At 45.4% G+C, this 230,686-nt stretch carries 203 protein-coding genes, 1 tRNA gene and 1 riboswitch (2 of these 205 cut by a window edge); of the genes, 107 read left to right on the top strand and 97 right to left on the bottom strand.

The window, feature by feature from the left end; translation table 11 throughout:
- A protein-coding gene (locus NFI80_RS02225) for a DUF808 domain-containing protein (RefSeq protein ID WP_233796444.1) crosses the window boundary here: on the top strand, positions 1-430 show its 3' portion. The gene continues 455 nt to the left of window position 1, outside the view; only the last 430 of its 885 coding nucleotides appear in the window; its start codon lies beyond the left edge, outside the window; its stop codon occupies positions 428-430.
- A gap of 22 nt (positions 431-452) precedes the next feature.
- On the opposite strand, the gene NFI80_RS02220 is transcribed toward NFI80_RS02225, so the two are convergent.
- Together NFI80_RS02220 and NFI80_RS02215 are read right to left on the bottom strand one after the other, a co-directional pair.
- On the bottom strand, positions 453-707 hold the full coding sequence (locus NFI80_RS02220) for a hypothetical protein (RefSeq protein WP_235165070.1): 255 nt from the start codon (positions 705-707) through the stop codon (positions 453-455).
- A gap of 88 nt (positions 708-795) precedes the next feature.
- Positions 796-1,248: a ferritin-like domain-containing protein gene (locus NFI80_RS02215; protein WP_235165071.1), complete on the bottom strand. Its 453-nt coding sequence runs from the start codon at positions 1,246-1,248 to the stop codon at positions 796-798.
- 136 nt (positions 1,249-1,384) lie between these two features.
- Between NFI80_RS02215 and NFI80_RS02210 the strand changes: the two genes are divergently transcribed.
- Entirely contained in the window at positions 1,385-2,299 is a 915-nt protein-coding gene (locus tag NFI80_RS02210; RefSeq protein ID WP_235165072.1) for a pirin family protein, read from the top strand.
- A gap of 38 nt (positions 2,300-2,337) precedes the next feature.
- Here the strand turns inward: NFI80_RS02210 and NFI80_RS02205 are convergent, their stop codons facing one another.
- The 7 genes from NFI80_RS02205 to NFI80_RS02175 all read right to left on the bottom strand — a co-directional run bounded on the left by NFI80_RS02205 (position 2,338) and on the right by NFI80_RS02175 (position 8,601).
- Complete coding sequence (locus NFI80_RS02205) at positions 2,338-2,892, bottom strand: DUF1572 family protein (RefSeq protein WP_235165073.1); 555 nt, start codon at positions 2,890-2,892, stop codon at positions 2,338-2,340.
- A 33-nt stretch (positions 2,893-2,925) separates the two neighbouring features.
- A complete protein-coding gene (locus NFI80_RS02200; RefSeq protein WP_235165074.1) occupies positions 2,926-5,289 on the bottom strand; it encodes an ABC transporter permease in 2,364 nt (787 codons plus the stop codon).
- A 265-nt stretch (positions 5,290-5,554) separates the two neighbouring features.
- A complete protein-coding gene (locus NFI80_RS02195) occupies positions 5,555-5,971 on the bottom strand; it encodes a hypothetical protein (RefSeq protein WP_252172093.1) in 417 nt (138 codons plus the stop codon).
- Positions 5,972-6,137: 166 nt separating this feature from the next.
- The gene (locus NFI80_RS02190) at positions 6,138-6,713 is read right to left on the bottom strand and encodes a porin family protein (protein ID WP_235159957.1); all 576 of its coding nucleotides are present in this window, start codon (positions 6,711-6,713) and stop codon (positions 6,138-6,140) included.
- A 204-nt stretch (positions 6,714-6,917) separates the two neighbouring features.
- Positions 6,918-7,694 carry an ATPase gene (locus NFI80_RS02185; protein WP_235165076.1) on the bottom strand — a complete coding sequence of 259 codons (777 nt, stop codon included), beginning with the start codon at positions 7,692-7,694 and terminating at the stop codon, positions 6,918-6,920.
- 28 nt (positions 7,695-7,722) lie between these two features.
- Positions 7,723-7,941 carry a hypothetical protein gene (locus NFI80_RS02180; RefSeq protein ID WP_233796451.1) on the bottom strand — a complete coding sequence of 73 codons (219 nt, stop codon included), beginning with the start codon at positions 7,939-7,941 and terminating at the stop codon, positions 7,723-7,725.
- A gap of 129 nt (positions 7,942-8,070) precedes the next feature.
- Positions 8,071-8,601: a DUF2911 domain-containing protein gene (locus NFI80_RS02175; RefSeq protein ID WP_235165077.1), complete on the bottom strand. Its 531-nt coding sequence runs from the start codon at positions 8,599-8,601 to the stop codon at positions 8,071-8,073.
- 183 nt (positions 8,602-8,784) lie between these two features.
- On the opposite strand from NFI80_RS02175, the gene NFI80_RS02170 reads away from it, so the two are divergent.
- The 3 genes from NFI80_RS02170 to NFI80_RS02160 are packed head-to-tail and all read left to right on the top strand — an operon-like array spanning position 8,785 to position 11,148.
- Complete coding sequence (locus NFI80_RS02170; protein ID WP_235165078.1) at positions 8,785-9,459, top strand: outer membrane beta-barrel protein; 675 nt, start codon at positions 8,785-8,787, stop codon at positions 9,457-9,459.
- Positions 9,460-9,511: 52 nt separating this feature from the next.
- Positions 9,512-10,390, top strand: coding sequence for an NmrA family NAD(P)-binding protein (locus NFI80_RS02165; protein ID WP_235165079.1), 879 nt, complete (start codon positions 9,512-9,514; stop codon positions 10,388-10,390).
- Entirely contained in the window at positions 10,387-11,148 is a 762-nt protein-coding gene (locus tag NFI80_RS02160; protein ID WP_235165080.1) for a DUF72 domain-containing protein, read from the top strand. Before NFI80_RS02165 ends, NFI80_RS02160 begins: the two co-directional genes overlap by 4 nt.
- A gap of 37 nt (positions 11,149-11,185) precedes the next feature.
- Here the strand turns inward: NFI80_RS02160 and NFI80_RS02155 are convergent, their stop codons facing one another.
- The 3 genes from NFI80_RS02155 to NFI80_RS02145 all read right to left on the bottom strand — a co-directional run bounded on the left by NFI80_RS02155 (position 11,186) and on the right by NFI80_RS02145 (position 13,002).
- Positions 11,186-11,944 (bottom strand): oxygenase MpaB family protein, encoded by a 759-nt coding sequence (locus tag NFI80_RS02155; protein WP_235165081.1) that lies wholly within the window; start codon positions 11,942-11,944, stop codon positions 11,186-11,188.
- A gap of 106 nt (positions 11,945-12,050) precedes the next feature.
- Positions 12,051-12,455, bottom strand: coding sequence for a response regulator (locus NFI80_RS02150; RefSeq protein ID WP_233796455.1), 405 nt, complete (start codon positions 12,453-12,455; stop codon positions 12,051-12,053).
- Between the two features lie 43 nt (positions 12,456-12,498).
- Positions 12,499-13,002 carry a PH domain-containing protein gene (locus NFI80_RS02145; RefSeq protein ID WP_233796456.1) on the bottom strand — a complete coding sequence of 168 codons (504 nt, stop codon included), beginning with the start codon at positions 13,000-13,002 and terminating at the stop codon, positions 12,499-12,501.
- Positions 13,003-13,156: 154 nt separating this feature from the next.
- Between NFI80_RS02145 and NFI80_RS02140 the strand changes: the two genes are divergently transcribed.
- Positions 13,157-13,585, top strand: a complete 429-nt coding sequence (locus tag NFI80_RS02140; protein ID WP_235165082.1) for a VOC family protein — start codon at positions 13,157-13,159, stop codon at positions 13,583-13,585.
- A 62-nt stretch (positions 13,586-13,647) separates the two neighbouring features.
- Here the strand turns inward: NFI80_RS02140 and NFI80_RS02135 are convergent, their stop codons facing one another.
- Both NFI80_RS02135 and NFI80_RS02130 read right to left on the bottom strand, forming a co-directional pair.
- A complete protein-coding gene (locus NFI80_RS02135; protein ID WP_235165083.1) occupies positions 13,648-15,066 on the bottom strand; it encodes a carboxylesterase family protein in 1,419 nt (472 codons plus the stop codon).
- A gap of 163 nt (positions 15,067-15,229) precedes the next feature.
- Positions 15,230-15,886, bottom strand: a complete 657-nt coding sequence (locus tag NFI80_RS02130) for an SDR family NAD(P)-dependent oxidoreductase (protein WP_235165084.1) — start codon at positions 15,884-15,886, stop codon at positions 15,230-15,232.
- Positions 15,887-15,990: 104 nt separating this feature from the next.
- Here NFI80_RS02130 and NFI80_RS02125 point away from each other — a divergent pair, with 104 nt between their 5' ends.
- Positions 15,991-16,227, top strand: coding sequence for a DUF3072 domain-containing protein (locus tag NFI80_RS02125; RefSeq protein WP_233796460.1), 237 nt, complete (start codon positions 15,991-15,993; stop codon positions 16,225-16,227).
- A gap of 64 nt (positions 16,228-16,291) precedes the next feature.
- Here NFI80_RS02125 and NFI80_RS02120 read toward each other — a convergent pair whose 3' ends face one another.
- The 4 genes from NFI80_RS02120 to NFI80_RS02105 form a co-directional block, all read right to left on the bottom strand.
- Positions 16,292-16,930, bottom strand: coding sequence for a bifunctional 4-hydroxy-2-oxoglutarate aldolase/2-dehydro-3-deoxy-phosphogluconate aldolase (locus tag NFI80_RS02120; RefSeq protein WP_235165085.1), 639 nt, complete (start codon positions 16,928-16,930; stop codon positions 16,292-16,294).
- Positions 16,931-16,948: 18 nt separating this feature from the next.
- On the bottom strand, positions 16,949-17,986 hold the full coding sequence (locus NFI80_RS02115; RefSeq protein WP_233796462.1) for a LacI family DNA-binding transcriptional regulator: 1,038 nt from the start codon (positions 17,984-17,986) through the stop codon (positions 16,949-16,951).
- A 137-nt stretch (positions 17,987-18,123) separates the two neighbouring features.
- Positions 18,124-20,448, bottom strand: a complete 2,325-nt coding sequence (locus NFI80_RS02110; RefSeq protein ID WP_235165086.1) for a mechanosensitive ion channel family protein — start codon at positions 20,446-20,448, stop codon at positions 18,124-18,126.
- A gap of 121 nt (positions 20,449-20,569) precedes the next feature.
- Positions 20,570-20,815: a hypothetical protein gene (locus NFI80_RS02105; protein WP_233796464.1), complete on the bottom strand. Its 246-nt coding sequence runs from the start codon at positions 20,813-20,815 to the stop codon at positions 20,570-20,572.
- Positions 20,816-20,946: 131 nt separating this feature from the next.
- Here NFI80_RS02105 and NFI80_RS02100 point away from each other — a divergent pair, with 131 nt between their 5' ends.
- Positions 20,947-21,687 (top strand): DNA-formamidopyrimidine glycosylase family protein, encoded by a 741-nt coding sequence (locus NFI80_RS02100; RefSeq protein WP_235165087.1) that lies wholly within the window; start codon positions 20,947-20,949, stop codon positions 21,685-21,687.
- A gap of 75 nt (positions 21,688-21,762) precedes the next feature.
- Positions 21,763-22,356, top strand: a complete 594-nt coding sequence (locus NFI80_RS02095) for a 2OG-Fe(II) oxygenase (RefSeq protein WP_235159944.1) — start codon at positions 21,763-21,765, stop codon at positions 22,354-22,356.
- A gap of 29 nt (positions 22,357-22,385) precedes the next feature.
- Here NFI80_RS02095 and NFI80_RS02090 read toward each other — a convergent pair whose 3' ends face one another.
- The 5 genes from NFI80_RS02090 to NFI80_RS02070 all read right to left on the bottom strand — a co-directional run bounded on the left by NFI80_RS02090 (position 22,386) and on the right by NFI80_RS02070 (position 26,021).
- Positions 22,386-23,720, bottom strand: a complete 1,335-nt coding sequence (locus NFI80_RS02090) for a WG repeat-containing protein (protein WP_235165088.1) — start codon at positions 23,718-23,720, stop codon at positions 22,386-22,388.
- Positions 23,721-23,808: 88 nt separating this feature from the next.
- On the bottom strand, positions 23,809-24,417 hold the full coding sequence (locus tag NFI80_RS02085; RefSeq protein ID WP_235165089.1) for a 2'-5' RNA ligase family protein: 609 nt from the start codon (positions 24,415-24,417) through the stop codon (positions 23,809-23,811).
- Positions 24,418-24,446: 29 nt separating this feature from the next.
- On the bottom strand, positions 24,447-25,064 hold the full coding sequence (locus NFI80_RS02080) for a 2'-5' RNA ligase family protein (protein ID WP_235165090.1): 618 nt from the start codon (positions 25,062-25,064) through the stop codon (positions 24,447-24,449).
- 127 nt (positions 25,065-25,191) lie between these two features.
- Positions 25,192-25,665 carry a DUF6644 family protein gene (locus NFI80_RS02075; RefSeq protein ID WP_235165091.1) on the bottom strand — a complete coding sequence of 158 codons (474 nt, stop codon included), beginning with the start codon at positions 25,663-25,665 and terminating at the stop codon, positions 25,192-25,194.
- A 2-nt stretch (positions 25,666-25,667) separates the two neighbouring features.
- Complete coding sequence (locus NFI80_RS02070; RefSeq protein ID WP_235165092.1) at positions 25,668-26,021, bottom strand: DUF6152 family protein; 354 nt, start codon at positions 26,019-26,021, stop codon at positions 25,668-25,670.
- An 85-nt stretch (positions 26,022-26,106) separates the two neighbouring features.
- Between NFI80_RS02070 and NFI80_RS02065 the strand changes: the two genes are divergently transcribed.
- Positions 26,107-26,562: a hypothetical protein gene (locus tag NFI80_RS02065; RefSeq protein ID WP_235165093.1), complete on the top strand. Its 456-nt coding sequence runs from the start codon at positions 26,107-26,109 to the stop codon at positions 26,560-26,562.
- A 28-nt stretch (positions 26,563-26,590) separates the two neighbouring features.
- Here the strand turns inward: NFI80_RS02065 and tnpA are convergent, their stop codons facing one another.
- Complete coding sequence (gene tnpA / locus NFI80_RS02060) at positions 26,591-27,052, bottom strand: IS200/IS605 family transposase (protein ID WP_235165094.1); 462 nt, start codon at positions 27,050-27,052, stop codon at positions 26,591-26,593.
- Between the two features lie 266 nt (positions 27,053-27,318).
- On the opposite strand from tnpA, the gene NFI80_RS02055 reads away from it, so the two are divergent.
- Positions 27,319-27,570 carry a hypothetical protein gene (locus tag NFI80_RS02055; protein WP_252172092.1) on the top strand — a complete coding sequence of 84 codons (252 nt, stop codon included), beginning with the start codon at positions 27,319-27,321 and terminating at the stop codon, positions 27,568-27,570.
- 624 nt (positions 27,571-28,194) lie between these two features.
- On the opposite strand, the gene purL is transcribed toward NFI80_RS02055, so the two are convergent.
- From purL to NFI80_RS02035, 4 genes are all read right to left on the bottom strand, one after another.
- Positions 28,195-31,863 (bottom strand): phosphoribosylformylglycinamidine synthase, encoded by a 3,669-nt coding sequence (purL, locus tag NFI80_RS02050; protein ID WP_235164553.1) that lies wholly within the window; start codon positions 31,861-31,863, stop codon positions 28,195-28,197.
- A gap of 128 nt (positions 31,864-31,991) precedes the next feature.
- On the bottom strand, positions 31,992-32,387 hold the full coding sequence (locus tag NFI80_RS02045; protein ID WP_235164552.1) for a type II toxin-antitoxin system VapC family toxin: 396 nt from the start codon (positions 32,385-32,387) through the stop codon (positions 31,992-31,994).
- Positions 32,388-32,603, bottom strand: a complete 216-nt coding sequence (locus tag NFI80_RS02040) for an antitoxin AF2212-like protein (protein WP_235164551.1) — start codon at positions 32,601-32,603, stop codon at positions 32,388-32,390. It abuts the gene before it with no gap.
- 61 nt (positions 32,604-32,664) lie between these two features.
- Complete coding sequence (locus tag NFI80_RS02035) at positions 32,665-33,492, bottom strand: SGNH/GDSL hydrolase family protein (protein WP_235164550.1); 828 nt, start codon at positions 33,490-33,492, stop codon at positions 32,665-32,667.
- Positions 33,493-33,606: 114 nt separating this feature from the next.
- On the opposite strand from NFI80_RS02035, the gene NFI80_RS02030 reads away from it, so the two are divergent.
- On the top strand, positions 33,607-34,161 hold the full coding sequence (locus NFI80_RS02030) for a DUF4468 domain-containing protein (protein WP_235164549.1): 555 nt from the start codon (positions 33,607-33,609) through the stop codon (positions 34,159-34,161).
- A 169-nt stretch (positions 34,162-34,330) separates the two neighbouring features.
- Complete coding sequence (locus tag NFI80_RS02025; protein ID WP_235164548.1) at positions 34,331-34,651, top strand: hypothetical protein; 321 nt, start codon at positions 34,331-34,333, stop codon at positions 34,649-34,651.
- 13 nt (positions 34,652-34,664) lie between these two features.
- Here NFI80_RS02025 and NFI80_RS25580 read toward each other — a convergent pair whose 3' ends face one another.
- Together NFI80_RS25580 and NFI80_RS02020 are read right to left on the bottom strand one after the other, a co-directional pair.
- Positions 34,665-34,799 (bottom strand): hypothetical protein, encoded by a 135-nt coding sequence (locus tag NFI80_RS25580; RefSeq protein ID WP_255703552.1) that lies wholly within the window; start codon positions 34,797-34,799, stop codon positions 34,665-34,667.
- A gap of 65 nt (positions 34,800-34,864) precedes the next feature.
- Positions 34,865-35,971, bottom strand: coding sequence for a Fic family protein (locus NFI80_RS02020; protein WP_235164547.1), 1,107 nt, complete (start codon positions 35,969-35,971; stop codon positions 34,865-34,867).
- Between the two features lie 257 nt (positions 35,972-36,228).
- Here NFI80_RS02020 and NFI80_RS02015 point away from each other — a divergent pair, with 257 nt between their 5' ends.
- The 6 genes from NFI80_RS02015 to NFI80_RS01990 all read left to right on the top strand — a co-directional run bounded on the left by NFI80_RS02015 (position 36,229) and on the right by NFI80_RS01990 (position 45,560).
- Entirely contained in the window at positions 36,229-37,749 is a 1,521-nt protein-coding gene (locus NFI80_RS02015; RefSeq protein WP_235164546.1) for an ArnT family glycosyltransferase, read from the top strand.
- A gap of 100 nt (positions 37,750-37,849) precedes the next feature.
- Positions 37,850-38,410, top strand: a complete 561-nt coding sequence (locus NFI80_RS02010; protein WP_233796483.1) for a TetR/AcrR family transcriptional regulator — start codon at positions 37,850-37,852, stop codon at positions 38,408-38,410.
- A gap of 93 nt (positions 38,411-38,503) precedes the next feature.
- Positions 38,504-39,682 carry an efflux RND transporter periplasmic adaptor subunit gene (locus NFI80_RS02005; protein ID WP_235164545.1) on the top strand — a complete coding sequence of 393 codons (1,179 nt, stop codon included), beginning with the start codon at positions 38,504-38,506 and terminating at the stop codon, positions 39,680-39,682.
- Between the two features lie 132 nt (positions 39,683-39,814).
- Complete coding sequence (locus tag NFI80_RS02000; protein ID WP_235164544.1) at positions 39,815-42,976, top strand: efflux RND transporter permease subunit; 3,162 nt, start codon at positions 39,815-39,817, stop codon at positions 42,974-42,976.
- 50 nt (positions 42,977-43,026) lie between these two features.
- Positions 43,027-44,448, top strand: coding sequence for an efflux transporter outer membrane subunit (locus tag NFI80_RS01995; protein WP_235164543.1), 1,422 nt, complete (start codon positions 43,027-43,029; stop codon positions 44,446-44,448).
- Positions 44,449-44,654: 206 nt separating this feature from the next.
- On the top strand, positions 44,655-45,560 hold the full coding sequence (locus tag NFI80_RS01990; protein WP_235164542.1) for an NAD(P)/FAD-dependent oxidoreductase: 906 nt from the start codon (positions 44,655-44,657) through the stop codon (positions 45,558-45,560).
- 210 nt (positions 45,561-45,770) lie between these two features.
- Here the strand turns inward: NFI80_RS01990 and NFI80_RS01985 are convergent, their stop codons facing one another.
- From NFI80_RS01985 to NFI80_RS01975, 3 genes are read right to left on the bottom strand one after another with little or no spacing between them, the layout of a single operon-like run.
- Positions 45,771-46,460 carry a DUF3823 domain-containing protein gene (locus NFI80_RS01985; RefSeq protein WP_235164541.1) on the bottom strand — a complete coding sequence of 230 codons (690 nt, stop codon included), beginning with the start codon at positions 46,458-46,460 and terminating at the stop codon, positions 45,771-45,773.
- 8 nt (positions 46,461-46,468) lie between these two features.
- On the bottom strand, positions 46,469-48,352 hold the full coding sequence (locus tag NFI80_RS01980) for a RagB/SusD family nutrient uptake outer membrane protein (protein WP_235164540.1): 1,884 nt from the start codon (positions 48,350-48,352) through the stop codon (positions 46,469-46,471).
- Between the two features lie 12 nt (positions 48,353-48,364).
- Entirely contained in the window at positions 48,365-51,568 is a 3,204-nt protein-coding gene (locus NFI80_RS01975) for a SusC/RagA family TonB-linked outer membrane protein (RefSeq protein ID WP_235164539.1), read from the bottom strand.
- A 437-nt stretch (positions 51,569-52,005) separates the two neighbouring features.
- Here NFI80_RS01975 and NFI80_RS01970 point away from each other — a divergent pair, with 437 nt between their 5' ends.
- From NFI80_RS01970 to NFI80_RS01945, 6 genes are all read left to right on the top strand, one after another.
- Positions 52,006-52,566 carry a helix-turn-helix domain-containing protein gene (locus tag NFI80_RS01970; RefSeq protein WP_233796491.1) on the top strand — a complete coding sequence of 187 codons (561 nt, stop codon included), beginning with the start codon at positions 52,006-52,008 and terminating at the stop codon, positions 52,564-52,566.
- Positions 52,567-52,663: 97 nt separating this feature from the next.
- Positions 52,664-53,902 (top strand): ice-binding family protein, encoded by a 1,239-nt coding sequence (locus NFI80_RS01965; protein ID WP_235164538.1) that lies wholly within the window; start codon positions 52,664-52,666, stop codon positions 53,900-53,902.
- A gap of 173 nt (positions 53,903-54,075) precedes the next feature.
- Positions 54,076-55,377, top strand: a complete 1,302-nt coding sequence (locus tag NFI80_RS01960) for a nucleoside hydrolase-like domain-containing protein (RefSeq protein WP_235164537.1) — start codon at positions 54,076-54,078, stop codon at positions 55,375-55,377.
- Between the two features lie 69 nt (positions 55,378-55,446).
- Positions 55,447-55,698, top strand: coding sequence for a type II toxin-antitoxin system Phd/YefM family antitoxin (locus tag NFI80_RS01955; protein WP_035360818.1), 252 nt, complete (start codon positions 55,447-55,449; stop codon positions 55,696-55,698).
- Entirely contained in the window at positions 55,695-55,973 is a 279-nt protein-coding gene (locus tag NFI80_RS01950) for a Txe/YoeB family addiction module toxin (RefSeq protein WP_235164536.1), read from the top strand. The genes NFI80_RS01955 and NFI80_RS01950 overlap by 4 nt, the downstream gene beginning before the upstream one ends.
- A gap of 114 nt (positions 55,974-56,087) precedes the next feature.
- On the top strand, positions 56,088-57,659 hold the full coding sequence (locus NFI80_RS01945) for a MutS-related protein (protein WP_235164535.1): 1,572 nt from the start codon (positions 56,088-56,090) through the stop codon (positions 57,657-57,659).
- Here NFI80_RS01945 and NFI80_RS01940 read toward each other — a convergent pair.
- From NFI80_RS01940 to NFI80_RS01925, 4 genes are all read right to left on the bottom strand, one after another.
- The gene (locus tag NFI80_RS01940; RefSeq protein WP_235164534.1) at positions 57,639-58,772 is read right to left on the bottom strand and encodes a PepSY-associated TM helix domain-containing protein; all 1,134 of its coding nucleotides are present in this window, start codon (positions 58,770-58,772) and stop codon (positions 57,639-57,641) included. The two genes, NFI80_RS01945 and NFI80_RS01940, sit on opposite strands and share 21 nt — an antisense overlap.
- A 12-nt stretch (positions 58,773-58,784) precedes the next feature.
- Positions 58,785-61,154: a TonB-dependent receptor gene (locus tag NFI80_RS01935; RefSeq protein WP_235164533.1), complete on the bottom strand. Its 2,370-nt coding sequence runs from the start codon at positions 61,152-61,154 to the stop codon at positions 58,785-58,787.
- Positions 61,155-61,314: 160 nt separating this feature from the next.
- Positions 61,315-61,794: a hypothetical protein gene (locus NFI80_RS01930; protein ID WP_310587962.1), complete on the bottom strand. Its 480-nt coding sequence runs from the start codon at positions 61,792-61,794 to the stop codon at positions 61,315-61,317.
- On the bottom strand, positions 61,772-63,262 hold the full coding sequence (locus tag NFI80_RS01925) for an MFS transporter (RefSeq protein WP_235164532.1): 1,491 nt from the start codon (positions 63,260-63,262) through the stop codon (positions 61,772-61,774). Before NFI80_RS01925 ends, NFI80_RS01930 begins: the two co-directional genes overlap by 23 nt.
- Before the next feature lie 173 nt (positions 63,263-63,435).
- Between NFI80_RS01925 and NFI80_RS01920 the strand changes: the two genes are divergently transcribed.
- Positions 63,436-64,533 carry a glycosyltransferase family 4 protein gene (locus NFI80_RS01920; protein ID WP_233796498.1) on the top strand — a complete coding sequence of 366 codons (1,098 nt, stop codon included), beginning with the start codon at positions 63,436-63,438 and terminating at the stop codon, positions 64,531-64,533.
- Positions 64,523-65,596 carry a glycosyltransferase gene (locus tag NFI80_RS01915; protein WP_235164531.1) on the top strand — a complete coding sequence of 358 codons (1,074 nt, stop codon included), beginning with the start codon at positions 64,523-64,525 and terminating at the stop codon, positions 65,594-65,596. Before NFI80_RS01920 ends, NFI80_RS01915 begins: the two co-directional genes overlap by 11 nt.
- A 12-nt stretch (positions 65,597-65,608) precedes the next feature.
- Here the strand turns inward: NFI80_RS01915 and NFI80_RS01910 are convergent, their stop codons facing one another.
- Positions 65,609-66,439 (bottom strand): glycosyltransferase family 2 protein, encoded by an 831-nt coding sequence (locus tag NFI80_RS01910; RefSeq protein ID WP_235164530.1) that lies wholly within the window; start codon positions 66,437-66,439, stop codon positions 65,609-65,611.
- A 3-nt stretch (positions 66,440-66,442) separates the two neighbouring features.
- Positions 66,443-66,976 (bottom strand): glycosyl-4,4'-diaponeurosporenoate acyltransferase CrtO family protein, encoded by a 534-nt coding sequence (locus NFI80_RS01905; RefSeq protein ID WP_235164529.1) that lies wholly within the window; start codon positions 66,974-66,976, stop codon positions 66,443-66,445.
- An 81-nt stretch (positions 66,977-67,057) separates the two neighbouring features.
- Between NFI80_RS01905 and NFI80_RS01900 the strand changes: the two genes are divergently transcribed.
- A complete protein-coding gene (locus NFI80_RS01900; RefSeq protein WP_235164528.1) occupies positions 67,058-67,480 on the top strand; it encodes a secondary thiamine-phosphate synthase enzyme YjbQ in 423 nt (140 codons plus the stop codon).
- 49 nt (positions 67,481-67,529) lie between these two features.
- Here the strand turns inward: NFI80_RS01900 and NFI80_RS01895 are convergent, their stop codons facing one another.
- The 6 genes from NFI80_RS01895 to NFI80_RS01870 form a co-directional block, all read right to left on the bottom strand.
- Positions 67,530-69,878 carry a glycoside hydrolase family 95 protein gene (locus tag NFI80_RS01895; protein WP_235164527.1) on the bottom strand — a complete coding sequence of 783 codons (2,349 nt, stop codon included), beginning with the start codon at positions 69,876-69,878 and terminating at the stop codon, positions 67,530-67,532.
- A 191-nt stretch (positions 69,879-70,069) separates the two neighbouring features.
- A complete protein-coding gene (locus tag NFI80_RS01890) occupies positions 70,070-71,587 on the bottom strand; it encodes a RagB/SusD family nutrient uptake outer membrane protein (protein WP_235164526.1) in 1,518 nt (505 codons plus the stop codon).
- Positions 71,587-74,667 (bottom strand): SusC/RagA family TonB-linked outer membrane protein, encoded by a 3,081-nt coding sequence (locus NFI80_RS01885; protein ID WP_235164525.1) that lies wholly within the window; start codon positions 74,665-74,667, stop codon positions 71,587-71,589. The genes NFI80_RS01890 and NFI80_RS01885 overlap by 1 nt, the downstream gene beginning before the upstream one ends.
- Before the next feature lie 211 nt (positions 74,668-74,878).
- The gene (locus NFI80_RS01880; protein ID WP_235164524.1) at positions 74,879-76,531 is read right to left on the bottom strand and encodes a sodium:solute symporter; all 1,653 of its coding nucleotides are present in this window, start codon (positions 76,529-76,531) and stop codon (positions 74,879-74,881) included.
- Between the two features lie 14 nt (positions 76,532-76,545).
- Entirely contained in the window at positions 76,546-77,778 is a 1,233-nt protein-coding gene (locus NFI80_RS01875; RefSeq protein WP_235164523.1) for an enolase C-terminal domain-like protein, read from the bottom strand.
- The gene (locus tag NFI80_RS01870; protein WP_235164522.1) at positions 77,768-78,568 is read right to left on the bottom strand and encodes an SDR family NAD(P)-dependent oxidoreductase; all 801 of its coding nucleotides are present in this window, start codon (positions 78,566-78,568) and stop codon (positions 77,768-77,770) included. Before NFI80_RS01870 ends, NFI80_RS01875 begins: the two co-directional genes overlap by 11 nt.
- 265 nt (positions 78,569-78,833) lie before the next feature.
- Here NFI80_RS01870 and NFI80_RS01865 point away from each other — a divergent pair, with 265 nt between their 5' ends.
- Positions 78,834-79,736: an AraC family transcriptional regulator gene (locus NFI80_RS01865; protein WP_235164521.1), complete on the top strand. Its 903-nt coding sequence runs from the start codon at positions 78,834-78,836 to the stop codon at positions 79,734-79,736.
- Between the two features lie 56 nt (positions 79,737-79,792).
- Here NFI80_RS01865 and NFI80_RS01860 read toward each other — a convergent pair whose 3' ends face one another.
- The 4 genes from NFI80_RS01860 to NFI80_RS01845 form a co-directional block, all read right to left on the bottom strand.
- Positions 79,793-81,109: an OmpA family protein gene (locus NFI80_RS01860; RefSeq protein WP_235164520.1), complete on the bottom strand. Its 1,317-nt coding sequence runs from the start codon at positions 81,107-81,109 to the stop codon at positions 79,793-79,795.
- A 135-nt stretch (positions 81,110-81,244) separates the two neighbouring features.
- A complete protein-coding gene (locus NFI80_RS01855) occupies positions 81,245-82,414 on the bottom strand; it encodes a PepSY-associated TM helix domain-containing protein (RefSeq protein ID WP_235164519.1) in 1,170 nt (389 codons plus the stop codon).
- Between the two features lie 5 nt (positions 82,415-82,419).
- On the bottom strand, positions 82,420-84,768 hold the full coding sequence (locus tag NFI80_RS01850; RefSeq protein ID WP_235164518.1) for a TonB-dependent receptor: 2,349 nt from the start codon (positions 84,766-84,768) through the stop codon (positions 82,420-82,422).
- Positions 84,769-84,928: 160 nt separating this feature from the next.
- On the bottom strand, positions 84,929-85,672 hold the full coding sequence (locus NFI80_RS01845; RefSeq protein ID WP_235164517.1) for an SDR family oxidoreductase: 744 nt from the start codon (positions 85,670-85,672) through the stop codon (positions 84,929-84,931).
- 92 nt (positions 85,673-85,764) lie between these two features.
- Between NFI80_RS01845 and NFI80_RS01840 the strand changes: the two genes are divergently transcribed.
- Positions 85,765-86,193 carry a winged helix-turn-helix transcriptional regulator gene (locus tag NFI80_RS01840; RefSeq protein ID WP_233796515.1) on the top strand — a complete coding sequence of 143 codons (429 nt, stop codon included), beginning with the start codon at positions 85,765-85,767 and terminating at the stop codon, positions 86,191-86,193.
- Positions 86,194-86,213: 20 nt separating this feature from the next.
- Here NFI80_RS01840 and NFI80_RS01835 read toward each other — a convergent pair whose 3' ends face one another.
- From NFI80_RS01835 to NFI80_RS01815, 5 genes are all read right to left on the bottom strand, one after another.
- Positions 86,214-86,702: a hypothetical protein gene (locus tag NFI80_RS01835; RefSeq protein ID WP_235164516.1), complete on the bottom strand. Its 489-nt coding sequence runs from the start codon at positions 86,700-86,702 to the stop codon at positions 86,214-86,216.
- Between the two features lie 463 nt (positions 86,703-87,165).
- Positions 87,166-87,804, bottom strand: a complete 639-nt coding sequence (locus NFI80_RS01830; RefSeq protein WP_235164515.1) for a pyridoxamine 5'-phosphate oxidase family protein — start codon at positions 87,802-87,804, stop codon at positions 87,166-87,168.
- Between the two features lie 39 nt (positions 87,805-87,843).
- Positions 87,844-88,026, bottom strand: coding sequence for a hypothetical protein (locus NFI80_RS01825; RefSeq protein ID WP_235164514.1), 183 nt, complete (start codon positions 88,024-88,026; stop codon positions 87,844-87,846).
- A 96-nt stretch (positions 88,027-88,122) separates the two neighbouring features.
- Positions 88,123-88,680 (bottom strand): TetR/AcrR family transcriptional regulator, encoded by a 558-nt coding sequence (locus NFI80_RS01820; RefSeq protein WP_235164513.1) that lies wholly within the window; start codon positions 88,678-88,680, stop codon positions 88,123-88,125.
- Positions 88,681-88,797: 117 nt separating this feature from the next.
- The gene (locus NFI80_RS01815) at positions 88,798-89,172 is read right to left on the bottom strand and encodes a DMT family protein (RefSeq protein ID WP_235159898.1); all 375 of its coding nucleotides are present in this window, start codon (positions 89,170-89,172) and stop codon (positions 88,798-88,800) included.
- A 186-nt stretch (positions 89,173-89,358) separates the two neighbouring features.
- Here NFI80_RS01815 and NFI80_RS01810 point away from each other — a divergent pair, with 186 nt between their 5' ends.
- Positions 89,359-89,745, top strand: coding sequence for a barstar family protein (locus NFI80_RS01810; RefSeq protein WP_235164512.1), 387 nt, complete (start codon positions 89,359-89,361; stop codon positions 89,743-89,745).
- A gap of 24 nt (positions 89,746-89,769) precedes the next feature.
- Here the strand turns inward: NFI80_RS01810 and NFI80_RS01805 are convergent, their stop codons facing one another.
- The 3 genes from NFI80_RS01805 to mnmE are packed head-to-tail and all read right to left on the bottom strand — an operon-like array spanning position 89,770 to position 91,920.
- Positions 89,770-90,087, bottom strand: a complete 318-nt coding sequence (locus NFI80_RS01805) for a nucleotidyltransferase domain-containing protein (RefSeq protein WP_235164511.1) — start codon at positions 90,085-90,087, stop codon at positions 89,770-89,772.
- Positions 90,087-90,509 carry a nucleotidyltransferase substrate binding protein gene (locus tag NFI80_RS01800; protein WP_235164510.1) on the bottom strand — a complete coding sequence of 141 codons (423 nt, stop codon included), beginning with the start codon at positions 90,507-90,509 and terminating at the stop codon, positions 90,087-90,089. Before NFI80_RS01800 ends, NFI80_RS01805 begins: the two co-directional genes overlap by 1 nt.
- Before the next feature lie 43 nt (positions 90,510-90,552).
- Entirely contained in the window at positions 90,553-91,920 is a 1,368-nt protein-coding gene (mnmE, locus tag NFI80_RS01795; RefSeq protein ID WP_235164509.1) for a tRNA uridine-5-carboxymethylaminomethyl(34) synthesis GTPase MnmE, read from the bottom strand.
- Between the two features lie 169 nt (positions 91,921-92,089).
- On the opposite strand from mnmE, the gene NFI80_RS01790 reads away from it, so the two are divergent.
- From NFI80_RS01790 to NFI80_RS01745, 10 genes are all read left to right on the top strand, one after another.
- Positions 92,090-92,671 carry a 7-carboxy-7-deazaguanine synthase QueE gene (locus tag NFI80_RS01790; RefSeq protein ID WP_235164558.1) on the top strand — a complete coding sequence of 194 codons (582 nt, stop codon included), beginning with the start codon at positions 92,090-92,092 and terminating at the stop codon, positions 92,669-92,671.
- Entirely contained in the window at positions 92,626-94,569 is a 1,944-nt protein-coding gene (locus tag NFI80_RS01785; RefSeq protein WP_235164508.1) for an OmpA family protein, read from the top strand. The genes NFI80_RS01790 and NFI80_RS01785 overlap by 46 nt, the downstream gene beginning before the upstream one ends.
- 115 nt (positions 94,570-94,684) lie before the next feature.
- A complete protein-coding gene (gene trxB, locus NFI80_RS01780; protein ID WP_233796528.1) occupies positions 94,685-95,644 on the top strand; it encodes a thioredoxin-disulfide reductase in 960 nt (319 codons plus the stop codon).
- 85 nt (positions 95,645-95,729) lie between these two features.
- The gene (locus NFI80_RS01775; RefSeq protein ID WP_235159893.1) at positions 95,730-96,803 is read left to right on the top strand and encodes a M23 family metallopeptidase; all 1,074 of its coding nucleotides are present in this window, start codon (positions 95,730-95,732) and stop codon (positions 96,801-96,803) included.
- Between the two features lie 10 nt (positions 96,804-96,813).
- Positions 96,814-97,539 (top strand): bacillithiol biosynthesis deacetylase BshB1, encoded by a 726-nt coding sequence (gene bshB1 / locus NFI80_RS01770; protein ID WP_233796530.1) that lies wholly within the window; start codon positions 96,814-96,816, stop codon positions 97,537-97,539.
- A gap of 98 nt (positions 97,540-97,637) precedes the next feature.
- Positions 97,638-98,204 carry a peptide-methionine (R)-S-oxide reductase MsrB gene (gene msrB, locus NFI80_RS01765; protein WP_233796531.1) on the top strand — a complete coding sequence of 189 codons (567 nt, stop codon included), beginning with the start codon at positions 97,638-97,640 and terminating at the stop codon, positions 98,202-98,204.
- A gap of 239 nt (positions 98,205-98,443) precedes the next feature.
- Positions 98,444-99,640, top strand: coding sequence for a DUF4856 domain-containing protein (locus NFI80_RS01760; protein ID WP_235164507.1), 1,197 nt, complete (start codon positions 98,444-98,446; stop codon positions 99,638-99,640).
- A gap of 82 nt (positions 99,641-99,722) precedes the next feature.
- Entirely contained in the window at positions 99,723-100,853 is a 1,131-nt protein-coding gene (locus tag NFI80_RS01755; protein WP_235164506.1) for an imelysin family protein, read from the top strand.
- Between the two features lie 11 nt (positions 100,854-100,864).
- Positions 100,865-102,214 carry an HTTM domain-containing protein gene (locus tag NFI80_RS01750; protein WP_235164505.1) on the top strand — a complete coding sequence of 450 codons (1,350 nt, stop codon included), beginning with the start codon at positions 100,865-100,867 and terminating at the stop codon, positions 102,212-102,214.
- Entirely contained in the window at positions 102,192-104,444 is a 2,253-nt protein-coding gene (locus NFI80_RS01745) for a TonB-dependent receptor family protein (RefSeq protein ID WP_235164504.1), read from the top strand. The genes NFI80_RS01750 and NFI80_RS01745 overlap by 23 nt, the downstream gene beginning before the upstream one ends.
- On the opposite strand, the gene NFI80_RS01740 is transcribed toward NFI80_RS01745, so the two are convergent.
- The 3 genes from NFI80_RS01740 to NFI80_RS01730 are packed head-to-tail and all read right to left on the bottom strand — an operon-like array spanning position 104,441 to position 106,492.
- On the bottom strand, positions 104,441-105,136 hold the full coding sequence (locus NFI80_RS01740) for a hypothetical protein (protein ID WP_235164503.1): 696 nt from the start codon (positions 105,134-105,136) through the stop codon (positions 104,441-104,443). The genes NFI80_RS01745 and NFI80_RS01740 overlap by 4 nt on opposite strands.
- On the bottom strand, positions 105,133-105,900 hold the full coding sequence (locus tag NFI80_RS01735) for an LVIVD repeat-containing protein (RefSeq protein WP_235164502.1): 768 nt from the start codon (positions 105,898-105,900) through the stop codon (positions 105,133-105,135). Before NFI80_RS01735 ends, NFI80_RS01740 begins: the two co-directional genes overlap by 4 nt.
- Before the next feature lie 55 nt (positions 105,901-105,955).
- The gene (locus tag NFI80_RS01730) at positions 105,956-106,492 is read right to left on the bottom strand and encodes an LVIVD repeat-containing protein (RefSeq protein ID WP_235164501.1); all 537 of its coding nucleotides are present in this window, start codon (positions 106,490-106,492) and stop codon (positions 105,956-105,958) included.
- A 94-nt stretch (positions 106,493-106,586) separates the two neighbouring features.
- Here NFI80_RS01730 and NFI80_RS01725 point away from each other — a divergent pair, with 94 nt between their 5' ends.
- The 5 genes from NFI80_RS01725 (at position 106,587) to NFI80_RS01705 (ending at position 116,305) form a co-directional block, all read left to right on the top strand.
- Entirely contained in the window at positions 106,587-107,969 is a 1,383-nt protein-coding gene (locus NFI80_RS01725; RefSeq protein ID WP_235164500.1) for an AraC family transcriptional regulator, read from the top strand.
- 209 nt (positions 107,970-108,178) lie between these two features.
- Positions 108,179-109,153, top strand: coding sequence for a c-type cytochrome (locus NFI80_RS01720; protein WP_235164499.1), 975 nt, complete (start codon positions 108,179-108,181; stop codon positions 109,151-109,153).
- 433 nt (positions 109,154-109,586) lie between these two features.
- Complete coding sequence (locus NFI80_RS01715; protein WP_235164498.1) at positions 109,587-112,346, top strand: DUF1553 domain-containing protein; 2,760 nt, start codon at positions 109,587-109,589, stop codon at positions 112,344-112,346.
- Between the two features lie 973 nt (positions 112,347-113,319).
- Complete coding sequence (locus NFI80_RS01710; RefSeq protein WP_235164497.1) at positions 113,320-114,795, top strand: DUF1501 domain-containing protein; 1,476 nt, start codon at positions 113,320-113,322, stop codon at positions 114,793-114,795.
- Positions 114,796-114,811: 16 nt separating this feature from the next.
- Positions 114,812-116,305, top strand: coding sequence for a c-type cytochrome domain-containing protein (locus NFI80_RS01705; RefSeq protein WP_235164496.1), 1,494 nt, complete (start codon positions 114,812-114,814; stop codon positions 116,303-116,305).
- A gap of 65 nt (positions 116,306-116,370) precedes the next feature.
- On the opposite strand, the gene NFI80_RS01700 is transcribed toward NFI80_RS01705, so the two are convergent.
- Positions 116,371-116,922 (bottom strand): hypothetical protein, encoded by a 552-nt coding sequence (locus tag NFI80_RS01700; RefSeq protein ID WP_233796548.1) that lies wholly within the window; start codon positions 116,920-116,922, stop codon positions 116,371-116,373.
- 186 nt (positions 116,923-117,108) lie between these two features.
- Between NFI80_RS01700 and NFI80_RS01695 the strand changes: the two genes are divergently transcribed.
- The 10 genes from NFI80_RS01695 to NFI80_RS01650 all read left to right on the top strand — a co-directional run bounded on the left by NFI80_RS01695 (position 117,109) and on the right by NFI80_RS01650 (position 129,551).
- Positions 117,109-119,562 carry a heavy metal translocating P-type ATPase gene (locus NFI80_RS01695; RefSeq protein WP_235164495.1) on the top strand — a complete coding sequence of 818 codons (2,454 nt, stop codon included), beginning with the start codon at positions 117,109-117,111 and terminating at the stop codon, positions 119,560-119,562.
- Positions 119,563-119,655: 93 nt separating this feature from the next.
- Complete coding sequence (gene ccoS / locus NFI80_RS01690; RefSeq protein WP_026629706.1) at positions 119,656-119,835, top strand: cbb3-type cytochrome oxidase assembly protein CcoS; 180 nt, start codon at positions 119,656-119,658, stop codon at positions 119,833-119,835.
- A gap of 14 nt (positions 119,836-119,849) precedes the next feature.
- On the top strand, positions 119,850-121,994 hold the full coding sequence (ccoN, locus tag NFI80_RS01685) for a cytochrome-c oxidase, cbb3-type subunit I (protein ID WP_235164494.1): 2,145 nt from the start codon (positions 119,850-119,852) through the stop codon (positions 121,992-121,994).
- 7 nt (positions 121,995-122,001) lie between these two features.
- A complete protein-coding gene (locus NFI80_RS01680; RefSeq protein WP_235164493.1) occupies positions 122,002-123,024 on the top strand; it encodes a c-type cytochrome in 1,023 nt (340 codons plus the stop codon).
- A gap of 26 nt (positions 123,025-123,050) precedes the next feature.
- Positions 123,051-124,493 carry a cytochrome c oxidase accessory protein CcoG gene (ccoG, locus tag NFI80_RS01675; RefSeq protein WP_235164492.1) on the top strand — a complete coding sequence of 481 codons (1,443 nt, stop codon included), beginning with the start codon at positions 123,051-123,053 and terminating at the stop codon, positions 124,491-124,493.
- A gap of 15 nt (positions 124,494-124,508) precedes the next feature.
- Positions 124,509-124,955, top strand: coding sequence for a FixH family protein (locus NFI80_RS01670; protein ID WP_235164491.1), 447 nt, complete (start codon positions 124,509-124,511; stop codon positions 124,953-124,955).
- Positions 124,956-124,962: 7 nt separating this feature from the next.
- Positions 124,963-125,670 carry a sulfite exporter TauE/SafE family protein gene (locus NFI80_RS01665; RefSeq protein WP_235164490.1) on the top strand — a complete coding sequence of 236 codons (708 nt, stop codon included), beginning with the start codon at positions 124,963-124,965 and terminating at the stop codon, positions 125,668-125,670.
- Between the two features lie 115 nt (positions 125,671-125,785).
- Positions 125,786-127,150 (top strand): oxygen-independent coproporphyrinogen III oxidase, encoded by a 1,365-nt coding sequence (hemN, locus tag NFI80_RS01660; RefSeq protein WP_235164489.1) that lies wholly within the window; start codon positions 125,786-125,788, stop codon positions 127,148-127,150.
- An 82-nt stretch (positions 127,151-127,232) separates the two neighbouring features.
- Positions 127,233-128,465: a sensor histidine kinase gene (locus NFI80_RS01655; protein ID WP_235164488.1), complete on the top strand. Its 1,233-nt coding sequence runs from the start codon at positions 127,233-127,235 to the stop codon at positions 128,463-128,465.
- A gap of 21 nt (positions 128,466-128,486) precedes the next feature.
- The gene (locus NFI80_RS01650) at positions 128,487-129,551 is read left to right on the top strand and encodes a response regulator (protein ID WP_256565287.1); all 1,065 of its coding nucleotides are present in this window, start codon (positions 128,487-128,489) and stop codon (positions 129,549-129,551) included.
- A gap of 1,004 nt (positions 129,552-130,555) precedes the next feature.
- Here NFI80_RS01650 and NFI80_RS01645 read toward each other — a convergent pair.
- Positions 130,556-132,352: a hypothetical protein gene (locus tag NFI80_RS01645; protein WP_235164487.1), complete on the bottom strand. Its 1,797-nt coding sequence runs from the start codon at positions 132,350-132,352 to the stop codon at positions 130,556-130,558.
- Positions 132,353-132,505: 153 nt separating this feature from the next.
- On the opposite strand from NFI80_RS01645, the gene NFI80_RS01640 reads away from it, so the two are divergent.
- The 5 genes from NFI80_RS01640 (at position 132,506) to NFI80_RS01620 (ending at position 138,070) form a co-directional block, all read left to right on the top strand.
- The gene (locus NFI80_RS01640) at positions 132,506-133,504 is read left to right on the top strand and encodes a 2-hydroxyacid dehydrogenase (RefSeq protein WP_235164486.1); all 999 of its coding nucleotides are present in this window, start codon (positions 132,506-132,508) and stop codon (positions 133,502-133,504) included.
- Positions 133,505-133,564: 60 nt separating this feature from the next.
- Positions 133,565-134,119, top strand: a complete 555-nt coding sequence (locus NFI80_RS01635) for a hypothetical protein (protein ID WP_235164485.1) — start codon at positions 133,565-133,567, stop codon at positions 134,117-134,119.
- Between the two features lie 16 nt (positions 134,120-134,135).
- Complete coding sequence (locus tag NFI80_RS01630; RefSeq protein ID WP_235164484.1) at positions 134,136-136,301, top strand: cation:proton antiporter; 2,166 nt, start codon at positions 134,136-134,138, stop codon at positions 136,299-136,301.
- A gap of 79 nt (positions 136,302-136,380) precedes the next feature.
- Entirely contained in the window at positions 136,381-137,640 is a 1,260-nt protein-coding gene (locus tag NFI80_RS01625) for an Hsp70 family protein (protein WP_235164556.1), read from the top strand.
- Positions 137,641-137,671: 31 nt separating this feature from the next.
- A complete protein-coding gene (locus NFI80_RS01620; protein WP_235159866.1) occupies positions 137,672-138,070 on the top strand; it encodes a hypothetical protein in 399 nt (132 codons plus the stop codon).
- Here NFI80_RS01620 and NFI80_RS01615 read toward each other — a convergent pair.
- From NFI80_RS01615 to NFI80_RS01605, 3 genes are read right to left on the bottom strand one after another with little or no spacing between them, the layout of a single operon-like run.
- Positions 138,067-138,648 (bottom strand): sugar O-acetyltransferase, encoded by a 582-nt coding sequence (locus tag NFI80_RS01615; RefSeq protein ID WP_235164483.1) that lies wholly within the window; start codon positions 138,646-138,648, stop codon positions 138,067-138,069. The two genes, NFI80_RS01620 and NFI80_RS01615, sit on opposite strands and share 4 nt — an antisense overlap.
- A gap of 22 nt (positions 138,649-138,670) precedes the next feature.
- A complete protein-coding gene (locus NFI80_RS01610) occupies positions 138,671-140,260 on the bottom strand; it encodes a carbon-nitrogen hydrolase family protein (RefSeq protein WP_235164482.1) in 1,590 nt (529 codons plus the stop codon).
- 45 nt (positions 140,261-140,305) lie between these two features.
- Entirely contained in the window at positions 140,306-141,205 is a 900-nt protein-coding gene (locus tag NFI80_RS01605; protein ID WP_235164481.1) for an SDR family oxidoreductase, read from the bottom strand.
- A gap of 202 nt (positions 141,206-141,407) precedes the next feature.
- Here NFI80_RS01605 and NFI80_RS01600 point away from each other — a divergent pair, with 202 nt between their 5' ends.
- Positions 141,408-142,346 (top strand): glycerophosphodiester phosphodiesterase family protein, encoded by a 939-nt coding sequence (locus NFI80_RS01600; RefSeq protein ID WP_235164480.1) that lies wholly within the window; start codon positions 141,408-141,410, stop codon positions 142,344-142,346.
- A 220-nt stretch (positions 142,347-142,566) separates the two neighbouring features.
- The gene (locus NFI80_RS01595; RefSeq protein ID WP_254414165.1) at positions 142,567-143,442 is read left to right on the top strand and encodes a response regulator; all 876 of its coding nucleotides are present in this window, start codon (positions 142,567-142,569) and stop codon (positions 143,440-143,442) included.
- Between the two features lie 35 nt (positions 143,443-143,477).
- Here NFI80_RS01595 and NFI80_RS01590 read toward each other — a convergent pair whose 3' ends face one another.
- Together NFI80_RS01590 and metE are read right to left on the bottom strand one after the other, a co-directional pair.
- On the bottom strand, positions 143,478-144,410 hold the full coding sequence (locus NFI80_RS01590) for a methylenetetrahydrofolate reductase (protein WP_235164478.1): 933 nt from the start codon (positions 144,408-144,410) through the stop codon (positions 143,478-143,480).
- A gap of 101 nt (positions 144,411-144,511) precedes the next feature.
- Entirely contained in the window at positions 144,512-146,812 is a 2,301-nt protein-coding gene (gene metE, locus NFI80_RS01585; protein WP_235164477.1) for a 5-methyltetrahydropteroyltriglutamate--homocysteine S-methyltransferase, read from the bottom strand.
- Positions 146,813-146,851: 39 nt separating this feature from the next.
- A riboswitch (cobalamin riboswitch) is annotated at positions 146,852-146,993 on the bottom strand.
- A gap of 411 nt (positions 146,994-147,404) precedes the next feature.
- On the opposite strand from metE, the gene NFI80_RS01580 reads away from it, so the two are divergent.
- Both NFI80_RS01580 and NFI80_RS01575 read left to right on the top strand, forming a co-directional pair.
- Positions 147,405-149,876 carry a TonB-dependent receptor gene (locus tag NFI80_RS01580; RefSeq protein ID WP_235159858.1) on the top strand — a complete coding sequence of 824 codons (2,472 nt, stop codon included), beginning with the start codon at positions 147,405-147,407 and terminating at the stop codon, positions 149,874-149,876.
- 13 nt (positions 149,877-149,889) lie between these two features.
- Positions 149,890-151,230 (top strand): DUF4374 domain-containing protein, encoded by a 1,341-nt coding sequence (locus NFI80_RS01575; RefSeq protein ID WP_235164476.1) that lies wholly within the window; start codon positions 149,890-149,892, stop codon positions 151,228-151,230.
- Between the two features lie 175 nt (positions 151,231-151,405).
- On the opposite strand, the gene NFI80_RS25575 is transcribed toward NFI80_RS01575, so the two are convergent.
- Positions 151,406-151,537, bottom strand: a complete 132-nt coding sequence (locus tag NFI80_RS25575) for a hypothetical protein (protein WP_255703551.1) — start codon at positions 151,535-151,537, stop codon at positions 151,406-151,408.
- A gap of 1,008 nt (positions 151,538-152,545) precedes the next feature.
- Complete coding sequence (locus NFI80_RS01570; RefSeq protein ID WP_235164475.1) at positions 152,546-153,193, bottom strand: response regulator transcription factor; 648 nt, start codon at positions 153,191-153,193, stop codon at positions 152,546-152,548.
- 169 nt (positions 153,194-153,362) lie between these two features.
- On the opposite strand from NFI80_RS01570, the gene NFI80_RS01565 reads away from it, so the two are divergent.
- Entirely contained in the window at positions 153,363-153,617 is a 255-nt protein-coding gene (locus NFI80_RS01565; protein WP_235164474.1) for a hypothetical protein, read from the top strand.
- A 47-nt stretch (positions 153,618-153,664) separates the two neighbouring features.
- On the opposite strand, the gene NFI80_RS01560 is transcribed toward NFI80_RS01565, so the two are convergent.
- From NFI80_RS01560 to NFI80_RS01540, 5 genes are all read right to left on the bottom strand, one after another.
- Complete coding sequence (locus NFI80_RS01560) at positions 153,665-154,477, bottom strand: sensor histidine kinase (protein ID WP_235164473.1); 813 nt, start codon at positions 154,475-154,477, stop codon at positions 153,665-153,667.
- 682 nt (positions 154,478-155,159) lie between these two features.
- Positions 155,160-155,642, bottom strand: coding sequence for a hypothetical protein (locus tag NFI80_RS01555; RefSeq protein WP_235164472.1), 483 nt, complete (start codon positions 155,640-155,642; stop codon positions 155,160-155,162).
- A 76-nt stretch (positions 155,643-155,718) separates the two neighbouring features.
- Positions 155,719-157,284 (bottom strand): DUF6734 family protein, encoded by a 1,566-nt coding sequence (locus NFI80_RS01550; protein WP_235164471.1) that lies wholly within the window; start codon positions 157,282-157,284, stop codon positions 155,719-155,721.
- A gap of 1 nt (position 157,285) precedes the next feature.
- On the bottom strand, positions 157,286-158,092 hold the full coding sequence (locus NFI80_RS01545; protein WP_235164470.1) for a hypothetical protein: 807 nt from the start codon (positions 158,090-158,092) through the stop codon (positions 157,286-157,288).
- 4 nt (positions 158,093-158,096) lie between these two features.
- On the bottom strand, positions 158,097-159,347 hold the full coding sequence (locus NFI80_RS01540) for a ferritin-like domain-containing protein (RefSeq protein WP_235164469.1): 1,251 nt from the start codon (positions 159,345-159,347) through the stop codon (positions 158,097-158,099).
- 311 nt (positions 159,348-159,658) lie between these two features.
- Here NFI80_RS01540 and NFI80_RS01535 point away from each other — a divergent pair, with 311 nt between their 5' ends.
- The 8 genes from NFI80_RS01535 (at position 159,659) to NFI80_RS01500 (ending at position 165,010) form a co-directional block, all read left to right on the top strand.
- The gene (locus tag NFI80_RS01535; protein WP_235164468.1) at positions 159,659-159,985 is read left to right on the top strand and encodes a hypothetical protein; all 327 of its coding nucleotides are present in this window, start codon (positions 159,659-159,661) and stop codon (positions 159,983-159,985) included.
- Between the two features lie 29 nt (positions 159,986-160,014).
- Positions 160,015-160,239, top strand: a complete 225-nt coding sequence (locus NFI80_RS01530; RefSeq protein ID WP_235164467.1) for a hypothetical protein — start codon at positions 160,015-160,017, stop codon at positions 160,237-160,239.
- A gap of 269 nt (positions 160,240-160,508) precedes the next feature.
- Positions 160,509-161,345 carry a caspase family protein gene (locus tag NFI80_RS01525; protein ID WP_235164466.1) on the top strand — a complete coding sequence of 279 codons (837 nt, stop codon included), beginning with the start codon at positions 160,509-160,511 and terminating at the stop codon, positions 161,343-161,345.
- A gap of 30 nt (positions 161,346-161,375) precedes the next feature.
- Positions 161,376-161,579 (top strand): hypothetical protein, encoded by a 204-nt coding sequence (locus NFI80_RS01520; protein WP_235164465.1) that lies wholly within the window; start codon positions 161,376-161,378, stop codon positions 161,577-161,579.
- A gap of 9 nt (positions 161,580-161,588) precedes the next feature.
- Entirely contained in the window at positions 161,589-162,014 is a 426-nt protein-coding gene (locus tag NFI80_RS01515) for a hypothetical protein (RefSeq protein ID WP_235164464.1), read from the top strand.
- Positions 162,015-162,464: 450 nt separating this feature from the next.
- Positions 162,465-164,042 (top strand): hypothetical protein, encoded by a 1,578-nt coding sequence (locus tag NFI80_RS01510; protein WP_252172091.1) that lies wholly within the window; start codon positions 162,465-162,467, stop codon positions 164,040-164,042.
- Positions 164,043-164,046: 4 nt separating this feature from the next.
- Positions 164,047-164,790, top strand: coding sequence for a hypothetical protein (locus tag NFI80_RS01505; RefSeq protein ID WP_235164462.1), 744 nt, complete (start codon positions 164,047-164,049; stop codon positions 164,788-164,790).
- Complete coding sequence (locus NFI80_RS01500; protein ID WP_235164461.1) at positions 164,783-165,010, top strand: hypothetical protein; 228 nt, start codon at positions 164,783-164,785, stop codon at positions 165,008-165,010. The genes NFI80_RS01505 and NFI80_RS01500 overlap by 8 nt, the downstream gene beginning before the upstream one ends.
- 478 nt (positions 165,011-165,488) lie before the next feature.
- Here NFI80_RS01500 and NFI80_RS01495 read toward each other — a convergent pair whose 3' ends face one another.
- From NFI80_RS01495 to NFI80_RS01440, 14 genes are all read right to left on the bottom strand, one after another.
- Complete coding sequence (locus NFI80_RS01495) at positions 165,489-166,046, bottom strand: antirestriction protein ArdA (RefSeq protein WP_235164460.1); 558 nt, start codon at positions 166,044-166,046, stop codon at positions 165,489-165,491.
- 274 nt (positions 166,047-166,320) lie between these two features.
- Complete coding sequence (locus tag NFI80_RS01490) at positions 166,321-167,166, bottom strand: relaxase/mobilization nuclease domain-containing protein (RefSeq protein WP_235164459.1); 846 nt, start codon at positions 167,164-167,166, stop codon at positions 166,321-166,323.
- Positions 167,163-167,825, bottom strand: a complete 663-nt coding sequence (locus NFI80_RS01485; protein WP_235164458.1) for a plasmid mobilization protein — start codon at positions 167,823-167,825, stop codon at positions 167,163-167,165. The genes NFI80_RS01490 and NFI80_RS01485 overlap by 4 nt, the downstream gene beginning before the upstream one ends.
- 203 nt (positions 167,826-168,028) lie before the next feature.
- Positions 168,029-168,547 carry a hypothetical protein gene (locus NFI80_RS01480; protein WP_235164457.1) on the bottom strand — a complete coding sequence of 173 codons (519 nt, stop codon included), beginning with the start codon at positions 168,545-168,547 and terminating at the stop codon, positions 168,029-168,031.
- Positions 168,540-169,238, bottom strand: coding sequence for a P-loop NTPase family protein (locus NFI80_RS01475; RefSeq protein WP_235164456.1), 699 nt, complete (start codon positions 169,236-169,238; stop codon positions 168,540-168,542). The genes NFI80_RS01480 and NFI80_RS01475 overlap by 8 nt, the downstream gene beginning before the upstream one ends.
- Entirely contained in the window at positions 169,228-169,629 is a 402-nt protein-coding gene (locus tag NFI80_RS01470) for a hypothetical protein (RefSeq protein ID WP_235164455.1), read from the bottom strand. Before NFI80_RS01470 ends, NFI80_RS01475 begins: the two co-directional genes overlap by 11 nt.
- A gap of 1,386 nt (positions 169,630-171,015) precedes the next feature.
- Positions 171,016-171,576: a hypothetical protein gene (locus tag NFI80_RS01465; protein WP_235164454.1), complete on the bottom strand. Its 561-nt coding sequence runs from the start codon at positions 171,574-171,576 to the stop codon at positions 171,016-171,018.
- Positions 171,577-171,635: 59 nt separating this feature from the next.
- Positions 171,636-173,345, bottom strand: a complete 1,710-nt coding sequence (locus NFI80_RS01460; protein WP_235164453.1) for an 8-oxoguanine DNA glycosylase OGG fold protein — start codon at positions 173,343-173,345, stop codon at positions 171,636-171,638.
- Between the two features lie 6 nt (positions 173,346-173,351).
- Positions 173,352-173,705 (bottom strand): DUF8426 domain-containing protein, encoded by a 354-nt coding sequence (locus tag NFI80_RS25735; RefSeq protein WP_235164452.1) that lies wholly within the window; start codon positions 173,703-173,705, stop codon positions 173,352-173,354.
- A 378-nt stretch (positions 173,706-174,083) separates the two neighbouring features.
- Entirely contained in the window at positions 174,084-174,911 is an 828-nt protein-coding gene (locus tag NFI80_RS01455) for an HNH endonuclease (RefSeq protein ID WP_235164451.1), read from the bottom strand.
- A gap of 1,390 nt (positions 174,912-176,301) precedes the next feature.
- Positions 176,302-176,589 (bottom strand): hypothetical protein, encoded by a 288-nt coding sequence (locus tag NFI80_RS01450; protein WP_235164450.1) that lies wholly within the window; start codon positions 176,587-176,589, stop codon positions 176,302-176,304.
- 162 nt (positions 176,590-176,751) lie between these two features.
- Entirely contained in the window at positions 176,752-177,270 is a 519-nt protein-coding gene (locus NFI80_RS01445) for an integrase core domain-containing protein (protein ID WP_235164449.1), read from the bottom strand.
- Between the two features lie 407 nt (positions 177,271-177,677).
- Positions 177,678-177,890, bottom strand: coding sequence for a transposase (locus NFI80_RS25650; protein ID WP_374759660.1), 213 nt, complete (start codon positions 177,888-177,890; stop codon positions 177,678-177,680).
- Between the two features lie 364 nt (positions 177,891-178,254).
- Positions 178,255-180,687, bottom strand: a complete 2,433-nt coding sequence (locus tag NFI80_RS01440; protein ID WP_235164448.1) for a nuclease-related domain-containing DEAD/DEAH box helicase — start codon at positions 180,685-180,687, stop codon at positions 178,255-178,257.
- Between the two features lie 309 nt (positions 180,688-180,996).
- On the opposite strand from NFI80_RS01440, the gene NFI80_RS01435 reads away from it, so the two are divergent.
- The 20 genes from NFI80_RS01435 (at position 180,997) to NFI80_RS25640 (ending at position 210,738) form a co-directional block, all read left to right on the top strand.
- Positions 180,997-181,755, top strand: a complete 759-nt coding sequence (locus tag NFI80_RS01435; RefSeq protein ID WP_235164447.1) for a DUF6577 family protein — start codon at positions 180,997-180,999, stop codon at positions 181,753-181,755.
- A 93-nt stretch (positions 181,756-181,848) separates the two neighbouring features.
- The gene (locus NFI80_RS01430) at positions 181,849-182,325 is read left to right on the top strand and encodes a BrxE family protein (protein WP_235164446.1); all 477 of its coding nucleotides are present in this window, start codon (positions 181,849-181,851) and stop codon (positions 182,323-182,325) included.
- Positions 182,322-183,095, top strand: a complete 774-nt coding sequence (locus NFI80_RS01425) for a BrxA family protein (RefSeq protein ID WP_235164445.1) — start codon at positions 182,322-182,324, stop codon at positions 183,093-183,095. The genes NFI80_RS01430 and NFI80_RS01425 overlap by 4 nt, the downstream gene beginning before the upstream one ends.
- Positions 183,076-183,645, top strand: a complete 570-nt coding sequence (locus NFI80_RS01420; protein WP_235164444.1) for a BREX protein BrxB domain-containing protein — start codon at positions 183,076-183,078, stop codon at positions 183,643-183,645. The genes NFI80_RS01425 and NFI80_RS01420 overlap by 20 nt, the downstream gene beginning before the upstream one ends.
- Positions 183,646-183,657: 12 nt before the next feature.
- Positions 183,658-187,308, top strand: coding sequence for a BREX system P-loop protein BrxC (brxC, locus tag NFI80_RS01415; RefSeq protein ID WP_235164443.1), 3,651 nt, complete (start codon positions 183,658-183,660; stop codon positions 187,306-187,308).
- 48 nt (positions 187,309-187,356) lie between these two features.
- Positions 187,357-191,301, top strand: a complete 3,945-nt coding sequence (gene pglX, locus NFI80_RS01410) for a BREX-1 system adenine-specific DNA-methyltransferase PglX (RefSeq protein ID WP_235164442.1) — start codon at positions 187,357-187,359, stop codon at positions 191,299-191,301.
- Entirely contained in the window at positions 191,298-193,799 is a 2,502-nt protein-coding gene (locus NFI80_RS01405) for a PglZ domain-containing protein (RefSeq protein WP_235164441.1), read from the top strand. The genes pglX and NFI80_RS01405 overlap by 4 nt, the downstream gene beginning before the upstream one ends.
- A 3-nt stretch (positions 193,800-193,802) precedes the next feature.
- Positions 193,803-195,935: a BREX system Lon protease-like protein BrxL gene (gene brxL / locus NFI80_RS01400; protein WP_235164440.1), complete on the top strand. Its 2,133-nt coding sequence runs from the start codon at positions 193,803-193,805 to the stop codon at positions 195,933-195,935.
- Between the two features lie 51 nt (positions 195,936-195,986).
- Positions 195,987-197,642 carry an McrB family protein gene (locus NFI80_RS01395; protein ID WP_235164439.1) on the top strand — a complete coding sequence of 552 codons (1,656 nt, stop codon included), beginning with the start codon at positions 195,987-195,989 and terminating at the stop codon, positions 197,640-197,642.
- Positions 197,643-197,647: 5 nt separating this feature from the next.
- The gene (locus NFI80_RS01390) at positions 197,648-198,916 is read left to right on the top strand and encodes an McrC family protein (protein ID WP_235164438.1); all 1,269 of its coding nucleotides are present in this window, start codon (positions 197,648-197,650) and stop codon (positions 198,914-198,916) included.
- A gap of 568 nt (positions 198,917-199,484) precedes the next feature.
- Positions 199,485-201,089, top strand: coding sequence for a Kelch repeat-containing protein (locus NFI80_RS01385; protein WP_235164437.1), 1,605 nt, complete (start codon positions 199,485-199,487; stop codon positions 201,087-201,089).
- A gap of 26 nt (positions 201,090-201,115) precedes the next feature.
- The gene (locus NFI80_RS01380) at positions 201,116-201,973 is read left to right on the top strand and encodes a vWA domain-containing protein (protein WP_235164436.1); all 858 of its coding nucleotides are present in this window, start codon (positions 201,116-201,118) and stop codon (positions 201,971-201,973) included.
- Positions 201,974-202,021: 48 nt separating this feature from the next.
- The gene (locus NFI80_RS01375; RefSeq protein WP_235164435.1) at positions 202,022-203,176 is read left to right on the top strand and encodes a hypothetical protein; all 1,155 of its coding nucleotides are present in this window, start codon (positions 202,022-202,024) and stop codon (positions 203,174-203,176) included.
- Positions 203,177-203,179: 3 nt separating this feature from the next.
- Positions 203,180-204,193: a protein kinase domain-containing protein gene (locus NFI80_RS01370; RefSeq protein WP_235164434.1), complete on the top strand. Its 1,014-nt coding sequence runs from the start codon at positions 203,180-203,182 to the stop codon at positions 204,191-204,193.
- Between the two features lies 1 nt (position 204,194).
- Complete coding sequence (locus NFI80_RS01365) at positions 204,195-204,767, top strand: phospholipase D-like domain-containing protein (RefSeq protein ID WP_235164433.1); 573 nt, start codon at positions 204,195-204,197, stop codon at positions 204,765-204,767.
- Position 204,768: 1 nt separating this feature from the next.
- Positions 204,769-206,754 (top strand): protein kinase family protein, encoded by a 1,986-nt coding sequence (locus NFI80_RS01360; RefSeq protein WP_235164432.1) that lies wholly within the window; start codon positions 204,769-204,771, stop codon positions 206,752-206,754.
- Positions 206,751-208,826, top strand: a complete 2,076-nt coding sequence (locus tag NFI80_RS01355; protein WP_235164431.1) for a PorT family protein — start codon at positions 206,751-206,753, stop codon at positions 208,824-208,826. Before NFI80_RS01360 ends, NFI80_RS01355 begins: the two co-directional genes overlap by 4 nt.
- Before the next feature lie 777 nt (positions 208,827-209,603).
- Entirely contained in the window at positions 209,604-209,924 is a 321-nt protein-coding gene (locus NFI80_RS01350) for a transposase (protein WP_235164430.1), read from the top strand.
- Between the two features lie 297 nt (positions 209,925-210,221).
- Positions 210,222-210,464 (top strand): DDE-type integrase/transposase/recombinase, encoded by a 243-nt coding sequence (locus NFI80_RS25645; RefSeq protein WP_374759658.1) that lies wholly within the window; start codon positions 210,222-210,224, stop codon positions 210,462-210,464.
- The gene (locus NFI80_RS25640) at positions 210,442-210,738 is read left to right on the top strand and encodes an integrase core domain-containing protein (RefSeq protein ID WP_374759657.1); all 297 of its coding nucleotides are present in this window, start codon (positions 210,442-210,444) and stop codon (positions 210,736-210,738) included. Before NFI80_RS25645 ends, NFI80_RS25640 begins: the two co-directional genes overlap by 23 nt.
- Positions 210,739-210,959: 221 nt before the next feature.
- Here the strand turns inward: NFI80_RS25640 and NFI80_RS01345 are convergent, their stop codons facing one another.
- The 5 genes from NFI80_RS01345 to tilS all read right to left on the bottom strand — a co-directional run bounded on the left by NFI80_RS01345 (position 210,960) and on the right by tilS (position 214,994).
- Positions 210,960-212,180: a site-specific integrase gene (locus NFI80_RS01345; protein WP_235164429.1), complete on the bottom strand. Its 1,221-nt coding sequence runs from the start codon at positions 212,178-212,180 to the stop codon at positions 210,960-210,962.
- 249 nt (positions 212,181-212,429) lie between these two features.
- A tRNA-Ser gene (locus tag NFI80_RS01340) sits at positions 212,430-212,514 on the bottom strand.
- Positions 212,515-212,598: 84 nt separating this feature from the next.
- On the bottom strand, positions 212,599-213,228 hold the full coding sequence (locus tag NFI80_RS01335; RefSeq protein WP_374759659.1) for a hypothetical protein: 630 nt from the start codon (positions 213,226-213,228) through the stop codon (positions 212,599-212,601).
- Positions 213,204-213,599 (bottom strand): hypothetical protein, encoded by a 396-nt coding sequence (locus NFI80_RS01330; RefSeq protein ID WP_252172090.1) that lies wholly within the window; start codon positions 213,597-213,599, stop codon positions 213,204-213,206. Before NFI80_RS01330 ends, NFI80_RS01335 begins: the two co-directional genes overlap by 25 nt.
- A 60-nt stretch (positions 213,600-213,659) precedes the next feature.
- The gene (gene tilS, locus NFI80_RS01325; RefSeq protein ID WP_255703550.1) at positions 213,660-214,994 is read right to left on the bottom strand and encodes a tRNA lysidine(34) synthetase TilS; all 1,335 of its coding nucleotides are present in this window, start codon (positions 214,992-214,994) and stop codon (positions 213,660-213,662) included.
- A 230-nt stretch (positions 214,995-215,224) separates the two neighbouring features.
- Here tilS and NFI80_RS01320 point away from each other — a divergent pair, with 230 nt between their 5' ends.
- The 11 genes from NFI80_RS01320 to NFI80_RS01270 all read left to right on the top strand — a co-directional run bounded on the left by NFI80_RS01320 (position 215,225) and on the right by NFI80_RS01270 (position 224,704).
- A complete protein-coding gene (locus NFI80_RS01320) occupies positions 215,225-216,715 on the top strand; it encodes an OstA-like protein (RefSeq protein ID WP_235164425.1) in 1,491 nt (496 codons plus the stop codon).
- Between the two features lie 272 nt (positions 216,716-216,987).
- Positions 216,988-217,509: a T9SS type A sorting domain-containing protein gene (locus NFI80_RS01315; protein ID WP_235164424.1), complete on the top strand. Its 522-nt coding sequence runs from the start codon at positions 216,988-216,990 to the stop codon at positions 217,507-217,509.
- Positions 217,510-217,584: 75 nt separating this feature from the next.
- A complete protein-coding gene (locus NFI80_RS01310; RefSeq protein WP_233796744.1) occupies positions 217,585-218,508 on the top strand; it encodes an outer membrane protein assembly factor BamD in 924 nt (307 codons plus the stop codon).
- 43 nt (positions 218,509-218,551) lie between these two features.
- Positions 218,552-218,863, top strand: a complete 312-nt coding sequence (locus tag NFI80_RS01305; protein ID WP_026632203.1) for a DNA-directed RNA polymerase subunit omega — start codon at positions 218,552-218,554, stop codon at positions 218,861-218,863.
- 95 nt (positions 218,864-218,958) lie between these two features.
- Complete coding sequence (gene coaBC, locus NFI80_RS01300) at positions 218,959-220,215, top strand: bifunctional phosphopantothenoylcysteine decarboxylase/phosphopantothenate--cysteine ligase CoaBC (RefSeq protein ID WP_374759656.1); 1,257 nt, start codon at positions 218,959-218,961, stop codon at positions 220,213-220,215.
- Positions 220,212-221,129, top strand: coding sequence for a type IX secretion system protein PorD (porD, locus tag NFI80_RS01295; protein ID WP_233796746.1), 918 nt, complete (start codon positions 220,212-220,214; stop codon positions 221,127-221,129). Before coaBC ends, porD begins: the two co-directional genes overlap by 4 nt.
- A gap of 40 nt (positions 221,130-221,169) precedes the next feature.
- Positions 221,170-221,394: a hypothetical protein gene (locus NFI80_RS01290; RefSeq protein ID WP_026632206.1), complete on the top strand. Its 225-nt coding sequence runs from the start codon at positions 221,170-221,172 to the stop codon at positions 221,392-221,394.
- A 69-nt stretch (positions 221,395-221,463) separates the two neighbouring features.
- Positions 221,464-223,125, top strand: a complete 1,662-nt coding sequence (gene recN, locus NFI80_RS01285; protein ID WP_235164423.1) for a DNA repair protein RecN — start codon at positions 221,464-221,466, stop codon at positions 223,123-223,125.
- Between the two features lie 45 nt (positions 223,126-223,170).
- The gene (locus tag NFI80_RS01280; RefSeq protein ID WP_233796749.1) at positions 223,171-223,608 is read left to right on the top strand and encodes a viral A-type inclusion protein; all 438 of its coding nucleotides are present in this window, start codon (positions 223,171-223,173) and stop codon (positions 223,606-223,608) included.
- Positions 223,609-223,668: 60 nt separating this feature from the next.
- Positions 223,669-224,271 (top strand): SCO family protein, encoded by a 603-nt coding sequence (locus tag NFI80_RS01275; protein ID WP_233796769.1) that lies wholly within the window; start codon positions 223,669-223,671, stop codon positions 224,269-224,271.
- Positions 224,272-224,290: 19 nt separating this feature from the next.
- Complete coding sequence (locus tag NFI80_RS01270; RefSeq protein ID WP_235164422.1) at positions 224,291-224,704, top strand: c-type cytochrome; 414 nt, start codon at positions 224,291-224,293, stop codon at positions 224,702-224,704.
- Here the strand turns inward: NFI80_RS01270 and lptC are convergent.
- The 3 genes from lptC to NFI80_RS01255 are packed head-to-tail and all read right to left on the bottom strand — an operon-like array spanning position 224,701 to position 227,316.
- A complete protein-coding gene (lptC, locus tag NFI80_RS01265; protein WP_233796751.1) occupies positions 224,701-225,282 on the bottom strand; it encodes an LPS export ABC transporter periplasmic protein LptC in 582 nt (193 codons plus the stop codon). The two genes, NFI80_RS01270 and lptC, sit on opposite strands and share 4 nt — an antisense overlap.
- Positions 225,283-225,290: 8 nt before the next feature.
- Positions 225,291-226,610 carry a BamG family beta-barrel-assembly machinery protein gene (bamG, locus tag NFI80_RS01260; protein WP_510185812.1) on the bottom strand — a complete coding sequence of 440 codons (1,320 nt, stop codon included), beginning with the start codon at positions 226,608-226,610 and terminating at the stop codon, positions 225,291-225,293.
- Positions 226,594-227,316 (bottom strand): type III pantothenate kinase, encoded by a 723-nt coding sequence (locus NFI80_RS01255; protein WP_235164420.1) that lies wholly within the window; start codon positions 227,314-227,316, stop codon positions 226,594-226,596. The genes bamG and NFI80_RS01255 overlap by 17 nt, the downstream gene beginning before the upstream one ends.
- A 487-nt stretch (positions 227,317-227,803) precedes the next feature.
- Between NFI80_RS01255 and rho the strand changes: the two genes are divergently transcribed.
- The gene (gene rho / locus NFI80_RS01250) at positions 227,804-229,639 is read left to right on the top strand and encodes a transcription termination factor Rho (RefSeq protein WP_235164419.1); all 1,836 of its coding nucleotides are present in this window, start codon (positions 227,804-227,806) and stop codon (positions 229,637-229,639) included.
- A gap of 12 nt (positions 229,640-229,651) precedes the next feature.
- Positions 229,652-229,906, top strand: a complete 255-nt coding sequence (locus tag NFI80_RS01245; RefSeq protein ID WP_233796755.1) for a helix-hairpin-helix domain-containing protein — start codon at positions 229,652-229,654, stop codon at positions 229,904-229,906.
- Between the two features lie 99 nt (positions 229,907-230,005).
- Here NFI80_RS01245 and htpG read toward each other — a convergent pair whose 3' ends face one another.
- Positions 230,006-230,686, bottom strand: partial view of a molecular chaperone HtpG gene (htpG, locus tag NFI80_RS01240; RefSeq protein ID WP_235164418.1) — the end only. 1,158 nt of this gene lie beyond the right edge of the window; the window shows 681 of its 1,839 coding nt (coding positions 1,159-1,839); the start codon falls outside the window, past its right edge — the gene reads right to left on this strand; it ends in the stop codon at positions 230,006-230,008.

Raw genomic sequence — 230,686 nt, 5'->3', positions numbered from 1 at the left:
GATCGTCATCATTGCCCTTGGCAGTGTGTTGGACCAAAACCTGACGATCCAGATCCTGACTGTTGCCACGGTTGCACTCGTAGCAACAGTTGGCGTTTACGGAATTGTAGCGCTGATTGTCCGCATGGACGACGCCGGTCATAAGCTCATTAAAAAATCAGGAGGTAAGGGCTTCTTTAATGCACTGGGCAATTTGCTGGTGCGGGCACTTCCGGTGATTATCAAAATCCTGGGTGCCGTTGGAACGGTTGCATTGCTTCTGGTTTCAGGAGGAATTTTCGCGCACAACATTGAATTTTTCCATCACCTTTTCCCAGGAATTCCGGCTACGGTGAAAGAACTTGGAATTGGCCTGGTGATGGGGCTCGCTGCTTTCCTGATCTTTACAGGATTTAAGAAAGTTGTTTCCCTGGTGAAATCGAAATCCTGATGAGCAGCAAATGCCCGGTTTCTCAGGGAAGTTGGGCAATAAGCGCCTTATATTTATCGACCTGGCTTTCAAATTTTCGGATGCCGGTTTCGTAAATAAATTTCAGTGACTCCAAATCGTCGATGTCCTTTTCATAAGTCTCGTCAGCTTCTGACTCACGGTCCAGTTCGGAAAGCAAACGAAGAAGTTTTTTAAGTGACCCTGAATTTTCTTCTGCCCGATACTGGTTCCATTCGAGCATTTTCTGGTAACTGGCTTTTAAGTTTTTCTTTGCCATATCAGTGATAAAGGTTTGAGATTTACGGACCTGTCATTACACAAAAAAAGCTGCTTCTTTCGAAGCAGCTTTTCTAATAATCAGCTAATTAAGCTTTTGCAACATCGCGCAAAGCTTTAATTTTATCGTGGGCAGCATTAATGCCCTGAGCCTGGCTCCTGATAATTTCAGCAGATTGCAATGGAACGCTGCCGTTCAATGCGTCCTGATATGCTTTTTTGATTGCATCCTCGCCACGTTCTGCTTCGGATAGAATGCTTGCGCGGTCGCTTCCGCCGAACAATGCTTTCACATCGATCCATGCGCGGTGCAATGTTCCGCTTACGCTCATATCATCTTCCAGGTGTGGAGCTGAACCAGCAATAGCAGACAATTCCTGAACATTTTTGCGGCTCTGCTGTGCATACTCTTCAAAAAGGTGTTTCAGGTCGATATTTTCATCATTAATATCTGCGATTGCTTTTTCAAAACCAGCAACGCGGTCATTGTTAATTTCAATCAGATCACTAATTACGCCAGATGCATTTTCTGTAAGTGCCATATTTTTGTTTAGTTTGTTTGAGTAGTTCCCTACGAATACCGTGCCATATGTAGCCTGTGAAGTGAAATTTTCATCGGAATCCACAACTTTGCATGTCCGGAAACCCTCGCTTTGACATTATTTTATAATTTCGTTTATGCTAGATATCGTCATTGACTCACGAAGAGCTGAAATTGTCCCGGGTTTTGAAGTAAAGCGCATCCTACCCTATCAGCTGCGGCGAATGGTAGGGCCATTCATCTTTATGGATCACGGCGGGCCGGTTAACCTGCCCACACCCACTGCAACAAACCTGGATGTCCTGCCACATCCACACATTGGCCTTTCCACGGTAAGCTATCTGTTCAGTGGCAATGTTACGCACAGGGATAGCCTGGGTGTAGAGCAGGTTATCAAACCTGGTGAAGTCAACTGGATGACTGCGGGCAAAGGCATTGCGCATAGTGAGCGCTTTGAGGATCCGGCTATGCTGGCAGGAGGCGAACTTGAAATGATCCAGACGTGGGTGGCGCTTCCCGAAAAAGACGAAGAGTCGGAACCTGCATTTAAAAATTACACGGCCGATCAGCTGCCGGTATTTACGGAAAAAGGGATCTGGATGCGCTTGATAGCAGGCGATGCCTATGGTTTAAAAAGCAATGTCAGTGCGAGTTCTCCATTGTTTTATCTCCATGTGGTTTTAGACCAGGGCGCAAGGTTTGGCTTGCCGGTTGGCCATAGCGAGCGGGGCGTATACATTGTAAGGGGCAGTGTGGAAGTGAATGGTGTTGCTTACGCTGCCGGTAAAATGATTGTGTTTACAAAAGGCGTGGATCCGTTGATCATTGCTAAGGAAAGCACCACACTAATGATGCTGGGCGGCGAACATTTGGGTGACCGCTACATCTGGTGGAACTTCGTTTCCAGCCGGAAAGAACGAATTGAACAGGCAAAAGAGGATTGGAAACAGGGCCGGATTATTTTACCCCCGGCCGACAATCACGAATTCGTGCCACTTCCCAAAGACAATTCCCGGCCCGCCGGAGGCCCGCCCCCAGGCGCTCTATCCTGAACTGGTAAGCGATCGGAGCGGTGTTAAAGGCATTTTACTCAAAGATCATCTGTAAAATGGCGGACGGACTTTTCATTAGTAAACTTGCGTGCATTGTAATCATTGGATTTATTCCGTGGAATTGAAAGGGCTTCCCACTTTTCACCGGCAGCCATTTTGGCAATAAATACAATTTGCCCGATATGATAGGGATAATGTGCGAGCTGGCGGTTGATGGCTTCCACAACGCTATGCCCGTCATTGCGGATATACACAATTTTTTCGAGGTCTGCTTCCGTGAGTTCGCCTAAGGCATTCAACAAGCAAACCCACCCTTTGTTCCAGTAAGTCAATAGCTCTTCGCGGTTGGCAAACATATCCTCAAATTCCGCGTCCCGGTTGCGCCAGGGTTTTTCGCCATCAGTTGTCAGGAAATCAGTGAAGCGCGACAGCATATTTCCAACAATGTGATTGACGATCAATGCAATACTATTACTTTCCGCATTGTATCGCCAGAAAATCGCTTCGTCGGGCAGCTGCATCATCGCCTTCTCACCCAGCATTTTGTAGTATTCAAATTGCTTTACTACACTCGATAAGTATGTCGATTCCATAGTCTGTTTTTTAAAACAATATTTTAAAAAGTCCTATTCGCTGCGCAGGCTTTTTACGGGATCCATTAGTGCGGCTTTAATGCTTTGGAAAGAGATTGTAAGCAAGGCAATAACCAATGCGAGCAGACCAGCGAAACCAAAGACCCACCAGGGCATTTCCATCCGGTAAGCAAAATCCTTTAACCATTTATCCATAGCATACCAGGCAATAGGCGTGGCAATAATGATCCCTATGAAGACCAGCTTGACAAAATCCTTTGCCAAAAGCTGAACAATCCCGGCCAGACTTGATCCTAAGACTTTGCGTACGCCGATCTCCTTCCTGCGGACTTGTGCCGTGTAAGTAGCCAGCCCAAACAATCCCAGGCAGGAAATAAGAATCGCGATGGAAGCAAAAATGTTGAATAAAAGGCCTGTCTGCTCTTCGGATTTGTAGAGACTGTTGAATGCTTCGTCCAGAAAGGCGTACTGAAACGGGGAATCTGCATTGAATTTTTCCCAAACCTTCTCTGCGGCTGCAATCGCCTCCTGGGCATCATTACCAGTTGTTTTTATATAAATACGATTCATATTACCCGGATCATAGAGAAAAACGGCGGGCTCAATTTTTTGCTTCATCGAAGCAAAGTGAAAGTCTTTTACCACACCGATAATCGTCCCTTCGTTGTCCCAGAGCTTGAAACGTTTCCCGATGGGGTCCTTGATCCGTGCTGTTTTTACGGCCGTTTCGTTCAGGATATAATGTTTGGTGTCGGATGGCTTGTCTGTAAAATTAGCGCCTTCTTTCAGCTGCATTTTAAAGAATGGAATGAACGATTTATCCGCGCTCATAAACCGGATCATCATGGTTTCTCCCGGCTCTTTTCCATCCCAGTTGCTGCTTCCCGTTTGCCCGCCGATCTGGACCACATTGAAATTAGACCTGCTGACGTCCGTTATGCCCGGCTGGCTGAGTAATTCATTTTTGACCACGTCATAATGCCTGGGCAGGTCCCGCATGTAGAACGAGAGCACGTGTGTTTTGTCGTAACCCAAGCTCTTGGAACGGATATATTTAAGCTGCTTGCTGATGATCAATGTGCCTGCAATGAGCACAACGGAAACGGTAAACTGTATCACCACCAGCGTTTTGCGGAACATTGATTCGCTAAGCCCGGCAGAGACATTGCCTTTCAGTGATTTAAGCGGCTCGAAAGAAGATAATAGCAATGCTGGATAAATGCTGGAAGCGATCAGCGTGCCTGTGATGGTTACGCCTAAAACCTGCCAGATATGCGGTCTGGCGAAATCGAGCACCAGTTTTTTGCCGGAGATCTGGTTGAAAAACGGCATCAGGACATACATTAACATAATGGCCACCAATGTCGATAGCGAAAACAGCAGAATTGTTTCTATCAGGAACTGCACAAAAAGCTGCGTACGCGCCGCGCCGATAATCTTTCGCATGCTCACCTCGCGGGAACGCAGCAGGGAGCGGGCCGTGGAAAGATTGACGTAATTGATGCAGGCAATGATCAGAATAAGTGATGCCACGATCAGGAACATCCTTACCGTTTCAATGCCCTGCTCGCTGCCGTCGGACTTATATAAATGAACATTGGGCAATGCCTGTAAAAGATAGGTAAGGTCTGTATCGTCGGGTTTGTTGCGCAAGTGAATGTTGCGGAGCGTGTTCGCTATATTTTTGACATCTTTTCCCGGCTGAATCAAAAAGTATGTGGTGTAATCAAATTCATGAAAATCGTTGTCCTGCGTTTTGCCATCTGTGACCGCCGAATAACGGTCTTTGAACCTGAGCGAAATGGGAAAGATCATGTCCCCCTTTATACTTGAATTTTCGGGAAAATCCGCCACCACGCCCGTTACTGTAAATTGGGTCGTGTCGGAAGCTATTGATTTGCCTACAACATTTGTATTCCCAAAATAGCGTCTGGCAGTGGTTTCAGTCAGGATTACTGAATGGTTATCAAGAAAAGGCTTGCGTTGGTTTCCCTGAATGAGGCGGAAATCGAATATGGTGAATAAGGTCGGGTCAGCGAAGAAGGTGTTTTCTTCATTGAAAACTTTATCCTGGTATCTGAACAATGTATACGCGCCATTATAAGTCATCCTTACGGCATCCCTGATCCCGGGAACTTCTCTTTTGGCAAATTCAGAGATAGGTGCAACCGTCCCGGTCCAAATTTGCTGGCTGGCGCCGGTGCCCACGCGGTTTTCAAGCTTATAAATGCTTTCCGACTGTGTATTAAAACTGTCATAAGTAAGCTCATCCTGCACCCAAAGCAAAATCAAAATCCCGACTGCAAGCCCTACCGACAAACCAATGCAGTTGATAAGCGAATAAAAGCTGTTCTTCAACAGGTTCCGCCAGGCGATTTTTACGTAGGTTACAATCATGGTTTTTTGCTTTAAGGTTCTGATACCGGGCGGAGAAAAACAGGGGAATTAGTCTTTCTAGGACCAATTTTACCGGTAAAAAACACTGCCAGCTAGCGCCACTCGCAATAAGCAACTGTAAGTTAAATAGTTATACATAAAACTTTTGCAACCGATGTCCGATAGTGAACAGCATTTGTACGGTTATGCCAACCTAAGATCACTATTCAGCGAAGCTTTGGTGGTATACAGGAAGGTTTAAATTCGGAAGCGTTGAAAGGAGATATCAGTTGGTGGCGGCCAGCTTCAAGGTAACTTTCTGGAAGTAGGAAGCGGCCTGAGCACCGCTTTTCTTTTGGGATTTAAGCGTTGATTCGTTGATAAAAAGCTGTGTTTGTTTAAAAATACTATCATCATCTCGCCAGTCTGCAACATTAATTAGCAACGGTTTTAATGGCCGGAAGAAGTATTCAAACAGCACCCAATTCACATAAAAATCGTGGTTGTAGCGCATGTAATACATGGGTTCGAACTTCTCTAATTTTTCCAAAACGATCTGCATCGGCGTTTTTCCGGACTTCGGGCTCTTTCGGAGCTGCGGCATGGCCGGGTGCAATACTTTCGCTTCCAGAAGAAGGTTGATGTAATCATTCAGATTGTACAGAACTGTTTCATTGTGAACAGTGTAACGGATCATTTGCATAGTGAGCGCAAGGGTGTTTTTGAATCGTTCAAAAATCAAAAATATCAGAACCAATTCACTTCAACCAGCGCTGATGCTAATTTAGAGCGGTTAAAAACACGGCGTAAAAAAAGGGAATGAGTCAAAACCCATTCCCTGTCAAATTCTTTTCAGAAGGTAAGATGCCTTATTTCACCAACGGAATAGCCCAGAAGATGCTGGCCTGGATTACGCTGTTCTTAAAGTCAGGATCAATGTTCTGGCCGGAGAAATTACCAACCTTGGAAAGTCCTGCAATATAACGAACGCCTACACCAAGTCCGATCGGTGAATGATACCCAATGCCACCCGCTGCTGCCAAATCAAGGTTTTTAGCGAAGTTATTGATCGTCTGATCCGGAATGTCGGTAGATGTCCTGAAACCCGCTTGTGGGCCAAATTCCACATAAAACCCGCCGTTTGTCTTAAATTTAAACATTACAGGCACGGTAACATAGCTAATTTTAAAGTCAGATTTATTTCCCGCGTTGTCAACTTTTGCTCCTTGTGTAGAGAATAAAACCTCTGGCTGCAATGAAAATACTTTGCCGAAACCATAGTTAATAATCCCACCGAGGTGATATCCTACCAATGCATCCGATTCAATGTCACCGCCAGTATAGTTGCTGATGTTCAGACCGGCTTTTGGTCCAATGCTAAATTTTTGGGCAAATGCTGACTGTACTGAGATAAGCAGTGCGGCAGCCAATAATAATTTTTTCATAATTTAAAAATGTTTAATGATTTACAAATCCGTTGACGATTTGTCTTTGCAGTCCCGGCACCAACCGGGCCTCATTAAACATCAGTCCAAATCTCATGCCATCCGAATCAACCCACCACAAGCATCTATCTGCCCCCCATTTTCCCCACTTCCCTCAGGGATAGCACTATCTGATCCACGCGCATTTACGCTCGTACGATTAGGTTAAATGCAATATTTCCGGAACCAGTTGGATGTATCATTTATATTGGTGGAATACCAAATTTTTTCTGCGCCGACGCGCTTGAAATGTCCCACGAGCTTGTAGGGTTCATTATCAATGGAATTGTCGAAGAAAAACGCCTGATAGGCTAGTTCGGAGGCTTGTTTCACCAATTGAAGGGATCTGTAATATCGGCTCTCGATCCGGTCAGAAGGGACATTGTGGCCGTTCTTTCTCACCCGCAGGGCCACCCGGTATTTGTTGATTTCCGGATCTTCAGTTGAAACGAAATATAAGTAGACCTTATAGCCTTGTTCGGCTGCCGCCCGCATTATATCCAAGTTGGATTCGTGCGAAAAGACTGTTTCGAACGAAAACCGTTTTCTTGCCCATAATAGTTTTTCCCTTAACAATCTGGCTATAATCTGCGCCAGACGCTCTGCATACTGAGCCGCGAGCAAGTACAGTCTGTTAGTTTCTATATGAAATGACTTTGCAATCTGGTCTTCGTTGAAGCTGGCTGTCAGCAAACCGGATGTAGCGGCGAAAAGAAGAATCTCTTCCTTTGAACATTCAATTTCGTAAGTGGAAAAATCGAATTGACCGTTTTTTATCGCAACCGCGATATCGTCTGCATTAACATTAATGCCTAAATAGAGCGGTTTGCCGTTGATCAAGGTTGTTCCGATCGACTTAATTACAGTGCTCTTTCCTGAACCGTTAGGACCTGCAAAAACGCGAAGCCTTAGCTGCGATTGATTAGATATAGTGTGTTCCAAGTGTGTATGATATTATTCCGTGTTAAAGCTAGCCGTCCAGTTGCTTCATTTTTTGAAAGGAACCATCCGGATATAGTTTCCCGACCCAGCCATCTTTGACGGTCACAACATAACCCATCAGCTCCATCGCTTCCTTTGCCGCCGCCCTGCCCGCACTTTGTGCTCTACTGACCAACAACCGCTTTGTAAGATATGGATCACCAACGCTTATAGCTTGTGCCGCCGAATCTTTTGACTTTGTTTTCATAGCTCTAAAATACACAAAGTTTTGCAACCCAGCATTGTCGTGATCGCGTTTGTACCCTGTGAAATAATGCTTTTAAACCAAAAATCCCCGCAAACTTGCGGTTTGCGGGGATTTCATTATTCAGTAGGATTACTTGATCGTTACTGGTACTTCGGTGTTTTCCCAGCGGAGGAGGAAGCCGGTTGGGGTTACTTCGTAGGCTAATGTTTCAGCCATGGAAGCGCTTTTGGCCGGCTTGGCCTTTACGGTCAGGACGTCTTTGGAAGCGTCTTTGGATGTTTCGCCGCCGCGTTTGATGCCCCATTGGCCGGTTTGTGAGTTGAAAATAAAGGACCATTCACTGTCTCCCGGAAGCGCGTAAAGGCTGTATTTACCGGCCGGGAGTTTCTGGCCTTCAATCATAATGTCTTTGTCGGTCTCAAATATCGTGGCCTCATTTGCACCGGCACGCCATACTTTGTCGAACGGAACGAGTTCTCCAAACACTTTCCGGCCTTTCGCCGAAGGCGCAGAATAGCTGATGGCAATGTTGGCGCCGCCCGCTTTTCCGGTGGCCGTTTTGGCCGGACTTGCTTTCGGTTTGTCCTGCGCATGGCCTGCAAAGGCAATCAGCATGCAGGTAAACATTACAAAACCCTTTAAGATGAATTTGTTTTTCATGTCAATTTTGTTTTTTAAATTTCAGATCAATCAATTTTTATTAAATATCGACATTTTGTCCTATAAATTGATATCGATCTTCTAGGTCCCGGCATTCCTATGTGAAAGGGAATAGCGCACTAACTTTTCCAACTTTCTTGGCACCTTTACTGTCATGGTAAAACCCAAACAATTCCTGACATTATGAAAAAGATCTCGTCAATCGTTTTTTCAATTATCCTTTTAAGCTTTTCTGCCAAGGCACAGCAATTCAAGCGGGTTGGTGTGGGAATTTACGGCGGGCCGCAGCTTTTTGGAAAAATATACACCAGCAGTAACCTGGATAAAATAACCGGATTTACGGCAGGGATTGATCTTCGTTACGCATTATCCAAGGAACCGGAAGGGTTTGCAATTCATTTCCAACCGGGATTCAACACATTCAGGCACTTTAAGGAGGAAGGGAAGCATACCCAGCTTTATACTGAAACCACGTGGCAATGGAGCGCCGTGCATCTGCCGCTGTTACTCAGGTACACCTTTTCATCCGGCAAGGTCCGGCCATTTGCGGAGATCGGCCCTACCCTTCGACTGCGTCAATCCCTTACCCTGAAAACTAATGGCTATGGCTGCGGCATTGCAGGATGCTCCGGTCGGGAAACCGATCAGGATATGCAGTCAATAACCAGCAAAGACGCCATTGCCCTCACAGCAGGTGCGGGGTTGGAAGTGGACCTTTGGAAAGTGACTATTCCCATTTCGGTGCGGATCCAGGAGGGCTTCGGCACGTATGCAACCAAAGTCGTTTTTTATGAATCTCCCGGTTTTGATAACTTGAAGACGAGAACAATACAGCTTAATGCGGGAATGAATTTCTAGACGTTTGGTATAAAATTGGTAGCAGGTTTTGCTTCAACAAACCAATTTAGCCATGTACATCATATTAGGAGCGACCGGACATGTAGGTTCGGCGGTTGCAGAAACTTTGTTAGGCCGCGGAGAGGCAGTCACGGTGGTCACGCGCGATGCTGAGAAAGCAGAAAAATTCAGACAGAAAGGGGCAGTTGTTGCCGTTGCGGATGTGCATGATGTAGAATCGCTACGGCGGGTTTTCCGCACCGGAACCCGACTTTTCTTACTTAATCCACCTGCCCTACCCGATACAGACACCATTGAAGAGGAAAGGAGAAGCCTGGCGAGCATTATAGCTGCCCTGGAAGGCTCCGGGCTGCAAAAAATTGTCGGCCTATCGACATACGGAGCGCATGATGGCGAAGGCGTCGGGGATTTGGGTGTGCTTTATGAAATGGAACAAAAGCTATCTGGAACGCACATTCCATTTAGCATTGTCCGGGCGGCTTACTATATGAGCAACTGGGACGGATTCTTGCAAACAGCCGAATCGGAAGGCAAAATATACTCCCTATATCCGGCGGATTTTGCCTTGCCAATGGTTGCACCGGAAGAGATTGGCAAATTCGCTGCCGAGCTGCTCACAGAGCCGGTTGAACGCACTGGATTATATTACATCGAGGGACCGGATGAATATACGCCGGCAGACGTCGCCGACGCATTTGCGCATGCATTGGCTAAACCAGTCGAAGTAGAGGTTATCCCCCGCACCGAATGGATCCCATTCCTTAAAAATTCAGGTTTTTCTCAGAAGGCAGCAGAGTCGATGGCCGCCATGACGGACGTTACGCTGGAAGAAAAATATGAGGTAAGCGACTCGCCGATGCGTGGGGAGATCAGCATTCATCATTATGTTAAACAAATGCTAAAAGCGGCGGTTTCAAATCCGGCTTTATGACAGATATGCCCAATTTCCCATTTTACGCAGGCACCAGCGGCTTAATGCTGCCGGTGCCTAACAAGCAGTTTTATCCGGAAGAATTCAAAGATAAGAGCCGCCTTACTTACTATGCCTCCATGTTTAACAGCATTGAAATCAATAGTTCATTCTATAAGGTTCCGCTGGCTTCAACAGTCAGGAATTGGGCGTTGCAGGTGCCGGATGACTTCAAATTTACCTTCAAACTATGGCGTGAGATTTCGCACAACAAGGGGCTTGTTTTTGACCCGGATGATGTAAGAAGATTTGTTGAGGTGATCGATAACATTGGTGACAAAAAAGGTGCGCTGCTGGTGCAGTTCCCTCCCAGCCTGAAGGCGATCATGCTGCCGCAATTAGAAAGTCTGCTGATTGCGATTGCTGCTGCCGATCCTGACAAACATTGGAATCTTGCCTTGGAGTTTCGGCATGAGTCATGGTATGACGATGCGCTTTTTGAGCTGATAGAACAATTTGGTTGTGAAATCGTCATGCATGACAAACCCGGCTCAGCACCAGGCATTCCAGAATCGGACTCGACTTTTAAGTATCTGCGCTTTCACGGCCCGCAGGGCAACTACCGGGGCACTTATGAAGATGATTTTTTATACGAATCGGGCGAGCAGGTTCAGGATTGGATAGCGGAAGGGAAGACGGTTTATGCCTATTTCAACAACACCATGGGAGAAGCGATCAAGAACTTGAACTTGCTTAATGCTGCGGCTAACCCTGTGTAATGTTGCGGCTAACGATTTATTATAAGTGATTTCTATCTCAGCGGGCGTCCAGTCCTGCTATTTCCATTTTATACTTTGCGGGCAGGATCAAATCTTTGACAAACTGGTGCAGGCGAAAACTGCGGGCAATTTTGTAGGCCGGAAGGACCATTTTCAGGATTGACCAGCTTCCCAGGGAAAGCAGTTGATTTATGTGCTGCGGTACAAGCCGGACCTGCACTTCTTTGAGCATGACATAACGCGGCAGACCAAGATGTTTTTTGTATTGTTTATATAAATCAATGGAAAATGCGCTTTTGACAAAGTTTTCATCCAGCTGCTGATTTCTCATGATGAGCCATGCTTCATAATCGGTCGGCAAGCCGCCGATACCCATTCTCGAACCGACCTGGTAAAAGACTTCAAAAACCTCAGCCTTTTCAACCTGTGTCAGCTTTCTTTCTAAAAGTTCGAATGAGCGTATTGAATAGTCGATGAGCATGAAGAGCACATCGCGGTAGGCCCAATCCGGGATCTGTGCGCCCCGCTCCTTTTCAACTTTTTGGTGAATGGCCGTGATTTGGTCAATCGCTTGCAATGCTGCGTGATATTCGGAAAACACAATCCGGCGGGAGTAAGTAACCGTCGAAAACAGCCGCGCCAGCGGATCGGCCGGAAGTTTTCCTGTGAAATAAAGCCAGTCCACGGATTTGTTAACTGCGAACTCAGCCGAAGCCCCGGCGAAAATAAATAGGATCGTATCTGCATTTCCCCAAATCTCACGTACAACAGAATCTTCTTTCACAAACCATTTCATGCCGCTAGTCATTTGGATTAAAAATAAAAAGTACTTTGCATAACAAAGTTAAATAGAAGAGTGAAGAGTTCCAAGGTGAATTCGAATAAGTTGCGCTAAGTATAAGTTATTTTTTCCCCAGAAATCGGGACAGGATGCTTTTTGCCACATCCAGTAATGCTTTGAATGTGTTGGGCTTTACGATAAAATCATTTGCTCCTGCGGCGAGCGCTTTCTTTTTGAGCTCGGGATTGCTGGAAGTGGACATCATTACGGCGGGCAGCTCGCTCAGTCCCGGCTCTGCCCTTATTTCCTGAATTGCCTCAATACCATTCATTTTGGGCATATTCATATCCAGGAGCACAACGGTTTCAGAGAGGTCGCCGGACTCCTTAACATTCTCAATTAATTCCTTGCCGTTTTCCGCTTCGATCACCGTCAGATTGGGATTGGCTTCCTGTAAAGCGTCCTTAATCAGCATTCTATCATCCTCGTCATCATCGGCGAGGTGAACTGTCTGTCCTTCTCCCATATTCTTTCAATACTTGAAGAACAAATATATTAATCATTACCGTCTAAGACAATACGTTACCTGCTATCTGGAATTCGTCCACAAAAGCATCGACCTGGTCTGGGGTAATAATGATATTTTTTCCTTTCACTGTCTTGATCAGAACAGCATTGTTTCTTCTGGTTGCATACCAGGTCATATTTCCGATTTTATGATGATAATATTTGCCGAAATAGCCAAAAAGCCCGCCCACGCCGAACGTACGAAGGCTCCATCGCAACCTGTCGCTATCCAGCGCTTCCACTTTCGCAATGTTGCTGCGCTCTATCACCACTTTATCGAATGATCTCCGGATGATTAGCTCGTTGGGTGTGACCCTGTAATCCACCGGCCGGAATGCAAAAGCCAGGCCGTAACTAAGTATAAGTATGACGCCGATCACGTAGGTCGAGCCTTGCGAAATCTCGCCATCGCCCAGGAAGACCTGCAAGAAAATTCCAATATACAAAGCAGTCACAGCGGCGGTAACGATTTTGGCGAGCGTATCCCAGGAGGTTTTATAAGTCATAGCTAAAAGGCTTGGTTACTCTAATATAAGCTTTCTTCCACAATTGTCCCAACCTCCCCCTGCGATTGTCCTTATTACGGACGATGCAGTTTCTGGCAACGCACTAATTTTGTTTTGTTAATACGAATTTCTATCAACCTTCAATTTTTTCGTCATGCCAAAACTAAACACCTATCTTAACTTCGACGGCAAAGCCGAGGAGGCATTCAACTTTTACAAATCGGTTTTCGGAGGTGAATTTCTGATGATTCAACGCATGTCGGACATGCCCGGAGCCGAGCAGCTTCCTGAAAATGAAAGAGGCCATATCATGCACATTTCGCTTCCTATTGGCAAAGACGATGTGCTAATGGCCTCCGACATAGTTCCTTCAATGGGACATAAATTAGAGTTAGGTAACTATGCCTATATCTCCGTTTTTACCGATGGCCGTGAGGAAGCAGACCGTCTTTTTGCGGGACTTTCTGAGGGCGGTGAAATTGAAATGGCTCTGGAAGATACTTTCTGGGGCGATTACTTCGGTAGTTTCCGGGACAAATTCGGGATCAACTGGATGATCAATTACCCGCAACAGGGTCATTGACATAAATGCAGCATATACGAAGGTCGCTGATTTTCTCAGCGACCTTGCCGCCATTAGTAAGCCTATTGTTTTTGTGCGAACAGCCAGGTCATCAACCCTGGTTCGGCCTGTACGTAACGCCAGATATCATGCCCTGAATTTGCGAATTCCGTGTATTTGGGTTTGCCCCCTGCTTTTTCAATCGCATGGATCATATCCCGTGTGGCATCAACCGAAACAAGGGGGTCTTTGGCGCCATGAAACGCCCAGATCGGCTTTTTCGTCAGGCGGTTTGCTAATTCCGGGTTACCGGCCCCGCAAATTGGAATGGCCGCTGCAAACATGTCGGGACGCGTGCTGATGAAATGCCACGAGCCATAACCGCCTCCCGAAATACCCATTACATAGCGCCGGGTTGTATCAATGGAGTATTCTTTTTCTAATGTTGTGATGGTCTCAAAAACAAGTGTATCAATGTCAGGAAATTCTGAAATGCCGCCAAAACCTGCGCCTTCGGGACAATGTGGTATGAGAATAAAAGCCGGGTATTTCCATCTGATCGAGTCGCTTAGCAGAAATGGTGCGGGATCAGCGGAGAGCTGGCGTACATTGTCTTTGCCATGCGCTCCTCCGTGGTGCAGACACACAACAAGTGGATATTTTTTTGTTGAGTCATAGGCAACCGGCGGGACCAGTCGATAGCGCAATGTATCACCCTTATGGTCAACATAATGTCTCGGCCCGAATTCTGCCGTTTGTTTCAACACTTGCATTGACGGGACATAAGCCCGGCCCGTCCCGGAACGATAACTTTCACCGACGAAACTCATTCCAAAGAACAAAATGCTAATGATCGCCGCTACTTTCAGAGCTTCCCTTAAAATCACCGGCTTTCTTTCGCGCTCGTTGTTCAAGCTTTTGCTCTCCATTAATAAATCCAGCAAAAATGTAACCGGAACCAAGATGCCGAAAAAAGCGATAACCCTGTAAGTCTTGTCCAGCAACAATCGGAATTCAATGTCCTGGGATTTTATGGACCACAAAGCAATCACACACAAAGGGATCCCCGTCAGAATAGCCAGCCAGCCGCCCCGTTTTAACCATGGTCGTTGCCCTGCATTGGAAAATACCAAACTTGTTCCGTAAAGCACGTTCAAAACCAGTCCTGCAACGGTCAAATTCATGTAAAACGATTTCAGATCGCGGTGCATGAGCAAAAAATAAATCATGGTCATCTGCGCGAATAAGACCAAAGTGCTTACCAACGCTGTGGCAAACACAACTTTGTAACCCTTAGACCAGTAATATTTAAGCAGCGCAAAAGATGAGATAGCAAAAACAGACTGCAATACGGCAAGCCACGAATGAAACGATTGAAAAGTTATAAACCTGCTGCCGAGTAATAAGCTTATAACGGCCTGGATCAGGCTGGCAACAAGGTAACTTGTTACGAAAAAGATAGCGAAGGAATAGAAATCCCGGGATAGAGGGCGGTTTTGCATAGTCTGGAAAGTGTTTTAGCTGGTGCTGTTTCTTTTGTTTCTGCATCTATAAAACAAAACAAACAACCCCTCAAACTACTTTCCCAGCTAACTCACTTTACATAAGCGGTTTACAATCAGCACCAACGGTTCAGCATTGCGAGCCGGATACTGATCCCTAAAATCAGAATTGTATCTCTGCATTTGACTCTTTTCCTGATAGAATGTTCTGGATAGTGAGAGCAATAGCGGCCGGATCTGTCCATTGGGAAAAATCCGCGTTGGGCATGGCTTCGCGGTTTGTTACTGTGTCAATGGTTACAGGGAGAAGTATGTGCGAAGCGATCCCGGCATTTGCTTCACTTTGATTGATGAGATCCGAGAAGTTGTAGAGCAGCTGTTTGGATAATGAGTAGGCGAAATTGCTGCCTGCGTTTTTGAAATCCATGGCCGCTTTCGACCCGACAAAAATAAGCTTGCCGCCACCGACTGTTTTGAAATGGGCGATGAGCTGATGGGCAACATTAAATGCAGTCGCGAAATTGAGGTTCACCATCTTCGTAATGTCTTCCATGGAAGTTTCAGCAAGATTGCCGGGCTGGAAACCGCCAGCAAGGAAAACCCCTGCTTTTATCTTTGCATTTGTATCTAAAATGTTGTGCACAAATGCATCAGCCTGCTTACTATCAGCTAAATCTGTTGGATAAAACGACACATTTTCAGCGCTATCCCCGACATCTTTTCTGACTGCGAGATGCAAGTGATAGCCACTTTCTGCTAATGTTTCTACAACTGTTTTACCAAGATTTCCTGTGCCGCCTGTAATCAGAATGTTTTCCATACCCCAAATCTACAATTCGAATCTCCATCATCAAAAGCTATTCTGCGCTTAACTTAAATGCCTGGCTCAGTTTTTTTATATCAGCTTAAAAAACCGATATAATCATGGCTGATATAAATAAAAACGGGTCTGACGAAAATGACCAGATAAAAGGATCCAATACTGTAAAAGATCCTAACGAGTGGACAACCGGCGACGAACCGATGACGGGTGCGCAACAATCCTATCTCAAAACGCTTTCCGATGAAGCTGGTGAAGAATTTGATGAAACATTAAGCAAAGCAGAAGCGTCCAAAAGAATCGATGAGTTGCAGCACAAAACGGGCCGTGGCCTGAAATAATTGACATGCAATGCATGAATGTAAAAGGCCGCTTGCAAATTTGCAAGCGGCCTTTTACATTGAATTACAAAGCGAGTTTGCTGTGGAATTGACGGAAATGTGCTTTCAGGCCTTCCCAGTCTTGTTCCTGAATCAGTTTTTTATCAAACAACTGCCCTCCTACCCCCAGACCATTGGCACCGGCTTTCAGGAAAGCGCTCATATTTTCGAGACTTACGCCACCGGTCGGCAGCAGTTTCAGCTGGTTCATCGGCGCTTTGAGATCCTTGATATATTCAGGGCCAAGTGAAGTTGCAGGATAGATTTTCACCATCGTCGCGCCTAATGTCCAGGCGTTGTAAATCTCTGTCGGCGTGAATGCACCTGGGAAAACAGGCACCTTCTTTTTTACGCACGATTTGATTACTTTTTTATTGATGATCGGCGTTACAATAAACTGCGCGCCAGCTTCCAACGCCATTTCCAGATCATCTTTTGTACACACGGTCCCTGCACCAATATTCAGCCCTTCACCTTCCGTTTCCAGAGCCAACCTGATCATATCGGCGGCACCGGGTGTGTTCATGGTAATTTCAATGGTCGTCAGTCCGGCCTCCTTATAAATAGGAAGGATCTTCTGGACATCATCGGGTGAAATATTGCGGATAATGCCCACCAAAGGCGCTTTGTTAAACAATTCCCAGGAAAATATACGATCATTCATAACTTGCGTTTTTTTTAACTATTCAGCCATCCATGTGGATTTGGCCATGGAGGAATCTCTTGCAATCAGCTTGGCTTCCATCAAAGTTTGCTTCATTCCTTCTTCGGGATTCTTCATTTTTTTCAAGAGATATTCTACGGATGTTTTGCCCAATAATTCCAATGGCTGACGCAGGTAAGTAATTGGGCAATAATAAAGATCAAAAACCTCTGCCTGGCCAAAACTAACGATTGCCAGATCCGATGGCACTTTCAGGCGCAGCTCATTGATATACTTTAATCCGTTGATCGCCAGGCCATAAGTTGCAAAAATCAGTGCTTCTATTTTATAATCCGCCGCCAGATACGCGTCAATAGCAGTTTTAACTTCCTGCTCCATGTTTTCGAATGTAACCTCCTTTAACCAGTTAGCATCGAAAGCAATATTATTATCATTCAGCGCATGTTTGTATCCCCTGATCCTTTCGACCATATGATACATCTCTGATTGATAAGCAATTAAGCCAATGCGTTCGTAACCCGACTCTATCAAATGGATTCCCGCATCATAGGAAGCTTTGTAATTGTTGGTCGCGACAAAATCTGTCTCAATGTCAGGAAAGTGCCTGTCCAGCAGCACAAACGGAAGGTTGCGTTCTTTAAGATACCGGATCTGGTTTTCCGAACCTTCGCAGGAAACGATGATAAAACCGTCGACCTGCCTGTTAATGAGGACATTGAGCAAGTCCCAGGACTTCTCTGCATTTTCATCACAGCTGCCAATGATCACGGTATAACCATTCCGCTTGGCTTCGTCTTCGACGACCCTGGCAATGTTGGCAAAAAATGGATTGGAAATATCGGCGATAATTAGCCCTATGGTGTGGGTTTTGCCACTTCTGAGGCTTTTGGCGAGATGATTAGGCTGGTAATTGAGCTCTTTAGCAATCTCTCTCACTTTTTTAGCAATCGCTTCACCTACTCTGGTTTCCTTCTCTTTGCCGTTAAGGACATAGGAAACCAGGGCAGTAGATACGCCCGCTTTTTGAGCTATGTCTTTAAGGGATATTTTCTTCATTTGTGGCAGGTTAATGCCGTCAAATGTATGTTTAAACGATTAAACAGCAAAATGTTGTCCCGTAATTTTTATATAAAATAATAAAAAAGGCACATCAACCTGAAAATGCGGATTAATGTGCCTTTTGAAATACGTTATTACATCACCTTGATGTCATTCGCCTTAAAGCGGATTAAGATCTGCTCTAAAACATAGCTTTTGTAAGTGGTTTCTGAGTAAACGCTATTCAGCCAAACCAGGATTTTCAGCTCAATGCTGTCACCTGTAATGGCATTGAACAACACTTGCCGGGGCGCTTTTTTAACGACGCCCTCGGCCTTGTCGACAATGTCGTTGATTATTTTTTTTACTTGTTCCAGATCTGCATCCGTGCTGATTTTAAAAGTAATTTCCGCTTTCAAACGCGCGTTGCTGGTTGTATAATTGACCAGCCTGCCTGAAAGCAGATCGCCATTTGGAATAATCACTTTTGAACCCTGAGGCGTAAGCATCCGGCTCGACCGGATCCCGATATCAAGCACTTTCCCTTTTTTGTCGGCCAGTTCAATGTAGTCGCCGATCGTAAAGGGTTTTTCAAAAATCAGGATAATCCCGGACACGAAGTTGTTGACAATGTTCTGCATACCCAGCCCAATACCCACACCCAATGCTCCTAACAACACGGTAATTTTGCTGAGCGGAACCCCGGAAACGGTAATGGCAACCAGGAAACCAACCACAATGATAACCAGCCGGACGAGCGCCAGTTTGGAGCCCTTATGGACAGAATCTGCCGTAAAATTAACATCCGGCCCCGAAAACAGCAGATCGATGTGTTTTTGCAACTTATTAGCCAGCCAGATGATTACCGAAAAGAACACCACATTTTCCAGGGTAAATGTCACCGAACCAAACGTGCGCTCTTTTTCAAGGATATCCAGCAGAAAACCAAATATGGGTTCAATGATACTGAGGTTGATGCAGAAAACCAGGATCCATAGAAGAACGGAAACGAACGACATCAGCTTAGTGAAAGTAACGCGGCTCTTCTCAATATTAACACGCGAAAAAAGCCTCTTTGAAGCTACGCTCACCTTCATATGCAAGTCCAGGGCTTCCAAAACAATGTGTACAAAAATGCCGAGGCTTAACACCTGAATAAGCCCGCTGATGGCTGTAATGTTGAACGTTTTCGCGAGTGATATGCGTCCCAGCGCATTGAGGATTACTGCCAGAATGTTTAAAACAATGTAGATGATCAAGACCGGCTTGATGAATTTTTCCTCCATTTTCACCTCCCGCAACTTTCTGAAAAACCAGACTCCGAAGGCAATAGAGCCAACATTCAGTAACATTAGTGCCAGGCGTGATAAGAGGGATTCGCCTACAATAATGTTGCTGATGATGGTTAGCACATAAATAATAAGCACCGAAAACCACCATACCAACTGTTTGCCGGAAAGCCTCTTCATAAAGAAAATGCTCATCGTTATCAGCAGCAAAAACTGGTTCAGCTCAATATAAATCGATGGCGACCGCGGCTCAAACAGGGGCGTAATATTGAAAAGGATGATAAACGTGGCAAGAACTGGCTTCGGATTGATGTATTTAAAATCGAGCTGCCCGATTTCCCTGCTGATCGCAGCAGAGGCAGCCAGCCGGAAATTGACGAAAATCCAGACAAAAAATCCTATACAAAACAAAAATAGAAGCACGCGATTATCCCAGGTCGACTGCAAAAAATAGCGCAGGATCTTATTTTGGCCTGTATATGAAACCTTAATGATGTCATTCGCGCTCCGGTTCATATTTCCCGGCGGCGCTTTCCAAATGTAACTCGACTCCTTCCCAAGCAGGTTTCGTCCGGACTCTTTAATATAATCATTAATAGTAGTTTCCAGATCGTTTGCACGAAAGAAAACCTCAGAGACCTCGGCCAGAAGGCTGCTCACTGTGTCCAGATTTGCAGTCGTAGTTTTGCCTGCATCCTGCAATTTCAGTTTCAAATCGGCGATTTGCCCGGAGTAAAGCTTCTTTTGGGTGCTGTCACCAGCTTTGATGTCCAGCAGTGAATCGCGGCTAAATTCAATAACTTGTTCGGAGAGCAGTTGTAAGTCATTATTATGCTTGCTCAGCGTCTTGCGCCACTGACCTGTGCGCTGCTGCACATCGGTGAGCATCAGTTTGTAATTCTGCAAATCTTTACTGCTTGGAATGGCATTTTCGGCGCTTACTGCTGCCTGGATCTGGTCGACATTACGCTTAACGCCTACCAGTTCTTCTTTGATTAAACCGCTGTCGTAACCTTTTTTATTAGCGCCATTAATTTGGGTAATGACCGCCTGTGCTTTTTCAATTCTAAATAAAAGCGTATCGGGAATAGCAACTGTGCGTGTAGTCTTTTTTGTGGTGTCTTGCGCTGCAATCCGGAGTGAAAGCAGCAATATTATAACGAGTGTTGAAAAGAATTTACTTTTGGTCATATGAATTCTAGCTGTGCAGGAACATTAAAACCCTTTTTTCAAACTAAAAATCATACCAGCGGCCCGCTTTAATAGCAACCGTGCCAAGTTATACGCAGCGCAAGGACCTAACCCAATTGGCTCAGTCCTTGTCAACCAGCACAATGCAGTCGGGACAATCGTCTTTTCCCGCCGGAACTGCGGAGGCTTGCAATTGTAATTTTTTGCCAGTTGCATCGGCTTCTTCCAGGAGTTCGAAAACGCGACGCTCTCCTACCATCAGAAGCGCCTGGAACAACACGCCTGCATAAGTGCTCTCCTCGCTTTGCGGACCTTTCGTCTTGGCCAAATCGTTATAATATCCAAAAAGATCTTTGCCTTTTCCCATTGCTATTTGTTGGTTTTGGTTAAAAGTAAAGGTGCATGTCGACTTACTCAATAAGTGTGCCTGCAAACAGCATTACTACTGGCATTAATTTTTGAGAAGGCCAAGCCAGTTATTCATCAACCAACCATACCATGCCCGAGGGACCGTCCATTGTTATTTTACGGGAAGCAATCGATGCGCTGCATCTGGAAAGTAAGGTTATCAGACTTGCAGAAGGCAATTCCAAAATTGACAAGGACCGGCTAACCGACCAGAAAGTGCTCGCTTTCCGATCGTGGGGCAAGCATTTCCTGGTGTGCTTCGAGGACTTTACCTTACGAATCCATTTCATGCTGTTTGGTTCCTATCTCATCAACGAGCGCAAGAAAACACCACCACGTCTCACGCTTGTTTTCGACGACGCCGAACTGAATTTCTACGCCTGCTCCGTGGCAATCCTGGAACAGCCCGCCGATTCGATCTATGATTGGAGCAGCGATATTATGTCGGATCAATGGAGTCCCGAGAAAGCAATCAAAAAATTGCAAGACAAGCCGAAAATGCTGGCTTGCGACGCACTTTTAGACCAGAACATTTTCTCAGGAAGCGGCAACATTATCAAAAACGAGGTGCTGTTCCGCATTCAAGTGCACCCGCTCAGCACCATTGGCCCGCTGCCAAAAGCAAAACTCGAAGAATTGGTCAGGGAAACCAGCCATTACAGTTTCGATTTTCTGCATTGGAAAAAAGAATTTACCTTAAAAAAACACTGGCTTGCACACACCAGGAAAACATGTCCCCGCTGTCTCATTCCATTTCACAAAGAATATCTTGGCAAAACGAAACGACGAAGCTACTTCTGCGAAAATTGTCAGGTGTTTTATGGGAACTGACCTTAGGCGATAATGTAAGCGAAAAATGCTATCTTCACCAGACCCGGAAATCACCGGATCGGTTATCAACATCGTTTGCAAACCATCTTTAATGAACTGATCGACAGCTACATCGACAATAAAGTAGGCATAGCCACGGACTTTCTGAGCACTTCACTCGCGTCCAATCTCAAATCCAATCTCACGTCGCTGCTGGAAACCAACCAGCTTCTCTCCGCCGGAACCGGTAACGACACCGAAGTCGTTCACAACACATTATACCGCAGCGATAGCATTTACTGGCTGGACCGCAAACATAATGATCCGTATGAAAACGATTTTTTTGATTTGATAGACCGCTTTGTGGAACATTTGAACCGCACATGCTACACAGGCATCACTGGATACGAATTTCATTATGCGTTTTATCCGTCGGGAAGTTTTTATAAAAAGCATCTTGACCAGTTCCGGAATAACCCCAGCCGCCAGTATTCAATGATCATGTATCTGAACACCAACTGGACTTCGGCCGACGGCGGCCAGCTCCGCATTCACAACACCGATCATAAACAAGATATTATCCCAACAAACGGCAAAAGTGTCTTCTTCAAAAGCAGCGAACTGGAACACGAAGTACTCTTAACAAACAGGCCCAGGATGAGCATTACAGGCTGGTTGAAAGTGGGTTAACAAAACATTTTAATCTTACGGTATGGTTATTATTTCTTTTTCCTTAGCCTTGCTTGCTGCACGCGTTTGAAAATGAAGCTGTTAATGTAAACAAACAGCACCAGGCCGATGAGGATGAAGATGGCATTGAGCTTGTAGGAGAAGCCTATGAATTTTTCTTCGCCTTTCATGGAGAGTTCGAAGCGCAGCCAAAGGCGTTCCACTACGGTTGTTTCTTTATCAAATGGAAGTGCTTCGTCGTAAATAGGCTCGATAATGTAGCGATCATTGATATCGATATAACCGTATTTATCATTGATGCGGACCATGGAAATGCCGCGGTTAAAGTAGGATGCGAAATCGTATTTGAGCGGCGTCCGGATTTTTCCCTTCTTGTCAATATGACCAAATTTTCCGTTGATCGCTACGGCCGAGCGGTCTTCGCTGGTAAAGCCTGTGGCCTCCTCGTATAGGAATGGAATGCGCGTTTTGCCCGTTTTGTCGATACAACCCCATTTGTTATTTTTCTTAACCCAAAATAGCCCGGAAGTCGGCTTGCGTGTGTCCGTGTATAAAAAATCGGTGATAAGTTCACCGGTGAAGACATTGATATAACCAAACTTATCCCCATACTTTACCCGCTCCATCCCCTGTCCCGAAAACTTATATTCCGGATCAATGTCGTCCAGCGAAACGGGCACACGCAAGATCATTTTGTTATCAATAATCCCGTATTTCCCTTCATATAGAAAATGATAGATGTACTTCGAGCTCTTCACCTCCTTCTCAATGAATGGACTGAAATTCCAGTTCAGGATGAAATAGTTGCGGCCTTTCCACCAGAGAATGTCCTCCCGCGTGTCCTGGTTGCAAATCATATCCACCTTAGCGGTGGAGATTAAAAAGTCTTTTCTGAAATACTGGATGGGGACTTTGTAAATTTCCTTTCCCGTCGAATCGATATAGGAAAGACCGTATTGCTTTCCGGCGCGATAAATTACCCAGGTTTTTCCTTCGTAAAATTTATCTGTTGAAACATAAACAGGCTGGATCACCACCTCGCCTCTCCTATTGATAAAACCGTGACGGCCAAGCTTTTCCTCATCCAGTTCCATTGGCACAAACTCCGCCAGATCGCCCGAAAACTCACCGATATCCCTGTAAGCGGGCGTCAGCCTTTTGCCATTGTTGTCAACCAGAAATGTCTCATAAGCCCGGCAGGGAATGGTTATCTTCTTGACAACATATACACCTTTGTACTCCTTATATACATTGTATTCTGAAAGCCACGGCTTCCCGGGAACCGGAACGGACTGGCCAAATGCACCCTGAAAAAATGCGGCAAAACATATAATAAGTAGCCAGCTCACAGCCTTCTGAAACATCCCAGCAAAAGAATTTATTCAACATCCATTATGTCAACAGCGACTAATATACCCATTATGCACATTGATTGGATAATTAGCGGCATTTTTATGTTGTAAATCGAGGTTGAAAAAGATCCAGCTGCGCAAGTGGTTCAGGAGATCCCATTAAAGGAAGCACATCCACCACATCATACTGGCGACGTTTTTCATTAAATTTCCGAATAACAAACGAGTCGCACCAGAAACTTGCTTCATACGTCGGCAACGTGGCATATGCCAGCTCAATCCACTCCCTCGTAAGCCTGCGACCAACCGACATATGCGGATTTTTCGACTCATCGGCCCATTTCAGGGTGTATCGCTTTTTAAGCTTTTTATCAAATGCTTTCATCACAGCCTCGCTACGCTGCCTGATCGCATTGGAAGAATCAATTGTTGGCTTGATGTAAAACGCAGAATAATTAGCCTTATCAAAATCATCGAATCCTGAAAAGTGGATTTCGAAAGGGTCCAACTCAGCAACGATACGGCGATATTCGGCCAGGATATACGGATAATCGTTTTCCTCGGCCTCAAATCCATCCAAAGAAATATGCGCCTCCGCATTGACACTGCCATAACTTTTACCAAAAGCACTTTTCAACTGCTGCTTCATCTCAGCAACATCAAACGAAATCGCCGCGCTTGGCATGATGGCTAGGGAGTATTGCTCCATGTAGTCTGTATTAATTATAAATTTTTATGTCAAAACAACCGCATCTGCTGCCCCACCATATATTCGTGGCCGAGCAGGGGGATGGTGTCAACAATTTCGTATTGCCGTTTTTCTTCGTTGTATTTGCGCATTACGAACGAGTTACATGTAAACTGCTCGGTAAATGTCCCGGAGAAGAATTCGTAAGAGGCTTTTATTTCTCCGAGGGTGAGTTCACGTGCAATGGTCATATGCGGCTTTTTCCGGCCTATCGTATCCCAACGATCTGTACATCTTTGCCTCAAAAGCTTGTTAAAGTTCGCTCCCATGCTTTTACAGTACCGGGCGATTTGCTGTACGGATTCATCGCCTGGCTTTATGTAGAAGGTGCATTCAGGTCGGTCAGAAAAATCACCAAACCCGGAGAGTTCGATTTCCAATGGCGCCAGTCCGGCCAGCACTCTTTTGAATTCAGCAAGAATCATTTGATAATCATCTTCACTGGCCACAAACACTATCAATGTGATATGCGCCAGGGAATTTACGCTCCCGTAACTACGGCCTAAGTGCGTTTTCAGGCGCGTTTTGAGCGTCTTAACCAGCCGGATGATACGTTCATCGGAATTTATAGCGAGGGTGTAAACAGAGAATGTCTTTTGTTTCATCATTGGTAGGCCACATCGTAAATATCGGCAGGAATACATTCTAATCAATGTTGATAAGATGCAAATTCCGTTTTATATCACCGAGACGAAAAGGCTGCGATGCTGAATTAGTTCTGGTCAAAGAGACTATTTAATAAGCTAGCAACCGGCCGCAGGCAATGGTGGCAATCCACACTGCGATAGAAACACAGGCAGTAATTTTGGTTTGAAATGAAAAGTAGGTGTCGGGATTTGTTGATCCGGATCTGAAAACAAAACGGTGAAAAACGAACACATTAATCGCCCCGATGACAATAAAGCTCATTTTCGTCCAAAAAGTAGGATCAACACCCAGCGCATTGGCGTTCGTGATGAACAGCAATGCGCCGGATGGGATTATCAACAGCAGCGACCTGCGCGACCACGGCAGTAAATGTTCAGCCAAACTGACCAGGGGAATGTTTTTTGAAAAGCCTAACAGCCTCAGATCAAACATAAAGGCGGGCCCTACCAACATCACTATGCCCAATATATGAACGATTTCCAATATCGGATACAGCCACAATGATTGACGGATGCCTACTGCCCACGAAGTTTTTTCCAGCCAGTCGAGAAAATCCAGCACTATCAGCGAAGTTCGAATTTCTTACCATCCACGAAGATCCTCTCAGCGCGCATTTCACCTTTTTCTGTTTTATGCGGATAAGCGACAAGCCTCACAGATGTGCCTTTTTTGATCATATCGCCCGTAAGTCCCCGATCCGTCATGCGGCTTGTGGGCGCCAGAAATACGGTATACATTTCCTTCTTGTACTTGACCTTCGCGAGCACATGCGGGTTTTCGTAAATCGATTCTTCAATTTTTGTTTCAAAATCCTGTGGCTTGGTTTGGTCGTAATCTGCCCAGCCGTGATGCAACATGGTGAAGGAGCCGCAAAGCAAGATCGCCAGCACCATTGTGTAGTTTTTTAAGCCTTTCATAAAATGTTGAGTTTAGTGTATTTAAAGTTAAAGAAATAATCCATTAACTTGAAAGCCAAATCCAACTCTAATTTCTGTAACCTTAATGAAATCAAAATTTTACACCCTTGCTTTACTGACAATTTGCGCTGCCTGCGGCGAAAAAAAGAACGATCCTGACATAACTTCTCCCTCCATTGTTGGCACATGGGCACTTTCTTCCAGCAAAGTGATCACCAAGAACGACACGCTTGTCACATTTCCGGTCAAGAACCAGGAAATGATTAAAATGTTTACCGCATCGCATTTCACTTTCATGAAACACGATATCAATCAGGGCAAGGGCGATACGGCCGTTTTCGACGCCGGCGGTGGCACCTACACATTAAAAGGTGAAGAATACTCAGAACATCTTCAATACTGCAACTACCGCGACTGGGAAAACCGCGATTTCCACTTCAAACTTCGTTTGAAAGGCGATACGCTCATCCAAACTGGCATCGAGAAGATTGACAGCTTGGGCATTGATCAGGAGATATTGGAGGTTTATGTGAGGAAGTGATGGAGGCTGAACCCGAAAATTAGTAAGATTAGATCAATCCTTTAAAGACATATTGCTCATCGTAGTCAATTCCGTATCTCGTTAGCATTTCAATATACTCGTTTCGGAAAGTCGCCTTGCTATGGTGTTGTTCTTGATTTTGAATGTATTTGGTAACACTGTCGATATGTGACTGACTGTATGAGAACGTCCCGAAACCTCTCTGCCACTCGAATCTTCCAGCGAGCAATCGATTATCATTAATCCATTTTGAGGATTTTGCCTTGACATTCTTCATCACTTCTGAAACAGAAATGGAAGGCTTCAAGGCAAAGAAACAATGTACATGATCTTCAACGCCGTTAACTATTATTGTCTTGCAACCAGTTTCATTGATCAAATTGCCAATGACGGCCATTAACTCCGCCCTCCATTCCTTATCAAGAACTGCCCGGCGGTATTTGACCGCAAATACAGCTTGAATGTACATCTGAGAGTAGGTGTTTGCCATGTGTGTCAAATTAGATATCTGGCAGGCAAACTAAGCATCAAATTCCACAGAGAACATTATCACTTTTCCTAAGGAGGCTTTGGTATATCGAAAGGTTTAGGCAAGGCCTCGAAATTGCGCAAAGGCCAGGATAAATCCTGGACCCATGTTTATGAACCGTACCTGATGGCACTAACTTCCGACAAGAAAAGTGCCACCAAAGGCAAGGATAAATCCTGACCCGAGATATGAAATGTGCCTGACGGCACTTACATCCAACAAGAAAAGTGCTACCAAAGGCCAGGATAAATCCTGACCCGAAATATGAAATGTGCCTGACGGCACTTACATCCGACAAGAAAGTGCTACCAAAGGCCAGGATAAATCCTGACCCGAAATATGAAATGTGCCTGACGGCACTTACATCCGACAAGAAAGTGCTACCAAAGGCCAGGATAAATCCTGACCCGAAATATGAAATGTGCCTGACGGCACTTACATCCAACAGGAAAAGTGCCGTCAGGCACTACAATCCATAACCCGGGATTTCAATCCCGGAGAAAAACAAAGGCCAGGATAAATCCTGACCCATAATATGAACCGTGCCTGACGGCACTAACATGAACCAAGAAAAAGTGCCGTCAGGCACAACAAATACATAACCCGGGATTTCAATCCCGGAGATAAAACAAAGGCCAGGATAAATCCTGACCCGAAATATGATCCGTGCCTGACAGCACTAACATCAACCAAGAAAAAGTGCCGTCAGGCACAACAAATACATAACCCGGATTTCAATCCCGGAGAAAAAACAAAGGCCAGGATAAATCCTGACCCGAAATATGATCCGTGCCTGACAGCACTAACATCAACCAAGAAAAAGTGCCGTCAGGCACAACAATCCATAACCCGGGATTTCAATCCCGGAGAAAAAACAAAGGCCAGGATAAATCCTGACCCGAAATATGAACCGTGCCTGACAGCACTGACATCAACCAAGAAAAGTGCCGTCAGGCACAACAAATCCATAACCCGGGATTTCAATCCCGGAGAAAAAACAAAGGCCAGGATAAATCCTGACCCGAAATATGAACCGTGCCTGACAGCACTGACATCAACCAAGAAAAGTGCCGTCAGGCACAACAAATCCATAACCCGGGATTTCAATCCCGGAGAACGCCCTCAACCCACTTCCGGGCGTTCACAAATGCCTCCAACCAAGGACTCACCTCATCTTTCCTTCCTTCCGGATAGTTGGCCCAGTGCCATTGGAAAAGTGATCTTTCGATGTGCGGCATCATTACCAAGTGGCGGCCTGTTTCGTCGCATAGCATCGCAGTGTTGAAACCCGAGCCGTTAGGATTGGCTGGATAAGTTTCATAGGCATATTTGGCAACAATCTTGTATTGATCTTCCAAATACGGGAAGTCAAACCGGCCTTCACCGTGGGATACCCAAACGCCTAATGTGCTGCCTGCCAGTGTGGAAAGCATGACGGATTTGTTAGGCTGAATCGTCAGCGAGGTAAAAATACTTTCGTGCTTACCGCTCGCGTTGTGCAGCATTTTGGGTTTTTTCTCGTGGCTTTCATTGATCAGCCCAAGCTCAACAAAAAGCTGGCAGCCGTTGCAAACCCCGACCGACAATGTATCCTCACGTGCAAAGAATTTTTCAAGCGCGACTTTGGCTTTCTCATTATAAAGAAATGCCCCGGCCCAACCTTTCGCAGAACCCAGAACATCGGAATTGGAAAACCCTCCTACTGCACCTATGAACTGTATGTCTTCCAAAGTTTCCCGACCCGAGATAAGATCCGTCATATGCACATCTTTCACATCAAAGCCAGCCAGATACATGGCATTCGCCAATTCTCTTTCCGAATTACTTCCTTTTTCACGAAGCACCGCTGCCTTCGGTCTCGGCTTGGACTCATCGATAACAGGCTTTTTACCATCAAAATGAGCAGGGAATTTGTAGCGCAGCAAATGATTTTTATAATGATCAAAACGCTCCTTAGCAAGCTCCGGTTTGGTTTGTTTCCTGTCTAATAAATAGGAAGTTTTAAACCAAAGATCACGCAAAATCTCAATATCAAAATCCCACTTGCCAGCAGCATCTTTCACCGTCAGTGTGGAAGCCATATTAACGGCCCCGATCTTATGGAAATCAACGCCCTGCGCTTCCAGTAACGATTCGGCAGACTCGTCGGCCTGGAAAACGATGCCAATATTTTCAGCAAACAGCTTTTCGATAATATCCTGATCACCAAGTGCTGAAAGATCAATGGAAGCGCCCAGATCACGGTCTGCAAAGCACATTTCAAGCAATGTTGTAATCAAGCCGCCGCTGCCGATGTCATGACCAGCCTGGATTTTACCTTCTTTGATCAATTGCTGGATCGCATTAAATGCAGTTTTGAATTTGTCTGCGTCCTGAATATCAGGCGTTTGATCACCAATTTTATTCAATATCTGAGCAAATGACGACCCGCCTAGCTTGTATGTATCTCCCGAAAGGTTGATATAATAAATTGATCCGCCTGTCTTTTTCAAAACCGGCTCAACCACAGCAGTAATGTCATCACAATGTCCGGCCGCTGAGATAATGACCGTTCCCGGCGCAATCACTTCGTCATTTTTGTATTTCTGCTTCATCGAAAGCGAATCCTTGCCCGTTGGAATGTTGATTCCCAGACTGATCGCAAATTCCGAGCAAGCTTTCACAGCCTTATACAAACGCGCATCCTCGCCTTCGTTTTTGCAAGCCCACATCCAGTTTGCAGACAGCGAAACGCTCGTCAGATTATCTTTCAATGGTGCCCAAACAATGTTGGAGAGCGCTTCCGCAATGGCATTACGACTTCCCGCAGCAGGATCAATCAGTGCCGAAAGCGGTGCATGACCGATTGATGTTGCGATTCCATCTTTTCCCTGAAAATCAAGCGCCATAACGCCGACATTGTTCAACGGCAACTGCAAAGGTCCCGCGCACTGCTGCTTGGCCACATGCCCGCCCACGCAACGGTCCACCTTGTTCGTCAGCCAGTCTTTGCTTGCTACTGCTTCCAGTTGCAGCATTTGTTCCAAATATTCATGCAGCTTGCCAATTTCGTAAGTGACAGGCCCGTAATTTCTTTCAATGGTTTTGTCAGCCATCACCGTTTTAGGCGAACTGCCAAACATATCATCCATTTCCAGGTCCATCGGCTTCGCACCGGTTTTCTCAGACTCGAAGGTAAAACGATGCGTACCGGTCACTTCACCCACCTGATAAAGTGGTGCGCGTTCACGGTCGGCAATGCGTTTCAATGTTTCAAGATTTTCCTTACTGATTACCAGCCCCATACGCTCCTGAGACTCATTACCAATGATCTCTTTGGCAGAAAGCGTCGGATCGCCCACAGGCAATTTATCCAGGTTAATGTGCCCGCCTGTTTCTTCAACAAGCTCGGAAAGGCAGTTCAAATGTCCGCCGGCACCGTGATCGTGGATAGAAACAATTGAATTGTTACCGCTTTCCACCATCCCACGAACAGCATTGGCAACGCGCTTCTGCATTTCAGGATTGGAACGCTGGATCGCATTAAGCTCGATGCCGGAACCAAACGCGCCCGTGTCGGCAGAAGAAACCGCCGCACCGCCCATGCCGATCCGGTAATTCTCACCACCCATCACCACGATCTGATCGCCGGTTTCAGGTTTGGATTTTTTGGCCTGATCCGCAATGCCATAACCAACGCCACCTGCCTGCATGATCACTTTATCATAACCTAACTTCCGGCCTAGCTCCTCATGCTCAAATGTTAGCACGGATCCTACGATCAGCGGCTGTCCGAATTTATTTCCAAAATCAGTTGCCCCATTAGAAGCCTTGATCAGGATATCCATAGGCGTCTGGTAAAGCCATTCGCGTTCTCCAACGCCTTTTTCCCAAGGCCGGTTTTCCTCTAATCGAGACAAAGCCGTCATATAAACCGCCGTGCCTGCCAGAGGCAAAGAACCTTGTCCGCCTGCAAGTCGATCACGGATTTCTCCACCAGAACCCGTTGCGGCACCGTTGAATGGCTCAACGGTTGTAGGGAAATTATGCGTTTCCGCTTTCAATGAAAGAACGGATTCAAAATCTTTAATCTCGTAATATTCAGGAACATCCGGTCTTTTTGGCGCAAATTGCTGCACAACCGGCCCCTTCACAAACGCAACATTATCCTTATATGCAGAAACGATCGAATTCGGATTTTCTTCCGAAGTTTTACGGATCAGCTTGAACAAGGAAACCGGCTGCTCCTCACCGTCAATCACAAACGTTCCGTTAAATATCTTGTGACGGCAATGCTCCGAGTTGACCTGAGAAAAACCAAAAACTTCTGAATCTGTTAATTTGCGGTTCAGTTTTTCAGCTAATTTATTTAAATAATCAACCTCCTCATCACTCAGCGAAAGGCCTTCCTGCTTGTTATAAGCAGCAATATCAGCCACTTCCAGGATAGATTCCGGTTGGATGCTGATTGTATAGATGTCCTGGCTCAGCTCGCTGTATTTCTGCGAAAGCATCGGATCGAAATCCGTAAAATCGGCTGACACTTTTTTAAATTCCTCAATGCGTATGATGCCCTGGATGTCCATATTCTGGGTAATCTCAACGGCATTGGTGCTCCACGGCGTAATCATCGCCGCACGGGGACCAACAAAAAACTCCGTGATGACGGTTTCATCCCGGAGTTCCGCGCCGCCAAAAAGCCAGCTTAATTTGGAAGTATCTGATTTTGTTAGCGTTCGCTCTATCTGGACCGCAAAAACAGTGTTCTGTTCGTCTGCAAAAAAGTAGATCATGGTATCGAATTATGGCGCAAAGGTAACTGATTTTTTTCCCAATGCCCATTTGAAGTGGAAAAATTGCGCTCTTGTAAGGTAACAGTCAAAATCAGTACAGTTGTTCCGTTTCCTCCGATTTTTCAACCCTACCAAAGAATTTCCACCAGATTCTGATAATAAGCAAAATGCTGATCGATACTCACAATCGCGGCTTTTTCCGAGATTGCAGTTGCAATGATCAGACGATCAAAGGGATCACGGTGTTCTGGATTAAGTTCGAGGCTATGATACTCCAGAAGATGCCTATTTTCAATTGAGATAGTTACAATTCCGGCATTTTTAATGTCTTGAAATATATCCGTCAGCGATTTACCCAGGGTTAGTTTGCTTAATTTGAGCTTAATCGAAATCTCGAAAAGACTTATCGCACTTATCAGAACCTCATTATTCGTATCTTCTATAATTTGTCTGGCTTTGTGTGAGATTTGGCGATCACCTTCGATAAACCATAACATAGCATGTGTATCCAGCAAAACTTTCATTTACATATAATCTTTTAAGTCGTCCAGAGGATCATTAAAGTCCGGACTTAGTGTGATGTTCCCGTTTGAAATACCAAAAGGGCGTCTTATTAAAGTTTCAGCAGGCATTTCAGTTTCCTCGAATATGACTACGACTTTGGTTTTATTCTCAATTTTTGGCTTATGATCAAGGATAACCTGTCCATTTTCATAGGTGCCTTCTATAACAGTAAGCATAATCCTGAGTGTTTTCTTAACTCAAATATACCCAATTGTCGGCAATTTGCCTTCTCATTATTCACCGCAAACCCTTCCACTTCTTTTCAACCATCTCCGCAATGATCTTGTAGCCCTTGTCGGATGGGTGCAAGCCATCATAGGTCATGTTGATAGATTCCGGAGGATAGGGATATTCGTCTTTTTCTGGGTCAAACGGGACAGTGGTGTAGTCTGGGTAGGTGAAGTTCGTGTAGTTGCCGGTGGCTGGGTCTTTGAGTTTTTTAAAATTAACCATATTTTCAACCGTCATACCGCTATCATGATAAAGATCCACAACAGGGATTTTTTCGAGTTTGCCAATGGCCAAAATGGCGTCGGCAAATTCTTCCAGGTTCTGCCCGTTTTTAGACTTATAGGAGCCGAATGCATTGTTTTTCTGGTTGTTAATATAGACAAAATCACCTCTTTGCATGGGCGTTATCAGAATGATCTTCGCCTTTTTGTTCAACTGCTTTAATTTATCGGTAATCACGCGAAATGCGCCATATACGGTTTTAGTCCCCGTTTTTTGTTCATAATCAGAAATAGTGCCAAGATCCTTGCCCTGCCACCAATCATTTGTCCCTAAAAAAACACTGTAAACTTCCGCCTCAGGCAATTCCAGCGTTTCAATTTTATCCGCAATGTTGATCGACGTCCAGCCGTTGTAACCCTTATTAATGTAGCTGACACGCGGAAATTTTTCGCTAATTAACGTCATATATCCTTTGGTAATCCGGTTGCCGGTTTCGTCCTGATGATCATTCAGATAAGTGATCGAATCGCCGATAGCGACCCAGGAAATCCGGCGGGGAGCCGAGGCAAGGCATGTCAAAAATATAACCAGGAACAATAAATACTTTCTCATATGGGTTCAGGATAAGTGGCAGCCCGAATATATTAATTCCCGGGGAACCGGCCGCCGATCACGCTGCCAAAACTTTTGTTATTACCTTTATCACCCAAAACATCCGCAATCATTTTGAAAAAATTACTTCTGATCCTGCTTCTTTTTATTGGCCAAAAAGGCTTTTCCCAATCTGGCTTACTCCCGCTCGACGCGCAGAAAAACGTGTTCTATTCCGATTCCGGACAGCCCAAGAAATCGAAATCAGAAATATTCAAAGAAGCCCAAAACTGGATCAGCAAGACCTTCGGCAACTATGAAAACGCAGTCACATTTGAAGACCCGCAGCTGGGTAAGCTCATTCTAACCAGCTACGCGCCAGTGTCCAGCATTACTTATGAATATGTCCGTTTTGACCTCACCATTGAATGCAAAGACCAGCAGTACAATGTCCGGATTGACAAGCTGGACGGTATTTCTACCACGCACAGCCCCGTCAGGCTGGGGGTAAAGGACAATGATGCCGTGATGGAAAAGGAAGTGGCCGTCAAAACCGAGCAAAGCAAGAAAAAACGCACGGAAGCGGAAAATAACCTGAAAAATGCAAAAGCTGACCTTGACGGGATCAATAATGCCATGTTCAAACTCATGTCAGATCTCAAATTGTCGCTGACAGCGTCGGCAGAATAGTTGACTGATAAAATAAGGATTTTTTGCAAAAGCAACATGGCTATCTGTTCCAGCCAGTTAGCTGCCTGTATGCCTTATCCTGAGAATAAAAATGCTTTTGTGTGCAACGTTTGATACGCTTCCTTACTCCTTGTGTCAGACTATCGCCCTTAAAAAGCATCACTACTCAATGGACTTCGAACGTGAAATTACCTTGAAAACCGGGAGGTGTGTAAAGGTTTTTGCCAATGCTGTACAAAATCATTCACGGGTGGCTTTCGAGCTCATCGTACTTGTGAAGGATCCTGATGAAAACACATTTTACCCTCCTATCGGGCCCAATCATTCCAAATACTGGCAATTAAAAAGGCTTAATGCACAGCTGGCTGGCATCTTACAGCTTCGTCATAGCGGCGTTTCGGATCGGGAGATGAAACAAATCCTTGACGAACTAAACGAAATGGTTGCCGACAACGAGGCCAGTCATGCTGCCGACCTAAAATACAGCTGATATAATGATCCTTTTAAACCGTAATCTCACTTCCTCCGTTTTCAAACAAAATCCGCGCATAGTCCTCGATATTCAGAACAGGTGAAAGTCGTTGAAACCCGGCCAGCTCATCTTTAAATTTATTATAAGTCTCCGGATTCCATGCCATTGTGTTATTTGTTTGTTGTGATTATCGCTCAGGTTGCTGATGCTGGCAGTTCTTTATATAATCTTTTAGCCAATCGTGAGGTTGTGACGGACGCTCCTACCGCCGCCCTCGGCTTGTAACACGTTCATTTCTAGCAATGTTTGCAAATCGCGGGTGGCTGTGGCTTTTGAGGTTTTGGCAATGCTCATGTATTTTTTTGCTGACATTCCTCCATCAAAACCGGCTGGACCCGCTTCGAGCATGCGTTGAACCACTTTCAGCTGGCGTTCATTGAGACGCTCTTTATGCTGGTTAAAAAACTGTGTTTTCTTTAATGTAAAATCAATCAGTTCACGGCTTTCGCGCTGCGCTTGCAATGTAATGTTTACAAAATAGTTGATCCATTCTGTAATGTGATTGCTCCGTTGCGCCTTTTTCAGAGCGGCGTAATAACCCTTTCTGTCGGCTTCTATGGTCCGCGACAAGCTCATCATAATGGGGCGCCCTAATGTTTGGGATAATGTTTTTTCGGCAATTGCACGGCCGATCCGACCATTCCCATCTTCAAAAGGGTGAATGGTTTCAAAATACAAATGCGCAATGGCAGCCCGAACCGGTGCGCTGCTAATGACACGGTTTCCGCCCGGCGCTGTTTCGTTAAACCAAACAAGAAAACGCTCCATTTCTGCCGGAACAATAGCTGATGGCGGCGCTTCAAAATGCACTTCTTCTTTCCCTATGCTCCCAGAAATCACTTGCATAGGCTCAGCGCCCGTTCGCCAACGCCCCACCTGAATGCGGGTTTCTGATGTAAAGAGGAGCTTATGCCAGTGGAATAATGCTTTATCAGTAAGCGGCTCAGAGAATGTTTTACGCACATCCACCATGAGTGCGCCTATGCCACGTGCCTTTGGATCGCGGACTTGCTCATGCGTTTCGTTAAGGCCAAGATTATTCCTTATCGACGACATTACGTCGAGCCTACTCAAAAACTCTCCTTCGATCTCCGATGTTTTGATAGCCTCGGAAAGCATGACTTCTAAGAGCGATTCCTGCTGAATATCCGGTGGCAGAGATCTGAGAATACCAGTGATTTCACCAGTTTCCATAGCAAAATCATAGAGTATTGCCTCTACATCGTTGCTTGAAAACACAAACTCGGGCCAGTCCGAAAGTTCCCAATTATATGCCATGAGCCGATTAAATTTCCTATTCGGCTCAAATATATGCAAATTTTGAGCCGAATAAGTGTTTTATTCGGCTCAAAGCTGTAACTCAAATAACTAATAACTACCCGTTAAGCAGAACCATTACGCAGGCCTTGCAACTTATTTCCATTTTTCAGCTAGTTATAATAAAAAAAATTGGATTGCTCATTGAAAGTGCAAGCGAATTGCCAACTTAGTTACTTCAAAACGAAAATAAGAAAATCTGCCTTCAACCTCTTGAAATGAATAAGAAAACGCTGTTTCTCTGCCTTTTTATTCTTGTAAAGTTTATCCTGCACTACGTGATCATTGCGCCGGAATATGATCTGCACCGGGATGAATATTTGCATCTCGATCAGGGTAAACATTTGGCCTGGGGATATTTATCGGTACCACCGTTCACTTCCTGGATCTCTTATATCATCCTGCTGCTCGGAAATGGTGAATTCTGGGTGAGATTTTTCCCGGCGCTTTTTGGTGTGTTAACATTGGTTACGGTTTGGAAGGCCATCGAGGCGCTGGGCGGTGGTTTGTATGCATTGCTGTTGGGTACAACAGCCATCACTTTTTCGGTGCTATTGCGCATGAATATGCTTTATCAGCCCAATTCCGCCGACATTCTGGGCTGGACAATGCTCTATTTTTGCATTCTTCATTATCTCAAAACAGAAAGAAATAGATGGCTTTACATAGCCGGCATTGTGCTTGGTTTTAGTTTTCTGAATAAATATAACATTGTGTTCCTGGTGGCTGGCCTGGTTCCCGCGCTGTTGCTTACAGGAAACTTTAAAATACTCAGAAACAAGTCATTATACATTGCAGCACTCATTACGCTGATTATCATCTTGCCGAATTTGCTTTGGCAGTATCAAAACAATTTTCCGGTTATTCATCACATGAAACTGCTCGCCAAATCGCAGCTGGTGAATGTGAACAGAATTGATTTTCTCAAAGAGCAACTTCTTTATTTTATAGGCTCGATCTTCGTTATCCTGGCTGCATTTGCTTCTTTTTTTACCTATCCTGCATTCCGAAAATACCAGGCATTTTTCTGGTCGCTTGTGTTTACGCTCGCTTTGTTTACCTATCTGAGGGCCAAGGGATATTATGCCATCGGGCTCTATCCGATCTTCATCGCGTTCGGAGCGGTTTATCTTGAATATTTATTTCAAAATCGCCTGATATGGCTCCGGCCCGTGTCCATTTTGATCAGCTTAGCATTGTTCATTCCGATTTTTCAGGTGGCATTTCCGACTAAAAGTCCGTCTGAAATTGCGAAAAACTCGAAGCCGTATCAAAAACTCGGCTTGCTTCGCTGGGAAGATGGAAAAGACCATGAACTGCCCCAGGACTTTGCGGATATGATTGGCTGGAAGGAACTTGCACAAAAAGTGGATGCGGAATACGCGAAAATCATTGACAAAAAACACACGGTTGTGCTTTGCGATAATTACGGACAGGCAGGTGCGATTAACTATTATTCCAAATTCAAAAATATCCAGGCAGTGACCATGAATGCGGATTACATCAACTGGGTGCCTCTGGATGAAGAAATTAAACATTTGATCCTGGTTCAGAATGCAGATGATGACGATCCGGAACGAAACAAGGAAAAACCGCTTTTCCGGACAATCCGCCGCATTGGAAAAGTAGAAAACCCCTACGCACGCGAGCACGGAACGAGCATTTATGTGCTGCTGGACGCAAAAGTTTCCATCAATGATATTCTGAAAAGCGACATTGAGGAAAACAAATGGGATTAATGCTTGACAAACTCAAACAACACCCCTACCTTTGCTAACACCGTTAGGTATATTTTGAAGAATGGGAATAGTTGAACGAAGGATAAGGCAGAAAGAAAACATGCGGACCAATATCTTGTCCGTTGCCTTGCAGCTGGTAAAGGATGAAGGTTGGCAGTCCCTGTCGATCCGGAAAATCGCCGATGCCATCGAGTACAGCGTTCCTGTCATTTACGATCACTTCGAAAATAAAGAAGCCATCCTTTTTGAACTTTCTATGGATGGTTTTCGGTTGCTGGAAAGAACGCTCGAAAAGAACAAGAAAAAATACCAGGACCCAAAGCAACTACTCAAAGCACACGCCGAGGCCTATTGGAGCTTCGCATTCAAGAATCCTGAATATTACCAACTGATGTACGGACTGGGTATGCCCTGCTCCGGGATCGGAAAAGTGAAACCTCAGTTAAACTGTTTCCGCGATTATATCGGGCAGGCCATTGAGGGAATTGTAAAGGAAAAAAAATCGAGCGATGATGAAACCTGCTTTAAAATTTATGCGTTCTGGTCGGTACTTCATGGTTTGATTTCAATCGTAATGATGCGCTGCTCCGATATCGACGATTCTACAATGAACAAAAAAGTAATGGATGACACGGTGGAAGCATTCATAAAAAATTTATAATTTTTTTGAAAATAAGCTAACACCGTTAGTTATAATAACCACACTATCTCTGAAAAAAGTCTATTTCCACCACAAAAAACAACCTTCATAGCCGTGAAAAAGGACCAACTAACCAAAACAAGAAAGCTTGCCTCAATTCTATTCTTAACTTCAATGGCCGGCGCATTTTACAGCTGCGGCTCTTCCACAGCCAACGCACCGGCCGAAATGCCAGCCCAGTCGCTGCCCGTACTCACCGTAAGTGACCAGCAGGTTACAGCTTACAGGGAATTCACCGCATCCATAGAAGGAAGCCGCGATATCGAGATCCGCCCGCAAGTAGACGGTTACCTTGATAAAATCTCGGTCGACGAAGGTGCGTATGTACGAAAGGGTCAGACGCTCTTCCACATTGATGCACGCCCGTATACCGAGCAGCTGAACACCGCCAACGCAAGCCTGCAGTCTGCAAAAGCTGCTTTGGAAAGTGCGGCCATTAACGTGGATAAACTTACGCCGCTCGTGGCCAACAATGTGATTTCTGATGTGCAGTTAAAATCCGCAAAAGCAGCTTATGAAGCTGCCAGGGGCAATGTTGCCCAGGCGCAAGCCGCCGTGGATGCTGCCAAAATCAACATTGGGTACACGTCTATCAAAGCACCTGCCGATGGTTATATCGGCACGATTCCTTTTAAGACCGGAAGTCTGGTGGGCAAAGGGACCATGGAAGCGCTTACGGTGCTGTCCGAAACGAAGGACATTCACGTTTACTTCTCGATGAGCGAGCTGGATTTCCTTGAATTCAAAAACCAGTTTCCAGGCAACACCGTGGAGCAGAAAATCAAGCAAATCCCTGCTGTTGAGCTGCTTCTGGCCGATAACAGCGTGTATCCGCAGAAAGGAAAAGTTGAAGTTGTAGAGGGCCAGTTTGACAAAACCATGGGCGCTATCAATTTCAGGGCAACATTCCCGAACGTTAACGGACTCTTGCGCTCAGGTAACACCGGACGTGTGCGGATTCCCAGAGAGCTTACCAGATCTGTCCTGATTCCGCAGGAAGCCACATTTGAACTGCAAGACAAGGTGTTTGTTTACACACTTCTGGACAGCAATAAAGTGGAAGGCCGACCAGTAACAGTTTCTGACAGAAGCGGCCGTTACTATCTGATTTCCAAAGGCTTGAAACCCGGCGAAAAGATCGTGTACAACGGTTTGGACAGACTCAGGGACGGAATGGCCATTGCGCCTCAGAATATGTCAATGGACAGCCTGCTGCTAGCCAATCCTATATAAGCTGATTTAACAAAAAAGTGGTCCCACCCCACGAATAGCGCCATAGCGACCTTATGCTATGGACCGCTATCCGTGTGCAAAACAAAATTCACTCAACCATGCTCTGACACTCCGGAGCACAACAGCATACTTATGTTTCAGAAATTTATAGAAAGGCCTGTTCTTTCGACGGTTATCTCCATCCTTATATTACTATTAGGAGGTATCGCGCTGACGACATTGCCTATTACCAAATTCCCCGACATTGCCCCGCCGACTGTACAAGTCACAGCGGTTTACCCCGGCGCCAACGCCGAAGTGGTTGCCCGTGCGGTGGCCACGCCGATTGAAGAAGCCGTAAACGGTGTTGAAAACATGACCTATATGACGTCGTCGTCCAATAATGATGGCACGATGGCGCTGAATGTGTATTTCAAACAAGGCACAGATCCTGATATTGCGGCAGTTAACGTGCAGAACCGCGTATCCAAAGCAGTAAGCCAGATTCCTCAGGAAGTAGTCCAGGCCGGGATTTCGACGCAGAAGCAGCAGAACAGCATCATTATGTTTGTGGCTTTGTCCAGTGAAGACAGCACTTATGACGAGACGTTCTTATTAAATTATATCAAGATAAATCTGGTGCCTCAGCTGCAACGTATACCCGGTGTCGGACAGGCCCAGCCATTCGGAACCAGGGATTATTCCATGCGGATTTGGCTGAAACCCGACCGCCTTGCGGCCTACAAATTATCGCCGCAGGAAGTTACGAATGCCATTCGTGAGCAAAGCCTTGAAGCGGCACCGGGCCGTTTGGGTGAGAGTAGCAAGGAGGTTTTCGAATATGTATTGAAATACAAAGGAAAGCTAACGCAGAACACTGAATACGAGAACATTATCATCAAAGCCAATAGTGATGGTTCGGTAATCCGGTTGAAGGATCTGGCCCGGGTTGAGTTTGGTTCTTACACCTATTCATCCAATGGCAAGTTAAATGGCGATCCTTCATCCGGCGTAGCCGTTTTCCAGACTGCGGGAACAAACGCAAACGAGATCCTGATCCAGGCCGAAGCATTGCTGGCTGATTTCGAAAAAACGCTTCCTAAGGGTATGAAGACGACCATTATGTACAACTCCAAAGACTTTTTGGATGAGTCCATCGGTCAGGTGCGGACGACATTGATCGAGGCATTTATCCTGGTTTTCATCGTCGTGTATATATTCCTGCAAGATTTCCGTTCGACATTGATCCCGGCCATTGCGGTGCCTGTGGCCATTGTAGGGACGTTTTTCTTCATGCAGATTTTTGGTTTTACCATTAACTTCCTGACGCTGTTTGCATTGGTTCTTGCCATCGGGATTGTAGTCGATGATGCCATTGTCGTCGTCGAGGCCGTCCATTCCAAGATGGAGCTCACGCATATGGATGCCCGCCCTGCCACAAAAGAATCGATGAACGAGATCTCTGGCGCTATCATTTCCATCACACTGGTTATGGCCGCGGTTTTTGTTCCGGTTGGTTTTATGCAAGGTCCGGCCGGGGTCTTTTACCGGCAGTTTGCCTTCACGCTGGCCATAGCAATCTTAATATCAGCACTTAACGCCTTGACATTAAGCCCTGCATTATGTGCATTGTTCTTGAAAAACCCGCATGCGAATCAGTCACAAAATGGACATTTAGTCCAAAAAGGCTTTTCTGCCAGGTTTTTCTCTGCTTTCAATACAGGTTTCCAGACGATGACGGACAAATATATCCGCAGCCTGCAATTCCTGGTAAAACGTAAATGGATCACCATCGTTGGCTTGCTGGTTATCACAGGATCAACACTTTGGTTAACACAAACAACCCCGACGGGTTTTATTCCGACAGAGGACCAGGGCTTTCTCCTATATGCGCTTAACACGCCTCCGGGAAGCTCGCTGGACCGTACGCAACGCGCTATGGCACAGGTTGATAGCATTGTAAAAGGCTCGCCGATTGCCGAGAACCGTTACATTGTGGAAGGGATGAACATTATCTCCAATTCCAATGCATCGCCATATGGTGTTGGTTTTATCAAGATGAAGCCTCAGGCGGAACGCGGTGACGTGAAGAATTTTGATCAGATCGTAGCTATGATGTCGCAGAAAGTAAGGGCTGTGAATGATGCCAACGCGTTTTTCTTTACATTCCCGACCGTGGATGGTTTCGGTAATGTGAGTGGTTTTGAATTTATGCTGCAAGACCGCGGCAATGGTTCGCTGGAAAAGCTAAGTGCTACAACCAATAAGTTTCTGGCGGCTTTGATGCAGAAAAAAGAGATTGCTTATGCGTTTACCACATTTGCGACTGCAAATCCCCAGTATATGCTGGACGTCGACAATGCCAAAGCGAAGCAACTGAATGTGCCCGTGAATGAGCTTTTGCAAACACTGCAAATCTATTATGGCAGCAGCTTTGTCTCGGATTTCAACCGTTTCGGTAAATATTACCGGGTAATGGCGCAGGCAGATGCCTCCTATCGGGCCAATCCTGCCTCTTTGAACAATATTCATGTTAAGAATACGGAGGGTGAAATGGTGCCTGCCAACCAGCTTGTGACATTAAAACGCGTTTTCGGACCTGAAACAGTTACGCGCAACAACCTGTACAATGCCGTTGCGATCAACGGAACACCGAAACCCGGGTATAGCACCGGGGATGCCATACGCGCCGTGCAGGAAACTGCAGCAGAGGTTTTACCAAACAATTACCGCACGGAATGGACGGGTATGACAAGAGAAGAAATCAATGCAGGTTCGCAGATCCTTTTGATCTTTGTTTTGAGCCTCGTGTTCGTTTATTTCTTGCTAGCGGCTCAGTATGAGAGCTATATCCTGCCTTTTGCGGTGATTTTCACGATCCCTCTGGGTGTTTTCGGAGTAATGCTTTTCATTAATTTATCGGGCATTGAAAACAACATTTATGTGCAGGTCGGCTTGATCATGCTCATCGGTTTGCTCGCCAAAAATGCCATCCTGATCATTGAATATGCGGTGCAGCGCCGTAAAGCGGGCATGACGATCGTTGAGTCGGCGATGGAAGCTTCGCGGTTGCGGTTAAGGCCCATTTTGATGACATCATTTGCCTTTATCGTGGGATTGATCCCCTTGATGAGAGCAACCGGCGGTTCAGCTTTGGGTAACCGTTCTATCGGAACAGGCGCGGTTGGCGGGATGTTGACGGGCGTGATATTCGGGATTTTTGTGATCCCGGTTCTGTATGTCATTTTTCAATATTTACAGGAGAAATTTGTCGGTAAGCCCAAAGAACTGGGCAGTGAAAGTGCAGCACATTGATCTGCCTTTTTGAAATACAAAACCGACTACCACAACAAAGAACCACAATGATGAAACCGAAATTTAGACAATTATATATCCCGCTTTCCCTGCTGGCAACGGTGCTGATCGCCTCCTGCAAAGTGAGCAAGGACTATCAGCGGCCGGAAGTCGCCCTGCCTACCCAGTATCGCAATGTCACTTTTGCCGACACGGCTACCATTGCGGACATGGAATGGAGAAAATTCTTCCCTGACACTACATTGCAAGGGCTTATCCAGCGCGGATTGTCCTATAATTATGACTTGCAACTGGCTTTGAAACGTATTGACGTGGCCGAGCAGCAAGTTAAACAGGCGAAATTTTTACAGATCCCGACACTGGATTTACAGATTACAGGCACCTACAACCGTCCTTCCAGCAACAGTTTGAACGGACTTAGTGCAAGTAATTTTCTAAAATCGAAGCACATTGAAAACTATCTCGGCGCAGTGAACCTGAGCTGGGAAGCAGACATCTGGGGCAAGATCCGCAGGCAGCAGCAGGCTACATTAGGCCAGTATCTGCAAACCTATGAAGCAACAAAAGCGGTTCAAACCAAGCTTGTTGCGGACATTGCCAAGGGTTTCTTCAATCTTTTAATGCTGGACAAACAACTGGCAATTGCCAAAAGCAACCTGGAATTGAGCGATAATACTTTGCGCCTGACCCGTCTTTTGAAAGATGCAGGAGAGGTTACCTCGCTTTCTATCCAACAATCCGAAGCCCAGCGCGAGTCCATCGCCTTGCTTCTTCCGCAGCTGGAACAGGACATTGCGATTCAGGAAAATGCCTTGCAAATACTGACCGGACAAATGCCTGACAGCATTGCGCGCAACGTGCAGCTCTCCGATTTCAATGCAACCGACAGCCTGGCAACCGGTGTGCCGGCAGGTGTTTTGAGCCGCCGTCCTGATGTCAGAGCTGCTGAAATGTCCGTTTTGGTGGCCAATGCGCAATTGGGTGTTGCACAGGCAAGTATGTATCCTTCACTGATTATTACTGCAGCCGGCGGGATCGAATCGTTCAAATCCAGCAACTGGTTCAACATTCCGGGATCATTGTTTGGCTTGGCGGCAGGGACCATTGCGCGTCCTATTCTGGCAAGACGAGAGTTGAAAACCAATCTGGAAGTTGCCAAAATACAGCGCGAACAGTCGGTGATCCAGTTCCGTCAGTCGGTGCTGAATGCGGTGGGCGAGGTTTCTAATTCTTTGGTTCAAACCCAAAAATTGAAAGAGCAGGAAGCGATCGCCAATAATCAGGTAACTATTTTACAGGCAGCCATTACCAATGCACAATTACTTTACAAAAGTGATATGGCCAATTATCTGGAGGTGATCACTGCACAGGGCAATGCTTTACAAGCTGAACTGAACCTCGCATTCATCCGCAGCCAGTCTCTCATTGCCCGGGTAGATCTTTACCGGAGCCTAGGCGGCGGTTGGAAATGAGTTTTTTATGATACTTTATTAGCCATGATTTAGTTGAATGCAGAAGCAAAAAGCCGGAGATCTTGATTGGTCTCCGGTTTTTTGCTTTATAAGAGAATTTAAACTTGCAACAACGTTGCATATAAGACAGCATTTCCTATCTTTACGTTATCATCGTACGGTCGATAAAAGCGGCTGAGCATTAAATCTTTACAGCATTTAGCATCATGGAAAATACTGATTTTGAAGTAATTATCATTGGCGGAAGCTACGCCGGACTGTCGGCGGCAATGAGCCTGGGCAGGTCATTAAGAAAGACATTGGTTATCGACAGCGGCAAACCCTGCAATGCCCAAACGCCACATTCACACAACTTCCTCACACAAGACGGGCGGACGCCAAAAGACATCGCGCTATTAGGCAAAGAACAAGTTGCAAATTACCCGACCGTGCAATTTCACGATGGGCTGGCCGAAACCGGCCGCAAAACAGAAAATGGATTTGAGATAGCAACTGCAACCGGCGACACATTCACTGCCAAAAAACTGATTTTCGCCACAGGATTAAAAGATCAGATGCCAGACATTGCAGGTTATGCCGAATGCTGGGGAATATCGGTCATACATTGCCCCTACTGCCATGGTTATGAGGTAAAAAACGAAAAAACCGGCATTTTAGCGAACGGGGACACTGGTTTTGAGTATGCAAAGTTAATTTCAAACTGGACCAAAGATCTGACCATTTTCACAAATGGCCCTTCCGAACTTACGCCTGAGCAAACTGAAAAAATTTCCACCCGCAACATCCGCATTGTCGACAAACCCATTGCGTCGCTTATCCATAAAAATGGGCTCCTCGAAAAGATCGTTTTCAAAGACCAATCCGAGGAGCCCATCACAGCAATTTATTCCCGTCCCGCATTCAAACAACATTCAGCCATTCCCGAACAACTGGGCTGCGCACTTACAGAAACCGGGCTTATAAAGCTGGAAACGTTCCAGCAAACCACCGTCCCAGGCATTTACGCAGCAGGAGACAACTCCCACATGGCCCGATCCGTAGCCCTGGCAGTATCCTCCGGCAGCATGGCCGGCGCACTGATCAATCGGGAGCTGATCGAAGAGGCGTTTTGATAACACTATGGCCCTGTCATGCTGAGCTACTAACCCTGTCATGCTGAGCGGAGCCGAAGCACGTTACCAAGGAGCAGCGTGCTTCGACTCCGCTCAGCATGACAGGGGGTGGTAGCTCAGCATAACAGGGGTAGTACGCTCAGCATGACAGGGGTGGTACGCTCGGCATGACAGGGGTGGTACGCTCGGCATGACAGGGGTGGTAGCGCGTTACTTCAGCATCACCTTCTGCGGCATGCCGAACAGCATCTCTCCTACTCCGGACGTCTTCACGCCTACTCTTGCGTACACATAGTCCCTTCCGGCTAGCGCGGGGGAAAGCGTTGCGGTTAGTGTTATGGGCTTGGAGATATCTTTGATGTTGGCGGCGACTTCCTGGGCGTTTCCGGCGTTGTTGTTTGGATCTACGATGCTGGTGGTGCCGATATACAAATTCACCCTTTCCAATGTCCGGGAGGTGTTGATTTGTTTCAGATTGAATGTTACCGAAACCTTTCCCTCGCCTTTTGCATAATTTTCATTTTGAAAAACAAAGTAAGGCTGCACCGGAACATCCAGCTCTGCACTGCCGTTCAGGGCAACATCAATGGTATCCGTGTTGTCCACCCACGGGCCATTGCCGCGCAGCCGGACGAGTTTGTAATTACCATCAAACAATGAGGCAGAGAACGTACCGTCCTGCCTTACATGCACAGGGATTTTGGTAAATAATTGATATCCCCGTTGCCAGAGTTCCAGCTGCACACCATTGGAGCGCAGCCCTATCGGCTGACCTTCGTATACAACCCGGCCCGTAAGCACGGATTTTGGCTCCACGCGGTTGTCTTTTTCGCAGGCACTAAGCAGCGCCGAGAGCGCCAGCACGGCCAGGAATTTAAAATGAATGTGATTCGCTTTCATATAATGGATCAATGAAATGGGTTCCTGACAATTTTGGGGTTATTATCGATCACGATCTGTTCAATGGACGAATAGTAATTGCCCATCTGGAAGAAGCGTGGCGCGCGGAAACGGGGCGCAACAAGTTTGTCAAACACGTATTTTCCGTGCGTTGCATGCCCTGGGCGCACAATGCGGTAGGGATATAAGGCATACATCACAGCATCGGGATTGGAAGCGTTCCCGTTCCAAAGCTCATGCGCAATGCGCCATCTTTTCAAGTCCCATACGCGATGGTCTTCGAAAGCCAGCTCGACGCGCCTTTCATTTTGCAAACGGGCTATGGTAAGTGCTTTCAGGCTATTTGCCCCAAAGCCCGCACGTTCGCGAACAAGGTTTACATATTTCAATGCATTGGCTGTTTTGCCTGTTTCCAGAGCCGCCTCTGCTGCGTTCAGGTAAATTTCACCCAGGCGATAACGTACCCACCACATGTCGCTGCGGATGCCGCGTGTGCTGGACATGGCGGTTTGATCCACATATTTTCTCAGATAAAAACCAGAGTTGGTAACCTCGGTCTGAGAGCGTTGCGGGCCCGATGAACCGGTTAGCAAGCCACCATCTTCATAATTCGATCCCAATGTGTTCGATTCTACATTTTGAAAGCTGTTCGTCGTAGCGCTCCAAACTTTTACCCCAGCCTGGATCTGCACAGGCGTGCCGCGGAAAGATGTTCCGGGATAAACCACCGTCCCGTACAAGCGGGCATCTTTGTTGGCAAACACATCTGCCACATTATTGTAATAAATGTAATCTGTATTCCCTGCGTTACGTGTTTTCAGCTCGCCGGACGTGCCGTCCAGATATTCAAAGTCTTCAACCAGGTTCAGCGAAGGCGTTATCGACGAAGAGGACAGGTTGTCTTCGCGCACATTGCGGGCAATGTTGTCATATGTGAAACCATGTCGCTTGTCTTTGCTTACCAAAAAATCCTGTGCAAGAATGATCTCGGGATTGGCGGATTTCTTGGTTACCGCATCGTAAAAGTTCTCCCCCAGGTTTGGGTTTGTTTTGTAAAGCGAATACACGCCGCTGTTGATGATCTCCTCCGAAGCAGCCAGTGATTTAGCATAATAATCGGCCGCACGTGACGCCGGGATCCCTACTTCCCCGCCCGGCGTGGAAATGGGTGAAGCCATCAGGTTATTGTATTTTGCAATCGAACCGGCGTAGAGCATGGCGCGGCTTTTCAATGCCATAGCCGTGTATTTATTGGCACGCGTGTTGCTGCCGCCATTGCCCAGCTGGTCCTTGATCGCATCGAGTTCGGAAGCAATGAAGTCGTAAACTTCCTCTTCTTTGGCGCGCGGCTGTTGCAGATATGAAGGATCACCATTGTAGTCGTATATCAACTGCTTGGTAACCAGCGGCACACCGCCCATTCTTTTCACCAGGTCAAAATAAACCTGTGCTCTCAGGAAACGAAGTTCGGCTGAAAACTGGATTTTCTGCTCATCCGTGAGCGAAGTGCCAAATTTTTCAATGTTTTCAAGCGCAAGATTAATGTCCCTTACCAACACATAATCCCAAAGCCTCCATCGCTCGAATGCGTAAGTGACAATGTTGTTCCGTGCGTCATCATTGTTGGACCACATGGCCTCATCATATGCTGCAAAATCCTGCCAGCCTTCCTTATTGGGAATAGTAGCATCCGTTGTGGAACTGTGGTTAAGATCCGTGTGGTAAGGCAAACGGTCGTAATAGTTGGCCAGAAGGCCGGTTATCAGCTTGGGATCGTTCCATATCTGGTCTTCCAGGATAATGTTTTGCGGCTTTCTGTCCAGCCATTCCTCTGCACATCCCGACATGATCAGGACGAAGAAAGCGAGGATATATTTCGAAAATCGTTGCATAACGGATTTGAATTAAAAATTGATACTAAAACCGGCATTAAACAATCGCTGCTGCGGATACACGAGCGCATTACCGGACGAAATCTCAGGATCGATCTCGTATTTCTTGACATTGTCGATCGAGAACAGATTGCTGGCATTCACATAAATGCGAAGGCCGCTGCTTCCCAGTTTTTTGAAAACTTTTTGATCAAAACTATAACCCAACTCAATGTTTCTGAGGCGTATATAGCGCACATTGGTGATCCAGAAATCACTTTTACGGAAATTCACATGGCTGGAATTGTCCTTTCTGATCGCAGGGTACGTTCCGGGGATCCATTTGCTGTTGGGATCGAAAGGATCTTCGCGGTGCCAGCGGTCTTCGAGCATAAAATGCGGCGATGTCCCGTTGTTTTGGTAAGGGATTTTTAATTCAAAAGCTCGCTGAAAACTTTGTAACGAGGCTCCGGCAAAATCGGCAAACAATGAAAAACCCTTGTAGGAAACGCTGCCATTAAGCGCAAAGCTCAGGTAAGGATTGGCGCCTTCTGCATAACCGATCGGGCGCTCGTCCAGCGTGTTAATGATCCCGTCCCCATTGACGTCTTTGTAAATAAAATCCCCTGGAAGATGTGTGCGGTTGCCTTGTCCGTCATTGTCAATCAGGTGACTCTCAATTTGTTCCTGCGACTGAAACTGCCCTTCAACCTGGTAACCCCAGTTAATGTTGCCCCAGCGGTCTACGTACGAGTCGCGGTATTCATTGTAGGAGTTCCCGAAACGCGGTTTATAGAAATCCAGGTCACGGCGGCGGGATAATGTTGCGTTGGCACTAACTGTGTAATCAATTTGACCTACTGCGCTTTTGTAGGTAAGCACCCCTTCAATTCCCCGGTGCGTATCGCTGTTCAGGTTTTCGTTGGGCAATGTATAGCCTACTTCTGATGGCAGCAGCACGTCATAACGGGCAGCAGGAAGTCCGTCTCTTTTTCTCTGGAAAATATCAACCTGACCATTCAATTTCCCGCCCAGCAGACCGAAGTCAATTCCGAGGTTGGTAGAAATGTTGGTGATCCAGGAAAGCGTCGTAATGGGCAACCCGCGCGGCCTTACGCCAATGTTGTATTGTCCATTGAAAATGGCGCTTCCCTGCAGGAAGTTATAGCCGGGCAAATAACTGAATGGCGATACGATGAATGGTTCATTCACAACAGTGGCGTTCCTGTCACTCCCCGTGCGACCATAAGAAGCGCGGATTTTCAGGCTGCTGAACACGTTTTCAAGCTTTCCCTTGAAGAAATTCTCCTCTGAGATCCGCCACCCCGCGGAAACGCCGGGAAAGAAACCGAACCTTTTTCCGGGTGCATATAGGAAAGAGCCATCGTAACGGCCCACCGCTTCAAGCAAATATTTTTGTTTGAAATTATAATTCACACGGCCAATGTATCCTGCGCGCGCTTCCGTACTCCACTCATCGATCAGCAAATCCTGATTCGCAAACGACATCAACGGAATGTAATTGTTTGGCGGAACAGTGTGCACAACCAGGTAAGTGTTCACATTGTCCGACTGCTCGTAGGCTGCAACAGCGGAAAGCTCGTGATCGCCGAAGGTTTTGCTATAATTCAGCTGCAACTGTGCGAAGCGGTCCACAATGTTGCGTTTGCGACGCTCACGCCATGGATTCTGGTTTCCCCCACCTGCTACGACATTGTATTTGTCGGTGGCCTCATCATATTTATAAGCATCGTAAGTGTATTCAAAACCATCAAAATCGAAATTGTGGTATTGATATGAATACGTTCCCTTCACTTTCAGGCCGAATGCAAAATCGTATTCCGCATAAAAGTTACCCTTCACCACGCGTGTGATCTCGTCAATATAACCCGTAATATCCCGCTTATAGGTAGCAGGGTTCACATTTACATTGTGAGTCTGGTTGATGTACTTCGGATTATCATTGGCATAAGGGCGTTCGGTTGGCCACATGGTAAATATGCTCAGGAAAGGGTTGAAATAATCATCCAGTCCCGGCACACCCACCTGAAAACGGTCTTCAATACGGGCACTAATCTGCGCGCCGACTTTCAGCCTCTTGGTAATGCTCGACTCCACATTCGCCTGCACGTTGGTACGCTTAAAACTGTAATCTTTGATAAGGGCATCCTGGCTCAGATGACCCACAGAAAGGAAGTAGCTGATCTTTTCCGTGCCGCCGGATACATTGGCATTCAATGAATATTGCGGCACATTGGGACGCATCACCATTTTGTAATAATCAAAACTCTGATAACCCTTTTCAGTCCCCGCTTTCCATTTGGCAAGTTCCTCGGGCGTAATAGAAGGCGTACGACCCTGGTTCACGTCCGATTCCACAAGCCCTCGCATGTGCTGGTAAGCGCTCGCCGGCTTGGGGTAACGCGTAAAATTCTGCAAACCATAGTAACCCGAAATGTTGATCCGGGCGGGACCATCCCCTGCTTTTCCTCTTTTTGTCGTGACCAAAACAACCCCGTTCGCTGCACGGAGTCCATATACTGCGGCAGAAGCATCTTTAAGGATCGAAACACTTTCAATATCGTTCTGACCCAGGTTATTGAAGTTGGTCGCATCGGAGGGAATTCCGTCGATGACAAAAAGCGGGGTTCCCAGGTTCCGGATCTGGATAGTGGTCGCAGCACCCGGACGGGCATCTGCTTTTCGGGCAGTAATCCCCTGAACGCGGCCCACCAGCGCATCAGAAGTACCAACCGATGGCGTGCGGATGAGGTCTTTGGCCTGAATGTTGCTTACCGCGCCCGTTACCGCCGCAGAAGATTGCGTGCCATATCCTACCACCACAACTTCCGTAAGCTCCTCGCTGCTAGGTAGTAATGTAATGTTAAATGCAGACTGATTGCCAATGGCTACATCTTGCGATGTGTATCCTATGAAAGAAAAAGTCAGCGTCTGAGCCGCATCTTCAACCACCAGTGTAAAGCTTCCGTCGGTGCCAGTGGTCGTTCCCCGGCTGGTGCCTTTGATAATGACGCTTACGCCAGGCAATGGCGTATTTTTTTCATCGATAACCTTCCCGGTCAGGGTTTTATCAATGCGCCTGTGCGGACTGTTTGCTGCCGCTACGGGTGCGGGTGCAGCTTGTAAAATGCCCGGAGAATGCATTATCCCTGCTACCGTGACGGCACAAAGAAGCCTGCAAAGTCCCGGGAGGGGATTTTGTCTAAATGGGTTCATAAAATTGAGTTTAGCTTAAAGGTGAGTAATGAAAACCAGGATTAATGTTTCATAGAGGACTATTAGTTCGTGATGATACTACAAGTTTCAATCGGTTTCTACAATACAATTTTAACACAATATAATACCAAATACATTTCAGGATTTGATTAGTATTGACTGTATTTTGATGTGTTTTATAAATAAACCGGCATTTTATTGAAAAATAATGCCATATGTACATGATGTTGATTGGGTCCGGCAGACCAGGGTATTCCTTCGTGCACGGTCGCAACATCACACAACCGACTCCTTTATGATATGGCCATCAGTCTATACGTAGAATTCATTGTATAAATTAAATTTCATTTCGTCGGATGTTGATTTATTATGGTTACTTTTCTTGCCTGGTCGTGAGAATGCTGACGACCATCAACAAAACATAGATCGCAATTTGAATGAAACTCTACATTAAGTATATGGTCAGCTTGCGGTGCAAAATGATGGTTGAGGAGGAACTGCGCAAGTTGGAGATAGCCTACTCGCTCATTGACTTGGGCATGGTGGAAATTGCAGGTGAAATATATCCGCAGCAGCGTGAAATGCTAAAAAACAACCTGCTCAAATCCGGGCTGGAATTGATGGATGATAAAAAAAGTATTCTGATTGAGAAAATTAAAAATCTCATTATTCAGATGATCCACCATTCTGATGAATTTCCCAAAATCAATCATTCAGACTACATCAGCCAGCAATTGGGTTATGATTACACCTATCTGGCCAATGTATTTTCCGAGGTAAAGGGCATTACGATCCAGCAATTTATCATCATTCACAAAATTGAAAGGGTAAAAGAACTGATCCTATACGACGAGCTTAACCTGACGCAGATATCCTACAAAATGAATTACAGCAGCGTAGCCTATTTGTCCAATCAGTTCAAGCAGATCACGGGTCTTACGCCGTCTTTTTATAAACAATTAAAAGGTAAAAGAAGCGGGAATTTGGAAAACGTGTGAATGTTATAACTAATACTACACATGCTATAACATTACTTGAAGGGGTTAAGGTCATATTTGTGCGGTGAAAATACTTTCACAATTTATTCAAGCATATATGAAAACATCTTTCTTCTTCAACATTCTTACCGTTTCGCTTTCTGCACTTTGCCATTTAAGCATGGCTCAAACCGTGCCTACTTTCGGCGGGGCTGAGACATTTGCACTTTATACATCCGCTGGGGAGTTTGCTAATACAGGAACAACATTGGTTACCGGCGACATCGGAAACGGGACAGGCGCTGTGACCGGCAATGCAGTTACGCTGGTCGGGCAGAGCCACTTTGGCGATACACAGGGTGTTGCGGCTGCCGCAGATGTTGCTACGGCTTATAGCGTACTGACCAGTGGAACACTTAATCCATGCGGATTTCCGCTAGCCGCCACACTGGACGGCGTGACGGTGCTTGCCCCAGGCGTGCATTGCAGCACAGAGGCCACTTCTTTTTCAGGCAGCCTTATTTTAAACGGAAACAATGATCCCGATGCTGTTTTTATCATCAAGATAGGAGGAGCACTTTCGGTGGACGCACCTGCAAATATCGTTTTAACAGGCGGAACATTGCCTAAGAACGTATACTGGGTAGTCAACGGTGCTTTCAACCTGGCAGCCGACATTGATTTTATCGGCACCGTTGTTAATGAAGGCGCCATCTCACTGGGAGCGGGTGCAACTCTTTCGGGAAGAGCGCTTTCGACCGCTGGAAAAATATCGCTGAACGGTAATGTTGTCTCGAATGTAGAAGTTTCCCTTCCCGTGACGCTTTTGAGCTTCGATATAAAAAAAGGCGAGCAGTCCTCGGTTACATTAAACTGGGCAACAACAGCGGAGACAAACAGTGATCGTTTTGAAATACAACGCAGCCAAAACGGCAAACAGTGGATTGGCGTAGGAAGTGTAATTTCCAATGGTGAAAGCACCAAGCTACTCTCCTACTCTTTCTCGGATATTGCGCCAAAAACCGGCAACAACTTGTACAGACTTAAAATGATCGATAAGGACGGGACCTTTGCATTCAGCCGGATCAGGAGTATTAATTTCCAGTCTGCCAACAGAACAGCCCTTTATCCAAACCCAACCATTGACCGCCTTTCCGTTCTTTCGAAAGATCTGGATAAGATCGCACGCGTGCAATTCATGGATGTTTCCGGAAAATTGATAATGGACCAGAAAAACAATGATTCGTCGAATGCGGTATCAGAATATAATATCAACCATTTCCCGGCCGGGCTGTACATAGTTAAAGTAATTTTCGCCGACGGATCCGTTGATCGCGCGAAAGTTTTGAAGAAATAATCACAGGCATTTTTAGATAGATGTAAGCAGCTATATGCACACTACTTTTACTATTAAACTCCATCCGCGATAACTATCATTTAATTTCTATTTTTTTCGATTACTTTCTTTTTACCTTTGTAATAGTAAAATGAAGTGTGCCGGATATTCGGTGCTGACTGATCGGAATAACGATGAAATTACTGTTTATAAGAAGGGAAAAGATCCGTATTTATATCCCATTGCTCATGACCAGCTGTCTGGTTATGAGCTTTTTTTCGGCCCATGCGCAGCAAAAACCCCGCATTTTCATCAGCACCGATATCGGCGGGACCGATCCGGATGATTTCCAATCGATGATCCATCTGCTGATGTATGCAGACCGTTTTCAAATTGAAGGATTGGTTTCCACTTCGTTCCAGACCGGTCGCAAAAAGGACATCCTGGATATGATTGATTTGTATGAAAAGGATCTTCCCAAACTAAAAAAGCATCAAAAGGCCTTTCCCGAGCCGGCTACATTGCGCAATGTGTGCAAACAGGGAGCAACAGCGTGGGCGCCTTATAAGGGTTTCGCCGAAAAAACGGAGGGTTCTGAATGGCTCATTTCTTGTGCTAAAAAGTCTTCCGACCAGCCGCTTTGGGTGCTGGTATGGGGTGGTATCGAAGATGTTGCACAGGCATTGCATGATGCGCCGGAGATCACGAAAAACATACGGGTGTACTGGATCGGCGGCCCGAATAAAAAATGGGGCGTGAATGCCTATGACTACATCGCCGCCAACCACCCCGACGTTTGGATGATCGAATGCAACGCCACTTACCGCGGCTGGTTTATGGATGCCGGATCGCCCGCAGATATGACGGCAGAAGCCTATTATCCGAATTACATCAAAGGCCGCGGAGCAATGGGAAAGGATTTTATTAAGTATTACAAAGGCAACATTAAAATGGGCGACACACCTTCGCTGGCCTATGTCATGCATGGTAATCCGGATCAGCCGACAGGCGAAAGCTGGGGCGGCTCTTTCACGCCGATCACAAGGAGTTCGAGAACCATTTTTGAGCGCAACACCACCACTGCCGACACCGTAGCCACTTACGGCGTCATTGAGTGGCGGTTTCAAGGACCAAACATTAATGTTCCTGCCGACTCGGCTGTGTTCACGCTCAGCATCAGCGGTCAGCAATGGCCTGGTTATTACATTGGCGACGGTAAATACGCCGTTCGCTACTCTCCCAAGCAAGTCGAGTTGGGTGAATACACCACCATCAGCAGCATTGCAGAGCTTAATGGTCATGCCGGGAAATATGTCAGCACCGCACCCTGGCCAGGAAAACCCGAACCGCACGACTATAAGCTCGGCAAAAACTGGTACGGCGATCTCCCCGATCCCAATCTTTTCATAGACCAGCAGCAAGGTGCAAAAACCATCTCAAAACACCGGAAAGCATTCCTGACAGACTGGGCAAAAAGATGGGCCTGGCTGGAATGATACCGCATGAGCGTTTCTGATTTATATTGTATATTTGTGTACCAATTCCGTACATTCATCTACTCAATCATGCTGGTAATTAGTTCAAGAGAATTCAGGGACAATCAAAAAAAATACATGGATCTTGCTGATAAAAACGAACAGATCATTATTCAGCGTGGTAAGGAGAAGGCTTATGCACTGACCCCGGTTGGCGAGAAGGACAAATATTTCATGGATCCGCAAACAATGGCTGATATTCAGGAAGGAATCGATCAGTACAGGAAAGGCAACACTACGAAAGTGGATAAAGCCGATTTTGACAAGTTGCTTGGTTTATGAGTTATTCCATCGAATTCACCCCAAAAGCGCTTGAAGGAATCGAAAAACTCAGGAAGTCTGGCAATAAGCCGCTGCTCAGAAAAGTCAGGAAACTTCTCGACGAACTGATTGAGCATCCATACATTGGAACAGGCCAGCCAGAACAATTAAAGCACAACCTGGCTGGATTTTGGTCGAGAAGAATAAATCAGGAGCACAGGATCATTTATGCTGTTGACGAGTCGAGGGTTACGGTTACAGTCGTTTCGGCCAAAGGACATTATACTGCTTCCTGATTCAACCGCTCATAACACTTTCAAAATACTTCTTTTCTAAAATGATAAATTGATCCTGGGTTCGGTTGGCTTTGGGGCTGGCTGCTTTTTGCCCTTATAATTTATCTTATAGAAATGTCTTCGAAAACCTCATCGGATAAGGACCATATTGCCCAAATAAAAAAGGGATTTTTCAATTTTGGTCAGATCGAAAAGTATTTTGTTAATGACAAGCGGGATGGGGTTTTCCAGGTAATTTCCGACAGAACATTTCAGGATCTGGACCTGGAAGATGTTTTTAAGTTTATCGACAGGACTGTTTCCTGCGTCGGTCAGCAGTATTTGTATTACTTCATGCGGGTAATTCCCCTGGGTGACGCCCGTAAGGAGCGCTTGGAAAACGTTATCTCTATTTTTCAAGCCGATCCTGCATTAAGGGCCGCAACCACCACAGAGATTTCAAAACTTAATAAAACAGATGCTTACTATATCACGTCGCTTTTCCACGGCAAGTACACACCCAGGCCAGGCTGGTACTGGCTTATACAACTACTTTCTGCGGTCAGCGTGCTTGCTGTTATAATGGCTTTCTTCTTACCGCAGATCCTGATTTTCCTGATCGTTCTGCTGCCCGTGAATCTGGGTATCCACTATTGGAACAAGAACAATCTATACCAATACGGAAGCTCCATTCCACAGCTTTTGATATTGACTCAAACAGCCCGCAGCATCTTGAAAAACCCGGAATTCGCAGCGCAAAACAATGCCTTGCAAGCGCAGGTCAGTATGCTGGATCAATTGGGGTTGCCCATGTCCATTTTCAAGATCGAGGCCAAACTGCAAGGTGAGATCGGCATGTTTGTTGATTATGTTTTTGAATTATTTAAAGCACTGTTTCTGGTTGAGCCTGTGCTGCTCTTTACAATCTTGAAGATTCTGGATTCCAAAAGGCAGCACATCGAGGATGTTTTCCGGTTCGTTGCAGAAACTGACATTGCCCTGTCAACACTCGCACTCAGAGAAAGTGTCCCCTACGCTTGTCAGCCCGACTTTCATTTGGAGTTAAAGCACCTGCAAATCAGGGATGTATATCACCCGCTGATATTTGACGGCGTGGCCAATGACTTAACATTACAAACTAAATCTGCATTGCTGACAGGTTCCAATATGTCGGGAAAGACCACTTTCATCCGGACCGTGGGCATTAATGCGCTGCTTGGACAAACCATTAATACATGCTTTGCCCATGCATTTGCTATGACTGCCATGAAAATACATTCGTCTATCCGCATCTCGGATGATTTGCTGGGGGACAAAAGTTATTATTTTGAAGAGGTGCTTACCATTAAAAATCTGTTGGAAGAAAGCAGGTCGGGCTATTCCAACCTGTTTCTGCTGGACGAACTTTTTAAGGGCACCAATTCGGTTGAGCGTATTGCTATCGGCAAATCGGTGCTCAGTTACCTCACACAAGGCAGCAATCTGGCGCTCGCCTCAACGCACGACCGGGAGCTTTCCAACTTTCTGGCGGACACTTTTGACCTTTATCACTTTACGGAAGTCATTCACCAGGATGCCGTCATCTTCGACTACAAGCTGAAACCTGGCAAACTGGTGACAACCAATGCCATCCGGATTCTGGAACTGAACGATTATCCCAGCACAGTTGTGCAAGAGGCGCTCACCTTAGCGGCCGGAAATCGCTGAACGGTCCGCCTCAGACTTCCCTGCCCGCCGCCACCAAAGCAGGAAACCCGTCACGGCCAGCAACCCGGGCGTCAGCCCGATGATCACATAAAATATCCTGACGGGCAGCCCGCCAAAGTTGCCAACATGCAAAGGATGAAACGTTGCTTCAATGCGTTCGCCGACAGATTTATCTGCTAATGTATTGATCTTAAAAACCTTACCTGTGTATTGATCAATCCTCACCGAATTCAAAGCACCCCAGAGTTTCCATTGTCCCTGCTCATAGCCTCTGACTTCAAATTTACGTTCGGGTTGCGTAGGCAGATATACATAGGTTGGGTCCAGATCCGGCAGCGCCTTCCTGGCAGCACCAAGCATTTCATCGGCGGAAACCGTCATTGCATTGTTCCGTTTGCCTGGCAGGAGTTCTTTCTCCCAGGTTTTGGGTTCAAAAGCGAAGAGGTTCATCCAAAAGCCGGTGAAGAAAATAATAGCATTGAACAACATTGACCATACCCCCACAATCCGGTGCAAATCGGAGCTGATCGTGCGCCAGTTTTTTCGGTTGATCGAAATTCGAAAAGACAGGACGCGCCAGATATTTTTCCTATAAACAATAGCGCCGGTCAGCACGGACAACAACATTGTGATACCAAAAATAGCCGTAAGCGCCGCGCCTGGGATGCCCAGCTGGAAGCTGAAATGGAATTGGAACAACCATTCAATAAAACTCGGCACAAACTGGCTAGCAGGCTCTTCCCTGAGAATAGCGCCAGTGTAAGGATTGAACGAGATCAATGCCAGGTCATAAGTTAGCAAGCGCGCATCATTGAAATAAATCCTGAAATCATAAGCATCACCCGGCCCGGCGTCGGGATTAAGCCAGGCAATGCCGTCCAGGTTTGGATAACGGGCGGTAATCGTTTTATAGCATTGCATTAGCGCGTCTTCCGGCACGTGGGTCGCCGCCGGAGATACGCGAAGCAGGTTACGGTTGGCCAGATGGTCGAGCTCAGTTTTGAAAACAAGAACGGAACCACTTAACCCCAACAAAACCAGGAATATGCCGGTTACCAGCCCAAGCCAGCTATGTAGCTTGAACAGGCCCCGTGTGAATTTTGTCTTTTTCATAAACCCCTCGACTTACCAGAGCTGATAACTAATGCCGACCCGTACATTAAACGGATCGCCCAGGCCTGCCAATGTTACGCCCGACCTGCTTCCTGTGAAGTAATGCTTGTTAGTCAGATTATAAGCATTAACCTGAACCTGATATCGGTTGCGTGAATACGAAATGGCGGCATCCAGCACCGTGTAGGACGGAAAAACGAAGTTCTGATTGCTTAGCAAGCCCACCTGATCACTCACATAACGCACGCCCGCAGCAATTCCAAGCCCTTTGAGCGCCTGGGATGGAAGCACATATTTGCCCCAGAAGTTGATCTGATGCTTAGGCGCATTGGCAAAACGGTCCCCTTTTTTACCATAGCTCGTCGTGCTTACCAGCTCGTGCTCATTGAAAGCATATCCGGCGATCAGGCTCAACCGGTTCAGGTTTCCGACAACTGAAAATTCTCCGCCTCTGCTGCGCGTGCCGTCAATGGCAGCTTGTCGGTGCGAGTTTTCTTCCGTGGGCGCCGCCGTCAGGATATTGGCATAATTGATCTGGTAAAGGGATAATGTAGCCGACAACCGGTTGCCTATCAGGTCCGCTTTGGAACCTACTTCATATTGCGTCGCCTGCCGGGTCGGGAATGGCCCGCCTGAGAGCACATTGTTGGAGGTTTGCGGATTGAACGATTTGAGATAGGTTCCGTAAATAGATACGTTCTTTACCGGCAGATATACCAGGGCCACCCGCGGGATCCAGCCTGAGGTTTTCAGCTCGTCGCCCTGCTTGTTGTCACGATCCGACAATGGCGTTTCCTTACCATTGTAGTTGTCGTAACGAAGCGAGAGCAACACTTTCAATTTGTCGCCCACACTGATCTGATCCTGAATGTAAGCTCCTATCAGGTTGGTAATGCGCTTGTTATCATCCGATTCGTCGGCCGGAACGGAGGCATCGGGAATACTGCCCGCATAATCCGGGTGCAGGATAGAAATGCGGGTCGAAGGCTTGTACTGATAGTCGTTTTGCGTCCAGCCGTAGCGATTGTAATCCGAGCCTGCGATAATCTGGTGCCCCAGCGGTCCTGTGTTGGTGGTATAGGTTGCAAAAGCAGTGGTTTGCAGGCTGAACCTGTCCGTTTCCCAATCCTGAAATCCCCGGCTGATGGAATCATTACGGATCCTTCCTACCGGAATATGGTCTGTATAATCCAGTACATTCCGTACTGCGCGTTCCACAACGGTGAGTTTCAGATTCTGGCTGATCTGATGGTTAAAACTCAGCGTAGCCGATGCATTGTGTGTCTTTCCATAATCGGTCGGGCTCTGGATTGTCAGGTTGTTGGGATAATGGTTGAAATCAAATGTTCCATCCGGGCGGGAGTAAACATAACTTCCATTGTCATACTGCTGAACGGCTTTGGAGTAAGTATAATTGAGTTCAAGATTAAGCGAGGTCCGCTCACTGGCAAGGTAGGTCAGCGAAGGGGCAATGAGCAGGTTTTGTTTCTTTTGATAATCCCTGAAACTTTCGGAGCGATCATAACCGATTATGGCGCGGTACAGCAGCTTTTTGTTACTTGAAACCGGCCCCGCAAAGTCAGCAGAAGCTCTTCCAAATCCCCAGCTGCCCAGCGAAAGATCCACACTTGCCCGCTTTTCCGACAATGGTTTTTTTGTAATAAAATTAACAACACCACCCGGAGAACCCTCACTGAACAAAGCTCCCGAAGGCCCGCGCAGCAACTCTACGGATTCAATGTTGTAAAGCAGCGGCTGCTGGCTCCACAAATACAGGTTGCCCCGGATGCCGTTAAAAAGCAAAAAACTGGCATCATTCGGAGAGTAAGCTGTGAAGCCGCGTATTTGAAATGAACCATTGCCATTATTGGCTTTCATGCCCGTGAATGTACCCGCGATCTCGTTGAGGGTAAATGCCTGCCGGTCGCGCAGAACGGCGGAAGAAACGACCTGCACCGATTGAGGCGTTTCCAGCAAAGGCACGTCCAGGCGTGTCGAACTATTGGACGATGAAACCTGGTAACTGTTTTTGGCGGCACTAACAATGACCTCTTTTAGCTCCTGGTTGCTTTCGGACAGTTGAAGATTAAGAAACGCGTTTCTCCCTTTCGAAATGCGCATACTTTGGGTGTATGCAATATAACCAACATTGGAAACAGTCAGAATGTAAGAGCCTGGTGTAATGCCGGTGAGGCTGAATTGGCCTTTTTCATCTGTAATCGTGCCTAATGTTGTGTTTTGAAATGCGATGGACGCGCCTGAGACAGGCTTGTCTTCGGCGTTGACGATACGCCCGTGAAGTGTTCCTTGCTCGCTTTGAGCGTAGGAACAGGTAACATTGCTGAACATGGCCAGCAATAGAAACAGATATTGAAATTTCATTCGGATATACAAGGATAAACTCATCCACTTTTAAAAAGCAGAATGGATGCTGTTAGGTTAGCTGTTGAATTTGAATAAAGGAGCAGGGCAACGCAGTCGCGCGCCGCGGATAAACAATGTTACCCTTTCATTTTAGCCCAAAAATTGACAAATACGACAACTAAGCGCAGGGGGGTGGCGAAACCACTGCAAGCGGAGCCAGATAAGCTGCCAGCTGATACTGGAAAGCGGCTTGGGAATGAATCAGAAATGGAGATGCCAGAAATTCGAACGCGACCAGCGGAGATGAAAATAGATGCAGCGTAGGCAAATTACGCACCTGCTCACTGGTTTGCTGGTCTTTTTTCTCCTCCTGGGCTTTTAGCTTTTTGGCCAGATAGCATTGCCCGTTGCAATGCAGCTGTGGCCTATCGCGGTTTTCGCAAAGGACGCGCGCTATGTAATCCTTGTTGATATGGTAATAAGCGATCGTTCCCCACTGACTGAAAGTCGGTAGGATCGTTACAAAGAGCCATATGTAAAGCAGCGCAACTCGCATCGTATGATGGGGCAAATATAACCACGGAGTTACTTTTCCAAAGACATTACCATGAAATTTGATTACAACCGGCTTCGCTTTATTCGTCTCTTCGTGCGTCATCGGAGCCTACACGATTGATTTTAAGCATATTATTCAAGGAAGAATGCCAGTTGATCAGCACATCAATCACAAAATAATCCCGCAGGTTACTTTTCAGGCTCGTACGCATGATCCTTTTCACCACGCTCTTATGCACCTCCCCTGCCTCACGCACACGCGGCAGGAATTGCAATGCCACCACGGTCAGCGCGGCGCCTATCAGGAAAAGGAAATTCCATTCATGCAGCAACAGCAACCGAAACGATTTTTGCAACGTTGGCCCGCTCCACTCGGCAATGACGCGCAGTTGTCTCAATGTATAATAATCAGCCAGATAACCGCCTATCAACGGCGCCAGGGATGAGAAAACGGACGTTACGATATTTTTGACGGATAAATAAACAATCGCTTCACGGGACGGAGCAAGCTTTAAGCCAATGTTCGTCAACGCAAGGTTGGTGCCGGCATTGCTCGATCCGCTGACGATATGGATCACGGCCAGCAGGGCAAGGTTGGATATCAAATTGGTATAAATCCCTACAAAACACCACGCAATCACGCATGCCACATAGAGCGGCGCGCATATGGAGATGATCGTTTTGTTGCTGTACCGGTCTGCGAATTTGCCCCAGTATCCAATCGTCAAAATACTCGATAACTGGCTTAAAATGGTGAGTGGAATAATGTACGCCAGGGTAAGCCCGAGCGTTTTCAGCATATAAACTGTAAAAAAGGGTGTGGCAATGTTAACGGCAAAAAGCCAGAGGGAATTGAAGACAAGTAATCGCTGAAAGTTATTGTCCCGCAGCGGCTTAATGAACATTTTCAGGATATTCTCGTTGGGTAAATACGACCTTGGCTCGGGCACCCTGGCCAGCAATGCCACTGCCGCCAGACCGGCCACCCCCGCCATCATAAACATGGTTGCATACACATACAGCTCGTACTGCGGCGCATGCCGGCGCAGGTAATCGATTGAGATAGCCAGAATGATGCTGAGTACAACATTGAGCGTCTGCGCATAGCGGCTTCGCTTCGAGAAAAAAGTGCCCAGCATATCACCCGGCACCAGGTCTTTCATCCATGCATTCCAGCTTGGACCGGCAATGGAGCCAAACAGATAATAGAAGAACAAGAAAAAGAGCAACAGGCTGACCGGTGCATCTGCTCCCAGAAAAAATGGCATCGCACCCAATAAAACCATCGGGATACGGGCCAGAATGCAGCAAATCACCGAAACGGCCCTCCGGTTGTTATATCTGCGGATCAGAAACACGGACACCAGCTGGAAAATATTGGTGAATGTAGGCAAGGACGCAAGTAACCCGATCTGAAAATTGCTGGCGCCAAGCAAAATGGCGAAGGCTACCATAAATGTCCCCCCGGCAAGGGTTACCATGGCTTCGGTGGTCATCCCTTCTTTGAGAACGGTGTTCAATCCGTTCTTCACTTCTTCCTCGGTCAGTGTTTCTTTTGGTGTAAAGATCACAATGCTTCAAGTTTGATAACGCTGGTGCAGTCCTTAAATCCATACCAGCCGCAAAAGCAATGTCTCCTGCACCGGCACGGTTTTCTATGACGGTACAACGCAGCCTCCGCTGTACTAGTATCAAAAATGCACTTTATCAAAAATCTTCATCAACAAACTTTACCATAACAGACATGAAAATAGGGATCATTGCACACCTCAAATATCCGATCACTAAACCCTTCATGGGAGGGCTGGAAGCGTTTACCTATGATATTTGCCAGAGATTGCTCGCGCGCGGTCACGACGTATTATTGTACGCATGCGCCGGCTCGGATCCTATTCTGAATGTCAGGCCGATCCTTTGCGAAGAGGATTACCGTCCCATTACATCCTCGCAGTTTACCTCCCGCCAGCTCAGCACTGAATATATTTCTACACATCACGCCTATGTTGAAATGATGCAGGAGATAGACAAAGATGAGCTGGACGTAATTTTTAATAACAGCTTGAACTATGTTCCCATTATGATGTCGGTGCTGGTTAAAGCGCCGATGGTAACTGTGCTGCATACGCCTCCGATCTTTGAGCTGAAAAACGCGATCCGCCGCGAACAGAATTACGGCCGGGTCAAATATGTGTCTGTCTCTGAGACCAATGCTGAGAATTGGAAAGCGTACGCACCTGAATGTGACATCATTCACAATGGCATAGATTTGACAACCTGGGCATTTTATCCTGAAAATGATCGCGGGTATATCATGTGGTTTGGGCGGATACATCCGGATAAGGGCTTGCACCTGGCCATAGATGCGGCCAAGCTTGCCGGCAGGAAAATGAAAGTTGCCGGGGCCATCAGCGATCAGCATTATTACGAAACTGAGATCATGCCGCGTCTGGACGATTCGATAGAATTACTCGGGTCTTGCAATCATCAACAGCTCAATGAGCTGATCGGAAACGCAACCGTATCACTGATCACGCCGTGCTGGGATGAACCGTTCGGACTGGTGGTTGCTGAGTCGCTTGCTTGCGGAACACCGGTTGCAGGCATTGCAAAAGGGGCCTTACCAAAATTACTTGACGAGCAAACGGGCAGATTATGCAGCGGGGATAATGTTCAGGAACTGGCGGATTGCATCCTGGCAGCAGAGCAGCTGGACCGCCCGGCTTGCAGGCAGCGCGCCGAAGATCTGTTTGATGTGGAAAGAATGGTGGATGCCTACGAAACATTGTTCGAATCGATAGCGCTTGAAACTGCAGTCACGAAGATGAAGACCAATGTCCGCTAATTTCGCCTTCTATATTCACCACCACGGCTCGGGACATTTGATGCGCGCGTTGTCGATTGCATCACAGCTTAAAGATGCACGGGTGACATTTCTGGGAAGTGATCTCACGCGTTTTGCAGCCATTATTCCGGCTACAATTCAATGTATACACCTGCCGCATGATGTTCCAGGTACGGAAGACCCTTTTGCTTCGCGCATGCATTTGGGTTTTCTGCATTATGCACCTGTTAATGTTGAAAAAGTTGCCAAACGCGCCGCCGTAATCTCGGCGGCGCTGCATGCATTATTTCCGGTGATACTGATTGTCGATGTGTCTGTGGAGGTTACCTTACTGGCCACTTTATGCGGGACACCAACCGTAGTGATCCGTCAAAACGGGGACCGAGATGATCTGGCGCATTTACATGCATATGAAAGTGCCCAGCTGCTGATCGCACCATCGCCGGAAGAGTTGATGAACCCTTCACCGCAGGATTGGGTAAATCAAAAAACCTTCTTTTCGGGGGGATTTTCAAAATATTCAGGGAAAGAAAAATATGCAGAGAAAACTGAAAATCCTGCAATTGGCATCCTTGTAGGCTCCGGAGGGACCTCTATTAATGGAAAGGTGATCAATGCTTTGGCGGCGCAATGTTCGGAAAGATCTATCCTGGTGATTGGTAATGTTGCTGATCATAATCACATGGCTGCACACAATGTAATTTTTCACGGGCAAATTAATGATCCCGCATCTGTACTGGCCCAATGCCGTGTTGTAATAGGCAATGCCGGGCATAACACGGTGATGGAAATGGCCGATCTGGGGAAAAAGTTCGTCTGCATACCTGAGGACCGTCCATTTCAGGAACAATTGCGCAAAGCCGAACTACTGGACCAAAATGGAACGGCTGTGCTTGTCCAGCCAGAAGAGCTGGATCAAACCAACTGGAAGACAGTCATTCAGAAGGCGGAGAACCTGCCTGATGACTGCTGGAAAGGCGTGATCGAGGACTCAGCGCTGGCTGATGTTGCGCTGCGGCTGCATGAACTTTGGGACACTAATTTTCCTGAAAGATTGGCTTGATTCAACGCCGGATTATCCTGACTTCAACGCTTGATTAACCTCGGTTTCTGTCGGTCTGCGCAAAATCGTGATCTCATCATTTTCCCATTTGATCAACCCTGCATTTTCAAATTTTCGCAGCCAGCCTTCCATAGGCCAGATCTGCCATTTGTTAAAAAAGGTTCTGGCATTGATAAGAATGTCTTCAAAATGATTGAGCGGCGGGTTGTAGCTGGGATGATATTGATGAAATGCCACGGCATCCGCAACACTCAGCTCCACGCCCTGCTTACGGGCTGCAAAACCGAAATCGGTATCTTCTGCACCATAACCGGTAAATCGGGTATCAAAACCACCAATACGCTCATACGTTTCCTGGCTGCAAGCAAAGTTAAGCGACCAGAAAAGCGCATGATTCACCTCCCGCAAATCAGCCCTAACGGGATCCGGCGTGCTTAATTCCCACATTTTTGAAAGAAAACCATTTTCCGCTGTGGCTTCCTGACGAAGATACCGGACCGGCCCTATCCACAAATGTGCACCGGCTTGGCACGCGTTAAAATATTTTTCTACCAAATCCGGCGAAGGAATGCAGTCCACATCCAGAAAAATCATGAAAGGATGCGCTGCTTGTTTCGCCGCAAAGTTCCGCGCCGCAGCAAGAGGCAGCCTTTCGGCATCATCAAACCGAACGGAGCGGATCGGGAAATTTTCAGAAACCAGCTCACTTGCCGGCTCATTCATATTGACTATGATCAGCTCGGCCGGATAAGATTCAGCATTGTCAAGGCCCAGAACGAGGTTGCGAAGCGCCTCCTGCCTGGATTTCACTATGGTAAGGACGGAAATGGGTATAATGTTCATTGACTAAAATTTGCTTAAACTTATGGCTCGTGCTATTCGCGGCCGGTTGTATCGTTGAAGTAACACAGGATATAGATTCAGCAGGATATTGAGAATAAATAACCACAACGATTTGACAATGCCATACTGAAATGCCACAAAAATATTGAAACTAAAAACGACGAATAAAATAATTATATGACCCAGTTCAGACTGTTTTGTCTTATAGTATAAATGCGTTAAAGCGCTGATATTCTTGGCTATTGGATTGGCTTTCTTATTCAATTTCTCCCAGCCCGTCAATACGAGTACTTTTCTATAAATGTTGATCCCGAAAGACTCGTAGATTTCCCCTTTCCGTTCCCAGGGTTTTGTATCAAAATAGGGAGAAGTCAAAGGGCTTTTAAGCGTTTCCGTAAATGTTAGCACACTCGCCATCAGTAAGAAATTAAGGATCCACGCAAATGAAAAACTTTGCATTCCAATATAATGGATCAGTGCGTAAATGGAACCGATGGTCATTCCCGTAGTAAGGATCAGGATCAGCGCTTTTTTCATCAATTGTTTTGATTAACTCATCATTCGCTTGAAGATGCAAAAGTATCATCAAATTTGAACGCAGAGTAATACATTTACCGGATGAAAATATTTCAGCAAAGTCTAACATTCCGTGAAAAGCGCCGGGGCTTTCACCTCATCACCGGCGACATTATCAATGCGATGCCGCAAATTTCGCAGCTCACCACAGGCATGTGCCAGGTTTTCATCCAGCACACCTCCGCCTCGCTCACGATCAACGAAAACGCCGACCCCACCGTGCGAAAGGATTTCGAAATGTATTTTAATAAAACCGTCAAAGAAAACGACCCCGATTACGAGCACGACTACGAAGGTTCCGACGACATGCCAGCCCACCTGAAAGCCTCCATACTAGGCAGCTCCGTCATGATCCCCATCAAAAACGGTCGCCTAGCCCTCGGGACCTGGCAAGGCATCTATCTCTGCGAACACAGAGACCACGGCGGCCCACGCGGGGTTGTTGTGACGGCTTGGGGGGAGTAGAGGCGAGCTAATCCTTCACAAACCGCATCCGCTGCTTATTTCCATTAAGTCAGCGCGTTGATGTTATTTCTTTTTTCTCTCCGTTGACCTTCACCATCACCTTCTGGGGCGATTGGGAAACGATCCGGTAATCTGTCACTTTACCATCCTTCCATTTAAAATCGACTGTAAAATTGCCTCTCGCTTTCAAACCCTTCACTTCACCCGAAGCTTTCCAGGCGTCGGGAATGGCGGGCAAAATGTCGATATAACCGTCGTGGCTCTGAATCAGCATTTCAGCGATCCCGGCCGTGCCTCCGAAGTTGCCATCAATCTGGAACGGCGGCCCTGCAACAAGCAAATTAGGGTAGACGCCTCCGCCAGCACCGTAGTTCATATTGGTGTCCAATGTGGGCACGAGCAGTTCTTGTAATAATTTATTAGCCCGGTTACCATCGTGCAATCTGGCCCAGAAAAGCAGTTTATATGCTTTCGACCAGCCCGGACTATCGTCTCCGCGGGCTTCCAGCGTTTTGGCAGCCGCAGCGGCAAGGTCAGGCGTTTTGGATGGCGTGATGAGCGGAGCCGGAAAGAGTCCGTACAAATGCGCAATGTGCCGGTGCTTGGGCTCCACTTCTTTGTATTCTTCCAGCCATTCCATCAGCCTGCCATCGCTTCCTACCACGCCGGGAGGAGGCAGGTTTTTCAGTTTATTTCCCAAAGACGTTTTTAATGCTGCATCCACGCCCAGTTCCTCGCAGGCTGTAATTACATTGGTGAAAAGCTCGCGAGTCATTTGGTTATCAATGGTCGGGCCCATGCAAATGGCAGCCGTTTTACCGTTGGGCAGATAAAATGAGTTTTCCGGGGAGATGGACGGCGCAGTCACCAGCCACCCCGTTTTCGGATCTTTTACCAATGCGCTGTTGTAAAACTCCGCGGCGCCTTTCAATATCGGATAGATTTCTTTGAGGTAATTTTTGTCTTTGGTAAAAGCATAATGTTCCCAGAGATTGTTGCAGATCCAACCCGAACCCGCATTGCTCGCGCCCCACGAAGCCTCCTCACCCGGCTCTGTAAAACCCCAGACATTGGTAATCACGTGCGCTACCCAGCCGTCTGCATTGTAGTAAGCTTTCGCGGTTTTTTCACCCGGCTTCACCATCCCTTTCACCAGATCGGCCAGCGGCAGGTTCAGCTCCGAAAGATTCACAACCTCCACGGGCCACTGGTTCATCTGAATGTTCACATCCAGGTGATAGTCCCCATTCCAGGGTGTCTGGATCTGATTGGCCCAAAGTCCCTGCAAATTTGGCGGCAATAGTCCTACCCGTGTGCTGCTGATACTCAGGTAACGTCCATATTGAAAAAACAGAACGGGTAGTTCATTGTCCAAAGCAGGATTTTTCTGGAAGGCAGAAAGCCGCTGATCTGTTGGCAAATCATCGCCCTTTGATCCGCCCAGATGTAAAGTCGCTCTGTTATAAAGTTTCTGATAATTTGCAATGTGAGCCTGCTTCTGAACAGTGTAAGATTTTTTCACTGCGACATAAATAAGCCTCTGCGTCTCAGATTCGAAGTTTTTGGTTTTAAAATCGGTCATGGCAGAGAAGTAGAGAATGATCTCATCGGCATCCGTAATAACGATTTCATTACCCGAAACGGTCAGTTTTCCACCCTTTATCTGCGGCTTGATCTTAGTCAGGTATTTCATCCCATTCCCGTCCGTTCCATTGTTCAACTGCCCGGACATTTCCAGCACATTGTTTTTAACCACAGTCTGAAACCGCTCGGGACGATCCAGGCCCAGGCGCAAATTCAGCTGGCCCGGTTTGTCGGCAGAAATCCTGATAAGGCCCACATCGTCACCAAAACTTGTAAAGTATTCCCGGCGGTAAGTCACACCCTTCACCTGGTAAACCACGTGCGCAACCGCATCATTCAGCGCTAATTCCCTTTTGTAATTCTGATACTGCATATTCGAAGAGTCGGCGCCCTTGTAGGCAAACTGCATCCGCAGGTTACCCAAGACCTGGTAGCAGCCAAATGGCACATTGGCCCCATCGCCATGCCCGGAACCCGCACCTTTCGCTACAAAATTCCGGTTTACCAATTGCTGCGCCTCATCATTTTTTCCTTCTAAAAGCAGCTTGCGGATCTCTGGAAGACTTTTGTGCGCCTCGTAATTATTGGCATCCTGCGGCCCTCCCGACCAGAGCGTAATGTCATTCAGCACAACATTCTCCCGCAACACTCCCCCATCACTCATCATCCCCAACCGCCCGTTCCCCACAGGAATAGTCTCCTCCCACTGAGCCGCCGGCTTATTAAACCAAAGGCGAAGCGGTTTAACCTGAGCGATGTAAGATGTTGTTATTGAGATGGTTAACAGGGAAGTAAGTATGAGCTTAAAAGTCATGTCAATGTTGTTAATGTTTAATTATAATATTAATCCCCCCTGTCACCCTGAGCGGAGCCGAAGGGGCGTCCACCTGGGAGAGTAACGCCCCCTTCGGCTCCGCTCAGGGTGACAGGGCAGGCTACGCCCAGAGTGACAGGGCAGGCTACGCTCAGGGTGACAAGCGACCGGGCTGCCCTGTCAATAACCTCCTACAAGTAATCCCCATTCTGCACCAGCACCCCGCTGCTCTTATCAATCTCCGGCTGTGGGATTGGCCATTTGTAAAATTTCTTTTCAAACTTGTAAGGCACGAAGCTGTCTTTTACATTGTTCAAAACCTGCTCTGCGATGTGCCACCGCTTTAAATCGTAATAGCGGAGACCTTCGAAACCAAGCTCGATGCGGCGTTCGTGACGGATTCTTTCGCGCATCTGGGCTTTGGTCAAACCGGCTGGTAAGGCTGGCATTTGGGAACGCAGGCGAATGTCGTTGATGGCTTTGTAAACGGTTGCATCCGGGCCTGCTATTTCATTTTGTGCTTCGGCATACATCAGTAAAACCTCCGCCAGGCGCAGCACTACTGCATTTTGCTGGCTTAATGTCGAAAATCCGAACGGAATGTTCTCAGGCGCCAGGAATTTCATTACGCCATAACCCGACGGCCGGCTGTTGGACGGGATATGAACCCGGCCACCGCCAAAATCGGGATGGTCAACGAAGACGGTCTTAGCCAGGCGTGAGTCCCGGTTTTTGAACGGCTCCTTTTTATCTGTCAGCGGCGACACGCCGTAGGGCAGCCCATCGGTGCATTCAAATGCATCCACGAAGTTCTGTAACGGGCTCGCTACCAACCAGTCACCATAATACATATCCCAGGGCCGGGTGTTGTTAGGGGCCAGAAAATTAGTCGAATAAATGATTTCCGGGTTGTTTTTCTGACCGGCGTCACGGAATATATCTTCGAACTTTGGGCTCAGGCTGTATTTCGGCATCACTGCGCTGGTCAGCGTTTTCACCTGTGCCAACAAGGCCGGATCAGGCGTTCCGTTGTCTCCATATGCAGCAAAAATGAGCACACGCGCTTTGAATGCCTGCGCGGAAGTTACAGCAGCATGGCCACCGTTTTGCGGATAAGCATTTGCATTGAGGTTTGCGATGGCAAAGTCCAGGTCAGCGAGGATCTGCGCCAGGATTTGCGCAGCCGGCACTTTGGGCTGGTTCTGCGTTTCCAATGTAAGCGGTTCCAGAACCAGCGGCACATCGCCATACAAATGATAAAGCTGGAAATAATAAAATGCTCGCAAAAACCGGGATTCGGCCTCGTAGAGCTTCCGGTTGGTGTCGGTTATGTCGGCATTGGTGTACGCTTTCAATTGAGCCAGGAAAATATTTACGCGGGCAATGGCCTTGTAACTTTCGCCATAAACTCCTGAAACATAACCACCTGTGGAAGGACTGATGCTGCCGGACGTGATTTCTTTTGCACTTCCTGAATTATGCTGCGCAAAGCCATCGTCCGTCAGGCAGTTCCAGACGGGCAGCTCGACCGCCCAGGGATCGGCCTGCATGGAAGCGTAATTGGCCGTTAATGCCTTGTCAAAATCACCCTTTGTTTTCCAGAATGTGGATGCTGAAATCTGGTCGAGGGGATTGAGGTCCAGTGAATCATTGCACGCACTAAACGCCAGAGTCAGCAGTACGAACAGTTTTAGTTTCTGACTTTTCATTATAATCTGATATTTAATCCGAATGATAAAATCTTGTTTTGAGGATATTGCACAAAGCTTCCGCTGCCGCCGCGCTCAGGGTCAAGGCCCGGATATTTGGTAGCCGTCAGCAGGTTATCACCCGAGAAAAACACCCGCAGGTTGTCAATGCCTATCTTTTTCACCAATGTTTGTGGCAGTGTATAACCGAATGTGAGGTTTTTCAAACGCAGGTAGGAAGCATCCTGAAGGAAGTAGGAAGACGATCTGCGGATTCGGTCGGGTGCACCCCAGCCCCAGTAAATGCGTGGCATTGTGGTAGAAGGATTTTCAGGCGTCCAGCGATTACGCCAGTCCGTTGTAGGCGGTGACCCTTGTACAAAAGGAACCGTTCCCCAATTGTCCACAAAAAATTTAACATTGTTAACCCCCTGAAACAGAACGGACAAATCAAAGCCCTTAAAGTTGACTGATCCATTGAATGAATAATTTAACCCCGGATAATTACCCGTCATGACCACGCGGTCGTCGTCGTTGATCTTGCCATCACCATTTGCATCGCGGAAGCGGATATCTCCCGGCACAGTTGCATCATTGTATTGTTTGGGCGCGGCAGCAATTTCATCGGCCGACTGGAAAATGCCATCCATCTGAAGCATGTAATAAGTGTTGTATTCCTTTCCTTCTTCACGGATCCGATAGCCGTCAATTTCACGCTGTCCAAACTTCACAAGCTTGTTTTTGTAATGTTCCAGATTCACACCCAAATTGTAATTCAATCCAGAAAACACGCCGCTGTTAACCTGGTGATTGTATGAAATCCCAAGTTCAACACCCGTGTTCTCCATAGTCCCGTTGTTTATCGTAGGAGCGCCAAGACCCACTACGCCAGTTACTTGAGAACTTCTCAAAATGTCCGTTGTGGTTTTGCGATACCAGTCTGCACTCAGGTTCAGGCCGCGGAAGACTGTCATGTCAAGGCCGAAGTCGGCGATGGTTGTGGTTTCCCATTTGATGGCCGCATTGGAAAGGTTGGTCTGCGCCACACCCGAAGACAGATTGGAATCATCAAAGGAATAATTTCCGGTAAAGCTCAGGATCGCCTGGTAAGGATAATTTCCAATGTTCTGGTTGCCAAGCTGGCCCCACGATCCGCGAAACTTCATGCTGTTAAGCCAGTTGAGGTTCAGATTTTTGATAAAATCCTCTTCCGTCACCCGCCAGCCCGCAGAGAACGAAGGGAACACACCCCAGCGCGAATCGGCCGCAAGCCGCGAGGTTCCGTCATAGCGCATGTTGGCTTCCAGCAGGTAACGCTCCTTGAAATTGTAATTAAGTCTTCCGAAAAACGACCGGATCGCCCATTGATTTTGCGAACCATTGGCATACTGGATAGACGGACTACCCGCATTTATTTCGCGCAAAACATCCGTCGGGAAGTTTCTTCTGATCCCTTCAAGATCCTGGAAAGAATTCTTCTCAGTACTGTAACCTACCTGCGCTTTGAATGCATGATTTTGTCCGAAGATGTGCTCGTAATCGAGGTAGGAGAACAAATTGGTATAAACATTCTGCTCATCCTTCACTTCCAGTCCGCCGCCGAGATCCAATGTGGCCATGAATTCGTTTGTACGGAAATTATAGAGCTGCAAGGGCGGTTTGAAAGATTTCGTTTTATAAAAATCCGCATTGACTGCGCCCTTCGCGTACCACGTAAGCCCTTTTAACAAATTCACCTCAAACCAGCCCTGCGTATTGGCCGAGTAATCCAGTTTGTCCCGGTTAATGTGCCCGTCGAGGAGCGCAATCGGGTTTTTGTTGTTGTATTCCAAATCATAAGCCTTGTAAGTAAAGCGCCCGCTGCCGTCCGCCAGTTTCGGTCCGTAAGTAGGAGCCTGTGACATGGCCGACAAAAACATATCTTCCGAGCCGAAAACAGGCGATTGCGTGTTGCCGGATTTCAGGGCAATGTTCGCACCGAATTTGATCTTCTTGTTGATCTGCGAGGCAATGTTCAGCCGCGCATTGTATTTTTCAAAATCAAATCCTTTCATCACGCCTTTTTGGTTTACATAACCGATAGAAGCATTGAAATGTGTTCCGCCGCGCCCGCCATCGAAGGTCAGGTTGTGCATGTGTGTGGGGGCGGTTTGGAAAATGAGGCCCAGCCAGTCTGTGTTAGGATACAGGTTGCGGTCCGTTGCATTGCGGTAATCGTCGATCTGCTGCTGAGAGTACAATCCCGAGGTTAGCCCGGAATTTACGCGTGCTTCATTGTACAACTCCATATATTCCGCTGAGTTTGTGATCAGGTCAAACAGCTTGGTGGGCTTGTTAATGCTGTAATTTCCGCTGTACTGCACGCTCAGCTTGCCTTCACTTCCTTTTTTGGTTGTGACCAGGATCACCCCGTTTGCGGCGCGCGCACCGTAAATGGACGCCGATGCAGCATCTTTCAGAACCGACACACTTTCAATGTTATTGGGATTGAGGTCGGACATATTGCCTTGTACACCGTCGATAAGCACGAGCGGTTCCGAACCGGCGGCGCTGAAAGTTCCCGAGCCCCGGATACGCACCGAAACGCCTTCATTACCAGGTTCTCCCCTGCCCTGCGTCACCTGCACCCCGGGCATTGTGCCTTGCAGCATGGCCGTTGGATTGGTCACGGGCCGTTTGATCATTTCATCGCCGCTCACTGTTGCCACTGCGCCCGTGAGGTTGACTTTTTTCTGTGTTCCATAGCCGACCACAACCACTTCACTAAGCTGTTTCAGATCTTCTTTCATCACCACATCGATGACATTGCGGCTTCCAACCGGCTGCTCCACAGCTTCATAACCTATAAAGGAAAACACAAGCACGGCATTTTGATCCGCAACATTTATCGCATACTTGCCATTCAGATCGGTTACCGTTCCCGAGGTTGTCCCTTTTACGGTAATGGATACGCCGGGCAAGCCTGTGTTATCGCCTGCGGAAGTGACTGTTCCGGTAATGTCGACGGTCTGGGCCGATGCTGAAAAAACACTGACGGCACACAGCAAAAACGCCAGAAGCAGCCCAGGAAGCTGCCATCGGCTTGAAGTAGATTTTTCCATATTCTTTCATTAATTTATACTATTTGATGGGGTAAAATTAGACAGGCAAAAATCACTTTGAAATGGATTAACCTGATAAAAACATGGATAATACGATTATTAGAATACGCTGGTAATGCTTGAATTTTGTGTATAAAATGGCCTAAAACACATTCGACTAAAATGTGAACAACAACAATTATTAAAATCCAATTATTTTAAATGCAGCCGCTTACCTGAAAAACCAGAAGAGAAAGCACATGATCCCGGCAAGCAGGACGGATAGCACTTTGTAATTGCCCAGGCCTGGCCAGCCGGGTGTCTGGAGCGATTCGAGGGGCGATTTCCAGAAAAGTTGCAGGCTTGCAGACGTGTGGCGGACCGGGAAGAAAACAGAGAAGACAACTTGGACTAAAACGCAAAAACAAAACAGGTAAAACGCCATCATCATAAACGGCACTTGTCCGACCAGCGTTTCGGGATATAATTTATTGACAGTAAAAACAATGACACCAACCGCAGATCCGATCCACAAGGTAAATTTCGCAGATTCCGCAGAAGCCTTTTTCCAGAAGATCCCTAATAAAAACACGCAAGTGATCGGCGGTGCAATGTGTGCGATGATGTCGTTGAGGCCATTGAATATACTTTCATAACTGTTCAGCAGCGGCAATGTGGCCAGCGAGACGACCAGTGCAATGCCCGCAGCGATTTTGCCAACGCGGATCAGTTGCTGGTCCGATGCTCCCGGTTTGCGCCGTTGGTATAAATCATAGCTTACCAATGTAGATACGGAATTAAGCGCACCGGAAATCTGGCTCATCAGCCCCGAAAGTAATGCAGCGACCAATATTCCAACCAGTCCTTTGGGCAAAAGCTGGGTGATCATTAATGTGTAAATTCCTTTGCTATTAACTACCGTTTTGCCATCTGAAACAGTTTGCAAAGCTGAAATATCCAGCCCGCCCGACTGCGATAATGTATAGGCGAAAAGTCCGGGGAGCACGAAAATGAAAACGGGCAGGATTTTGATAAAACCACAAAACAGCGGCCCTATGCGCGCATGGTTCTCATCTTTTGCACCCAATACCCGCTGGACAATTGTCTGGTCGGCACACCAATACCAGATCCCGAGCACGGGATAACCAAAGAACACGGCATACCACGGCATTCCGCTGCTATCGCCGTGGGGACGCATCATGGAGAGCTTTTCAAGCTGGCCGGTCGTTTGGAGAACGTCCATCATCGGCTCCCAACCGCCCATTTTGTTATATGAGGCAATGCTGATGATCACCGCGCCGAAAAGCAGCACAATCGTCTGGATCGACTCGGTGATGACAACGGCGGTTAACCCACCAACAATGGTGTAAATGGCCGTAATGATGGAAATGACGATGATGCTCGCGTACATATCCACGCCAAACAATGTCTGCAAAACAATGCCGCCGGCCAGTAAGGAAAAGGAAATGTGCACTATTACTGCCGACACCACCGAGATCACAGCCAGCCAGTCGCGGCTTGCGCGGTCGTAGCGTTTTTCCAAAAAATCGGGCAAGGTGGAAACGCCGGACCGGATGTAGAACGGAGCGAAAAAGAGTGCGAGCAGGATCAGGATGAAAGCGGCCATCCACTCGAAATTCCCGTTGAGAAGCCCGGTGTCGAAACCGCTTTGCGCGAGGCTTACCAGGTGAACGCAGGAAATGTTGGTAGCAAACAATGCAAGGCCGATCGTGGGCCAGCGCAATGTTTTGCCTGCCAGGAAATACGCCCCGGCTTCACCAGAGCCGTTTTTCGATTTGTTATGTTTTAATCCAGCCCACAGACCCATGACAAATATCGCCGTAATGTACAGCGCGCTGATTGTGATATCGAGGGAGTGGATCATCGGAAATAAATGGACTAGTTACGCAAAGCGATCAGGTCGCAGCTGCTGCCAGGTTCCTGCGGTGTTTCATAAACGCCGTTTTGAATGCGGGCGGGATGCACAAAGTGTTTTTGCAAATGCGGAATATGCTCCAAAAATAATGCTTCATGTCCCATCGCAATGTGATTATACAACACCAAATGCTGGTGCAGCTGCCCCATATCACCCACATGCGGCACGACAGGAATGCCAAATTTTTTACACAACAAACTGATCGTCAGGAACTCGCTGACACCGCCGACGCGCACGGCATCCACCTGGACAAATGCGGCTGCTTGCGCTTGCAGATAGTTTTTAAAAATCACCTTATTAGGAACGTGCTCGCCCAGGGCAAGCTTCACAGGCGCAATTTCCTTCGCCAGTGTCCGGTGCGCCAGAATGTCGTCGGGGTGCGTGGGTTCCTCGATCCAGTAAGGGTTCATTGTTGCCAGGTCCTTGCAAATCGGGATCGCGTCCGGCAGGTTCCATTGCTGGTTGGCGTCGAGCATTACTTTCACATGATCTCCGGCAACTTCACGTACAATGTGGGCGCGCCGGATGTCGCGCGCGGGATCGGCGGATCCTACTTTCAGCTTCATGGCTGTAAAACCATCGGCTAAGGCCTTTTTGCAGTTTTCACGCACCTTTTCATCGGAATAGTTGAACCAGCCAATCGAAGTGTCGTAACCGGGATATCCTGTTTTCAGAATGCTTTCCCGGTCTGCTTTGCTTGCCTGCTCCATTGTTAAAAGACTGATTGCCTGCTCCCTGGTGAGCTCGTCTTCCAGATACGAAAAGTCCAGCGTGTTTACGATGGCTTCGGGCGAAAGACTGGTGAGCAGTTTCCATAGCGGCACACCGCGTCTTTTTGCCCAAAGATCGTAACAAGCATTGGTAACAGAAGCCAGCGCCAGGTGCACGACGCCTTTATGCGGCCCAAGCCATCGAAACTGCTGATCATCAGACAATTGCCTGAATAAAACGCCAAAGTCGGCCATTATTTCTTCAATGCCCTTCCCAACCAGCTTCTGGGCATAATACTGCGCGGCCTGGCAAACAAGCTGATTTCCTTCGCCTAATGTGAATGCAAAGCCAGTCCCTGTAACGCCGCTGTCGTCGACAAGCTCGGTAACGGCATAGGAATAAATAGGATCGCGGTGAATGGCGTCGCTTCCTGCGCTGCCGTCGAGCGGGTAACGGGCGTCTTTTACTGCTATTTTATAGATCATGAAAATGGTTCTGTTTGCTGGAAAGCTTCTTATAACCCAGTTCGGCACCGCCGCTTACGGGCAGAATGCAACCTGTGATAAACCTGGCCATATCTGAGATCAGGAACAGGCAGGCGTCTGCAATCACGTCGCCCTCAGGACAATAGCCCAGCGCGTGAATGTTGTTGAGATACTCCTCTGCCAAATCAGGATCGGGCTGCTGCTGGCTCCAACTCCGCAAAAGTGGCGTGATGACACCCGCAGGCGCAACAGCATTAACGCGGATACCGAAAGGTGCATAGTCCAGCGCCATGGACTTTGTAAGCGCATTTACCGCACCCTTTGTAGCCGTGTATGCCGCATGGATTTCCTGCCCTATCTCTCCCACGAGACTCCCCGTATTCAGGATGCTCCCACCGGATTTTTTAAGGGCTTCGATGCCATGTAATGTCGTATGATGAATGCCGCCTACATTTACTTCAAACAGTTTTTTCCACTCCTGCTCAGTAGTCTCATGCAACGCTTTGGAAGGACTCGAAATGCCTGCATTATTGTGAATAACATCTATTTTACCAAACACTGCAAGGCAATGCGCGATGGCTTTCTGCACCTGTGCAGCATTGGCAACATCGGCAAGGAAAAACACGGTTGCATTGCTTTCCAACTGCGTTTTTGCACGGTGAATGCTTTCTGAATCGTTGCTGATGATGCATAAGCGGGCGCCTGCCTGCTGGTATGCTTTGGCACATTCAAACCCTATCCCTTCGGTCCCTCCCGTTAAAAAAACGACTTTATCGGCTAATAGCAACATAATTTATAGAATGTAAATGCATAGGATCAAAAATTTGCAGCGCAAGTCGGTCGCTGTTTGATGTGCCAAAAGTAGTTGAGCATTCAGGTGTTACATATAGAGCATCCGTTTATTTTCATGGACGATGCTATGATCAAGCAGTTTTGTTATCCATCGTTAATTACAATCCAATCCCGATTTATTTTTAATAATGATATAAAATTGCCTATTATCGCACTTTGTCTTCATGTATAATGGAAAATACGATTACAAATCAACAGAAGTTATGAGCAGCAGTTTCAGAAGGCGGGATGGATTTGACGGGGAAAAGCTGATCAGCCTGCCACCGGGAATTCTGCGCGATGTGGTCCACAAGAACCCTGCCCTTTTCCACCTGTACATTACGCATATCGGCTATTTTCCCAAAGCCCTTTTTCATTACCGCGAGCGGCGCAAAGGCTGCGAGGATAATATCCTGATCTACTGCGTTCAGGGAAAGGGACATTATGTGATCGCCGATAAGAAATTTGAGGTCACGGCCAATCAATACATTATGCTGCCGGCGACTGATCAATATATACGTTACTGGGCCGACCACGAGGACCCGTGGACGATTTACTGGATACATTTTACCGGCAGCGCCATTGATCATTTTAACGAAACCTTACAGATCCTGCCTCAAAAAGGACCTGCTAACCTGATCTTCAATGAAAAAGTGCCCGACACCTGGCACCGGATCTATCAGAGTCTGGAAATGGGTTACAGCCTGGAAAACCTGGCCAATGCCACCATGTGCCTGCAATATTTTATGGCCATGTTCCTCTTTCCCGAAAAACACCTCGCTGCCGAGCATACCGAAAAGGCGGACATGATCACGGACACGATCACCCATATGCGCCTGCATCTGGATAAGAAATTGTCGGTAGAAGATATGGCAAACAAGCACCAGCTCTCCTGCTCGCATTTTTCAATGCTCTTTCGCAAGGGCACAGGCATAGCGCCGGTGGATTATTTTATTCATTTGAAAATGCAGAAAGCTTGTCAGCTGATCTATGCCAATGAAGCAAAGATCAAAGAAATTGCTTTGCACCTGGGCTACGACGACCCCTTCTATTTTTCAAGGGTATTCAAAAAAAACATGGGCCAAAGCCCCGAGCAATACAGGCTGACCGCCCGGAAAGTAGGCTGATGCGCAACTGCGCCAGCAACCCGGACCCACCCAGTTTGCGAGTTGCCAAACAAGATTTACAGCATTATAAACTCAACCCGGCGATTGTTGGCCTTTCCGACAGCTGTGTCGTTGGAGTCGACAGGCTGGGCTTTTCCTTTTCCGTCGGTCTCCAGTCTTGAAACATCGATACCGAAATTTTTGGCGAGCGCCTCTTTAACAGCATCTGCTCGTTTTTTGGAAAGGCTCTCATTGGTGTTTTCATCGCCATCCGAATCCGTGTGGCCTATAATGCGGACGCGGAGCGAGGCGTTTTCCTGTAAAACCTGCGCGATTTCTTTCAGACTGCCGTAAGATTGCGGAAGAACTTGGTCGCTATTCACAGCAAAGCGGATGCCGCGGGTGACGAATTTACCTTCACTCAGCAATTTGTTACGCGTATCAGCAGCACCGACAGCCAACTGAATATTTCCCAGGAAAAATGCGCCGCCTTTTTGGTTAAAATCAGGATTATCTGCGGCAAAAACCAATGAATTCAATGGCTCAGCAGCGTTGAGAGCTCGCGGCAGGTCCAACACCTTTGTACTGTCCAGGTAAACGCGGATGCGCTGCTTTTGCCGCCAAATAGAAACCTTTGTCGCATTTTTCACCGTATTGAATTCGGGCACACCATACTTATGCTGATTGCCGATCAGATTCGTTGAATAGTCCAGGCTGCCTTTTTCAGAGGAATTGGGTTGAAAAATAATCTTAAAACTGGGCGCCGAGACTTGATTTGACTCGCCCCATGCAAATTTTTGATCCGTGTCGCTGGTCTGCATCAGGCTGATCATGAACTCACCGATATTGGCTACGTCCTTGTTTGCGATCAGGTCCAATTGCAGCGTGAAGTTATCGGGCAAATTGCTGGTGAGGTTTTCCGGATAAAAAACCCCGTCCTGGTTCAGTCGAAGCCATTTGCCCTCACGGCCAGCAATGTTCACCAGGTCCGCGCCCGACCGCGTATTCCAGTTTGCAGGAAAGTCCCCTACTGCATCCTGGGTAAAATCTTCATACATAATGATCTTATCGCCGGGCACAAAATCAAAGCGGGAATAGGCTGTGATATCCTGACTTGTTTGTACGGCAGCGGCAGCAGGCCGGGACGCATCTGCTTTCACAGCCTGTGATGCCGCGTCCGTTGGCTGGCTGGCAGGCACTGAGGCAGGTGAAGCTGCAGTGTCCTGAGCAGTGGTATTATCCTTATTTTTCTTTTTTTGCAAAGCCTTATCAATCGACTGGTCAATCTGGTCGACAGCCTTTTGCTCCACTCTGTTTTTGATACGGTCTAAAAGTTGAGCAGGGCAAGTCAGGCAAGAAAAGCAAAGCAGAACGATGATAAGAATTTGTTTCATTTGATAATCAAAAAGGGATAAGCATTACAGAGTAGCATCAAAGTTACATCATGCACTCGAAAGGACACATGATGGAGTGAGGCATTTTAAGCTTAGGGAGAGAAAAAGCGGATGGACTTTCCGGTGTTTGCTCCGCTACGACCGATCCGCCAATTGTACTTGCAGTGGTGACTTCTTCTTTTTCTTTTTGTTCCACCAGATGTAAAAGCCGGTGACGGGTAATATGGAGCAGGCCAGGGCGGCGAGGAATGATAGGATTTTACCAAATAAACCCATGTATGCGCCGGTGTGCAAGTCGAAATTTAACTGATAGGCCTTGTCGCCGTTATTCAGATCCTGAAAGGAGGTGTTGGAAAGCATTCTGCCAGAATAACGGTCATATACGATCAGCAGGCGGTCGAAGCGGTTCCAGTCTTTTTTATAGACCAGTGTATTAATCGTAGACGTGGCTTTGGCAGGTAATAATACCAGATAAGCATATGCATCCGGGTAGCCAGCGGCGGTCACTGTGAATGCCTTATCCAACCCGGAAACAGCTTGCGGCTGCAATGTATCTGAAACCAGAAGGGCGGGCTTTTCTATATTTTTCCCGCCATTCGCTACAAAACGCACAGAATCCTGCATCCAGTCAAATGCCCAGACGAGGCCTGTCAGGGACGTTAGTAACAGAATAATGAATGCATAAAGTCCAAGGATCTGGTGCAGGTCGTAATTTAGTCTTTTCCATTTTGCGCTCCATTTAACAGTGAAATGGTTCTTGATGCTTTTGACTGTCCATTTCTTGGGAAACCAGAGAATAAAGCCGGAAATCAATATAATTACAAAGCTCAACACCGAATATCCGACCACGTAATGCCCTACTTTTTCACCAAATAACATTCGCATGTGCAATGCCAGTACGAGCTGAAAAAATTCGTTTTTTGAGTCTTCCACATAAATAACTTTCCCTGAATAAGGGTTGATATATACCCGGTAATAATATTCGAAATAGTCCCAGTGCGTCAATCCTTCGGGATTATTCTTTTGTGACCGGAATGTTACCGATCGGTCGGGCGCGTTGGCCATTTCGATCCGCGTGATGATTTTGTCCTTCCCGAGCGTATTTTGGGCAATGCTCAGCAGTTGGGTCAAAGGGAGCTTTTCTTTATTTTCCGGGGTAACAAAAAGACGCTCCCGGTAAACGATGGGTTTGAGCTCGTCGGCAAAAACATAGAGGCAGCCGCTGACAGCAATCAAAAACACAAAAAGCCCGGACACAAGTCCGAGCCAAAGGTGTAAAAAGCTGACCACTTTTTTAAATTTCATATTCGCTAAAACCGGTATCCTACTGTAAGGTTAAATCTGCGCCCGTTTCCTCTCCGGTAATCAATGGCTGTGCCGTAAAACTGGGCGATAGCCGGGTAATAAACGGTATTAAGCAAGTTTTCAATACCCAAATCAGCTTTCAGGCTTTCCGTAATTTTGTATCCCAAAGACAAATTAAATGTATTATAAGATTCGATGGGCCCCTCGCCGATTGGATAAACGCCTTTTTCGTTGGGAGCAAAGCGGTCCCGCTTACCTACATATAACCAGTTCAGATCTGCATTGAAACGGGCTTTGTTGTACCTGGCGTAAGTCGCAATTTTCACGGGTGTAATGCGGTTCGAGTTCAGATATTTATCGGTTGTGCCGTTGAAATTGCCGTCGCCGTCCTTATCCCCTTTACCCTCCACGAAAGCATAGTTTCCTCCCAGAACGAAGTTGTTGGTCACCTGATAATCCACCTGGAATTCGTAACCCCAAACGCGCTCGGGCAATCGCTCTGCTACGTATTTACCATCTACCAGCAGTAAATTGGAACCCAGTTTCGATGTGCTGTAATAATAGGCAGCCGACACATTCAATGGCCCCAATGCACTGCTGAAACCGACTTCATAATTGTTCACAATGATCGGCTCGGTTTGCAGACCGGCCACCGTATTTTCGTTCGCAGCCCTTAATATTCTGCCCAGATCAAAAATCGAGAACGATTGTGAATAGCTGACGAATGGGTTGAAGCGCTTATGCTTTGAATACCGAAGCCCTGCATTGAATACAAACGCATTGTAATCCAGCTTTCCACCTGTTACATTAATACTTCCGGCACCATTGGGACCTGTGGCCAGCGTGGCGTAATCGGCAATGTCCATTTTGATGTTTTCAGCACGCAAGCCTGTTTTCAAGTTCAGGTAATCAAACCATTGCGTCGTGAGCTGGGCATAGGGCGCCAGGTTGTTCATATTAATGCGCGGCACCCAGGAGCGGCCGTCAACCAGATTTTGCTCAGTTTTATCATTCAATATATCCACACCATAAGTGACGTCTCCCGACAGTTTGGACGAAACGGTGAAAGGCGTGTTCAGGTTAAGCCTGAAACCTTTTTTCGTGGAAATGATGGCAGATTGTCCGCTGCCAAAAAATGATTCTGAATTGGAATAAACCGTCCAAAAATCCTTCAAATACACATTGGCAGTCAGAGAAGTCCGGCCAATAACATTTTTGTTGGTATACTGAATATTGGCATTGTGGTTGTAGCGGGTTCCCTCGTCAATTCCTTTTCGCGTTCCCCATACGCCGATCGCGGGAGACTCTCTGTAAACGCCGGCTTTGGCAACATAAGCCGAATGCTGATTGGAGCTGTAATAATTATACATTGCCTCAATGCGCTGGGAAGCATTAAAATTGTAACCAACCTTCGCAAATGCATTGTATATTTTGGTTTCGCCCAGTCCATAATCAGGAGATATCACTAACCCTTTCGGATCCCGGTAAACGCCGGTTTTTTCGTACATTCCGCTTACGACGTAATCGAACTTGGCCACCCGCCCGTACAATTGCTGTGAAGCCCGGAATCCCAGCGTGCTGTCTCCGCGGGTGTTTCCGGTAAGGCTCAACTGGCTGTATCCGCCAATTTTTCGGTCTGTTTTTGGGGTTTTCGTAATGTAGTTCATCAACCCACCATCAGCACCGTTTCCATAAATTGCCGTGGCACCTTTAATCACCTCTACCCGCTCAATCACCGAAGGGTCAATGGAACGGATATCCCTTCCTCCGGCCCTGAGAGGAGTTGATTGCGGTATGCCATCGATAAGCACCAGCAGGTTACGACCGCGCAATGTTTGCCCCGAGTTACCAGTCTGATTGGTAGAAGCTCCTAAACCCGGAACCGAAAATGCCAGAATGTTGGCAATGTTGGGGCTTATGGTAGAAAGTGCTCCGATCTCCTTTGCGTTCACAACCGTTACAGATGACGGCGTTTCTGCCAGCGACTCCACCCTGCGTCCTGCGGATACAATGACTTCATCAAGCAGGGAAGAACTTTCTTTTAGCTCAAAATCGAGGCTTTGGTCCGAGCCCGGATCAAGTGTAATATCTTTATCCTGAATCGTATATCCGATAAAAGAAGCTCTGATCGAAACGTTTCCTTTGGGCAAATTTCCAAGCCGGTAACTTCCGTCACCATTTGCAGTGGTGCCTATGTTAGTCCCTTTCACAACGACAGAAGCGAACGGGATAGGCTGGTTATTATTATCCATCACGGTCCCCCGGATCACTCCCGAATCAGATTGGGCATAAGCGAGCTGGAAGGAACAAACAGAGGCGAAAAAGAATAGTATGGAGTGTAATCTTACTTTCATCAAGCGAACGTTTAATTTTCGCAAAAGTAAAATTATTTATACTAATTAAAAATAAAACTGGCGTTTGTCTTTGAATCACTGAATGGTGAGGAAGTTATCAGGAACTTAAAAAAGCGGCTGATAGCCGCTTTTTTAACTCATAATGAAAGATATAGCCAACTTATTTCAGTGCATAGCTATGATAACCGCCATCCACGTTGATTTCCGTTCCGGTAATGAAACTTGCTGCATCAGAAGCCAGAAAAAGCACTGTGCGGGCGATCTCATCAGGCGTGCCGAGCCTTTGCAATGCGGTAGCACCAGCCAAAAAGCCCTGTGCTTCTTCCGGCACGACGCTGGTTAGCCCCGGGGTTGCAATTGGTCCCGGACTAACGATATTTACGCGTATTTTCCGCCCTGCCAGTTCATTAGCCGCGGTTTGGGCAATTTTGTTTAGCGCTCCCTTGGTGGCGGCATATACGCTGCTTCCAATGTTTGCAGCAGATGCTGCCGACGAAGATGTGAACAATACCGACGCTCCGTCCCTCAGATGGGGAAGTAATTTTTGTAATGTGAAAAAATGCCCTTTCACATTCGTGTTGAACTGTGCATCGAAATTCGCTTCGCTAACCTCTGCAATCGGCTCGAATGTTCCGATTCCCGCATTCAGGAAGAGGACATCCAGCTTGCTGCCGGTCTCCGCAAATGTTCGTTCCAAAACCGAAATGCCGTCGAGATTCGATGTATCCGCTACAACAGTGGCCAGTTTTGGGCTCTGTATTTCTGCGCTGGCTTTTTGCAGATTACCGGCACTTCTTCCCGTGATCCACACGTTTGCACCTGCGCTGATGAATGCTTTTGCTGTTGCCAGTCCGATTCCTGTTGTTCCGCCAGTGATAATGACGTTTTTACTTGTGAAGTCCATAATTAAACTTTGCTAAATTTGTAGTCTGTTTTACGAACTGCAAATTTAGATAAAAGCAGTTTTAAAAACAAACTACTTTTGATGATAATATTATGAAAAGCACAGAGAGAAGATCAAGCTGCCCCATCAATTATTCGGTGGAAATCTTTGGTGATAAATGGATGCTCCTAATCCTGAGGGACATCATGTTCAACGGCAAAAATTCTTTCCTGGAATTCCGGGCATCGGCTGAGAAAATATCTTCGGCCGTACTTACCGAAAAGTTGAACCTGCTATTGGAAGAAGGAATAGTTTCCAAAGTAACCTCACCCAAAAACGCGTCCAAATTCCTTTACCTGATCACCGACAAAGGAATCGAGCTCGTACCGATCATGGTAGAATTCCTCGCCTGGGGATCCCGTCACAACCCCGACGGCGGCCCAAAACCATTACTCGACCGGATCAAGCAAAGTAAAAAGCAAGCCATCGCAGAGCTGCAAGAAAAATTAAGAAGCGAGCGGCGCTTGTATGAGTTGGATTAGAGGGGCTTAGGAAAGTGATTCTATGAAGGTTTATTAAAGCCTCTTATCCATGCATTTGCGGCTTCCGCGTCAGTGAAAAAGTGTTCGTTGTTGCTGCTGAACAGCAATTCGTATTTCTCCATTTTTGTCGTATCCTGGTGGCAATGTGCTGCTGCGACGCATTGGATATTCCTGTTCCTGGTGATGACTATTTTTTCAGCTTCATCCGGAAACATTGCCACGTAGCCGACTTTCCAGCCATAGCGCGCGAGCGTAAGTGGAACAGTGTTGCGAAAATGTTTGTGCACATCCACGTTCACCGCATTAAAGCCGTGCAGGTTTATGAAGATCTTGAAAAGGCCCGAATCCGCCACCCGATCCAGCGCCGCATGTAAGGTTTGCTCCCAGTGTATGACATCCTGTTTGTCTATATCACCGCTGATTTGTGTGATGATAAGCTGTTCGTCAGCGTACCAGTCGCTGCTAATGATCGTCTTGCCCGGCATTTTGTTATTGTGATTATGAACCATTTTGGGATGATAATCCGGTCAATGGTCTTTTTGTTCTAACCGTCGACAGAAAGCATTGTAATGTCGACGAAGCAACAAAAAAGGACTGTCACCAACAGTCCCCGCATTCCTAGGCGTTCTTACCTATTTTTTCGAGCCTTGATTTTTGTAATACATTCGTATCTTCAATTTACAGTTTCAAGAGATTCACATGAACCAATCAGCCAAATACAAAAGCATTCAGGAATTGAAGTCTTCTGTGAAGCCAGCTGCCCCATCTTCTATAAAGTCAATGAAGCGTCATGATAGCTTTGAGCGCTCAATGAAATCTTTGAGGGAGGAATATGTCAAAGCTGGTTCGAATAAGCAATGAACATTAAATGGACTATGCACGCAGCATTCGCTACATCCGCGAAATCTTTAACAAACATTCAGTAGAATATATGATAGTGGGCGGCACCGCATCGGCGCTTCTATGCCGGTTCTAGTGTGGTGAGTTTGCAGTAAATAGCTCATTTTGCTTCTTTAACCGCAGGACTTCCGATTCCAGTTCCTTTATACGTTCCTGCATCGGCGCTACCATCTGATTAATTTCTTCCATAGCATAACGGGGAGTAATATACTTTGGACAGTTCCAATCAAAGGCTACGATATGCAGCAGCACAATCCGCTCGGCAATGTTTTCATAGCCTTCCGGAATAACCAGGTCGGCCAGATCCTGGCGGTCGTTAATAGCTACGATTTCGACTTCGGCATATACCTTCAATCGCGCCCGCCGTGCGTAATCCATTAATATCAGGGAAACTTTGGGATTAGTGGCAGCATTGCCTACTGTAATGAACTGCCTGTTGCCACGTAAGTCGGCATACGCAAGTGTTTGCGGATCAATTGTGTGAAGAAATCCTTTCATCCCTCCACGGTGCTGGATGTAAGGAAACCCATTTTCGCCAATGCTCGCTATATAGAAACTATCCCTTTCCTGAATAAAGTTGCTCTCGCTATCGGAAAGCCGGGTCCCGGTCGCTTTTTGTTCCATGTGCGCATAGGCCTGACGGCTTCCGTAGCGTTCCTGCAGGGCCTTCACTTCCGGAGTGAAAGCCACTGATGCATAGTTCCTTGCCATATCTGATTTGTTTTTAATGTAACCCCAATCCTACCATAGTCAGTTAACGGATTTATCCTCAGAGGGATGCTGAATATCCTTGTTTTCTGTTTTTATATTTCCCACAGAAACATCCTTTTTAGCGCTGTTTTTTGGTGGGTTCAAATTTTCTTCATTCCACATCGTATCGCCACATTCTTCATTCACGAATGAGGTATATTCAAAGACATCTGTTGTTTCCATTGTAGTAAAAGTTTAAAGTAATTTTATTTCAAAACTGCTGACGATATTACCGAAGGAAGGGTTATCAAATGGCAGTCTAACTTGTCGGCCCTAACGCTATCTGATAAAATCTCTTCTAATGTCATTAAGTGCTTCCTGGAAATACGATGGTTGCTGTAAAGTCTGAGCTACAATGAGCGAGCCCTGAATTTTAATGAGGGCTGATTTGCCTAGCTTTTCAGCAGCATTGGAATCATGGCCCAGGTCCGACGCAAGGTGCGCAAATGCATCTATCCATTGCTGCATCATACCAGCCACCCGATCCTTAAAAATATCTACGGCGGTTCCCTGTGACATCGCCCGGAGAATGCACGCCGACTGACCACCATCATAAAGCCGTGAAATAGCATCCAACACAGCATTCAGACGTTCCGTGGCCGGTTCGGATGCATGCAGGACGCTGAATATATGTTCATCCGTCCACTCGGAACCATAATCAAGCACAGCATTCGCCATACCCACCTTGCCGTCCGGAAACCGATGGTATAAGCTTGCCTTTTTCAGCCCCGTTGCAGAAGCCAACTCGGCCAAACTCGCCCCATCATAGCCTATCGACCGGAATACTTGCATCAGCTTTTCAACAACAATATCAGCGTTAATTTTTGAATGTGCCATTGTCTACTCTTTATTATACCGAACGATCGGTAAAGAAAATAAGTTTCAATGTTGGGACATATTCCTGCAGGGCTTAACCTCTGAAACGCTGCTGTTTAAGCAATGCTGGGGAAACCCTCACGCCTTGAAAATAAAATAAACCGCTCCCACCAGTAATGCGAAGCCGATCAGGTGGTTGTAGGTGAATTGCGTATTTTTAAAAAACGTTACCGAGAAGATCATAAAAACGATCAGGGTAATCACCTCCTGAATAATTTTCAGCTGCACCAATGTAAACGGGCCTCCGGTTTCGGAAGAGCCGATGCGATTCGCCGGAACCTGGAAGCAGTATTCAAAAAATGCCAGGCCCCAGCTCAGAAGTATGATCGTCCACAATGGTGTGGAGCTATGACCACCGTCCTTATTGAAGAATTTGAGGTGCCCATACCAGGCCAGTGTCATGAAGACATTAGAAAGGACCAAAAGTCCGATTGTTGAAATGTATTTGCTCATTTGTAAAGTGGAAAAGACCAGCAGCGTCCTTGCTGCCGGTTTTTGTTAACAAATTATTGAACCAGATATTGTTGATTCGGTAATGCTTATCGTTCTCATAACAAAATACAATCAAGGCACATTGTAAACTGCACCCTACGCTATAAATTTGCAATGTTCGCCTTACCATATCAATAACGGATAGAAATGCAATTAACAATTCAGGGCAGCTCAATTCAGGGGATTGCGTCCTTTTATACGGAGATCAACCGGCTTTTTATGGCTGACGAAGAATGGCAAATTGCAGAAAGCCTGGATGCCCTGGATGATCTTCTATACCGAGGATTTGGAGCTGCCAAGGGCGCCACAGCATTAGAGCTCATCTGGCTGGATATGGAAATTAGTCGGCTATCGTTGGGTTATGAAGAAACCAGGCGGTATTACCTGGAAAAACTACGCCCCGGCTCACCTTTCAACAAAGCGCTGTTTTCAGAAAAATTAAAAGCGCTGGAAACCTCGGAAGGAAAGACTTATTTTGATTTGGTCATGGATGTATTTGCGAGCCATCCGGCGGTCATTGTTGTACCGGGCTGAATCACCGAACCGGCGGAATCAAATTCAAGCTCCCTTGACGGTCACATTTTCAAAAAAAACCATCCCCATTCGATCAATATGACCAACAAGATCCTCATTCTCAATTTGATGGTAAAGTGCCAAATCTATCCTGTAAGGAAGCAGTAAATCATCCAGTTCTGTTTCAATTCTGAATTGATCAGTTAAAGTAAGTTTGTCTCCTACTAGCACTAAATCAATGTCGGAGCCGTTGCGGAAGTTTCCTTTTGCGCGCGATCCGTAGAGGATTACTTTTTCTACGTTCGGATACTTTCGGAAAACATTTTGAACTGCGATAATTGTTTTTTCTGACAGGCCGTACATTATTCTTTTTTGGCTATTATGGATTCCATCTTTTCTTGAAATGCTAAAAACAGAGGATAAAAATCACCGACAATGTTTTTATAAATCTGTTCGGATATTTCTTCGTTATAAGTATGGCTGGTAAGATTTCTATTCTTGATCATTTCCATCCAGTTATCGCCGTCCATGATCAGATCAACACTAAATGCCTGGCGTGTTGCATCCCTCGAACCTTTTATCTCCGAGTTGCCCTGATAAATAAAAAAATCCTGCATCACCTTCCAGGCCAATTCATGCGTAAATTCAAACGCCTGTATAACGCCTTGCCTTTCAAGTTCACTTAACGCACGTTGCGTATCCAGATGAACAGCTTCACCTAATTTCGCAAGTGCTTTTTTATAATTTTCAAACCGCTGTTTCCAACGAATATCCTGCTCGTCCATATCTTGTTGTTTGATAGAAGATTGCTTACTTTATTTAGCCTACCTACTTGCCGATACAGAAGCGGGAAAAGATGTTTTCTAATAAGTCATCCGTAACAATAGTCCCAGTAATCTCCCCCAAATGAAACAGCGACAACCGAATATCCTGCGCCAGAAAATCCCCGGTAACCCCCGTTTCCAACCCATTCAAAACATCATTCAAAGCATCATGTGTTTTCACCAAATGTTCGTAGTGACGCAAATTCGTTACCACAGTATCGCTGGCCGATTGGCCGTAAACCATTGAAACCAATTTATTGGTCAGCTGAGATAGTCCGGTTTGGGATTTTGCAGAAATTGAAATAACATTCTCTTGCAGCGCGCCTAAACTTTCAGCCGCTATTTCTCCAATATCAATCTTGTTCAACACATACAAAACCTGTTTTCCGTCGGGCAGTAATGCCCCGAGTTGCTGGTTTTCCTCCAAGGTTTCCAAACTGTCGAAAAGGAAGATCACGATATCTGCCTTCTCCATCGCATTTTTCGATCTTTCAATGCCAATGGATTCCACAAGGTCGGTGGTTTCGCGGATGCCGGCGGTGTCGATGAAGCGGAATTTCAGGCCATCGAGGACAATGGTGTCTTCGATGACATCGCGGGTCGTGCCGGCGATGCTGGTTACGATGGCTTTTTCTTCGTTTAGTAAAGCATTCAGCAATGTGGATTTGCCGACATTGGGCGAGCCGATAATGGCCACCGGGACGCCTTCTTTTAACGCATTACCGAAATCGAACGACTCGATCAAAGGCGCAATTGTGCTTAGTAATGCTTCAATAAGGCGGCGCAGATCATCGCGCTGGGCGAATTCGACGTCTTCTTCACCGAAATCAAGTTCGAGCTCGATTAAGGATGCGAAGTGGATGAGTTCGGTGCGTAATGATGCGAGTTTTTTGGAAAAGCCGCCTCTTAGCTGGTTTAATGCGGTTTTGTGGCTGGCTTGCGAATCGGCTGCGATGAGATCAGCTACGGCTTCGGCTTGGACTAGGTCAAATTGGCCGTTCAGGAATGCGCGCTGTGTGAACTCGCCGGGCTTGGCGATCCTTGCTCCTTTTGAAATGAGGAGTTTCAATATTTGCCTGATAATGTAGTCGGAGCCGTGACAGGAAATCTCTATCGAATCTTCTTTGGTAAAAGATCTGGGCGTTTTGAAGACGGTCACGAGGACTTCGTCGATGATTTCCCCGGCTGCCTGGATTGTTCCGAAATGTACGGTGTGGGTTTCGGCTTCTTCCAGGTTTTTTCCCTTAAAAATGGATTTTACCATGGAAATAGACCCAAGCCCGGAGACGCGGATCACGGCAATAGCGCCTACGCCTGAGGGAGTTGCGAGCGCACAAATAACTTCTTGCTGGTGGATTGGCATTGCATTCATACTGCAAATATGCGACTAATTGATCTGGTTTGATAGACTATTAGCACTTTGAATTTCGTACCTTTGGGCATTTTTCGACCGGATTGGTTGTTACATTCTTTTGAACATCTCCCTTTTTTGAATTGTGCTGACTGAAACATTGCCCATCGTTACCCACCAGCTTCCGGTTATGGAGGCCTTTTACACCTTGCAGGGTGAAGGCCAGCATAGTGGTCGGGCTGCTTACTTTATCCGCCTAGGCGGCTGCGAAGTGGGCTGTCACTGGTGCGACGTGAAAGAATCCTGGAATGCGGACCTGCATCCGAAATATAACATTAACAACATTGTCGACGGCGCGTTGCAGTATCCCGGCCGCCTGGCTGTGATCACTGGAGGCGAACCTTTAATGTATAACCTCGACGAGCTGACGGGCCAGCTGCAAGACGCAGGTTTTAAAACCAACATTGAAACATCCGGCGTATATCCGTTCACAGGACATTGGGATTGGGTGTGTTTTTCTCCCAAAAAATTTAAAACACCACACCCCGACATTTATAAAAACGCCAACGAGCTCAAAGCGATCATTTACAACAAAAGTGATTTTGAATTTGCGGAGTCACATGCTGCACTTGTCTCCGACGAATGCACGCTGCTCTTACAGCCCGAATGGAGTAAGCATGAGGTGATGCTGCCTTTGATAATTGAATATATCAAAGACAATCCCAAATGGAAAATGTCGTTACAAACCCACAAGTATATGAACATTCCCTAATGCACCGCGCCGCTATATTTTTGCTCTTCTCCTGTCTGTTTATTTCAAATTACACGCATGCACAGGATGCAACATTGTCCCGGAAAGCCCGGGAAACCTATGAAAAAGCGCAGCAAGCCTGGCAGGCAAGAAAGCTGCCCGATGCCATTGCGCTTTTTGAAAAAGTCCTGGAACAGGAACCCAACAGTTATGACACCAACCTGAGGCTTGCGCAGATCTACGAGCTGCAACGCAACCCGGATCTCACCAAAAAATATTACGCAAAAGCCATTCAGCTCAGACCAACGGCGCCGCAGACGGCGGCAGCGTTGCAATGGTTTGGACGCTATCATTTTGAAGCGCAGCATTACGATTCGGCGCAGGTCTACTACGAGAGAGCATTGCCATTGTTTCCCGCAAAATCGAGCCTCGCCCGGCTTGCGGAAAAATCAATAGCATCTTCCAAATTTGCCCGGGAGGCGATCAAAAATCCTTTAAGCATTCAGAAACAGTCCCTGGGCGACACGGTCAACTTCCTGAACACGCAGTATTTCCCTGTTATGACGGCGGATGATGAAACATTGATTTTCACCGGCCTGACGGAGAACCGTGACGAAAACATTTACACCACGCATCGTATCAATGGTAAATGGGACGTGCCCGAGGAAATTTCCAAGTCCATTAACACAACCAATAACGAAGGCACTTGCACTGTGTCGGCGGACGGACGAACATTGGTTTTCACGGCCTGCAACCGGCCGGATGGTTATGGAAGCTGCGATCTATACATTTCACGCAAAGAAGGCAAGGATTGGAGTGCGCCGCTAAATCTGGGTCAGGAAATCAATACACGCGACTGGGAATCGCAGCCATCTCTATCGGCCGACGGCCACCTGTTGTACTTTGCTTCGGACCGTAAGGGCGGACAGGGCAAGCGCGATATCTGGGTTACCAAACTTGATGATAAAGGCAAATGGGCGGCGCCAAAAAACCTTGGGTCACACATTAATACGCCCGATGAAGAAAATGCACCATTCATTCACGCCAACGGCAGAACGCTTTTTTATGCCTCAAACGGCTTTCCTGGCATGGGCGGTTTTGACATCTTTATCTCACAGCGCACGGACACTGTATGGTCGCAATCCAGGAACATTGGTTACCCTATTAACACCATAGCCGACCAGGTGGGACTTTTTATCGCTTCGGACGGGCAGAAAGCTTACTATACAGACGATGGTTCGGAAGGAAAAGGCCGCTCGCTGCTTTATACATTCAATTTGCCCCAAGAGGTGAAGAATATGATCGTGCCTACACGCTATGCGAAGGGAAAAGTGTTTGATAAAAAGACAAATACGCCGCTGGCTTCCGCTATCGACCTTTTTGATCTTAAAACACAACAAAAAGTCGGCGAATTCTCGTCGGATGGCAAAACGGGTTCTTTCCTGGCCGTGCTCAACAGCGGAGGCGAATATGCTTTTTATGTATCCAAACAGGGTTATCTTTTTAAAAGCCTGTCATTTACAGTGAATGATTCCACATCCTTTGTTGACCTGGACATTCCTTTGGAGGCCATTGAAAAAGACCGGGCGGAAGTGCTCAATAATATATTTTTCAAAACAGGTGAATACAGCCTCGATGAAAAATCGAAAGTCGAGCTTGGGAAAATGGTTGACTTTTTGAATAAAAACAAAACTGTAAAAATTGAAATTTCCGGTCATACCGACGATGTAGGTTCCGACACGGAAAATATGGAATTATCAAGGCGAAGGGCGCAATCCGTTCAGCAATATCTGCAACAGTCGGGGATTGTCGCAGACCGGATCACATTCAAAGGTTATGGGGAGACGCAGCCTGTTGCCGCAAATGACTCCCAGGAAAACCGCCAGAAGAACCGCAGAATCGAGTGGAGGATCCTCTAATTGAATTTGCATAAAGAATCGAAATTTTGCACTTTTGTCGATCTGCCAATGTTGTAATAGACGAGTACAACTTAGTTCGTAAACATTCGTCGTTAACATTTAGTATCCATATAATATGACACCCGAGAAAGTATCCTGCTTAATCATTGGCTCCGGTCCTGCCGGATATACAGCCGCTATATATGCATCCAGAGCAGGGTTGAATCCTGTACTTTACCAAGGCGCGCAACCAGGCGGCCAGCTGACCATTACCACGGAAGTTGATAATTATCCGGGCTATCCGGATGGGATTACCGGTCCTGAAATGATGGTCAATTTCGAAAAACAAGCCAAACGCTTCGGAACAGATATCCGTTACGGATTGGCTACGGCAGTTGATTTTACAACACATCCGCTCAAAGTGACTATTGACAACAAGCACGAGATCGAAGCCGATTCAGTGATTGTTTCAACCGGTGCTTCTGCCAAATGGCTGGGGCTTCCTGACGAAGAGCGCCTGAACGGCCGCGGCGTTTCTGCCTGTGCGGTTTGTGATGGTTTCTTTTTCCGAGGACAGGATGTGGTAGTCGTGGGCGCCGGTGATACAGCTGCCGAGGAAGCAAGTTATCTTGCCAAATTGGCCCGTAAAGTGTATCTGCTGGTTCGTCGCGATGAAATGCGTGCTTCCAAGATCATGCAGAAACGCGTAGAAATGTTGCCGAACATTGAAATTCTCTGGAATACGGAAACGGTAAAGCTGAACGGAGAAGAAGGACTTGAATCTGTTTTGGTAAAAAATAATAAAACGGGCGAGGAGCAACTATTGCAGGCAACCGGTTTCTTTGTAGCGATCGGACATAAGCCTAACACGGATATTTTCAAAGGATATCTGAACATGGACGAAACCGGCTACATTCAGACTATAAAAGGAAGTGCTTGCACCAACATTAAAGGTGTATTCGCTTGTGGTGATGCGCAGGATAATGTTTACAGACAAGCCATCACTGCTGCCGGAACCGGATGTATGGCCGCGTTGGACGCCGAGAGATTTCTAATGGAACTTGAAGTAGAAACCATCATTGAGGAAACAGCATAAATAATTTGCCCAACCCCTAATTTGAATCAGGCTACATTGTCATGTTTTAGCAAGCAATGTAGTCTGATCTGATTTTTTTATACCTATGAAAGTAAAGCTTATTGTAAGTTTGCTAATGACCGTGTGTTTGATCTCCTGGAACACGCAAGCGCAAGAGCGAGGAAAATTCAAAAGAAATCCCAAAATCAATCAGTCCGGAAACAATGCCAACGAAGGACCTACTAGGATAAGCACACCGCAGCCCGAAGACGAATACCAGGTAGAAACCTCCAATCTCAGATTCCAAAGCCAGTTCGAGCCGGTAAAGCCGCTCAACCCCGTCGTAAGCGAGGACACAACCACCCTGGACGAAGGAGAAACCGAAGTTGTAGAAGTTGTTGATTCCCTGCTAGTTGCAGATGAATGGGTAAAATCCGCTGAATATTACGTAATCTGGGATGCACGCACCATTAACCCCTACGGACTCAGCCCGCTGGAATTCGACGAACCTGTTGACATTACATTATACGATCCCGCAGTAAACAGAATGTGGGCCACACCCATGATCGACACCAAGCCTACTTCCAACTTCGGCTACCGCTGGGGAAGATGGCATAATGGAAGCGATCTGGACCTGGAAACGGGCGATACAGTGCGCTCGACCTATGACGGAATGGTCCGCATTGTTGCCTTCGACGGCAGCGGATACGGTCGTTTTGTTGTTGTAAGACATTATAATGGTCTCGAAACACTTTACGGGCATTTATCCAAACAACTTGTTGAATCGGGGCAAATCGTAAAAGCTGGCGAAGTGATCGGCTTGGGAGGAAATACCGGCCGCAGTACGGGATCCCATTTACATTATGAAAACCGCTACGAAGGGAATCCATTCGACCCGAGAAATATTTTTGACTGGGAAAACAAAGCTATCAAGTCTGACCATTTCTTGCTGACGAGCAATGTATGGAGCCATTTAAGGGGTAAATCGAACAAAAGCGAGTTTGCATCGGGCGATGCTCCCGTAGCGTACACCCGCTCTATTTTGCATAAAGTGCGCTCGGGTGAGACATTGTCTTCCATAGCAGGTCGGTATGGTGTCAGCATTTCATCCGTTGCCAGAAAAAACCGTATTTCTACCCGCTCTACTTTGAGAATCGGGCAGAAACTTCGCATCAAATAACATCCATATTATGAAACTAGATATCCTTGCCATCACAGCTCACCCTGACGATGTCGAACTTTGTTGTGCCGGAACATTGCTGTCGCAGATTGCATTGGGAAAAAAAGTCGGGATTGTAGACCTCACACGCGGCGAGCTCGGCACGCGCGGGACGCCCGAAGGCAGGATTCAGGAAGCTAAAAATGCGGCGGCTATCATGAACATTGCCGTACGTGATAATGTAGGTTTAGCCGATGGATTTTTTGCCAATAACGAAGCACATCAGAAAGCGATCATCCCATACATCCGTAAATATCAGCCCGATATCGTTATTACCAATGCTGTTACGGACAGGCATCCGGATCACGGCCGTGCCGGACAGCTCGTTTCGGACAGTTGCTTTTACTCCGGTCTGCGGATGGTGAAGACGTTTGATGAACAAGGCAATGAGCAGGAAGCATGGCGGCCCAGGCAGGTTTTCCACACCGTACAGGACCGCTACATTACGCCCGATTTTATCGTTGACATAACCCATGTCCATGACAAAAAAGTAGAAGCGATCCGTGCATTCGAAAGCCAGTTTTTCGTGCCTTCCTATAACAGCGACGAGCCGCAGAGCTACATTTCCTCCCCTGATTTCCTCGAATTTGTGATCGCCCGCGCCCGGGAAATGGGCCACGCGATCGGTGTGACTTTCGGAGAAGGGTTTACGACTTCCAGAAAGCTTGGCGTGCGGGATCTGTCTGCCTTTATTTAAATCTTTTCTTGCCCGATATTGTTAGTTAAAATAGTCCCGCGTCCAACTATTTGCGCCGGCATATCGTATATTAAGAAAACATCAAAATGATAAACAGCATGAAGAAGCCAATCGCATTCCTGCTTGCAGGCATGTTCGCATTAATGCTGCAAAGCTGTTACGGACAATCTTCCCCGGCACAGAAAGAGCAGAAAAAAACACCCGCATATTCCAGGAAGGATTCCGTTGCGGTTAATAAAAGCAACGAAGAGTGGAAAAAGGTCCTTTCGCCGGAAGTTTACGAAGTAGCGCGCCTGAAAGGAACCGAGCGACCATTTACCAGTGAATACGAACATTCCAAAGAGGTAGGCACATTCTATTGCGCCGTTTGCGGCAATGCACTATTTAAAAGTAATGCCAAATACGAAAGCGGATGCGGCTGGCCGAGCTTCTTCGAGCCGATCAGCAAAACCTCCATTTTGGAAGCGGCAGACAACTCCCACGGCATGCGTCGCACGGAGGTAATGTGCGGCAAATGCAAATCGCATTTGGGACACGTTTTCGAGGATGGCCCGCCTCCTACCGGACTTCGTTATTGTATCAACGGCGTGGTGCTGGATTTTGAAAAAGCCAAAACCGCCGAGAAGAAATTCAACAGCAAAAAGAAAGCAGAAAGCGGAAGTTGAGTTAGCACTGACTCGCTACGGACATTAAAATTTGATTAAGACACTTACCAGGATTTCAGGCTAACGAACTTGAAGTCAGCGGTAAGTGTTTTTTTTTGTTAGTCCATAGCAGACTTAATCTATAATCTCCTTTAAGTAATTTGTTCTGATTCTAAATAATGCATATGTTTGCCCCCGCTTATGATTAGTCTAAATAAGCAACCTCTCACATTTCCTGACAAAACAACTATTTGAAAAGAATGCTACAACATTTCAACTTACGCAATGTATTGTTTGCGTCCATGCTGGTCGCGGGGTTATCCTCCTGTTCAGACGATGAAGAAAGGCCTATCGATCCAAGCCCGGGCCCGGAGCTTCGCACCAAAATTGATTACGCAAAAATCACCCCTACAACACCTTACAAAAGCCTTTTTGTTGACACCAAAGGCGATACTACCGTCGATCTGACGTCCGGGAATGCGCGTTACAAAATGTTCCAGGCGCTAAATTATTACCTGGGCTCGGCAGTGCGGGACAGCACACAGGTAACTGCGGCTGTGATGAAAAATATGTATGCGAATACAGGTAACCCGTTCACGGATATCAGCACATCAACTATTAATATTAAAGGCGCGGACCTGAATGCTTCGGGTGTGCAGTTGCGGGATGTTACAGCTTCTTCAAAAACTGCCGCAGAAGCAGATGCTGCGCGTGCGCACCTGGAAACCAGTTTTGCCGCCCTGGAAGCAGCAAGCAAATCGGTAAAGGTGCCTGCGGCGAAAGGTGTTGCAGGTAAACTTGGAACATATCTTGTTGATTCAAAAGGAATTGAGCACGGACAAATCATTCAAAAAGGCCTGATCGGTGCTTTGCAAATGGATTACATTGGTAATGTGCTGTTGGACAAAGGTTTGGATGTCGACAATATTTCATTGGTTTCGGGTAAAAAATATACGGCTTTGGAACACAACTGGGACGAGGCATATGGACTGCTTACTTTGAACCCGGTATATCTGGCCGGAGCAACAGACGCTGCGAGAACTTCCAACGAGTCTTTTATCGGTTCGTATATTTGGGAATACAATAAAGCAAGTTATGCTAAAATCCATCCTGCATTTGTGAAAGGCCGCGCGGCAATCGTGAACATGGATAACGCCGAGGTGAAAACGCAGGCAACATTTATCAGAACGGAAATGGAAAAAGCGATCGCTTCTGCTGCACTGGGTTACCTGGGCAAATGGAAAAGCGGAACAACGGACGCTGCCCGCGCACATGCCATCGGCGAAGGACTTGGTTTCATTTACTCCCTGCGTTACTGCAAGATCAATGGTGCGGACGCTGCTTTTTCTGACGCATTGTTGCTAGGCTTGATGGGCTCTCCGAATGGATTCTGGGACCTTACCAACGACAAGATCAATGCTGCTTCGGATGCGATAACGGCAAAGTTCAAGTTATAAAATTCAGGTCTTGACCTGTTTTGAGGGTGGATTGACGGCTTTGCTGTCGATCCACCATTTGTTGTTTAAAACCTGACTACTCATGACAATGAAAAAATATCTGCCCATTTTGCTGACCGTGTTCTTCCTGGGCTGTTCCGATTCAAAGGAAAAAACCGAGCCCGAACCAGTTGAGGATGGGAAGGACCGCAAAGCCATGCTTACGCATCTTGCCGACAACATTATCATTCCTTCATACGACAATTTCCAGGGCAAGTTTGATGCCATGGTAACCAAGTCCAATGCATTCATCGCCAAACCGGACGCCGCCACGCTTACAGATTTCCGCGCAGCATGGGCCGACGCCTACACAGAATGGCAAAAGGTCGAGCTCTTTGATTTCGGACCGGGAGAAAAGCATACGATCCGCAATTTCTTTAACATTTACCCAGCCAGCGAACAAGGCATCGGCGCAAACATCGCAAATCCGGCTGCCAGCCTGGAAACACCGGATTCCTACCCCCGCCAGGGATTTCCTGCGCTTGATTATCTGATCAACGGCCTCGGCGCAACCGACGCGGCCATTGTTGCCCAATACACAACAGCGCCCGGTGCCGCCGCCAAACTCGCTTACATCAAGCGCGTTACCGATCGCATGGACAGCATTCTCGATAAAGTTTCCAGTGAATGGAAAGGTGCGTATAAAGAAACATTCGTTACCAAAACAGGACTCGATATTGGCTCTTCAACTTCCTTGCTGGTCAATGGTTATGTACTTCATTACGAGCGTTATATTCGTTCCGGGAAGTTTGGAATTCCTTCGGGAGCCATGCTCAATGGCATTGCCGCGCCTGAAAAAGTGGAAGCATTCTATAAAAAAGATATTTCCCTGGCACTAGCCAAAACAGCGCACCAGGCTTATGTCGATTTTTTCAATGGAAAAAGTGTAAAAGCCGACGGAACCGGGCCGTCTCTGAAAACTTATCTGGATGCATTAGGTGCCAAAGACAGCGGCACAGGCAAACCCCTTACCGAGCTGCTTAATGCACAATTTGATGCAAGCAAATCCAAGCTTAATGCTTTGAAACCGAACTTATACGAAGAGGTAAAAACCAATAATCAGGTAATGAAGGACACTTATACCGAAATGCAAAAGGCAGTTCGTATGCTGAAAGTGGACATGACCTCGGCAATGAGCATTACCATCACCTACACCGATAACGACGGCGACTAAACGCATCAGTCATGCGGGCATATTTCAACCGATATTCTCCGGCTGCAACGCTGGCCTTATTCCGGGTCATTTTCGGCATTATGCTCTTTTTGAGCATTTGCCGTTTTTGGGCAAAAGGCTGGATCAGCGACCTTTATATTTTACCAAAATTCCATTTTCCCTTTTTCGGCTTCGAATTCATCCGGCCGCTGGGAGAATGGACTTATGTTTTATTCGGGATTTGCGCCGTGGCTTCCCTGCTGGTTGCTGCCGGGTTGTTTTACAGGTTATCGGCCATTATGCTCTTCCTAACTTTCACTTACATTGAGCTGATGGACAAAAGCACTTACCTGAACCACTACTATTTTGTAAGTATGGTAAGTTTTATGCTGATTTTCCTGCCTGCACACGCATCATTTTCTTTTGACGCTTACCGAAACAAAAAGTTACTGGTCGACCAGCTGCCCAGCTGGTGCATAGACAGCATCCGGCTGCTGGTGTGCATCATTTATTTTTACGCAGGACTGGCAAAGCTCAACAGCGACTGGCTTTTACACGCATTACCATTGAAAATCTGGCTTCCTGCGCAGAATGATCTGCCCGTGATCGGTGGTCTATTTAATTACAAATGGACACCCTACCTGTTCAGCTGGGCTGGCTGCGTTTACGATCTGAGCATTGGATTTTTGCTTTGGAACAAAAAAACGCGTCCCTATGCATTCATTTCCGTGATCATTTTTCACTTATTAACGGCCATTCTGTTTCCGATCGGCATGTTTCCATACATTATGATCGTGACTGCGTTCGTTTTTTTTCCGGGAGAAATGCACCAGAAAATCATCGACGCTATTAGTTTTGCTTTAAATCTGCCGATCCGATTTATCAGGCCAAAGCGCTCGTACATTGTTTTAGGCATTGCCAAACCCTTACTACTGACCGTTTTTGCACTGTTTTTTATATTCCAAATCACCTTTCCGTTCCGTTATCTGATGTATTCCGATGAGCTTTTCTGGACGGAGGAAGGTTACCGGTTTTCCTGGCGGGTTATGCTGATGGAAAAAGCCGGTTACACGCAATTCACGGTCACCGACGCCTCAGGCAAGAAACAAATCGTCAATAATAACGACTTCCTGACGCGCTTGCAGGAAAAAATGATGTCCACCCAGCCTGATATGATCCTGCAATACGCACACATGCTGCGCGACCATTACGCGGCGGCGGGTTTCGAAACGCCACAGGTCTATGTGGATTCCTATGTGGCGCTCAATGGCAGAATAGGCAAGCCGATGATCGATCCGGCGGTGGACCTGGCCAAACAAACAGATTCTTTCCAACACAAATCCTGGATTATTCCTTTCAATGATGAGATCAAAGGGCTTTAACATTATCATTTTTTTACTGGCCCTTTCATGTGTCGCCCATGCGCAATCGCGCACTTCCGACAAAAAAACGCCAAAACCGGACAGTGCTGCCGCTACTTCCGGCATTTCCAGCGACCAGAATTTAAAGGAACTGACCGTGACCGAAAAAGCAACGGATTTCGGTTTCTCGCGCCTTCGCGGAGTTGAAAATATGGGCATTTACGAAGGCAAAAAATCCGAGGTTATCACGCCCGATCAACTCGTTGCCAACCTTTCTACCAACAATGCGCGGCAAGTTTATTCACGGGTTGCAGGTCTTAATATCTGGGAAAATGACGGGGGCGGATTACAGCTGAGCATTGGTGGCCGCGGCCTGGATCCCAACCGGACTTCCAACTTTAATGTTCGCCAGAATGGCCACGACATCAGCGCCGATGCGCTGGGTTACCCTGAAAGTTATTACACCCCTCCTATCGAGGCCGTGGGACGGATTCAAATTGTTCGCGGAGCGGCATCGCTGCAATATGGCACACAATTCGGCGGGTTGATCAATTTTGTGATGCGCAAGCCTGTGGCAGACAAAAAACTGGAAATCACTGCCCGGCAAAGCGTCGGGTCTTTTGGCTTTTATAACACATTCACCAGCGCCAGCGGCACGGTGGGAAAGCTGAGTTACTACACTTTTTTTCAATACAAAAAAGCCGACGGCTGGCGGGAGAATTCGCATTTTCAGAATAAAACAGCATATGCAGATATCGACTATAAGATTTCGGATAAAACCAGCATTGGCATTGATGTCACGCACATGGATTATCTTGCAAAGCAGCCGGGCGGCCTTTCTGATGCGATGTTTCTGCAAGATCCAAGGCAGACCAACCGTGAAAGAAACTGGTTCCAGGTTGGCTGGAACATGCTCGCCCTGCATTTTGACCAGAAATTAAGTGAAACCAGTGATTTCAATGTAAGGCTCTTCGGACTTTCGGCACACCGCTATTCACTGGGTTTCAGGCCGAACCGCGTCGCGACGATCGATGACAATAGCGAGCGCGATTTGATCAAAGGTAATTTTACGAACTGGGGCGCTGAGGCGCGTTATCTGAAAAGGTATTTTGTAGCCAAAAAACTGTCTGTACTGCTCGTTGGCGGGCGTTTCTATCATGGCTATAATCACAGTTTGCAGGGCGTAGGGACCAGTGCCAAGGATGCTGATTTCAATTTCGTCGAGCCGGAGCGCTTCATTACTTACGATTACCGCTTTCCAAACAGGAATGTATCGCTGTTTGCAGAGAACATTTTTTATCTCTCCGACCGGCTCTCCATTACGCCGGGTGTAAGGTTTGAGTATATAAAAACAACGGCAGATGGCTTCTATGGCAACATTTCACGCGATCTGGCGGGCAACATTATCAACATTACACGCACGGAGGAAAATCGTAAAAACGGGCGACAGTTTGTGCTGGCAGGTGTCGGTGTCAGCTATAAGCCACATTCAAATGTGGAGGTTTACGGAAATATTTCGCAAAACTACCGCTCGATCACATTCAGTGACATGCGCATTTCAAATCCCTCCTCCGTGATCGATCCGAACCTGAAAGACGAGAAAGGTTACAGCATCGACCTCGGTTTCCGAAGCCATCAGACTGCATTTTTCAATTACGACGTCAGCCTTTTTTACCTCAACTATAACAACCGGATCGGAGAAGTGCAGTTTTATGACGAAAGCAACCGGGTTCTCAGGCTGCGCAGCAATGTTGGCCAGGCCATTATTACGGGTGTTGAATCGTATGCAGAAGCTGATTTTTTCAAACTGGCAAACCCGGAAGAAAAGGATTGGAGCACTGTGCTCTTTGCCAACATTGCTTTCATAAAATCGGAATATAAAAACAGCGAAATTCCTGGTGTTCAGGGCAATGAAGTTGAATTTGTTCCAAAAGTAAATTTAAAGACCGGTCTGAGAGTTGGATTCAAAAAGCTGAAAGGTTCCTTCCAGCTAACGCATCTGACCGACCAGTTTTCGGAAGCGACCAATGCCGTTGAAGGAGGCGTTTCGTCCGTGGTGGGCATTATTCCAGCATACAAGATCATGGATCTCAGCCTCTCCTACGAGTGGAAGCGCCTGAAACTAGAAACCAGCATCAACAACCTCACCAATGAAATGTACTTCACCCGCCGCGCCACCGGCTACCCCGGCCCCGGCATCCTCCCCTCAGACGGAAGAGGTTATTATGTGACATTGCAGGTTAAGATTTAATCCTCAAACTTCCCCAGAATGATCCCGAAATGAAAGCCCAGGGCCAGGCTGGGTAGGAACTCACTTTCGTTGGGTGTGTCGTATTCGAACCAGCGGTCGGAGCGGGGGATTCTGGTGTTGTCGGGGAGGTCGGTGATGGTTCGCACGCGGATGTTGCGGAAGCCTAATCCTGCGAAAAGATCAAGCGCTATCCGGCTGCTGAAATAGAACTGCATGCCGGCTTTAACATGACCGGCATGCACCATGCGCCTGGTTTTTACAAGTGTATTTTCAACGTAACCACAATTGCCCCAGGGCTGGTCACATTCCATTCCAACCCATTTATTATCCCTGTAAATCACTTTTTTCAATAGCAGTTCACCAGCTATGTAGGGTTTCATGCGGCGCCTCGTCAGGTAATAATAACGCAGCTGCGTCCTGCTTTTGAAGACTTCCTTATTGGGCCGGTCAACTCCCTGGCTGTACCACGTGTTCATTGCGGCAGGGCCGTAGCCTAAATCCTGCTGTAGAGACATCCCTGTGGTGCCCAACGGAACTTCGACGCCGAATTGAACTGCATTATCAAAATCAAAAAGTGATAAGGGCGCAAATTTTACGATCACATGCTTTTGGGCCGTTTCTGCATCTATCTGACCAAAAGAAGCGAGTCCCGACAAGCAGCAACCCACAAAAACAGCTAGAAATAACATCATAGGACAGGGATTTTGCTTAAAAATTCGATATTGTCCGCATTGTCGTGCTTGTATTGGAAAAGGCCTTTTTCGCCAGTAACAATCAAATGCTTATTCCTGACAATGATATCGTAAGCTGGCAGATCTCCCATTGTCTCTTTAAAAACCGGCTTGGTAGGATCGGTGATATCCAGCACGGTCAGCCCGACGCTTCCCTCGCACACAAACAATCTGTTTCCCGAGACACCCAGGCCGTAAGGCGAGGTCATTCGCTGTGTGTGGACCATTTTCGGCGCGGACGGGTCACTCACATCCACGACGTCAAGCGAGCTGACTGAATTTTGTGCCCGGCAAGTAACACCGCTGCGCAATGTTACATACGCGTATTTTCCCTGCACCACCACCGGATCGCATGATTGGATATGCTGAAATTTGCTCTCTAACACGGGGTTCCGTGGATCGGTGTTGTTGAAAATATACATGCCGTCCATGGCTCCTATATAAAGGTTGTCGCGGTAGGGAAATATGGTTTCTATTCCAACGCCCATATCCTTTTTTACCGCTTTGACCGGATTCGCCCCATTTTCAATGTCATACACTTCGAGCGATTGCTTAGTAACGATGTACAACGTATTTCCTGTTATCGCGAACCGCGCCATCGAACCGCCGGAGCCTGTTTGCGGGTTCAATGCGGAATCGTTCCCGCCATCCTCGCAGCCGGTCAGGATCAGCACTAATCCAAGAATAGCGAGTCCTGCAAATAAAAATGGAGCAATTTTTTTCATGGTTAACTTTTCGTTTTCTGCCTTTCACTTGAATATTCGGATATTTCAATGTTGCTTACCGGAAGCAATTGGGCCTTTTTGCCATCGGCACTTTTTCCCAACCTGTCACAATGCCTTTTTTACTTTCTACGCATTCAAAATATACATTGCTGACAGGCGGATAGTCAGTCCCCGGAACAGCGTTGGGAATTGTCTTGGTAAGCTTGGGTGATTTTGGATTGCTAATGTCGAAAACGACCAGATTTGTGAGATTATCCGCATATAGAAACGTCCCTTTCGCTGCCATGTCGTAATTTCCGGCAATGGAAATGAAGGAGATGTTCTTCGGGTTTTTAGGATCCGAATTATCGACAACGTGAATGCCATGGCCGGATTCATTAATGAACAGATAATCGTCGAGCACATATATCTTCCCTGGTTTTGACAAAGGCTGCGCTGCGACAACCTCTATCCTGGCCGCATCTTCGGCGGAGCTGTACATGGGCCGGTAACCTGTGCCGTCGAAAGGAAATCGCTCGGAAGGATCATTGCTATCTGTGATGCACGAGGCGACGATGATAACAAGCAGGCATAGACGTAAAAGATTTTTCATAGTGCAGCCATTTGGTTTTGCCGTTTTTCTTTCAGACACAATGTTGCATAAGATAGTTGCAAGTAAAATACTGAATATTCAAACTTATCAAGCCATGAAACCAACCATTGCCGTATTACCGTTTGCAAACCTGAGCTACGATCCCGAAGAGGAGTATTTCAGCGACGGGGTTACCGAAGAGATCATCAATGTATTAAGCCGCGTTCCAGGCTTACAGGTTGCGGGAAGGACTTCGTCTTTCATTTTTAAGGGTCAGAACCAGGATCTGAAACACATTGGCGAACAGCTCAACGTAGAGCACATTCTGGAAGGAAGCATCCGGAATTCGGGCGAAAAATTGCTGATCAATGTGCAGCTTATCCGTGCTGCGGACGTGGCCAGCATTTGGTCTGAGCATTATGACCGTGACTTGGACGACATTTTCGAGGTTCAGGACGAAATCACACTGGCCATCATGAATGCGATCAAAGTCCAGCTTCTGGGTGATGAACCCATCAGCACATTCAAACGATACACCAACAATAAAGCGGCTTACCAGCTCTATCTGCGCGGCCGTTTTTACCATAACAAATTTGCCGGGCCGGACGCATACCAGAAAGCCATCGGCTATTTTGAGTCAGCCATTGAACTGGACCCCACCTACTCGATCGCTTACTCCGGCATTGCGTCGTGTTATCTTAATATGTGGTTTTACCGGCATCTTCCCGCGGCTAAGGCGCTGCCGCTGATGAAGCATGCAGCCGAGCAGGCGCTTGCGCTCGACGACGGCATTGCGGAAAGTTATCTTGCCATAGCGAGGATGCAAATGCTGCATGAGTGGGATTTCAAAAGCGCATCCGCCTCTTTTGCCAAAGCATTGGAACTGAACTGGAACGCGGCCGACCTTATCGGGCAGTACGCGCTCTATCTCGCACTGAGCGATCGTTATGAGGAGGCGCTGGAAAAAACGGCGCTGGCATTATCCCTCGAACCCTTTTCACTGATCAATAATTTTTACGCAGCGTATGTTTATTGGATTGCAGGAAATTTCGAAAAAGCCGTTGAACAGGGACAGAAGCTGGTGGCTCTGGAACCTTCATTCTGGGGCGGCCACCTGATCATTGGCCTTAATCTGATCACGCTTAGAAACTATCCGGAAGCACAGGAAGCGCTGGAAACGGCTTTGGAAATCAATTATAATGGCATTACGCTCAGTGCATGCGGTGTGTTGTTCGGATTGTCTGATGAAACCGAAAGTGCCCGCGATATCCTCACCCAAATGACCTCGCTGAGCAAAACCCAGGTGGTTTCCAATTATGATATGGGCATTGTAAATGCTTCCATCGGCAATGTAAGCGAGGCCCTGGTTTATTTCCAGGCTGCTATTGACAATCATGAGCCGCCGATGCTGTTTTTCAAATTCATTGTCCGCGACTGGCTTTCCGCCTCCGGCCAGCAAGCACATTATCAGCTGCTTATTGATCAGATTATCAAGTAATTGACTTCTTTGTAGTGCCACGGATGCACGAATGGGCACAAATGCGATTAGTGTCCATTCGTGCATCCGTGGCATGGCCACCTCTTCCATCCCCCCACACCGACCGTTTAATAAGTTCCGCCAAAAAGAACTCAGAGTGAACCTCTTAGCTGGTAGTAAAGTGTCCGGTTTTTTTACTTTTGCAATTTGTAAAACCCTGATCGGACCCTATGAAAAAACTTTTCAAAGTTATCGGAATCATCATTCTTCTTTTTGTTGTAGTGGCTGTTGCGGCTGCTTCCTATGTTACATTAGCACTTCCCAATGTCGGCGATGCGCCGGAACTTACAGTTGAAAGAACGCCCGCCAGAGTAGAACGCGGCAAGTATCTCGCCAATCATGTCACTGTCTGCATGGACTGCCACAGCACCCGCGACTGGAACCTGTTTGCTGGTCCGATTACAGGTGTGGATATGGGTAGCGGCGGCGAGATCTTCGACCAGAAACTGGGTTTCCCCGGCAAATTTATTTCCAAAAACATCACACCCTACGGCATAGGAAGCTGGACCGACGGCGAACTTTTCCGGGCAATTACAACAGGCGTTAATAAAGATGGGAAAGCATTGTTTCCGGTTATGCCTTATCACGCCTATGGCAAAATGGCCCCCGAAGATGTACATAGCATTATCGCATATTTGCGGACGTTGAGTCCCGTTAAAAAGGACATTCCGGCCTCCGAGCCCGACTTTCCGGTTTCAATTTTAATCAATACAATGCCAGCAAAGGCAGCGCCGGGCAAACGTCCTTCCGAAGATAATATTCTGGCAACAGGCGAATATCTGGTAACATCCGCATCCTGCGTGGATTGCCATAGCAAGCGGGAAAAAGGCAACATTGTGCCAGGCAGTGAATTTGGAGGAGGACAGGAATTTAAACTGCCATCCGGAACCGTCACTTCTCAAAATATCTCACCAGACGTTAAAACCGGGATCGGTTCGTGGAGTGAGGAAGCCTTTGTGAAGCGCTTCAAAATTTACAAGGACTCGAATTACGTAACCCCCAAAGTAGGCCCGAAAGATATGAACACCGTGATGCCCTGGGCAATGTATTCGGGCATTGAAGAAAAAGATTTGAGGGCGATGTATGCCTATCTGAGAACCCTCGAACCAAAAAATAACATGGTTACCAAGTTCGTTCCCAACTGATCCAAACCTGATTTCTCTTGTTTTGTAACTGCTCCTTTACCGCAAAATAAATTGGATATTGTTATAATAAGAAAAGATTGACGTCTGCTTAGGACGAAACATCCTGTTTATAAACAATGCTTATAATTGGATGTATATACTCAACGTTAAGAAAATGGGTCAGTTCTTCGGGATTGGCCCTTTTCGCTTATGATAGAGTTTCTTCAAGCATCCGGAACTCCGCCGGAAGAGTAAATCCGGCGGTCCAATTGATTATCTTGTTAATTAATAAAACATTTTGCCCAAAAAATACCATGTTGACCGGGTAGCTAAGGCAAAAGACTATGTTTTACCTCTGCCGTTGATAGCGTTGCTGGGCAACCCAAATGGGAAGCAGAATGCGACCTGGCAGTAGTCATAGGCAATTGATTTTTTTTAACAAAAAGATTGAAGGATGCTGAGTAACAGAATATTTATCGGCGCTGGGATTCTCATCATTGCCGTATCTTCCTTTTTCTGGCTTTCAGGCTCGCTAGCCCCTTCCTCGGTGGATTACAACACCGAGGTGAAGCCTATTCTGAATAAACATTGCATGGGCTGCCACGGGGGCGTAAAAAAAGCAGGCGATGTAAGCTTCCTGTTTGAACACGAAATGCTCGAACCGGGCAAATCGGGCAAGATCCCCGTGGTGCGCGGCGACGCGGACGCCAGCGAAATGATACGCCGCATATTAAGCGATGATCCCGATGAAAAAATGCCCAAAAACGGCACGCCATTAAAGGAAGAAGAAATTGATATTCTGAAAAAATGGATCAACCAGGGAGCCAAGTGGGAAACGCATTGGTCTTATAAAAAAATTGAAAAACCCGATGTGCCTTCGCTGAATGGTTTTAGTAACCTGTTTGGCTTGTTTGATAATGAAGAGAAAAAGTGGGCTACGAACGAAATTGACCATTTTGTTCTGGAAAAATTAAAGGATAAGGGACTCCATGTGTCTGCCGAAGCGGACCGGGCAACATTGATCCGCCGTGTCAGTCTGGACTTGACAGGGCTGCCGCCTACTGAGAAGCAAGTCGCTGATTTTATCAATGATAAATCTGAAAACGCCTACGGAAAAGTGGTCGATCGACTGCTCAAATCACCCGCATACGGAGAGCGATGGACGTCTATGTGGATGGATCTGGCACGTTATGCGGATACAAAAGGCTATGAAAGTGATGGCGGCAGGACCATGTGGCGTTACCGCGATTATGTGGTCAAATCTTTCAATGAGGACAAGCCATTTGACCAGTTTACCATTGAGCAGCTGGCGGGTGATCTGTTACAAAAAGACAAAGACGGCTTTCCGCTGGAAGAGAACATGATCGCCACGGGCTATCACCGCAACACTATGACCAACAACGAAGGCGGGACCGACGATGAAGAGTTCCGGACCGCCGCCCAGATCGACCGCGTGAACACAACCTGGGAGGTTTGGCAGGGAACCACATTTGCTTGTATACAATGTCACAGCCACCCTTATGACCCCATTCCGCACGAGGATTATTACAAATACATGGCGTTTTTCAATAATACCCGCGACGAAGATGTTTGGGACGAATGGCCTAAGATGCGTTTTTATAAGGGCGAAGATTCTGTCCGCGTGGAGCGTGTCAAAAGCTGGATCAGGCAAAATAAACCGGAGCAGCTGCCTCAGGTTACGCAGTTTATGAAAGTGATGGAGCCTAAAATCAATGCACATAATTTTGTCAAAGGCAACCAGTCCACGGTCCTGCTGATTTCTTATTATGGTGTAAAAAACAATGGGAATGCAAGGATTGCGCAGGTGGATCTTTCCGAGGCCGACAATGTGGTTATGAACGTGTCAACCAAAGCCCAGAACGCTGTTCTTTCCCTGCATCTGGACAAGCTGGATGGACCCGTAATCTCCCAGATCAGGGTGCCCGCCAGGGACTCGGTAATCATTGCACCACTGACAAAAATGCCTGGAAAACACGACATTTTCCTATCCTTAAAAAGTCCTAAAAATCCAGAAGAATGGGTGCGCATCACCTGGATGTCGTTCCAGAAAGCATTACCCGGCCAGGACAAACCCGAATACAACAACATTGTGGCCGACTATGCCACCGTGTTGACGCGCCAAACCGAGAGTATGCCTGTAATCTGGGAAGGAAAGGGTGATTTTGCACGAAAAACAAATGTCTTTGTAAGGGGGAACTGGATGGTAAAAGGTGCAGAAGTAAAACCCGACGTACCCAAACTCCTGGCTCCTATGCCCAAAGATGCGCCAAGAGACCGCGTAGGCCTGGCCAAATGGATCGTAAGCCGCGATAATGCATTGACCTCCCGCGTGATCGTAAACCGGTTCTGGGAGCAGTTGTTTGGAAAAGGAATTGTGGAAACAGTGGAAGACTTCGGTTCCCAGGGAGCCGAGCCCACACATCCCGAGCTGCTGGACTGGCTGGCTGTCAAGTTTATGGAGGAAGACAAATGGAGCATTAAAAAGATGCTGAAAACGATCGTAATGTCATCCACTTACCGCCAGAGCTCCAAAACGGACGAGAACAAACTCGAAAAAGACCCGTACAACATCTGGATATCGCGTGGCCCGCGCGTGAGGCTTAGCGCCGAGCAGGTTCGCGACCAGGCGCTGGCATGCAGCGGTTTGATCTCGGATAAAATGTATGGGCCGGGTGTCATGCCTCCTCAGCCGGATAAGATCTGGCAATCGCCTTACAGCGGTGAAAAGTGGGTTTTAAGTGAAGGAGAAGACCGTTACCGCCGGGGAGTTTACACTTACTGGAAGCGGACGGCCCCCTACCCTTCGATGGTCACATTCGATGCGCCGAGCCGGGAATTTTGTCAGTCGCGGAGGATTTTGACCAATACACCTTTGCAGGCACTGGTTACATTGAATGACCCGGTTTATCTGGAAGCAGCCGAAAAGCTGGCAACCCGGATGCAGCAGCGTGGAAAAACGCCTGAACAGCAATTAAAAGAAGGTTACCGCATGCTCACATTCCAGAACATTGAACAAAAAAACCTGAATGTGCTCGTAAAAGTGTACAAACAGGCCCTGGATGCCTACAAGAAAAAACCAGTAGAAGCAGACAGCATCCTGGCCTACGGAAAAGAGCGCACCCCCGAATTGGCCGCGCTCACCATCTCAGCCAATGTGATGCTGAATCTTGATAATGTCATTACAAAGGAATAGCTTTTCTTCTAATCCCAGGGTTGAAACCCTGGGCCAGAGAATGTTCGAGCCGATGGCTCTTTTTGATAAAACCAGGCGTTGGATGGAACATGTTAGTTAAGCACTTTTCATCTAAGACCAGGGTTGAAACCCTGGGCCAGAGATGTTCCAGCCGATGGCTCTTTTTGATAAATAACAAGGTATTGGCTGAAACAACTCAGCTAAGCACTTTTCATCAAAGACCAGGGTTGAAACCCTGGGCAAGGGAATGTTCGAGCCGATGGCTCTTTTCGATAAATAATAAGGCATTGGCTGGAACAAGTTAGTTAAGCACTTTTCATCAAAGACCAGGGTTGAAACCCTGGGCAAGGGATGTTCGAGCCGATGGCTCTTTTTGATAAAAACCAGGCATTGGCTGAAACAACTCAGCTAAGCACTTTTCATCAAAGACCAGGGTTGAAACCCTGGGCAAGGGAATGTTCGAGCCGATGGCTCTTTTTGATATAACGAGGCATTGGCTGGAACAAGTTAGTTAAGCACTTTTCTTCAAAGACCAGGGTTGAAACCCTGGGCCAGGGATGTTCGAGCCGATGGCTCTTTTTGATAAAAACCAGGCATTGGCTGGAACATGTTAGTTAAGCACTTTTCATCAAAGCTCAGGGTTGAAACCCTGGGCAAGAGAATGTTCGAGCCGATGGCTCTTTTTGATAAACAACAAGGCATTGGCTGGAACAAGTTAGTTAAGCACCAAAAGCCCCGTCAGGGGCGAACGATATTCAAGACTCGGGATTCATCCCGGGTTAAAAAATGGGTCAATAAGCAAAAGCCCATGTCCGGGATTCATCCCGGGTTAAAAAACGGGGCAACAATCAAAAGCCCACGTCCGGGATTCATCCCGGGTTAAAAAACGGATCAACAAGCAAAAGAAGCCCCATCAGGGGCGCCAGATATTTTACCCCGGGATTCATCCCGGGGATTACCAAAGATCGAAATCATGCAAAACCTCAAAAAAGAGCTTCAACATACAGCATTGCTTCACCAAACCCGGCGGCACTTTTTGCAGTCGGTGGGTTTTGGGTTGGGTGCGCTGGGGCTCGGCACAATGCTGGATTCCTGCGGACCGTCAACGGCTGCCGACAATGCGGGCGGTGAAGTTGCTAAATCGCGTATTCCGCAGTTTGCGCCCAAAGCCAAGCGCGTCATTTACATTCACATGGCCGGCGCGCCGTCGCAGCTCGAACTGTTCGATTACAAGCCCGAATTGCTGAAATATCACGGCAAGGACTGCCCGGCGGAATTTTTAGAGGGCAAAAAATTCGCATTTATACAAGGCGTGCCCAAAATGCTGGGACCTCAGGGACATTTCGCACAATTCGGGCAATCCGGCGCATGGATGTCGGATTATGTGCCTTACCTGCAAACGGTTGCGGATGAGATCACATTTCTGAAAGCCATGCATACAGATCAGTTCAACCACGCGCCTGCACAGTTATTGATGCATACGGGAAGCCCGCGGCTGGGTAGGCCTAGTCTGGGCGCCTGGTCGGTTTATGGACTGGGTTCGGAAAATCAGAATCTACCGGGATTTATCGTGCTTGCTTCCGGCGGACAGCAGCCCGACGCCGGCAAAAGCGTTTTCGGCAGCGGATTTCTGCCTTCGGTTTACCAAGGCGTGCAGTGCAGAACGGGCGGCGATCCGGTTTTGTATGTGGGTGATCCTAGCGGCATGAACCGCGATATGCGCAAGCAGACCATCGAAGCCATTAATGAGATCAATAAACAGACTTATGAGGACGTAAAAGATCCAGAAATCCTGACGCGCATCAGTCAGTACGAAATGGCTTTCCGCATGCAAATGTCCGTTCCAGAGGTGATGGATGTTTCCAAGGAGCCACAATTTATCCTGGATATGTACGGCGTTAAGCCGGGGGAAGGCACATTTGCGATGAATTGCCTGCTGGCGCGCAAACTGGTTGAAAACGACGTGCGGTTTGTGCAGCTTTTTGACTGGGGCTGGGACGGCCACGGCACATCCAAAGACCATAATGTGGAAGGCGGGCTTCGTCAGAAATGCCGCGAATCTGATCAGCCCGTTGCAGCATTGATCAAGGACTTGAAAATGCGCGGGTTACTGGAAGAAACGCTCGTTATCTGGGGTGCAGAATTTGGAAGGACGCCCATGCAGGAGAACCGTAACGGATTGGTGATGCCATTTATGGGCCGCGACCACCATCTGGATGCATTCACAATGTGGATGGCCGGAGGCGGAGTTAAACAAGGATTTTCACACGGGGAAACCGACGAGCTTGGATACTATGGCACCAAAGGCAGAACACATGTTCATGATTTACAAGCAACTATTTTGCATTTAATGGGTTTCGACCATGAAAAATTCACTTATCCTTTCCAGGGGCGCAATTTCCGGCTTACCGACACAGAAGGAAAGGTTGTAAAAGAAATTATTGCCTAGTACTAAACCCTTCAACATGTATTCTATTCTATTGCAGGACTCATCCTGGGCAACATTCATTGGCAGGTTTCACCCGGCTATCGTGCATTTCCCTATTGGCTTTTTGTTGATAGCAGCCTTGCTCGAACTGGGAAGGCGCTGGGGGAAAATTGCTGTCAGCGAAAACGTCGTTGTTTTTATTCTGCTATGGTCTGCCATCAGCGCAACATTTGCCTGCGGGGCGGGTTACCTGCTCTCATTAAGCGGTGGATATGATGTTAACCTGCTTGATAATCACATGTGGAAGGGAATTGGCGTAGCCGTTTTCGCCTGGGCAGCCTGGCTTGTCAAATCTGATAAACTGCAAAAGGCCTTGCCGGCAGGCAAGCTGATTTACCTTCCCGCCATCCTGGTCGCCACCGCGCTTACATTGAGCGCCGGCCACGACGGCGGCTCGCTTACGCATGGCGAGGGTTACCTAACCCAGTACACACCCGAACCTTTCCGCAGCCTGGCCGGCCTCCCGCCTTTAAAAGCAGAACCAACTGAAATTAAGCCCATTGCAGATGTGCAGCAGGCCGTAGTTTATACCGACATTGTGCAGCCTATCCTGCAAACCAAATGCACCCAATGCCACAGCTCCAGTAAAAGCAAAGGCGACCTGCGCATGGACCAACTGGCGTTATTGGCAAAAGGCGGCGAAAATGGCCCCGCATTCATTGCTGGAAAAAGTGCGGAAAGCGATATGATCAAAAGATGCCTTTTGCCCGAAAATGATGACGAGCATATGCCGCCAAAAGGCAAGCCGCAATTGACAACGGACCAGATCGCGCTGCTTTCGTGGTGGATCGATCAGGGCGCTCCGGCTGATAAAAAAGTTTCCCAACTGACGGTTCCGGAAGCCATTAAACCTGCATTGGCTTCGCTGACAAAGGGCGCTCCGGCTGGCTCCGACAAGATCTCCGAACCCGGCGTGCTTAGCCTGAAAGTGCCAAAGGCGGATGATCGGGTTATTGAGGATTTAAGAAAAACAGGGCTCATTGTCAACACATTATCTCAGGATCAAAACCTGCTTGAAATCAGTGCAGTGAATCTGCCCGGTTTCAATGATAAGCAAATGGAGCTCTTGAAACCCGTTGCCCAGCAAGTTACCTGGCTCAAACTGGGCGGGACGTCTATAACCGACGCTGCATTTGAGCAAATTGCAAAGTTCCCCAACCTCAGCAAGCTGCATGTAGAACACACCGCCACTTCAGATAAGGGCATCGCAATGCTGAAACCCCTTCCCTATCTGGGCTATATCAATGTTGTCGACACCAAAGTGGGAGATGCCGGATTGAAAGCAGTTGCGGGCATGAAAGCACTTCGCTCGATTTATGTGTGGCAATCGGCCGTAACAGATAGCGCCGTGAGTCAGGTCGGAAAGCAATTTCCCGATCTTTTGGTCATGAACGGTTTCAATGAGGCCACCGCAGCGGAATTTGTCAAGGCGGGCGATAAAAGCGATCCCGAAGAAGTCAAAAACAAATAATAAAAGCTACGGAATGTTACTGGCAGCGCCGTGCCATTGTTACCCATACAGACTGTTTTTTAATCTTAATCCAACTCCGTATAACCATCGTCCCCCAGAATATCATGGCCGTCATTGTTTCGGAATTCCCTGACAATGGCGTCCCGTTCTGCCCGGTTTTTGGGATCCACACTAATGATAATCCCGCCTTCCCTGACGCCCGTTTCGTAAGTATCACAATGTTCTTCGGGGATATGCGTTGCGATCACTCCGCTTATGGTTTTGGTTTCCGGTTTCTCTGCCACTTTTCCGATCAGCCTCCGGGAAATGGAAATGCCCAGCTCCGGCAGAGAGATCATAGAAGTAATTGAAATAATCGCATCTGCAAGCAAATGTTTTGCTCCCGTCTTGGACTCCTCATCTTCCAGCGCAATCTGCTCGTCGGCACCATAACCCGCTTTCTCATTCGTAGGATTGGCATGCTTGTTCAATGTCTCATCAGACATCAGTATAGAAATGTCATCTTCCGTATGTCCCATCTTCAGCAAGGCCTGGTACGCACTTTCAGCATGTTGTTTGGTAAAAAAAACAGCCGAAACGGTTCCCGGCAGATCGTAGGCGTAACTTGTTGATCCCATAATTACAAAGTTCAAGTCGATTGGTGCTGTGACCTACCAATATAATGCCAGCCGTACAAATTTGGAAAAATAGGGCTTGCTAATTTTTTTACAAACCTGATAAAAGTCATTTTACCAGCCAACCTCCGTCAAATTTGGCGACATAATCTTTCTCCAATTTTGAAGAAGCATTAAGAAGTCAATAGCATGGAGCAAGAAAGCATTACAATCGGACCGGCGGCAGCAAAGACGACCGAAAACACCTGTTATCATTGCGGCGAAACCTGCCGTGAGGAAACGATCAACGCCGACGAACATTCGTTTTGCTGCGAAGGGTGCTATCATGTCTACGACCTCTTAAAAGTCACCGAACTGTGCGATTATTATAACATCGACGGCTCGGCCGGAATTTCACCCGACAAATCCTTTTTCAAAGGAAAATTCGACTACCTGGACCTGCCCGATGTCCACGCCAAAATGCTGGAATTTACCGACGGCCACCTTTCGCAGGTAAGCTGGTACATTCCAAAAATGCATTGCAGCTCGTGTATCTGGCTGTTGGAACAGCTTTACAAATTCAATCCGGGTATCCGAAGCTCGGTAGTAAATTTCCCTGAAAAGAAAGTCAGGATCACCTTTGAAGCCGGGAATGTAAAGCTCAGCGCGCTAGCCACATTGATATCAAGCATCGGCTATGAACCTTACATTAGCCTCAACGACATTGCAGGTGAGCAGGTTAAGAAGTGGAACCGCAAAAGGCTGTATAAGATCGGCGTTGCCGGATTTTGCTTTGGCAATGTAATGATGCTCAGCTTTCCCGAATATTTCCATTTGGGCAAAGATGCATTTGATGAAAGCCTCCGGGCTACATTTGGCTGGCTGAACCTGGCTTTGGCCATTCCTGTGCTGCTTTACTGCGGCAGTGATTTTTTCAAATCGGCCTGGGCAGCTCTTAAAGGAAAATACCTGAACATTGATGCCCCGATTGTTATTGCGCTGGTTTCTATTTTCAGTCTCAGCCTTTACCAGATCGTATCCGGCACCGGCCCGGGCTATTTTGATTCCCTCACCGGCGCAGTCTTTTTTATGCTTACCGGCCGCTTTTTTCAGGATAAAACCTACGCCGGCATTTCCTTTGATCACGATTACAAATCCTATTTCCCTGTTGCCGTTTCCGTATTAACCGGCAAAGCCGAGATCAGGACCCCTGTCACAGACCTGAATGCAGGAGACATGATACTCGTCAGAAATGCGGAGCTTATCCCAGCCGATTCCGTTCTGTTAAGCCCGGAGGCGCTGATCGATTACAGTTTTGTATCCGGCGAAGCCGAGCCGGTGAGGCGAAAAAAAGGCGATACGATTTACGCGGGCGGCAAGCAAACCGGACCTGCTATTGAGCTCGAAATCATGCGGAAAGTTTCGCAAAGTTACCTCACGCAGCTTTGGAACAATGAAAGTTTTACCAAACAAAAAGAAGACCAGAATCAAATGCTGGCCGCCCGGATCAACCGGTATTTTTCTGTGATCGTGCTCATCATTGCCTCGGTCACTTTTGCTGCCTGGTATTTTATTTTCAAAAACCCTGAAACGGCCTTCCGTGCATTTACAACTTGCCTTTTGGTAGCATGCCCCTGCGGATTGCTATTCTCCTCCACCTTTACAAACGGTAACCTGATGGCGCTTTTTGGTAAAAACCAATGTTATCCCAAAAATGCGGATGCCATCGAACGCCTTTCCAAAATCGACACCATAGTTTTTGATAAAACGGGCACCATAACCCGCCCGGAAGACGCCGAAGTCGCATTTATCGGCACAAAAATGACCGACCAGCAAATGTCCATGGTAAAGAAACTTGCCACACAATCCGCTCATCCGCTGAGCAGGCTGATCGTGAAAGGCCTGGCGGAAGTTCATACAGAGCAGCAAAACATTTCAGAATATAAAGAAGCCAGCGGCTCGGGGATCGAGGGTTCTTTTGGGAATCACACCATCAAACTGGGTTCGGCCGACTGGGTAGGAGAACAAAAAATTGAAAATGATCATCGCTTTTCCAGGGTGTATGTCAGCATTGATGGCGTCTGTTCAGGATATTTTATGGTCAGCATAAAATACCGGAAAAACCTTTCACAAACCATTGAAAAGCTTCGTGATCACGGATTTAAAACCTACCTGCTTTCCGGCGACAAACCGACGGATCAGGATTATCTCGCCCAGGTTTTCGGAACCTATGCCCATTTGTATTTCAAACAAAAACCCGAAGACAAACTTGCATTTATCGCAGCATTACAGCAAAAGAAGCATCGAAATGTACTGATGGTGGGTGACGGGCTTAATGATGCAGGGGCTTTACAACAAAGTAATGTAGGCGTCGCCGTTTCCGACGACATTAACAATTTCACACCATCCTGCGACATGATCATTGACGGCAAACAGCTTTCGCGCTTACCCGCTTTCATCAACCTGGCGCGCCGCGGCCAGCACATCATTAAGGCCAGCTTTGGTATATCGCTGATATACAACATCGGAGGACTTTTCTTTGCCATAGGCGGGCAACTCTCGCCCGTGCTTGCCGCCATTCTGATGCCCGTGAGTTTGATTTCCATTGTGGGCTTCACCACTATCGCCAGCAACCTGGCCGCCAATCGAATTCTGAAAAACTGACGAAGGTCAGTTCTGGACCATGCTGTCATCATCTTTCTGCTCGGGGCGATCCGGTAGTTTTGATCCATACAAACAGCAAAAGATTCTTTCAAAATGAGTGCAATGTTCGTCATGATTATCGCCAGCCTTTCCATCGCCCTGGGATTTTTAGGTGCCTTCATCTGGTCGGTGCGCAAAGGGCATTACGATGATGACTATACGCCTTCGGTCCGTATACTTTTCGATGATACCAGCAGCGATGCATCTAAAAACAACACCAAAGATATTCACTAAATTTTACCTGAGTTATGTCAAACGTTCCCCATCCTGCTCTGGCAACCGTTGAACTGGATGAGTTCCAATACGATAACCGCATTGTGCGGGATTTCGCAATTGCAACAATACTTTTCGGTCTTATCGGTATGCTCGTCGGGCTGCTGGCTGCATTACAGCTGGTTTTTCCTGATCTGAATATGGATCTGCCGTATCTTACTTTCAGCCGTATCAGGCCGCTGCATACCAATGCGGTCATTTTTGCATTTGTCGGCAACGGTTTTTTTACCGGACTATACTATTCGGCACCACGTGTTTTGCGGACGCCAATGTGGAGCCCGTTGCTAAGCCGGATGCATTTCTGGGCCTGGCAGTTCATCATTCTGGCCGCCGCCATCACATTGCCTATGGGCCTTACCAGCTCCAAAGAATACGCAGAGCTGGAATGGCCGCTTGACATTGCCATTGCCGTAGTTTGGGTCGCAGCGCTCATTAACCTGGTAATGACCACCATTAAGCGCCGTACCGAGCACATTTACGCTGCGATCTGGTTTTACATTGCTTCATTTGTGACCGTTGCCATGCTGCACGTGGTCAACAGTATGGCGCTGCCTATTTCTTTATTTAAAAGCTATTCAGTGTACGCAGGTGTGCAGGATGCACTCGTACAATGGTGGTATGGACATAATGCCGTGGCGTTCTTTCTTACGACTCCTTATCTGGGACTGATGTATTATTTTCTTCCCAAAGCGGCTAACCGTCCTATCTATTCTTACCGGCTTTCGATCGTCCATTTCTGGGCGCTGATATTTCTTTATATCTGGGCAGGGCCGCACCACTTGCTCTATACTTCGCTTCCCGAATGGGCGCAGACGCTGGGGACCGTATTTTCGGTCATGCTGCTGGCGCCTTCCTGGGGCGGGATGATCAACGGGCTGATGACCCTGCGTGGTGCCTGGGACAAAGTGCGTGAAGATGTTGTATTGAAATTCATGGTTGTAGCCATCACCGCATATGGTATGGCCACATTCGAAGGCCCGATGCTTTCTTTCAAAAACGTGAATGCGATTGCACATTATACCGACTGGATCGTTGCACACGTTCACGTGGGCGCGCTGGGCTGGAACGGCTTTCTGACTTTCGGAATTTTATACTGGCTATTCCCACGCATATACGGACGTCCGTTATATTCTCAGAAGGCTGCCAACTTCCACTTCTGGATCGGAACGCTCGGCATTTTGTTTTACACCATTCCCATGTACTGGGCTGGCTGGGTGCAAAGTTCAATGTGGAAGGAATTCACGCAGGAAGGACTTTTAAAATACCCCAACTTCCTTGAAACCGTAACACAGCTTAAACCGCTGTATTTTCTGCGCAGCGTAGGCGGCACATTATATATTGTTGGCTTCATTGTGATGATCTATAACTTGTGGATGACGGCGCTGAAAGGCAAGCTCATCGCCACCGAAACGGCAAAAGCAATGCCTTTGAGCGCGATCTGGCATGCTGAGAAAAGCGAATACTGGCACCGCAGGTTGTTTGAACGCAAACCGCTGGCGCTGACTGTTTTTGCGCTGATCGCCGTAGCCATTGGCGGGATGATCGAAATGATCCCAACCTTCATGATCAAATCTAATGTGCCTACCATTGCATCAGTGAAACCTTACACGCCGCTGGAATTGCAGGGACGCGATATTTATGTCCGCGAAGGCTGCTATGTATGCCACACCCAAATGATACGTCCGTTCCGCTCCGAGATCGAACGTTATGGAGAATATTCCAAATCGGGTGAATTTGTTTACGATTACCCGCACCAGTGGGGCTCAAAACGAACAGGCCCGGATCTGCACCGACTAGGCGGAAAATACCCTGATTCATGGCACTACAACCACATGGAAGATCCCACCACGATGTCGCCCGGCTCCATTATGCCAAGATATGGCTGGCTGCTGGAAGATGATCTGGATACGAGCACAACAGCTGCCAAGATCCGCGCCATGCAAACATTGGGCGTGCCTTATGAAGAAGGTTATGATAAAATGGCCAACGCCGATCTGAGCAAACAAGCCAAAGAAATCCAGGCCCGGCTAAAACAAAGCGGCATCAAGGCTAATGAGGATAAGGAGATCATTGCACTCATTGCTTACCTGCAAAGATTAGGAACTGATATTAAAAAATGATTGAATTATGAAATTCCGAACATATCTTGAAACCATTGCCGGCATAGGCATTTACCCGCTGATCTCGCTTATTATATTTTTTGTCTTCTTCGTGTCGCTGATCGTTTTTGTGATTGGGATTGATAAAAAATCGCTGCAAAAAATGGAAAGTATGCCATTGAATGATGGTGTGATCAAAAAGGCATTGCTTTCCTTACTTTTCTTTTTCACGATGGGCGGCTCGGCCTTTGCCCAGGAAACGGCAGAACCTATCCGTGCGATCAGCGGCAACGAGCTTATCCTGCTCGTGCTGCTGGCCATCCTGTTTTTTGCAGCGCTGCTGGTGGTGATCGCTTTGGTCAACACTGTAACATTACTTCGTAAAATCTCGGCGCCAGCCAAGGCGGAAACCCAGGATGCTCCGGTTATTTCCTGGTGGAAAAAATTCGCGGGCATGAGCATTCTGCCCAGCCAGGAACATCAGCTGATCATCCAGGGCCATGATTATGATGGCATCCAGGAGCTAGACAACCGCATGCCGCCGTGGCTGCAATCGCTTTTCCTGGCCACTGTTGTGATCGGGATTGGTTACGGCGCTTATTATTTCAGCGGCATAGGTGATTACCAGCTTGCCGAACTCGAAAAAGAGGTGGCACAAGCAGAAATTGACAAAAAGGCTTATATGGCAAAAGTTGGCGCATCCATGGACGAAAATACGGTGACGCTGATCGGCGAAGAAGCGGCAATCGGACAGGGAAAAGCTATTTTCCAGGAAAAATGCACCGCTTGCCACGGAGCGGACGGCGGCGGAAGTGTGGGCCCCAACCTGACAGATGCGTATTGGCTGCATGGGGCCGGAATCAAAAATCTTTTCAAAGTCATCAAATACGGCGTCCCTGAAAAAGGGATGATCTCCTGGGAAAAACAGCTCTCGCCTACCGACATTCAAAAAGTGGCCAGCTATGTACATTCTTTGCAAGGCACCAAACCTGCCAGCCCAAAAGAGCCTCAGGGTGAGCTCGTAAGCAGTAATCAGGTCGCAGAAAATTAAGTTAAGTCAATTTTCACACTACGAACATGAATACGACCCAGCATGTCATCAACGATTCCGACGAATCATTCCGCGACCATTTCAATGCGGTAAATGAGGATGGAAAACGAAATTGGTTTTACCCCCAAAAACCAACGGGCAAATGGCATACGCGAAGGGTTTGGTTTACAGTGCTGATATTGACGCTTTTATTTGCGACACCATTTATCACATTCAACGGCCAGCCTTTGCTGTTGTTCAATGTGCTGGAACGCAAATTCATCATTTTCGGCATTTTCATAGGCCCTCAGGATTACTGGCTTTTTGGCCTTACCATGCTGTCGTTTATGGTTTTCATTGTGCTTTTTACAACCGTTTTCGGACGGTTATGGTGCGGCTGGGCATGTCCGCAAACAGTATTTATGGAAATGGTTTTTCGCAAGATCGAATACGCGATTGAAGGCAATGCAACCAAGCAGAAACTGCTCAACAAAGCGCCCTGGGACACAGACAAGATCCTGAAAAAAACAGCTAAATACATGGCCTTTATGACCGTGTCATTCCTGATTGCTAACCTGCTGCTGTCGTATGTGCTGGGTGTGGACGAGCTTTCTAAAATTATCCGTGAGCCCATTGCAGACCATATGCCGCTTTTTGGCGGGATCATCGCTTTCACGGCCATTTTCTACTTCAATTTCGCATGGCTGCGCGATCAGGCATGCACGGTGGTATGTCCCTATGGCCGCTTGCAAGGTGTGTTAATGGACCGTAACACCATCAATGTTGCCTATGATTATGAGCGTGGCGAGCCCCGCGGAAAAATCCATAAAAACCAGGAACGCACCGAAGGTGATTGCGTCAACTGCCATCAATGTGTGGCCGTATGCCCGACGGGCATTGACATCAGAAACGGCTTGCAAATGGAATGTGTGAACTGTACAGCCTGCATTGATGCCTGCGACAACATTATGGAAAAAGTAGGATTTGAAAAAGGACTGATCCGCTACACTTCCGAAAATGCAATTGTCAGGAAAACCAATAAGCTCATTACGCCTCGTGTCGTAGGTGCAATGGTGATGCTGGTTCTACTATGGTCGGTGCTGGGATTTATGGTTGTGTCGCGAACCGATACCCAGACCATGCTGCTGCGCGCGCCGGGCAGCCAGTACATTGAAAACAAGGATAAGACTATTACAAACCTTTATACTTTCAAGATTTTCAACAAAACCAACCATGCGATTGCGCCGGAGATCAGGCTGGAAGGCATTCAGGGTAAGCTGATTTTCGCCGGGGCATCCGCCACCGGAAAATCTGGCCCGAAAGCACCTGATCTGTCACTTGAACCTGCCGGAATGGTTGAAGGCACTGTGTTTATTATTGTGCCGGGCAATGAATTAAAAAGTCGCAAAACAACATTAAAACTGTCTGTATATCAAGGCAATGAAAAGCTTGAAGCGTTTGAAACAACATTCATAGCACCAGAAAATTAATTAAAAATAACGATCATGAAAATCAACTGGGGAGTCGGCATAACAGCGCTGTATCTGGGCTTTGTAGCCATGATATTGTTGCTGGTCAGTATGAGCATCGGCCAGAAAATCGATCTTGTAACCGAGCATTATTACGAAGAAGAAGTTGGTTTTCAGGATAAGATCGACAAAAAAGGACGGTCCGCTGCACTTACCGAGCCCGTGAAATGGGAAGTGACCGGCAAGCATATCAGCATTGTTTTTCCTGGTAATGTCCAGCAAGCCGATTTGACAGGTGAGATCAAGTTATACTGCCCGTCGAATGATAAAAATGACCGGAAATTCAAGATCGCTCCGCACGAGCACACGCAGATTATTCCTGTCGGCAACATTCCCGAAGGCACCTATCACCTGCAAATCGATTGGAAAAATAAAGAACAGACATACTGGACTGAGGATGTCATCGTAATCAATCACCAATAACAAAACATTGAACAATGCCCTCCCTTATCTTGCCCTGACGATGGGACTGCTCAGCAGTTTCCATTGCATGGGCATGTGCGGGCCTATTGCGCTGGCGCTTCCCGTGCAAAAAGGCAGCGCCTGGCAGCGAACTTCGGGTTTGTTTGTCTATAATTTCGGCAGGGCTAGCTCCTATGCCATGCTGGGGGCCGCCACCGGCATTTTTGGCAGTGCGCTGGCATTGATGGGCTATCTCAAATACGTTTCTGTGCTGGCCGGGCTATTTATGCTGGCTTATGTGCTTTGGCCAAAAGCATTTGCAGGATTGCTGATCGCACCGGGATTTTTGCGCAAGCCTGTTAATCTCATTAAAAAACGAATGGCCGCATTGCTGCACAGCCGCAAGCTGCACGGGTGGTTTTTGCTCGGCTCGCTGAACGGGCTGCTTCCTTGCGGGCTCGTATATCTGGCATTAATGAGCTCATTAGCAACAGGAAGCAGCGGCGCGGCGAGCATTTTTATGTTTGTTTTCGGTATGGGAACATGGCCGGCGATGATGGCGGTCGGATTCTTTAAAAATTGGGTAACGCCCGCCGTCCGGAACAAATTTCGTCAGGTAACACCCGCTTTTATAGCCATTGCCGGAATATGGCTGCTTTATCGCAGCACCTTATTCGAATATCCCCACGCAGCCCAGCCTACGGCCAACCCCATCACGGAATGTCACGGCAAATAATGATGCACGGCCCCGGATCAGACAAAGGTTAGTTTTAATCCTGATTAAAGTCATGTTTTTCGGCACGCCAGAAGCCTAGTTTTGATTCATAGTAACCAATCAAAATACGATTACCATGGATAAGGACCTGCTGTTCAAATACAATACACCCGGACCACGTTACACGAGCTATCCAACCGTTCCATACTGGCAGAAAACGCCTCCTACCCAGCAAAAATGGAAGGAACTGGTCATGAATGCTTTTGAAGTTTCTAACCAGAAAGAAGGCATAAGCCTTTACGTTCACCTGCCGTTCTGCGAAAGTTTGTGCACTTACTGCGGCTGCAATACACGCATTACCGTCAATCATCTCGTTGAACTGAAATACATTCGGGCTGTGCTCAAAGAGTGGCAGATGTACGTATCTGGTTTCGGCGAAACCAAACCTGTAATCCGGGAAATTCACCTGGGCGGCGGAACCCCAACATTTTTTAGTCCCGAAAACCTGAAAATGCTCATTGTGGGTTTGTTAAAAGACTCCATTGTTCATCCTCAGGCGCAATTCGGATTTGAAGCGCACCCCGGTAATACGACCGACGAGCACCTGCAAACACTTTTTGAAGTGGGTTTCCGGCGGATCAGCATTGGCGTTCAGGATTTTAACCCGATCGTGCTGGCCATTATCAACCGCGTGCAGACTTATGAGCAGGTAAAGCACCTGACGTTAAAGGCCAGGGAAATCGGTTACACATCCGTGAATTATGACATTGTGTATGGGTTACCATTCCAAAAAGCATGTTACATGATGGAAACCATGCAGCGCGTGATCCAGCTCAAACCAGACCGCATTGCCTTTTACAGCTACGCACACGTCCCCTGGATTAAACCCGGACAAAGAAATTTTACAGAAAAAGACCTGCCTGATGCCGATAAAAAAATGGCCATCTATGAAACGGGCAGAGGTGCGCTGGAGCTGGCTGGCTACCAGGACATTGGCATGGACCATTTTGCTTTGCCGGGCGATACGCTTTACAAAGCACAGCAGGAACAGCGCCTGCACCGCAACTTCATGGGCTACACCGACACCCATACCCAACTGCTGATCGGACTGGGCGCTTCTGCGATCAGCGACAGCTGGACGGGTTATGTACAGAACGAAAAAAAGGTTGAAGATTATTACCAGCGCATCGCGGCAGACATGCTCCCCATAGCCCGCGGTCACGAGCTGACACGCGAAGATCTGATCCTGCGCCGGCATATTTTGAGGTTAATGACACAGTTTGAAACCTCATGGTCCAAAACCAATGAATATTGTGAAGAAGTGTTCCAATCGATTGAGCGCCTGGACGAAATGGAATTTGATGAACTTGTTGAATTACAACCCTTCAGCCTCCATGTCACCGAGAAAGGAAGGCCGTTCATCCGTAACATCTGCATGGCTTTCGATGCGCGTTTATGGGAATCCCAACCCGAGGCGCAGCTATTCAGCCAAACCGTCTGATCCAGTTAAAATCTTGTCCCTTTCACCATTGTAGTGTACCTTTCTGATGTTTGATAGTGATATATTAATTCATACGAAAGTGATGACACGGCATATTGAAATGCTAGATGCCCTCTTTAAGCATGCCACAGAGGGGATTGTAGTAGTGGACAAATCAGGAGCAATTGTAATGCTAAACCCCAAAGCCAAAGAACTTTTCGGCTATACGGACCCTGATCTGATCGGTAAGAAGATAGAAGCACTGATCCCGCAGCGATATGCCGGCAACCATGTGCATTACCGAGACCATTACCTGGAAGCGCCGCGCGCGCGCGGGATGGGACATTTGATGGACTTGTTTGCCAGAAGATCCGACGGCAGCGAGTTTCCCGTGGAAGTGAGCCTCAGCCCCTTTAAAACAAGTGACGGAGAGTTTGTTGTGAGTTTTGTAATTGATATAACAGAGCGAAAAAAGCAGGAAAACCGCATCAGGGAGGCCAATCTTGAAATACAAAAACTGAATGCAGAGCTGGAAAAAAGGGTGGAACAACGCACAAGAGAACTGGCAGAAGCCGTGAAAAAAGTGGAGGAATCGCAAGAAGAGGTGATACGGGCCCTGAAAAAAGAAAAGGAGCTCAATAATATGAAAAGCCAGTTCGTCACCATTGCATCTCACGAATTCCGGACGCCGCTGGCCACCATTCTGTCATCCGCCTCGCTCATAGGCCGCTACGGCACTACCGAAGAGGAAGAAAAGCGTCAGAAGCACGTAAAACGGATCAAATCGGCTGTAACCAACCTGACCGAGATCCTGAACGATTTTCTGTCCATTGGCAAGCTGGAAGAAGGCCGCGTACACAGCATTCCCGTTCAGGTAGACCTGGATGCTTATTGTAGAAACCTGATCGACGAGATCCACGGCCTTTGCAAGGAAAAACAGCAGATCCGGTTTGAATATATTGGCAATACGGAGGTTTGGCTCGACAAGCAGTTGCTGCGCAACATCCTTTTCAACCTGCTTTCAAATGGCATCAAATATTCCGATCCCGGTAAAATTATATTACTAAAAATTAATGCAAACGACGTTCAGGTGGATATTGAAGTACACGATGAAGGAATTGGCATTCCTGTAAAGGACCAGCCCAACATTTTCGACCGGTTTTTCCGAGCGCATAATGCAGGCGCAACGCAGGGAACCGGCCTGGGCCTGAACATTGTCAATAATTATGTGAGTTTGATGGGCGGCCAGGTTACTTTTTCAAGTGAAGCCGGAAAAGGGACAACATTCTTTGTAAAACTGCCCAATGTAGTGCCTGCACAGGCCAAAATTGATTAAGCACCAACCCAACACCTGACTGTGGAACCTAAAAAAATACTGCTGATAGAGGACAACCCCGAGATGCGGGAAAATACGGCTGAAATCCTGGAACTGGCCAGCTATAAAGTGATGACCGCCTCGCATGGCAAGGAAGGCGTGCGCCTCACAAACGAATTCAATCCCGACCTGATCATTTGTGACATTATGATGCCCGAGCTGGATGGTTACGGCGTCCTGCATTTGTTGAGCAAGGACGAGCACACGGCCAACATTCCATTCATTTTCCTGACTGCAAAAGCAGAGAAGGAGGATTACCGCAAAGGCATGACCATGGGCGCCGACGATTACCTGACAAAGCCCTATGACGACGTGGAGCTGCTCAACATTGTGGAAATGCGGCTTAAAAAAAGCGAAAGGTTAAAAAGGCAATTCGAGCGCTCGGCAAAGGGCTTGGACCAGTTTATTGAAGAAGCCAAATCTTTTGATCTGATCGCCAAGCTGGCAGAAGACAAGAAAGTAAAAACATTGCGTAAAAAAGAAACCATTTACACCGAAGGGAGCTTTCCTTCCAATGTATTTTTCTTACAAAAAGGAAAAGTAAAAGCGTATAAATCAAACGGAAGCGGAAAGGAATACATTACAGAACTGTATAAGGAAGGCGATTTTTTCGGCTACATCGACCTCTTACAAGGCGAGCCTTACCAGGAAAGCGCGATTGCACTGGAAGAAGCGGAGGTTTCGATGATCCCGAAAGATGATTTTTTCAATCTGTTGCAGGGAAACCGCGAAGTGTCCTCCAAATTCATCCGTATGCTTTCCAACGAAATCAAGGACCGTGAGGAGCGCCTGCTGCATTTAGCGTACAACTCTGTCAGAAAAAGAGTAGCGCAGGCACTGGTGACATTGGTACAGCGCTACCAGGAGGATAAAGCCAAGCCATTTTCCATGTCCATCACGCGTGAGGACATCGCATCCATGGTTGGCACGGCAACCGAAACCGTGATCCGCACGCTTTCGGATTTCAAAGAGGAACGCCTGATCGACATGAAAGGAAGCCTGATCACCGTTTTCGAATATGAAAAGCTAGTCCGAATGCGAAACTAAACCTTTGCTAAAATTAAGGTGACGATGACAATCCCGGAGGGATGAAATATTGGTAGCAAAGAAATCGTCGCAAGCAACAGCAAATCCCAGAGGGATGCAATATTGGTAGCAAGACATCATCCAAGTAACAGCAAATCCCAGAGGGATACAATATTGGTAGCAAAGACATCGTCGCAAGTAACAGCAAATCCCAGAGGGATACAATATTGGTAGTAAGACATCATCGCAAGTAACAGCAAATCCCAGAGGGATACAATATTGGTAGCAAGACATCGTCGCAAGCAACAGTAAATCCCAGAGGGATACAATATTGATAGAAAGGCATCGTCGCAAGCAACAGCAAATCCCAGAGGGATACAATATTCGTAGCAAAGACATCATCCAAAAAACAGCAAATCCCAGAGGGATACAATATTCGTAGCAAAGACATCATCCAAAAAACAGCAAATCCCAGAGGGATACAATATTGGTAGCAAAGACATCATCCAAGACATAGTTGAAATCCCGGAGGGATGTAACAGCATGCATGTTGTTACATCCCTCCGGGATTTCTTATTCACTGCCGGGCGTTTTTCTACCAATATTGCATCCCTCCCGGATTTCTTGTTCGCTGCCGGGCGTTTTCTACCAATATTGCATCCCTCCGGGATTTCTTATTTGGTGCCGGTCGTTTTCCTACCAATGTTACATCCCTCCGGGATTCTTATTCGGTGCCGGGCGTTTTTCTACCAATATTGCATCCCTCTGGGATTCCTTATTCGGTGCTGGTCCTTTTCTACCAATATTATATCCCTCCGGGATTTCTTGTTCGCTGACCGTCCTTTTCTACCAATATTGCATCCCTCCGGGATTTCTTATTCGGTGCCGGTCCTTTTCTACCAATATTACATCCCTCCGGGATTTCTTATTCGCTGCCGGTCGCTTTTCTAGCAATATTACAACCCTCCGGGATTCTTATTCGCTGACCATCGCTTCGCTACCAATATTACATCCCTCCGGGATTATTATGCATAAATGTGGGCTTGTTTCACTTCGCGCAATTTTTGCTCGAATGCTTGTAATTGCTGTAACATTATTTCCCTATACGACTCCGTTTCATGGGTGAGTCGTGGGACTAATGTTTTGTAATAGTCAATCCCTTGCAGCAACTGGGCTCTGAACTTTTCGAGATATTTTTGCTTTTTGGTGTCCATCCGCGATATGCTCAATGCCATATCCTTTTGATAATGTGCTACATATAAGGCGATCTCGTTGATAAACATGTTTGGGCGGGGTACGTCGGCCAGGAGATCAGCCCTTCCATAGATGTGATCGACCATTTCTTGGAGTTTGTAAACTTTTGAAAACCAGGCAAGATTGGGTCCCGGACAAATAGAGACGGCGTGATTTTCTCTTGGTGTCAGCAGCTTGTGTTTGATCAATGTGGAAGTGCTCAGGCCTTCGCAGAGGCAGAGTTTTTCTGTAACAGCATTGATTTGTTCCTCGCGTTCAGTCGCGGTTAAACCCAGGGATTGAATCTGTTTTATTTTCAAATTCTGATATTGGCGGGAAGCTGTACAGATCGGTTCTGCGGTGAATTCTGTATTGGAGACCAGATATTTTTTCTTGCATGGACTTCCCGGTCTTCCTTTTGCGATCCTTTCCAAACGTTGCTTTTCGGCGCTGCTCCTTTTGAAATTATTGAATAAAACGCCCAGCGGGGATGAATTGGAAACATAGTAATCACTTTCGTCGGCATGGGTCAGTTCTTGCAGCGTCTGCTCGTCTACATTGGTAACCTCGGGCACGAGCAGGAACGGGCTTCCCCACCCTGTTGCATCCACTTGATAATGTTTCAATAAAAATTCATCTTCCTGCGCAGTGCCTATGCCGCCCTGAACCGTGATGCGCAATGCAGGGATTGTAGTAATGTCCATGTTTTTTGTCATCAGCGCAGCCTGGTACAAAGCAAACAGCTCTGAAAGCATCTCATCCTTTTTTGTTTTAAACTCTTCCAAAATTGGCCCTAGCAAAAATCCATCCGTTGCAAAAGCGTGGCCTCCGCAGTTAAGGCCCGATTCGATCCTGAACTCGGAAACCCAGATCCCTTTTTTTGCCAGATATTTAGCCTGAATAAATGCGGACCGGAAGTCGCTTACTTTTAAAATGATGTGCTTTTTAAAATGTCCGTTCTCCTCAGGGTAGAAATCGGCGAAGCTTTCCAGATAATTATAAAGCCGCGGATTCATACCAGCCGAAAGTACCAGCGAGGAGGATAATGTGCTTTGGGCAAATCCGCGCAATGCCGCCGAAGCGTCTGAAAACTCGTCTGCCAGGTTTTCTCCAAAAACATCCTTGTTAAGCTTATCCACCTTCGACATAATGTTTACGTCGATAGCGCCCTTGGTAAGCTGCGATTTCAATGTTGCCTGCAAAAGCTGCTTTTCCTGCGCGAAAGGTGTCTGGCACATTTCCACATATTGTTTTTTAAGCGCTGAATGCTCGGGTAGAAGCTGGAAATATTTGTTTAGTGCGGCCCCATCTTCAAAGGACTGCATTTTAAGGTCTTCAAAGTTTTTGTCAACGATGCGATGGACCAGGTTCAGATAAGCCGTAATGCGACGGGCCCGGAAATCGTCCTCAGCGGGATGGATCGGAACAAAAACCTCGCCGCTGGCTATGGTATGGTGCTTTCTCATTCGCTCGATCATCACATCATCGACAATGGACATCACCGACGAAATGCCGAAATGGGCGACTTTTATTGGGGTATCAACAGAATATCCGAGGCCTAAGACCGGAATATGAAATGTATGGTGCATGGTTTGCGCAGTTGGATAATAATTGGCCAAAACTAGGCGAGCATTCCCGAAGAAAAGTTGATGCGGATTGCCGCCTTAAATGATAAATGTCATTGGAAAGCTGTTCCTTGCGGGGGAGCTTGCAGAATTTCCCTTTTACCAATCACCGCATTTATGAAAATCTTATTCTTTTCCGCAAAACCTTACGACCGCACCTTTTTCGATCTGCACAATGAACGTTACGGATTTGAGCTGGAATATCTGGAAACCCATCTTGGCCCTCACATTGTAGAAGCAGTTCAAGGGCAAACCGCCGTTTGTGTTTTTGTAAACGATAAGGTGAATGCAGATGTCATAGCGGTCCTGGCAGCGAAAGGCGTTAAGATCATCGCACTCCGCTGTGCGGGCTTTAATAATGTTGACCTGGAAGCAGCCCGCCAGCAGGGCATAAGGGTTTGCCGCGTGCCCGAATATTCACCCCAGGCCGTTGCCGAACATACAGTTGCGATGCTGCTGACGCTTAACCGGAAAACGCATAAGGCCTATAACCGGGTAAGGGAGCAGAATTTTTCCTTGAATGGTCTGATGGGTTTTAATGTATATGGCAAGACAGTCGGCGTAATCGGAACCGGGAAAATAGGGGCTGCATTTTGCAAAATCATGAAAGGTTTCGGATGCCGGGTAATCGCTTATGACATTGCGATGAATGCCGATTTGCAGGCGCTGGGCATTGAGTATCAGGATCTGGAAACTGTACTCAGCAATTCGGACATCATTTCACTACATTGCCCGCTCAACGAGCATACGCATCACCTGATTAACGCCCGGACATTGCAGCAAATGAAGCAAGGTGTTATGCTGATCAACACCAGCCGCGGCGGATTGATTAATACGCCGGATGTGATTCATGCATTGAAAAACAAACACGTTGCGCACTTCGGCATTGACGTTTACGAGCAGGAGGAAAAGCTGTTTTTCAAAGATCTTTCGGAGAGTATAATTGAGGATGACACTATTCAGCGCCTGATGAGCTTTCCCAATGTTTTGGTAACTGCGCACCAGGGCTTTTTTACGGATGAAGCCCTTTCGGAAATTGCCCAAGTCACGCTAACCAGCATTGATGCGCTTGGCAAAGGCACGGAGCCTGTCAATAAATCGGTGATTTTGGTTTAAACAGTTTGAAATCCTGACTTTAATTACCCACCTTACAGGCTCTAAAATAGGACGTGCATGATGAGATGGACATTAGTTTTTCTGTTTTTCGCTGCTGCATTGCAGGGCTGCGGATATAAAGAAAAGGAAGCGCAGCTGACCAAAAGGGAACAGCAGGTCGCAGAAAAGGAGCAGACATTAATGCAATGGGAACAGCGACTGACGCTGCTCGAAAAGGAGTTGCAGGAAAAAAAGAAAAAGCAACTGGAAGATTCGACCGCCGTCACGGACTCGTTACAGGCGCAACCCGTTACGGGCAAATGGATCGTCAAAATGCGCTGTACGGAAACGAATTGCAGCGGATCGGCCATTGGGGATTCGAAAACAGAAACCTGGGAAATCGCCTATCAGAACAAGGGGATCGTTGTAAATACTTTCACGGGAAACGAACTGTCCAGGATTTACAACGGTTCTTTCATGCAAACCCGGCTTGAAGCGACCAATGGTCAGCCCGGCTCCGAGTCGGTGATGCGAATTATGCTGGAACTTAAAGAAGGCAAAATGGAAGGGACGCGGGAAGTGGAGCGCACCGATTGCAAAATCCGCTACACCCTGACTGCCGAACGGCAGAAATAACCCTAAACTTGTGCGTATGAATTCGTTGCTTTTACTGGATCTCTCCTTACCCCTCAAAAACCCCGTTATTATTTTTTCGGTGGTGCTCTTTATTATCCTTTTTGCACCTATCCTTTTTAACCGCATCAAAGTCCCTCACATTATCGGGCTGATTATTTCAGGAATGATCGTAGGGCCGTATGGATTGAACCTGCTCAGCCGGGACAGCAGCATTGTGCTTTTTGGAACGGTTGGCCTGCTTTACATTATGTTCCTGGCCGGCCTGGAAATTGATCTGGCCGAATTCAAAAAGAACCGTAACAAGATCATTGTATTTGGATTAACTACATTTTTATTGCCGCTGATCAGCGGTACGCTGGCCAGTTATTATATCCTGGGTTACGGGTTATTGTCCTCGCTGCTGCTGGCCAGCATGTTTTCCACGCACACATTGGTTTCCTACCCCATTGCCAGCAAATACGGCGTAGCCCGAAACCGGGCCATTAATATGACGGTGGGCGGGACAATGATCACCGACATTCTCGCGCTCCTTATCCTGGCGGGGGTTGCAGGCTCGTCCAAGGGCGATGTTTCACCGGCATTCTGGTTTCGGCTAGGCTTTTCTTTTGTTGTTTTTGTGGCGGTGGTGCTGTTTGTTTTCCCAATAATCTGCCGCTGGTTTTTCAAGCGTTTCGACGATAGCATTTCGCAGTACATATTCGTGCTGGCAATGGTGTTTCTGGCCTCTTTCTTAGCTGAGATCGCAGGTGTGGAGGCCATTATCGGGGCATTCTTTTCAGGTTTGGTCTTAAATAAATTTGTCCCGCATTCCTCGCCGCTGATGAACCGCATCGACTTTGTGGGTAATGCGCTGTTCATTCCCTTTTTTCTGATCAGCGTGGGTATGCTTGTCAATATCGGCGTATTAACACACGGCTGGGGTGCATTAAGAGTTGCGGGGGTTATCCTGTTAATTGCATTGTCGAGTAAATATCTGGCAGCGTGGATCACACAGAAAGTGTTCCGGCTGTCTGCGGATGAAGGGCTGATGATCTTTGGCCTGAGTGCTTCGCATGCGGCTGCTACGCTTGCAATTATTTTAGTAGGTTATAACATTATCATCGGGGAAACAGCGCTGGGCGAACCCATCAGGCTTTTGGACGAAGATGTGCTGAACGGCACCATTGTGCTTATTCTGGTTAGCTGCGCGGTCAGTTCATTTGTAGTAGAAAGAGCTTCCAAAAGGCTTGCGCTCACGCAGGATGAAGAAAGCCCCGGAGAAGCCGACGCTGCAAGCAACGAAAAAATCCTGGTTTCGCTTTCCTATCCCGATATGATCGCCGACCTGGTTGATTTCGGGATTATGCTGAAAGCAAAACGCGTTTCGATCCCGCTCTATGGCTTGCACATTGTTACGGATGAAGATCAGAAAAACGATTCGGCTTCTCACGGCAAGAGAATTCTCAATAAAGCAGTTCAGCATGCCAGCTCTTCGGAAAACATGCTCGTTCCGCTGACCCGCTATGATGCCAACATCAGCAATGGCATCACCTACTCCATTAAGGAACAGAACATTACGGATGTGGTCATTGGCTTACATCAGAATACGGATCACAAAACGTTCCTTGGGCCCAAGGTCGAAAACATCGTCAAACGGGTTTTCGAAACGATCTATATTTACAAGCCGGCCCAGCCATTTAATACACTCACGCGGATTGTGGTTGCTGTGCCGCCTGCGGGCAGTAATGAGCCTGGATTTTTACATTGGCTTGGTAAGCTGCTTACGCTGGCAAAGATCAATGCGATGCCGATACATTTCTATGCCTCAGGACAAACTATTAAGGCAATTAAAAGCGTTCTGGCCCGTAAAACGACGACCGTCGAAGTGGAATTCAGCCTATTCAGCGCCTGGGACGACTTTCTGATTTTTTCGCGCGAGCTGAAAATAGACGACTTCTTTGTAATCGTTTCGGCAAGGAAAGGGTCAGCGTCCTATCTTTCACAATTGGAAAAACTCCCCGGTTACTTCTCCAATTATTTTCAGGAGCAAAGCCTGCTGCTGATTTATCCAAAACAACTCGAATCGGGCATTAACATGAACGACATCGAGCAAGCCGACGGCGCATTGATCGGCACATTATCCGACAAGCTGGGATCACTTACCAAGGCTGCCAGATATCTTCGTAAGATGCTCGGCGACTAATCAAAGCCTGCATAAAGCTGAGTTTTCGTTTGGATTGCCGGGTAAATAATGGGAAATTGCGCGCCCAATTTTTCAAATGATGACTACTTCTGTTTTTTGCGGTATTGATTTCGGCACTTCCAATTCCAGCCTGGCAGTGGCAAATCAAAACGATGTTTTTCTGGTTCCGGTTGAAAATGATAACCAGACCATTCCCAGCGCCATGTTTTTTGCCAGAAAAGACAATCACGCGTACTTCGGCCGGGAAGCAAGCGAGCGATTCCTAACCCGCCAGCCGGGCAGGTTAATGCGCAGCCTCAAACGCGTTCTGGGCAGTTCAGCCATGCGCCAGGGCACGATGGTCAACGGCGAACTGATGAAATTTGATCAGATTATTGCTGCGTTCCTCGACCAGATGAAGCGCAAAGCCGAGGCCGATTGCGGAACAGAACTGCGGCATGTGGTGATGGGCCGGCCGGTTCATTTCGTCGATAATGATGCTGCTGCCGATCAGCGGGCAGAGAATGAGCTGAAACAGATCGCTAAAAACCTGGGTTTTGAGCATGTAGGGTTCCAGTTTGAGCCCATCGCGGCTGCATTTGCCCATGAAGCCAGGGTTAGCGGAGAAAAACTGGCTATGGTGGTGGATCTGGGCGGTGGAACTTCGGATTTTACCATTATCAGGCTTTCCCGGGAAAATGCCACCAAGCATGACAGAAACGAGGACATTCTGGCCAACACAGGCGTCCGGCTTGGCGGAAATGATTTTGACCGCGACCTGAGCCTGGCCGAAATGATGCCCGAGCTGGGTTTCCGCTCCAAGTATGGCACCAAGAATCTTGAAGTGCCTTCCTATCATTACTTTGACCTGTCTGAATGGAGCAAAGTGAATTTTTTATATACCAACAGAATTTTATTTCAGGCTAAACAGCTGCTGCGCGAGACACACGATCCGGTGCGTTATGGAAGGCTCATCAATGTGCTCGAACAAGAAACGGGACACGCCGTACTGGCTGAAACGGAAAAGATTAAGATCGGCCTGGCCAGCAGTGAAAGCTTTGCTGCTACGCTGGGTTTTATTGATCAGGACTTGCGCATTGACGTTGCCAGAAAGGATTTTGACGCTGCTATCATGACAAAAACGGAGCGCATTGTGCAGTCGGCCAGGGAATGCCTGCAAGCTGCCGGGGTTACGCCGGAAAGTATCGGGCTTGTTATTATGACGGGCGGCTCAACCGAAATCCCGCTGATCCAGCAACATTTCAGGCAGCTTTTTCCGGCAGCGGAATGGTCCGAAGAAAACAAGCTTTCCAGTGTAGGACTTGGCCTTGCCTACGACGCGCGCAACCGTTTCTCGTAATTTGCAGGCTTTTATTATTTAATAACCGATCATGATTCAAAACAAAAAATACATTTTTCTCATATTAATCATTGCTGTGATCGGTTACATTATCTACGATTCGACCTCACAGCCGACTGTGGATGATCTCAAAGGGAATTTTAAGGAAGTGGCCACATTCCGGAATGAAAACAACCAGGGCCCTATTATCAGGATTTATGCTGCATCGGTAGAAGAGCCGGTTTTTGATGAAATGCAAAAATATGGCGATATGATGCCTTACACGAAATATGGCACCACTACGGTCTACTTTTTTGATGCATCCAAACCATTTCCGAAAACTCTTGCCGCAACTAACCCTGGTTTTGATCCTCAGTATAATGACAACTGTTATGCGGTTTATACAAAGGATCAAAACGGGGCAGTATCATTCAGGAAGTCGCCATTCTAATCTGTGTCCCGGGAGTCGTTTACAGCAAGCGACCGTATAACGCGGCAGGGATTGCCGGCCGCAAATACGTCGGCGGGAATGTCCTTGGTCACCACGCTGCCAGCACCGATAATGGTCCGGTCGCCAATCGTTACACCAGGATTGATAACAGCGCTGCCCCCGATCCATACATCCTCTCCAATCGTAATAGGCTTGGCCGATTCGACCCCGGATGCCCTGGTAACATGATCAATGGGATGCGTCGCGGTGTAAACCTGAACATTAGGCCCAAACAGCGTACGGCTTCCAATGCGCACGTAAGTAACGTCAAGCACGACACAATTGAAGTTGAAGAAAACACTGTCGCCAACGATAATGTTGCTTCCATAGTCGCAATAAAACGGTGGTTGCAGCCACAGGTTAGCGCCAGCGTTAGGAATTAATTGCTTTAAAATAGCAGCCCTTTTCTCCGGCTCATCTTCCCGACCGGCATTTAATTCCAGCAGCAACAAGCGTGTCTGGGTGCGCTCCTGGGTCAGTTCCGGGTCCAAAGCGACGTAGAGCTCGCCATCGAGCATTTTCTGTTTCTCAGTTTTCATGCGGCAATTAATTACAATAGCGTTAAATGTGTTCTGTGGGATTTGGTGCAGCCAGACTATTTTTCTGGCTTTCATGGTTCCGAACGAGCGTATAAATATCTGATCTTCTGTCCTTCAAATTCCGCACACTTCCGAATTGATTTAATTCCCTCAACATATCGATATCGACATCGGCGATCAGGATCATTTCGGTATTGGGCGTTGCTTCGGCTTTGATGCCATTGGTAGGAAAAGAAAAATCGCAGGGCGTAAAGACCATGGATTGGGCATATTGAATGTCCATGTTATGGACCTTGGGCAAGTTGCCTACGCTGCCTGCAATAGCGACATAGCACTCATTTTCGATGGCCCTGGCCTGCGCACAGTTTCTCACCCTGGAATATCCGTTTTGGGTATCGGTCAGGAATGGTACAAACAAAATGTTCATTCCTTCATCAGCCAGGATGCGGCTCAATTCCGGAAATTCGACGTCATAGCAAATCAGGATCCCGATCTTTCCACAGTCGGTATTGAATGTTTTGATAGTGTTTCCACCTTGCATTCCCCATACCTTGGCTTCATCCGGGGTGACATGCAACTTTTCGAAGCGCTCGATGCCACCATCCCTTTTGCATAAATAACCCACATTATAAAGGCTGTTGTCAACGACTTCCGGCATGCTTCCGGTTATGATGTTGATGTTATAGGAAATGGCCAGCTCAGAGAACCGGGAAACGATTTTCTCGGTGTATTCGGCCAGCTTCCTGATTGCGTCCGGTTCTGAAAGGTGATTGTAATCAGACATTAAAGGCGCATTGAAGAACTCAGGGAACAGCGCAAAATCACATCGGTAACCTGATACTGCATCCACGAAATATTCAACCTGCTGCATCAGCTCATCAAAGTCGCTATACAAGCGCATTTGCCATTGTATTAATCCTAACCGGATAATCGACTTTGTAAATGCAGCCTGGTCGGAGCTTTTTTCATAATAGACATTATCCCATTCGAGCAGCACGGCATACTCATTAGAATCCTTGTCGCCTTCCAGATATCCTTGTAATATCCTGGCCGGGTGAAAGTCGTTGGACAGCTGGAAATTCAAAACAGGATCGTGAATGTCCTTGTTTCTCACCTTTTCAATGTATTCCTTGGGAGAGACTGTGTCGGAATATTGGTGGTAGTTCGGGATCCGGCCGCCGAATACGATCCCTTTCAGGTTTAGTTTCTCGCAAAGTTCTTTTCTGTAATCATACAAGCGCCTTCCCAGCCGCAGTCCACGATACTTAGGGCGGATGAACACATCGATCCCGTACAAAACATCGCCTTTATTGGTATGCGTCTTGAAACTATAATTTCCTGTTATTTCCCTATACGTATGTTTAGAGTCAACTTTATCATAGTCTACAATGATCGATAATGCACATCCGGCCAGCTCGTTATCTACTCTGATGCCTACCTGGCCTTCGTGGAAAATGGTGATCAACGTTTTAATGTGATGTTCTTTCCAGTATGCGTTAGGCATACTGGAATAGGTTTCTATCATCATTTCTTTGATCTCCTCGTAATCTTCCGGTTTTAGAAAAACCAATTCAATATTCTCAATCGACTTAAAGTCCTTATTCGTTTCCATTCGTTTTTTATTGCGGTTCTTCTACACTCTGCGCAAAGCTACGCATTATGGATGCCCGCCACCACCTGCGGCTCCGTAAATTTGTCCGGTTGCATAGCTGGCTTCTGCATCTGCAAGCTGTACGAAAATGGATGCGAGCTCGGCTGGCTGGCCTGGTCTTCCCAGGGGTGTAGCTTCCCCAAATTCCACGATCTTATCCTGTGGCTGCCCGCCGCTCACCTGCAACGGAGTCCATACGGGTCCCGGCGCAACGCCATTTACCCGGATTCCCTTAGGCCCGAGCTGTTTGGCCAGCGACTTTACATAAGCCACATTGGCTGCCTTGGTCTGGGCATAATCAAACAGATTTTCAGACGGATCATAAGCCTGGACAGATGAAGTAGCAATAATCACGGAACCTTCTGCCAGATGCGGCAATGCAGCCTTCGTAATCCAGAATGGCGCGTAAATGTTCGTTTTGATCGTCGCATCAAATCCTTCGGACGTAATGTCCAGCAAAGAATCCACAGCCTGCTGATGGCCGGCATTATTTACCAGGATATCAAGGCCCCCCAGTTTTTGAACCGCCTGCGCCACAAGCTCCTGGCAAAAGGATTCCTGGGTGATATCACCCGGAATGGCATATCCTTTCCGGCCCTCGGCTTCAATGAGTGCGATCACTTCGTCTGCATCAGATTGCTCCTGGGGCAAATAATTAATGGCCACGTCGGCTCCTTCACGCGCGTAAGCGATCGCCGCTGCACGCCCGATCCCCGAATCGCCGCCTGTGATCAGGGCCTTTCTGCCCGCGAGGCGTCCGGATCCTTTATAGCTGTTTTCGCCGTGGTCAGGCTTGGGGTCCATTTTGGAAGCCAGGCCCGGCACTTGCTGGGGCTGTTTGTTAAAGGGTGGCTTGGGGTATTTTGTGAGTGGATTTTGAAGTGATGCTTTGGTTGTTTCAGACATGTTAATGAAGTTTTGTAGTGAATAAATCAATTCTTATTACGGGTTTCTGTATTAAAACTTTGCCAATCGGTTTCAAAACCCCTCTACGGATAACCATTCACGTGCCTGAAAGGAAAGGTTACCAAAATTTAATATAGGAACTCAGGAAACGGCACTACATTCACGACGTTGTTTTACCCGATAGTCTACTAAACCCATTTTTATGAAAAAGTCTTCTTTATTTTCCGCTGTAACCGGCTTGTTTCTTCTTGGAGCAATAAGTGCGGTGAATGGTCAGGATCAAATGAATGTGCTTAAATTGAAAAGTGCCAAAGACCTGCACGCGTTTTTTAAATACACCGGAAATGATGTGCTGCTTATTGCGGGCCATCGCGGCGGAATGGTGAAAGGTTTTCCCGAAAATTCGATTGCAACTTTTGAAAATACATTAAAACATACGCCTGCATTTTTCGAGATCGATCCGCGGCTTACCAAAGACAGCGTCATGGTGCTCATGCACGACGCAACCCTGGACCGTACTACGACGGGAAAAGGCAAACTCTCAGATTACACTTACGCCGAGCTCAAACAATTCAGACTGAAAGATGCCGAAGGTAATGTGACCGATTTTTCGATCCCGACATTAAGTGAAGTGATTGAATGGGGCCGCGGAAAAACAATCCTGAACCTGGACCACAAGGATGTGCCCCTGGAATTGACTGCTGCACTGATCCGCAAACACAATGCTGATGCATTCGTCATGATGACCGTCCATAAGCCCGAAGAGGCTGCGTTTTATCTGAAAAACAACCCTAACAGTACATTTTCTGCATTTATCAAAACCAAAGCAGAATTTGAAAGTTATCAGAAAGCTGGCATCCCCTTCACCCAACTGATCGCCTACATTGGCCCGACCGTCAAGCCCGATAACCAGGAGCTTTACAGTTTGCTCAACAAAGCCGGCGCGATGGCGATGATTTCAGCAGCCTCTTCCTACGACAAACTTAAAACCGCCGAGGAGCGAAAAGCCGCCTATATTTCCATTGCAAAAGATGGCGCCTCGATCATAGAATCTGACTATCCGATCGAGCTGGCCGAGGCGGTAAAAGGCTTCATCAAAAAAGATAGTCCCAAGCAAAAGTTCTTCGGCAAAAGCAGGTGATTGAAAATAACCGGCCGCGGGCGGATCGTTTCTTTGTTTTCGCAAGTGGCATGTAATGAGACCGGTCTGTATTGGGAAAGCCCTGTCAGACCGGTTTTGGTTTGTTGTTGCCATTTTAGTGCGTAATTTGGCCCAAATTACACCTCTAAAAGGCAAATTGAGGGTCCTGACGATATCTTCTGCCAAGGGGATTGCAGGAGATCGATAACGTATTAAGATGATGCTGGCTAAGAAAACCGTATATATTGTCGACGATGACTCCGATGACCGGATGCTTCTTCGGGAAGCGCTGGAAAACGTAATCCAAGACATAGAAGTACAAGAGTTCGTTGACGGCCAGTTGCTGCTGGATGCACTTGCCAACAACTTGCCCGAACAGCCCGCATTGATATTAATGGACATGAATATGCCGCGGCTCACGGGGCTAGAAGCTTTGAAAAGGATAAAGAGCGACCCATTATGCAGGCACATCCCGGTGATCATCGTCTCCACCAGCTCCAATGCGGAGCTGATCAGGCATTGCTACGATCAGGGAGTGAATGCTTACATTGTAAAGCCGGTTGTATTTCAGGGATATATTGAAATAGCCCAGTCCGTCAGCATTTGTTTTCTGGACAGTTATCCCGAATTTGAAGGACAAGTGGTGGGTAAAAATTTCAGTAACAAAACCATTTTGGTCATTGAGGATAACCAGGATCACTGGCAAATGATGCGGGCTGCCTTAAAGACAGGCATGCCCGATATCAAAGTGATTCACCGAAGCAGCCAGGACAGCACCATCGACTTTCTGGAAAACGAATATGCGGCTTTGAATCCGCCCGTTGAGATGATACTGCTGGATTTATACCTGCCTGACCGCGATCAGGGCCTGAGCCTTTTGGCCGAAATCCGGAATTTCATTGCCAGCCGCAACCTTCCCCCCGTGCCTGTCATTATCCTGAGCCATTCGGACCATCCCAGAGACATAAGCGAAAGTTACGCGGGGCTTGCCAGTGCCTATCTTGTAAAAACGGGAAAAGCTTTCCAGTCATTTTCCAGCATAAGAGACGTATGCAGCTTATGGTGGGGCACGGTTACTCTACCGAAAACTTCCTAGCAGGTGAATGAAAACGGCAAAACTATTTACCGTTTTCAATTCCTTAATCCTGCATCTTTAAGCAATTGATTTATTGCAGATGCCATATCAATAGAAGCTTCGATCTCCGCTTTACGGATTGCAACACTTTCTATATTGAAGCCAAAGGGAATTGCATGTTCCATGCAAAACGCGGTAAGCTCTGAGGCGATTTCAAGGCATATTTCCACGGACCTTTCAAGCATATCGTCTGCCTGACGGAGATCTTCCTTTACCTGAGCAGGCAAGTGAATGCCCAGCCACTCCATAAAATCGAGCGTTTTGGCAGATCCGCAGGCTGTGATTGTAAAGATGATCGTTGGCGGGTCTGTCTGCTTGCTTTTGCAGCTGGCCGAAAGGTCCGCGATAAGCTGCTTTGCATAATCCAGATCAAAAACACATTGGGATATGAAATAAGAAACGCCGCTGCTCATCTTGTCGAGTATCCTTACATCCTCATCCTTTAATACATGATGTCTTTCCGGAATGGTCACTGCTCCGATAACGGACGTAACCTTGTGCTTTTCCCAAATTTTGTAGGCTTCCGAAAGACTGGTCTTCACCTGAAAATCCGGCGCAGGAACGCCTACAAAAACAGGATAGAATGTCTGCTGATGCAACTTTTCGAGCCAATCTGTTAATTCTGCATTGGTAAATTTACCTGCGGGCCGGTAAATGATTTTAGGGACATTCAAACTACCCAGATGTTCAGAGGCAAAATCAAGGGGATCCATTGCGTTGATAAATGGGAACGGCCTTTCCTGATTCGTCCTGGCAGATTCATCTTGTACGTCATATACGACGAGTGCATCGATATCCAGGGACGAAAGGCGGGCAATTGTTTTATCTGCGATTTCTGCAACCCGCTCAGGGGTTGTGCCTGCCTTTGGAGGAGTGATGCCGTAAAGCATTACACCGGACTGTCTGGATTTGATCTTTTCTAAAAACATAAATGGTAGTTTGAATACGGCTCCTTGCTGCTTTTTAATTTTTTTGTTCAAATATATGATGGAATGCCCGTAATGGAATGCCCGCACTTCCTGATTTTGATTTACACTTCTGTTGCAATTTGCTCCCGCGCCTGTCTGGCAGCAGCTACCATATTTTCCAGAGCAGCTTTCGTTTCAGGCCATTTACGCGTTTTCAAACCGCAATCCGGGTTAACCCAGAGATTTTGTGCCGGCAACAGATCTGCCGCTTTGGCCAGCAGCGAGCTCATTTCTTCTGTGGTTGGCACGCGCGGAGAATGAATGTCGTAAACACCTGGCCCGATTTCGTTTGGATATTCGAAATGCGCGAATGCCTGCAACAACTCCATCTGCGAGCGGGATGTTTCAATGGTGATCACATCGGCATCCATTGCGGCAATGTGTTCAATGATATCATTAAATTCACTGTAACACATGTGCGTATGGATCTGCGTCCGGTCCTGAACGCCGCTGGCGGTGATGCGGAATCCTCGTACAGCCCATGCCAGGTAATGCGGGCGCTTGGCTTTGCGGAGCGGCAAACCCTCGCGGATGGCGGCCTCGTCGATCTGGATAATGCCGATTCCGGCTTTCTCCAATGCCAGCACTTCATCGTGAATCGCCAGCGCAATTTGGTTGCTGGTCTGCTCACGCGGCTGGTCATCGCGTACAAACGACCATTGCAAAATGGTAACCGGGCCGGTCAACATGCCTTTCATGGGTTTGTCGGTTTGGGCAGCGGCAAATGTGCTCCACCGCACCGTCATATCAGCAGGACGGCTGATGTCGCCATAGATAACCGGCGGCTTTACACACCGGCTTCCATAGCTTTGAACCCAACCATTTTTTGTAAATAAAAACCCGTCAAGCTGCTCGCCGAAGTATTCGACCATGTCGTTGCGCTCAAATTCACCGTGCACCAGCACATCTAACCCGATTTCTTCCTGCCAGCGGATTGCTTCTATCGTAGCCTGCTCAATGGCATTTTCATATGCTTCGAGCGTCAGATCGCCTTTTTTGAACCTGGCGCGCAGCTGGCGGATATCGTTTGTTTGCGGGAACGAGCCAATGGTCGTTGTCGGAAATGCAGGCAGGTTGAAGCGCTCGCGCTGGATTTGCTGGCGCACCGGAAAAGCCGTGCTGCGCGTTGCATCTGCATCCGTAATAGCGGCCACCCGGTCCTTCACGGCCTGCTTATGCACTTTTTGTGACGATCTTCTGCTTGCGATCGCTGCCTTATTTTCTGCTAACAGTTCAGTATTTCCGTCAGCAATCTGGCTTAGCTCGTTAATCTCAACCAGTTTTTGCCTGGCGAAAGCCATCCAGTTTTTGATTTCCGGATCAATGGCCGTTTCCAGTTCCAGATCGATCGGGCTGTGCAGCAGTGAGCAGGACGGTGCAATGATAACACGATCTGCTCCCAACTTACCGACGGCCAGATTGATCAGCTGCAAAGATTTTTCATAGTCATTTTTCCAGACGTTACGGCCGTCCACTACGCCCACGGATAAAATCAAGCGGTCCGGAATCAGCGAAAGCACTTCGTCCAACTGCTCCGGAGCTCTTACCAGATCCACATGCAATGCATCAACCGGCAGGCCAACGGCCAGGCTCGTATTATCCAGTAATGCTTCAAAATAGGTAGCCACCAAGATTTTCACGCCGCTAACCTGCTGGGCGATCGTTTTGTAGGCAAATTCAAATGCTTCCTTTTCTTTTTTGGTAAGATCAAGGGCCAGACAAGGCTCGTCGAGCTGAATCCATGCAGCACCCGATTGGCCCAGGCGGTTAATGATCTCAATATAAACCGGAACCAGGCTGCTGATAAGCTCAATGCGATCGAACCCTGCCTCTTTTTCTTTACCCAACAAAAGATAGCTTACCGGCCCGATGATCACCGGCTTGGCTTTTGCTCCCAGCAGCGCTTTGGCCTGGTTATATTCGTTGAAAATATTTTCGTTGTTGATGCGGAATTGCTGATCGGCTTTGAATTCGGGCACAATGTAATGGTAGTTCGTGTCCAGCCATTTGGTCATTTCCATGGCTGTGATATCCAGACCATTCTTTTGGTATCCGCGCGCCATCGCAAAATACAAATCCAGCTCTCCATTGTCCGTTGCCTGCGAGCGCACTGCTTCATAACGCTGCGGAACGACGCCTAGTAAGAGGCTTGTATCCAATGTCTGGTCATAGAAACTGAAATCATTGCAAGGGATCAGGTCGATGCCCGCTTCCAGCTGAGTCTGCCAGTTCTCTTCTTTGATCTTTTGAGCCACATTGTAAAGCTCAGTCAGATCGATCTTACCTGCCCAGAATTGTTCACAGGCTTTTTTGAGTTGTCTTTGTCCACCAATCCGCGGGTAGCCAAGGTTTTGTGTTAGCATTTTGTCGTTTGTTTAAATAAAAATTGTTACAAGCGCTTTGCTTAACATTGGTAACAGGCAGTAACCTGACTTGTAACCTGCCCTCTTCGGCGGTTACTCACAGTTGCGCGACAGCTCGTGAATTCCACACGATTCCCTATTAATCCGACCTTCGTCGAAAACCTGTTTCCAGTTGTTATGGTAAAGAACGATTCGCGATATTTTGTATCCGGCAAAGGATTAAATATCTACGCAAAGCTATGTAAGAAGCATTTAATCTCTACACATTGCCATATTTTTAGATATTATCACTATTCAATAGTCAATTTTACTGCGTTTCTATCTTTTTCAACATTAAAATGTCCGTGCTAACAGATAAAATTCTACGGATGATGGAAGTTGAGAAGCGGCCTGTTGGATTAACGGCGTTTAACATTGATGAGTAATTGTTGTTACCCCAGGTAACATTTGTCTTTTTTTGTCTTGCTATTCAAAATATCGGGGCCTATATTTGCACTCGCTAGACTTAGTCTAAATAAGACTTGCTTCACACCTATTCTTGAAAACCCGGCAGTGGCAACTGTAAGGGCATTTAATTAAGAAAAATCATCGAATGTTATTGAAGCCTTCTCTACTCATTACAGCAATTGTTACCCTTTTTCATCTTCATACTTTTGCACAGACATCTGCCCTGAAAACGGCAGTAATCAAAGGAAAAATCAGCGACGATAAGGGTTCGGTGGTCAGCTTTGTAACCATAAGGGTTAACGGGACCAGCATCGCCACTTTCTCTGAAACCGATGGCACCTACACATTGAAAGATGTGCCCTACGGCCATCAGGAAATTATGATTACGTCTGTTGAAATCAAATCTAAAACTTCCAGGATACACGTTCACAAACCCACGCACGAGTTTAACGCGGTTGTAGCTAAAACCGCCCAGGATCTCAACGAAGTGCAGATTGTTCAGAAAACGGAAAAGAAACAGCTTGAAACGCAGGGATTTGCAGTCGCAATCATTGAAACAAAAGAAGCTTCGCTCCGCAACTTAACCACCAATGAACTGCTGGACCGGGCCGTAGGCGTCCGCGTCCGTCAAAACGGTGGGATCGGATCACGGGTGGAGTATAACCTGAATGGCATGTCAGGCAGTGCGGTTGGGATTTTCCTGGATGGCATTGAGATTTCAACTTATGGGTCTTCTTTCAATCTGAACAACATTCCACCCGCAATGATCGAACGCATTGAGGTTTACAAGGGTGTGTTGCCCTCGCATTTGACAGGCGATTATGTAGGCGGGGCCATCAATGTTGTTTTGAAAAAAGACGCTTCCCAAAACAACATTACAGCTGCGGTTGCCTACGGATCTTTCAACACATTTCAGGCCGATCTTTCCGGAATTTACCGCAACAAGCAAACAGGTTTTACCACCAGGGCATCAGGCTTTTACACCTACACCGACAACAGCTACACCACCTGGGGCAAGTTTTCAAAATTTGTGCATCCCGACCGAACATTGGAGCGGTATTACAGGGCCAAAAGATTCAATGATACTTATAAGTCAATCGGCGGCAGGTTTGAAGTCGGATTTACGAATGTGAAATGGGCGGACCAGTTTTTCATAGGTTACAATATTTCAGACACTTACAGCGAAATCCCGCACGGCACCACCATGGCAAGGCCTTACGTGGGCAGGTTTGGTGAATATCAGGCGCATGTGGTCAGCCTGAATTATAATAAGAACAATTTCCTGGCCAAAGGATTGGCGCTGAATGTGAATGCGGTCCGCAGTTACAGGAGCACATATGTTCAGGATACAGTTGGCCAGGTTTACAACTGGGACGGAAAGCCCAGAATGCTCATCCGAAACGGGGAAGTTGTTCCCGTGCCGCCCACTCCGGGAATGGGCCAGCAAGGTGCCAAGAGCATTGTGGAAGTAAACCGGCAGATCACCAATATGCGCTCTAATCTGGGATACACTGTTTTTCCGGGTCACAGAATTTCCCTTAATCACAAGCTGGAAACCACCGACAGGGATGACAATGACCTGCTGAATCCGGAGCGGAAGGAAATGGTGACTGTAAGCAGTGTAGTCAACAACATTCTTGCCTTAAACTATGAAGCGCAGTTCTTCAATGACAAGCTCAAAACGAACCTGCTGGGAAAATATACCTCCAACCGAACCATTCAAACGCGGCCCGAACTGATCGAACAAGACGGCGAAAATGTCATCAACAGGGTGCGCAATAAAACGGTGAACCACAACAAAGGATATGGTGCTACGGTTTCCTACAATGTATTTTCCAAAATGTACATCATCGGTTCCACCCAAAACGCCTACGTGACAGCCACCGAAAACCAGCTTTACGGCGATCCCGAAAACAACATTCTGGAAAATCCGGGTCTGATCCCTGAAAAGAATGTGAATTACAATCTGGGTTTCCGCCACGGCCCTATCCAGGCCGGCAAACACAAACTGACGCTCTATGCGAGCGCATTTTGGCGGAATGGCTTTGATAAAATCACCCAGCAGGCCGTCGAAAATGCGATTGTGCCGGGACGGGAAAGCGATGCGGATATTCAGGTTACCAAATATATCAACCTAGGACGCACGCAATCCAGGGGCTTTGAAGGAGAGGTGATTTATGTATATGACAACCGCCTGAATGCACTCTTCAACTTCTCCAAATTCAACACTTTATTCAAACAGAAATTTGACCAAAAGGGCAATCCGCACGATCTGTACAATTTGCAGCTTCCCAACGAGCCGTTTTTTACCATGAATGGCAGCGTTCAGTATCGGCTTAATGACAAGTTCCAGAAAAATTCGATTCTCAATTTTTATTACAATACAGGCTTTGTCGGCGCTTTCGGGACCGTATGGATGGAATCTGAATGGTTTACCACGCCTACCCAGTTCTATCACGATTTCGGAGCCAGCTACCGGTTCCCGAATGGTAAGATGGTCGCCAGCTTCGATCTCAAAAACATGCTGAATGCAGAGATGTATGACAACTTCGGTGTGCAAAAGCCTGGCAGGAGTATCTCAGTTAAGTTGAATTACACAATTAGTAAATTTTTATAATAATTAATTTAAGATGAAAAAGAATCTGATAAGCGCGGTGATCCTGGGTTTGGCAATGACGTTTGCCGGTTGCAAAGATGATGTGACCGATCCTGACGGTGGTGGCCAAACGCCTGTGAGCGAAAGGGAATTTATCTCATTGACTGCATCGATCCCTGATGCTGAGGGAACAGCAGGTAACGGCGGCACAATGGCTTACGCCATCACGCATGCGCAGGCTATCGACCCAAACTTTTCAGTTGATATATACAAAAACGGCTTTGGCCTCCGCTCTGCGCGCACAGCCCGCGTGCAAGCTTCTGAGGATGGAACGGAGCTCTACAACATTCAGTATACGGGTGAAGATGGTGGTGTATTCAACAAATATTTGGTAAAGGGCGCCAAAGATTACCAGGATACAGGCAACGAACTGGACTTGTCGGATATCGTAGGCACTTCTCCCCGCTGGACAAAAGCGGCTGAGGATATCGGAATCGGCGTACATTTAACCGGAAGCAAGACCGTAACGGAAGGCGCTGCGCCAAACCACGTTTTCAAATACACCCGGGGAAAAGTAAGGATCGCTGTCATTGACCTGAAAGAAGCCAGAGTACCCAACTCCACCGAATTCGATTTCCCTTTCCCGGCTGAGCTGGAAGCACAGGGCTACGCAGTGGGACGCATTGATGTTCCCGTTTTGAATGATGACAAAACCAAGATATTCATCGGCTGTAACGTAAGCAAAATTGACCCGAAAAAATTGTCTTACAACACTGCCGGGGAGCCGGTATGGGCCAACGATGCTGCTAACCGCACACTTGGGACAACGACGCTGGTGGTGGATTATCCTTCTTTACAAAACCCAAAACTGATCTATTCCACCCTTTCTAAAACCAACAACCACTCCTACCGCACCATGACGCAGTATGTGGGAAATGATGGCAATATTTATCAGGCCACAGCTACGGGCGGAAAAGACATTTTACGCATCAATAAAGGCAACAGTGATTATGATAATGGCTATCATTTTGATCTGGATGCTGCTTTGAGCCTGAAAGACACGCGTATCCAGGCTTGGAGATACATTAAGGACGGAATCGGCATTGTCTTGTATAACATTGCCGGAGAAGGCGGTTACATCGCGTTAATTGACCTGAATGCAAAAACGGCAACCAAAATCAGCAACGAATACGAAGCTGGGTTGGATTTTGGCCAGTATCAGAATATTGCGGTAAGCGGAGATTTTGTATATGTTCCGCTGACACCAACCGGCGAAGCGGGTAAGTTGCACGTGATCAACTGGAAAACCAAAGAAGTCATCAAGGGAGCCGCATTAACCGGTCAGTCAGGATCGAGCTATCTGGGTTCTTACTAGTAGGCAGGCTACTGATCATTGTTGGCAATGATCAGTAGCCACCTTATGGCGCATTTGAATAAGTTACTGTTAAAACCCCTGAATTACCTGCCAATGTCCTGGAAATGAACAAATAAACGGATATGAACCGGATTGATTAGGCGCTTTGAATTCCAGCCGGAAGCTTTTACATGAATTAACCAATGGCGTTCCAGCCATGCTCGCGGAAAGGTTTCTGAAACCGCACGCTGAAAATTTCCTCCTCATTGTTTTTATCGAGCATAATGTTGCCAAAGCTGGGATGCAGCCTGTAGTTGCCGGCATCCATCACCTCTTTATTTACAAATGCAGCCCTTTGCCAGCCACAGGTCTTAGATACAGTCCTTAATTAGCTCTGTGAAACTGCAATCGTTTGTTAGCAAACTAGTTTAGGTGCCAAACTCCTCACTAATTTATGAATTACGCCTCTACTGCATCTTGACTTTTTACCTGCAATCATTATAGCTGTTGTACAAGGAATAACCGACTTTTAGCCGGTTATCTCCTTTTTAAAATTTAGTAATCGGCAAACACATAGTCATCTATTTCGGAATAATCTTTCAAAAACAAATCCCGAGCAAAGCCTCAAATTCCAAATACCGTTCAGGTATTGCAGGCGCAATAGCTAACATCCTTGTTTTTTCAACATACGGATAGGCATATTCCAACTTCGCGTCCTAAATAGATCCTCCAAAGAACCCGCGGGACCTCTCTTGAAAAGAGTCGATCTGTTCAGATAGTGCTTCTCCATTCGCCGGCCAGTTGCTGATCTGTTCGAACTTTTTAGAGAGGGATTCGAATTTATATGTAACTACCTTATTTACAAATAATTAACTGACCTCTATCATGACATTCCATGATCTACGATATATAGTCAAAAACCAATCCTAGAAACACTATAACTCGCTGAAATTCAACAAATAACAATTCCTGTTATCTTCAAAACTACAAACTTACTGATCAAAGGCAAAGAAAAGTCAATTATTTTCGATTTATTTAGTTCGAATCCTATTTCTCCGAGGGTTCGAAACACCTCAAAAAGTCAGTTAGCTGCAACGCAAGTTTACGATGAAGACTCTCCTTCAGCCGTTCAAAAACCCCATAGGTTCGCATTAGTGGCATTCTTGCAATCCAAAAGTATATCCCGTTCCTTGATCCTTTAAGCCTTAACTTAACCGTGCTCTAGATTTTCGACTGTTTAAGACTACTCTTCTATTTTGTTACTATCCATTTCTTGTGCGAGCTATCCGGGGGTTATGAGAAGCCTCATATCGTTTGAAAACCAAGAAGGGCTATGTCAAAGGTCTACGAGCTTGAATTTGATAGCAAATAAAACCATGCCAACACGGCTTTTCACGTCCATTTTCTGGAAGACAGATTCCCGATATCCATCAATAGTTCTAGGGCTAACAGACATCTTATCCGCAATTTGGTGATAGGTGAGATCACTGCACGAAAGCCGAATAAATTTGAGTTCTTTGTCGCTTAGCTCCAATAGGTATTCGGAATTTTGTCTATTCTCCGGATTTAGATTATTTATAAGCTGTTTAGTTACGAAATCTGAATAGTAAAATCCCTTTTGACAAACTGCGTCCAATGCTTGCCTAAGCTGAGATGGCTTACAGCCTTTCAGTAGATAGCCGCGGGCTCCGTGGCGAAGCATCTTTACAATAGCATCTTCTTTATCGTTCATGGAAAGGGCGAGAACTTTTACGTCAGGATGGGTTTCCCTTAACCAATGCGCTACCTGATATCCATCCATATCCGGCATACTGACGTCGAGCAGAATAATCTCGGGAATGAAATTGAGCCGCATTCGTTGCATCAGTTCCTCACCACTAAACACCTCGTAGATTACATCATAATTATCGAATTTTTGAATGAGACCAGATAATGCCCTGGCCACTAGTTCATGATCATCAACAATAGCTATTGGAGTTTTCATATTTGAAACGTTCAATGCATAAACAAAGATATTTAAGAATGATGGTTTGCTCTAACATTCTACTGGGTAAATTAATGTCCTACAATCCTTTTATATAATAATAGCACTTTTGCGTGCATTTGCAAACTGTGCATAAGACAGTATGTATAGTCTAGAACAAACTACTTTTATGGATTTATTTACCGTGATATGGAACAAAATTGGTTGGTTCGCTACAACGCTTACAATCCATTCGGACGAAAATCCAACAAATCCCGCGAGCAACACATTGGTCGCAGAAATCGAGTTAATCGGTACCGGTAGCCACAATGAACCCAGAAACCTGCATGGTTTCTTCTGGAAGCTTCCGAGAAAGACTATGAACATGTACAATTTTTCCATGGAGAGAGTGAAACTACAGTATATTCTGGCGGTGGCTAATTAAGCGGTTCAGAAAGTGCAGCATTTCACGAATAAGAAATTAGCCCAACGTCAATTGTTTAATTCCCTTTGAATTCCGATTGTAATATTAGTCCCGTCTTCGCATGAACTCTTAATATCGATTGTGCCGCCTACTAACCTTATACGTTCCATGATGTTTCGTAGTCCGGCTCCGGATTCGTCGAGCTTCCGTCGTAAAACTTCTTCCTGATTAAAACCTTTACCATTATCACTAACAGTAAGATTGAGGTTAGTTGGGGTAAAATCAAATGTGAAATCAATCTGACCTGCACCAGAATGTTTGATTGAATTATTGAGGCATTCTTGCAATACTCTAAACAATACAATCTCAGTATTAAATGAAAGGGAATATGGATCGCCAAGGGTTCTAAGATTGACTGAAATTTTCTTTGTTTTATTAACTCTCTTGGCTTCATTTTGAACACTCTCCAAAAGGCCGAAATTTTTAACGACATTTCCATCCAGGCTCTTACTCAATAAGCGCACTTCGTCAATTGTCTGATCAATTATTTCAGCAATCTCATCTAATCTATATCTTGGCGAGACGGGATAATTAACCTCTTCCTCAAGCATATTTAGAGATATGCGTGCTATAGTCAACAACTGTCCAATATTATCATGTAAGTTTTGTCCAACATTCTGCAATGTCTCGTTTTGCACTTCGATTTGAGCTTTCAAAATATTTTCCTGAAACATCTTTTGCATTCGATCCTTGTCAAGTGCATTTTTTAGCTGCTTTCTCTGCGATTTGAATACAGCAATGACGAAGATACCCACGAAAAATAAAAGTAGAGCCGTTCCAAAAATCAATGTAAAGACGGCTTCCTCATAACCGGTAGGCATATAAAAGCTAAAATGAGTAGGATGTAAAAAACAAAATTGAGGTAGTGACCCATTGATCTTACTAATTTTCCGGCACCAGGCAATTCAGAATCTAAATAATATCGAAAACCCATAATAAAGATGTTGCCACAGTAGTACAGTATAACTGCAAACGAAATCCAGAAAATGGGAAGCAGCAAGATTGAATCCATCAGCTCATCCGAACTTGTTAATTCAAGCATGATAAGTGCAGCCCAGATACTCAGTAAAAAACTTTCCAATACAAAGTCGAAATATTTTTGAACAAATAATGCGTTAAAATTAAACGCATAATAAATTAGTAGTACCGTTATATAAATTGGAATGGACACTTTTACGGCCGTTCGAAGCCTCCTACTCTTAACATTCGAATAAAACAGCAGTGCGTATAACGTGTACTCAATTGGTTGAAACATGTGAAAAACTATCCAGCATGTTTCTCCGGTATAAGATCGCATTGTATCAACTACTACCTCGGTGATAATAGAGCAGGCTAATATGCCTGTAAGAAATTTCATATTTCTTACAGGCAGCCTTGCTCGGTTGAAAATCACCGTTGCTAAACTTACAAAAAGAAGTAAATAATAGAAAATTTTGGTCAGTTCCATGAACATAAAATCAGAAAACCGTGGAACTTTTCAACAATTAAGGTTTCATAAGAAGGTTAATCGTTGTGGTATTTTCGGTTAACACGGAAAAACTCTTGAAAGCGCACTTCATCTTCTACCTTGTCGATAGAGGTCGACCAAGTTTCCTGAGCTTGGGTAAATAGTCCATGGTCCAGATCATATGGGAGTAAATTCGCTTCATGGTCTACTCCCATAATCACGAGCGTGTTTTTGCTGAGCGGATTGCTGGATTCTTCAACGGCAAAGAAGGCAACTAAGGAATGAAATCCCTTCTGATCCATCACTTTTTGTATTTTTTCGTGATCCAAAATAAGGCCGAGAGGCTCGTTCGTTGGATGAGTATTGATATCGCTTTGTTTAAGTTGCTCGCTAATCAACTTCATTTTTTCACGATAGGCTAAAATCATATCGAACTCTGCAGGGAAATGAAGATCTGGCTGTTTACCGTCAGCTTTTTTTTCAGATGACTCGTAGTCTGCAGATGTAAGCCTTTTGTTGTCGTTGTTGCTGCCTGACATGTTCTTGCTCGTTTAGGTTTGAAATAGTTGTTGTATTGAGTTCTATATATGAGGATATGAGGCAATTTTAATCACCTCAATTTGGGCTAACTAGAGTTAATGCGCCTTGATGAATTAGATATCTTATTCGTGATTCAAACACTGTTTCAAGATCTATGAGAGACTGATTTGAAGTTGTGTTCAACCTTAATTTATCAATTATCGATCTTGTCGTCATACTATGACTAGCGTACTCGTAGATAAGGCTATTTATAGGATCGAGCTCCTGCTCTTTTATTTTTTCCTGTTCGGGATAATAATATACCAAAGTTTCGAAATAATTGCTACTCTTATTAACATTGTCTTTAAAGTCATCCACCGAAGAAGTAGCAAATTCATTTTTTTGGGCCCATAACCATCGCGTCGATAGCAGTGTTACAGTGTCCGGAATAGAGTAAGTGCAGTCCATAAATGCCGAACTATCTAACATGCGTTTGGCCTTAACGTAGTTGTCGTAGTAGTAATTAAGTGGGTTATTGACAGCGAGTAAAGCAAATTTATAGCGTTGATATTCGAAATAATATGCATCAACAATCAGTTCATATAAGTTTATAGGCAATAAATATTGATTTTTTCTTACAGATGACTCGATCGAATCAAGATTTTCAAAATTTATTTTGATATCCTCTGATATTTCGGAAGCTATTGCCTCCGTTCGGTAAAAGTGGTGCCTCAGATCTTCAGAGTTGCCGAATAGTAACTCATTTGAGATCTTCTCTTTATTATCTTTTTTGAATCGATATTCGCTTAAGTATTTACATTTAGTAAACGCATTCTGGTCCTCGTAATACAATGTCTTTGCGATCGCTTCTTGTACCGTGGAGTTAGATTTACAACTCATTACGTGGATATAAGTGCTGAGCTTTGGTGCGTCATGTATTTTGTAGGCGTTATAGCTAAACTTGTCTTTATATACAAAATCAATTTGATACTCAAATGATGCATCGTGATAATCTGCATAGATTTTGAACATACATTGTTCCAGGAAGATATTCATATTCCCGACTGAAATTTCAGTTAGTTTATCGCGGTTTCTTTCAAGAAGTTCGACAACCTCTTGAAAATATAGACCGAACAGGTGGAAGTTGTTTCCACCTATAATTCCCGCGTTGACGGCATGACAATTATCTTTCGAGGCCTGCTTTAACCAGTTTGGAACATAGGTGAATTTCTGTTGAATGGTTTCAAGTGCATCTGTATAGTAGCTATTAATCTCAATATTTTGAGCGCATAATGCGGACTTGGTGATCTTTTCGCTGAACTGTCGAAATAGGTATACGTCGTTATCGACGTGGATGAAGGGCGTATGCTGTTGTGAATAGATAAACAGCTTCTTAAGCACCCAGTACGGCTCAATATTAAAGCTGCACAATTCGCTGAACGATGGTCGCTCCAAATCAATTACTACATTTGAATACTGAAGCCCCAGTTCTTTTACCAAAATTTGATACCCGATGTTATCCGTGTGCAGCTCAATGTCTGAGTAGAACTTTTTTAGCATTATATAACTTAGGTTTAAGTTATACAACATTGATTTTTCACTGCTCCAACGACCTGAAATATCATTTTTGTCGGGAAACCAAGTTGATTGAACGATCTTCATATCAATATTTAGAAACAGGTATACTCAAATAGCCATTTATATACATGCAGGCAACGTCAAAATCCCATCCGCCAATCCAAAATTGCGCAATCCACTGTTTTCTCTCATTGAAATCGATGTCTGCTACTGTATTGGGATCTGAGCATTCGATTGAGCCGTCTAAACCAATGTGATATGTTAGAGTCATCTGAAAAAGTTCCTCACAACGAGTAGGAAGTAGTTGTCGGATGATATCTATCCGCCTTTGAATTACAACGGCTTTTGGTGATTCAAGAGTTTCAGTAATTTCTTGTTCTAGGGCTAGGGTTCTTTTAACTAACAGTTCGGGATAATTGTATATCTTCGTACTTTCTGCAACTTTCCCTGGTTCCGAAGCAAATGAGTGCGGTCTCAAACTAGCAAATGGATATTTTGGAGGCCCTTGCGTTGAACCTCGTGTCAATTTTAAGGAATTCTTAGTTACAGATATTTTGAAGGGAACGATGGGTTCAAGTGCTTCTCCCGCAACAATGCCATTCTCACCTTTGAAAACGGGCGAGTCTTCCAAATTGATTTGCGCATCTATTAATGGGTGACTCAAGACTGCGCCCGCCGGACCAAATATCTTGTCAACCTTAACCGCGATTGGAGGAGTATGCGAACGTCGAAATTGTCCGGTATCTTGAAACCGAATTATTCTATCGAAATCTGGTTCCCCAGGCAAAGCTCTCATCGCACCGCGTGTCCCTCGTGCATCATCAGGGGGATCCGGTGTTGTGGCAAGACGGCATTGAAACCAACCGCTAAATTTTAAATGCAAAAAGCTCATAGCATTATGAAACTGTTTCAACGTCTAACAATAGGTATTTAAGGTTTTCGTACACGCTATTTAGTCTCTTTAAACCGGTGTAGGTATTTGCAAAATCCAACAAACTTTCGCAGAGGCCAATTTCTTGGGTTATCCGCTCTTTTAAAATCTTCCATCTGGATTGAACGTCAGGAGACAAACGGATGGGATGGTAGATTTCAAAGCAAGGGCCAGCCACGAGATCTGTTTGCTCCTCATGAACGGGCATTTCTGTCAACATCTCTGCCAAAGGCCTTAACATTGTACTCATTACTCCTCGGGATATCCGCGTCAGAGCTTCAATCTGCCGATCTGTTTCACCAGCTTGGCTGTGATATTGAATAAGTGTTGACAACATAGTGATATAAATGTCATTAAACAGTTCAGCCAGTTTTAAGGTCACGCCATGAGTAATAAGCGTCACATTTCCTCGCGAGTCGCCATTGTATCTAGTCTGCGGATTCAATGCTACATTTTTTGAGGGGTTAAAACTCGAGGATTGTTTCAGTTCCTTTGCAAGCTCAGATCGGACTCTCATAAACTTTTCATAGTGCGAATCTTTGTTGTCATCAGGTGTTCCTTCGCCGTCGACAATAATTCTATTGATGACTCTTCTAGCAGAATTAAGATCCTTCACTAAATCTAAACTATTGTCTTGGTTCCGAATACCGCCTATAAACAGTTCTTTTTCACCTATTAAGTTTGTAAGATCAATAAATCCTTTTTCAATTATTGAATATAACTCACCGACGTGATTGTAAACAATTGGTTGCGGAGATCCGTCTCTTGCCGTAGCAATTCTAATACCAGTTTCATTTGGAAAGGCAAGATAAGTAACACCTTTTGGAAGCTCGCTGATGATAAATCGATATAATGAGCAGTCATTAAATCGTTCTAATTCAAAATCGAATGGATAGCGGTGATGTTTGTTCTTTCCTACGCCCAGTAAAAAAAAAGAAGTATTACTTTGGGGGAAATTAGGGCGAAGGAACTGGGGAGCGCTCCCGATCGCTGCTAATAGATTACAAACCTTTGCTAGATGGTCCATCTCTTCTCTGGCAACATCGAAGATAATCTTCTGCCATCGTGCCAGACATATTTGCTGACTTGGGGAAAGGTCTGGGATATCTCTCCTTTCTATTGAAAACGCCGCAAACAGATATTGGACAAGTAACCCATGCTCTACTTCGGCAGCTTCTGAAAGCGCAATAATCAGCTCTTCCCTTGTTACTATCATGAATTAATGAATTTAGAGGAGTTAACTAGAAAAGCAAAAGTTATCAAAATCTACGCATCTAAAAACTAGCATATTAAGAATACTTTGCAGATAAACAGCGAAAATGCAGGCTGGGATTCCTACAACTTAGAAGGCCTAAATAGCTCCTGTGTTGTGAATTTCACCGTAGATGATACGGGAAAAATACCGGAGATCTTGGGTTATATACTCTTTTTCTCTGCTTGTTCTAATACTAATTTTGATAACATAATCATCAGCCAGCGAAACACTCCCTGCTAATAGACTTTTATCAACATTTAATACTTGATCCGATGGAAAGGACATTTAAAAGTATCGACGAATTTAAGAAAACGCTAGTGAAAGATGAGCACTTACAGAAGGAGTTTCGAGATGATCCGGTCACTGCAGTTGAAAAGTTAAAAGAATCACCATTAAAGACCGACACGTGGGTGTACAGGATCGTAGTAGGTGCCCTCGGCCTAACCATCTTAGTCATCACACTTGGGGTAATAATTCTAACCGGCGTGGGGAAAGTAAATGATGATAATGATATACCAACAGTAATCACGGCAATCGCATCGGCAGCAATAGGAGCACTTGCAGGCCTTTTGGCGCCACCACCCGGGGAAAGCAATTAGATTGAATCACTTAAACCAAAACAATGCATATGGAAAATTTTCAAATTTTGAAGTTAGATGTCTCCATCAAAGATGAGGTATTGTCAATGTGTACTGACGCCGATGCGTTAAATCACTATTTGTCTGACCATGTTTCGCCGATAATTTTTGAGGCTATTGCGGCGATACCTAAGGGTGGGGAACTTGGTGGAAGGGTTGCCTGCGACACTCGGGGTGAATGCCGTGTTGAAGTCGGCGGTACATGGAGATTTTAATACTTACCTATAACTATAAATTTATAAACAATGGAAAATTTCACTGTAACAAAGTTTCAGTTAACGATCAATTCAGATAATCTTAGAAATTTAACTGGAGACGACTTGAAAAATTACATCGACGGATCGGTCTGTCCAGTCATCTTCAGTCACCTAACTATTAAATCAAAACACGAAGGAGACGTTCGTGGAGAAGTTAGATGTACTGCCGATCGCGGAGGTGTTCGCTGTGAGGGGTCTGTGTCTGGCTCTATCCGTTTATAGTGCAGATGGCAAGCGCATATTCATTGAGTATAGGATTAAACAAGGTTGATCCGGCTCACTATAACGGTTGGGATGGAGCTCTTAATGCACCTGAAAACGATGCACGAGACATCCATATGCTCACTAAATCCTTAGGATACTCGGGAGATTTGTTGATAGGGAATGAGGCGACGCGTGAGAATGTAATATCAGCGATCAACGGTGCAGCAACTAATCTAAAAGAAGGCGACATGTTTGTTCTGTTTTATTCGGGGCATGGCGGACAATTACCTGATCTTGATGGAGATGAGTTTGACCGAGAAGATGAAACGTGGTGTTTGTATGATGCAGAACTTATGGACGATCACCTAAGACTTCTTTGGCATAAGTTTGCAGCAAATGTGAGAATACTTGTCTTGTCCGACTCATGCCATAGCGGCACAGTTATAAAATTACGACCAGACGGTGGAAGGAATTCATTCACGGATTACTTACCAAGGATCGGCGTAAAGACAATACCCGTCGAACTTGCTTTGAGTACCTACATTGTCAATAAGGGATTTTATGATGAATACATTCGGCAGGTAGACATGCAAAAAGCGGATTTAAAAGATCATGAAATTAATGCTACCGTACGGCTCATCTCTGGCTGCCAGGATAACCAATCCTCCTATGATGGAACATTTAATAGTTCGTTTACAGGCGCGCTCAAAATAGTGTGGAATGGCGGAAAGTTTTCAGGCAATTACACCAGGTTTCATTCTGAGATTCAACAGTCATTGCCGTCTTATCAGTCTCCAAACCACTTAGTGGAAGGCCGCTCCAACGCAGCTTATGACCATCAGGTTCCATTTACCATTTAAGTTTCTATTTTTTATTAGAATTCGCTCAAAATGAAAAATCAGTTTTTAATCGATCTTGATGTCATCGACTTGACAGATGAACAGCGGGCCGCGGTAGTTTCGGCGTTGCATAAGGCGGCTAGTAATGAACTGGCTAGATTTACATTAGAAAAAAAAATTATCCTTATCCCTTTAGAACTGAACTCGAAGGGCGAGGGGCATGGCGGTCGCTTAGGATATGTCGGTAGATTTTAAAGCTTCAAGATGAAAAAAAATTCACCACCTCTTTGTCCGGCTTTTAGCGGGATCAAAAAATCCAACCTTCTAGGAATTTTGCAACACGACAAAATTGCCTTGTTGCCCAATCCATTAGAGCTGGATCAGGATTTCATTGAAAACCTGAAAAATGGTTCTTTGCCGGAACAGCATTTTCGCTTTGTCAGCCGATGCGGGACTGGCGAATGCATTCAATGGAAGGGCCAGCGTTGCGGAGTAGCGGCGGAGGTGGTAAATTTTGTCAAATCTGTGAAGAACGATGACATACCTGACTGCTCCATTCGTAGCGACTGTCGCTGGTACCGTCAGGAAGGCGTCTCTATTTGCAAAGTTTGTCCCTATGTATTAACTGATATGAAGGCCTCAGAACTTGCTATTATTTTCTCCAATCGCGGCGAAGATTTGTTGAAATAAAACAGAGATTCAAACAATCTTCAAAACGAATTCAACCCCTGCTGTTAATATAAAGGAAACGAAAACAGCTTTTTAATAATTTTTGTTGGACATCGCGCTCCATTTAGTTGTCATCAGACGTAATTATCTCTTTAAGCTTAACATTTTTTCAGTTCGAAAAATTGAAAGCTTGGCCGTATGTTTCCACCGGCTATTAGATAGTTTTCTAGATAAGTATTTATACCAATACTGCGATTCTAATTTATGTGATTTATGACACGCCATCATAACCACAAATACTATTGCATCGTAAACCCGTCTATTTGACTATAATCATGTGAACCAAGATATAAAAAAGATACTTTTACTTGTTTATACATACCAAATCGAATATTTAGTTTACAGAAAAATTATTGTGGCGATAAAAATACTTTGTGACCAGATTTTAAAAACCTTTCCTGTAGAAATCCTATGAGATACATTCTAATACTGCTTGCACTTACACATTGTTACGAAGTCTTTGCACAGGGAGGAGGAGCTAGAAGGGCGAAGTCAATGAAGGTTGTCAAATTTGACCTTTCAACTAGGGGCGTGGTTGGAGATATTGCCATTCCTTTTGACGAGGAATTTTACTTAGAAGTCGATGGAATAGCTTATGAACGCATTAACAGAGCATCTCTATTCGAAGTTAAATATCGCGGAGGGAAGAGTGATTTGCAAAAGAATTGGAAAGTTGACACTACACATTTAGCGGTGCCAAATTCCCGGCTTGAAGTGAGCAGTGATAGCAGCAATAAAAAGAAAGTTAAATTGAAATTGCCGCCTTTAAAGCCAAGTAGAGATTTTGACATTTTTCTTGAAATGAAGCTTTCACCTGAGAATCAGAAGTTAGCGTTCGCTCTCAATAGAGAAATTTTCAAAGTATTAAAACGTACCGGCTCTACCGATTCAGTGCTAAATAACAAGTTGATCAAAAAGCAGTTTACAATGCTGAGTGATGAAGCAAATGACAAACTTGTTGGACATTCGTCGGTACGAGCCGTTTTTTTCGACACACTGGTTGTTTACTGTCAAAACGTTTACACAAGAATCAGTTCGCCTTTGAACAAAATTTATTATAGTTCAGGCTACGAAGGACTATATTCGATTACAGCTAACGCTCTGCAATTGGTTAGTTCTAATTCTGTAAAATCTGCGAACAAAGTGGATTTAACTGTATTCAACAATATGATAACAACTGTTCATAATGATGTATTTTTTGGATATCTTCCAATCAATTTCAATGAATTATCCAAACGAGCTGACACGCTAAATCCAGTCGCAAGAATAGCCAATATTGATACTACATTAAAGTATTTTTATAAACTACGGAAACTTGTTGATGATTTGGCTATTCTGAATAAAATAAACTTTCAGCCTATTAGCGATTCTTTACATAGCAATATCAAGGATCTAGTAGACAACAAGGAAAAACTATCCGGCGATCTTAAAGCTATGAATGAGGTGCTTGACGCTCAAATAGAAGCAAAATGGCTGGTTGGGACATCTGGAGCCAAAGATTTGCAGGCTGAGGGGAAAAATTATTTTTCAGTACTAGCGGGATTTGCGTATGGTTTTGCCAAGACAAATTATGATAAGGTCGTTGGTATCCCAAAGCTATATTTAGGCTTGAATGTTAATTTTCGAGCACTGAATAAGGATTTACGACCATACCAAGACATTGCCAGGAAAGCGAAAAGTGACACGACAAGGCTTCTCTCACGTCGAAACATTTGGAATTTTGTCGGTCTAAACGTTGGGCTTACCTTAGGTTCTATGACAAATGGGCAATTTGATAATTTCTATGCAAATACCTCACTGATTGTTGGACCTTCAGTGCGCATCACCCGGCTTTTTAGAGTAAGTGCCGGACCGATGTTCCTGACAAGAGTCCAAATGAGCCCTATCTTAGCGCAAAAAAAACCTACGGCAGGCGTTTATGCTTCCCTCGCCCTAGATATTGATTTTCTTGAGCCGGTTACAAAAATAATCAACATGGTTTTTAAATAAAAGTATGAAAATAGCTACTTACTTGTTAGCAATCTCTCCGTTTGTATTTACGAACTGTCAGGAGAAGATTAATACAACAGACGTAATCAAAGGGTTTTCCGTCGCTCCCAAAGAGTCAGTATTGGCAGACGGAAGTACAAAATTGAGTATATCCGTACTATTAGATAATTCGGCTGATCTTGATAAAAGGAACATTGTATTTACAGCCAGTAACGGCGATTTTATCAATGGAAAGGATCACATCATCGTAAAAAAAGCTGAGTTTGAAGCTGGCCAACTGGTTGCTAGGACGGAATATATTGTTCCAAATACGGATGGGAAGATTGTTTTCACCGCAAAACCCGAGGCCCAAAGCCAATTTAAAGATTTCCTTGTGAAAGATTCCATTACTCTCCTTCAATCAGTGCCAAAAAGCATTAAATTGACCACATCTTCATTTTCAGTTGAGACAGGCTTTGGCTCCGACGTACTGATCACAGGCAAATTATCGAATGATAATAACTCTGGCGTATCTAAAAACTATAAGGTTGTTTTCGAGGATATGCTTACAGACGGGAGCGATATAAGTGGTCGATTTCGTCAGCAGTCGCTCTCGGTTGACTCGAACTCTCAGGTGAGTACAATATACTCACCTGGTTATGTGGCCGCGGGGACTGAGGTCAAAGTAATCTGCTATTTACTTGATGACCAAGAAAATAAAACTCAAATAAGTGATTTTGTAATAATTAACGTAATCAGCAATGAATAACGCAGCACAAAACAGGAAGAAAATCGAAGAAGCACTTAATGCCGGACTTGGAGCCCAAATGAATTCACTACTTGTAGAATACGGGCTTCCTGAATTTGCTTTTGAAAGTCTAAAAATAGAAAATAGCGATAAACAAAAACGTGGCGATAGCGATAGTAGTATTTTGATTGGCTGCCGGTGGGTATACGATGCGAATACTGGATGGTTTATATGTGTTTAGTTTTAGGTCGTTTTCATAACTCCTAGGCGAAATTCTGTGGCTAATTACTTGCCATAATTTTTGCAACTCCTTCGGCAGTGATCTTGAAAGAACATTAGATGATATTGAGAGATAAATTAAAAGATTGGATTTACGAATTCATAAAGCCTCAGCATTATACCTTATTTTCTTGCGATCTGATATTAGTCCTGCTAAGGTCAATCAAGGGACAAGTTGAAGATTGAAGGATAATTTTGTAAAGTTCATTTTTCATCGCATTATAGTTACATTCAACAACCGCCTAACTGAGGTTAGAAGTTTTGACAGCGAGGGATTGGAACGAGCAAATTAATCAGCTGCTCGTCAACCAGTTCAAGTCCTAAACAAGTTGTAATCCATGATTTACGTCTCGAGCTCGTTTTTCCCAACCTATTAAGGTTAAATAGATTAATTTAAAGCGATATAACCGGTCATAACCGGTTATATCGCTATTGAAAATTCAGTAGTCAGCATACACGTACCCATCCACCTCAGTATACCCTTCCAGGAATAAGTCCCGAGCAAAAGCGTCATAGTCAAAATACCGTTCGAGCACCGAAGGGGCATTAGCCAGCATTCCAGTTTCATCAACGTACTGGTAAGCGTACTCTATTTTCGCATCCTTCATCGATCCACCAAAGTATCCGCGGTAGCTCTCCTGAAAACTTTCGACCTGTGCATCTAATGCCTTCCCATTGCCAGGCCAGCTGCTAATCTGTTCGCAGTAGATCTTGAAAGCCTCTGCTGTATCATCTTCCATTTCGTCAAGTGCTTGGAAGTACTCAAACGCCTTATCGTCCAAACTGCACTCGGAAATCAGGAAGTCCGGAATGTTTTCCCAGTCTTGAAACATGAGCTCTGGACCAAATTCATTCCGATGATATTCATAGCAATCTTGGTAAAACTCCTTTGCATCAGCATAGTCTGTCAAATCAAACCATTTCCCGAAGAGTGAACCGCTGTTGTACATTCCGTAAGTGCCAACATAAATCCTTGGAGCGTTTTCTGATGATTTCATGATTTAAAGTCTTAAAGTTACGAGCCCCGGCTTTGTGCTCAGGGCAATCGCCTCCTTCAATCGAAGAAAAAGTGACGGGGCTTGCCCCTTGGGTGCAAAGTCGGGAGGCGGTTTAAGGAGCGGCGATAGCCGGGGGCGCCTAGCCGTGGTAAATAGCCGGTGACTTTACAGCCGTCACTTTTTACTTCGTAACTTTCGTTGCACTGACTGACAAGTGTGCGTGGTTTTCGACTCTGGAAAACATATTATCAGCTATTCTCCATTCTGACATTCGTTAGACACTTAGTCCTTGTTGTTTCCGCCGAGACTTTTTCTTGCGTTTTAGAGGCACAAAAGCTTGCGACATCTCCATACCCATTCGCTGTTCAAGATTTTGCAATGAATAGTCTTTCCCCAGGTCAGAACCTTTCACTTTCATCCGATTTTGCATATTGAAAAAGGCTATACCTCTTCCTATATACGTCTTGAATCCGTGCGTTTGCATCTGCTTTCCAAACTCGTCGATTGAAGATGCTTTTGCTAAAACTTGATCTACCAAACTTCTGAGGTTGATGATTGCGGTATCCTGCCTTGGTGCGTGCTGCTTTCCTTTTTGATTTAAGCTCATGTCAGAAGTTATTGTGAGTCCAAGTTCTAATTCCATCCGTCTTGAAAATTCGCCCGTCCTCGCGTAGTTCTTAAAATGATCGGAGGTGTTTTTGCCGTTGTAGTTGATCCGGTTTGCGACAATATGAATGTGCTTATGCTTCGTATCGTTGTGCTTGAAGGCAAGCATTTGATTTTCCGCAAAACCAAATTCCTTTGCAAACTCTACGACCAAGCTGGTGAGCTTCTCTATGGACGGATCTTCCCCTGGGAGAAAGCTGAACGATTGATGCCAAACATATTTATTGAGATTTCTGTTTTTGTCCCTGTTATCCAGCATTTGCTTGGCGAGATAATCCAAGTCCAGCCTTCCGTCCGGCATTGTATTTATGCCAAGATGCTGAATGTAAATAAGCTCTCCCCGAACGTCGTCTATCGTAACTTCTTTCAATTGTTTTGCTGTCAACTCCTTTTCATAATAGCAGTAGCTCAATATGCCTTTGGCGAAGTTTCCCAATCCCACTTTTCCAATCATAAGTCGAAACGTTTAAGCATAGCCGTGACTTTCTCTTCAATGATGCTATGCACTTGATCTGGATGATCCGGCGCATCCGATTTCCATACCCGAAGCTGTCCGGCAAGCTCAGCAGGCTGATAGTAGCTGTCATACTTTGCTAGCAGCTCTTTGGCGTTGCGAAAAATGTTCTCGGTTGTTTCAAGAATGCTGGTCTTGTTTTGAGATTCTGGCAGGATCCGCTGAATGTATAGCGTCAACTGGTGCATCCACTCCTGCACATTGTTGAGCGTCTTATGAAATGTCCTGATCTCAAAATCTTCAAATATCCAGAGCGTGATGATCTGCGAAAGTAAGCGCAAATGCTGACTGCTCTGCATCCATTGCCGACTTTGCATCTGATGATCCTTTGTTTTCAACACCGCAAGCGACAGAATGCCGCTGAGCTGTTCCAGCGTCCGAATCATCTCGGCTGTTCGGGCGGGCAATGTTTTCTTTTGCGGCCGTTTAATGGGGACGTCCAAGGCCAGTGTCAAAAAGAATTGACTTGCTGAAAGCCCGCTCTTATCGACCAGCTGGTTGATCCTAATTTTTTCGTCTTTGGTAACCCATACAGAAAAGTGGTCCCTTCGCACAACCTTCTCCTCTTTCGGTGGTCTTCCTTTTCTTTTGCTTTCCATAATGTCTGCGATTTAAGCTATGAGGCGCGAGGCGAATAGCAGGGGTCCAGGGGTTTTCCCATGGCCAGCCGCCAGGGAGTCGCTTTTCGCGACGTACTGGCGATAGCTGGCTGTGGAAAAACCACCGTGGTTCCCGAAAATGTTTGAGTTTGTTCGCCTTTGTTTGAAAATGTTCGAAACCTGATTTCAGACTTCTGGGGCCGTTACTTCCGCCCAAGTGGTATGAGCATTTCCTTGGTCTTTTTGTCAAAAATGTATTCGCGCCCAATCAACACGTCCCCTTTCTTCCCCTGAGGTCGAAGCTTCAAAAAACTACCACGTTCATCCTGCACAATCTCTCCACTCTCCATGAGAAGACGATAATCCGGTGCATTTTTGTAAGCCTCGACAAACCTGCGACGCTCTCGATATTCCTCGTCTGTTGAGATTAGCCAAGAAAACAAAATCGATAAAACTATCGCAGCAACAGACCATGGAAGACTCTGCGCCAAACCATAATAGAAAGCTTGCTTTCTGTCGGAAAAATGAACTGGTCGCTGGTTGCTTTTAATTGCAGCTGCCGCTTTGTCGATTGTGTCTACGGATTGATCGACCTCGGCCTTAATGCGTTCAAAGTGTTCCTCAACCTCGGCTAGCAACAAAGCGGACCAGTCATCGATTTCCTGAGCATATTTCTGCCCATACTTCCCCTTAATGTGGTTGAGTTCGGTTCTACTATGCATGGCAAAAGCTTTCTCGGATTTCTTTTTTCAATCTTAGTCGCGCACCAGGCCCATAATTTTCCAAAGGAAATCCATTCCTTATACCGTCTAAAATCTGGCTTCCGAGCAAAGAGTTCGCCTCGAAATCACCAAACCTGATGTGTTCCAACCCGAGTGCTGCACAGTTATTAGCCAATTCTTCTGACAGACGCGAGAATTGTCGAAAACTGAAAACATTTTCCCACACCAAAATCCTAAACTTGCCTTCCAGGACTTCAATCATTTTTTGCAAATATTCTACACTAGCACGGTAAGCACCGCCGCCCCCTATGATGATATGGAACACAGCGTCTGCATCTACCTCATCACACCACTCCTTGAAATCCAAATCTCTCGAAACAAGCGCGGGGAACTGCTCACTCTCAGGTGCACCAAAATCCATAAAGATTTCGTCAAAAGGGGTTTGCATCAGGCTTTCAATGTATCCGATGAAAAGATCCCGGACTAACATGTCACGATTATCAATCAGCGAAATGGTCTCCAACCGCTCTTCTCCCAGAAAAGCCAGTTGACGGGTGGACGTTTGGGTTGAGCTATCTAGATCGACGAAAAGCGAGGTTTTATCTTTTTCAGACAATGCCCGGAGATAGGTGTGCAGGCTTTTACCCACTCCACCTTTTGCTTGAAGTATTAAATTGAATTTACGTCTCATTTTTGTTAATGAATTTAGTTTTTACTGAAATTTTGTCTTGCATATCCTTTGCATCGCCATCAGACCAGGGTGCTTTAAGAGCATTTTTGACACCCAAATTATGAGTGTGCTGCGGCCGTGATTCAGGCGCTGGTGAAGGAAAATGCCGTTTAGTTTTCACAGGAAGTTTGTTGAACGGCTTGGGCGTTTTCCTAAAATAATATCGGCAATAGCGCACATCATCAGCATTGATCAGTCCAGGTTTCCCCAGATCCGAACAGATCATTTCTGCGACATAATACGCCGAGAGCGATGTCAACACAAACTCCGCATAGAGCTCATGCAGAATTTTTCTCCGCTTCTTATCCTTCCGCTCGAACAGGTCAATCAAGACTTCCTTATTAACCTTCATCGTGTAATGGCTCTGCAGTGATGATTAATCTAAACCTTAACTCCGTGCTGGTTTTTTTGTTTTTGATTTCACTTTCAGCTTGCACATTCGATTGGAACAGTTGACAGATTTGCGTAGGAATAGTGCCCCTGGGACGATTTACTGTGACACGCATGTCATTTTTGACAGTTGCGGTGTTCAAGCGAAACTTCAATTCGAAATTGTTTTGTAATATCATAATAATCTTGTTTTTGAAGTACAAAATTCGAAATGTTACCAATACAATACAAGATGTTTATTAGATGAACATCTTGTATTTCAGGCAGTTGCTGATTTTCTGTGTAAGTAGAGACGTTGCGTGTAGAGCTATGCTCGTAAGTTGCGAAACTCTTCTTTCAAGCTAGATCTGTTCCTCATTTTTTCCAAGATTTATTCCAGTGGATAAGGCTTTTTCCATTTGTTGATTAAATGCAGGAATTTTGTATGTCTTTGAGGTGAGCGCGGTTGGAAGGATGGTTAGATGGAAAAGGAGGTTTTTCGTTTGGAATGGTGAACGTGTTCTTTGGTGATTTCCCAGGATGTTCCAAGAACCACGCCGCACTGCCTACCCCTTGTAGATAATATTCCAGCTGATAGTTGTAACTGCCTTAATAAATGATACTTAGGATCAACAGCTTTTGAAGAAGTTGTTGTTGTCGATACATAATTCTTGAAAAAGAGGATTACTATTTTCGTAATGGTTTGAGAGAAATTGAACTCGTCTCGGGTTTTGAAGAAAAACTGCATATTGCATCGTTACTCTTATGTGAAAACATCATCGTATATGGTATAACAGAAAATATCACATTCTGCCTTAGGATATGTCTTTCCCAAAGAATTTGTATATTTTTAAATCAACAGGAAATTGCGACCCCAGAGGAAGAAGAAAAATCATTAAGTCTAATAAAATTATCACTATCGTTTTGTGTCAAGACAGCGGTTCTGACTGTGGTACTTTGCACGTGAATATTGGTGTCATTTACAGCGGAATCATGGGGTAGTTTCGTCAGAATGTTTAGTAATTGTCTTTAGGATTCGCAAAAAATGCTTCGTTACATGCTGCTTCAGGACTTTTCTTGATCGTGTACCCAACGGTAATCAACTCGAACTTTTTGTTAGTGGATTTGAGGAAGCTGGCTGGGATACTTTTTTAAAGGACCGTTAGATTCCTTCGCATTTTTGGAACATTTACATATTTAGTGATAGCATAGGTAGAGAGTAAATTGCCTTCCGTCAAACCGTATTTCGACAAACCTCTAATTATTCGTCGCTCGTCATCTCAGTAACCAGATACTGTTTACTGATAACCGATTTCAAACCAGTTAGTATTTAAGTATATAAAGGTTTTATCAGCTAATCAGAAGGAAGCTATTTCCAATGCGAGATTACTTCTTGAATTGCTTCCTTTTTTCTAGGCATTTTTCTTAGTGCAGTTATTAGCTTTTGAAATTTCCGTGCAATTCCGGAAATACCCTGCCAGTTTTTAACAAGTGCATGTTCAACATTCTCTTGTAAGTAGATCTGGCACAATGGAGGTACGAAAGGGTATTCCAGCCAAGTATCAAGTGAAGCTAAAATAAATTTATGGATCGGAACGGCACCATTATCCAAATAAAGTTTTTGCCCAGAAGGTGAAAGATAATAATGAAAGAATTTATACTTTTCAACCAAAGAAACCCTGTTTGAATTATTGTCGGATTTAATTATTGAAAATAGCCAACACTCTTCAAAAATTTTAAACGAAGGAGGAGCTTGATAAATGTAGTCGTCGTCTTTTCTATATTGAATCGGAATGGTATCAGGCCAAATCAATATTACTTCATTTGACCGTTCGTCAACTGAGTCATAAAATCCAGAAACGAGTTTATTCCAATCGCTTTTGTTCCCTTCTTCAACTTCTCGTTGATCAATGCACAATGACGCAAACACCAGATAGCTTCTGGGCTCCTATTTCCAGGATATCTGCTTCAAAGCTTCCAGATAATTTGTCAAGGGTTTGTGTTTTTAAAAATGATGCTTCCTGTCCGTGAAACCAAAGCGAGATTATCACGTTTAACGACTCTAAATCCTTGTGATAACCAAGCCCGTTTTTGACGGTTAGTCTCCCATCCATTGTTTCCCCAAAAGGCTGCTGGATTTTCAAAACAAATGTTATTGAGCAGGATGCCAAGAGTATTTTCGATCCACGGTATGTCAAGTTCTATTGTGTTTTCCTGCTGCATATCTCGGAAGTGTTCTTGCAAAGGGTAGTATTTGTGGTGCGGTTCCAGTTCCGGAACTTCTTGATTGTTTACACCAGCATTATTTCTTCTGACAGGAGTAGCGGTGTCATCACCAATGCAGATCTCCGGTGTGTGTCTATTAAAAAATTTAATAATTATGTTCCACAATTCTCTTCTAGGATTTGAAGAGCGTAGATCTTCATTCAGACGTTGCCCAAAAACAAACTCTTCTAACTTACCGGGTGTAACTGGTGACTTGCCTGGAATTTCATTCAAAGTATTCGTCCAATTGTTAAAATCCTTTACAAACCGTGCATATAGATCTGCCCTATCATCGGCACTTTTAGGGAGTACAACCATATGTTTTTCAGTCGTGGCTATCCCTCGGTAAGGTAACATCTGGTTTTCTCCTAGCAATTGTATTAGCAATGCACAATGTGCATTTGAAGACCACTTATCATAGATCAAGGGCTTGATCGTAACGTCTTGTAATTCCCCAAGAAAATAGAAGAGTTTAGTATAGAACCGGTAACCCACACCAGGTAGTTTATGAGCACCTCCAGGAGCAAAACTTAGAAACAAATCAGAAAGTCGCCCGGTTGCAATTAATTCTTCAGAATGTTTGATCGCATCTTCGACTTCTTTTTTGGGGTGCTCAAGTAATCTCCTGAACTGAGTATCCGTCCCATTTTGTGTTTTAGGTCTTGTGGAATTGATACCACCCCACATCATGGAGGCTATAAAACCAGTATAAGAATCAATTTTGAAGAGTTCAAGAACATGACGCCTTTGTAAATTTCGATTAACTGTAAAATCCAGAATCTCTTGAACCACTGGAAATTCCTCTGGAAAAGAATCGTAGGTGGTACTGATAGGCTGTATTTGTTGATCTGGCTTATTGATTATCCTATCGTGATTGTAAATAAGGTATAGAGGCAACTGGTGCAAAGGTGGTATTGCATCTATCCAAAATTTGATTTTTTCAGGCATCAGCTCTCGGTGTGTATAAAGGAATACTTTGAGATCTGCCATACTCACCAAACTGACATGAGGATAATTATTACCTAAGTAGCTGCCGTTTACAGAAAACAAGTACACCTTAACATTTACATCTTTATAATCATCTTTGTTTAATCCGGTATCACCGGTCTTTACCTGCACAACTGCTTTTTCACCCGTACCTGTTTTTGTCAAAACAAACTCATATGCCAATGTATCTGTTTTACAGCTGCTAGGGATAACAAGATACCCCTCAGTCACTTGAAGATAAAGACCTACAAGATCTTCACAATCATCCCAGGAGAGGAATGAAAAGATTTCTGTATAACCGGTCAGATCTGGACTGTAATGATTAGTTCCAGAAAGTTCGTTGTAAGTCTGCTGAGAATACTCCGAAACCCCATGCACCATTTGTAAAGTACGAGAAGCTATAAATGAGCTGACCACTTTCCCCGGAACGCTATCAACTATTCCCACTTTATACTATTTACAACTCCTAATGTTTGCTATGTCTGCATTCACGGCAACCTCTGAGAAATCATACTTCCACTCACTTTCAACTCTTCCTAAGTAATAGTATCCATCACTCGTTCTTGTCCATATTAGGTCACCAATCTGCATTCGATAATAGAACGAATTCCATGCACGATACCAACTCTTGTCGTTGTTTGCTACGTATAATACTTTTGCTTGATCTTCATATTCGGTAGCTGTCAACGAGGAAGTTGTTAATGGAATTGGCCAACCAATACCAACAAGATTATGCTCTATACAATGCTCACGGGAATTAAAACCCAATTTTGAGGCAGGCTTCAAGTGAATACGCCAAATGTTCATCAGTCGGTGGTTTAATAGAGGTTTGCTTACGTAAATGGGCTGAGGAATCGAGGAAGTGGAAAAATTCCGTCATGCACAGAACTCTTCGATGCATGTCTAAGTCAATTATCCTTTTAAGGTATTAAGCACCACCAATCCCTTTTCTGATGTGCTCCTTTATAAGGATTCATTAAACACTTATTGATTGCACTAACCCAGCCAAACAAAACGATTACCTATATATATCTACTTGTTTGAGTGGGTTCAATTGATTAAAGGGTAGAATCCGAATTTAGGTTAAGAAAATTCTCTCTATAAGTCTAAAAATCTAGTAAATTGAGCGCTTTGAAACTATCACTTCATCCTTCGATGCCACAATTAGACCTTCAAACCCAATGTTTAGCTTGAGATCATCTGATCTGAAGTAGTTCTATCAAGAAATTGTGAAACCTCTTCAATCGTGTAGGGATTCTGCCGCTGATGAATCATAGCATGGCAATTCGGGCAAACGGGAACTAGGTCTTCAAGGGGATTGACGGAATAAGACTTCCCAATCTTTGAAATCTGTGATTTATGATGAACATGAATATAGTTTTTACCAACATCCCCATATCTATCTCGAAAATTCAATTTACATGCCATACATGAATATCCGTGATGCTCCAAACATCGTTTCCTTGCCTGAATATTCCGTTCATATTTGGTAACTAAAATCTGATTAGAAGCACCTTCCATGTACAGATGTTGCTCATTCTGTGCTGTAAATGGGTTATTTCTAAGACCTTGTGTAGATACAAAATCAAACCATAGTGCTTCAAGTTCAGCTACTAAATTCGGTCGAATTGAAATGCCTGATGATTGAGAAAGCCAATTCTGCTTTGAAAATTCCCCCTGATTTAAGATATCATAAGGCAGAATAGGATCTACATCGGGATTAAGCAAAATATCAAAGTCTAGTTTTACCCTCATTCTAGAAACTATTTTTTCCTCACCACGGCGACCATCTGTTCGTACAGCATCTGATATGATGATAGCAGAGCCAATAATACCCTTCGGAGCAACTCCAAGCTTCATTAAAAATGCCCTATCTCCAGGTTTGACTTTTCTATGGGCACTGCAAGACCAATCTTCTATATAGGAGCCTCTTTCATTAATCTGCTCAATTGCCTGCTCTAAATTCGGCCATTCCCATACCAAAGGATTCCAAACGAAAAGGTAGTAGTTCATTGTTAACTTAGTTGATGAGGAAAAAAAGCCGATTTTTTTCTTAAAATAAGCCTGAATTAATTTTCACCTAGGTGGGCAAAACCTTCTGTTAACCAGGGTGTCAAACGTCTTTAACTGTGTTCTAAATTACTTTGAAAAACCAACTTCATTTATAGGTCTTAAAGATGAATCCAAACGGATATGGTTTCACAGGATGCTTAACAGCACTTAATGATAACCGTTGCCAGTTCTCTTCGCCTTCTTCCATTAACAAACATTGCTTTTTTCTAGGAAAACGGAATGATGGTTAATTTTAATTTGTCCTGTACCTACCATGCGTGAAACCAAAATAAATAAGCTTGTGGGTGGTTACAATGCCTGCATTCAATCAATCATCAATTCATCTTTACCTCTCACACGCTGCAAAATATGCTTCAATAACCCTCTCATACTGACCATGACCTTCAAAGCTGTAATATTTCGCTTTGAACTCAAAAAGCCTGCCTATCTCTTCATCATGCAAGTAGAATGACTGCTTGTCTATCGAAGTGTATATCTTGTGAGGTTTGTTACCAATCCAGCCAATAAGTCCTAAGTATTGGTTAATATCAAACGTTTCAATCTCCCGGATGAAAATCTATTTGTGCACGGGTTTTTGTGACATAGATATCGGCAGCATCACAAACAAGCAATACCATTTAACTAACGGTAGGTGCCATTTATTCAACGGGTCCATCTGACTAACTGCACGTTGTTATTAGTTGCTAAATTGTTACTGTTCTGGTAAAAATGAATCTTGAAAGTTTCTTGTTCCGGCTTTGCGTTAAAGGTTTGACCAAATACCTTTCGTTCCCAGTCTTTAAATTTTACATCGGTGACGATGTATTCACCTGTTGGGATTATGAATTCGTTGCCAGGTCGAACTTGATTGACATGACGAACATACTTTTGAAGTACCGAATCTTCAAAGCCCACTTCTAGGTATTGAAAAACGAATTTGATCAGCTTTTGCGCTTCGTCTTATAAGGGCTTTACAAAAGACTGCCTTCGCCGGGCTTCCCTTACATTTAGATGCCCATCCGTTTTAGCGTTTCTGTATGGATGGTGGTTTTTGTAAGTCCATACAGGTATTTCGGTGTATTGCACGGCATTCCTTTATGTAAATATATAACGTCATTAACTTCAACAAATTCCATTCCGATGTTCTTGGTATCATAAAAATGACATCAATAATATCAAAGTTAACTGATTTTTGCAAGCAACTTGGCAACTGGTAATATTACTACATATATGGACGTTTATATAGTAACAAAAAGGTACCGAGAAAAGCCCCTTTCAGTGCCGTTACAAATTTAGTGGGTTATTGTACCGCTTGTTTATGCAGTACAGCAAAATTCAGTACACATAAAAACTACAAAAAATTGAATTGCCTAGCAAAGCAGGACAATTCAGACTTAATCTCCTCTCTACTAAATCCTAGGCTCCCAAACTTTTGAACTTTATACCTGATTTGATCCCATTCAAAATCGAGGCCTCCTGTCAAAACAATGTAAAAGTCCCCTGTATTATTGTTAATGGTGAAGTTTGAATCCGGGCGCTTATCAATTGTTTCAATCACTTTTGCAATTGCCCCTTTTAAAAAACTTTGAGGCCAGATAACTGCATGTTTCCCATCTACTGTATAATCAGTTTTTGACATTGTTTTCTTGATAAAGAAGATAAACATACCGTCATAATCCCAATCCTCAGTATTATTTCACATTTTTCATTAAGTGCCTGTCTATTGTAGACAGGTGTTCCATCGACATCAACATTTAGAGCTATGTAGGCTTCCCATTTTTAGAGTGGTGGCGATTTAGACTCAGTTGTTCATTGCGACAGTTAATTTTTCTTTTTTCACGGCATTTTCTTTCAGTAATATGTGCTTCTGATTTGGCGTTAGTCCCTTCATTGACCTGTGTGGGTGCTTACTGTTGTAATTGTCAAGCCATTTGTCTGATAAAATACGCAACTGTTCCAGAGAATCAAAAAAGTAAGCATCCAGTGCCGCCCGGCGGCCCGGGTCTTCCCGGTAAGTTCTGTTTAATCTTTCGTTGTAGCAATTTTGCATCGGTCTCCTAGGCTGAATAAATTTTTGCTCAATCTGCTTGTCTTCGCACCATTTGGCTAGTTTCTTACTGATAAACTCAGGGCCATTGTCGGTTCTTATAGATAGTGGCAACCTTCGTTCGCATTCCAATTGTTGCAAGACTTGTATGACTTTACCGGCACATAGGGAGTAATCCGCATGCGCTGCAAGTGCTTCTCTGCTAGCGTCATCCATGACAACTAATGTTCGCACACGTCGGCTAGAACTAAGAGCATCACTGACAAAATCCATGCCGCGCGGCGTCCGCTCCAGGTTTCATTCAAAGTCTTCGCCTCAATTAAAGGCTGTTTTGGTCTTTTCAGAATGCGCCTTTTTCGCTTACGCCTTAATTTGAGATCCATACTTCGATAGATTGGAAGCACTCGTTTGCGATTCCAAGGCAGGCCTCTATTCCGCAAATTGCCGTAATACCAATCAAAACCTCGGGTCGGATGTTCTTCTGCCAGCTCATTAAGCATGTCTATAACAGGCAGGTCGTTCTTGACCGTTTTGTAATAAAAAACACCCGTGCTCAACTGCAAAACTCTACATGCCCGCTCAATGCTAAATCCAGCTTCCTGAGAAATATCGGAAGCAATTAGCCGCTTCTGAGCAGGCCTTAAAGCTTTTTTTCGATGATCTCTTTTGCAAGTCTGTGATCAAGAGCTAATTCCGCATACATGTGTCGCTTCGGCGATCCGATTCAGACGGCGGTTCTCCTCCTTGAGTGACTTCAATTCAGAAAGCTCCGAAGCACCCATACCGCTGTACTTCTTGCGCCAATTGTACAATGTAGCCTTGGAAACGCCATTTTCCCGAGCGACGTCATTTGCCTGTTTGCCAGAATCCATGTCTTTGAGGATTTTGACGATCTGAGTTTCTGCGGACGCCGCGCGGTGAATGTGTTTCGTTTCATAGCAGATTAAAATTAGAAAATTTGTCTAATTCATCACCACTCTGTTTTGAGGGAAGCTTACACCAGCATTTACGGCTAGGGTTGATAATATTTATTATCAAGATCCTTACCAGGCGGAACTTGAAACACAGAAGCGTGAGGCGCATGAGCTGACGGTAAAAGAGGCAGAAGCAAAGTTAAAGCAGCGACAAAACGAAACTGAAGAGGCAAAGGTTCTTTCCAAAAAACTTAAACCAGAATAACGTTAGTTGAAATAACATTCTGAAACTAAATAAATATTGACTTATGTAAAGCTTACCTCATTAAGTTTTCACTTTTTTCTAATATCTTTCATAAAATTTGGTAATATTAAAATCGCTAATATCTGAGTGCAAGACGTTTAGCAATTGATTATATATTCCACTGTTGAAAATAAAATTTAGATCATTCATCTCAACTGCGGCAATGAATTGCTCTCGGTTTAAATTTGACTTTGAATATATATTATGAAAGTAATCACTGGAACTGTCTATTTGATCGTGCAATTCACTTCCTTCTAATAAATATTCTCGACTTTTTTGAAGTTCTGTTGCCAAGTCTAAGGGTAATTCATTAAAGTCAATTTGATAACCATATTCATCTATACCACCTCCTGAATAAAGTAATAGAGGATCGTAGTGATACAAATTTTTTAAATATTCCGTCCAAACAATCTGTTTATTAAAAATCAATCCAAATGTTGTTTGACAAAAGATTGAGCCACTATCTAAAAACGTACAGGGGCTTCCAACAAATAATTTACCCTTAAAAAGGATTAATTCTCTTTCATTGAAGTCATGATAAGTAGATAGTATACTATTAAAGTAATGCTTGTACGTATCTATATAATCCCAGTCCAACATACGGCTAGTTGTAGTATCCTGATGGACAAACGATTGCTCAATTTCTGATCTGAAAAAATCATGATACTCCTTGTTTCCCAAATTAAAAATTATTAAATTCTTCTTTGCTCGTGTTAGTCCTGTGTAAACCAACTCAGCATTTTCAAATTCTTTCTCTTTCTCTCCATTTTCGATTAGCAGGAATAAAGTTTCAATCTCCCAACCCTTGAAACTGTGAATAGTAGATAGTTTTACTGTTCCAGTTTTCATGTAAAAGTGATTCTTTCTTAATCTTCTAATCACTTCAATTTTTGTGCTATTCTCCTCATTTTGCAAATATTCTTCTTCCATTTCAAATGTAATGGATGTGTTCTCATGTTTTTTAGTCCGAATTAAAAAATCGATTGCCCTCAAGATGGCAACTTTGGAACACAAAATTCCAACGTCAGATGAATGAATCTGATGTTGAAGAAGGATACTATATATTTTTTTAAATAATATGTCAGCGGTAAATGAGTTAAAGTAGTGATATTCTATAATTCTTGGTGTAAAATCAATGCTTAACTGATTATCCCGTTTTAACTTTTGAATATCTATATCTGTGTGATCAAGGTTATATTTACCCTCAAAAAATTTGTTTTGAAAAAGTAGTGCTGTTATGTAAATTGAACTGACTAAGCGAAAGGATTTATTCAAAGACTTATTCCAACGTCCAGCAATTTGCCGGACAATAATCTCATTATTTTCGTCTAGCTCACGCTCATAAATATTCTGTTTTTCATCTCCGAAAACTATGAACTCAGTTTCGGGGTGGGTAAAGTACGTAGTAATAATATCTATCCAAGGCTGCATATAATCTTGAATTTCATCAATAAGAATCACATCATACTTGTTTATTTCTTCTTTTACTGAATCAAAGAATAAAGTGTTTTGCCAAGAAGCAATGCTTAAAATTTCTAAATTGTAATTATTTGATTGTGTTTTGAAAAATTGATGATAATTCGTAATGTAAAAGTTACTCCAATCAAACTCTTCTCTTACATCACTAATCCTATCATAAATATAATTTTTAAGCGAAAGATTATAAGTTAGAATGAGAATTCTACCCCCGGTTCTTTTATGTGCATTTACTGCTCGTTTTGCTAAAATCAGAGTTTTTCCACTTCCTGCAACTCCTTTTATTTTTCTCCTTGGCCGTATTTCGCTTCTAATTAAATCTTGCTGTTCTCTTGAATAATTTATCTCTATACCTTCTTCTAATTGATGAGTAGGCGGTTTCAAATATCGCTTAAAACTAATATAAAGTATATCATCAAAGTAATATGATTTTTTATTTAGCCAAAATTTTGTCAATACTAAGTTCAGTTTCTCTTTTGTTAATGAATTGTAGCCCATTAGACCAAAATAACTTATAAATTTATTATATGAATCGTCTTTATGCGTTCTAAAATCATTGATTAAGAAATTTATTAAATCTTGTTCAGTTTCATTATGAAAATAGATGGCACAGTTTACAGTTGCCCAGTGGTTTTGACTCTTTATCGTCTTCTTAAAAAGTTCATTTATATGCAACTTAAATAAATTTGATTTATAATTTTCTACCTGATTGAGAGGTGATTTAATTTGTGTGGCATCTTTCCGTAATCGCCATTTTTTGTTTTCATCAATATAATAGTGCTTTAAATTCCAATCCTTGACTTCAACCAGTAGAACTCCACTCCCTTTTCGCATTATTGCAAAGTCCGGATTGTCACCATTTAGGTATGGCTGATAGTATATTTCATATGTGTCATCCAATTGGCCCATCAAAAAATTCAATAACGTCCATTCACCTTCTGTCGGCTGGACTTTTTGCCTTTTTATAACTTCAATTGTCGGACTTAAAATCGCCATAAGTAGTTAGCTGTTAGGTTGTCTAAAAATATCATAAAAGTTTCTTGATACACATTGCAACGTATTATAATTATCGCTAAATGATTTTATATGATTGATTCGGCAACAGCAAAACTCAACGCAGATATTAAAACTGTCAATAGGTTACAAGCCAACAGCCCTCCAATTCCCAAGCAATAGTTTTATCAACATATGTTATGACTTTACAAAAGCACTTTTTTTTTGTCATACATATTCTTAAATGTGTCATCTTTAAGGTTACCAAGTTTTGGCACTATTTATTATATTTGCCGAAACTTGGTTTTCTATATGCAACGAGAAAAGACACTTCAGTTGGTAAAGCCGAACGAAACGATTCGTAGGCCTGCACTGCTCTCGCTATTGAGAAAGGAATATCCTCGTGCCAAGTTAAATACCCTTGATTGGCACATACACACACTTCTGGAACAAGGAAAACTAGTGAGGCAAGGTCGTGGCGCCTATGCTGTTTCCAGTAATAAGTCTGTTCTATCCAGTTTTACCCCAACGCTACCACAGGAATTATTCGAAATTGGACAACGCCTAGGTCGTAAGTTTCCTTTGGTAACTACTTGCGTCTGGACAACATCTATCTTGCATTCGTTTGTTGTGCAACAACCCACGATAACATATTGGCTGGTTGAAGCAGAACGTGACGAGGTTGACGTCATCTTTGATTTTATACTGAATGACGTGTTCATAAACCGACTATCAATTCCTATTATTCGAGCTGATGACTTGGCCCTGATGGAGCGCTATACGCCTGGCCGGCATAACATCCTTCTAGTCAAGCCGCTAATTAGCGAAGCACCATTGCTGCAAAATGATCAGGAATTGAATGTCCCCACCCTCGAAAAAGTTATAGTTGACTTGGTCGCAGATAACAATATTTTCGGTTTATTCTTAGCGGAATTACCATCTCTGCTTGTCGATCTCACCCATCGGTTCTTATTAAATCAAGGTCGGCTCCGACGGTACGCCCGCCGTCGACATAAGTTATCGCTCGTTGATAGTTATTTACCTCAACGGCCAACGGACTGCCATTCATGAGGTTACATTTAAATCTTGCTGGCTTACCATCACTTAGCATCCAAAATAGTAGCCGGTTTGTCAGTGCCAGTAAACATTATATAACAACATAAGATGAATTTTATAGATAACCTTTTACATACCAGATTAGCCATTCTTACCTTAAGCCAGGCAGCTGGTTGGATAACCTTAATCAGTGCCGATGAGAGCGAAATGCTAGCTTTTGTACTGCCGCGTACCGCGCCTGCAGCAGCCGTCCGATTGGGCTGTGCCATCGCCTGTCACAAACATGATGAGGCAGTAGGAGCCGGAAATTACCATTTGTTCCGACTAACGACGCCTGTTGAGGAGCAACTGAGCCGCGCCATAGCAACAGCGCCGCTCCCCCTTCCTCATTCCGGGTTGGACGCAGCAGTTACATACTTGACGAATATTACTGAGGGCATGGCGATTGACGAGCAGCCAGGCCCAGTTCGGACGGGTTTATATACTGACCTGACGGACAATCCCATGGATACACTTATTTGCGTAGCCAAACATTACCTTTTGGCTTACCAAAAGGGGTATCAAACTTATCCGTACTTCTTATGAAGTCAGTATATACAGCAGATTTACTCAAAGCTACTGGTTTGGTTCAGGAGACATTAGCTCTGCTCGAAGCATATCAGCCCGGACAACCTAAAGATGCGTTTGGTCGATTCGTAAAAGAAACGGATCTGTTGGGTAAGGCTACTCAAAACCGAGTAGACGATATTCTTCGATCCAATTTTTTCCGGCGTTATGTTGCCGCTGGCTCCGAAACTGTGGCCGCCCTGAAGAGCTTACAGGCGAATCAAATAGGGTTTGAGGTACTAAACCAACTATTTTTGGTGTTCACATGCCGGGCTAATACCGTCCTTAGCGATTTTATCAGGCAGGTTTATTGGCCGAAGGTGGCCGCTGGAGAGAGTCGAGTTCAAACCACCGATCCGGCTGAGTTTATCCAGAATGCAATTTCAGAGAGGCGCACGAAAACAATCTGGGCGGCCTCAACTAGTCGGAAAGTCGCAGAGCACCTGATTGCCTGTTTAATTGACTTTCAATTGGTCGAAAAAAACAAAGTGATTCGAGAATTTTCACCAGCAGACGCCACAATCAACTTTCTATTGCATGAAGGCCATTTCAAGGGACTGTCGGACATGCAGCTGCTCCGACTGCCTGATTGGGCGGTGCTTGGCTTATCCACTAATGATCTCATCCGTCGCATTTATAAACTGGCGCAGCGGGGCCACTTCATCGCCCAATATTCGGGTGAATTATTAACTATTTCTTGGTTTTACCAATCCCTACCAGCTGCAGCCGATGGAATCAGTCGAGTATAAATTCAAGACCATGCTGGATGAGCTAGATAGACCGTCCACCAACCACTATGCGGGTGACAAGCAGATCTATTACCTGACGTTCCCCCCCAATGATGCACTGGTCGTTAAACGAAAAGTGGAAACGCTAACTAAACTAGCCGAATACACGGGCTGGACGGTGCATGTCGTATCGATCGCCCAAGTGATCTATGACTTCTTCAGAAACAACCCTGATAGGGAGATTTGGCTAGACCAGGAGCAGTATTACGATGCGCTGACCATCGTGAGCCTTTTTGAAGATCTTGGAGCGTCGGTACGCAACCAGCGGATTGTTGAGAATGCTATTTTAGCTAAGCAGGCCGAATTACGTGGCCTTAAGAAGGCTATACTGCTTATTACTGATTTGGAATGTTTGCACCCTTATTCTCGCTTTGGACCTATTGAACAACAGCTTTATAGTGATATTCGGATGCCAATCGCCGTCCTATATCCAGGTCAGCTTACCGGGTCGAGTCTTGACTTTTTATCGATTTACCCACCCGACGGTTCCTACCGGTCCAAACACCTTTAACTACACTGCTCAATGAACCCAATCAAAACATTATTTGACGAGACGAAAGACATCTACCGCACCATTGAAAAAGTTGTCACGTTTGGCAACCTGAGTGAAGAAGCTCTATCTAAGGAGATTGGCGAGTACGTCGTTACCGATAAACTGCGGGATAATTTTGAAACCTTACTGGAAGCGCTTGATGCTGGCCTGAGGGACAGCAGTCATGAAATCGGCGTTTGGGTATCGGGGTTTTACGGCTCCGGTAAAAGCTCATTCTCCAAATACATTGGTCTGGCACTGGACCAAAAGCGAACCATCGACGGCAAACCCCTGCGCGACCGGCTGGCCAACCGCATCAACTCAGCTACCATCGAGCCGCTGCTCAATTCACTCGTGAAGAAGTACGATCCGGTGGTGTTTCTTATTGACTTGTCCGCCCAGCAGATTGGCAGCTACGATTTAGCTCCCGTGGGCACCATCATCTACAACGAAGTGATGAAATGGGCCGGGTACCCCTCGGAAGAGAAGATGGCTTTGTTTGAGCGCATGTTGGAGATGGATGGTAAGCTTGATACCTTCAAGCAGACGCTCCGAGATGAGAAAGACACTGATTGGGATGAGGTAAAGCATACCAATCCATTAAAAGCAAAGGCCATGGCCCAAAATATGGCACCGGTGCTTTATCCGCAGATTTGGACCGATGCCCGCTCGTTTCAGATTATGCAGATCGACAGTATTGAGAGCGAACAGGAGCGCATGATCAAGATGCTGGCCCTAATCCGTAAGCGAACTGGTCATGACAATGTGATATTTATTGTCGATGAGGTAGGGCAGTATATTTCCGCCAAAGAAGATCTGATTCTGGCCTTGCAAGGTACGCTGCACAACCTTAAAGATATTGGACAAGGTAAGGCGTGGCTACTGGCCACCGCCCAGCAAACGCTGACAGAAGACAACGCCAATGCCCGCTATAATTCGGATAAGCTCTACAAACTCAATGACCGTTTTCCAATCAAAATTGACATTGAAGCCTCGGACATTAAGGAGATTGCAACCAAACGATTACTGGGGAAATCCGTTGCAGGTAACAGCGCTCTGAAAGCCCTGTATGGACAGCATGGCGAGTCGTTGCGTATCCGGACAAAACTCGAAAATGCGGAGAAGACCATTTTCAAAGCTGACCTGACGGAGAAAGACTTTATTGACTTATATCCTTTTCTACCCAATCACTTTACGCTTCTCCTAACCCTGCTGGGCAAACTAGCCTCACGACGGGGCGGTATTGGCCTCCGTTCAGTTATCCGGGTGGTACAAGATGTACTCATAGACCGGTCGCACCAACCTCTGGCCGAGATGGAAGTGGGTACGTTGGCCACCACCGTCAGTATTTTCAATATTCTGCGAGCCGACATCCAAAAGTCTTACGGGTACGTGGTAGAAGCTGTCGATAAAGTGGGCTCGATCTACGACGATGACAGCCTGGAACACCATGTTGCTAAGTCAGTAGCGGTGTTGCAGATCGTGGATGATTTTTCGCTTACTGTGAACAACCTCGCGGTGATGATGCACTCATCGGTGAGCAGCCCGTCGTTAAAAGATCAGGTTCGGCAAAAGGTTGATGAATTGAAAGGTAATCGTAGTCTAACGCTAAAAGAAGTGGACGGGCAGCTTCGGTTCATGACCGATGCCATTCTGCGCATTGACGATAACAAGCTCCATCACATTCCAACCAGTAATGAGGTGCGTCAGTTGTTGGAAACGCAGGTACAGGAGTTGTTTCAACGAGTGCCTTCGGCAAAAGTACTCGAAAAAACGGTTAACACCGGTATACAGCTTGCTTTTGATGGTCGCACGAGATCTGTGCTAGAAATCAACGAAACTATTCAGTCGCAGCTGCATTTTGAAGCGCCCGACTCCTATAACCGGACAATAACAGAACTGGAACGCCTAAGTACAGAAAAAGCGGCAGAGAATACTTACTATGCTGTAGGGCAGCTTGATGACTCCTGGGTGCCTGACCTAGAAGAAATTGTGCGTTGTGAGCATATCTACAAACAGCGCAACCAGCATGAAGGCAAGGAAATAGCTGATTATATGGAAGGACAACGGCAGGATGCAGACCGGCTGAAACAGCGGCTTCGACAACGCATGGCACGCGCTTTGGAAAACGGTCAGCTGATTTTCCGGGGCGCTGCAAAAACGACTAAGACCCACAGCACGGCCTCGTATAAAGATGCGATGGCAAACTGCTTAAAAGCTGTGGCTGGCATAGTGTACCACAAATTTGGCCAGGCACCCAAAAACATTGAAAGCGACGCGGCTCGCAAGCTCCTTATGTACGATGACTTGAAAAACCTGTCTGAAGCACTAAACCCCTTTGGTCTTATCAAGGCAGATGGGAGCATCGATACCCAGGCACCGGCACTGAAGTCGGTTGAAGAGTTCCTAAAAAGAGACGGACAGGCAGAAGGCAAGAAAGTGCTCGACCGCTTCAATGAGCCGGAGTTTGGTTGGTCGAAAGATACCACTCGCTATCTGGTAGCCGTGATGTTTCTCTCCTCCATGGTAAAGCTCCGTATTGGGGGCGAATACGTGACGGTGAAAGGGCCGACGTCAATCGAAAAATTGTCCAATGCTACTGGTTTTGGACAGATCGGTATTACCCTGCAAACGGGGGATCAACCGAGCAACGAACAGAAAAAAGTTGCCGCTCAGAACCTAACTGCCCTAACCGGGGTATCTGTATTACCTCTGCCGCAGAAAATATCCGAAACTGTGCTCAAACATTTTCCCGACCTGAAAGACAAATACGCAGGCCTGGATATTCGACTTCAAACTCTGGGTTTGCCAGGTGCCGACCGGATAAAGAGTTTACAGGGCAGTATTACCGAAATTCTGAAAGGTGATGCCTCCGATGCTACCTTCCGACTGGGGAAAGCTGATGCCTCGCTATACCTAGATTTGCAATGGGCCAAAAAAGTACGGGAGTGTCTTGAAAACAAGGCGACTGAAAAAACAGTAAAGGCGCTCCGTGAGATCCAGATAAGCGTACAAACCCTACCGAACGTACCTATTATTGAGCAGCTTCGGACAGAGGTGGCCGGGCAACTTGGCATTGCCGATCAGATGTTGGGCGTTGATGAATTCTACGACAAGATTCCCGACTTGAAGGATACGTTAGGGATGGTGCAGCAAAGCATTGAGCTCGCCTGCCAGCAGTTTGAACAAACTGAGAATGCCCGGCTCGACAAGGCAATTGCCGACGTGAGAAACCGACCGGCATATTCCCAATTGACCGACGAACAGCACGATGAGATTGACCAGCGCCTAAGCAAAGCCCAAATCACTAACAAGAGCGGCATTCAGGGTATTCAGGATATTGTGAACGAAGGCTATCAGTTGCAGACGCAGTTGAGCAACTTGCACACGGAGATGGACCAGATGGCGACCGATAATAACATTGCGCCACCGCCCCCCAATCCCTTGCCCTACCCCGATCCGGATAAGAATCCTCAGGTGGTGGCCGAACCTAGGATGCCCCTGCTGAAAATGCGCACCGTTCGGTTGGCACATTTACCCCGGAAAATCACGAAAATCGAAGACCTCGACCAGATTATCACGGAGCTACAGTCTCTAAAAAATGGTCTGACTGATGGTGAGGTCATCGAACTGATTTGGTAAACTGATTCACCCTTTAACCACACCGGCTTACCGGTTCCTAAACTATCAATGGCTCTAACCAAAGACGCCCGAAATAAACTATACGCATTTGTACAGGCCGTGAAACGGTTACTGATTGCCGACGTAGAAAGTCAGCTTCAGCAGTACTATGGCATTCGGCCCGACGGCACTATTCTCCCATTGGAGCAGCTTACTACTCGCGAGACAGACCGGCTTTACCGGGCTCGGCTGCTGCGTGACCGCCTGACATACCTCTACAGCAACATCGTTACGGTCAAAGACCGGGAGAAAAACGCCGTCCAACAGTTGGTACGCGAACAGGCCTTTACAGTCCTGAACCGCTTTGCCGCCCTGCGTATGGCCGAGGAACGGACCATCATTACCGAAACGGTTCGGCAGGGCTTCAATTCAGAAGGATTTCAGGTGTTCGATTCGGTAACTGGCCAGGGTATATCGGCAGACCAGTTTACGCGATACAGCTGGTACCTCGTTGCAGTGTTCGATGAGTTGGCCCTTGACTTGCCCGCCGTCTTCGACCGGTATTCGCCCTATGCGTTGCTTTTCCCCACAGAACCAACACTGCTAAAACTGTTTGAACTGCTTAATGCCGAAGATATTAAAGCGTTTAGGCAAGTGGGTCGGCCTGCGCTGAATCTGTGGCGGGAGGATGAAACCATCGGCTGGATGTACCAGTATTACAATGCTGACGACGAGCGTAAGCAGATGCGCGAAACGCAGGCCCCCCGCAACAGCCGCGAACTGGCCGTACGGAACCAGTTCTTTACACCCCGCTATGTGGTACAGTTCCTGACCGACAATACGTTGGGGCGAATTTGGTTCGATATGACCGGTGGTCAAACCGAACTGGCCGACCGCTGCAAATTTATGGTAAAGGAATCGTTAGTGGAGGCAACGGAACCTCCAAATCCCAAGGACCCCCGTCACATTCGAATGCTCGACCCGGCTTGCGGTTCCATGCACTTTGGACTGTATGCGTTCGATCTGTTCGAAGTCATCTACCGGGAAGCCTGGGATAAATACCCCAATCTAATGGGTGATCTGCGCGACTTGATGACCCGCGCCGAGTTTTTGCGGCAGGTACCGGCGCTGATTCTGGCCCACAATATTCATGGGGTAGAAATTGATCCGCGAGCGTTGCAAATGGCTGGGCTGAGCCTGTGGCTGCGGGCCCAGCGTAGCTTTGCCGAGATGAATCTGGCCCCTGCCGACCGGCCTGCCATTAAGCGCGGCAACCTGGTTTTGGCCGAGGCTATGCCAGGTAACCCGCAGTTGTTAAGCGAGGCCGTAAAAGGCCTGAGCAAACCCATGCGCCGACTGGTGTTGCACCTCTGGGAGCAGATGCAGCTGGCGGGCGAAACCGGTGTAGTGCTGCGTATTGAGCACGAGATCCGGCAGGAAATTAGCCGGATTGAACGCGACTGGAATACACTAGCCAAAACCAACCAGGGAGATTTGTTCGATACCGACGCGCAGGCAGAAGCTGAGCAAATCGGTAATCTCAACGACCGGGAGCAGCGCGAACAGTTCTTCGAGAAAGCGGAGCACGAGGTAGTCGAACAATTGCGCCGATTGGCCGAGTCCTCGACTACGGAAGATGCTTACCAAAAATTACTTTTTGCCGACGACACCGCGCGGGGCTTTGCCTTCATTGAACTCTGCCGACAGCGGTACGATGTAGTGGTGATGAACCCACCCTTTGGCGCCACATCCATAGCTACAAAACTTTACGTAGATCGCACGTACCAGAATAGTAGCCGTGATTTAGCGGCTGTATTTGTAGAGAGAATGCATGAAATGCTGTCTGATAATGGACTTATAGGGGCAATCTCTACAAGAACTATCTTTTTTTTGGGATGGTATGAAGAGTGGAGACAGAAATTTATCGTACATAATACCAACCTTAAATATTTTGTAGATTTAGGAATGGGTGTTCTGGATGCGATGGTAGAAACTGCTGCTTATGTCTTAAGTCAAAAAAATGAGGAACAGTCAATCAGCTTTAGGATTGCTAAACCTAAAGTGGAGCAAAAAGAATATGCTCTGTTTAATTCGATATCTGAAGGCAAGAACAAATATATCTTAAATACTTCTCGCTTAAGCTCAATCACTAATTCACCATTAAGTTATTGGGTAACAGATAAAGACCTGAAGCTTTTTGAAAAAAGCAACAAGTTCGAAAACCTGATTCAAACAGCCCGTCAAGGGCCATCTTCACCAGGTAACTTTAGATTTCTTAGGAACAACTGGGAATTGGCAACAAGGATCGGTTGGCCCTCATTCTTAGCGGGTGAGACAAGTAGTCGATTTAATCTTGATTATAGGCTCCATATTAATTGGATCAACTCAGGCAAAGAATTGGACGCCGAAAATTTACAGAGGGGACAATCGGTGCCGAGTCGAGGTTATCTGTTAAAAAAAGGACTTTCTTGGGCCTATAGAACTGCGACCTTCGAACCTCATATTGTTTTAGAAGGAGCAATTTTTAGTCATAAAAGGGCTTTAGCAAATTTCAAGCAAGATGTATTATCTAACCATTCAGCTTTATTAACCTGTTCGCTTTGGAACTCATATTACTTTGACTATCTACTAAAGCTTAGTATGGAAAGGGTTGAACACCCTACTTTCATTAATGGCATTGTAAATAAATCACCTTACCCAACTCTTCCCTACGAACTGCAAACATATCTAGCAGCACAAACGGTGCTTAATCACGGGTTGATTCAGGCTGTGTTTGAACGGGAAGAAACAAGTTTGTATTTCGCCCGACCTGCCCTTGCGCCCAGTCAGTCACTTGCTGAGAGTATTGGAGCCGTTCTAGACCAGTTTGCCCAAAATAAAGTCGCGCATCTGGCGTCCCTGGCGCAAATCAACGAGCAGGTGTACGGCCACTTCGGTATCGACACCGAGGAGCAGGCCCACATTCGTGAGATTATTAACAATGAAGACGCCCGTCCGGAAGGAACGGTCTTCAATGTGTCGGAACGCGAACTGGCCGAGGGCGTATTCTCCTGGCTCATCGGCGTCGCCTTTGGCCGCTGGGATGTAACCCTGGCACACCACCCGGAGCGCATTCCAGTTCGCGAAGATATTTTTGCCCCCCTACCCGACCAAAGTCCGGCCAGTCTACACATGGAGGGATTGCTGGAGCATCCCGTTCCCCTGCGTATGGATGGTTTGGCCGTCGTGGAAGATGGCGCCCCTGCCGATTTGATGCGCTGCATTCGGGCCACGTTGCGTTACCTGTATCACGAGCAGGCCGATGCCATCGAACGGGAATTAGCTGCGCTATTGGGTGTCGATGATCTGGCCGACTATCTCAATCAGCCCAATCGCTTCTTTGCAGCTCATCTGGCCCAATACACCCAGAACAAACGCACAGCGCCTATTTATTGGCCTCTATCTGTGCCCTCTGGTCATTACACCGTCTGGGTCTATTACCCCAAGCTCCACGACCAAACCCTCTACCGTATCGTTGGCGGGTACGTAAAGCCCAAACAGGCAGCACTCACCGACGATATTCGTCGGCTGGAAGCAGCGGAAACTCCCACCGACAAAGACCGCCGTTTGCTGGCCGACTGGCGATCGCTTCGAGGGGAACTAGCCCAAATGGAAGCCGATCTGCTTAGCATTGCCGACCTACCGTATCACCCTAACCACGACGATGGCGTGTTGCTCACGGCAGCTCCATTGCACGGCTTCTTCCGTAACCGCAAGTGGCAGCAGGCCACCGAAGCCGCCTGGCAGGAACTGCAGCGGGGCGACTACGACTGGGCACACCTAACACTGCCTATCTGGCCGGATCGGGTAAAAGACAAGTGCAAATCTGACCTGAGTATGGCCATCGCCCATGGTCTGGAAGATACCTGTAGCGTAAAGCTTAAGGAGAAAAAGGAACGCACCCCCAAAGCCGCCAGTAGCAAAACGAAGGGTAAAAAGAAATCGACCACTGATCAAACGACCATACTGCCATGACCATCAACCAGTACATCGCGGACTATCTGCGGCAGAAGCTCGTAGATTCACCAACCCTTCTGGTTTATGACCCCAATGGCCGCTACCATGACCTAGTGCAAACGTTGGCCTCCGGCCTGGTGCACGTAGTCGATGCGAGCAAATCGTTCATCAAAGCCCGCGAAGAGGCCCAGCGCATTTATACTGAGGAACTGCCCGCCAACGATCAAGACCGGCTGGTGCTGTACCTCCCGCTCAAGTCGCCAACCGACAATCAGGCCCGCATTCAGGACCCGTACTTTATGTTTGGCCTTGGAGGAGCCATCTTTCCCCTCACTCCCGCCGACCGCTATGTTGAATTGTGCAAAGCATGCTATCCTGGCCAGGAATCGAAGATCGATACCATCTTTGCCGATAGCGAGCCATCCTTTGAGACAGTCGATGCGCTGGGAGCGGGAAATACCTACGCGCTCCTGCAAACCCTCACCGGAGGTAAATCGGGTGTAACACGTTCCGACGCAGAAATGGTGTTGGCCCTCATGACGGGATCGCCTGATATGGCGATTGCCTGGAAAAAACAAAAAGGGATCACTGCCGAATGGAAGACTTTCGCTAAACAGCAATTGGGGCTTAAAGCAAGCAGCGGCGGTGCGCTGCCCGACGTGCAGGAAGAAATCTGGCGGTATGTGCTCTTCAGTGAGTTCGTTTATGACCTACCTGTACCATTGCCCGCTCAATTTGCGAACGTACCTCGGGGCGGAGAGACTCAGCGCAAGCTAATACTTGAACTAGGTCAAACGCTTCGGCAACGAAAAGGCTGGGAGGAGCTGTATGTAGAAAACGCCGGTAAGGTAGACGTGGACTTAGGCCTGTCAGATGTTTTTGCTCAGGAAACGGATCTAGGCGAAATCATCACTTTCGCCTTTGAAGACAACACCTATTTTCACCGCTACATTAACGATATTCTGGCAGGCAAACTGGCTGAAGCTGCTCAGGAGTGGTCGGCAGTACAGGGCAACATCTGGGAGGGTCACGACCCCCAACGGGCCGCCAACTGGCAGGTAGCCCGCTGTGGAGCGGAACTGATGCGTTTCGCTGGTACCCTGACCGACGAGGCCATCCAAAGTCACAAAACCCTCGCTCAATTGGTTGAGCAGTACACCAACAACTGGTACCGGTTCGACCAGTTTCAACGGTCATTCGAACAATACACAGACATTTTGCCTGACCGCAGCGAATTGATTGAAACCTATATCAAACGCGTGCGGCAAAACTACCGGAACCGCAGTGAGTTGCTGCAAAAGCAGTATCAATCGTTGGTTGTGAGAGAGGGCTGGCCTGGTACGATGCCGTTTCAGAACACATCGGTCTGGAATAAGTATATTGAACCTAGTCTTAAGGCACATTTGCCTACTGCCTACATCTGGGCCGATGCCCTACGCTTCGAGCTGGGCAAGGAAGTGGGCACGGCTTTGACCAAAAACGGCCATACCGTCGATTTGATCCCTTCGGCCGCATTCATTCCGACCGTAACCAAACTGGCTATGGCGGCCCTGTTGCCCGGTGCGGATCAAAAGCTTTATCTAAGACATGTTGGCGAGTCGATAGAAGCCGAACTTGATGGGGTGGTACTCAAGAACCTACAGGATCGAGTGGGCGTACTACGTACCCGGCTTGGCGACAGAATGCAGCATCAGTCACTGGACAATTTCCTCAATAGCCCTAAGCAGAAGCCCGTCGATTTATTGTGTTTATCGCTCACGGAGATTGATACCTCCGGCGAATCATTGGGCAGCAACGCCCTGTTACCCATTCAGGAAGCAGCCAAAAAGCTGGTTCGGGCGGTCAATAAACTCAAGCAGGTGGGCTACAAACAGGTCGTCATTGCCGCTGATCACGGCTTTGTGCTCCACCCTGACTACGAGCCGGGCGACAACATGCCTAAACCGCCTGGCGACTGGTGGTTGGCCAAAAAACGTTGTCTGGCAGGCATCGGTACCCCCGGTGATACAAGCTTAGGCTTTACGCCCGAGCGGCTCTCACTCCGCAGTGATGCCACTCAGTTCATCTTTGCCCGGCAGTTTGGTGTTTACCAGGCCAACACCCGGTATTTCCACGAAGGTCTATCCCTCCAGGAAAATATTGTACCGGTGCTGACGGTACGGCTGGCCGTCGTCAAAACAGAATCGAAGGCTGATGTAACGCTAAGTCACAAAAAGGGCTTTATTACAGGCCTGCGTCCCTCTATTCAGGTGGCAGCTTTTTCCGAGAGCCTATTCGCCGAGCCACTCGTCGTTCGCATCGAAGCTGTGGCCGGTGGAGAGGTCGTAGGTACACTGGCCGATCAAACCGGAGTGAATTTACTAGCTGGTACCGTCGAGTTAACACCGGGAACCACCAGCAGCCTCACCTTGGAAATGGAGGAGGACTTCGAAGGCAATTTTGATGTCGTGGCCATCAATCCCGCCACGGGCAAACAATACCATTTTTTATCGCTCAGAACTGACTATTCATTTTAACTTATGGACGCGCTCGATCACAAATTGAATGAACAGTTTCCGGGCAAAGTAGTCCGGAAGGATCTGGTCCACCAGATCAAGAAAGCGGCTAACGTACCCTCGTTCGTGCTGGAGTTTCTGCTTTCCAAGTACTGCGCAACCGACGATCCCGACGAAATTGAAGCAGGCAAGAAGGCCGTGTTAAACGTGATTGAGAGCAATTACGTACGGCCTGACGAGGCTAACCGGGCGCAGTCGATGGTACATCAGAAAGGGCGACATAAATTCATCGACAAAGTACACGTCAAATTTTACGAGCGCGAGCGACGGCACTGGGCGGCCATGGAGAACTTCAACTCGACGCGCATTGCCATTAACGAGAAGTTTTACGCTGAGAATGAGAAATTGCTGGAAGGCGGTATCTGGGCTGAGGTAAAAGTAGCCCATAACGACGTGGAGGACGACGATTACGCGTTTTATATCGAGGAGTTAAAGCCTATCCAACTGGCCCGATTCAACGAGCAGCAGTTTTTAACAGGCCGTTCGGCATTCACGCGCGACGAGTGGATTGATGTCATTTTGCGGAGTGTAGGGCTGAATCCGTCCATCATGGACAACCCACCCCCCGAAATAAAGGCAAAATTCCCTTCTGGCCTGCGATTAAAACTGCACTTTCTAGCCCGGTTGATTCCGTTGGTGCAGAGCAACTACAATTTTTTAGAACTAGGTCCGCGTGGCACGGGGAAATCGTATTTCTATTCTGAGTTTTCGCCCTACTCCACGTTGCTTAGTGGTGGCCAGGCCAGTACGGCGACGTTGCTTTACAATAACGCCCGCAAGAAGGTTGGCGCGGTCGGTTTCTGGGACAATATCGGGTTTGATGAAGTCGGTAATATGAAGATCAAAGACAGCGATACGATCCAGATCATGAAGGACTACATGGCTAATGGACGGTTTTCGCGTGGTCAGGAAGTCATTGCTTCGGCCAGTTTTGCTTTCGTGGGTAACATCGATCACTCTGTCGAACAGTTGGTAAATTCCTATCAGCACGACCTATTTATAACGTTACCAAAAGCTTTTGACCTGGCCGTACAGGATCGGTTTTTCTTCTTCCTGCCCGGTTGGGAAATCCCTAAAACCGACCAGAAATTTTTGACCAACCAGTTCGGACTCATCACCGACTACATGGCCGAGGCTTTCCATTACCTCTTCAAGCATAATACGGAGTACTTTAATATTGTAAACCGGGTTCAGCTAGGCCCTAACGTACAGGGCCGCGACGAACTGGCTATTCGTAAAACAATTAGTGGTCTGCTCAAAATTATCCACCCTGATGGCAAACCCAGCCCGGTCGAACTAGACGAGTTAGTGGCCTATGCTATTGAGGGGCGCAGACGGGTTAAAGAGCAAATGAACAAGCGCAAACCCGATGACGAGTTTGCGTTGATTGACCTTTCCTTCGTGGATTCTGCTGGTATCGAGCAGATCATCTACTGCCCAGAAAGCCGATATGCAACGGCTACCCAAAATCCACGGCGCAGCGCAGAGCAATTAGTTGAGGAGCCAGAAGCCATTAAACGAGTCCTTATCGACGAGCCGGCTCAATCAGTTCGACCGTCAACAGCCGATGAGCTGACAAATGCAGAGATCGACGAAAATGCGATTATTGAGATAACTCCACCAGCGCTCACTGAGAAGCATGTTAAAATCCATTACGGCGACCGAGGATTTAGCTATGAGACTGTATTTGGTGCGTATCTGAAGGGTGCTGTGGAGGTTGTAGTGGAAGACCCTTTTATCCGGACGTCCCACCAGATTGGTAACTTTCTCCGTTTTTGTGAGCTGTTGGTAAAACTGGGCGACTGCGAGAAAGTCACTTTGGTCACCTGGGCAGACTCTGCTGAACAACAGGAGAAAAACAAAGTGTTGTTTACGCAGCTAGGTGATAGCTTGGAAGAACAGGGAGTCTTTTTAACGCTGCGTTTCAGCGAGACGCTGCACGACCGGGAAGTATGGCTCAGTAACGGCTGGCGTGTTCGCCTGGGTCGCGGCCTCGACTATTTCCAGTCTCCAGCCGGAAATTACCTCCAGATTGGCACCAATGATTATGGTCTGCGCCCCTGCCTGGAAACAAATATTGATTTTTTTAAAAGTTAGATTTACCTCTGGGATTACCAAACCCATTATTTATACCTGGCAGACACGAATATGACTTACCCCGAACTAGAGAGTGCCGTCTATGAGACGCTTTGGCATAAACACGAACAAGATCCTTCATTTACCTTCTCCGTTCGCAAAAAGGCATCAAAGGGAGCCGAAGCCGATTACTTCATCGGCACGAAAGCGTCAAATTATTTGGGATTTACCTGCTGGCACGTACCTATCTACTACCCGGGCGCGTCTATTGATTTTTGCGGCTTTATAGTGAAACCGTTAGATAATGGATTTGAGTATTATTTTCAAGTGTTCACGCCTAACGCGGCAGAAGCCCATGAGAAAAATCCCGCCTTGCAGATATGCTATTATTTGGCAAATCAAATTGCATTTCAGTTAACTGAACATGGAATAGAGTTTAGACAATCTATTAAGTCAAATGCTATGCTTTGGTTTGGTATTTATCCCAAATCATCTAAGTCAAATTCTGGTGGTGAGGATGCTCTTAGGGAACTAAAAAGGTTTATCGATGAGATTCTGCCTGCTGTTGATGATGCTATTACAGACACAAAAAAAGAGTATCCTGACTTTTCTGGAAAACGGATTGAACTGGCTGCATTTCAACACATGCTTGCAAAAATGAAGATTCGTCAGGATCGGTATAAAACATCCACTGATAGTGCTCCGGAAGAATCCGGTCTTTCTACTGAAGACCTTCCTATTCCGGTCTCGATGCAAATCGATTCGTCTATCTTACCCAGTAAAAACCTCTTGCTGTATGGCCCACCGGGGACGGGTAAGACCTACTATCTACAAACAAAACTTTTCGATTACTTCCACGAGGAGGGCAAACCCAAACGCTATTCATTCGTCACCTTTCACCAGGCGTTTACCTACGAAGACTTCATCGAAGGGCTTAAGCCAATTGTGAGCCAAACTGGGAGTGGACAAATTAGCTACACTATTGAACCTGGCATTTTCTACAGGGCTTGTGATGAAGCGGCTAAGCTAGCGGGCTTTGACTCCTTGTCACAGGCTCTGGGAGTGACTCAGGAGGAACGTGAAACCCGGTTTGAACAAGCTCCCCCTTACGCACTTTTTATTGATGAGATCAACCGGGCGAATGTATCAGCTACGTTTGGGGAGTTGATAACGCTGCTGGAAACCAATAAGCGGTTGGGCGCGGATCAAGAAATAACAAGTCTGATCTTACCCTATTCCAAAAAACCTTTCGGTGTTCCCTTGAACCTATATGTAATCGGCACGATGAACACGGCTGATCGGAGTATTGAAGCCCTCGATACCGCATTACGGCGCAGGTTCATCTTCCGAGAGATCTCACCTGACCCCTCTTTATTAAACCGTTCTATTGCAGACATTCCGCTGCATCAACTGCTAACGACCATAAATCACCGGTTAGAACGGTTGGGAAATAGAGAGCAGCGTGTTGGCCATGCTTTTCTTACTAGCGTGGAGACCGAACAGCAGCTGGTTGATGCCTTTAGCTACAGCATTGTTCCTTTATTACAGGAGTACTTCTATAACGACTACCGAAAAATCGGCTTGGTGCTTGGCAGAGGATTTGTTGGGGAGCGGATATCAATAGCCTCGTTTGCTGACTTTGACGCCGATTTAGCCAGCGAGTATGAGGAAGTTGTCCTGTGGGATCTAAAACCGGTAACCCTTGACGCTATTAGGGGGATTTTGTGAACTGTATGAACAGAGATACGATTATTCAGGTATTTGAGCACGATAAGTTACGAGTCATCGCCAACGAGTCATCGACTTTTACACAACAGCATTTAACGGCTTTGACCCGATATTATGAGAAGCAGCCTCAACCTTACTTCAAACTGATCCACCAAGGTGTACAGTTTAGTCAATATGTAGGTGTAATCCGGGTTGGATCACTAACGATCGAAATTTTACCAAAAATCGGGAAAGTGAGTGATGGTAATTTGTGGCAACAGGTACTTATAGGCATGCTGATTGAAAGCCGTTTGCTAGATGTTCGAAGCCCCACTCAAGCTTCCCTTCGTGTCAAGCCCCATTCAATCCTTGAGTTGTATATAGCCGTGTTTCTAGATGAGGTTGAATTATTGCAACATCAGGGTTTATTGAAGGCTTATCGGCGGATGCAGGAAAATAAGGGAGCTTGTAAGGGCAGATTAGTCGTACATCGGCAAATTACCCAAAATTACGCCCATCAGGAGCGCTTTTATGTAGACCACCCTACCTATGACAACGATAATCTACTCAATCAGCTTCTTTACAAAACGTTGAGACTTATTCCTTTGCTGACTTATCAACCTTTACTTGTCGGCCGCACCCGCACGCTGCTACTCAATTTTCCTCAACAAGCAGACATATTGACTAGCTCAGACCTATTCAATGAACTGGTTTATAATAGAAAGACGAGTGTCTATCAGCCAGCTATTCAACTCTGTGAATTATTACTTCTAAATTACCATCCTGATTTAATGGCTGGGCGAAAGCCGGTTTTAGCGCTCTTATTCGACATGAATAAGGTTTGGGAGCAGTATGTCTGGCAGAGAATCAGAAAGTCTGCGCTTTTTGATGCCTATAATATTAGCTGTCAAAACACAAAGCCGTTTTGGGGCAATCATAGTATCAAGCCAGACATCTATTTGGAAAAGAAAGAGGTCATGGATGAAGAGTGGCCTAATATCATTGTGGATACCAAGTGGAAAGTGAACACCCAACTTGTTCCTTCTGGAGATGACTTGAAACAAATGTTTACTTACAACCATCATTATCGAGCATCCCGGAGTTTGCTTATCTATCCGGCAGCTGAACCGAACCAAGATACAATTTCACGCCCGTTTAAATTGGCTGGCACATGTGGCATTCATTATTGCCAGCTCTGTGCCCTACCCGTATTAAGTGAGGTAGGGCTCAATAAAAATATTGCTACCAATATATGGGCGCTAATCTATAATTCAGGGCCTTATATTCACGTCTGAGGTGCTTAGCAGTCAATTCAATCACAATTCTAGGTGGAGAGCGCAAGTTATCAAATCTTTATAGACTACTGAGATTTGTTCGTGGTTCAAAACCCCTTTAGTAGTATATCCCCAGCGCATGATTGTGACGTCTAAGTCTGTCAGTTCTAAGTTAGGCTTCAATACAACCGTTTGTGGAGATTCGGGGCCAAGTACCGTTGGCCGTTTCAGTTCAGGCATATTGGCGATGTACTTTCAAGCTCCAATAACTGGATATACTCCACCATTGTTGCCCAACGCGCGATTTATGTGAATCTAAATTACTTTTCGTTCTCCTTTTTGCCGTGGCAAAAAAAATGACGGCCGCAGGTGATTTACTGCCAATAAAAAAATATAATTCAGTCATTATTGTATAACCAACATATTAGATTGATCTTTAATACTTTTTCTTCGATCCCCTTCTCCATTGATAAAACTTACGATCTTCGTTTTGCTTCTACTTGGCTCGGCATGTTCTAGAGATCGCCAAAAGGTAGTCCCAGAAGTTATACTACCATTTGGAAGTGCATCCAACTTTAACAAATTGGGATTGTACTCTTGTTACATTCCATATTCAATAGCCGTCGAAGCTATATCCACGTCAGATTCTTATAAAACGTGGATTGTTAGCGCAATTAATGATTTCAATGACAAAGACACTTATCTTAAATTTGGAGAAAATAACAGTGAAAATGCTTATGGTAAACTCCGCATACAGTTTTTAACTAAGGAGAATTTTCTAAAGAATGAGGGTCAAGGCGTCTTTTCATTTTCCAGTTATGACTTAACAAGAGTAGATTCCTCTTTTATCTTTTTAAACAGCGATTTTCAATGGACGGAGGGCTTGATGAAAAAAGCGATTGCTTATCATGTTGGCCAGATGCTGGATCTACCTTACAACGGAAGCGACAAAGAAAGTATCATGAACCCCGATCTGACACAGACTTACAAAGGTTTATCGGCCGGTGATATTCAAAGCTTCCAGTTCAAGTTCAATAGTGCTCTATTATCCGCTAGTATAACCAAAGGGTCGGTTAGTGCCAGATCAATTTCATTGATCTGGAATACTAACACACCCAAAGAATATTACATAAAAGGATCTGGCTTGTGCTGGTCTTCGACCAACAGGGAACCTACCATTAACGATGAAAAGAACTTCTATGCCGGTAATAAATCCGGAGGCTGGGCGACCGGATGGAACAAACGAGGTTCAACGGTGTATTTCCGAAGTTATTTCGTGACAGAGTGCGAAACGGTCTACAGTCCAGTTATAGAAATATATGTACCTGAAAGCGATACATGGGAAGCGGGTGAATTAGCTCCATTTTCAAGTCGAAGAGGTGCCGCTGTAATTACCACAGAGGGAATATTTGGCAAAGCATTTATAATAGGTGGCAAACTTTCTTCAACCAATGAATTGACAAATGAAGTTTGGATGCATCAGCCAGGCCTAAAAGCTTGGAAACAAGTAAAAAGTTTCCCGGGAACAAAACGCGAGTTTGCCACTGCTTTATTATACCAAGATAAGATCTATTACGGATTGGGATATGTCTACCAGAACTTTACATATCCGATCGACTGGTGGGAATACAACACAACAAACGACACCTGGACTAAAAAAGAAAATGCCTCGCCAATCGGTCGGCCGGGAGCTGTTGGATTTTCAACGTCAGCAGGTGGGATTCTTTCCTTGGGCCTAAACGTAAATACTGCAACTACAAGTACTTCCACTATGTTATATAATGCTGCAAATGACTCATGGTCTTACTTGACCAACTTCCCGGTTTCCAGTGGCTACAAAGGGTATTGTACTAACAATGATACGCCTTATATTCTATTACCAACCAATAGATTGATCGGCTTTAACAAAGGAGGGAATTACTGGTTTGAAGCAGATGCCTTCCCATTCGACAACCCAACAAGTAATACCATCGGTAACCAAGAAAACACAATGGTTGCATGTCAGGGTAAAATTTACTACGGATCAAAGAACATTCTAGACTGGTTCCAGTATAGCCCTGCCACGAATAGCTGGACAAAAAAATCTAATTCCCCTACGCATTTTATTTCCACTTCGACAATATACAGTATAGGCGATAAAATATATGTCTTAGATGGAACTTCGAAACGGGTTTGGGAGTATAATGTTGACTAACGTAAAAAATTTAAACATAAATTAATATGAATAGTACGGACAATTCAAAACAATGGAGTTCTGCCCATCCAGGCTACATTATATTCTTAGTCGATCAATCAGGATCAATGAGTGAGAAATATGCAGAAGGGAAAACCAAGGCGGAATTTACGGCATCCGTAATTAACAGAACAATTTCCGAGTTAGTAAACACCAATATGGACGGGGATAAAATTAAAGATAGAGTTTTCATTTCCTTAATTGGTTACGGTGGAAACGGAGGGAATTCCGTTGATGATTTAAGGTCTGATTACTTGAGTTCATTTGGCGATAATCCAATAAAGATTGAAAAAGGCAAACAGAAGCAACCTGATGGGAATGGCGGATTTATTGAAGTTAATGTCGAAATTCCAATATTTTTAGAACCTAAATCTCCAAGAAATGGACGAACTCCTATGGGCGACGCCTTTTCCTTCGCGAAACAGCTAATTGATGGTTGGATAACTAAAAAGCCAGAAAATCCGGCACCAATTATAATAAATATCTCTGATGGTATGCCATACAATGGCATACCAAATGAAGAGAAGGTTAAATCAATAAGAGTTGCCAAAGAAATAATGGAAATTATAACGAATGATGGGAATCCGTTATTATTTAATGTTCATTTAGGAAATGGCTCTCCAAAACATGAATTTACTAATAATGATTCGCAATTGGACGAACAAGCTGCATTTTTATTCAATGTTTCAAGTCTAGTGCCAAATAGTTTTAAAACTTCTGCTCAACAGTACGATTTTGTACTTGATGACAATTCACGTGGGTTTGTTTCAAATGCTGATCCTATTACTATGACCAAATTTATACAGTTTGGTTCTATGAGTGGCAATGACCTAAAAACAAACTAGTTGCAATAATTAAATTGCGATAGCAACGCTTCAGATACAGGAAGATAAATGAAAATAAAGATAAAAGGATTCATTACTAGTAAAAAAAATGAGTTATATTCAGACTGTGCAGACAATTATAATTTCAGCCAAGAGTATAATAAATTTGCAATCTCCGATGGTGTATCAAAGTCATTTTTTCCAAAAATTTGGTCAAAACACCTAGTTAAAAACTATGTCTTCCACGACCATCTGAATCAGGGTGAATTCATAAAAAAATCTCAGGAAGACTGGCAAGAAGAAGTTGATATTAGGATGCAGCTTGAAAATGTGAAATATTATACTCGAAATGCATATAACAATAAGGTGCCTGGACTAGCTACTTTCGTGGGACTTCAATTTCTTGTAGATAAGAAAACGTGGACTGCTCAGGCCCTTGGTGACAGTTTCCTGTTTTTTGTTCCAAGGGGTAGCACTCAACTTGAAAATGAAACCACTATCCTATCCAGCAAATCTCAACCTATTGTCTTCGATAACTTTCCTGATTATCTTTCTAGTATAGGAAACAATCATAAAGGCCACGAGGAAAAAATAATTGATGAAACACTGGCAGAAGGCACCTTTTATTTAATGACGGATGCACTCGCCGAGTGGTTTTTGAAAGGTATTGGTATAAAACAAGCGATTGAAAAATTAGAAAACATAGCTACCCAGGAACATTTCCTTTTTTCCATTATTGAAGACGAGCGGAATTCAAATAGACTGAACGATGATGATTCGGCAATATTAATAATTGAATTATCAGATGATGGAAAAGAACATTTTAGTTACTCTGAAGTCAAAGTCTCAATGTTATCTGATTTAATAAAAAAGGAGCAGGAAGACTTAGAAGGAAAGAATGATCCTCACTTCCGAGTGGATGAAAAATTGCATTCATACGACATTCAGAAAACGGGCATTGCAGAAATTCTAGGTTACGTAAGTGAAGAACCACAAATAACACAAGAAGGACTCCCTAGTAAAGAAGTGATATATAATACGGAACAAGCCACTACAATCGATGGTTCCAAGGGGGAAAATAATTCAGAGGTCATGCCGGGAAAGAAAGAACCCGATTTTGACACCGATCAACTTGAGACAAAAGATCAGAACGGCGAGATGATAAAGGATGAACTAACCGAGAATTTAAGTCGAAACGTGGAGACCATATTTCATAAATTTTAGAATATGGGAACTATTTATCCTTCAAGAACCGATCTAGTAACGGCAATGCGAAATCCGCAAGTAAGTTATAAAGTTGATGAACTAGTTGGCGGCTCGGTTATTCAGAAAGGCTCTCGAATAATTCAGTATTCCGGAGGGTATACAACTGTGTTCCCATTCCATACCAAGGATTCAAAGAAAGTAGCTGTCCGTTGTTGGATTGCGGATATTGGGGACGCAAAAAAGAGAAGTCTGGAAATTTCGTCTTTTCTTTCTTCATTAAAGAGCCCATACTTTTGTGAATTCCAATATCTAGACAATGCGTTATTAATAAATGGAAGCGCATGTCCAATTGTAATGATGGATTGGGTGGACGGAAAGACGCTAAAAACCTTTATAAATGAAAACATTTACTCTAACCCTAAGCTAATTAGCAAAGTACGAGAGAATTTCAAAGAGATGGTCGGCTACTTCCATAATAAGAACATTGCACACGGCGATTTGCAACATGGTAATATCTTGGTCAATCCAGATGCTAGTTTGACAATTATCGACTATGATTCCATGTACATAAAGCCGCTAGAAGGTATGACTGACGCAATTAAGGGACTTTCTGGCTATCAGCATCCATCCAGACAGGGAAATCAATTTATCAATTCGAAACTTGACTATTTTTCTGAATTGGTTATTTACCTTTCATTACTTGTATTTGAAGATAAGCCTGCACTGTGGCAAAATTATCACGAAACGGAAGATTTGCTTTTTTCAAAAGAAGACTTTTCTGATAGTAATAGTTCTTCTCTAATAAACGGCCTTTTGAATTCGACTCATTCTGAAATAGCTGAATTAACCGTCAAATTAGTCGAAGAACTTAAAAAAACGGATTTTCTTAAACTAAGACCATTGGAAGATTTGCTGATGAATAAACTCCAGGTAGCCAAGGAAGGCATTTTCGATAAATGGACTAAGCAACAAAATTCGCAAGCTACGCGCAAAACAGAATTGCCTAACACCAAAATGATAATAGACAAGTTTTAAAATGACTGAAGTTTATTTTAAAGATATATACCTCCAAATAATTAATCAAATTGATTTATCAAACCGCAGTTTGAAAATTTGCGTTGCTTGGTTTACAGATATAGATATCTACCAAAGTATACTCCGTGCCCAAAATAGAGGTGTTGAAGTTATTATAATCATAGCACGCCACGATTTCAATAAAAATTCAAGAGTCGATTTCAAAGAGCTGCTTATGAACAATGGCTATGTCGGCTATATAGGCGATATAAACCAAGGGGCTAAGGACAGTTTAATGCACAACAAATTCTGCATTATTGACAATTGCGTATTGATTACGGGCTCATATAATTGGACGTTTAAAGCTCGAATTAATGACGAGAATATTGTAATTATTAAAGGTCAGCCTGAAGTAATTGCTAAATTTAATGCTAAATTCGAAAGTATCAACCCACGCTATGGATTTGGAATCAAGGAGAATCAGGTAAAATTGCTGCCTATAGAAAGCATAATGGTCAAGTGGGAGAAATTAGCAGGGAATGAAAAAGATGACAAAGCAAACAGCAAGTTAAAGTCAATTTATAATAAATTTTAGAATGGCGGTTACGAAGCAAGATATAATAACAGCTGTAAAAAATGTAGATCTGTTTCTTCGTGTTTTCCAACTTAGTGGCGCCAAAGTAAAATTGAATCCCAACGGGAGCCCCTATGTATTTGTTGGAGGCTTCAATATGGTATTCCAGTTGAAACATCTGTCTACAAAATGGGCTCTTAGAGTTTGGCACCTTCCAATGGGGAATAATCAAGAGCGGTACAAAACGATTTCTAATTATCTTAGTAATACAAAGCTTCCCTATTTTGCGGACTTTATTTACAGTGAAAATGGTTTGTTGGTCAATGGAGTATTGTTGGATACAATACACATGGAATGGTTGGACGGCAAGCTGTTAAAGAACTATATAGAGGAAAACCTAAATAACAAGCAAAAATTAACCGGGCTTAGTGAAAAATTCCTAGAAATGACAAAGGAGTTAAGAAGAAACTCGATTTCCCATGGAGATCTTCAGGAAGGAAATATACTTATTGATTATTCGGAGAATATTCGTCTACTAGATTATGATTCTATATGTATTCCGGCCATTGTGGGGCAAAAAGAAATAGTTACAGGCTTAAAAGGTTATCAGCATCCGTCGCGATTCCAAGGTAGTAAGGCGTCTTTGAAGTCAGATTATTTCTCTGAGTTGATTATATATTTATCAATCTTAGCGTTGATTGAGAAGCCTAGTTTATGGAGAAAATATCAGCTTTCGGATACTCAGTATCTGCTGTTTACGGAACAAGATTTTGACAAATTTGGAGAGAGTAAGATCTACAGTGATATAAAAGGGTTGTCAAAGCATATAGATGTTCTTTTAATGGTTCTTTCAAGATTTTTGGAGGAAGCTAGTTACTTAAATATTGAACCTTTCTATAACTACCTAACTGCGCCGAAAATAAAAACTTTCATTCTAGACAAGGAAACGGTCATAGAAGGAGATACTGTAACCTTATATTGGGAAATTGATGGCTATTTTACCAATGCCAGCATAAATGATGGAACCATAATCGTTAGTCATGCGTCAGCAAGTATCATACTGCATCCTGAGAAAAGCAGTTTACTGACTCTAATGGTCGATAATGAATTGGGGACAGTGACCCAACAGGTCCAGGTAAATGTTGTTGCGCGTACAAAGGTTGTGAAGTTTTTGGCTCGGCAACAGCAATTGGTTTTCAATTCTTCTACCGAACTAACCTGGAATATTGAAAACGCAAACTCCGTAAAATTGGATACAGGACTTGGGATTTCGGACGTGCCTTTAGATGGGTCGATATTGGTTTCACCCTCTCGCAGTCAAGTATACAAACTGATTATCACCGCGCTGGATGACAAAACGGTAATAGAGGAAACAACACTGGTAACCGTTATCAAACCAGTAGTCATTAAAGCGTTTCGTTCTTGTGATACGTTTGTGTATAAAGGCGAGTTCACACAACTGAACTGGGAAGTACAGAATGGTACCCAATTAAGTATTTCTCCCCACAGCCTAAATGTAACTGGCAAAAACAACTTGACCATTGCGCCTGAATCAACGACAACATATGTACTTACTGCGAGAAACGAATTACATTCCGTTACTTCAGAATGTACCGTCGAAGTGAATAGTAGGCCAATTCCATTGTGGAAGTCTATCCTCTTGGGCTTTCTTATCATTTTGGTGGGGCTTGCGGGGTTGTATTGGAATAAGCAAAATCTTGAGGAAGAAAAAATAAAACAAATAGAAACGTTGCTGTTACAGGGACAGCAGATAGCGCCAGATGATTGTGATGCAGCAGAAGAAATCTTCGTGAAAGTTATCGAGCTTAACAAATCATTACCGCAAGAACGCCAGGTAGCATCCCTTGCAAAAGTAGCACAGCAATTTATGGAGGAAGGAGACAAAAGATGTAACCTTAACTTGCCCGGGTTGCAATATATTGCAGAGTGCAATTATCAACTGGCTGCGATTCTAACAGCGAATCCAAATTCAAAAACCTGCAAATGAGATACTTTCTATCTATCCTCTTCATAATTTTTATATATAATCAGGTTACTGCTCAACGGAAGTTCAAAAGTTCGCAATGGGAAGAGTGGGATCAGGCCGCACAGCAATTAGAGATCGGAAACTTCGATATGGCTCTTAGCATTTATAGATTGGAACTAGATAATCCTGGATTCTCGTATCGGTTCAAACAAACTCAAAACCTTAAAAATATTTATTCTGAAGGTTTAAAATTGCAAAAGGAAGGAAAATTTTCCGAGGCTATTGCGATGTTTAAAAGGCACAGGAGTATTGATGGAGTCGGCAGCTTAGGTGCTTTTGAAAGGAAAATAGAAGAGTGTATTCGGCTATTAGGTCCGCCGGATAATTCAAAATTAAAGGATTTGCAACGAAGGAACCTTGCGGCCGAGTATTCATATAAAGCCTATAAAAAGCTGTTAGCTATGGACATTCAAGGGGCGTTGAAGGATTATCGCCTCGCGAAAACCTTTGGCAACACATCGTTTCTCCTTGGAAAGAAGTATGAAGACGACTTACACATGATCCAAGAAGTGGTTCAGTGGCAGCAGTTGGTTCAGCAAAGTATAGGAAAAGGTTTGGAGCTGGAAAAAGTTGCCTATGGTAAATACAGAGATATTAAAGGTGTTCCAGTTTTGCCGAGCATTGAAACAAAAATACAAATCGTCATTGCTCAGATAGAGGGGAAAAATGTGTTGCTAAGTTTAGCTCAAAATTGTGAAACAGATGCTCTACTGGGATATGTTCAGGAACATAAATCAGAGTTTACCCAATCAGCAACTTTTGTATCAAAGCTCAGACAGTATATAAGTATTCGTAATAAAATTGATACTCTTAGCAGAAGACTGGATAATGCAGAAACTGTCAAAAGTGCCTTTGTTAGCGCAGAAGATATGGTCCATTACTTTGAAGACTTACCGGATGAAATTAATAGAAGCCTAACGAGATGCTTAAAAAACGATAAATATAGGGTGAATCTTGGCTTTTCTATTATGGCTGTGAAAAATAATGATTATGAAAAGGCAAAACATTTTTTAGAAGTTGCGAAAGGAATAGGGTTACCGGAAAAAGAAAATGAAATTACTGAATTAGAAAAAGCAATTACCTCTAATACCAACTGCATTGGAATAGATGAATTTAAAACTGACATGATGTTAGCAAGAAATGAGCTTAAAAGATGTAATCTTTTGGCTTCAAAAAAAGCGTGGCAGGCTGGTGAGCTTCAATTACTTGACTGCGATGAAAAAAATAAAATATTACAGTCCTACAACAGCCTACTAGACTCTATTAACCGAATAGGAGCAGATATGCGATCCTTCAACGCATTTGTTGCTAATGTTAAAAAATCAATTCAAAATGGAAAATATAATGAGGCGAATAACTATATCGATCGGATTAAACTTTTAGTGGTTTGTGACACTCTATCTAGGAATTTAGAGATCGAGCCTTTAATAAACAAAATTAAAAACTTCCGCAATAGGCATAAATTCGCATTGGGTGCTTCGGGTAGTATTGGTGCGAACAAGCCGATGTATAAAATCAACGACAACGAGTATGATATAAGCTACGGTATTACAACGACTGCTGGCCTTCAATTTTCATTTCGCGATCCGGGTAGTCCGTCCAGCATTCTTATGAGCATAGAATATTTTAGCACAAATTACAATTCGTTAAATGCAGACGATTTAGCATTAGAAAATTTCAAAGTTGTCGGAGCAAGTGGGTCGATAAATATTAAATTCCATATTTTACAGACTGGAAAAATAAAACCAAATATAAAGATTGGCGCGGAAGGCATTATCCCAGTGATGTATCGATACAGAAATTACTCGGCAACTATAGAAACGTCTGATAAATCTCAGTTGAACAACTTCCTACTTTCCGGGCAGGGAGGAATAGGTTTGGACATTGGGAAGTTCTCCATTGATGCATACGCAAATTATGGACTGGCGAGTATTTATGATAGGAGTGCAACGAATCTATCCTCTACACCAAATCAGGAAGTTAATGCGAGATTCAGAAGAGCGGGAATTCGCATTGGGTTTTGGATATTCTAGCAAATTGCCATTTTTTACGCTGATGCCTTCGGTTATAATCCACCGGCCTAGCGCTTCAAAAAGAGCGAGTTTTGTGCAACGCTTAATTGCATGTTTCTCAATTCTTGATTCTCAGCTTCTTCTTCATAAGCTGTTCGTTTGGTTGCAGGCGGCACAGTTTTCGCAATAAAAATGGTAAAATCACTGCATTTAACCTGTATTCCATCCTGAATTTAAAAGATCCCCCTTTGACCATTGTTCGACAGCCTCAAGTCAATGAAATCACACTTAATCTAGCGTCTCTCGCAGATGACATCGCTGAAAAGGTTTTTGTAGCTCGTGATTATATTGAAGCGCCTATTGAATTCGGTCTAATCGGCCAAAGTCAAGGAGTAAACCTCCATAGTCCCAATTTTACAAACCAGTATGTAAAGATCTAAGGAACGGACTAGAGGAAACTCAAAAGTGCTCTTGGCGATGTAACGCCAAGATTTTCCGCGGCCAATTCCTTATTGTCTACCTTTTTAAGTCTAGATGTTTTACTTACCTTGTCTATGCAACAAAAAGTAGCTCTTGTTTGCATGGATGTTAATTTAATCATTGTCCAAGTGCCGAAGACCTTCACCTCGCTATTAAATCATTAACGTAACTTGCATTCTCTGAACGCGACAAAGGTGACCGCTTCGAACGATTGATGCAGACGTTCTTGCTCACTGGTCCTCAATATGCTTATCGTTGTAAGCTTCCCTAAAAGCAGAGTGGTGATGAATTGGACAAATTTTCTAATTTTAATCTGCTATGAAACGAAACACATTCACAGAAACTCAGATCGTCAAATTCCTTAAAGACTTGGATTCTGGCAAACAGGGGAATGACGGCGCTCAGGAAAATGGCGTCTCTAAGGCTTCATTTTACAATTGGCGAAAGAAATACAGCGGTATGGGTGCTTCAGAATTATCGGAGTTAAAGGCACTCAAGGAGGAGAACCGCCGCCTGAAGCACATGTATGCAGAGTTGGCGCTCGATCACAGACTAGCAAAAGATATTATCGAAAAAAGCTCTAAGGCCTGCTCAGAAGCCGCTAATGGTATCGGATATTTCTCAGGAAGCTGGATTTAGCATTAAGTGGGCGTGCAGAGTTTTGCATTTAAGTACCGGCGTCTTTTATTACAAAACGGTCAAGAACGACCTGCCTCATATAGACATCCTTAATCAGTTGGCGGAAGAACATCCGACAAGAGGATTTGATTGGTATTACGTTAATTTGAGAAATACAGGCCTACCATGGAATCGGGAACGGGTACTTCGAATCTATCGAAGTATGGATCTTAAATTAAGGCGTAAGCGAAAAAGACGCATTTTAAAAAGGCCTAACAGCCTATAATTGAGTCGAAAGCTTTGAATTAGACCTTGAGCATGGATTTTGTCAGCAATGCTCTTAGTTCTGGCCGACGTGTCCGAACATTGGTTGTCATGGATGACGCTAGCAGAGAGGCACTTGCAGCGCATGCGGACTACTCCCTTTGTGCCGGGAAAGTCATACACGTCTTGCAGCAGTTGGAATACGAACGAGGATTGCCACTGTCAATAAGATCCGACAATGCCACCGAGTTCATTAGTAACAAACTAGCTAAAATTGTGCGAGGAAAAACAAATTGAGCAAAAATTTATTCAGCCCGGTAAGCCGATGCGAAATGGGTACGATGAACGCTTAAACAGAACCTACCGAGAAGACCCGGGCCGCCGGGCGGTCCTGGATGCTTACTTTTTGACTCTCTGGAACAACTACATTTTGTCGGACAAATGGCTTAACAATTACAACAGTAAGCACCCGCACAGGTCACTGAAGCGACTAACGCCAAATCAGAAGCACATACTGTTGAAATGCCATGAAAAAGAAGAATTAACTGTTACAATCAACAATCAAGTCTAAATCACCGCCGCTCTAAAAATGGAAAGCGTACAAAAACGGGAAGCCTACACAAAAACCTAATTTAGGTAAAATAATTGTTGTACTTATGTTGTGCCAATGAAAAAGAGGTTACACAACAATCTGTATAACCTCTTGATAATCAGTATCGCGTACGCGAATCCAACCCGTACGAGCGTTTCGGCTCGCAGGATTCTAAGTCCTCCGTGCCGACAGGTGATGCCTTATCTCAACAATATTTGCTTCAATTTTGCCATATCATCACTAATCTTCCTATCGACAATCTTTGCGTACTGCTGAGTAGTCTTGATATTCCGATGGCCTAGCATCTTTGACACACTTTCAATCGGCACCCCATTCGTCAAAGTCACAGTGGTCGCAAATGTATGCCGAGCCAGGTGAAAAGTAATATTCTTCTTTATCCCACACAAATCCGCAATCTCCTTCAAATAAGCATTCATCTTCTGATTGGAAAGCACCGGCAACACCCTGTTCTCATTTTCACACTGCGGATGATCTTCATATTTCTCCATTATTTCCAACGCCATTGGTAGCAGTGGAATTCTTGAAGGCGTGTCCGTTTTTTGCCGTTTAGTAGTAATCCACTTTCCGCCATCGATACCTTCTACAATTTCGGTTCGCTTCAATTTGTATACATCAGCGTAAGCTAACCCGGTGTAACAGCAGAAAAGAAAAATATCCTTGACGTATGCCAGACGCCCATCGCCTACTTCCTTATCCCAAACCTTTTTCAGTTCGCTTTCAGTCAAAGCCTGCCGGTCAACCTCGCGTTTTGAAAACTTGAAGGCGTAGAAAGGATCACGTAAGAGCCAACCTCTTTTCACGCATAGCAAAACAATCTTTTTGAAGTTAGCCAAATACTTCATTGTAGTGTTATGACTAATCTTCTTTTTGGCTTTGAACCAAAACTCGAATTGTGATATGAATTCATAGTCGAGCTTCTTGATATCAAAATCGTCTTCCTTGTATTTCCATTTGATATACTCGCGAGTATGTTTGAGCGAAGTCTCATATCGTTCTAGCGTCCCGAGAGCAAAGTCGGTGCCGACAAGTGCAGCGACCTGGTCATTGTGCTCCTTAAAGATTTTGAGAATTGTCATTTTGCTCTCTTCCTTCCCAAGCATCAGATTTTTGATCGCGTCAGCTGTCAACTCTTTATCTGCGTCGAGTAGAGCTTTCTTAGCTTGAAAAACTTTCGTGGTCAGCGAATCTAAATAGGCGTTTAGCTCCTTTGTATCTTCCTTGTTCCCGGTTGCTCTCCCGGCCCTCACATTCCATTTGGACGGATGCCACGTTCGTCTTGTGGTAATGTCTCTAGCTTGATGGTTCACTGTGACACGGAGGTAGACTGCTCGCGTGCCATCTTCGTTTTCTGTTCTTGGGGTTTTCAAAAAGAAATTCAACCCGAAACTGTTTTCTAACATAATACAACTGGTTTTAGATGAACAAAAATCGAATTGTTATCATTGAAACGCAAGATGTTTACGGGGTGAACATCTTGCTAACCAGCTAGTTAAGTGCCTTTTTCTGCGTCATTCTGGATCAAAACCTTGTTCCATGATTAACGTCAAAAAACATTGGGAATTTTTGAATTTTTTGGTAGTCCGTAAAAATCAAAAACCCCGTTTAAAGCGCTTAAACGGGGTTTTTGAATGTTTTGACATCATGTCCTGCAGAGAGAGAGGGATTCGAACCCCCGGACCTGTTACAGTCAACGGTTTTCAAGACCGTCGCAATCGACCACTCTGCCATCTCTCTAAATACTTCGCCGTGTGCGAAACGTGGTGCAAAGGTAAAAACAAAATCTTTCTGCGCAATAGCTCATCTTAAAAAAAATAAGGCCTATGCAAAATATAAAATCTCACACGCACCTTCGATAGACAATCCCGAGTTCTCGTCATAATAGTTAGCTTCATAACCAATTATAATTTTGTCTCTTATCCGGACATTGACCTTTGTGTGGAAATGAACTGCTACAAAGTTGTAATGCTCATCATCCAATAAATATTCGACGATAGCTGTACCGCCTAAGCTCATCCACACATCAAATTCATCGGGTGCTTTGCAACCAACATTGAACATTGAAATGGATTGATCATATTTAGCTTGCAAGGGGTCATAATTCAATATACCGTTATAGTCCCTGACAATATTTCTTTCAAAGGTTTCAAAGTAATAACCGCAATGGATTCCGCGGACCCCTTCCAATACCGACAAATTTAAAAATTCCCAGTCAATGTTAGTGCTAAGCCATTGCTCGTCAAGAAAATTTAGGTGGTTTGCATGAACCGCATTGAAATGATTCAGAGATCGAAAATATCTTACATCCAGTCCAAGCTGTTCAGTCTCATTTTGCAGATAAGGATGCAGATTATTGCCTTCTCTATCCCCAAAGTCATGAACATTAGCTGATATAAAACACACTGTGTCTCCTGGATGTTTTTTTGCTAAGTCAAGAACAGAGAGCCAGATAATGGAATCTCTGAAAGCATCCTTCCCTGCTTTGAAGGGCTTAATGTCATTTTGCCAACGGAACAGAAGGCCGGGAGTATGTCAGACTTGCTGGGTATTTCAGTGAAGTAAAAACGGTGAAGCTTTGTACGCAAATATTCTTCATATTCAAGACGAACGCTTGTAAAGTCCGGAATAGAGAGGTGGTTTAGAGAGTCTTCTCTAATAAGTTTCTGTAATTCATTAAATGAATTTTCAAATTGAGAAAAAGCCTTTCTTACCTCTGTATCAAAGAGACGTCCAATTTCCATCATGACGATTTCAGGTAGGACAATCGGCGACCAGGTTTTTGCTGAATAATCAAGCAGGAGATTAAAAGCTACTAATTTCAATCTCCAGTCCTGACGTATGATATTTGTATCTAGTACAATGTGCATAACTGAATTATCATTCTAGCTCACTACTACCTGCAAGATATGCGCTGTACGTTCATGAACCTTGTACCGCTCGTCTAACCTCACTCCTACCACCCAAATAACTTCCCCATTGCCATTCAAAAGTACCAGTACCTGTTCCTTTGCAAATCTATCCATCTTCAAATCGACGAAAAGATCACTTAACTTCTTTCGCCTGCCGTTCATGCCCAGCGGTCGGAACGAATCTCCTACTTCCCATTTTCTAATTTTTAAAGGAAAAACCAATTTATCATAATTGATGGAAACTATGCTTTTGTTACTAGGAAGCTCATCGTTTGAATTGCGGCTCTTCTTGTATAGCGAGATCAATCGTCCGGCAAAATAAACTTCGGATTGACTTTCCTCTATTTTGATCTCGTCATCAGACGCTGCAATGGCCACATTTTTGAGGATTAAATCTTGTCGATCTATTAGCAATGTGTAAGATTCGGAGTTAAACTGCCTTCCCGAAATCCCATTCAATCCCACAATAATTTTCTCTACTTGCGCATATGCAAATCCATAATCCTGCAAAATATGCCATAGCCTATACCCCGGCTCGCTCTCCAAAACAATCTTCGCCTTACTAATCCTCACCTGCTCCCCCTCCTTCACAACAACCCCTTTGGCCCATTCGTCCAGCATTTCTTTCAGCAACCGATCTGCACTTGACAGTTTTGCGGAGGAGTGGATGAACGTGGATTCCAATGACGGATTTAGCTGCTGCAAAACGGGCACAACCTTGTGCCTGATCAGGTTTCTCTTGTAGTCGTCCGAAGCGTTCGAGCGGTCCTCTCTCCATGTTAGCGCGTTCTCTTGCGCGTAGGTCAGAATTTGCTCTTTGGTGGCCAGGAGCAATGGGCGGATGAGATGATTGTTGATGCCTGAAATGCCGTGTAGGCCCGATAATCCTGTTCCGCGAGTGAGATTTAAAAGGGTTGTTTCCAGCGAATCATTTGCGTGGTGGGCGGTGGCACTGTATGTGTAGCCGTTTGTGGTTCTTAGCATTTCAAACCATTGGTATCGCAGGTCGCGCGCAGCCATCTGCGTGGAGATGCCCTTTTCCTTTGCAAAGGACTTTACATCAAAATGTTTGGCAAAAAACGGAAAACCGTATGCTTGGGCAAGCTGCTCAACAAACTCTTCATCTCCATCGGACTCCGCGCCTCTTAACCCGAAGTTACAATGTGCGATGCCGACGGGAAAACCGGCTTTGTGAAACAGATGAAGCATTACAACGGAGTCCACTCCCCCACTCACAGTCAATAAGCATGGCTGTTTTTCGAGATCCAGCTTGTGTTGGTTAATAAAAGTTAAAAAAGCATCCAACATGAACCTAAGAAACGTAATTGATGTAGTTTTGGCGTATATAAGACATGAATAGTCTTTTACCAGACTCGCCAGAAGGCACTGATTTCAAAGGTAAAAGAAAGAATGGCAACATGAATAAAAAAAAATACATCGCGAACTGCAACCCTTTTAAACTTTTGCGCGTCATCAATATCAAAGGTAATATGTTTCGTTTGACGTTCTTTGTTTTGATGTTTTTTTCACATTACCTGTTGGCCCAGAGAGTTTTACCAAAACCTCAGCCAGTTCAGAGTGAGGATCTTGTTGAAATTATAAAGTCCGACGAGCTGGAAATTGTGAATGAAAACGGAGTTGACTCCCGCCGGGTCAAAAATGGCGTTTTTAAGCACAAAGGAGCATTCTTGCACAGCAATCTCGCGATCCAGAATATTAATACGAATGTGATCGAAGCTTTCGGGAATGTTAAGATCGTACAGGGTGATACGGTTACAGTGACAGGCGATACGCTCTACTATTTCGGAAACACGCGACTCGCTATTGTAAGCGGTAAAAAGACGGTTTTGAAAGATAGCAAACGCACCCTAACGACCCGCAAAATCGAATACGATATGGCCAATGGCATTGCCAATTATAAAACGCCTGGCCGGACTGTTGATGAGGAAAATGTGCTGACGAGTAAAGAGGGTTTCTATAATACGCGAACAAAAGAGTTTACTTATTATAAAAGCGTAAAACTGGTCAACAAAAAGTATGTGCTTACGACGGATACACTGCTGTATAACTCGTTGACGAAGTGGTCGGATTTTAATGGTGCTACGAAAATCACAAATAAAGACGGCACGGTAAACGGGACCAGGGGTCGGTATAATACGGAGTCTGCCGAGTCCTCATTTCAGAAGCGGACGATGGTAGACAATGAAACGTATACACTCACCGCTGACTCGCTGGAAGTGGACGGTAAAACCAATAATGGTCGCGGAAAAGGCAATGTGGTGATCGTCGCCAAAAAGGATAAAACGGTCTTGAATGGTGACGAAGGATATTACTGGAAAAAAGAGGGTTATTCCAAAATATTCGGTCATGCATATGTCAGAAATGTAGTTTCCGAAGACACTCTTTACATTCGTGCTGATACACTGTATTCATATGAAAATCAGAGGGATAGCACAAGGAAGCTGATCGGAAATAAAAACGTTTTTATATATAAAAGCGATTTCCAGGGCAAATGCGATTCGATTACCTACAATACAGCCGATTCGATTATCCGATTTTTCCGGAAACCGATTTTATGGAGTGACCAGCATTATCAAATGGAGGCCGATTCGATTACTGCTTTTTTAGTCAACAATGAGATCAACCGGATGCTGCTGAAAGGCAAATCTTTTGTGATTACGGAGGATACCTTAGTCAAGCAGTTTAACCAGGTGAAAGGACGTACTATCAATGCTTTTTTTGAAAGCGGGAACAAATTAAAACAGGTTCTGGTGGATGGAAACGGCGAAAGTGCATATTATGCGGTGGATGATGAGCAAAAAAGCATCGGCTTGAACCGGGTTGAATGTGGAAAAATGAATCTGCTTTTTACCGACAATCGTGTACATAAAATCTCATTTGTGGGGAAACCGGACGGCAGGCTCATTCCACCCTCGAAAATAAAGGCTCCGGAACGACAGTTGGACGGGTTCAATTGGCGAATTTCAGAGAAACCAACCAAGAATAAGACGATTTGGAAAGAGTTGTAAAAAATATATCAGGACAAGCTTCATTTTTTTTAAGCAGGCATGATTTTTTAGATTCTAAAATAAAGATGTCCATTCACACAATATATTTTGAATATACAATTGTTTCTCTATATTTTTGTAATGTACTTTTTTACTAAAATATTATAAAATATTAGTCAAAAGTATTCCAAGATGACGCTATGAAAAGAAATATACTTTACTTAATAATAACACTAACGTTGGCCTTACAGGGTTTAAACGCACAATCCGTCTCGAACGGCAGCCGTTTAAACATGGTCAACAAAAAGAAGCCTGCCGCGAGCGAAAACATTAAATTCTCAGGTTTGGCAACGGGTTCAAGCTACAAATTACTGTCTTTGCAAAATCCAAAAGCGCTGAACAGTTTCTACCGTTCATTCTTGTTTGCATCTCCTAATGCTTCTGAAAGCACAGGCGTCGCTTCTGCCGAAATCGTGGAGAGATCTTCAAACAGAAGACAACCTGAGATGGAAGCGCAGTTGAAAGTGGAAGAGCAGCTATATGCCAACGATAAGATTTCAGTATCAAACATTTATCCGAATCCAGCCAGCGAATATGCAGATCTTGACTATAACATCACTGCCAACATTCGTGACGCGAAATTGATTATCTACAACGTGCTTGGTTCTCAAATGGCCGAGCTGCCCCTAAACAGAAATGACAGAAAGCTGCGTGTCAATACGAAAGATATGCCGACAGGGCTTTATTTCTATCAATTGTCACTAGACGGTCAAAAAGTAGCCACTAAAAAAATGCTTGTACGCCATCAGCAATAGGCTAATTTTTAACACTATATCAGCTACGCATTCGTTATGAATGATGTAGCTTTTTTTATTACCTTTGCACCTAATATGCGAAAAAACAGTCCAGCAAGCTATTTCTTGCTTTTTATTGCGGTCCTTGTAATTACTTCTTGCAGTAAGTTCTCGAAGTTACAAAAGACTGGTACGGATCAGCAAAAGTATGATGCCGCGATGTCTTATTACAAAAAGGGGGATTTTTATCGTTCCGGCCTACTTTTTGAAGAACTCATTCCATTGTTAAAAGGAAGTACAGAATCCGAGTTGGCGCAGTTTTACTATGCGTATACCCAGTACCAGCAAGGACAGTATAATACGAGTCAGTTTTTGTTCAAAAAGTTCTTTGATACCTACGCACGAAGCGATTACGCACAGGAAGCATTGTATATGCATGCTTTTTCCCTGTATAAGGATTCGTCGCCGTACAACCTAGACCAGACCAGTACATTTACCGCGATTTCGGCCATGCAGGATTTCATCAATGCATATCCTGAAAGCCCTTTCCGCGAAGAATGTACGCGTTATATTTTGGAGCTGCGCGCCAAGCTTGAACGCAAAGCATATGAAAGAGCCCGCTTATATCACAAGATCAGCGATTTCAATGCGATGTCGATGAAGTCGGCCGTAATATCTATTGAGAACTTCCGTAAGGATTTTCCAGATTCGAAATACAATGAGGAACTTGCGTTTTTGAAGGTGGAATCACAGTACAATCTTGCAACCAACAGTTTTAGTTCGAAGCAAAAGGAACGTTATCAGGATGTCTTGAAGTTCTATCAGGAGCTGATCGATAAATATCCGACAGGAAAATATAACCGTGATGCGGAAAGAATGTTTGACGAAAGCCAAAAGCAAATCGATGTCATTGCAAAAGCCGAAGTGGAACGTCAGAAACAACTTGAAACGCAGCCCGACCCAGCCAACAAGCCGACCAAAGTAACAACGCCGGCCATTACAGAACCGAAAGGACAGTAGTTCTTTCATTTAGATTTTAATTTTAACTAATATCACCATAAGTATGGCAACCAATCCATCAATCATTACCCGGGATACCGATAAGATCGCAGACGTAACTGGTAACCTATACGAATCAGTTTCTGTAATCTCCAAAAGAGCCCGTCAGATTTCGAGCAAGATGAAAGAAGAGCTTAACAATAAGCTTGCTGAATTTGCTTCTGGCGTAGACAACCTGGAAGAAGTGTTTGAAAACAGGGAGCAAATTGAAATTTCCAAGTTTTACGAGCGTATGCCAAAAGCAGGAAGCATTTCAATAGATGAATTCATCGAAGGAAAAACTTATCACGCTTACCGCGATACGACGGAAGAATAAAAAATTGATTTCATTCAAAAGCCAGCCGCAAAAACTGTTTTGCGGCTGGCTTTTCATTTACAGGCTTTAAATGTTACACTTATCTCTGTAACTTTATGCCTGACAGGAGTCCTTCCGAATTGACCACCCAAAGCGATCGAAGTTTGAATCTTAAAGGTAAAAAGATACTCGTTGCAGTCTCAGGCAGCATTGCCGCATATAAATCTGCCCTTCTTGTCAGGCTTTTGGTAAAAGCCGGATCTGATGTTCAAGTGGTTATGACAGAGTCGGCAAAGGAATTTATTACCCCGCTTACCTTATCCGTTTTATCTAAAAAACCTGTATTAAGCGTATTTACGGACCGCCAGGACGGAACATGGAACAACCATGTGGAGCTCGGACTCTGGGCGGATGCGATCATCGTTGCCCCTGCGACGGCACGGACGCTTGCAAAATGCGCAGCCGGTAACTGCGATGATCTGTTGACGGCCGTTTATTTGTCAGCACGCTGTCCTGTTTTCTTTGCCCCCGCCATGGACGTGGATATGTATCAGCATCCGTCCACGAAGCATAACATTGATACATTACTTCGCTTTGGAAATCACTTCATCGAGCCCGAACACGGTGAGTTGGCCAGTGGTTTGATTGGGGACGGTCGTCTTGCCGAGCCAGAGGCAATCATAAAAGTTTTAGGCAGCTTTTTTGCAAGAAAACCCATCGCTTCCGGAAAGCGCGTGCTAATTACTGCCGGCCCGACCGTAGAGGCGATTGATCCGGTTCGCTACATCAGCAACCGCTCGTCGGGGAAAATGGGTTATGCAATTGCAGCCGCTTTTGCATCCGCAGGAGCACAAGTTACGCTTGTGAGCGGACCTACCAGCCTGCCGGTGCCCGAACCGACGGTCAAGCGCGTCAATGTACAGAGCGCAAATGAAATGTATAACGCCACTGCCCAACATTTTGAAGAAAGCGACGTGGTTATATTTTCTGCTGCCGTTGCTGACTACACAACAAAGGTTATAGCCGAGCATAAGATCAAAAAGCAAGGCCAGGAAATGACCCTGGATCTGGTCAAAACGCAGGATATTGCAGGGACATTGGGAAAAACCAAAAAGGAAAACCAGTTGCTGATCGGCTTTGCATTGGAGACAGAGAATGAAATGGAGTATGCAATGGACAAGTTACTGCGCAAAAACTTTGACTTCATCATTCTGAATTCACTGAATGATCCGGGTGCTGGCTTTGCACACGATACCAACAAAATAACCGTTATTGACAAAGGGAAAAATGTGAAACATTTCGATCTTAAAAATAAAGATGAAGTAGCGCAGGACATTCTGAACATTGTCTTAAATAAATGGAGTGAAGCATGAAAAATATTTGGGTTTGGTTGCTCTTACTGGTCGCCTGCACGCATTCTGCACAATCGCTGGCGCAGGAGTTCCAGTTCTCGGTGAATCTTAATTACGAGCAGCTGGTAGCACAGCAAAAGACTGATCCACAGTCTATGGCGCAGCTTCAAACTTATATGAATGATTTTTTGAATAATACACGCTGGACCAATGATGAGTTTGGAAAAGAGGAAAAAATCAAATGCAAGCTCAATGTAAACTTGACCCGCTCACTCAATCAGGGCGCCTATGAAGGGAATGCGCAATTGGTTGTATCAAGGCCTGTTTACAATTCAAATTATGAGACAGTGCTTTTTACTTATGTTGATAAAAATTTCACCTTCAATTACTTACCCAACACGCCCCTTTATTTTAACGAAAATAACTACACCGAAGAGCTTCCCTACATTCTGGCCTTTTACGCGAATGTAGCTTTGATATTTGATTACGATTCGTTCAGCAAACTTGGCGGGGCGCCTTATGTTCAGAAGGCTTTTAACCTCGTAAATCAGGCTCGCAACTCCTCCCCTAATAAACGCGGCTGGGATTCGAATGGTGACTCGCGGAATCGTTACTGGCTTGTAGAAAACCTGATGAGCCAGCAATTCACGCCGTTCCGGGAAGGCATGTATAAATACTACCGGCTTGGGCTCGACGTTGCCACTCAGAATCCGGCGGAGACCCGCGCAAAAGTGCTGGAAGTGCTCAATACGGCCAAGGAAGTCAACCAGTTAAGGCCTGCCAGTGTGGTAATCAACTCTTTTTTCGATTCAAAATCCGATGAGCTTTACCGGATCCTGATAGAGGCGCAGCCCGAGGAACGTGCGAAAGCTTATACGCTTCTGGTAGGGCTGGATCCTAGCAAAACGCAATTATATCAACGTCTCTCCTTATAAACCATCGCACTTCCCCTTCAAATCGTTTCTGTGATTTCTTATGAGTAAAAGATTGATACGCATCTCTTCCAAAGACATTTTTGCTTCACTCGAAAAGTTGCTTAAAATAGAAATCAACGCAGTATTGAATAATGGGAACACGCATTTTGGCAAACTTGAATCCTTTACAAACGAAAGTTTGCTGATCCGAGACCCGCGTAATCACACGCACCTCATTCCATTGCCATCGCTTTATGAGATCGTTTATGATGCCAACTCGAAATGAGCCGGCAAAACCAACACGCGAATGGTTATATTTCCTAATTGTTGATCTGATAACTATATTCGTATAGATATGCTTTCGAATTTACTTATAAAAAATTACGCGCTCATTAAGCAGCTGGAAATGTCGCCAGATCCCGGACTCAACATCATTACGGGTGAGACGGGGGCTGGAAAGTCGATTATGCTGGGCGCAATAGGCTTACTTCTGGGCAATCGGGCCGATGTAAAATCACTTTACGATTCCAGCGAAAAATGTGTGATAGAAGGCAGTTTTAATCTTTCCGGCTATGACCTCGCCCCTAATTTTGAAGATGAAAATGTCGATTATTCCGATGAATGCATCATCCGCCGTGAAATTTCTGTGGCTGGCAAATCGCGGGCATTCGTAAATGATACGCCCGTCAATCTGGAATCTTTAAAGCGGATCGGCAGCCAGCTGCTTGACATTCACTCGCAGCACGATTCGGTAATGCTGGGCAACAATGAATTTCAGCTGCGCGTAGTGGATTCATTTGCCGATAACGCACAACTGCTTAAAGCATACCAGCAGGATTTTTCGGCATACAAGGATGCAACACGGGCCTTTGAAACGCTGCAACAAGAAGCGGGTAAGCTCCGGAAAGAGTTCGATTATGACCAATTTCTCTTTCAGGAATTAAACAACGCCAAGTTGGTTTCTGACGAGCAGGAGAAGCTGGAAGTTGAATTAAACATTCTGGAAAATGCAGTAGAGATCCGCGAAAAACTGCAACTCGCTTACACATTACTAGATAACCCAGATAATTCCATCCTTGAACTGCTGAAAAATGCGGCTAATGCCATAGGTCAGGCCGCCAGGCTTGTTCCTGTGTATGACGCCATCCGTGAGCGCGTGCAAAGCACATTGATAGAACTGCGCGATATAGCTGACGAGATCGACCAGGCAAACAGCTCAGTTGACATTGATCAGGGACGTGCCGAACTGGTTCAGGAGCGCTTGGACCTGATATATACATTGCTCAAAAAACATCAGGTGACCACGGTTGAGCAGTTGCTTCAAATTGAAGAAGAATTGCAGCGTAAGCTCAGCATTGTTCTGAACCTGGATGATGAGCTGGTCAAAGCGGAAAAAGCTGCGGTTCAGGCGAAAGAGGCGATGCTCAAAAGTGCCAAAATCCTTTCAGAAAAGCGGCGAAAAGTTACCCAAGCAATCGAAACGCTGATTTTGGAAAGACTTTCGGAACTGGGAATCCCAAACGCAAGTTTATCTATACAGGTAACAGAAACATTGCCGACAGCTAATGGCCTGGATTCGGTGGCGTTTCTTTTCAGCGGCAACAAAGGTGTTGTCCCGCAAGAATTGAAGCAAGTTGCTTCGGGCGGCGAGTTTTCCAGATTAATGATGGTCATCAAATATATTCTTGCAGATAAACGAATGCTTCCTACGATCATTTTTGATGAGATCGATACGGGCGTTTCGGGTGAAATTGCAAGAAAAATGGGCAAGATGATGCAGAATATGGCGCTTAACCATCAGATTATTGCCATTACACACTTACATCAGATTGCCAGCAGCGGCAATGCACATTACTTTGTTTACAAGGATCATTCTTCGGAAAAAACCGTCAGTAAAATAAAGAAACTTACCGTAGACGAGCGTGTGCAGGAAATAGCGCAAATGATCGGGGGACATAATCCTTCGGATTCTGTGCTGGTCAATGCACGCGAAATGATTCTGAAAGAACAAAATTAGGCCCAACAGCATTTTCAAATACAATAGATTTAACCTCCCAAACTCATGAAATACCCGATACTATCCGTGTTTGTTCTGGCCCTTTTGTCAGGATGCGGCAAAGAAGGCAAACAAGATAAGGCCTCCGAGCTGGAAGCAGAAGTGATGACGATTCACGACGAAGTGATGCCGCAAATGGACCAGATCATGACATTGAAATCAAAGTTATCCAAGAAAATACAGCATATGGATAGCTTGCAAAACGAAGGCATCAGCAGCAATACCATCGCCGAAGAACGCATGAAAGCTGTGGATCTGAATCAAAAACTAAATGAATCAGATAAGCTTATGATGAGCTGGATGCATGCTTACCGAGGTGATTCTGCCAAGAAATTAAAGCCTGAAAGTGCAATCCATTATTTCGAGAGCGAAAAGGAAAAGATTCTGCAAGTAAAACAGGTAACATTAAAGTCCATTCAGGAAGCGCAAACATTTTTGGAGTAACAGGTTATGAAACAAGGAAATAAGACCATTCATATATATACGTTCGTTTTCGCTGCATTCATGTTGGGCGTGCTTGGTTGCAAGGACGATAAGAAATTGCCGATTCTTGGAGAACGCGATGCGGTCAAGAAAATGGTTGACGGAAAGGAAGTGGTTGATACGGTTTATAATACTATTCCCGCATTTTCATTTGTTAACCAGGAAGGAGACACCGTTTCTGAAAAAATCGTGGAAGGCAAAATCTATGTTGCAGACTTTTTCTTCACAACCTGCCCTACCATTTGTCCTGTTATGAAGCGGCAAATGATAAAGGTTTACAATCAATACAAAGGCAATCCGCAGGTAATGATCCTGTCCCACTCTATCGATCCGGATCACGACACGCCCCAGGTTTTGAAGAAATTCGCAAGTGATTTGGGCATCGAAGGCAATCAATGGCAATTTCTGACTGGCAATAAAGAGAAGATTTTTGAGATTGGTCAGACAAACTATCTGGTTACGGCAAAAGAAGACAAGACGGCTGACGGCGGATACATTCACGGCGGGGCTTTTATCCTGATCGATAAGGACAAGCGGGTAAGAGGCATGTATGACGGCACAACAGAAGAAGGAACCCAGAAGCTCATTGCCGATATGAAGATCTTACTCGACGAATATAAATAGCCAGTCACCTCCCGTTTTGATGATCAAACCAGCGATTCTTCTTCTCTCAGTTATCTCCCTGTTTTCCTGCCAAAGTGCATCTGAGCTGAAAAGTGAGCAGTATTTTGTTGAAGGATATCAGCTATATACGACCTATTGTGCCAATTGCCATCAGGCAGACGGCAAGGGAATGGCTAACCTTTATCCCCCACTGGCAACGTCTGCCAGACTGAGCGATAAATCTGCCATTGCTTGCATTATCAGAAACGGGATGAAAGGCACTATTCTGGTTGACGGCAAAGAATTTAACAGACCCATGCCCGCCAATCCAAAATTGACTGAGATTGAAATTGCTGAGCTGGTCAGCTTTCTGGGTATGAAATGGGGTAAAGACAGCGTATATACACCTATTGAAACCGTACAAGCTGCATTAAAGGATTGCAAGGAATATTAAGGAGCGCCGCTGAATTTATAGATTCCGGTTGCCTTTCGAAATTTAATGCGTGTAAAGTCCTGCTCGGCATCCATTCCGATCGCATTGGTAACTTCCGAAGTTCGTTTGTTAATAACTGAAAGCGGTTTATCTGTAAAGACCTTACGCGTGCGTGGGCTCCAGTTGAGCTCAGTCGTGGTAAGCAACTCTTCCGTTTCCGACTTGACGACGCGCACATTTCCTTTTACAATATAAACGTCGGCTGCTTTATCATAATGCCCCGAGTCCGAGCGTAGGCGGGTAACTATCGTCCCTGTTGTATCATAAAAATTAATGTTGATCGTATCGGGAAAAACTTGTGCTTCGTTCTGATAAGCGAGGCGCTTTGGCGTTTTCATCACCACTTTCAGCTTTCCCTGCTCGCTGTATTTTACTTCAACATCATTGACAAGTTCGAGCGGGCCGGTATACAAGGCACCGACTTTGTTTTGTTTGCCTTCGCAGGCGGCCAGCATCCATACAGCCAGCACAATAAGATAAAAAGGAGATAAAAATTTATCTCCTTTTCGTATTTGCTTGAAGATCAATGCGATTCGCATGTCTGATTTTAGTCGATTTTTTGTTTAACAAACCATCTTTCCAGAAGCGTCACTCCCAGTACGACGCGCCCGTAACGCTCTCTGATCATCCCGCCGCCGGTGCTTCCTCTTTGTCCTGCAACGAGTGCCACAGACAGAAAGTTCTGATAACCCCTACCCATCGGGAATGTAAAGCCAAGGCTTACATTGGTATCATTCACGTCACTATTTCCAATCGAATAGGGTGTTTTACCATAACTGAACCCAACGCGGTATCTTACCAGATCAAAATAATTCAGTGAGGTAAATCTTGGCAGGTATTCTGCCCCCACGTTAATGCGGCCCACATCCTTCAAACCGTCATTGGCGTTTGTAAAGCTTCTGTATTGTGACCATTGCTGGTAGCTGAAATCCGCAGAAAGGATCAATTTGAACGGCCATTCCAAACTTCCGCCAACCAGCAGCTGGTTAGGCGTTTTAATCCCGCCGCCCATCAAATTCTGAAGCGTGTCAGGACTGATCACGTTAAGCGCGTTGGCAGTAACCTCAAAAGTGGTGGTTTGGTCCGCATTGATCGTTGTTCCAATGCTGTAAGAAGCACCAAGATTAAGGTTCAGCTTATTTTCCTTCTTAATGGGGATTCTTAACGCAGCACCCGCCCGAAACGCAATATCCGAATAAGTTGTGCGGTCATTTAAGCTAACCACATATTCATTGGAAAGATCGTCGCCGCGTTCAATTGCAGCCCTGTCAACCAGGGAAACCTCTGTGGCCTTACGCACATTCCCGAAAAAATAGGAAGTTTCAAGACCAAGGCTTAAATATTTTGTAACCTGGTAAGCTGTTGTGACCGAAGCCTTGTTAATGCCTCCCTTTCCGGTAGTATTGTAAATTCCTACAAACTGGGTTCCCGGAACATTGCGTATCGAAGCATTGCTGTAATCTACAAACGTGTACGGTTTAAGGCTTACACCCAGCACCCAACGCGGGCTGATCGGAAAAGCCAGCGAAACATAAGCAAGATTACCGCCTGTGTTTGTTTGTTTGTTTGCTCCCGAAGCAACATCCTTATACTGCCCGACCAGGCCAATATCCAGGGTTGTAAACCTGTTACGCACCCAAAGGGCTGGATTAAGATTATTGATCTGAAACCCGGTTCCCGTGCTAACACCGGATTGACCCATTCCTGTATTATCAGAATAAGCATCGCCATAAAACTCTCCCATTCCCAATGAAGAGTATGGAGAATTGCCCAAGCCTTGTGCCCTTAGCGCCGTATTGAGGTATGTACAATTCCAAATGAGTGCAATTGCAAATGTGAGTATTCTGAATCTACTGTAACGAGACATTATATGTTAAAATTCTGTTCAATCCTATTAAAACCAATTCCGGCACCGCAAAGATGGGTGGTTTCAGGCTACTTTCAAAAAAAGCAGCATCACCTCCACATAATAGTACGCGCAAATCCGGCGATTTGTGCCGATACCTTTCAATTATTCCATGCATTTCTGCAAGAACACCATTCATTACGCCACTTTGCATAGCGCTGTGCGTACTTTTTCCAATCAATTCCGGATCTGAATCCGGTTCGACCAGCGGAAGTCGCTTAGTAAACGAATGCATTGCATTAAATCGCATTCTCACCCCGGGGGAAATCAGCCCGCCCTGAAATACCGCGTTTTTATCAATCAGATCATATGTAATGCAAGTGCCCATGTCAATAACAACCAAATCTTCCCCTGGATACAAGAAATTGGCACCGGTGGAGGCGGCAATCCGGTCGGCACCCAGGGTTTGCGGCGTGTCGTAATTTTTTTTGATAGGCAATGGCGTGCCGGGTGTTAAGTCAAATATTGTCAGTGACTTTCCCAGCGCATCTTCAAAGTCGGCGGCCGTGTGACTTACAGATGAAAACAAGATATTTTCCGGAGCCTGCGCCAGCACTGCTTCGATCAGTTCCGTAAATGTAAGGCGCGTCGTATAGCGTATCAGTTTATCGTTTTCAAACCATCCGACCTTCGAATAAGTGTTTCCCGAATCAATGACAATGTTCATAATTTTGCAAAAGTCCTACATTTGAGGCACAAAAACTAGCGCTGTCAAAACTGTTGGCGCATGTTTTGTGCATTCATTATCAGCACTTAATGTCAGTGTTTCGTAGATAGAAAGCTTGAAATGTTTATTTTTTTGTATTAAATGGGTTTTTGCTTTGATGTCAAAAATATTTTTTTTACCTTCGTCGCTATAAGTCCAGTATCGACTTTTAAATCCAATTCCATCTCACGATAACTCTCAACGTTGTCGAGGTTTTAAAATCTTGCCGATTTACTGTCTTTACTTCCTTTATTTAATTGCCAACTTTCAGAGTATATCTAATAAAGTTTTTCAAGTTGTAGAGTCGTCACCCGGACTTTTACAAAAGATATTTTTAATATTAATGACCATCACGTCACTGCGAGATATGCTTCTCGGCTTTTGTCCAAAAAAATTCAAAACCTTAATATCCATTCGGTAAAGTGCTACTTTACTTTCCCTTATCTGTATGCCTACAATTGATGAATTGAACATTAAGCTTTTATCAGAGCTTAAAGAAATAGCTGGCAACCTTGGTGTTGCTGATTACGCTAAACTCCCAAAAAAAGAACTTATCAACAGAATCCTGCTTAAACAGGAGCCTGCAACAGTTACAGAAGCTCCCGCAGCTGCTGAGCCTGTTAACAATATAACCCCGGCAGCTCCCGCAGCACAACCGGCTTTGGAATCGGATGGTTATGATGCCGATGAACCAAAGAAAAAACGGGCAAGAAGGCCATCTGACGCCCCTTCGGATACTATGAAACCGGCAAACAACAGATCGGCAAGGATGAAAAAAGACAATGCGTCGCCTTCACCTGCTCCCCTATTTGACACTTCCCTGAGAAATCAGCGCCCTGAAAATAATGAAAGGCCCAAGAATCTGGACATTCGTGAAGAAGCCGATTCGGATAATGATACATTAAATGATCTGGGCAAAGAAGAAGTAACCAACCAGCCGGAAGCTGCTGCGCCTGCAACAGAAGAAGTGGTTCAGGAAAAAACAGAAACCAGCCCGGAAGAGAATACACCTGCTGCAAAAGAAGAGAGACAGAGCCGCCAGCCAAATCAGCAGAATCAGCCTAACGATTCCAGCGAACGCCAGCCGCAACAACCGCAGCAGCCTGCGCACCGCGACGATCCATCGTCTAAAATCAAACGCAACTACAACAACTACGTAAGAGAGTTTGACGGATTGATCGTTAATGAGGGCGTTCTTGAGATTATGCAGGATGGCGGCTACGGCTTCCTGCGCTCAGCAGACTACAACTATCTGGCTAGCCCGGATGATATATATGTATCGCCTTCTCAGATTAAACTTTTCGGTCTGAAGACCGGTGATACGGTTAAAGGACAGATTCGCCCGCCGAAAGAAGGTGAAAAATACTTTGCATTGCTCCGTGTTGAGACTGTGAATGGTAAAACAACTGAGGAAATCAGGGACCGTATTCCTTTCGAATATCTTACGCCTCTTTTTCCGGATGAATGTCTGAAGCTGAGCTCACGTCCGGATCAATATTCAACAAGGATACTGGATCTTTTCGCTCCTATCGGAAAAGGACAGCGTGGAATGATCGTTGCGCAGCCAAAAACGGGTAAAACTGTTTTGCTGAAAGAAATTGCGAATGCCATCACGCGTAACCACCCTGAGGTGTTTCTTTTGATCCTTTTGATCGACGAACGTCCGGAAGAGGTTACTGATATGCAGCGCAGTGTAAGAGCTGAGGTGATTGCATCTACATTTGATGAGCAGGCAGACCGTCACGTAAAAGTGGCCAGCATTGTTTTGGAAAAAGCCAAAAGAATGGTTGAATGCGGCCATGATGTTGTGATTCTGCTGGATTCCATCACGCGTCTTGCACGTGCGTATAACACGGTGGTTCCTTCATCCGGTAAGATCCTTTCGGGTGGTGTGGATGCCAATGCGTTGCACAAGCCAAAAAGATTTTTCGGAGCGGCCAGAAATGTAGAACACGGTGGATCGCTGACCATTATTGCCACTGCATTGATCGATACAGGTTCTAAAATGGACGAAGTTATCTTTGAAGAATTCAAAGGAACGGGTAACATGGAATTGCAGCTGGACCGCAAGCTTTCCAACAAGCGTGTATTCCCTGCTATTGATGTTATGGCTTCCGGAACGCGACGCGAGGATCTACTTCTGGATAAAGAAACACTGAAAAAAGTGTGGATCCTCCGAAAACACATGTCGGATATGAATGCAATGGAATCCATGGACTTCCTGCTTGAACATATGAAGGGCACAAGAAGCAATGAAGAATTCCTGATCTCTATGAACCGCTAAGCAATCCGGCCCATGGAAGATTTGAAGATTATAGAAGGCATCGGCCCCAAGATTGAAGAATTGCTCAATCGGGAAGGCATTCATACCATTGAACAGCTCGCCGACACTTCCATTATCAGGTTAGCAGCCGTTTTGAAAAAAGCAGGACCCAGGTTTCAGATCCAAAATCCTACATCCTGGCCAAAACAAGCATTGCTGGCCAAAGACCAGAAATGGGACGAGTTAGAAGAACTGAAAAGGTTGATCATGTCAAATAAAGAATTCTGACACCATATAGAAGCTGAAAAGCCCGCCTACTGCGAAGTAAGCGGGCTTTTTTTTTGTCTTACCAAGCCTTTTTGCGGACTTGGTAAGATTGATGACAGTCTACAAAGTCGAAACTGTGCGTTGAATGAACTGCGTAAGATCGCTTCCTGAAAGCAGACCTTGTGAAAGCAATGCGAGGTCAAAAACCTGTTTTGCCAAAGTCTTTTGGGCTTCTTCGTTTTCAGCTTGCAGCACGCGGCTGATCACCGGGTGATTAGCATTCAATGAAACTGTATACATCAAAGGCATATCGCCAAACATAGAACGCTGTCCGGAAGTAGCCTGCATATCAGTCATACGGCGCATAAATTCGGGAAAAGTTATCACCACTGGCAGCTCGTCCACCGGCATGGCCTCTACCTGAACATGCGCACTTTTGCTTCCTGCTACATCTTCAAAAATCTTTTTGACTTTATCCTGATCATCGCTGGAAAGAATGCTTTCCAAAGTCACATCTTTCTCAACAAGTTTGTCAAGCGTATCGGCATCCACGCGTTTCACATTCACTTTTTCAAGTTTCTGTTCAAGCGTATTGATAAAGTGCGAATCAATGATTGTCGTAAATGTCAGCACGTCATAGCTGCGCTTTTTCGCAGACTGGATGAATGCATCCTGCTTTTTCTCGTCGGTCGTATAAAGCCATACTTGCGTGTCGTTCTTATCAGTCTGGTTGCCTTTTACGTGCTCGCGGTATTCCTCGAAAGTAAAGAACTTGCCTTCTGTATTTTTTACCAGACAGAA

The sequence above is a fragment of the Dyadobacter chenhuakuii genome (genome assembly GCF_023821985.2).
GTDB lineage: Bacteria > Bacteroidota > Bacteroidia > Cytophagales > Spirosomataceae > Dyadobacter > Dyadobacter chenhuakuii.
This window is presented reverse-complemented; position numbering and strand designations above follow the sequence as displayed.

Bases quoted from the DNA above. Each gene is read 5' to 3' on its own strand.
- NFI80_RS02125 (WP_233796460.1), top strand. From the start codon at position 15,991: ATGGCTGATATAAATAAAAACGGGTCTGACGAAAATGACCAGATAAAA.
- bshB1 (WP_233796530.1), top strand. From the start codon at position 96,814: ATGAAACTAGATATCCTTGCCATCACAGCTCACCCTGACGATGTCGAA.
- NFI80_RS01255 (WP_235164420.1), bottom strand. From the start codon at position 227,316: ATGAACATTGTCATTGATTCGGGAAACACTTATTCGAAGGTCGGATGG.
- NFI80_RS02015 (WP_235164546.1), top strand. From the start codon at position 36,229: ATGAATAAGAAAACGCTGTTTCTCTGCCTTTTTATTCTTGTAAAGTTT.
- NFI80_RS25580 (WP_255703552.1), bottom strand. From the start codon at position 34,799: ATGGCATGGAATCCGGAGACTTATAATAAATTTAAAGATGAGCTGGCC.
- NFI80_RS01980 (WP_235164540.1), bottom strand. From the start codon at position 48,352: ATGCAACGATTTTCGAAATATATCCTCGCTTTCTTCGTCCTGATCATG.
- NFI80_RS01860 (WP_235164520.1), bottom strand. From the start codon at position 81,109: ATGAAACAAATTCTTATCATCGTTCTGCTTTGCTTTTCTTGCCTGACT.
- tnpA (WP_235165094.1), bottom strand. From the start codon at position 27,052: ATGGCAAACACCTACTCTCAGATGTACATTCAAGCTGTATTTGCGGTC.
- NFI80_RS01890 (WP_235164526.1), bottom strand. From the start codon at position 71,587: ATGAAAAGTCAGAAACTAAAACTGTTCGTACTGCTGACTCTGGCGTTT.
- porD (WP_233796746.1), top strand. From the start codon at position 220,212: ATGAAAAATATTTGGGTTTGGTTGCTCTTACTGGTCGCCTGCACGCAT.
- NFI80_RS01960 (WP_235164537.1), top strand. From the start codon at position 54,076: ATGAAATTACTGTTTATAAGAAGGGAAAAGATCCGTATTTATATCCCA.
- NFI80_RS01495 (WP_235164460.1), bottom strand. From the start codon at position 166,046: ATGAAATCATCAGAAAACGCTCCAAGGATTTATGTTGGCACTTACGGA.
- NFI80_RS01730 (WP_235164501.1), bottom strand. From the start codon at position 106,492: ATGAAAAATCTTTTACGTCTATGCCTGCTTGTTATCATCGTCGCCTCG.
- NFI80_RS01930 (WP_310587962.1), bottom strand. From the start codon at position 61,794: ATGACGCACGAAGAGACGAATAAAGCGAAGCCGGTTGTAATCAAATTT.
- NFI80_RS01480 (WP_235164457.1), bottom strand. From the start codon at position 168,547: ATGCATAGTAGAACCGAACTCAACCACATTAAGGGGAAGTATGGGCAG.
- NFI80_RS01950 (WP_235164536.1), top strand. From the start codon at position 55,695: ATGAGTTATTCCATCGAATTCACCCCAAAAGCGCTTGAAGGAATCGAA.
- NFI80_RS01970 (WP_233796491.1), top strand. From the start codon at position 52,006: ATGAAACTCTACATTAAGTATATGGTCAGCTTGCGGTGCAAAATGATG.
- NFI80_RS01760 (WP_235164507.1), top strand. From the start codon at position 98,444: ATGCTACAACATTTCAACTTACGCAATGTATTGTTTGCGTCCATGCTG.
- NFI80_RS02085 (WP_235165089.1), bottom strand. From the start codon at position 24,417: ATGGAGCAATACTCCCTAGCCATCATGCCAAGCGCGGCGATTTCGTTT.
- NFI80_RS25735 (WP_235164452.1), bottom strand. From the start codon at position 173,705: ATGAACATTTGGCGTATTCACTTGAAGCCTGCCTCAAAATTGGGTTTT.
- brxC (WP_235164443.1), top strand. From the start codon at position 183,658: ATGAACCCAATCAAAACATTATTTGACGAGACGAAAGACATCTACCGC.
- NFI80_RS02195 (WP_252172093.1), bottom strand. From the start codon at position 5,971: ATGCAAATGATCCGTTACACTGTTCACAATGAAACAGTTCTGTACAAT.
- NFI80_RS01570 (WP_235164475.1), bottom strand. From the start codon at position 153,193: ATGAAAACTCCAATAGCTATTGTTGATGATCATGAACTAGTGGCCAGG.
- NFI80_RS01985 (WP_235164541.1), bottom strand. From the start codon at position 46,460: ATGAAAGCGAATCACATTCATTTTAAATTCCTGGCCGTGCTGGCGCTC.
- NFI80_RS01645 (WP_235164487.1), bottom strand. From the start codon at position 132,352: ATGCACCATACATTTCATATTCCGGTCTTAGGCCTCGGATATTCTGTT.
- NFI80_RS02010 (WP_233796483.1), top strand. From the start codon at position 37,850: ATGCGGACCAATATCTTGTCCGTTGCCTTGCAGCTGGTAAAGGATGAA.
- lptC (WP_233796751.1), bottom strand. From the start codon at position 225,282: ATGCGAATCGCATTGATCTTCAAGCAAATACGAAAAGGAGATAAATTT.
- NFI80_RS01790 (WP_235164558.1), top strand. From the start codon at position 92,090: ATGGAGGCCTTTTACACCTTGCAGGGTGAAGGCCAGCATAGTGGTCGG.
- NFI80_RS01555 (WP_235164472.1), bottom strand. From the start codon at position 155,642: ATGTCAGGCAGCAACAACGACAACAAAAGGCTTACATCTGCAGACTAC.
- NFI80_RS01915 (WP_235164531.1), top strand. From the start codon at position 64,523: ATGTCCGCTAATTTCGCCTTCTATATTCACCACCACGGCTCGGGACAT.
- NFI80_RS02040 (WP_235164551.1), bottom strand. From the start codon at position 32,603: ATGCTTACTGTTATAGAAGGCACCTATGAAAATGGACAGGTTATCCTT.
- NFI80_RS01390 (WP_235164438.1), top strand. From the start codon at position 197,648: ATGAACAGAGATACGATTATTCAGGTATTTGAGCACGATAAGTTACGA.
- ccoN (WP_235164494.1), top strand. From the start codon at position 119,850: ATGTCAAACGTTCCCCATCCTGCTCTGGCAACCGTTGAACTGGATGAG.
- NFI80_RS01865 (WP_235164521.1), top strand. From the start codon at position 78,834: ATGAGCAGCAGTTTCAGAAGGCGGGATGGATTTGACGGGGAAAAGCTG.
- NFI80_RS01805 (WP_235164511.1), bottom strand. From the start codon at position 90,087: ATGTACGGCCTGTCAGAAAAAACAATTATCGCAGTTCAAAATGTTTTC.
- NFI80_RS01920 (WP_233796498.1), top strand. From the start codon at position 63,436: ATGAAAATAGGGATCATTGCACACCTCAAATATCCGATCACTAAACCC.
- NFI80_RS01715 (WP_235164498.1), top strand. From the start codon at position 109,587: ATGCTGAGTAACAGAATATTTATCGGCGCTGGGATTCTCATCATTGCC.
- NFI80_RS01375 (WP_235164435.1), top strand. From the start codon at position 202,022: ATGAAAATAAAGATAAAAGGATTCATTACTAGTAAAAAAAATGAGTTA.
- NFI80_RS01935 (WP_235164533.1), bottom strand. From the start codon at position 61,154: ATGAAATTTCAATATCTGTTTCTATTGCTGGCCATGTTCAGCAATGTT.
- NFI80_RS02065 (WP_235165093.1), top strand. From the start codon at position 26,107: ATGAAATCAAAATTTTACACCCTTGCTTTACTGACAATTTGCGCTGCC.
- NFI80_RS01345 (WP_235164429.1), bottom strand. From the start codon at position 212,180: ATGTTAGAAAACAGTTTCGGGTTGAATTTCTTTTTGAAAACCCCAAGA.
- NFI80_RS01565 (WP_235164474.1), top strand. From the start codon at position 153,363: ATGGATTTATTTACCGTGATATGGAACAAAATTGGTTGGTTCGCTACA.
- NFI80_RS01615 (WP_235164483.1), bottom strand. From the start codon at position 138,648: ATGAAAACTGAGAAACAGAAAATGCTCGATGGCGAGCTCTACGTCGCT.
- NFI80_RS02200 (WP_235165074.1), bottom strand. From the start codon at position 5,289: ATGATTGTAACCTACGTAAAAATCGCCTGGCGGAACCTGTTGAAGAAC.
- NFI80_RS01475 (WP_235164456.1), bottom strand. From the start codon at position 169,238: ATGAGACGTAAATTCAATTTAATACTTCAAGCAAAAGGTGGAGTGGGT.
- NFI80_RS01440 (WP_235164448.1), bottom strand. From the start codon at position 180,687: ATGGCGATTTTAAGTCCGACAATTGAAGTTATAAAAAGGCAAAAAGTC.
- NFI80_RS02105 (WP_233796464.1), bottom strand. From the start codon at position 20,815: ATGGGAAAAGGCAAAGATCTTTTTGGATATTATAACGATTTGGCCAAG.
- NFI80_RS01550 (WP_235164471.1), bottom strand. From the start codon at position 157,284: ATGAAGATCGTTCAATCAACTTGGTTTCCCGACAAAAATGATATTTCA.
- NFI80_RS01310 (WP_233796744.1), top strand. From the start codon at position 217,585: ATGCGAAAAAACAGTCCAGCAAGCTATTTCTTGCTTTTTATTGCGGTC.
- NFI80_RS01900 (WP_235164528.1), top strand. From the start codon at position 67,058: ATGAAAATATTTCAGCAAAGTCTAACATTCCGTGAAAAGCGCCGGGGC.
- NFI80_RS02115 (WP_233796462.1), bottom strand. From the start codon at position 17,986: ATGAAGAAAATATCCCTTAAAGACATAGCTCAAAAAGCGGGCGTATCT.
- NFI80_RS01545 (WP_235164470.1), bottom strand. From the start codon at position 158,092: ATGAGCTTTTTGCATTTAAAATTTAGCGGTTGGTTTCAATGCCGTCTT.
- NFI80_RS01710 (WP_235164497.1), top strand. From the start codon at position 113,320: ATGCAAAACCTCAAAAAAGAGCTTCAACATACAGCATTGCTTCACCAA.
- NFI80_RS02130 (WP_235165084.1), bottom strand. From the start codon at position 15,886: ATGGAAAACATTCTGATTACAGGCGGCACAGGAAATCTTGGTAAAACA.
- NFI80_RS01305 (WP_026632203.1), top strand. From the start codon at position 218,552: ATGGCAACCAATCCATCAATCATTACCCGGGATACCGATAAGATCGCA.
- NFI80_RS01975 (WP_235164539.1), bottom strand. From the start codon at position 51,568: ATGAACCCATTTAGACAAAATCCCCTCCCGGGACTTTGCAGGCTTCTT.
- NFI80_RS02070 (WP_235165092.1), bottom strand. From the start codon at position 26,021: ATGAAAGGCTTAAAAAACTACACAATGGTGCTGGCGATCTTGCTTTGC.
- NFI80_RS01800 (WP_235164510.1), bottom strand. From the start codon at position 90,509: ATGGACGAGCAGGATATTCGTTGGAAACAGCGGTTTGAAAATTATAAA.
- NFI80_RS01505 (WP_235164462.1), top strand. From the start codon at position 164,047: ATGAAAATAGCTACTTACTTGTTAGCAATCTCTCCGTTTGTATTTACG.
- NFI80_RS02170 (WP_235165078.1), top strand. From the start codon at position 8,785: ATGAAAAAGATCTCGTCAATCGTTTTTTCAATTATCCTTTTAAGCTTT.
- NFI80_RS01840 (WP_233796515.1), top strand. From the start codon at position 85,765: ATGAAAAGCACAGAGAGAAGATCAAGCTGCCCCATCAATTATTCGGTG.
- NFI80_RS01740 (WP_235164503.1), bottom strand. From the start codon at position 105,136: ATGATGTTATTTCTAGCTGTTTTTGTGGGTTGCTGCTTGTCGGGACTC.
- NFI80_RS02000 (WP_235164544.1), top strand. From the start codon at position 39,815: ATGTTTCAGAAATTTATAGAAAGGCCTGTTCTTTCGACGGTTATCTCC.
- NFI80_RS01995 (WP_235164543.1), top strand. From the start codon at position 43,027: ATGAAACCGAAATTTAGACAATTATATATCCCGCTTTCCCTGCTGGCA.
- NFI80_RS01815 (WP_235159898.1), bottom strand. From the start codon at position 89,172: ATGAGCAAATACATTTCAACAATCGGACTTTTGGTCCTTTCTAATGTC.
- NFI80_RS01775 (WP_235159893.1), top strand. From the start codon at position 95,730: ATGAAAGTAAAGCTTATTGTAAGTTTGCTAATGACCGTGTGTTTGATC.
- NFI80_RS01455 (WP_235164451.1), bottom strand. From the start codon at position 174,911: ATGAACTACTACCTTTTCGTTTGGAATCCTTTGGTATGGGAATGGCCG.
- NFI80_RS01705 (WP_235164496.1), top strand. From the start codon at position 114,812: ATGTATTCTATTCTATTGCAGGACTCATCCTGGGCAACATTCATTGGC.
- NFI80_RS01810 (WP_235164512.1), top strand. From the start codon at position 89,359: ATGCAATTAACAATTCAGGGCAGCTCAATTCAGGGGATTGCGTCCTTT.
- NFI80_RS01700 (WP_233796548.1), bottom strand. From the start codon at position 116,922: ATGGGATCAACAAGTTACGCCTACGATCTGCCGGGAACCGTTTCGGCT.
- NFI80_RS01350 (WP_235164430.1), top strand. From the start codon at position 209,604: ATGAAACGAAACACATTCACAGAAACTCAGATCGTCAAATTCCTTAAA.
- NFI80_RS01500 (WP_235164461.1), top strand. From the start codon at position 164,783: ATGAATAACGCAGCACAAAACAGGAAGAAAATCGAAGAAGCACTTAAT.
- NFI80_RS01490 (WP_235164459.1), bottom strand. From the start codon at position 167,166: ATGATTGGAAAAGTGGGATTGGGAAACTTCGCCAAAGGCATATTGAGC.
- NFI80_RS01785 (WP_235164508.1), top strand. From the start codon at position 92,626: ATGGAAAATGTCGTTACAAACCCACAAGTATATGAACATTCCCTAATG.
- NFI80_RS02160 (WP_235165080.1), top strand. From the start codon at position 10,387: ATGACAGATATGCCCAATTTCCCATTTTACGCAGGCACCAGCGGCTTA.
- NFI80_RS01245 (WP_233796755.1), top strand. From the start codon at position 229,652: ATGGAAGATTTGAAGATTATAGAAGGCATCGGCCCCAAGATTGAAGAA.
- NFI80_RS01425 (WP_235164445.1), top strand. From the start codon at position 182,322: ATGAAGTCAGTATATACAGCAGATTTACTCAAAGCTACTGGTTTGGTT.
- NFI80_RS01880 (WP_235164524.1), bottom strand. From the start codon at position 76,531: ATGATCCACTCCCTCGATATCACAATCAGCGCGCTGTACATTACGGCG.
- NFI80_RS01850 (WP_235164518.1), bottom strand. From the start codon at position 84,768: ATGAAAGTAAGATTACACTCCATACTATTCTTTTTCGCCTCTGTTTGT.
- NFI80_RS01910 (WP_235164530.1), bottom strand. From the start codon at position 66,439: ATGAACATTATACCCATTTCCGTCCTTACCATAGTGAAATCCAGGCAG.
- NFI80_RS01315 (WP_235164424.1), top strand. From the start codon at position 216,988: ATGGTCAACAAAAAGAAGCCTGCCGCGAGCGAAAACATTAAATTCTCA.
- NFI80_RS02045 (WP_235164552.1), bottom strand. From the start codon at position 32,387: ATGAAAGTTTTGCTGGATACACATGCTATGTTATGGTTTATCGAAGGT.
- NFI80_RS02145 (WP_233796456.1), bottom strand. From the start codon at position 13,002: ATGACTTATAAAACCTCCTGGGATACGCTCGCCAAAATCGTTACCGCC.
- NFI80_RS01430 (WP_235164446.1), top strand. From the start codon at position 181,849: ATGAATTTTATAGATAACCTTTTACATACCAGATTAGCCATTCTTACC.
- NFI80_RS01620 (WP_235159866.1), top strand. From the start codon at position 137,672: ATGATTCAAAACAAAAAATACATTTTTCTCATATTAATCATTGCTGTG.
- bamG (WP_510185812.1), bottom strand. From the start codon at position 226,610: ATGTCTCGTTACAGTAGATTCAGAATACTCACATTTGCAATTGCACTC.
- NFI80_RS01290 (WP_026632206.1), top strand. From the start codon at position 221,170: ATGAGTAAAAGATTGATACGCATCTCTTCCAAAGACATTTTTGCTTCA.
- NFI80_RS02025 (WP_235164548.1), top strand. From the start codon at position 34,331: ATGGACTTCGAACGTGAAATTACCTTGAAAACCGGGAGGTGTGTAAAG.
- NFI80_RS01965 (WP_235164538.1), top strand. From the start codon at position 52,664: ATGAAAACATCTTTCTTCTTCAACATTCTTACCGTTTCGCTTTCTGCA.
- NFI80_RS01680 (WP_235164493.1), top strand. From the start codon at position 122,002: ATGAAATTCCGAACATATCTTGAAACCATTGCCGGCATAGGCATTTAC.
- NFI80_RS01885 (WP_235164525.1), bottom strand. From the start codon at position 74,667: ATGGAAAAATCTACTTCAAGCCGATGGCAGCTTCCTGGGCTGCTTCTG.
- NFI80_RS01580 (WP_235159858.1), top strand. From the start codon at position 147,405: ATGTTATTGAAGCCTTCTCTACTCATTACAGCAATTGTTACCCTTTTT.
- pglX (WP_235164442.1), top strand. From the start codon at position 187,357: ATGGCTCTAACCAAAGACGCCCGAAATAAACTATACGCATTTGTACAG.
- NFI80_RS02090 (WP_235165088.1), bottom strand. From the start codon at position 23,720: ATGTTTCAGAAGGCTGTGAGCTGGCTACTTATTATATGTTTTGCCGCA.
- NFI80_RS01835 (WP_235164516.1), bottom strand. From the start codon at position 86,702: ATGGTTCATAATCACAATAACAAAATGCCGGGCAAGACGATCATTAGC.
- NFI80_RS01575 (WP_235164476.1), top strand. From the start codon at position 149,890: ATGAAAAAGAATCTGATAAGCGCGGTGATCCTGGGTTTGGCAATGACG.
- NFI80_RS01470 (WP_235164455.1), bottom strand. From the start codon at position 169,629: ATGAAGGTTAATAAGGAAGTCTTGATTGACCTGTTCGAGCGGAAGGAT.
- NFI80_RS01845 (WP_235164517.1), bottom strand. From the start codon at position 85,672: ATGGACTTCACAAGTAAAAACGTCATTATCACTGGCGGAACAACAGGA.
- NFI80_RS02135 (WP_235165083.1), bottom strand. From the start codon at position 15,066: ATGCAAAACCGCCCTCTATCCCGGGATTTCTATTCCTTCGCTATCTTT.
- tilS (WP_255703550.1), bottom strand. From the start codon at position 214,994: ATGTTGGATGCTTTTTTAACTTTTATTAACCAACACAAGCTGGATCTC.
- NFI80_RS01735 (WP_235164502.1), bottom strand. From the start codon at position 105,900: ATGAAAAAAATTGCTCCATTTTTATTTGCAGGACTCGCTATTCTTGGA.
- NFI80_RS01720 (WP_235164499.1), top strand. From the start codon at position 108,179: ATGAAAAAACTTTTCAAAGTTATCGGAATCATCATTCTTCTTTTTGTT.
- NFI80_RS01600 (WP_235164480.1), top strand. From the start codon at position 141,408: ATGAAAAAGTCTTCTTTATTTTCCGCTGTAACCGGCTTGTTTCTTCTT.
- NFI80_RS25575 (WP_255703551.1), bottom strand. From the start codon at position 151,537: ATGGATGCCGGCAACTACAGGCTGCATCCCAGCTTTGGCAACATTATG.
- NFI80_RS01355 (WP_235164431.1), top strand. From the start codon at position 206,751: ATGAGATACTTTCTATCTATCCTCTTCATAATTTTTATATATAATCAG.
- NFI80_RS01940 (WP_235164534.1), bottom strand. From the start codon at position 58,772: ATGAAAAAGACAAAATTCACACGGGGCCTGTTCAAGCTACATAGCTGG.
- NFI80_RS02140 (WP_235165082.1), top strand. From the start codon at position 13,157: ATGCCAAAACTAAACACCTATCTTAACTTCGACGGCAAAGCCGAGGAG.
- NFI80_RS02035 (WP_235164550.1), bottom strand. From the start codon at position 33,492: ATGAGAAAGTATTTATTGTTCCTGGTTATATTTTTGACATGCCTTGCC.
- NFI80_RS02110 (WP_235165086.1), bottom strand. From the start codon at position 20,448: ATGACCAAAAGTAAATTCTTTTCAACACTCGTTATAATATTGCTGCTT.
- NFI80_RS01485 (WP_235164458.1), bottom strand. From the start codon at position 167,825: ATGGAAAGCAAAAGAAAAGGAAGACCACCGAAAGAGGAGAAGGTTGTG.
- NFI80_RS01610 (WP_235164482.1), bottom strand. From the start codon at position 140,260: ATGGAAACGAATAAGGACTTTAAGTCGATTGAGAATATTGAATTGGTT.
- NFI80_RS01420 (WP_235164444.1), top strand. From the start codon at position 183,076: ATGGAATCAGTCGAGTATAAATTCAAGACCATGCTGGATGAGCTAGAT.
- NFI80_RS01630 (WP_235164484.1), top strand. From the start codon at position 134,136: ATGAATTCGTTGCTTTTACTGGATCTCTCCTTACCCCTCAAAAACCCC.
- rho (WP_235164419.1), top strand. From the start codon at position 227,804: ATGCCTACAATTGATGAATTGAACATTAAGCTTTTATCAGAGCTTAAA.
- NFI80_RS01365 (WP_235164433.1), top strand. From the start codon at position 204,195: ATGACTGAAGTTTATTTTAAAGATATATACCTCCAAATAATTAATCAA.
- NFI80_RS01450 (WP_235164450.1), bottom strand. From the start codon at position 176,589: ATGTCAAAAACTGATTATACAGTAGATGGGAAACATGCAGTTATCTGG.
- NFI80_RS01560 (WP_235164473.1), bottom strand. From the start codon at position 154,477: ATGCCTACCGGTTATGAGGAAGCCGTCTTTACATTGATTTTTGGAACG.
- NFI80_RS01830 (WP_235164515.1), bottom strand. From the start codon at position 87,804: ATGGCAAGGAACTATGCATCAGTGGCTTTCACTCCGGAAGTGAAGGCC.
- NFI80_RS01875 (WP_235164523.1), bottom strand. From the start codon at position 77,778: ATGATCTATAAAATAGCAGTAAAAGACGCCCGTTACCCGCTCGACGGC.
- NFI80_RS02080 (WP_235165090.1), bottom strand. From the start codon at position 25,064: ATGATGAAACAAAAGACATTCTCTGTTTACACCCTCGCTATAAATTCC.
- hemN (WP_235164489.1), top strand. From the start codon at position 125,786: ATGGATAAGGACCTGCTGTTCAAATACAATACACCCGGACCACGTTAC.
- NFI80_RS02180 (WP_233796451.1), bottom strand. From the start codon at position 7,941: ATGAAAACAAAGTCAAAAGATTCGGCGGCACAAGCTATAAGCGTTGGT.
- NFI80_RS01635 (WP_235164485.1), top strand. From the start codon at position 133,565: ATGAGATGGACATTAGTTTTTCTGTTTTTCGCTGCTGCATTGCAGGGC.
- NFI80_RS01590 (WP_235164478.1), bottom strand. From the start codon at position 144,410: ATGTTTTTAGAAAAGATCAAATCCAGACAGTCCGGTGTAATGCTTTAC.
- NFI80_RS02165 (WP_235165079.1), top strand. From the start codon at position 9,512: ATGTACATCATATTAGGAGCGACCGGACATGTAGGTTCGGCGGTTGCA.
- NFI80_RS01725 (WP_235164500.1), top strand. From the start codon at position 106,587: ATGAAACCAACCATTGCCGTATTACCGTTTGCAAACCTGAGCTACGAT.
- NFI80_RS01275 (WP_233796769.1), top strand. From the start codon at position 223,669: ATGTTGGGCGTGCTTGGTTGCAAGGACGATAAGAAATTGCCGATTCTT.
- NFI80_RS01945 (WP_235164535.1), top strand. From the start codon at position 56,088: ATGTCTTCGAAAACCTCATCGGATAAGGACCATATTGCCCAAATAAAA.
- NFI80_RS01405 (WP_235164441.1), top strand. From the start codon at position 191,298: ATGACCATCAACCAGTACATCGCGGACTATCTGCGGCAGAAGCTCGTA.
- NFI80_RS01955 (WP_035360818.1), top strand. From the start codon at position 55,447: ATGCTGGTAATTAGTTCAAGAGAATTCAGGGACAATCAAAAAAAATAC.
- NFI80_RS02210 (WP_235165072.1), top strand. From the start codon at position 1,385: ATGCTAGATATCGTCATTGACTCACGAAGAGCTGAAATTGTCCCGGGT.
- NFI80_RS01530 (WP_235164467.1), top strand. From the start codon at position 160,015: ATGGAAAATTTTCAAATTTTGAAGTTAGATGTCTCCATCAAAGATGAG.
- NFI80_RS01905 (WP_235164529.1), bottom strand. From the start codon at position 66,976: ATGAAAAAAGCGCTGATCCTGATCCTTACTACGGGAATGACCATCGGT.
- brxL (WP_235164440.1), top strand. From the start codon at position 193,803: ATGGACGCGCTCGATCACAAATTGAATGAACAGTTTCCGGGCAAAGTA.
- ccoS (WP_026629706.1), top strand. From the start codon at position 119,656: ATGAGTGCAATGTTCGTCATGATTATCGCCAGCCTTTCCATCGCCCTG.
- NFI80_RS02020 (WP_235164547.1), bottom strand. From the start codon at position 35,971: ATGGCATATAATTGGGAACTTTCGGACTGGCCCGAGTTTGTGTTTTCA.
- NFI80_RS01825 (WP_235164514.1), bottom strand. From the start codon at position 88,026: ATGGAAACAACAGATGTCTTTGAATATACCTCATTCGTGAATGAAGAA.
- NFI80_RS01695 (WP_235164495.1), top strand. From the start codon at position 117,109: ATGGAGCAAGAAAGCATTACAATCGGACCGGCGGCAGCAAAGACGACC.
- purL (WP_235164553.1), bottom strand. From the start codon at position 31,863: ATGATCTACTTTTTTGCAGACGAACAGAACACTGTTTTTGCGGTCCAG.
- NFI80_RS01445 (WP_235164449.1), bottom strand. From the start codon at position 177,270: ATGGATTTTGTCAGTGATGCTCTTAGTTCTAGCCGACGTGTGCGAACA.
- NFI80_RS01655 (WP_235164488.1), top strand. From the start codon at position 127,233: ATGACACGGCATATTGAAATGCTAGATGCCCTCTTTAAGCATGCCACA.
- NFI80_RS02190 (WP_235159957.1), bottom strand. From the start codon at position 6,713: ATGAAAAAATTATTATTGGCTGCCGCACTGCTTATCTCAGTACAGTCA.
- NFI80_RS01855 (WP_235164519.1), bottom strand. From the start codon at position 82,414: ATGAAATTTAAAAAAGTGGTCAGCTTTTTACACCTTTGGCTCGGACTT.
- NFI80_RS01520 (WP_235164465.1), top strand. From the start codon at position 161,376: ATGAAAAATCAGTTTTTAATCGATCTTGATGTCATCGACTTGACAGAT.
- NFI80_RS01280 (WP_233796749.1), top strand. From the start codon at position 223,171: ATGAAATACCCGATACTATCCGTGTTTGTTCTGGCCCTTTTGTCAGGA.
- NFI80_RS01820 (WP_235164513.1), bottom strand. From the start codon at position 88,680: ATGGCACATTCAAAAATTAACGCTGATATTGTTGTTGAAAAGCTGATG.
- NFI80_RS01990 (WP_235164542.1), top strand. From the start codon at position 44,655: ATGGAAAATACTGATTTTGAAGTAATTATCATTGGCGGAAGCTACGCC.
- NFI80_RS02175 (WP_235165077.1), bottom strand. From the start codon at position 8,601: ATGAAAAACAAATTCATCTTAAAGGGTTTTGTAATGTTTACCTGCATG.
- NFI80_RS01755 (WP_235164506.1), top strand. From the start codon at position 99,723: ATGACAATGAAAAAATATCTGCCCATTTTGCTGACCGTGTTCTTCCTG.
- NFI80_RS01745 (WP_235164504.1), top strand. From the start codon at position 102,192: ATGATGAGATCAAAGGGCTTTAACATTATCATTTTTTTACTGGCCCTT.
- NFI80_RS01515 (WP_235164464.1), top strand. From the start codon at position 161,589: ATGAAAAAAAATTCACCACCTCTTTGTCCGGCTTTTAGCGGGATCAAA.
- NFI80_RS01370 (WP_235164434.1), top strand. From the start codon at position 203,180: ATGGGAACTATTTATCCTTCAAGAACCGATCTAGTAACGGCAATGCGA.
- NFI80_RS02205 (WP_235165073.1), bottom strand. From the start codon at position 2,892: ATGGAATCGACATACTTATCGAGTGTAGTAAAGCAATTTGAATACTAC.
- NFI80_RS02100 (WP_235165087.1), top strand. From the start codon at position 20,947: ATGCCCGAGGGACCGTCCATTGTTATTTTACGGGAAGCAATCGATGCG.
- coaBC (WP_374759656.1), top strand. From the start codon at position 218,959: ATGCCTGACAGGAGTCCTTCCGAATTGACCACCCAAAGCGATCGAAGT.
- NFI80_RS01595 (WP_254414165.1), top strand. From the start codon at position 142,567: ATGCTGGCTAAGAAAACCGTATATATTGTCGACGATGACTCCGATGAC.
- NFI80_RS02120 (WP_235165085.1), bottom strand. From the start codon at position 16,930: ATGAATGATCGTATATTTTCCTGGGAATTGTTTAACAAAGCGCCTTTG.
- NFI80_RS01395 (WP_235164439.1), top strand. From the start codon at position 195,987: ATGACTTACCCCGAACTAGAGAGTGCCGTCTATGAGACGCTTTGGCAT.
- NFI80_RS01535 (WP_235164468.1), top strand. From the start codon at position 159,659: ATGGAAAGGACATTTAAAAGTATCGACGAATTTAAGAAAACGCTAGTG.
- ccoG (WP_235164492.1), top strand. From the start codon at position 123,051: ATGAATACGACCCAGCATGTCATCAACGATTCCGACGAATCATTCCGC.
- NFI80_RS01270 (WP_235164422.1), top strand. From the start codon at position 224,291: ATGATCAAACCAGCGATTCTTCTTCTCTCAGTTATCTCCCTGTTTTCC.
- NFI80_RS01525 (WP_235164466.1), top strand. From the start codon at position 160,509: ATGGCAAGCGCATATTCATTGAGTATAGGATTAAACAAGGTTGATCCG.
- NFI80_RS02150 (WP_233796455.1), bottom strand. From the start codon at position 12,455: ATGGGAGAAGGACAGACAGTTCACCTCGCCGATGATGACGAGGATGAT.
- NFI80_RS02155 (WP_235165081.1), bottom strand. From the start codon at position 11,944: ATGAAATGGTTTGTGAAAGAAGATTCTGTTGTACGTGAGATTTGGGGA.
- NFI80_RS02220 (WP_235165070.1), bottom strand. From the start codon at position 707: ATGGCAAAGAAAAACTTAAAAGCCAGTTACCAGAAAATGCTCGAATGG.
- NFI80_RS01540 (WP_235164469.1), bottom strand. From the start codon at position 159,347: ATGATAGTAACAAGGGAAGAGCTGATTATTGCGCTTTCAGAAGCTGCC.
- NFI80_RS01625 (WP_235164556.1), top strand. From the start codon at position 136,381: ATGACTACTTCTGTTTTTTGCGGTATTGATTTCGGCACTTCCAATTCC.
- NFI80_RS01870 (WP_235164522.1), bottom strand. From the start codon at position 78,568: ATGTTGCTATTAGCCGATAAAGTCGTTTTTTTAACGGGAGGGACCGAA.
- NFI80_RS01360 (WP_235164432.1), top strand. From the start codon at position 204,769: ATGGCGGTTACGAAGCAAGATATAATAACAGCTGTAAAAAATGTAGAT.
- NFI80_RS02215 (WP_235165071.1), bottom strand. From the start codon at position 1,248: ATGGCACTTACAGAAAATGCATCTGGCGTAATTAGTGATCTGATTGAA.
- NFI80_RS01750 (WP_235164505.1), top strand. From the start codon at position 100,865: ATGCGGGCATATTTCAACCGATATTCTCCGGCTGCAACGCTGGCCTTA.
- NFI80_RS01380 (WP_235164436.1), top strand. From the start codon at position 201,116: ATGAATAGTACGGACAATTCAAAACAATGGAGTTCTGCCCATCCAGGC.
- NFI80_RS01605 (WP_235164481.1), bottom strand. From the start codon at position 141,205: ATGTCTGAAACAACCAAAGCATCACTTCAAAATCCACTCACAAAATAC.
- msrB (WP_233796531.1), top strand. From the start codon at position 97,638: ATGAAGAAGCCAATCGCATTCCTGCTTGCAGGCATGTTCGCATTAATG.
- metE (WP_235164477.1), bottom strand. From the start codon at position 146,812: ATGCTAACACAAAACCTTGGCTACCCGCGGATTGGTGGACAAAGACAA.
- NFI80_RS01510 (WP_252172091.1), top strand. From the start codon at position 162,465: ATGAGATACATTCTAATACTGCTTGCACTTACACATTGTTACGAAGTC.
- NFI80_RS01670 (WP_235164491.1), top strand. From the start codon at position 124,509: ATGAAAATCAACTGGGGAGTCGGCATAACAGCGCTGTATCTGGGCTTT.
- recN (WP_235164423.1), top strand. From the start codon at position 221,464: ATGCTTTCGAATTTACTTATAAAAAATTACGCGCTCATTAAGCAGCTG.
- NFI80_RS25645 (WP_374759658.1), top strand. From the start codon at position 210,222: ATGGATTTTGTCAGCAATGCTCTTAGTTCTGGCCGACGTGTCCGAACA.
- trxB (WP_233796528.1), top strand. From the start codon at position 94,685: ATGACACCCGAGAAAGTATCCTGCTTAATCATTGGCTCCGGTCCTGCC.
- mnmE (WP_235164509.1), bottom strand. From the start codon at position 91,920: ATGAATGCAATGCCAATCCACCAGCAAGAAGTTATTTGTGCGCTCGCA.
- NFI80_RS01435 (WP_235164447.1), top strand. From the start codon at position 180,997: ATGCAACGAGAAAAGACACTTCAGTTGGTAAAGCCGAACGAAACGATT.
- NFI80_RS01895 (WP_235164527.1), bottom strand. From the start codon at position 69,878: ATGACTTTTAAGCTCATACTTACTTCCCTGTTAACCATCTCAATAACA.
- NFI80_RS01640 (WP_235164486.1), top strand. From the start codon at position 132,506: ATGAAAATCTTATTCTTTTCCGCAAAACCTTACGACCGCACCTTTTTC.